Origin of the sequence: Nocardia niigatensis NBRC 100131 (assembly GCF_000308655.1) — a bacterium.
Taxonomy (GTDB): Bacteria; Actinomycetota; Actinomycetes; order Mycobacteriales; family Mycobacteriaceae; genus Nocardia; species Nocardia niigatensis.
This window is the reverse complement of record NZ_BAGC01000114.1, coordinates 1-228,930: the sequence shown is the minus strand read 5'-3', so window position 1 is coordinate 228,930 and position 228,930 is coordinate 1. Positions and strand designations below refer to the sequence as shown.

The window sequence follows — 228,930 nt, the reverse complement described above, 5'->3', positions numbered from 1 at the left end:
GCGCCGGGCGTAGTCGCCGTCCGGATCGAACCGTTCGGCCTGGCGCAGGGGATTGAGCACCCGGCTGGATCGGGTGTCGGTACCCGTGCCCGCCATCCACTGCCAGTTGAGCCGGTTGTTGGCGACATCGCCGTCCACCAGCCAGTGCTCGAAATGCCGTGCGCCGACCCGCCAGTCCACCCGTAGCGTCTTGACCAGGAAACTCGCGGCGATCAACCGGGACCGGCCCGGCATCACGCCCTGCGCCAGCAGCTGGCGCAGGCCCGCGTCGACCAGGGGATAGCCGGTGCGCCCGGTGATCCAGGCGTCCACCGCGTGCGGATCCGCGCGCCAGGGTTCGGCGGCGGGCCGGTAATCCGACTCCGCGATCTCGGGCCGGTCCGCCAGGACCTGGTGATAGAAGTCCCGCCAGGCCAGCTGCCGGATGAACGCCAGGCCGCCGGTGTCGGACGCGTCCGTGCGCGACACCACCTCCGCGGCGGACAGGCAACCGAAGTGCAGGTAGGGCGACAGTCCCGAGGTGCCGTCCGCGGCGGGCACGTCCTTGGTGTCCGCGTAGCCGGTCACCGGTCCGGAGAGCCAGTGCTCCAGCAGTTTTCGCCCGGTCGTCTCGCCGCCGACACTCAGCTCCGGCGAACCGGGCCCGGCGCTCAGCTCGGCGGCGTCGGGCAGGGTCACGCTACGCAGGCGCGGGACCGAGAGGGTGGCGGGTGCGGGGAGCGGTGATCGCATCGGCGTCTCGAGCCAGCGCCGGAAATACGGGGTGAACACCGCGTAGTGCCCGCGCCCGGTGTCGGGCCGGATGCCGTGGGGATCCACCGCGGTGATCGAGGCCGCGTGCACGAGCAGTCGGCAGCCCGTCCGCGAAAGTCGTTCCCGCAGTCGGCCTTCCCGGACGCGGCTGTAGCCGGTGACATCGCCCGCGACATGGACGGTGTGCGCCCCCAGCTCCCGGGCGACCCGTTCGACCTCGTCCGCCACGCGGCCGTGTCGCAGGATCAGCCGCCCGCCGCGGGCGCGCAGCGCGTCGTCGAGTTCGTGCAGCGCGGCGATGAGGAACCGCAGCCGGTTCGGGGCTTCGCGCACCTTGGCCAGCAGATCGACGTCGAGTACGAACAGCGGGACGACCGCCGTGGCCTCCCGGCACGCCGCGCTCAGCGCCGGATTGTCGTGTACGCGCAGATCCCTGGTGAACAGCACGATGGAGACAGTCATACCGACAGCCTATACACTTATCGATGCGCAATCGATGCAACTTGCGGACCGGCGCCGGTGCAGGGTCTGAGCCGCCCACCGGCGTCCAGCGGTCTGCCGGCCCCACCCTGCACGCGGGAGGGAGATCCCGCAGGGGCCGGCAGACCGTTTCTCGGCACTCAGTGGTGGCCCGGGCAGTCGGCGGTCGGCCCACAGGCCGGGAGGGCGGTGGCAGTGCCGGGGGAGCCGACGGTGAGTGCGGTCGCCGCGGGTTGCCTGGGCCGGTCGAGACGGGTGCCGAGCCAGCCGAACGCCTTCGGGTACATGGCCCGCCAGGTGTGCCAGTTGTGGCCGCCGTCATCGGCGATGAGCGGCGGAGCGACCCGGGTCGGGGCCTTGGCGGCGGCGCGGAGGGCCTCGGCATTGGCGGGGGTGCTGGACGGATCGTTGCGGCTGGTCGCCACCATGAGTGCGACCCGGGATCCGGTGGCGGCCAGGCGAATCGGATCGGTCAGCCGCCGCAGGGTGCGACTGGGGACGATGGCCGGGTCGCCGTGGAAATCATCCGGACTGAACGCCAATCCGGTCGCGAAGTCGCCCGGGTACTGCAGCGGCAGCGTGGTGGCGCAGTAGCCGCCGGTGGAGTCCCCGGCCATGGCCCACGCCGCGGGATCGTGCAGCGCCCGGAAATGACCGAGAACGAGGGTGCGCACGTCCTGCGCCAGCCAGGTCGCGGTTTGCGGGCCGTGCGGAATGTTGGTGCAGTCGGTATTGCCGCCCGGATCTACGCGTGGCATGACCAGAATGGCCGGTGGCAGTTGGCCTTTGGTCATCATGTCGGCGAGTTCGGTGGTGGCGTGCCCGCCCTTGATCCAGGCCTGGGGCGTGCCGGGGACGCCGTGCAACAGCATGATGACCGGGAAACGGTCGCCGCTGTAGTCGGACTGGTCGTATTGCGGTGGCGTCCAGACCAATACCTGTCCCCGCAGGTGTGATTGCGGGCCATGGAAATCGGTAGCGGTGAGCCCGTCGCCGAGGTCCTCGAAATCGGCCGTCCCGGGCCCGCCGGGGGAGTTGTCGGCGGTGGCCGGTTCGCCCAGCAGGTCGTGCCATGAGCCGTACAGCGCGAAGTCGTCGTTGATCCAGAGGCCCAGCACCGCAACGGCGGTGGCCTGGCACATCCCGATCATGAACAGCCGCGTGAGCAGTCGCACCGGCCGCGGTCCCCGCACGGAATTCCAGGCCACCACGGTGATCGCCACGGTCGCGACCGCCAGGGCGATCACGGCATAGAAGAGGTAGTCGCTGGTGAGACTGATCAGGTCGTGCGGCACGGGTTCGGAGGCTACCGGATCGATGCTCAGTGCAATAGTTGCCATGTGCATGACTTGCGGTGGTCGTCCGTTGCGGTGCCGCGGCGAGGGCGAGGGCCGCGGTGCCGAAAAGTTACTCGATTCCGATCCACAGCGCCGGCGACAGAATGGATTCCAGGCCGTCGCGAACCTCGAACCAAGTAATGCGACGATGAACAGCTAATGGCGGGCAATGTCAATCGAATGGCGCCTCCGCGCATTCGGAGGGTAGTGGTTGCCCCGGAACCCGTCGCGTGACCACGGGTTTGCCGGGCGCATATGGAAATCGGCATTTTGTCACGATCTGGCCGGGCCTGCCGCTTAAGCTGTTCACGCCGTCCGACAAATGCTCGAAGCGGAGAAGCTTTCAGTCCAGGAGGTGCGGAATGCGGGAAGCCAGTCGTTGGTGCCTTTCACGTCCACTTTTAATTGCTGGCATTTTGCCGGTTGCCGTCATCCTCGGCACCGGAGTCGCCGCGGCATCGCCGGATGGCACCGCACCCCCACCTCCCACGCTACCGACCCCGGCGGACTGGCTATCTCTCAGTAGATTTCCGCTGACGCAGGATCCGCTCGCGCTGCCGGCCGAACTCACGTCACTCGGCCAGTCGCTGCTCGGCATCGCACCCGCGGTCGATACGGGCCGCGGTGACGGAGCTGCCGACTCGGCGAATCGGGATCCGAATCCGCTCGCGGCCGACAGCTGGACCGGAGCTCAGCCGGTGGACACGCCCACGCCGGTCATCGACCAGCAGCCGGTCGAGACGTTCTGCGGGTACATCCCGGCGGATGCCCAGCGATGCAGTGTCACCGTCGTCGACGCGGGCGTCGGCGCCGCTATCGGCGCGGGCATCGGCGCGGGATTGTCCGCGCCTCTGGCGATCGGCGCCGGGCTGGCCGGCGCCGCGGCCGGCTTTGTCGTCGGAATCCCGTTCCTGCCGACCGGTCTGGTAGTCGGCCCGCTGCTCGGCGCGGCCGTCGGCGTCGCCGTCGTCGCCGGACCCGCGGCCCTGCTCGGCGGTGCGGTCGGGGCGGCGGTCGGGGCGATAGTGGGTCTCACTACGCCTCTCACTCCGGTGGGCGGCCCCATCGATGATGGAGCCGCGGCACCCGTCACCGCGCCGTAACGGGCGCGGTCATCGCTCCAACCAGGTGTTGAGAATCCGGGCGATCTGAGCAACCGCGCCCGGTTCGGTCATCGCGAGGTGGGCCGCATCGATGTCGAAGGTCGAGATCCGACCCCGGACAACGTGCGCCCACCCCTCGTGACCCAGAGCATCGGCTCGCCTTTCCTGTGTCGCAGTGAAATAGAGCATGTCGCTGTCCAAGACCCCGGGCCGCCAGGCACTGGCCGCCCGGACCGCCACGTTGTAGGCGTCGGTCAGCCGCTCGATCACCGCGGCGTCGATGCCCAGGCCGCTCCCGAGGTGCTGTTCGATCAGATCGGCGGCCTCCTGGGCGGTGGCATCGGGGCTCACGAAATCGACGCCCATGACCGGGCCGAGATTGCTGATCAATTCGCCGGCCGTGACCGTGCGGACCGTCGACTCGTCGACACCGCCCACCTCGGCATCCAGCAGTGCCAGCAGCGCGACCTCTTCACCGGCCGTGCGCATCTCGACGGCAATCGCCTGGGCGATCGCACCACCCAGCGACCAGCCGAGGAGGTGATACGGGCCGTGCGGCTGCACCGCGCGGATCTCCTCGAAATAGCGTTGCGCCATTTCTTCGATCGACGTCGGACCGGGGACCTCACCGGCGATTTGCGGCGCCTGAATGCCATAGATCGGCCGATCCTCGGCGAGGTACCTGTCGAATGTGCGATAGCACCACGACAGGCCCAAGGCCGGGTGGATGCAGAACAGCGGTGGTTTCTCACCGCCGGTCCGGATGGGCAGCAGCACGTCGAAGCCGACATCGGCCGGTTCGACGGTGGAATCGGAGCGCATTCCGGATTCGATCCGCTTCGCGAGGTCGGCCGGGCAGGACGCGGACAACATCCAGCGGATCGGAATCTCGTAGTCGAGCTCTTTTCGCAACTCGCTCACCACCTGTACCGACTTCAAGGAGTTGCCGCCCAGGGCGTAGAAGTCGTCATCGGCGCCGACCCGATCCACGCCGAGTACCGTTCCGAAGGCTCGGGCTATCTCGCCTTCCAGCCACGACGAGGGCTCTCTGAACTCTCCCACCGCGAGCACCGGCTCCGGGAGCCGCGCGCGGTCCAACTTGCCCGACACGGTGAGGGGCACCGAGTCGAGCGCCATCACCGTGGTGGGCACCATGTAGTCGGCCAGTTGGCGGGCCGCGTGCGCCAGCACATCCGCGGTGTCGATCGTGGCGCCCGCCGCGGGCACCACATAGCCGACGAGCTGTTCCGCCGCACCGGTGGAGTGCACCAGAGCGATCGCCCGGGCAACGCTCGGGTGCTCGGCGAGTACCGCCTCGATCTCACCCAGTTCGATCCGCAGACCGCGCAGTTTCACCTGGAAATCGGTGCGGCCCAGGTATTCCAACTCGCCGGTGCGTGTCCAGCGCACCAGGTCGCCCGTGCGATACAGGCGGCCGCCGTTGTCGAACGGGTCGGGTACGAACCGTTCCGCGGTCAGGCCCGGACGTGACCGATAGCCGCGCGCGAGCTGGGCGCCCGCCAGGTACAGCTCGCCGGCGACACCGGGCGGTACCGGATGCAGCCGGTGGTCGAGCACGTATGCCCGGGCGTTCCATACCGGTGAGCCGATCGGCATGCTCGCGATGTCGGCGCCGGTGACCCGATGGGCGGTCGCGGCCACCGTGAACTCGGTCGGCCCGTACAGATTGTGCAGCTCGACCCCGGGCATGGCGCGTCGCGCCTCGGCCACCACGTCGGGACCGAACGCCTCACCGCCGACCAGCAGCGTCCGCACCGACGCCAGCGACTCCGCGGGCACCGTCTCCGCGAATACCGCCAGCATCGACGGCACCAGCGCGGCGATCGTGACCCGCTCGGCGGCAATGGTTTCGCCGAGATAGGCCAGGTCGGTATGCCCGTCGGCGCGTGCGATCACCAGCCGCGCCCCCATCGCCAGGGTCGTGAACAGCTCCCATACCGACATGTCGAACGTGGCGGGGGACTTCTGCAGCACCACGTCGTTCGGCGTCAACGCGTAGGCCTCCGCGTGCCACCGCAGCTGGTTCACCACCGAACAATGCGATACCGCAACGCCTTTCGGCCGACCGGTCGACCCCGAGGTGAAGAGCACGTATGCGACGTTGTGCGGTCGAAGCGGTGCGAGCCGATCGGCGTCGGTGACCGGCGCGTCATCGAATCCGGACAGCTCGAGCCCGTCGAGGGACGACAGCTCCAGTACCGGCTCGGCAATGGACAGCATGTACTCGATGCGGTCGGCCGGAAGGTCCGGATCGATCGGCACGTACCCGCCACCGGCCGCGTGCACCGCGTACATGGCGGTGACCTGATCCAGTGAACGCCGCATACGCAGCGCCACCAGCGACTCCGGACCCACGCCACGGCCGATGAGCCACCGCGCCAATCGGTGGACGCGAGAAGCGAATTCCGCGTAACTCAGCGACCGGTCGCCGAAGGTCACCGCCGGCCGATCCGCGTGCGCCCGCACCGAGTCGGTGAACAGCGAGGCCAGCGTCTCGTCCGACGGGAGCCGGTGATCGGTCGAATTCCACTGCGTCAGTACGGTTTCCAGTTCCTCGGTGCCGAGCAGATCCACGTCGTACACCTGCTGCGTCGAATCGGTCACCAGTGCCCTGAGCAACCGCAGCAGGCGCTCGGCGATGGTGGTCGCCGTGGTTTCGTCGAAGAGGTCGCTCGCGTACGTCACCGCGCCGCTGACGCCGGCCGGAGCGCCGGCCGAGTCGTAGGAATCCGACATCGTGACCAGCAGATCGAACAGTGCGGTGTCGGTCTCGGCCGTCACGCCCCCCACCGAGAGCCCCGGCAGCTCGAACTCGGCCTTGTCGAGGTTCTGGAACGCCAGCATCACCTGGAACAGCGGATGGTGCGCATGCGACCGCACCGGGTTCAGCTCCTGCACCAGCCGATCGAACGGCACATCGGCGTGCCCGAACGCGGCCAGATCGGTCCCGCGCACGTGCTCGAGCAGCTGGGTGAACGTCATCCCCGGGGTCAACCGGGTCCGCAGCACGAGGGTGTTGACGAACATCCCGACCAGATCATCGAGTTCGGGTTCGCCGCGTCCCGCGTACGGCGTGCCGATCGCGATGTCGTCCATGTCGGCCAGCCGGGCCAGCGTGGCCGCCAGCGCGGCGTGGAAGACCATGAACAGCGTCGCGTTGTGCGCCTGCGCCACCTGCTGCAGTCCCGCGTGCAGCTCGGCGTCGACGGTGATCGGCACGGTCGCGCCCGCATAGGTCTGCACGGGCGGACGCGGCCGGTCGGTCGGTAGCTCCAGCAGGGTCGGGAGCTCCGCCAATTCGAGTGTCCAGTAGTCGATCTGGGCGCTGAGCAGCGATTCGGGATCGTCCTCGGTCCCGAGCACCGCCCGCTCCCAGATCGCGTAGTCCGCATACTGCACCGGCAGCTCCGGCCAGCTGGGGGTCTCCCCGATCAGGTGTGCGGAGTACGCGGCCATCATGTCCCGCGCCAGCGGGCCCAGCGACGATCCGTCGCAGGCGATGTGGTGCGCCACCACTGCCAGAACCCACTCGTGCTGCCCGAGCTCGAACAGCCGGATCCGCATCGGTACGTCTACCGTCACGTCGAACACCGTCGAGGCGAATGCCGACAACGCTTCGGCCAGTTCCGATTCCGTGACCGGGGTCGCGGTGATCGGCGGGATGGCCTCCGCTGTGCGGAGGACTACCTGCGACGGTTCGCCCTCGGCATACGGGTAGACGGTCCGCAGTACCTCGTGCCGGTTCAGCACATCCGCGGCGGCCGCGCGCAGCGCGTCGAGATCGAGCTCTCCGGACAGCCGCAGCGCGATCGGAATACTGTAGGCGGCCGAGCCGGGTTCGAGCCGGTTCAGGAACCACATCCGCTGCTGTGCGTAGGACAGGGGAATTCGCTGCGGCCGTGGCTGTGCCGTCAGCGCCACCCGGCCGGTGTGGGCACGCGATTCGGCGCGCGCCGCCAACCTCGCGACCGTCGGCGCCTCGAAGATCATCGACACCGGGACGGTCTCGTCGAGCGCGGCGCCGATCCTGGCCGCGACACGGGTGGCGACCAGGCTGTTGCCGCCCAGTTCGAAGAAGTCGTCGTCGGCGCCGATCGGACCGTCGATGCCGAGGACCTCGGCGAAGACGCCGGCCACGATCTCCTCGGCCGGTGTCGCCGGGGCCCGGAATCGCCTGGCCTGCACGACGGGTTCGGGCAGGGCCGCGCGGTCGAGCTTGCCGTTCGGCGACAGGGGGATGGCGTCGAGGATCATCACCGCGGCCGGTACCAGGTACGACGGCAGCACCTCGGCCAACGCCGCCCGCAATTCCTCGGCCGACAGACTCGCCCCGGATTCCGGGACCACGTAGGACGCCAGCTGCGCCGGACCCGTGTCGGTGCGCCACGGCGTTGTGATCGCGTATGCCACGTCCGCCCGTGCGGTCAGCGCCGCGTCGATCTCGCCCAGCTCGACCCGGTAGCCACGGATCTTCACCTGGAAATCGTTGCGTCCCAGGAACTCCAGGGCGCCGTCGGCATTCCAGCGCACCACGTCACCGGTCCGGTACATGCGGCGTCCGGGTTCCCCGAACGGGTGCGCCACGAACCGCGACGAACTCGCGGCCGGCTTGTCCAGATAGGCGCGCGCCAGCGCCGGGCCCGCCAGATACAACTCTCCGGCCACGCCCACCGGCACCGGCTGCAGCCGGGAATCCAGCACCAGTGCCTGGACACCGTGCAGCGGGGCGCCGAGCGTCGGCCGGTCACCCGGTCGCAGCGGGCCGGTCGCCGTGGCGACCATCGTGGCCTCGGTCGGCCCGTACAGTTCCAGGAACTTCCGGGTGCCGGCGAGATCGGTTCCGGCCCAACGGTTCACCAGATCCGCGGGGACCTCGTCGCCGCCGGACATCACCACCCGCACGTGATCCAGCCCGGCCGGATCCACCGACGCGAGCGCGGCGGGGGTCATGAAGGCGTGGGTGACCTGTTGCGCGCGTAGGAGTTCGGCCAGTTCGGCGCCGCCGTAGATCTCCGTCGGCGCCACGACCAGCGCACCGGCCCCGCTGACCGCCATCAGGGTCTCCAGCAGCGCGGCGTCGAACGACGGCGACGCGAAGTGCAGCACCCTGGACGCGGGCCCGAGGTCGAGGTCGGCGCGCAGCGACGAGACGAAGCCGGCGATGCCGGAATGGGTGACGGCGACGCCCTTGGGCGCTCCGGTGGATCCGGAGGTGAAGACCACGTAGGCCACGTTCGAGGCCCGCAGCGGCCGGAGTCGCTCGGCATCGCGCACCGGGCCGCTCGCCAGCCCGTCGATCCGCGCGGCTACGGCCGCGTCGTCGAGCACGATCCAGTCCACCGAATCGGGCATCCGGCCGGAGGCCGACGACACCGTAACACCCAGCGTCGCACCCGAATCCGACACCATCTGCGCGATCCGGCCTTCGGGATAGCCGGGGTCCACCGGTACGAAGGCCGCACCCGTCTTCACGACCGCCCACCACGCGACGACGGACTCCATCGATCGCGCTGCCGCCACCAGGACCGGGCTCTCCGGTCCGGCGCTGCGGCTGATCAGGAAGCGCGCCAGCCTGCTCGACAGTTCGTCCAGCTGTGCGTACGACAGTGTTTCGTCGCCCGAGACGACGGCGATGCCGTCGGCATTGTCCCGGACGGCCGAGGAGAACAGCTCCGGCAGCAATCCGGTCGGCTCCGGCGCCGCCGCGGGGTGTGTCCCCACCCGCGACGTGAGCGCCGAGCGCTCGTCGGTGTCCAGCCAGTCGATATCCCCGATCACCACGGCCGGATCGCCGGCGACGGCTTCCAGTACCCGCACCAGCCGCCGGACGATCGCCGCCGCGGTCGCCTCGTCGAACAGATCCCGTGCGAAGCTCATCATTCCCGAGATGCCTTGCGCCGAACCGGCATCGGCGGCCGCTTCGGACAGCACCAGTTGCAGGTCGAACTGGGTCGCACCGGTATCGACCTCCGCCCGGGCGATCCGGACACCGGGCAGCGCCACCTCGACCGTCGCCAGATTCTCGAACGCGAGGGCCACCTGGAACAACGGATGCCGTGCCGCCGACCGCTCCGGCTTCAACTCCTCCACGACCCGCTCGAACGGCACGTCCGCGTGCTCGAAGGCCAGCAGGTCCGTGTCCCGGGTGCGCATCAGCAAGTCGGTGAACGGCTCGCCGGCGTCGACCCGGGTCCGCAAGGCCAGCGTGTTCACGAACATCCCGACCAGCGCGTCCAGGCCGGGCTCGCCCCGGCCCGCGACCGGGGTGCCGATCACGACGTCATCGGTGCCGCTGAGCCGCCCCAGCACCGTCGCCAGCGCGGCATGCACCACCATGAACAGCGACGAGTTCTGCGACCGGGCCAGCGTGAGCAGTCGTTCGTGCAGCCGCGCGTCGATCTCGACCGGTACCCGGCCACCCGAGAGCGAGGCGACGGCCGGGCGTGGCCGGTCCGCCGGCAGGTCCAGCCGGTCGGGTGCGCCCGCGAGTGTCGAGCGCCAGAACTCCAGTTGCGCGGACAGCAACGACGCCGGATCGTCTGCGGCGCCCAGCATCTGGCGTTGCCACCACGCGAAATCCGCGTACTGCACGGCGAGTGGCTCCCACTGCGGTGCGTGGCCGGTGAGCCGGGCGGCATACGCCGCCATCACGTCATGAGCCAGCGGCCCCATCGACTGACCATCGCCGGCGATGTGATGCACCACCAGCACCAGCAGGAATTCTCCTGTGTCGCTGTCGTGTTCGGCGTCGAGCGCGAACAGTCCCACTCGCATCGGCACCCGGGCGGTCACATCGAATCCGCGTCGCACGAACTCGCCCACCACCTCCGGGACCGCGTCCGCCGGTACGCGCGCCCGCTCCACCGCCATCGCGGGCTCGTCGAGTACGACCTGTCGCGGTTCACCGGAGGATTCCGGATAGATCGTCCGCAGTACGTCGTGACGTGCGGCCACGTCTCCGATCGCGGCGCTCAGCGCTTCGATGTCCAGTTGCCCGGACAACCGCAGCATCACCGGAATGTTGTACGCCGCAGAATCCGGCTCGAACCGGTTCAGGAACCACATCCGCTGCTGCGCCAGCGACAGCGGCACCGGGTCGGGATGCATTCCGGACCGCAGGGGCAACCGGCCCCCGCCGCTGAGTGACCCGGTGCGCGCGGCCAATTCGCCGACAGTGGGGGACTCGAAGACGGCCCGCACCGGCACGCGCACGTTCAAGGCCGCACCCAGACGCCCGACCACCAGCGAGGCGCTCAGTGAATCGCCGCCCAGCGCGAAGAAGTCGTCGTCGGCGCCCACCCTGTCCACGTCGAGCACCTGCTCGAAGGTGCGCGCGACCAACTCCTCCACTCCTGGTGCCGGCGGGCGGAACTCGCGTGCGACGGCAACCGGCTTCGGCAACCGCTCGCGATCCAGCTTTCCGTTGGCGGTCAGTGGCACCTCGTCCAGCACGATCACCGCGGACGGCACCATGGTCCGGGGCAGCGTCTCGGCCAGCGCCGCCCGCAATTCCGCACCCGATACCTCGATCCCGGTCGCGGGCACGACATAGGACACCAGCTGCAACGGCCGCGCGTCGTCGCGGCGTGGCACGGTGACCGCGTAGGCCACCTCCGCACGCGCGCCCAGCGCCGCGTCGATTTCCCCCAGCTCGATTCTGGTGCCGTGCACCTTCACCTGGAAATCGTTGCGCCCCAGGAACTCCAGCTCTCCATCGGCGTTGTGGCGAACCACGTCACCGGTCCGGTACATGCGCTGACCCGGCTCCCCGAACGGGCATGCGACGAACCGTGCCGCGCTCAGCGCCGCCCGGGCGACGTAGCCGTCGGCCAGGCCGGCGCCGAACAGGTACAGCTCGCCCGCGACACCGTGCGGCACGGGACGCAACCAGGTGTCCAGGACCACGGTCGCGACGGGACCGACCGGCCGGCCGATGGTGATGGCGGCACCGGGCGCCAGCGCGTCGCTGGCGGTGGCCCAGATGGTGCTCTCGCTCGGGCCGTACAGATTGAGCATGGTGCGCCCCGGCGCCCACCGATCGACCAGTTCGGGGCCGACCGGCTCACCGGCGGTCGCCAGCAGGCGCAGCCCGTCGAGACCGTCGGCCGGGACCGTCGCCAGCGCCGAGGGGGTCACCACGGCATGCGAAACATGTTCACGCGCAATCAGATCCGCCAGCTGCTGGCCGGCGTAGACCTCGGCGGGGGAGACGACCAGCCGGCCGCCCGAACCGTGCGCCATCAACAACTCGAAGACCGAGGCGTCGAAGCTGGGCGAGGCGACCTGCAGGACCACCGACATCGGGTCGACGCCGAACAGCCGCCGTTGCGCCGCGACGAGATCGGCCAGGCCGCGATGGCTGACGAGCACGCCCTTCGGCGTTCCGGTCGACCCGGAGGTGTAGCTCACGTACGCGAGCTGATCCCGCCGGATCGGCCCGCCGCGTTCGGCATCGGTGATCGGCCGGGCGGAAGCCGAGTCGACGGCGCTGAGCGTCCGCTCCTCGTCGAGGATCAGCCACTCGACTCCGTCCGGAGCTCCTCTCCCGGTGGACGTGTCGGTCAGGCCGAGCACGGTTCCCGAGTCCGACAGCAGGAAATCGATCCGGTCCGCGGGCAGGGTCGGATCGATCGGCAGGAATGCGGCACCGGACTTCGCCACGGCCCACAGGGTGACAGTGGTCGCCAGGGAGCGTGGCAGCACACAGGCGACGACCTGTCCCCGCCGGGCGCCGTGCCGCAGCAGGACTCGGGCCAGACGGGTGGACCGCTCGTCGAGCTGCCGGTAGGTCATGGCGTCCGTGCCGTACCGCACGGCGATCGCGTCGGGTTCGGCGGCGGAGGCGGCGAGGATGCGGTCCAAGGTCTCCGGGATCGTTTCTGTCCCAGCTGATTCCGGCCACGATGGCCGCGATTCCTCGCCGAGCGCCAGCTCGCCCAGCCGCAGATCGGCGTGTGCGCCGATCCCGCACAGCAATTCGACGAAGCGGTCGAGAATGCGGCGCGCCGACCCGGTGTCGAAGACCCGGTCATGGAATCGGAGGGTGATCCGCAGTCCCTGTACCTCACCGTGCTCGGACGGCAGCGGTTCCACGACCAGGCTCAGCGGGTAGGGCGTCGCGTCCACGCCGCGGAGTTCGTTCACCCGCAGGCCCGCCGAATCGACGAGGTGCTGCAGTGCCATCCGGTCGACGGGGAACGACTGGAACGTGATAGCGGTGTCGAACAGTTCGGACAGGCCGGCGCTGCGGTGGATCTCGGGCAGGCCGATATGGTGATGCTCCAGCATGCCGGCATGCCGGGCCTGCATGCCGATCAGCAACTCCTGCACCGTCATGGCGGGATCGAGCGGGACACGCACGGGAATCGTGTTCAGGAACATCCCGAGCGTCTGATCGACGAGCGGCAGTTCCGGGGGCCGCCCCGATACCGAGGAACCGAAGATCACGTCGGTCTCACCGGTGAGTACGCGCAGATTCAGGGCCCAGGCAGCGGCGACGGCGGTATTGAGGGTGACGGCCGCCTCCGCCGCCACACGACGGAGGTCGCCGAAGCGTTCCGCCGTCAGCTCGGCCCCGACCTCGGCGGCGGATACCGCGCCCGCTGGGTCGGCGTCGTGGGACACCCGGGTGGGTGCGTCGACATCCGAGAATGCCTGTGCCCAGGCCGCTCTGGATGCGGTGCTGTCCTGCCGGCCCAGCCAGGCCAGATAGTCGCGGTAGGAGGGCGCCGGTGCGGCGGAGTCGATGTGGGCGGGAGATCCGTAGTAGTCGAGCAGTTCTCGCATCAGCAGCGGCATCGACCAGCCGTCCAGGATCACATGGTGATTCGTGACGAGCAGGCGGAAGGACTCCGCGCCGAGACGGATCAGCGTCAGGCGTAGCAGCGGAGGAGCCGACAGGTCGAAACCCGCCGCCGCGTCCGCGGCGGCAATCGATTCCGGGTCGGCCGGGGTGTCGGCCTCACCGCGACCGGTGAGATCGATCTCGCGGAAATCGATCTCGGCATGGTCCAGCACGATCTGGCACGGTCCGGCCGAGGTCTCCGCGAAGGCGGCCCGCAGGATGTCGTGCCGGTCGACCACGGCCTGAGCGGCACGCCGCAGACGCTGCGCGTCGACCGCGCCGGAGAATCCGATCATCGTCTGGACGGTGTAGTCGTCGGCGGCATCCGGGTTGAACGTCGAGTGGAAGTGCAGGCCGGATTGCATGGGCGACAACGGCCATACGTCGGACAGGCGGGGATACTGCCGCTCGAGCCGCTCGATGTCCTGCTGGGTGAGCGCGACGAGCGCAGAATCCGAATCGCGATACGCGTGACCGCCCTGCGGTAGTCGCGAGGGTTCCTCGATGGACACCGGGGCGGCGGCGCCGCTTGCCATCGCGGCGAGGGCCGCAACTGTCTTGCCTTCGAACACCTCTCGTGGCGTGAGCGTGAGCCCGGCGGATCTGGCCAGCGCCACCAGCCGCATCGAGACGATGCTGTCGCCGCCGAGCGCGAAGAAGTTGCTGTCGGCGGACACCGTGTCGAGATGGAGCACCTCGGCGAACAGTGCCGCCAGCACCTGCTCCGCTGGTGTCGACGGTTGTCTGCCGTCGGTGGCGCCCACCTCGAAGGCGCGCTGCTGCAAGGCTTTCCGATCGATCTTGCCCGTGGGGGTGCGCGGCATGTCCTCGAGCCGCACGATCGCCGCGGGATTCATATAACGCGGCATGCTGCCCGCGAGGTCGGCTTCTATGGCCGTCACGTCGACGGCAGCGCCCGGCGCGCCGACGACATAGGACACCAGAACCGGTTCGCCGGCAGGCCCTTGCGCCACCACGGTGGCGACGCTCGCCACATCCGGGCGCTGGGCCACGCGCGCATCGATTTCGCCCGGCTCGATCCGCAAGCCGTGAATCTTGACCTGCTGATCGCCGCGGCCCAGGTATTCCAGCGCCAATCCGGCGGGGCCGTGCACCCAGCGCACGGAATCACCGGTGCGGTAGATCCGCTCGCCGCGGGTGGATCGCGGATCCGCCACGAAGCGCGACGCGGTCACGCCCGCTCGATCGACGTATCCGCGGGCGAGTCCGGGCCCACCGATATAGAGTTCGCCCGCCACGCCGACGGGCACCGGTCGCAGCCACGGGTCGAGAACCATCGCGGACGCGCCTCGGATCGGGCCACCGATCGTCACCGGGTCGCCAGGTGCGAGGGCATCCGATCCCGTTGCCCAGATCGTGCACTCGGTCGGTCCGTAGTGATTCATCAGCCGTCGCCCGGCGGCCCACCGGTTCACGGTGTCCGGCCCGACCGCCTCACCGACCACCGCGAGCGAGGTCAGCGACGGAATCCGGGACGGATCCATGGTGTTCAGCACGGACGGGGTGATGATCGCGTGCGAAACCCGCTGCGACCGAAGCAGTTCCTCCAGGTCGATCCCGGCGTACACCTCCGGTGGCGCCACCACCAGGCAGGCGCCGCTGCTGTGCGCCAGCAGCAACTCCGACACGCAGGCGTCGAATCCTGGTGACGCGACCTGCAATACCGCCGAGTCCGGGCCGGGCCCGAACGCGTCGGCCTGCGCCGCGACCAGATCGGCCAGACCCCGATGACTGAGCTGGACCGCCTTCGGTGTGCCGGTCGATCCGGACGTGTAGATCACGTACGCGGCATTGTCGGCCGACAGTTCGCCGGCCGCACCCGACGGGTGGGGGAGACCCCCGTCTTCGTCCGATGCCGACGCGTCCAGCATCAGCCAATCGACGGTGTCCGGAAGCTGTGGTGCCATAGCACTTGTCGTCACGCCCAAGCGGGTTCGCGAGTCGGACAGCAATTCCCCGATCCGCGCGACGGGATTGCCGGGATCCAAGGGCAGGAAGGCCGCACCTGTTCTCGCCACCGCCCAGATCGCGACGACGAGTTCGGCCGACCGGGGCAGGACCAGGGCGACGAGCGACTCGGGGCGAGCGCCGTGGCCGATCAGCAGGCGAGCGAACGCGTCGGCGCGACGCTCCAGCTCGCGATAGGTCAACGTGGTTTCACCGCACCGGACAGCGGTGGCATCCGGATATCTTCGGGCGGTCCCGGACAGGATGTCCCGGAGCACGAGATCCGTGGCCGGCTCCTCGCCGTCCACCGAAAGCAGTTGCGCGCGTTCGGAATCCCAGCAGGACGAGATCGAGCCGACCGTCCGGCCGGGATCGCCGGCGATCTGCGTGAGCAGCAGCTCGAATCGTTCGAGCAGCGTGCGGGCCGCGTCCGAATCGAATCGGTCGGTGGCGAATTTCAGTGCCACCGCGTAGGTTCCGGGCCCGTCGGTGTCCGATCCGCCGTCGTGACTCGGCCGGGGCGGGGTCACCTGCAGACTCAGCGGAAACGGCGTGGCATCGTGGGCGTCGATCTCGATGAGTCGTAGTTCGGCGTCGGACAGATCCCGTGCCAGCAGTTCGCGGTCGAACGGATAGGACTCGAGCACCGTCGCGGTGTCGAACATGTCGGTGATGCCGGCGGCGCGCTGCAGCTCCGCCAAGCCGATGTGCTGATGATCCAGCATCGCGGCCTGCTCGGATTGCACGCGGACCAGCAGGTCGCCGACCGTCTCGCCGGGCTCGAGCCGGACACGGACGGGCAGCGTGTTGACCATGAGCCCGACCATGCGCTCGACCTCGGGAATCCGCGGCGGGCGGTTCGACACCGTATTGCCGAACACCACGTCCGTCCGTCCGGCCAGGACGGACACCAGCAAGGCCCACGCCACGTGCAGAGCAGTGTTGGGGGTGACGCCATGCGAGCGGCCGAGATCGAGGATCGCGGCGGTGGTCGCGGCGTCCAGCTTCAGGCCGACTTCGCCGGCGTGCGAGGTGACGCCGCGCTCCGGCCCGTTCGTGACCCGCGTCGGACTGTCGATTCCGGCGAGCATCTCCCGCCAGGCGGTGGTCGCGGCGTCACGGTCCTGATCCTGGAGCCATTGCAGATACTCCCGGTACGAACGCGGAGGCGCGAGCTGTGTTGTGTCGCAATCGGATACGTACAACACGAGTAGCTCGTGGATCAGCAGGGGCATCGACCAGCCGTCCAGCACGAGGTGGTGGTTGGTGACCAGCAACTGGAACGTGTCGACGCCGGTGCGGACGAGATGGAAACGCACCAGTGGCGGGCGCGCCGGATCGAACGGGGCCGCGGCAGCGGTCGCGAGTTGCCGCAGCGCTTCCGCCTGCCGGTCGGAGCCGCTGACATCCGACTCGGCCCATTCGACCGTGGCGTCGAGCAAGACGATCTGCCGTGGACCGGCGTCCGTCTCGACGAACGCCGTCCGCAGGCCGTCGTGCCGGTCGATGAGCACCTGCGCGGCCCGCCGCATCCGCTCCCCGTCCACCTGCCCGGCGAACTTCAGCGCGGCCTGCACGATGTAGCCGTCGTCGCCGTCGCGGTCGTAGATGGTGTGGAACAGCAGACCGGACTGCAAGGCGGTCAGGGGCCACACATCGGTCATCGCCGGGTATTCCCGCAGCCAGCGGTCGATTTCGTCCTGCGCTACCGCGGTGAGCGGGAAGTCGGAGGGTGTGAAGCTGTCCACGGTTCTGGATCGCGCGTGGTCGGCGAGTGCCCCCAGCGCCCGGGCCCACAGCCCGGCGAGCTCGCCGACCTCCTCGGCCTCCAGCACCTGCGAGGCGAACTCCCAGGTCGCGGCGAGTTCGAGCCCGTCATGACCCTCCTCGGCGATCGCATTGACATCGAGCACGGCGGCCAGCGCCATCGCCGGATCGCTCGTCCCGGTCAGCGCGGTGAATTCGGTGGTCGGCGCCCACGGCCCCGAGCGTTCACCGGAAACCACCCGCCCGAGGTAGTTGAAGCTGATCTGAGGCTCGGGCAGGCCGGAGAGTTCGGCGCGCCCACGGGGATCGAGATGACGCAGAACCTGATAGCCGATGCCGTTGCCGGGCACCGCGCGCAACTGCTCCTTCACCTGCTCGAGTGCCAGTCCCGCGCTCGGGCCGCCGGACAGCGCGTCAGCGAGATCGACATTCTCCCAGTCGATCCGGAGCGGGAAGCGGGTGGTGAACCAGCCGACCGTGGCGCTCAGATCGGCGCCGGGCACGGCCTGCTCCTCGCGGCCGTGACCTTCCAGCACGATCGACTCTCCGGCCGCCGCCGTCCCACGCCGGCGGCGCCACTCACCGAGCGCGAGCACCAGGGCCGCCACCAGCGGAACGTTGGCACTGCAGTGGAATCGGTTCGGAATGATGGTCAGAACCGTGTCGGTAACCGCTGCCGGAATACGTGCATGTACCCGGCCGGCCGTGGCCCCGGTATCACGATCGGGGATCAGACGGCGCGATCCGAGCAGCTGATCGTCGCGTTCGAGGATGCCCCTCCACAGATCGAGCTCCGCAGACCGCCTGCCCGGCGCCTGCTCGGCCAGGCCGTGCACCCACCGCCGAAAGGAGGTGGTGACCGGGCCGAAATGCGGCTCGCCGGCGGTGGAAGTCTGCGCCCAGGCCTGCGCGAGGTCGGTGAGGACGATGCGCCACGACACCGCGTCCACCGCGAGGTGATGGATCACCAGCCACAGCAGGTCGGGTCCCGAGCCGGTGCGATCCTGAATCCAGACCGCTTGCACGAGAACGCCATTGGCCGGGTCCAAGCGATCCGCGGCATGCTGCAGGTGGCGGTCGACTTCGTCGGCGTCGCGTCGATCTATCCGAACCTCGAGGAGCGCGGTCTCCGCGTCGACCCCTTCTCGATCGAGTACCTCGACGAACCGATCGACCGAATCGGCCCCGCGCAGTACCGCACGCAGCATGTCGTGCCGGTCCAGCAGGGAGCGCAGCGCGTGCACGAGACCCGCTCGATCGACTCCCGCCGGCAGCTCCACGAGCGCGGCCTGCGCGAATCGGCGGTAGTGACCCCGATCGAGCATGGCGTGCATGATCGGCGACAACGGCATCGGTCCGACGCCACCCCCGGGCAGCTCGGCCAATCCGGGGGCATCGCCGGCTTCGGTCGCCTTGGCTGCCAGGTCCGCGACCGTCTTGTGCACGAACACGTCCTGCGTGGTGAAACTCAGGCCTTCGGTCTTGGCCCGCGCCACCAGTCGGATCGAGAGAATGCTGTCGCCGCCGAGGGCGAAGAAGCTGTCGTCCGCCCCGACCTGGGGCACGCCGAGCACCTCGGCGAACAACCCCGCGATCGTCTTCTCCCGGGCGGTGGCCGGCGCCCGCCCGACCGGCGCGGTGCCGAATTCGGGCTTCGGCAGCGCGCGCCGATCGAGCTTGCCGAACGCGTTCATCGGGAGGCTGTCCAGCGGGAGGATCACCGCCGGGACCAGATGCGGCGGCAGCGAATCGCGCGCGAAACGCATGATGGCGGCCGGTTCGATCCGATGGCCGCTGACCGGGACGACATAGGATGCCAGCACGGTCGTGCCGACATTGTTCTGTACCGGCACCGTGACACACATATCCACGTCGTCGTGGGTGGTGAGCGCGGCGTCGACCTCACCCGGTTCGATCCGGTATCCGCGGATCTTGATCTGAAAGTCGCTGCGGCCCATCAGTTCCAGGGCCGTCTCGCCGTTCTCGCCGGTCCACCGCGCGATATCGCCGGTGCGGTACATGCGCGCGCCGGCGCCGCCGTACGGATCGGCGACGAACCGGGCGGCGGTTTCGAAGAACCGATGGCTGTATCCCCGGGCCAATCCCGGCCCGGCGAGATACAACTCGCCCGCGGTGCCCCTGGGCACCGGCTGCAGCGTGCGGTCCAGCACCATGGCCGAGACGCCGCGGATGGGTCCACCGATCGTGTGGGCGCGGCCGGGTCCGAGCATGGCGCCGGCGGCGGTCACGGTGGATTCGGTGGGACCGTATTCGTTGTACATGGCCGCCGACGTCGTCCACCGCTCCACCAGGTGCGGTGGGCAGACATCGCCGCCGACCACGACGACCTTCACGTCGGTCGGCAGCTCCGGATCCACCGTCGCCAGCATCGTGGGCGTCAGGGTCAGGTGGGTCACGTGCTCGTCGACCAGCAGCTGCGTGAGCGAGTCACCGCCGGTCACCTCGGGCGGCACGATCACCAGCGTGGATCCGTTGGCGAAGCAGGTCAGGAACTGCTCCAGGGATGCGTCGAAACTGGGCGAGAGGGCATAGGACACACGGGATGTCGCGTCGATGCCGAACGTGGCGGCGCGATCGGCGACGAGATTCGCGAGGCCGGCGTGCGTGATCTGGACGCCCTTCGGCGTTCCGGTGGAACCCGAGGTATAGGTCATGTAGGCGACGTTGGACGGCCGCAAAGGGCGGACGCGGTCCTCGTCGGAGATCGGTCCGCTCGAGGCGTCGGAGTCCGTCAGGGTCGCGGGGTCGTCGAGAAGCACCTGACGGATCCCCCGCGGGAGCTGCCCGCGCAGCGCGTCGACCGTGATCGCCACGGTCGCGCCGCTGTCGGCGACCATGTGCTCGATCCGCTTCGCCGGATAGTCGGGGGCCAGCTGGACGAACGCGGCCCCGCTCTTCGCGACCGCCCAGGTGGCGACGACCGAGTCGGTCGAGCGTCGCAGCATGAGCGCGACCGCCGTGTCCGGACCACAGCCGAGAGCTATCAGATGCCGGGCCAGCTGGGAGGATCTCGCATCCAGCTCGCCATACGTCATCGTCCGGCCGCGGGAGACGATCGCGCACCCATTCGTATTCCGGCGCGCGCTCTCGGTCAGAATCTCCGGCAGCAGCCGTGTTTCGACCGCGCTGGGCCCGTGCACCGGAAGTAGTGCGGACCGTTCCTGTACTTCGAGCAGCGGCAGCCTGCTGACCTTGAAATCCGTTCCGCTGGCGAGGAACTCGTGCATGAACATGCGGAACCGCCGATGGTGATCGGCGAGCTCGTCATGACTGTAGGAATTCGGGTTTCCCTGGAAGTCGATCTGCGTGCTCTCTTTGCCCGCGCCCGGGTAGATATTGACGAAAAGGTCGGCGGTCGGTCCCGAGGTGAGGACGTGCAGGCGCCCGGTCGTGTTGCCCAGGACCACCTCGTTCTCGACCATCATGAGATTCACGGCCGGCCCGAAGGATGCCGCCTCGTCGCGCGCGAACCCCATATCGTGGAATATGTCCTCCTGGCGGTAGCGCTGCCGCCGAAGAGCGCTCGTCAACTCACTTTTCACAGCGGCGATCAGTTCGCCGACGCTGCGGCCGGCGACCTGCACCCGCAGCGGGACGACATTTGCCACCATTCCGCCGGAACGGCGCAGCACGGCGGAGTGCCGACCGGACACGGGCAGGCTCAGCAATACCTCGTCGCTTCCGGTCATCCGCGCGAGATAGGCCGCGAACGCCGCGACGATGATCGGGGTCACGCTCGAATCGTGCTCGAGCGCGACACTTTCGAGAAGGTGCGCGGTGTCGTCCGCCACTTCCGTGCTGACCAGGATCGGATGAATGGTGGGCTTGTTGACGCGAGTGGCCAGACTGGCAACGGGGGGCGCGCCTGCCAGATGTTCCATCCAATGTTTGCGGTCATTGTCGAAACGCGTCGAATCCCGGTAGGCCAGATCCTGTTCGGCGACCTGCCGCAGGTCCTGCGCCGCACACGGCGCCGGCTCCTCGGAATTCACCCAGGCGTTGTACAGCTCGGTTATTCGATGCAGCATTGTTACCGCGGCGAATCCGTCGAGCGCGATATGGTGCGCGCGCTGATACCACAGGTAGTGCTCGGCGCCGACCTGGAAGATGACGCTCGTCATCAGGTGGTCGTGCAGGAGGTCGAGGGGAGCGGAATAGTCCTCGACCATCATTCTGTGTGCTGTCGCGACCGGATCGGCGTGCGTGCGCAGATCCGTGATCGTCACCGGGCCGCCATTGTCGTGGTCGACGTACTGGCAGGGCTCACCGTCGACTTCGATCAGGCGCAGGTGTCCGGAACCGAACTCCCGACCAGCGGTTTTGCACGCCTTGGCGAGTAGTTGCGTATCCAATTCGCCGACGATCTCGACGTATTGGGCGACAGATATCGGCGCGGATTCCGCGAGATGCTGGGCGAACCAGATTCCCCGCTGCGCGGATGTCAATGGGAAGACGTCGACGGAACCCCTATTACTGCTGTTCGTCTCGGAATCGTTACCCGAATTCGGTTGTCCTGAGGATTGAAATGTGCCGTTTGGCAACGATCTGGAACGGTCAGGATTGCCTTCGGTTCCACTCTTCGACTGGCGCATTTCGACCTCCGCAAATTTCGTTCATTTCAGGAACTCAAAACGCCCGAGGACCGGCAGATACGCTGTCGCGCGCCGATCCGGGACCACGAACGAGGCCTAGGTGTGGACGATTTCCAACACCCGCATAGTGCTGAATACGTCGGGTCTGCCGGCAAGATCATTACAGCCGAGGCCGACCGCTCCGAGACCCACGATGCCTACTTCCTGGCCACCGGCCGGGATGCGGTCGACCGCTGCGCTGCGGTCGACCGGTACATGATGGGGATATCCCCAACCCCCTCAACCTCCCGATTTCTCAACAAACCCACCCGCATGTCAACGTTCGCGGCGTCGACCACACCCCGTCGCAGACGCCGCGGTACCGACCGGCGAACATTCCCCGGCGGCTCCTCCGCGGGTACGTCCCCGCGGGCCACCTCTTGCTTCGTTCCAGGTTCGAATGAGGTCATGCCCGACATCCCTACTCAAAAAGCGACTGACCACTATGATTCGGCACCGATGCCGCAATCGCTTGATCTTTCGACCAAAATCTATGAAATAGATGTACTCCAGCTGTGTAATTTCATAGAGTCGATTAGCTAATAACCCACTGTGACCTGCGGGATTGACGCTTCTGTCCGGACAGACCGGTTTAGCGGCCTGATCTTGCGACACGCCGAAGACTGCTCCTCCGGGCGGTCGGGACTGGTGTTGAGGGGTAGCTGGCGAACACTGTGCAATCGGTAAGCGCGCCGATTGAACCGGGGCTTCGGTGAGATCGCTGGAACACCCTTGTGTTGAGTACGTGTGCGTTCCACGCTTGTCGCGTGGCCGCATCCAGAGCCCGTCGCTATGAATCGCCGCTCCGGCAGGCGATGGCGGCTCGGACGCGGCAGGTGATACTGGAGGTCGCGACCCGGTCGTTCATCGAGCGGGGGTGGGAGGGCACCTCGATGCGGGATATCGCGCGCGAGGCGGGGTGCTCGGTGGAGACCGTCTACTTCAGTGTGGGCAACAAGACTGCGCTGTTGAAGACGGTGCTCGATGTCGCGGTCGTCGGTGGCGACGCCGCGGTGGCGCTCGATGAGCGGCCCTGGTACAGCGTGGGAGAGGGGCCGCTCGTCGAGCGCGCCGCCGCACTCGCCGACATGACGGGCGCCATCTACCGCCGGACCGCCGAACTGCGGCGCGTACTCGGTATCGCGGCGCAGACCGGTGCGGAACTGCGCGAACTGGATGCGAAAGTCCGTGCGGACGAACGTATTTCGCTCAACAGTCTGGTCTCCGCGGCAGCACGGCGGCCGCTGACCGACCATGAGGCCGACTCACTGCAGTCGGTGTTCGGCAATGAGATCTACCGGCTCCTCACCACTGTCACCGGGTGGAGCCATGAGCAGTACCGGCAGTGGGCGGCCGAGGCCATTGTGCGACTGCTCGACCTTCACGAGCAGTGGTAATGCCATGACCGGGCACTGAGGCTTCGAATGCACCGTGATGCCTTGGGAGCCAGTCGATTTGGCGGATCAGGGCTTGTTCATCATCGGCGGGGTGGACGGCTCGAACCGGCGGGTGATCACCGAATTGATCCCCGCGATTCCACGCTGGATCGTCGTGAACGTCATGATCCACCGCTGTCGGCGCGGCGCGTTCCGGCGATGGCGCACCAGCGAATTCACGTCCTCGGGGACGACCGCGACCGGCTGGTCCGGCTCGCCGAACGATCCGGCGCTCGTGAGGGGGACGGTGACGCTGCTGTGAGAGCCGGCGAAGGTTTCGGGGTCATGGCGGCGGAGATTCGCGCGGGCCTTCTCCCGGATCCCCGGAGCTGCTGATCGCCACGCGGGACGGCGTGGGCACGTTGTCCGACAGCGAAATTCGCGATTGGGTGAAGCTCTTCCTGTTCTCGCGGCGTGATGTCGGCACCCGATTGCCGGGGAAGGCGCGCCGTTCACGGGTGTTCGGTGGCCCAAGCGCAGATGGCGGCCAACGGCGTTTCGAGTGACTTGCCGAGTTCGGTGAGCGAGTACTCGATGTGCTGTGGGGCGGTCTCCTTGTAGACATGACGTTCGACCAACCCGTCGGATTCCATGCCGCGCAATGTCTCCGTCAGTACCTTCTGCGTGATGCCGGGCAGCCGCCGGCGCAGCGCGGCCGGGCGTTGCGGCCCGTCGAGCAGCGCGTAGATGAGCAGGATGCGCCATTTCGCGGCGAGGCGTTCGAGGGCCTGCCGGGTGGTGCAGGATTCCTCGAGTACGTCCGGGATGACCAGTGCCATGTCGCCTCCGTTCGGAAGGGCACCGCGAAGTGCCTTCTATCGGTGGCCGGGGTTCGTGCCTACCGTCTGTGTCACCGTAAGGCGACGACTTCGAGGACGAGGAAACCAGATGACAGTCAGCACAGTACCGTTCACCTTCACCCGGGACGGGGACCGGCTGGTGGGCACGCTGTATCTGCCGGAGGGAGCACCGGCGGGGGTCGTGGTCACGACGGGGCCGTTGACCTCCGTCAAGGAGCAGGCGGCGGGCGTGTACGCCGAGGCGCTGGCGCGGCGCGGATTCGCGGCGCTCGCCTTCGACCACCGCACCTTCGGCGAGAGTGCGGGCGTGCCAAGGCAATTGGAGGATCCGCTGGGCAAGGCCGCGGACGTCGCGGCGGCGGTGTCGGCCCTGGAGGCCGACGAGCGGTTCGCGGGCAGGACCGTGGCCGCGCTGGGCGTATGCGCCGGCGGCGGGTACATGGCGCGGGCCGTCGCCGAGGATCCGCGCATCCGGGCCTTCGCCGGTGTCGCCGGGGTCTATCCCGATGCCGCGGCCAACCCGGCGGATCCGGCCGTGCTCGAGCGGGGACGCCGCGCCCGGGAACACCGGCTGGCCACCGGCGAGACCGAGACCATCCCGGCCGTGGCGGCCGACAACGGAGATGTGGCCATGCCGCTGAGCGAGGCGTTCGAGTACTACGGCACTCCGCGCGGCGCGGTCCCCAATTACACGAATGGTTTCGCGATCGAATCCTTCGAGCACACGGCCGGTTTCGATGCCCAGGAGGCCGCCGCGCGACTGGCGGTTCCGTTCCTGCTCGTCCACTCCGAGAACGCGCTGGTCCCGCCGTGGGCCCGCACGTTCTATGCTGCGGTGGCATCCCCGAAATCGGAGTTGTGGCTGGACTCGGTCGGTCAGATCGATTTCTACGACGATCCCCGCCTGATCGAGCCCGCCGCCGACGCGGCCGCCGCGCTGTTCCGCGACGTCTGCCGAGTCCCATGAGGTGAGCTGGATGTGGACGAGACGCGCGGGCTGGGGGCTGGCCGGGCTGGTCTTGGTCGCGGCCTGCGGCTCCGGGCCGGCCACCACCGGCGGGCCGCTGCCGCTGCGCAAGGTCTCGGAGCTCGCCCTCCCGGGCGGCTCTTCCCGATTCGATTACGCGAGTCTGGATTCCGGGCGCGGGCTGATGTTCCTCGCTCACATGGGGTCCGGTCAGATCGTGGAGGCCGATGTTCGCGCGCACACCGTGCTGCGCACGATCGGCGATACCCCCGATGTGCACGGGGTGCTGGTGGTGCCGGAGAAGCACCGCGTGTACGCGACGGTGACCGGTCGTGACCAGCTCATGGCGCTCGACGAGGACAGCGGTGCGGTGCTGTTCACCGCTCCGACCGGCAACTACCCCGACGGCCTGGCCTACGACCCGGTACGGAACGCGGTGTGGACCACCAATGAGCGGGCGGGCAGCGAGACCGTCGCCGACGCGGACACCGGAATCGTCCGTGGCACGGTGACTCTGGGCGGTGAGGTCGGCAATGTCGTCTACGACGCCGCCATCGATCGGATGGTGGTCGCGGTCCAGGGGCGCGACGAGCTCGCCGTTCTCACGCCGGATTCCCTGACCGTCACCGACCGGATCCCCGCACCCGGATGCTCCGGGCCGCACGGCCAGGCCCTCGATGCGAGCGGGCAGATCATGTACGTCGGCTGCGAGGACAATGCCACGCTGATCACCGTGGATCTCGCGAAACACGCGGTGACCGACCACAACAGTGTGGGAGAGACGCCCGATGTCCTCGCCTACGACCCGGGTCCGCAACGGGTGTACGTGGCGAGTGAGAGCGGCTGGGTGAGCGTCTTCGATCGGCGGGACGGACATCCGGTGCCCGCGGGCGCCGGGCACCTCGCGGATGGCGCGCACATCGTGGTCGTCGATCCCGCTGATCATCACAGCTACTTCCCGATCGCGACCGGGACGTCGGGCAGCGGGCCCGCGCTCTGGGAGTTCGAGCCACCGGCGTAGCCCGGCATGAGCTGCCGCAAAGCCGGCTCCCAGTGCGAATGCTGCTGCGGGAAGCACCGATCCAGCAGGTCGGCCATGATGGCGGGCGCGGTCGAGGCGCCGGGCGACGCGCCCAGCAGTCCCGCGATGGTGCCGTCCGCGCCGGTGACGAGCTCGGTGCCCATGGTCAGGACGCCGAGGCCGTGCGGGTCGGGTTTGACCAGCTGAGCGCGCTGACCGGCCTGTACCAGGTACCAGTCGGCGGGGTCGGCCTCGGGGTAGAAGCGTTGCAGCTGTGCGAATTTGCGGCGGCGGGTCGAGAGCAGTTCGCGAATCAGATAGCGCACCAACGGGAGATTCCGGAGGCCCGCCGCGAGCAGTACCACGGTATTCGTGAGCCGCAGCGTGGTGAACAGGTCGGTGAGCCTGCCGTGCTTGAGCAGCCGCGTGCTGAACGTCGCGTACGGGCCGAACAGCAGCGACGGTTCACCGTCGACGATGCGCTTGTCCAGGTGTGGCACCGACATCGGGGGCGCGCCGACCGGGGCCTGGCTGTAGACCTTCGCCTCGTGCCGGGCCACGACCTCCGGATTGTCGGTGCGCAGGAACTGCGCGCCGACCGGAAACACCCCGTACCCGCGGACCTCGGGAATGCGGGCCTTCTGCAGCAGCTTCAGGGCGTACCCGCCCGCACCGACGAACACGAAGCGCGCGCGGATGGCGAAGCGCTGCCCGGTGCTCCGATCGCGCCCGGTCACCGTCCACACGCCGTCGTCATCGCGCCGCAGTCCGGTGACCTCGTGGCCGGTGAGCACTCGAGCGCCCGCGCCGGTCATGGCCTCCACCAGGGATCCGGTCAACGCTCCGAAATCGACATCGGTCCCGCCCCCGAATCGGGTGGCCGCCACTGGCTCGCCCGGCGCGCGTCCGGTCATGAGCAGGGGAGCCCAGCGCTCGATCGTCGCCGGATCCTCGGTGTACTCCATCGCCGAGAACGCGGGCAGTCTCCGCAACGACTCGAACCGCCGGCGCAGATACGTGACATCCCGGTCGCCGAACACCACATCCATATGCGGCGTCCCGGTGACGAAGGTGGTGTCGGTCAGCACACCGCGCTCGGCCAACCCGGCCCACAGTTGCCGCGAGAGCGCGAACAGGGAGGCCAACTCGGCCGGCTTGCCCGGGTCGTCCGCATCCGGCATGTAGTTGAGTTCGCAGAACCCCGAGTGTCCGGTGCCCGCGTTGTTCCACGGATCGGAACTCTCCGCCGCGACCCGATCGAGTCGTTCCAGCAGGGCGATCGACCAATCCGGTTGCAGCGTCGCGATCATCGCGCCGAGCGTGGCGGACATGATGCCGCCCCCGATCAGTGCGACATCGAGAATCTCTGTCTCCGTGTGGGATTCGGTGATGGTGGGGTGCGCGTCCATCTGACTGACCTCCTCGGCTCCTGATATCACCCATCGTCACGCCGCGACCATTGATCCGTCCAATGTGCATTCCGGGAGGTTATGATCCAAATATGGATGAATTGCCGTCCTCGCAGGTGGAGGCCCTCATTCCGCTGCTCGCGGCCTTCGATGCGGCCGCGGCCGAGGGGCACATCACCCGCGCGGCGCAGCGTCTCGGCGTGCCGCAGTCGTCGCTGAGCCGCAGGTTGAGGGCGGTCGAGCAGGCCGTCGGGGTGAAGTTGTTCCAACCGGTCGGTCGCCGCGTCGCCCTCACCGCCGCCGGCCAGGACCTGTTCGACCGCACGCGCGGATTGGTGCAGGCCCTCGGTGACGCGGTCGACGTGGTCCGCAGCGACGCCGACCCGGACAGCGGCCTGGTCCGCTTCGGTTTCCCGTTCACGCTCGGCCCGGTCAGTATCCCGTCGCTCTTGGCCGGCTTCCATGCCGGCGCGCCCCGCATCCGCCTGCACCTGGTCCAGGCGCACGGCAGCGCCCTGGCGGACATGGTGCGCGATGGCCGCCTCGACCTGGCTGTCACCATCCCGGCGCCCGATGATCTGCCCGCGATCATCCTGGGGTTCCAGCATCTGCACCTCTATGTCGCGAGCACCCATCCGCTCGCGACCCGCGGTGCGGTCGACCTCGCCGAACTCGCGGGCGAGGCGTTCATCGCGAACCCGCCGACCTACCATCTGCGCCGCCTCGTCGACTCCTGGTGCGCGGAGGCCGGATTCATTCCGAAGGTCGGTTTCGAGATCACCGAGTTCGAAACCCTGCGCGCCCTGGTCGCCCAGAACCTCGGCGTCGCGATACTCCCGGCCCCGGAGACCCCGCACCCCGGCCTCATCCGGGTGCCGCTGACCGGAGAGCGTGAACGCAGCATCGGCCTGGTCTCGGGGAATCACCGTCCCACGCCGGCCGTGGCTCGGCTACGCGATCATGTCGCGGCGCACGCCATGTCGTATCTCGGGCACGCGGGCGGCGGCGACGTCACTCGCCGTGCGGAACCGGATCGCCAGGGCTGAAATCCAGCACCTTCCCGGGGTTGAACATGCCGTGTGGATCGAGCGCCCGCTTCACCGCCACCATGAGATCCACCGCGGCCCGGTGCTCCCCGCGCTAGGTACTTCTTCCTGGCCAGCCCGATTCCGTGCTCACCGATGGCGGTACCGCCGACCTCGAGCCCATGCCGCACCACCAGATCCGAGAACTGCTGCGCCGCCTGGTATTCGGCCTCGGTGTAGGGAACGATCGTGTGGACGTTCCCGTCCCCGATGCCCCGCGACCGTGATGCCGAGCCCGAGTTCGGCTCCAGCCGGATCGCGGTGTCCACGGCCCCCGCGATCCGCGAATCAGCTCGTCACCCCGGGACAGCAGATGCCATTCCAGGCTGGTCCCGGCCCCGCGCGCGATCAGCGGCGTGCGCTGTCCACGGGCCCAGTCGACCACGGTCACCACATCCTCGGTGGTGACCGGGTAGACCACGCCGCGCGGCCGCTGACCCGCCCGGCCGGTCTCGTCGACTGTGAATTGATCGAGGACCACGGGACGAGTGTCGATCTCGAAGATGTGGTCCTCCGCGAAGAGTTGCTACTCCTGGTAGGTCATGAGAATACGGCGGATCGACGGGGTGACCGGAAGATCACCCCTGAGCGGAACCCATCGGTATTCGGCGTAATTGGTGACCCGCACCGGCCCCGTGCTCTCCACCTCGGCGACGAAATGCTCTCTGCGGACCGGCTTTCCGGCACCGGAGAGGTAGTCGAAGCTACCGAGATGCCGCACCACGTCGACCACCGCGAGCCCGGTCTCCTCGTGGACCGCGCGCACCACCGCGCCGGCCAGCGACTCGCCCGGGCGCACCACGGTCCCCGGTAGGTGCAGCGGGCTGCGTCCTTCGACGTGCTCCTCGTGCTCGAGCATCAGCACCGCGTCATTGTGTTCGACCACCACCCCCACCCGTAGCGCGACCCCGTCGGCGGTAGCCCGCTCCCGGAGTTGTTCCAGCACCGTCTCGCCGATGGATTGCCTGGGCGAAACCTCGAAATCCCACACTGCACACCACATCCCGTATCACCGGACACCGTCGACCGACACAGACAACGCTACCGGCGGAGAAACGGTCGGCGGCAGAGACATTCGCAAGATTAGACGCATCTCCGCCGAACCGATCCGAGCTCAGGAAACTTTCTGGTGTCGATCGGGTCGACGCGGCCGGCCGATGGAAAGCTGGGGCTGTGCCCGCCTACGAGAGGAGTCGCCGATGAAGGTATTCCAGATCGGAGCGGCCGGTGGCATCGGACGCCGCCTGTCGACGCTGCTGACCGCGCGCGGTGACGAGGTCACCGGAATGCACCGTGATCCCGGCCAGGCCGATGTCATCGCCGCGACCGGGGCGACGCCTGTCCTCGGCGACCTCATCACGGATTCGGTCGACGATCTCGCCGCGAAATTCCGGGGCCACGACGCCATCGTCTTCTCCGCGGGCGCGCACGGCACCGGCATGGACCGGACCTCGCTCATCGACGGCAGGGGGCTGGAAAAATCCGCCGATGCCGCCCGCTTCGCTGGAGTTGCCCGTTTTGTCCTGGTTTCTGTGTTCCCCGACGCGGGCCGCGATCGCGAAACCACGCCCGGGTTCGAGCACTACATGCGCGTGAAGAAAATGGCCGACGCCTACCTCGTCGCCACCGATCTCGACTGGCTCATCGTGCGTCCCGGCACGCTGCGCAACGAACCCGGAAACGGCCTGGTCGCAGCCGGACTCGCGATCGAATACGGCGATGTCCGCCGGGACGATGTCGCAGCCTTCATCGACGTCGCCCTGCACCGCCCGGCCCTGAACCGGATGATCATCGAACTGACCGGCGGTCACACGCCCGTCGCCGACGCCGTCGAACTGGTACTCGACCACGCCACCACGGCCAGGAAATAGCCGAAAGCCACATTTCACGACTGAAATTCGCGCCGCGATCACGGCCGGGTGCGGCAATTGTGCGAGATACCTGGAATAGTTGGGGCGGAACGCACAGGACCAAGGCGAAAGCGGGGATGTTGGTGACTTCGACTGACGGTGTGAGCGGGGTAAGCACGGTGAAGGATGCGCCGCCCTCGCCTTCGAACACCCTCGAGCGCGATGTCCAGACCCTGGAGAAGGCGATCTACGAAGTCAAACGGGTGATCGTCGGTCAGGATCGGCTGGTCGAGCGGCTGTTGGTCGGAGTACTCGCCAAGGGGCACGTGCTGCTGGAGGGCGTGCCGGGTATCGCCAAGACCCTGGCCGTGGAGACCTTCGCGAACGTGGTGGGCGGCAGCTTCTCCCGCGTGCAGTTCACCCCCGACCTGGTGCCCACCGACCTCGTGGGTACCCGCATCTACCGGCAGGGCCGCGAGGAGTTCGACACCGAGCTGGGCCCGGTCGTCGCGAACTTCGTGCTCGCCGACGAGATCAACCGCGCGCCCGCCAAGGTGCAGTCCGCGCTGCTCGAAGTGATGGCCGAGCGGCACGTGTCCATCGGCGGCAAGACCTACCCGATGCCGAACCCGTTCCTCGTCATGGCGACCCAGAACCCGATCGAGTCGGAGGGCGTGTACCCGCTGCCCGAGGCGCAGCGCGACCGCTTCCTGTTCAAGGTCGTCGTGGACTACCCCTCCGTCGAGGAGGAGCGCGAGATCATCTACCGGATGGGCGTCACCCCGCCGGAGGCCAAGCGGGTGCTCGACCCGGCCGAGCTGGTCCGGCTGCAGAACGTCGCCGCCAACACCTTCGTGCACCACGCGCTGGTCGACTACGTGGTCCGCGTGATCGCCGCGACCCGCAAGCCGGCCGACTTCGGCATGCAGGATGTGGCGGGCTGGATCGCCTACGGCGCCTCGCCGCGCGCCTCGCTGGGCATCATCGCCGCCGCCCGCGCGGTCGCGCTGATCCGCGGCCGCGACTACGTGGTCCCGCAGGATGTCGTCGAGGTGATCCCGGACGTGCTGCGTCACCGTCTGGTGCTGTCCTACGACGCCCTGGCCGACGAGGTCAGCCCGGACGATGTGATCAAGCGCGTGCTGCAGACCGTCGGCCTGCCCCAGGTCGCCGCCCAGGCCAACGCCCCGGCCGCGCCCGTCCCGGCAGCGCCGATGCCCGCCCCGGCCCAGCCGGCGATGGGCCCGCACGGCGGCCCGCAGCAGCCCGGCGTGCCCGCCCAGGGCATTCCGCAGCCGCCGCAGGGTATTCCGCAGCCGCCCAACGGTCATGTGCCCGGAGTCTCCGGTCAGCCGCAGCCGAAGTGAGGCCGGTCTCGGAATCGATTGCGCCCGTGACGATCTCACCTCCCAGCGGCTCCACGCACGCCCCGCCCTCGTTCCGGCAGGGGCAACTGACCGACCCGCGGTTGTCGGCGGCGTTGAAGACGCTCGAACTCACCGTGCGCCGGCGCCTGGACGGCGTACTGCACGGTGACCACCTGGGCCTGATCCCCGGACCCGGCTCCGAACCCGGCGACGCCCGCATGTATCAGCCGGGCGACGATGTGCGGCAGATGGACTGGTCGGTCACCGCCCGCACCACCCATCCGCACGTGCGGCAGATGATCGCCGACCGCGAGCTGGAGACCTGGCTGGTCATCGACCTGTCGGCCAGTGTCGACTTCGGTACCGCGCTGTGCGAGAAACGGGATCTGGTGGTCGCCGCGGCGGCCGCGGTCACGCATCTGACCAGCGGCGGCGGCAACCGGATCGGCGCGGTGGTGGCCAATGGCCAGCAGCTGATCCGCATTCCGGCCCGCAGCGGCCGCGTGCACGAGCAGGCGATGCTGCGCAGGATCGCGACCACGCCGCACGCCGCCGACGGGGTGCGCGGCGATCTGCGCGAGGCCATCGAGGCCCTGCGCCGCCCGCAGCGCAAACGCGGCCTGGCCGTGGTCATCTCCGATTTCCTCGGCGATATCGACTGGCAGCGTTCGCTGCGCGCCATCTCCGGCCGCCACGATCTGCTCGGCGTCGAGGTGCTCGACCCGCGCGATCTGGAGCTGCCGGATGTCGGCGATGTGGTCCTGCACGATCCGGAATCGGGCCGGACCCGGGAATTCAGTGTGACCCCCACGCTCCGCGCCGATTTCGCGCGCGCCGCGCAGCGTCATCGGGAGCAGGTCGAGTCGGCGCTGCGCAGCTGCGGCGCGCCCGTGATGACCCTGCGCACCGACCGTGACTGGATCGCGGACGTGGTGAGATTCGTGTCGACCCGGCGCCACACCTTCGGCGCCCCGACTGCCGGGCGGGTGCCGCGACAGTGAGCATTGGCAATGTCACTTTGAGCCTTTCGCATTTCACGGCGCAGTACTGGCTGGGGTTCCTGGCCGTGCTGGCCGCGATCGCGTTGATCTACATCCTGATCCAGCAGCGGCGGCGAAAGCACATGCTGCGCTTCGCCAATATGGATCTGCTGGAGAAGGTCGCACCCTCGCAGCCCAAGCCGTGGCGTCACATTCCGGTGGCGCTGACCCTGGTGGGCCTGATCTTCCTGACCTTCGCGGCCGCGGGCCCGACCGCGGCGAAGAAGGTGCCGCGCAACCGGGCCACGGTCATCCTGGTGATCGATGTGTCGCTGTCCATGGAGGCGACCGACGTGCCGCCGAGCCGGATCCAGGTGGCGAAGAAGGCCGCGAAGGAGTTCGCGGACAACCTCACCCCCGGTATCAACCTGGGCCTGGTCACCTTCGCGGGTACCGCGTCGGTGCAGGTGTCGCCGACGACCAACCGGGAAGCGGTCAAGGCGGCCATCGACAATATGAAGCTGGCCGAACGCACTGCCACCGGTGAGGGCATTCTCACCGCCCTGCAGTCGATCGACACGCTGGCGTCGGTGCTGGGCGGGGCGGAGAAGCCGCCGCCGGCGCAGATCGTGATGATGTCGGACGGTAAGCAGACCGTGCCGGACGACAAGGACGTCGAAAACCCTCGCCACGGCTTCACCGCCGCGCGTCTGGCGAAGGAGAAAGGCGTTCCGGTGTCGACGATTTCCTTCGGCACCACCTGGGGCACCGTCGAGATTCCGGATCAGGACGGCAAGGGTTCGCAGCGGGTGCGGGTGCCGGTGGACGACGATTCGCTGCGCGAGATCGCGAAGTTGTCCGGCGGCGAGTTCTTCACCGCCTCCACGCTGGAGGAACTCAAGAACGTCTACGGCCATTTGGAAGAGCAGATCGGCTACGAGACCACCATGGGCGACGCCAGCCGCCCGTGGCTGTTGCTCGGCCTGCTGGTGACCGCCGGTGGCGTGCTCACCGCCCTGCTCTATCGTCAGCGTCTGCCGTAAATCGGTACCGCGCGCCGAGTCCCGAACACGAACAGATAGGTTTGCCCTTATGTCGAACATCACATCCCGATCGGTACTGGTGACCGGCGGTAACCGCGGCATCGGTCTCGCGGTTGCTCAGCGCCTGCTCGCCGACGGACACAAGGTCGCCGTCACCCACCGTGGGTCCGGTGCGCCAGAGGGTCTTTTCGGTGTGAAATGCGATGTGACCGATAGTGAGTCGGTCGATCGGGCGTTCTCCGAGGTGGAGGCGCACCAGGGTCCGGTCGAGGTCGTCGTCGCGAATGCGGGCATCGTGGACAATGTCCTGTTCATGCGCATGAGCGAGGAGTCGTTCTCGAAGGTCATCGATGCCAACCTGACCGGTGCGTGGCGAGTCGCCCAGCGCGCCAATCGCAATATGCTCAAGAACCGCTTCGGCCGCATCGTCTTCCTCGGCTCGGTGGTCGGCCAGATGGGTTCGCCCGCACAGGTCAGCTACGCGGCGTCGAAGTCCGGTCTGGTCGGTATGGCGCGCGCCATCACCCGTGAGGTCGGCAAACGCAACATCACCGCGAACGTGGTCGCGCCCGGTCTGATCGACACCGACATGACCCGCGAGGACATGACCGAGGAGATGCGCAAGTCCGTGCTCGACTTCATCCCCGCGGGCCGCATGGGCCAGGTCGAGGATGTCGCGGCGGCGATCAGCTTCCTCGTCTCCGACGACGCCTCCTACATCTCCGGCGCAATCATCCCCGTCGACGGCGGAATGGGCATGGGCCACTGAGCTTTCCGCTCAGGCTCGACCCGGACCCCTCCACCCCGGCACTTTTCAAAGAGGAGAACCGACCACCCCATGGCTGGATTGCTCGAAGGCAAGACCGTCCTCATCACCGGCATCATCACCGATTCCTCCATCGCCTTCCACGCGGCCGCGGTCGCACAGGAGCAGGGCGCGAAGGTGATCATCACCGGCATCCCGGAGCGGCTTCGGCTCATCGACCGCATCGCCAAGCGCCTGCCGCAGGAGGTGCCGCCGGCCATCGGCCTGGACGTCACCAGCGAAGAGGATCTGGCCGTGCTGCCGGAGAAGCTGCGTGAGCTGGCGCCCGAGGGCATCGACGGCGTGCTGCACTCGATCGCGTTCGCACCCAAGACCCTGATGGGTCCCGACGCCGTGGCGTTCCTGGACGGCCCGGGCCCGGATGCCGCCAAGGCGTTCGAGATCTCCGCTTGGTCCTATGCCTCGCTGGCCCGCGCGGTGCTGCCCGCCATGAACGAGGGCGGCTCGATCGTGGGCATGGACTTCGACCCGCGCACCGCCATGCCGTACTACAACTGGATGGGCGTGGCCAAGGCCGCGCTGGAGTCGGTGAACCGCTATGTGGCGCGGGAAGTCGGCAATGCCAAGAAGATCCGGTCCAACCTGATCGCGGCCGGCCCGATCAAGACCCTCGCCGCCAAGGCCATCGCCGGCACCGCCACCGATGACGCCAAGCAGCTGAACATGCTCAACGAGTACTGGGACGGCGCGTCCCCGATCGGCTGGGACGTCGACGACCCGACCGTGGTGGCCAAGTCCATCGTGGCCATGCTGTCGGACTGGCTGCCGGGCACCACCGGTTCGATCATCTACGTCGACGGTGGCGCCAGCCACAACACCTGGTTCCCGGAAGCCGGTTTCGGCGCCAACTGATCCGGAAACGGTTCGAGTACAAGGAGGAGAGCGGTGGCCGCGGAGCCCACGGCTCGTGAAGTGGACGCCCTGCTACTGCTGTCCTTCGGCGGTCCCGAGCGCCCCGAGGACGTGATGCCGTTCCTGGAGAACGTCACTCGGGGGCGGGGCGTGCCGCCGGAGCGTCTCGCCGAAGTCGCACAGCACTACCTGCACTTCGGCGGGGTATCGCCGATCAATGCCCTGAACCTGGACATCATCAAGGCCATCGAGGCCGAATTCGCCACGCGCGGTATCGATCTGCCGGTGTACTTCGGCAACCGCAACTGGCATCCGATGGTCGAGGAGACCGTCGCGCGCATGCGCGCCGACGGTGTCCGGTCGGCGCTGGTGTTCCCGACCTCGGCATGGGGCGGGTACTCCGGCTGTCTGCAGTACCACGAGGACATCGTGCGGGCCCGGACCGCGGTCGCCGATGCGCCCGAATTGGTGAAGCTGCGCCAGTATTTCGACCATCCGCTGTTCATCGGCACTTTCGCGGATTCGATCCGCGCGGCCGTCGCGGAGCTGCCCGAGGACAAGCGCGCTTCGGCCCGCCTGGTCTTCACCGCGCACTCGGTGCCGGTCTCGGCCGATGTCGCCTCCGGGCCGCCCGCCGAACAGCGCCTCTACAGTCGTCAGGTCGCCGAGGCGGCCCGATTGTGCGCCGCCGCAACCGGATTCGACGACTACGACCTGGTGTGGCAGTCGCGCTCCGGCCCGCCGCAGATCCCGTGGCTGGACCCCGATATCGTCGACCACCTCGACGCCCTCGCCGAGCGCGGCGTGGACGCGGTCGTGGTGTGCCCGGTCGGATTCGTCTCCGACCACCTCGAGGTCATCTGGGACCTGGACAACGAGGCGAAAGAGCGGGCCGCCGAACTCGGGATGGCTTTCGCCCGCGCCGCCACCCCCGGTCCGGACCCGCGCTATGCCCAGATGGTCGCCGACCTGGTGGACGAATACCGCACTGCCGCCGCCCCGGCCCGCCTGAGCGACATCACCGCTCTGGGCTGCACGGTCAACGGTGCGCCGTGCGTCGTCGGCTGCTGCGCGCTCCCGCCCCGCCGCCCCGCGGTGGCACCGGCGGCCGCCGAATTGTAGTGTCGCCCAGGTGACTACACCCGGACGCGGAACCCCGCAACGCCGTCAACCCGCCTCGAGCGCTGCCGCTGCCCGCAAGCAGCGCACCTTCGGCCCGCCGGACATGTTCGTCTGGGCGCCCGTGCTGACGCTGTTCCTCGCCGCCGGCATCGTCGGCACCATCGGCCAGTCCATCGGCTTCGCCGCCGCCTTCGTCGGCGTCGCGGTGGTCATGCTCGTCGCGGATATGTGGTTCAACCGCTGACGCGGCACGTTCGAAGGAGGGGGAGAGATATGTCCGCGCCTACGTCCGGATCCGATTCCGCGGAATCCGAGGCACAGTCGATTCCGCCGGCGGCGCAGCCGGTTCCGAGCGCGCCACCGGCGGTGTCGGCGCCCTACTTCCCGCCGCCCGTTCCGCCGCAGTATCACTATGGTCCGCCGCAACCGGTGCCGCCGCGGCGCAGCGTGGTGCCGCTGGTGATCGCGAGCGCGCTGGCGGCGCTGGGTATCGCGGGTACCGTCGCCGGATTCCTGCTCTATTCGAATGAGCGCTCCACGGCGAACGAACTGAGCCAACAGGTTTCGACCACGGGCACCGGTTCGGATGCGCAGCGGACGGCGGCGCTGCAGGCAGCGTGTGACTTTGCGTCGCTGATGGGCACCTACGACTACACGAAACTGGATCAGGACTTCTCGGCGGTGCTGAACGCGAGCACCGGATCATTCCATCAGACCTTCTCGGACACGATCGGCAGTATGAAGGACGTGATGGTCAGAAGTCAGGTCCGGAACACTGTTTCCGACACCCATTGCGGACTGGTGTCGTTCACCGGCCACACCGCGCAGGTCGTCGTGGTCGCGAAGCAGACCACGACCAATGTGCAGAGCAGCGATCCTCGCGACGTAATGCTGAGTATGTCGATGACGGTCGAGGAGCAAGCCGATGGCAAGTGGCTGATCAGCGATGTGTCGATGCTGAAGTGAGTTCGACGGCCCGGTCGATCGTCACTTCAGGACATTCACCGCGCGGGCGATGACCAGGCTCACGGTGACGAGCGAGATCGCCGACTGCACCAACATCAGCGTTTTGGCCCAGCGGGACATCGGCATCACATCCGTCGGGCTGAACGCGGTGGCGTTGGTGAACGACAGATACAGGTAATCCGGAAATTGCGGCTCCCAATCGGGATGCGTGAGTGACGGATTCTGCATCTGCACCCAGAGGAAATCGGGATAGGGCTGGCGGGCGTGGGCTCGGGCGGCCGGGCCGCCGCGATCCAAATCCCAATACCAGAGCGCGAATACGAGCACGTTGGTGAGCCAGATCGAGCCGCCGGAGGCCAGAAGGCCCGCTGGGTTATCGCTGACCGTGCCATTGATCAGTGCCTGCACCAGGCGGTACACCGACCACACCATGGCGAATCCGAGCACCGCCATCAGCAGCAGACTGAATCGCCGCAAACGTACGTCGTCGCGGTCCAGCCGGACCGGACTGCTGACCATCAAGATGGCGAGCAGTAGCAGTCCGATTCCCGGTACCACCCAGCCAGGTCCGACCACGAACTGTCTCGGCAGATAGAGCTGCAGGATCAGAATCCCCATGATGGCCGCCGTGGCGGCCCATCGCGATTCCCCGGCCGTACGCCGGGCCCACGCGGGTACCTGGTCGTCGTCGGTATCGTCCCCGGGCGCGTTCACCTGGTGAGTATGCCCCGGCGGCCAATCGTGACAGAAGTATGACGCGGGGTTGAGGGCGGACTTTCGAGCGGGCAGGGTGGGTTGTAGCTGAGGCCGATCAAGGAGGTCATGTGACACGGGAGTACAACCGGAATCCGGCGGCTGTGGCCGCGCTGTCGCCTGAGCAGTATCACGTCACGCAGGAGAACGGGACCGAGCGGGCGTTCACGGGCGAGTACTGGGCCAACCACGAGCCTGGTATCTATGTGGATGTGGTGTCCGGTGAGCCGTTGTTCGCGTCGACGGACAAGTTCGAGAGCGGATCGGGCTGGCCGAGTTTCACCAGGCCGATCGACTCGGGCAATGTCGTCGAGAAGCGGGATCTGAGTCATTTCATGATCCGGACCGAGGTGCGCTCGGCGCACGGTGACAGCCATCTGGGCCATGTGTTCACCGATGGGCCGCGGGATGCGGGCGGGCTGCGCTACTGCATCAACTCGGCGTCGCTGCGGTTCATCCATCTCGACCAGCTCGAGGCTGAAGGCTACGGGCAGTACAAGTCTCTGTTCACGAAGGAGGAAGCGTGACCGACACACGAACCGCGATTCTGGCCGGCGGATGCTTCTGGGGCATGCAGGATCTCATCCGGAAGCAGCCGGGCGTGCTGTCGACCCGGGTGGGCTACACGGGTGGCAGCAATGACAACCCGAACTACCGCAATCACCCCGGGCACGCGGAGGCGGTGGAGATCGTCTATGACCCGGCGCGGACGGATTACCGTGCGCTGCTGGAGTTCTTCTTCCAGATCCACGATCCGAGCACCAAGGACCGTCAGGGCAATGACATCGGGTCGAGCTACCGCTCCGCGGTCTTCTATCTGGACGACGAGCAGAAGCGGGTCGCGGAGGACACCATCGCCGACGTCGACGCCTCGGGCCTGTGGCCGGGCAAGGTGGTCACCGAGGTGACCCCGGCGAGCACGTTCTGGGAGGCCGAGCCGGAGCATCAGGACTACCTGGAGCGCTACCCGAACGGCTACACCTGCCACTTCCCTCGGCCGGGCTGGAAGCTGCCGAAGCGGCAGGCCACGGCGTAGATCCGAGCGGGCCTCATCGGGGCTTCTCCCCGGTGAGGCCCCTTTTTGTCGCACAAACTAGTTGCGTGGAGACTAGTTGCGTCGATACTATCGCTGCAGGCGGTCGCGTGGGTGATCGAAGGATTCGCGGAAGGCGATAGTCATGAACGGCATCAAGAAGGCACTGATCATCGGCGGCGGCATCGCGGGCCCGGTGACCGCGCTGGCTCTGCGGAAGGCCGGCATCGAGGCGACGGTGTACGAGGCGTATCCGGCGGCGGCCGACACGGGGGCGATGCTCACCGTCGCGCCGAACGGTCTCGCGGCACTGGGGATCATCGGCGCGGACAAGCTGGTGGAGGCCGCCGGGCATCCGCTGCACAGCATGGTGATGGAAACCGGGACGGGCCGCACGCTGATGCGGGTCGACGCGCTGCCCGGTCTGCCGCCGAGCTGCACCATGCTGCGCTCGGACCTGTTCCGGGTGCTGCACGACCACGCGGTCGCCAACGGCATCACCATCGAGCACGGCAAGCGACTGGTCGACATCGAGCAGACCGAGACGGGGGTGATCGCCCAATTCGAGGACGGCACCACCGCTTGCGGCGACATCCTGATCGGCGCGGACGGCATCCACTCCACCGTGCGCACCCTCATCGACCCGCAGGCCCCGGACCCTGAATACACCGGCCTGATGAGCTTCGGCTTCGGCGAATTCACCCCGGACGGAAGGCTTTCCGACGGCGGTGCGGGCGATATCGAGGCCATGCACTTCGCCTTCGGCAAGCGCGCCTTCTACGGTTACTGGCGGCAGCCCGACGGCAAGCATGTCTTCTTCAGCAACTTCCCGCAGAAACAGCCCATGACCCTCGCCGAGGCCAAGGCCGTGCCCGCCGAGGACTGGCTGGCCGAGCTGCGCGCCGCCCACGTCGGCGACACCCCCGGCGAACAGCTGTTCGCCGAGGCCGGCGTCGACGACATGATCATCACCGGCCCGATGGAGCGGATGCCCCACGTGCCCAACTGGTTCCGTGGCCGCGCCGTCCTGGTCGGCGACGCCGTGCACGCCCCGTCCTCCAGCTCCGGCCAGGGTGCGTCCCTGGCCATCGAGTCGGCGATCGAGCTGGCCCGCTGCCTGCGCGACATCCCGGACCCGGTAGCGGCTTTCGCGGCCTACGAGAGCCTGCGCCGCCCCCGCGTCGAGAAAATCTCGGACAATGCGGCGAAGACCAACAACGGCAAGACCTCCGGCCCGGTCGCCAAGGCCCTCTTCGGCCTCATGATGCCGATCGCCACCCGCACCTTCCTCGAGCCGGAGAAGATGTTCGGGCCCGTCCACCGCTTCGTCATCGACTGGGACCGGCCGGTCGATGCCTGAGCTGGCCCGCGGGGTCCGCGCCGTCGCGGGCCTTCGGCGTTCCATCCCGGATGTGGCCGTGTCGATTTCCCGGCTGACCGCCGGTCAGCGCCGTAGCGACCGGTACCCGGTCCAGAGCAGCAGGCCCGCCCCGATCACGACGAGAACCCCACCGAGATAACTCCACTCGGAGTGCCCGGTCATCGGCGACCCGTGCAGGGAACCGGCGCCCTGCGCCATCCAGATCACTCCGACGACGCACAGCACGACGCCGATCACGGCGGAGACGATACGTCTCATGACACCTCCTCGGTGGCCTGAGCTCAGCATAGGACTTCGAGAAGGTCACCGGCTGCGGGGCCGCCACGTCCGTCGAGGATATGGTCGAATGCTGGTCGTGGGGAGATGAACACGTTGTGGCGCAGCCGATTCGGCATCTACTGTCGAGGCGAACCGATCGGCCGAGGGGGAAATGTAATGAGGACATGTTCGATCGTGACCCTGGCGGCCTTCGCAGGCATCGCCGCCACGACTGCACTGCTCGCGCCGACAGCGGCAGCGGACGACATCGTGCCGGGTGTCGCGTGCGCGGGCACCAACTGCACCAATGACAACGATGAGGACTACGTCGTCTCCGGCACCGCGCTGTGCATCCACTGGAACTTTCCGACGTACCAGAACGGGAACGACACCTCGACGACCAGCCTCGAACCCGAGGGCTTCCGCTTCACCGTCCCGGCGCACGGACAGGCAACCCTGACTCCCGGCTGCACGGGCGGTGACGTCATGAGCTCCTGGAACATCACCGGCGCCGCGCCGAGTTCCCAGGTGCCGACCGGCTCCTGGGGCTAGCGCCGCACCGACGCCGGCCTCAGCTGCTCGCCAGGCTCCGGGCGATGACCAGGCGCTGGATCTGGTTGGTGCCCTCGAATATCTGGGTGATCTTGGCTTCGCGCATGTAGCGCTCGACGGGGAAGTCCTGGGTGTAGCCGTAGCCGCCGAAGACCTGGACGGCGTCGGTGGTGACCTTCATGGCGGCGTCGGTGGCGGTGAGCTTGGCGACGCTGGCCTGACGGGAGTAGGGGAGGCCGGCGTCGCGGCGGCGGGCGGCGTCGAGGTAGGTGGCGCGGGCCGAGTCGACGGCGGCGGCCATGTCGGCGAGGACGAAGCCGAGGCCCTGGTGGTCGATGATGGGGCGGCCGAAGGCTTCTCGCTCCTTGGCGTAGGCGACGGCGTCGTCGAGGGCGCGCTGGGCGATGCCGGTGGCGACCGCGGCGATGCCGAGACGGCCGGAGTCGAGGGCGCTGAAGGCGATGGGAAGACCCTGGCCAGGTTCGCCGATGAGGCGGTCGGCCGGCAGGAAGGCATTGTCGTAGGCGGCGGTGGTGGTGGGGACCGCGCGCAGGCCCATCTTCTCCTCGGGCTTGCCGAACGAGAGACCCTCGGTGTCGGCGGGCACCAGGAAGCAGGAGATGCCGCGTGAGCCCTCGCCGGTGCGCGCGAACAGGGTGTAGTAATCGGCCTTGCCGCCGTTGGTGATCCACGCCTTGGTGCCGGTGATCCGATAGCCACCGTCGGCCTCGACGGCCCGGCAGCGCAGGGCGGCGGCATCGGAGCCGGCGTGTGACTCGGACAGGCTGTAGGCGCCGATCAGATTGCCGGACAGCATCTCCGGCAGCCAGCGCTGCTTCTGCTCCTCGGTGCCGTACGCGAACAGCGGATGGCACGAGAGGCTGTGCACGCTCACCGCCACCGCGACCGCCGCCCAGCGCGCGCCGAGCTCCTCGAGCACCTGGAGGTATACCTCGTACGGCTGCCCGGCCCCGCCGAACTCCTCCGGATACGGCAGGCTCAGCAGCCCCGCGGCGCCGAGCGCCCGGAACGCCTCGGCGGGGTAGCGCTCCTGCTTCTCGTACTCGACGACCTGAGGCTCGAGCACCTTGTCCGCGATATCGCGAGTGAGCTCGATGAGGTCGCGGGCTTCGGGCGTGGGCAGCAGACGATCGACGGGCATACCGGTCACATTACGACCGACACCCAATTGCGTGCAAGGCAGCATGCAATTTCGCAAGGCGGCTAGACTGACCAGGTGGTATCCGGTCTACCCCCGAACAAGCATCAGGAGAAGAGTCTCCGCACCCGCGCGCTGCTGCTGGACGCGGCGATCGAGAGCCTGGCCGAGGTCGGGTACGCGAGCGCGTCCATCGCGGATATCACCGCGCGCGCCGGGGTGACGCGAGGCGCGCAGCTGCATCACTTCCACACCCGGCAGGAGTTGTTCGCGCAGACGATCGAGCACCTGACACTGCGGCAGGGGGAGGCGCTGGCGCGGCGGGTGCGGACCTTGCCGGGGGAATCGTCGGCGGGGGAGGTGCTGGTCGAGTTGGTGACCGCGCCGTTTGCGGGGAAGCTGGGCAAGGCGTCGGTCGAGCTGTATGTCGGCATCGCCAATGACAAGGACCTGCGCCGGAACATGCTGCGCGTGCAGCACGACCTGACCGTCGAACTGCTCGACGCCTGCGGCCGTTTCATCGAGGCGCCGCGGGAGCGGCTCGAGGCGGCGTTCTGGCTCACCATCAACCTGGTGCGCGGCGCGACCCTCGACGAGATGGTGGGGCGGGATCGCCTGCGACGCAAGCAGGTTCTCGCCGAGTGGGCGCGGCTCGCCGAGGGCATGCTGGGTTGAAACACGAACGTTCACGGTCGCGATAACCGACCGTTGAATGGTTCGTGTGTGCCCGGAGGTCCGGGCACACCCTCGGGGGAGGGACGCCGTCGTGGCGATCAATCGGCGAATTCTGTTGCGGGCGGCCGGACTCGGTGCAGGGTTGGCCGCACTCGGGTCGGTGACCGGCTGTGTGCCGAGCGTACCGGCCGCCGAACCGACTACCGGGCAGGGCGAACCGACTACCGGCCGGCCGGAACCGACTGCCGGACAGGTGGATTGGGCCGGGCTGCGGCAGCGCCTGGCCGGGACTTTGCACCTGCCGTCCGATTCCGGCTACGCGACGGCCAAATTGGCCTACAACCCCGCGTTCGACGCCCGGCAGCCCGCGGCAATCGCGCAGTGCGCCAATGCTTCCGATGTGCAGGCCTGTGTGAACGCCGCCGCGAGCGCGAAGATCCCGGTGGCGGCACGTAGTGGTGGGCACAGCTACGGCGGATACTCGACACCCGACAACGGGCTGGTCGTGGATCTGCGCGGGATGACCGGCGTCGAGGTGAGGCCGGACGGAACCGCGGTCATCGGTGCGGGCACCCGGCTGATGGACGTGTACTCCGGTCTGGCGAAGGCGGGTCGCTGCCTCCCGGCCGGATCCTGCCCGACGGTCGGGATCTCCGGTCTGACCCTCGGCGGCGGGGTCGGCGTGCTGGCCGGGAAGTACGGCTTGACGTGCGACAGCCTGGTTTCGGCACAGGTTGTCGCCGCCGATGGCACGGTGCGGACCGCCTCCGCGACCTCGGAACCCGAGCTGTTCTGGGCGCTGCGCGGCGGCGGTGGCGGCAACTTCGGCATCGTCACCTCGTTCACGTTCCGGACGGTGGCGGCGCCGCAGCTGGCCTTGTTCCAGGTCCGCTTTCCGGCCGGATCGCTGACGGAGGTGCTGGGCGCGTGGCAGAACTTCACCGCGTCGGCCCCGGACGAATTCTGGTCCACCCTCGGTATTTCCGCCGGGAGTCCGCCTACGTGCCGGATCAACGGCTGCTATGTCGGCTCGGAGAGCAGCATGAACGCGCTCCTCGACAAACTGGTCGCGGCCACGGGAACCCAACCGTCCAACAGGTATTCGCTCTCCAAGGACTACCTCTCGGCCATGATGTATTTCGGCGGCTGCGCGAATTACTCCGTGGAGCAATGCCGTCCGAATTGGAATGGCAGGGGAGTGCTGGGCCGTGAATCGTTTACGGCGTCCTCGCGAATTGTGACGAAACCGCTCGCCGAACCGAGTCGCCTGACCGCATTGCTCACCGGCCGCGAAGGCATGGATATTCTCCTGGACAGTCTTTCCGGAGCTCCCGCACGAATCGGCGCGAAGGACACGGCTTTTCCCTATCGCGGTGCGCTGGCCACCGCCCAGATCTACGTCGGCGCCACCACGCCGGAGGCCCGGAATGCCGTGAACGAGGTCCGGGACCGGCTCGGCGACCTGACCGGGAACACGGCGTTCGTCAACTACATCGACCCGGGCCTCTCGAATTGGGCCAGTGCCTACTACGGCGAGAACGCGTCTCGCCTGCGCGGTGTCGCCAAGCACTATGACCCCGATGGCGTCTTCGCCTTCGACCAGTCGGCGTCGAAGGCGTGACGGCTCAGAACGGTGCGGGTAGCCGGGTGTAGACGGTCGGGTATCCGGGCAGGGCCGTTCCGCGCGACCACGAGGTGATGCCGACCAGCTTGCCGTCGACGAACAGCGGTCCGCCGCTGTCGAGTTCGCCGGTGTCGGCAGTGCTGGAACCGGCGCACACCATGTCGCTGGCGTCGAAGGCGCCGGGGTAGGCGGCAGCGCAGTCGGCATCGGAGACCATCGGCACGGTGGCACGGCGGAGAACGGTGTTGAAAAGGCCGGTGTCGGAGGTGGTGCCCCACCCGAGCACGGTGCCGCTGTCGTCCTGCGGCGCGGCGATCGGGACCGTGGGCCGGTTCTGCGGGGTCGCCAGGGTCAGGATGGCGAGGTCGTGGTGGTAGACGTCGACGCCGTCGACCGTGTCGGTGCGGAAGTCGGGGTGCAGGCGAACCTCGGTGACACCCACTGTCGTTCCGTCGTGTGAGGTCAGGTCGCTGCGGTCGAAGGTGACGGTGAGCGCCCGCGGCAGGAGTTGCGCGATCTGCACGCAGTGCGCGGAGGTGAGCACCTGGTCGGGAGCGATGAGGGCGCCGCCGCAGAACTGCCCCGAGGCCCGCGGGAAGAACAGCGGGGTGCCGACAGCGGCCAGCCAGGGATAGTCGCCGGCCTGGGCTTCGGTGCCGCCGACCACGGCGTTCGCGGGGAGGGTGGCGGGCGTGGCGCAGCCGATGAGCGCCGCGGCGAGCACGGCGATCCGGCGGGAGATCGACATCGGGCCATTCAAACAGAGATCGGCGGGTTTCGACGAGCGGATGTGTCGGACCCTCGGAGTACGGTCGCGACTATGACGTCCTGGACCGAGTTCGCAGCCGAAGCACCCCGTATCTCGACCATCTTCACCCGCCGTCACGCCGCCACCGGCAACCTGTGCATGCTCGCCACCCTCAGGAAGGATGGTTTCCCGCGCATCAGCCCGCTCGAGCCGCGCATCTTCGAGGGCGAGCTATGGCTGGTCGGCATGCCGGGGACCACCAAGTTCGCGGACCTGGCCCGCGACCCGCGCTTCTGCCTGCACACGGCGACCGTGGACACGCAGGTCAGCGATGGGGACGTGAAGATTTTCGGTACCGTTCGCGATGTGCAGGATCCCGGCCTGCAGCGACGCTGGGCCGAGGACCTGTTCGCCGAGAGCGGCTTCGACCTGCGGGGCCGCAAGTTCGAACCGTTCTACGCCGTCGATTTCACAGGTGCGTCATCGGTCGAGATCGTGGACGGGCGCATGGAGGTGACCGTGTGGAAGCCGGGGCAGCCGGAGCACGTAGTCGAGGTCTCCGATCAAGCGGAGCCTGCGACGACATAGCATGCAACGTTGCATCGACTGCAAAGACGCAAACGCTGCAAGTGTGCGCGAGGTGCTGAACAAGGGTGTGTTTCAGGGCTTTTCGGGTTCGGGATGCGGTGAGGAGTGGGTGTGGTGATGGAAGTCCACCCGCCGCGAGGCTATCGGGAGCGACCGTCGGGGGTCGGCGGCGCGGTGGTGTGGACTCGCCAGGGCGTCGCGGACACGGATCTGCCTGTGCTGCCGGACGGCAGCATGGATCTGCTGTGGATCGACGGGCGGCTCTCGGTGGCCGGGCCGGACACCCGCGCCTATCGCCCGGCGCCGGGATTCGCCGCCCGGATCTCCGGGATTCGCTTCTTCCCCGGTGCGGCACCGGCACTGCTCGGGGTGCCGGCGCACGAGCTACGGGATGCGAGGGCCGACCTCGCCGACCTGTGGTCACCGGTGGCACTCCGTCGCGCATCCGAATTGCTCGCCAGGGCATCGGATCCGGCGGCCGGCCTCGAGGCCATCGCGCGCTGGCGCGCAAATGAAGCCGATGCCGCGGATCCAACGGTGCGATTCATCGTGACGTCCTTGGGTTCGGGGATGTCGGTGTCTGCGACGGCCGAAGAATTGGGGACGGGGCCGCGGCGGTTGCATCGGCTTTCCTTGGCGGCCTTCGGGTATGGGCCGAAGACGCTGGGGCGGGTATTGCGGATGCAGCGGGCGCTGGCGTTGGCTCGGAGTGGGATGGGGCTTGCGGAGGTTGCGGCTTCGGTGGGATTCGCGGATCAGGCGCATTTGACTCGGGATATTCGGGAGTTTTCGGATATGTCGCCGAGGCAGTTGCTTGGGCTAGTGGAAATGTCGTCGGTCTGAATATTCGTCTATCACATGGTAATTCGGGTGTTGCGGGCGGCGAGTACGGCGTTGCTGGCACTCCTATCAAGTCCAGCGCCACGACCGGGCAGTGCGGTGAACCCCGCAGCCGGACCGTCCGGCAGATCCTGGACATGACACCACGGTCAGCATCTTTCGAGTCAGGACGACCACCGCGGGGTCCACCCACATCATTACTGCATCTCTTGTCTTGATCTTTCGTCTTTCCGATTTTGCCGTCTCAAGCCAGGGCGGCGTAGAGGTCGACTCCGTTCCCGTCCGGATCGAGGACAGTCGCATAGCGCTGACCCCAGAACGCATCGAACGGCTTCAGTTCAGCGCGATACCCCGCCCCGATCAGCTCTTCGAACTTCTGGTCGACACCAGCAGGCGAGCCGCAGTCGCAGGCGAGACCGATTCGCCCGGCCCCGGGGACCGCTTTCCAGTCCGGGTGAAAGGACCGGACGGTGTCCTCGGTATCCATCATCAGTTTGATCCCGCCGCCCAGATCGGCGTCCACGTGCGGCTGCTGCTCCGACCCGTCAGCGAACTCCACGCCGAGACGCCGATAGAACTCCAGCGACGCCCCCATGTCCGACACCACGATTCCGATCACATTCAGTCGAATAGCCATACGAGCACGGTATGCCCGCGCATCGCGATCGGTCTTGAAGAAATCGGACAGTCAGCGAGCGTGGACCGCTGCCAGCCGCGCGGCGCGGATCGCGTTCCAGAGTGGCCGCAGCAGCGCCTCCTGCGCGGCGACGGCCGTGGCGGACGTGGGCGCCGACGCCGGTTCGCGTTCGGCGACGGTGAGGATCGCGGCGACCTGGTCGGCGGTATCGAGAATCCGGCGAGCCCGCAGCGGCATCGAATCGGGATACTTATGCCTGGAATGTCCGGCTAGTTCGGCTTCCACGAGTTCGCGCGGCCCGACGCCGCCGGACCCGAGCCGCGTGGTCTGGAGCTGCTGGAGCGCATCCGCGGCATCGCGGACCGCCTCCCGCATGGTGTATTCAGCTTCACCCAAAGGCATTTCGGGTGCGGGCGCAAAGGGGATGGGCGTCGTGTAGACCCGCCACTGCAATGCGTCGTCGTCGGTCCAGACCGGCACGAGTCCGGTGCCGCTGGATCCGGCCGTCCCGATGAGGACGCCTTCCTCGGCTTCGGTTGCGGCGGTAGCGAATTCGGTCCCGACGGGCAGCCCGCGCACGTCACCGGGAATCGGCAGCACCAGCCGCGCCTGGGCCTCGGGCCCGTCGAGCGCTTCACGGATGATCTTGAGCAGCACCATGATTCCCGCTCCGGCCACCGCCGCGGGATCGTCATCGGACGCCCACGGCAATCCGGTGTGCCCACCGGTCACAGGATCCCCGGCGGCCACCGTCTGCCGGGGAGCCCAGGCGCGCAACGCGTCCAGCACGTCGTCGGGGGCGCTGCGGCCGGCCAGCCAGGCCCCGGCCCAGACCGTCAGCGATGCACTCGGGGAACTCATGCATTCGAGGATAACTGGCGGGCTACTCCTGCTCGGTGACGAAATCGATCAGTCGTTCGACGGCGCCGATGAGCGGGGTTTCGAGGTCGCGGTAGGAGCTGACCGCGTTGTAGACGCGACGCCAGCCCTCCTGCGGGGTGCCCCAGCGCAACCGCTGGCAGATGCCGGTTTTCCAATCCTCGCCACGGGGGACGTCGGGCCAGGCGGGGATGCCGACGGCCTGCGGGCGGACGGCCTGCCACACGTCGATGTAGGGATGGCCGGTGACGAGGACATGCCGGCCGAGGCCCTGGGTGAGGCCGGATTCCTTGGAGCCGGTGACCAAATGGTCGACGAGGACGCCGACGCGCCGGCCCGGCCCGGGCTGGAATTCGGCGAGTTTGGCACCAAGGTGGTCGAGACCTTCGAGCTGCTCGACGACCACGCCCTCGACCCGCAGATCGTGTCCCCACACTCGTTCTACGAGTGCCGCGTCGTGGATGCCCTCCACCCAGATGCGGCTGGCCTTCGCGACTTGCGCCCTGAGTCCTTCGATGCGGGTGGATCCGGAGGCGGATCGGGCGGACCGCGTGGGCGCGGCGGTGGTCGGCTTCACGAGCGTCACCGGCTGCCCGTCGATCAGAAACGCGGCTTCCCGCAGCGCGAACAGTCGCACCCGCCCGCCGCGATCCTCGAGTTTGACGAACTCGCCATCGTAGCTGCGATCGAAACCCACTACGGCGCCGCAGAATCCGGTGGCCGCGTCCTCGGCGACGAGGTCGCGTTCGGCGACCACACGGGGCACCTCCCGTTTCTGCTTGCGCGCGTGTCCGGAGAAGATGTCGCCGTACCGTTGGTGCCCACTCACCGCGTCGAGGTTACCGGCGGCGCGCGGGAATCCTCCTTGCGCCGCGCCCATTCCGATATGTCGGGTTGTCAGCGCGGAGTGATCACGAATAACGGCCGTAACCCGCGATTACGGTTACTGTTGGTGACGTGGCCGCAATAGTTTGGCTGGTCGCGGGGATTCTGCTCGCGGCGGCCGAGATGCTCACGGGCAGTCTCGTGCTGATCATGCTGGGTGTTGCCGCGCTCATCACCGCGGGGGTGAACGAGCTCACCGGCTCCTCGGTACTCATCGACGCGGTGGTGTTCGGGGCCACGTCGATCGCCCTGCTGGTGTTGGTCCGCCCATTCATGTTGCGGCGCTATGCGATTCCGCCGCCGCATCAGACCGGGGTGGACGCGTTGCCGGGGAAGACCGCGAAGGTGCTCGAAACGGTCGACGAGCACGGCGGTCGCGTGAAGCTCGGTGGCGAGGTGTGGAGCGCGCGTCCCTATGACGCCGCGGAGTCCTACCCCGTCGGTTCGACCGTATACATCATGAGGATCGACGGCGCCCATGCCGTCGTCATGAAAGGGCCGTGATGGCTGTACTGATAGTCGCCGTCGTACTCATCCTGCTGGTCGTGGTGGTGGTCTTCAAATCGGTGGCCCTGGTGCCGCAGGCCGAGGCCGCCGTGATCGAGCGCCTGGGCCGGTATTCGCGGACCGTGTCCGGGCAGCTGACCTTCCTGGTGCCGTTCGCCGATCGGGTGCGTGCCAAGGTGGATCTGCGCGAGCGGGTGGTGTCGTTCCCGCCGCAGCCGGTCATCACCCAGGACAACCTGACCGTGCAAATCGACTCGGTGGTCTATTTCCAGGTCACCAGTCCGCAGGCCGCGGTCTACGAGATCTCCAATTACATTGCCGCCGTGGAACAGCTGACGATCACCACGCTGCGCAACGTGGTCGGCGGCATGACCCTGGAGGAGACCCTGACCTCCCGCGACCAGATCAACAGCCAACTGCGCGGCGTCCTGGACGAGGCCACCGGCCGCTGGGGTCTGCGGGTGTCGCGCGTGGAGCTGAAGGCCATCGATCCGCCGCCGTCGATTCAGGAATCGATGGAGAAGCAGATGAAGGCCGACCGTGAGAAGCGCGCCATGATCCTCACCGCGGAAGGCCAGCGGGAGGCGTCGATCAAGACGGCCGAGGGCCAGAAGCAGGCGCAGATCCTCGCGGCCGAGGGTGGTAAGCAGTCGGTCATCCTCTCCGCCGAGGGTGAGCGGCAGTCGCGCATCCTGCGGGCGCAGGGTGAACGGGCGGCCGCGTACCTGCAGGCGCAGGGCCAGGCCAAGGCCATCGAGAAGGTGTTCGCGGCCATCAAGAACGGCAAGCCGACGCCCGAACTGCTGGCCTACCAGTACATGCAGACGCTGCCGCAGGTCGCCAAGGGTGATGCCAACAAGGTGTGGCTGGTGCCCAGCGATTTCGGCAAGGCGCTCGAGGGTTTCGCCCGCGGCTTCGGCAAGCAGGGCGAGGACGGCGTGTTCCGCTACGAACCGTCGGAGGACGGTGCGGCGACCGAAGCGCCCGAGGACGATGCCGAGGAGGTGGCCGGCTGGTTCGACACCGCCACCGACCCGGCCACCCAGCGGGCCGTCCGGGCGGCCGAGGCGGATGCGCGGGCACCTGTCGAGCCGGTCGGTCTGCCGCCGACGTCGCCGCGGCCGCACCTGGAGCAGCGTCCGATCACGCCGCCGCCGCAGCAGCAGCCGGTGCAGCCGCAGTACCGTCAGGAACCGCCGGACCAGCGCTGGCAGAACCCGCCGCAGCCGCCGCGGCCCCTCGGTCACTGACGGGTCGTTCCTGAGCGATCGACGGCAGCGGATCGAATCACGCACTGAGCGAGGCCCTCTCGACACTGTCGAGAGGGCCTCGCTGTCGACGTGGCGAGCGTGTGATCAGTTCTGCGTGCCGCCGAAGTGCTCACCGGCGATGGACCGAGACGGCTCACCGTCGACGCCCACCGGAACGTCGCCCTCCAGCGTCGTGCGGTAGAGCACGCGGGTGACGTCCAGATGGTCGAGGTCGCTGGGCGCGAGGTGCGCGGTGGCACGGTTGTCCCAGAAAGCGATACTGCCCTTCTCCCAACGGAATCGGACCGTGTAGGCCGGATCGGCGAGTTCGGCGTACAGCAGTTCCAGCAGTGCGCCGCTCTGGCGCGGGCTGAGGCCGATGATGCGGGTGGTGAAGCCCGGGTTCACGAACAGCACGCGTTCGCCGGTCACCGGATGCACCCGCACCACCGGGTGTTCGGTGATCAGCGGGGCGGCCGCGACCCGCTTGGCGTAGTCGCTGTCCGCATCCCAGGCGGGCAGCCTGCCACCGAAACGGTGTTCGGCGCGCAGACCGTCGAGGAAGGATTTGAGCGAATTCGGCAGGCCCGCATAGGCGGCGGCGAGGTTGGTCCACTGGGTGTCGCCACCGCGCTCGGGTGCGATCTCCGCCCGCAGCAACGAGGCGGCCGGCGGGTTGATCAGCGGCGAGACGTCGGTGTGCCAATGGTTGGTGTAGCTGAATTTCTTCTTCCCGAAACGCTTTTCGTACAGCCTGCTGTCGACGGCGAGGATCTCGGGGTATTCGGTGGGCGCGTCATCGTCGTACGGATGCGAGGGCGTGACCGCGCCGAACCGCCGGGAGAAGGCGATCTGTTCAGCGTGCCCGATCTGCTGATCGCGGAAGAACAGCACCTTGTATTCGTGCAGCGCGGCGGTGAGGACCGCGATCTGCTCGTCGGTGAAGTCGGCCCGCAGGTCGATGCCGGTGATCGCGGCGCCGATGTGCCCGGCGACGGGTTCGATGCGGAAGGTGGAGACCGGGTTCTCGGTGACGGTGGTCATGAGCTTTCCTTTCAGATCTCAGGCGGTCGCCTGGGTGCGGGCGGGGGCGAACTGGCTTTCCACGGGCGCGAGTCCGTAGTGGCCGCGCAGGGTGTCGGCGGTGTAGTCGGTGCGGAACAGGCCGCGCTCCTGGAGGATCGGGACCACGCGGTCGACGAAGTCCTCGAGTCCGCCGGGCAGGTAGGGCGGCATGATGTTGAAGCCGTCGGCCGCGCCCAGGTCGAACCAGGACTGGAGTTCGTCGGCGATCTGCTCGGGCGTGCCGGCGAAGGTGCGGTGGCCGCGGCCGCCGCCGAGTTTGCCGATGAGCTGGCGGACGGTCAGCTCTTCCTTCTCGGCGAGCTCCTTGACGAGGGTGAATCTGCTCTTGCCGCCCTCGATCTCGCTTTCCGGCGGCAGGGGCGGCAGCGGTGCGTCGAGGGCGTGCTCGGTGAGGTCGACGCCGAGCAGGGTGGAGAGTTGCCGCAGCGCGTAGTCGGGGGAGATGAGGTCGGTGAATTCCTGTTCGAGGGCGCGGGCTTCGGCCTCGGTGTCGGCGATGAAGGGAACCAGGCCGGGCAGCACCTTGAGGTCGTCGGCGGACCGGCCGTACTTGGGCAGCCGGGACTTCAGGTCACGGTAGAAACGCTGCCCCTCCTCGATGGTGCGCTGCGCGGTGAAGACCGCTTCGGCGTGGCGGGCGGCGAATTCCTTTCCGCTCTCGGAGGATCCGGCCTGCACCAGCAGCGGCCGTCCCTGTGGGCTGCGCGGCGAGTTGAGCGGGCCGCGGACCTGGAAGCGCTCGCCGCGGTAGTCGAGGGTGTGGACCTTGTCCGGGTCGGCGAAGATGCCGGTCTCCGGGTCGAGCACGACGGCGTCGGATTCCCAGCTGTCCCAGAGTTGCACCGCGAGGTCGACGAATTCGCCGGCGCGTTCGTAGCGGCGGGCGTGCTCGGGGATGGCTTCGTAGCCGAAGTTGAACGCCTCGTCCTCATTGCCCGAGGTGACGATGTTCCAGCCCGCACGGCCACCGCTGATGTGATCGAGTGATGCGAATTTGCGGGCCAGGTTGAACGGTTCGTTGTAGGTGGTGGAGGCGGTGGCGATCAATCCGACGTGCTCGGTCACGGCGGCGATGGCGGCGAGCAGGGTGATGGGCTCGAAGACGGCGAGCGCATTGCGCTTGATGCGCGGGCCCACGGCCAGCCCGTCGGCGAAGAACACCGAGTCGAGCCGGCCGCGCTCGGCGATGCGGCCGAGCTCCTGGAAATGCGTCACCTCGAGGACCCGGTGCTCCTCGGTGCGCGGATGCCGCCAGGCGGCCTCATGGTGGCCGACGCCCATGAGGAAGGCGTTCAGATGGAAGGTCTTGCGTGGGTTGGACATAGTGGAGGTCTCCTCGAGGGGTTCAGTGGGCGCGCCAGCGGGACAGCCGTCGCTCGATGGCCACGAGCACGCCGTTGTAGACGAGCCCGACCAGGGCGATGGCCACTATCCCGGCGTACATGTCCGGAATCTGGAAGTTCTGCTGGGCGGCGGTGATCAGGTAGCCGAGCCCGGAGCGCGCCCCGAACATCTCGGCGGCGATGAGCACCAGGATCGATCCGGAGGCGGCCATGCGGATGCCGGTGAAGATGGACGGCACGGCGGCGGGCAGGATCACCTTCTGGAACAGGCGGATCGGCGAGAAGCCGAGCGAGACAGCCGATTTGACGAGTAGTGGATCGACGGTCCGCACGCCGCTGATGGTGCTCAGCAGGATCGGGAAGAACCCCGCGTAGACCACCAGGGCGATCTTGGAGGTCTCGCCGATGCCGAGGATCAGGATGAACACCGGCAGCAGCGCCAGGGCGGCGGTATTGCGGAACAGCTCCAGGATCGGGCTCAGGAACTCCGCGACCGGGCGGTACCAGGCAATGGCCACACCCACCGGAATGGCCACGACCAGAGCGAGGGAGAAGCCGATCAGCGATCGGGCCACGCTGGCCGAGACGTTGTCCCACAGTTGGCCGTTGCGGACGAGTTCGAGCCCGGCCTGCACGACCGTGGAGAACGGCGGCAGGAAGATCTCGTCCACCAGCCCCAGGCGTGGCGCGGCTTCCCACAGGGCGAGGAAGGCCGCGATCACGATGACGGGCTTGCCGATTCGCCAGGCGATCCGGGTGAGCGCCGGAAGTACGGGTGTCGTCCGGCGGGGTCGGGTATCGGTTTCGCCGGTCGTGCCGGTCGGCTCCGGCCGGAGGTCGAGGGCGGCTTCGACGAGTTGCAGTGCGCTAGACATGGGAACTCCTCTTGTCGGCGGTGAGCGCGGCCTGCTCGAGGTCCTGGGCCCGTGCCACCTCGTCGTGCAGCAGCGACCAGACGTGATGGCGCAGATCGCGGAATCGTTCGCTGGAGCGGATATCCGGAGCGCCGTCCCGGTCGAGGTCGATGTCCACGACGGCCTTGATCCGCCCGGGCCGCGAGGTCAGCACCGCGACCCGCTGTCCCAGGTACACCGCCTCGTCGATGCCGTGGGTGATGAACAGCACCGTCTTGCCGGTGGCCCGCCAGATCCGTAACAGCTCGTCCTGCAACGACTCCCGGGTCTGGGCGTCGAGGGCGGCGAAGGGCTCGTCCATCAGCAGCACCTCCGGGTCGAAGGCCAGGCTGCGCGCGATCGCCACCCGCTGCTTCATGCCGCCGGACAGTTCGTGCGGATAGCGGTTCCCGAAGCCGGCCAGGCCGACCAGTTCGAGATAGTGCTCGGCGATCTCGCGGCGTTCGCGGCGGCGAATGCCTTTGGCCTCCAAGCCGAATTCGATATTCGCGCGCGCGGTGCGCCAGGGCAGTAGCGCATACTGCTGGAAGACGATTCCGCGATCCAGGCCGGGCCCCGTGACGGGTGCTCCGTCCAGCAGGATCTGCCCGGAGGTGGGTTCGCCGAGCCCGCCGAGCAGGTCCAGCAGCGTGGACTTGCCCGACCCGCTGGGGCCGACCAGGACCAGGAACTCACCGTCCCGCACGTCGACGCTGATATCGGCGAGCGCGGTGAAGCTCTCCTGATCCCCGCGGACGGGGAACTCTTTGCGGACCGCGGTGAGCGCGAGTTTGACGGCAGCGGAACTCATTTCGCCACCGCCTCACCGCTGGGACCGCTGGTGGCGGGGTAGGTGCCGTTGGAGTACGGATTGTCCTTGTTGGTGTAGAGGTCCTTGGCGGCGAGCTTGCCCGCGGGCAGTTCGCCGTTGCGCACCAGCCAGTCGATCCAGATTTGTAGTTCGCGTTCGGCGACCACACCGCCCGGAACCGGAATGCCCGAGCTCTTGTAGTACTGGAGCAGCGAGGTGTTCTCGTTGCGCCCGCGCTTGTGAATGATGTCGGCGAACCGTGCCACCACCTCGTCACGCGGCGTGACCTGCAGCCAGCGGGTGGCTCGCGCGGTGCCCTGCACGAAATCGGCGACAGCGTCGGCATGCGACTTCAGGTAGTCCTTGCGGAAAACGTAAGTGCCGTAATCGAACTGACCGAACAGGTCCTTGTCCGTGTACAGCGGATGCACCCCGCCCCGCCCGACCGCGGTGTCACGGAAGACGCCCCCGAGCGCCGCCACATCGATCTGGCCGTTGCGCAGCGCGTCCTCGGTACTGGCCGGTGGCAGCACGACCAGCTGGACCTGTTTGCTCTCCTGATCGCTGAGCCCCTGGTCGTGGAGCCACTGCCGGGTGATGAATTCGTGGTGCGCGCCCAGCGTATTGACGCCGACCTTCTTTCCGATGAGGTCGCGCGCGGAGGTGATGCCCGAATCGTCGCGGACGAAGTAGCCGGTGAAGTTGAGTTCATCGGCCCCGTACGAGCTGAGGACCGCGGTCACGGGAGCGCCGCCCGCGACCAGCTTGATGACCGCGCCGTTGAAGGCACTGCCGAATTCGACCTGCTTGGTGGCGGCGGCCTGGATATTGGCCGGTCCACTGGTGGTGTCGCCCTCCCAGTGGAGGTTGATCCTGGTGAAGTAGCCGAGGTCGGCGGCCAGTTCGAAGGCGGAGACCTGACCGGTCGAGCCCTGATACCGGATGACGGTCTTACCGTCGGCGGTCGTGCCCGGGTCGGTTTTCGCGCAGCCGGTGAGCAGGACGACCGCACTGGAGACGGCGAACGCGGCGGCGAGTGCGCGGCGCACCCGGGTCCGGCGGGGAAGGAATGCCATGGGGGGAACTTTCGGTGAATACGACTGTCGCTCGAGGGGATTCGAAGGCGGGGCGACAACAGAGCGTCATGGGGATTCCTTTGCCGGACAGGGGAACTGGCGGTGATTCGGCGGTGGTCACATGCTGCGATGGCGGTCTCGGCGCGGCAACCGGCTTTTCACGATGTGGAAATCAGCGTGAGCGAAACTCGGCGGCGGGGAGTGTGGCGCCGTCGGTGGTCTGGAACAGCGGTGCTATCCGGCCCGCCGCGATCCGCATCGCGGGGACGACGGCCCGGATGAGCTCGCTGTCCAGCCGCGCCGACCGCGCCTGTACCGCGAGCGCTCCGTGTACCTGCCGGCCGGGCCCGACGATGGGCACGGCCAGTGCGCGGATGGGATCGTCGGTCTCGATCAGCTCCGAGGCGAAGCCGGTCCGGCGCACCCGGTCCAGGTCCGCGTCGGCGACGGCCCGGGCGCGGGAGTAGGCCAGCAGTGCGTGGCCCGCCGCGCTGGCGTGCAGCGACTGCCGGGGCCGTGGCACCTGATGGTGGCAGAAGTGGACCGGCGGCCGCGCCTGGAAGACGGTGACCGCCTCGCGGTCGTCCAGCACGCTCACGCTGACCGTGATCCGGATGCCCGCGGCGAGCGCGTAGAGATGCGGTGCGGCCGACTCGAGGCCCAGCCGGGCGAGCGCGGGACGGGCCAGCGCGGCGAGCCCGTGCCCGACTCGATAGCGGTCGCTCGCCGGACCCTGCTCGAGCAGGCCGCCGCGAACCAGGGCCTGGGCCAGCCGGTGCGCGGTGCTGACCGGCAGGTCGGCCCGCTGGGCGAGTTCGCTCAACGACAGCTCGGGATCGTCGCCGTGGAAGCAATTCAGCACCTGGACAGCGCGGTCGACAGCGCGTGCTCCGGAACGTGGTTCATCGGCCATGGAGGCACTATGGCGATGGCTTTGACCTGGGGCAACGGTTGTGCGCAGCACGATCCGAGCCGGTCGGAGGGCAATTCCGGGTGCGTATCGTTTTGTTTCGCGTTTGTATTACGCGATTGGAGTCACTATTTTCCCGTGACCTCCGTCACAAATATGTTTACGAATTCCAGAAATGTCATTAGGCGACACTCCGTAGTGAACTGCGAAAACGTATTGAGTGTGCTCGAGGCCGTTCTGTCAACCCTCCGTGATCGGGACGTGATAAGACGTGATTGATCCGTTACCGTCGCTCTCGGCTCGGATTCAACCGAGTCCAACTCGAATCGACGAACACCGGCAACTCCGTCCCGCGATTCGAGAGCAACCGATAACCCTGGGGACGGGGACCCGCAGCCGAGAGCGCGGGCCGGCGGGCGCAGGCGAGGAAATACCTTATGCATCGCAACCGGAAGCTCACCACCCGCACGTTCGCTGCCGCCGCGGCCATCGGTGCGCTCGTGTCCGTCCCGTTCGCGCTGTCGACGGCGACCGCCTCGGCCGCCGGGCATAACTGGGACGCTGTCGCGCAGTGCGAGAGCAGCGGCAATTGGGGCGCCAACACCGGCAACGGGTTCTACGGCGGCCTGCAGTTCACCCAGAGCACCTGGAACGCCTACGGTGGCGGCGGCTCGGCCGCCAACGCCAGCCGTGAGGAGCAGATCCGCGTCGCGGAGAACGTGCTCGCCGGTCAGGGTGCGGGCGCCTGGCCCGTGTGTGGCGCCTACCTGTAATTCAGGTTTCGCGTCCGTTCGAAACGTCCGATGGCCCGTCCCGCAAATATGCGGCACGGGCCATCGTCGTATTCATATTCAGCGTGGGCGTCGTAGATCGCCTTCGCCAATTCGATCTTCGGAGCCTGGAATTCGGGTGTCGCGGTGACAGCGAGGTCCCGCCTGCACGCCCCGTCGTCGCCCGGTAATACGACCCCTCGGTCCTCGATGTTCCGGCCCGGCCGCGCGCTCACGGCCCGGAAGGAACTGTTGGTCAATGACTTTCGCGGTGACGGGCGGCCCACCACAGCGGGGGGAATCCGGCCGGCGAGAGCGCGCGCACGGCGAGGCCGCGCAGCGGTCCGGTAGGCAGTGCAGCGGTCCGGTAGGCGGTGCAGCGGTCCGGTAGGCAGTGCGGAGGTCCGGTGGGCAGCGCGCGCCGCGCCGGATTCGCGGTGAGGGGGGGTCGGGTCGCGCCGATGGTGCTCATGTGCCCGTTCCGGGCACGCGGTGGGGCTCGCGCGAGAACGCGTCGCTGACGGCGGGCGGGCCTGCGGCGTGGGTGAGACCCAAATCGTCCGGCCAGATCCCGTGGCGGTGCGGCCGGGCGAAGATCGGTGTGATGCTGAGGGCGAATGTGGGTCGGGCGGGAGTCACCCCTCTTCCCAGCGTCTTCACATGTGGCTAGAGTAACCGTGTTACTCGGGTAACACTGTTACTCGGGTGCTCGGCCGTCGCGACACCCACGCTCGGGCCCGGCACGGAGCACAACTCCGGTTCAACACACCGACTTCTCCGTGTCCGAGTGCACGCGAGTCCGCAGAGAAAGCAGAAAATGTCTGGACAACGCCGTCCGTCCCGCCGGAACAGACAGACGCCCCGGAAGGTCAATCACGCGCTTGCCGCCGCCGCGGCGCTGTGCGTGACCGCGGCCGCCGGCGCCGCGGCTGTTCCCGGGCCGGCCTCCGCCGATCCGGTCAATGACTTCTATGTTCCGCCCGCGCAATTCGATTCGACACGCGGCGCCATCATCAAGACCACCGATATCTCGGCCCTGCTGGCACAGCCCGCGGACAACGGGCTGTGGCCGTTGCCCGCCAAGCAGGTCATGTACACGACCCAGATGCAGGATGGCACGCCCGTCGCCGCGACCGGCGTCTTCCTCGATTCCACCCAGCCCTGGCACGGCACCGGTCCGCGGCCGACCGTGGTCATCGCGCCGGGCACCACCGGTCAGGGCGATCAGTGCGCTGTGTCGCTGGCCTTTTCGACCGGCATGTACGCGAGCATCACGCCGCCGACGTTCTCCGCGAACCAGGAGGCGATCTCGGCGCTGGCGTGGAATTCGCTGGGCGCACGTGTCTTCGTGGCCGACTACATCGGTATGGGCACCCCGGGCACCCACACCTATGTCAATCGCGTCGAGGAGGCCCATGCCGTTCTCGATGCCGCTCGGGCCGCGAACAATCTCGCCGGTTCCGGTGATGGCACCCCGCTGGCGTTCTGGGGCTACTCGCAGGGTGGCGGGGCCACGGCCGCGGCGGTCGAGCTGCAGCCCGACTACGCCCCGGAACTGAACCTCAAGGGCACCTGGGCGGGTGCGCCGGTAGCGGATCTGACCGAAGTGTTGAAGAGGGCCGACGGCAGTCTGATCAGCGGCGTCATCGGATTCGCGCTCAACGGCTTCGTGGCGCGCTATCCCGAGTTGCAGCCGAAGCTCGACGAACGCACCACGCCGGAGGGCAAGGCGCTGCTGGGCGAGCTGAGCAACGAGTGCATCGGTGACGTGATCCTGAAGCACCCGTTCCTGCAGAGCACCGAGTTCACGGTCGATCACCGGCCGATGATCGACCACCTGCAGGAGGTGCCCGCGGCCGAGGACATCCTGCGGCAGCAGCACATCGGAAACCTCACGCCGGCGACCCCGGTGCTGATCACCAGCGGCCGCAATGACGACACCGTCCCCTACGGTCAGGCCCGGCAACTGGCCACCGAATGGTGCGGGAAGGGTGCGACCGTGACCTTCCGGACCGATGAGCTGCCCGCGATCCTGCCCGGGGCCACCCTCCCGAACCACTTCGGTCCCGAATTGATCGATGGCTTCGGTACCAACAATGCGATCAGCTACCTGGTCGATCGCTTGAACGACGTGCCGATCTCGGGGTGCACCCTCGCCTGAGGCCCGTCGCGAAAACCCCTGCGCTGTTGTCTGTTTCGCCGCAGTCGCGGTGCAACGCGGACGCGGCGCGGGGGTGCGGGAGGAGCACGAACGGCCGGGCGTCGGTGACGCACCGCAGGATTCGATGGATGCCGCCCATGACGCTCCGCATTCTCGGACCAGGAGCCTGACATGTACGACCTGCCCGACGAGATCGACGTTCGCGCAGACGGGCCGCTGCGGATCATCACCCTCAACCGGCCCGACGCCCTCAACGCCGTCAACGACGACCTGCACACCGGACTCGCCCACCTGTGGCCCCGGCTCAGCGAGGACCAGGACGCCCGCGTCGCGGTCCTGACCGGCGCGGGCAAGGCGTTCTCCGCGGGCGGCGATTTCGCGTATCTGGCCGAGCTGGGCCGGGATTCGCGCCTGCGCGCCAAGACCATCGCCCACGGCCGTGACATCGTCCTCGGCATGGCCCGCTGTCGTGTCCCGGTGGTGGCCGCCGTCAATGGCCCCGCGGTCGGCCTGGGCTGCAGCCTGGTGGCTCTGAGTGATCTGGTCTACATGGCCGAGACCGCCTACCTGAAGGACCCCCACGTCCAGGTCGGTCTGGTGGCCGCCGACGGCGGGCCGCTCACCTGGCCCCTCCACACCAGCCTGCTGCTGGCCAAGGAATACGCCCTCACCGGCGCGAAGATCCCCGCCGCCCGCGCCCGAGAGATGGGCCTGGCCGATCACATTGTGGCCGACCCGATGTCGGAGGCCATGGCCTGCGCCAAACGCATCCTGGAATTGCCGCAGCAGGCCGTCGAAAGCACGAAGCGACTGCTGAACCTGCACCTGGAACGGTCGGTCCTGGCGACGCTGGATTACGCGACCACGGCCGAGGACGTGTCCTTCCAGACCGCCGACTTCCAGGCCACCATCGCCCGGCTCACCGCCGGCGCGAAGTGAACTGATCCCGCCGCGTGCAATGGTCCGGCCGTGTCTCGCGCGGCCGGACTTCGCCGCGTCCTCGGGCGCCGAAGCGCGGATAGCCCTGCGGGACCGGATGTTCGGCGTCGGTGAATCACCCGCCATGTTGAGGTTCCTCACCGATCCGGGCGAGCGGAGGCGAAGCTCACGGTCCGAACAGCCGGGTCGTGTTCACCGGACGGAGCGGGCGAAGCGGCCCGGTGTGGTGCCGCTCCAGCGGGTGAAGGCGTGGGTGAAGGAGGAAGCGTCGGCGTAGCCGAGGCGGCGGGCGACCTCGTCGACGGTGGTGCCGAGGGTGAGGAGTTCCTCGGCGAGGAGGTGACGGGTCTCGGCGACCAGGCCACGGTAGGAGGTGCCTTCGGCCTCGAGGCGTCGGCGTAGTGTGCGCACACTCATGCGAAGGTCGGCGGCGATGTCTTCCTGTGCGGCGGTGACGCCGCGGGCCAGGAGGCCGGCGCGGACGCGGGCCGCGGTGCCGTCGCGTCGGCGCCGGCGTTGCATGATGTCAGCGGCCTGCTGTTCGGCGAGCGCGGCGACGTGTGGATTCGCCTGGGGCATGGGGAGTTCCAAGATCTCCCGCGCGAGGGTGAGCCGGGTGACCGGTGCGTCGAAGAGGGGGGTGACACCGAGCAGTTCGGTGAACCGCGTGGCGTAGGCCGGTGCGGGGCAGGCGAGTTCGACGGTCGTTGGTGGCACCATCGCGCCGAGCAGTTCGCGATCGAGGGTGATGAGTTCGGCCAGGTCGCGTTCGAGCAGGAATTGCCGCAGCTCGGACGGCGCCGCCGAGTAGTCGAGTGTCACCGTGGCGCCGGTGGCGGTTTCCTGGATGCGCCAGCGGGCGAAGGAATACGCGATGTCCATGTGCTCGATGCCGATACGCAGCGCCTGGCGCACGGTGCGGCTCGTCATCACCGCGAACGCCCAGATACCGTGTGCTGCCAGGTGATACCGCTGGCCCGCGGACAGGCCGAGACCGGGGATGTGCCCCAGGCGCGTGACCAGATTCTGGACGACCCGCAATTCCTGTGCGGCACGGACCTCGCCGTTCGCGTCGTCCAGGACGGACAGGGTGACGCCGGAGCCGTCGAGGCATTGTGCGATGGTCAGCCCGTGGGTGAGGCCGAGCTGAACCAGGATCGCGGCACTGGTGCTGGACCGCGGCATGTTCATGTGGACCGCCATGGGCCCATCCTGGGACAGAATGGCCGGAAAGAACAAGTCTTGACCGGTTACGTCATGGATTGGTGGGGGTCCGCTTCTTAGCCTCGTGATACGCGAGACAGTGAGGAGTGGATATGGGGATGCGTCTCCAAGGCATGCGTGTGGCGGTCACCGGCGGTGCGAGGGGCATAGGGCGAGCCACCGCGGCGGCTTTGGCCGCCTCGGGAGCGCGGGTGGTGATCGGCGACATCGACGACGACACACTGGCGGCGACGGCTGCGGAACTCACCGCCGCTACGGGCACCGAGGTGATCGGCGTCCGGCTCGACGTGCGTGACCCGGAGTCGTTCGAGAAATTCCTGGATCGGGCCGAAACGGAGCTCGGAGGTCTGGACGGGCTGGTCAACAACGCGGGCATCATGCCGACCGGGTCGTTCCTCGAGGAGACGATGGATCTGGCCGACCGGCAGATGGATATCAACCTGCGCGGGGTGATCATCGGATCGAAGCTCGCCGCTCGGCGTTTCGCCGGTCGCCGCCGCGGCCACATCGTGAACGTGGCCTCGGTGCTCGGCTTGGTCGGGATACCCGACGTCGCAACATATTCGGCGACCAAGTTCGGCGTCGTCGGCCTCGGTGCGGCGTTGCATCAGGAGTTGGCGAAATTCGACGTGCGGGTGAGCACCCTGTGCCCGGCGTTCGTCAATACGCAGCTGATCGCCGGGCTCACTCCGAACCGGCTCACCCGGGTGATCGGCTTCGTCGAGCCCGAGGACGTCGCGCGCGCGGTGGTCGACGCATTGGCTCGCCGACGGGGCGGGCTGCGAGTCGTCCCGCGCATCAGCGGTATCGCCATCGCGCTGCTCACCACGATGCCGGAAGGGCTGCGCAATCGGTTCGGCCGTTTACTGGGCAGCCACGACACCGTGTCCAATGCCGATATGTCGCAGCGAGCGCTCTATCTCGAACGTGCGGGGCGGAGCTGAGAAACGCACCGGCGTTCCCGCCGGAACGTCTTGTCGCAAGGAGGAATTCATTCATGGCACGGAACCTCGAGAGCCTGGCGACCGGGCTCGGTGACGCGGCCGAGACGCTGCGAGCCGTCGTCCGGCTGCACCAGCGCGGCGTGATCGATCTGCGGCGCCCGGATCGCGTGGCGCGAATGGCCCGGGAGAACCGGATCTACGGTCCACCGGCGGCGCTGATCATGGCGGGGGCTCGCCACCATCCGCACCAGACCGCGATCGCCGACGAGCGCGGGGTGCTGACCTACGGCGAGCTCGACGAGCAATCCAATGCCCTGGCCAATGCCCTACTGGCGCAGGGTCTTACGGCCGGTTCGGTGGTCGGGGTCCTGGCGCGTGACCACCGCGGCCTGGTGCTCGCGATCAGCGCGGCCGGGCGTGCCGGTCTGCGGCTGGCCATGATGAACACCGGATTTGCCAAACCGCAGTTCGCCGAGGTGGCCGCCCGGGAGAACGTGCGAGCCATGTTGCACGACAGCGAGTTCAATGACCTGCTCGACGCGCTGCCGCCGACGCTGCCGCGCATTCTCACGTGGGTGGACGAGGGGCACTCGGTACCGGCGGGCGCGCACACCGTGGATCAGTTGATCGACGGTGGCGACCATCGGATGCCCCCGGCACCGGCGCAGCCGGGGGGATTCATCATCCTCACCAGCGGTACCACGGGTCTGCCCAAGGGCGCACCGCGCACCAAGGTGACGCCGCTGGCGAGTGCGATGATCGCGGACCGCCTTCCGTTCCCGCGCAGGGGCTGCGTGGTGATCGTGTCGCCGATCTTCCATTCGACCGGGTTCGGGACGTGGACCGTGGCCACCGCCCTGGGCAACAAGACCGTGCTGTTGCGCCGTTTCGATGCCGAGGCCACGCTGCGCGCGGTGAGCGAGCACCGCGCCGAGATGCTGGTCGCGGTGCCGACCATGCTGCATCGCCTGGTGGCGCTGGGCCCGGAGATCATCGAGCGCTACGACCTGTCGACGCTGAAAACTATTGCCGTGGCGGGCTCGGCGTTGTCCCCGGAGCTGGCGACCCGTGTGCAGGACACCTTCGGCGACGTGCTCTACAACCTCTACGGTTCGACCGAGGTCGCGGTGGCGACGGTGGCGCAGCCGCACGAATTGCGGCTCGCCCCGGGCTCGGTCGGTCGCCCGCCGGTGACGAGCAAGATCGCGTTGTTCGACGACGAGGGCCGCAGGGTCACCGCCCGGAATGTCTCCGGTCGTGTGTTCGTGCGCAGTGGTGCGCCGTTCGAGGGGTACACCGACGGCCGCCACAAGCAGTTCATCGGCGGTTACATGTCCACCGGCGACATGGGCCGAATCGACGACCACGGGCTGCTGCACATCGACGGCCGCGACGACGACATGATCGTGTCCGGCGGTGAGAACGTCTACCCTCTGGAGATCGAGAACCTGCTCGCGGCACGGCCCGACATCGACGAGGTGTCGGTCATCGGCGTGGCCGACGAAGAGTTCGGAAAACGCTTGCGCGCCTATATCGTTCCGGCGCCCGGCGCCACCGTGAGCGTCCCGGACATCAAGGCGTACGTGAAGGAGAACCTGGCCCGTTACAAGGTTCCCCGCGACGTGATCATCATGGACGAACTGCCACGCAACGCCACCGGCAAGGTCCTGCGCCGGGTGCTACAGGAAATGGACTGACCGCGGGAGCCAACCCCGCCCCGTCACCGCGACCGGGTCGGCCCGGTCGCGGTGACAGGTCCGCGCTGATCGACCCTCCGGCTCAGCTGTCGTAGCCGAAAAGCTTGGCCGCCAGATCCGTCATCACTTCGCTGGCGCCGCCGCCGATGCCGAGGATTCGTGCATCGCGGTAATGGCGCTCCACCTCCGACTCCCGCATGTAACCCATGCCGCCGTGCAACTGGACCGCTTCATCGACGACGTGTTTGACGGCCGCGACGGCGGAGTTCTTCGCCAGGCAGGCTTCTCCGACGACGAATTCGCCGGCCGTGGCGCGCAAGGCGACCTGGCGAGTGTAGGTGCGGGCCAGCTCGATGTGCCGGCGCATCTCGACCAGCTTGTGCCGCACCACCTGCCGGGCGATCAGCGGCTTGCCGAAGCTCTCACGCAGCCGGACGTGTTCGAGGGTCAGCTCCAGGCAGCGCTGTGCGATCGCATACGCGTGCACCGCGATGTTGACCCGCTCGGTGACGAAAGCCGCGCCGAGGAGCGCGAATCCACTGTTCTCGGCGCCGACCAGATTGGCGGCGGGTACCCGGCAGTCGGTGAAGGTCAGCTCGGCGGTGTCCGAGCACAGCCAGCCCATCTTCTCCAGCTTCCGTGACACGCTGAAACCTGGAGTGTCCGTGTCTATCACGAGCAAGCTGATGCCACTCGCGCCCGGTCCGCCGGTGCGCACCGCGGTCGTCACGAAATCCGCGCGGGTGCCGGAGGTGATGAACAGCTTCGCGCCGTTGACCACGTAGTGGTCGCCGTCGCGCAGCGCGGTGGTGCGCAGGGATCCGACATCGGAGCCCGCCTCCGGCTCGGTCACCCCGAGCGAGCCGATCAGGTCCCCGGCGAGGGTGGGGCGCACGTACCGGTCGATCAGGGTGGAGTCGCCGCTGGAGACGATGTGCGGTAGCGCGATCCCGTGTGTGAACAGGGCCGAATGGCAGCCCGACGAACCGCCGGCCTCGATGAAAGCCTCGGTGGCGATGGTCATATCGACGAGGTCGCCGCCGTCGCCGCCGTACGCCTCGGGCGTGCCGATGCCGTACAGCCCGGATTTCGCCGCGGTGCGGTGCAATTCGCGTGGCAGGGCGCCCTCGCGTTCCCAGCGATCGAGATTCGGCGCGATCTCGCGGCGGACGAATTCGCCCACCGCCTCTCGCAGAGCGACACGTTCCGGTGTGCGGTAGGGATCGGTGTAGGCGATTGTCATGTTCACTCCTGAGATGTGCGGGATCGGACGCGCGTGGCCCTTTCGGGCGCAGGGGGGTAGCGCCCTGTCGCCGCCGCGGGATACGCGGCGCGACGAAGCGCGGGGCGGTGTATTCGGATGTCGTCGCGGGACGGTCCCGGACCGGTGTCGATCAGTCGATGGTTCCGGTCAGGATCGGCGCGACGGCGGCGCGGGCGACGCGTTCGGCCGCCGCGGGGTCGGCCAGATCGATGGCATGGTGAGGTGTGGCCAGGTAGCCGATTATCAGGTGCACCAGGGCGTCGGCCTGGGCGTCGGGGTCGCGGGCCGGAATCTTGCCGTCGGCTTGGGCTTTGCCGATATTCGCACGAATCGCGTTGAAGGCCAATGTGATCGGTGACGGGTCGCCCTGTCCGAGGGCCTGGATGAGCTCGGCTCGGCGGAGCGGGTCGGCATCGCGGAACAAGATGTGGTCGCCCAGCCCCAGCCCGGTGAGGAAACCGAGCACCACCTGTTCGGTGGGATCGGTGACTTCGGTGAACCGGTCGGCGAGGACGGCCAGTATGCGGCCGATATCGCGTGCCAGCGCCCGTTCGAACAGCTGGTCCTTGCCGGTGTAGCGACGGAACAGGGTCGTGCGGCCGACTCCCGCCTCGGCCGCGATGTCGTCCATGGTCGCCTCGCGGGTTCCGCGGCGCGCCAGGACCCGCAACGCGGCGTCGAGGATCCGCGCATCGGTCGCATCGTCGCTGGGCGCCGACTGCGGGAGCAGGGTCATCGCGCGGCTGAGCAGGCTGGACAGCGGCGCCCCGGGTCTGGTCACAGGCCCATCTTGACATGCGGTACCACTATCCGTCTAATAGTTCCACGGAACTATCTGGCTAGTAATAGTTCCGCCAATCGAAAGGGCAAGGTAGTGGCTGACGTAGGTCGACTTCCCGGGGTGTTGCGGCAGGCGCGTGCTCGAGTGCGCGCGGTACGGGCACTGGCCGACGCCGTGAAGAGTGATCCGGCGATCCTGCGCGACGTCGTCGGCGGAGTGCTGGGCAAGCCCGCCGCGCCGCCCGTCGGCCCGGCCGAGTCCGAGGAATACACCCCGCCGGACGGGATCGCGGAATTCGACAAAGCAGCCCATGCGAGCAAGCATCTCGACCGTCCGGTGGCCGAGGTCGCGGCCTATCTGACCGATCCCGGCCGCTTCGCCGAATGGCTGACCATGCACGCGGCCTTCCGTGGCGACGCACCCAGCGGCGCGTACCCCGGATCGGAGTTCGCTCAGCAGGTGAAGTTCATGGGTATACCCGCCGATGTCGCCTGGACCGTGATCGCGGTGGACGAGACCGCGCTGGTGCTGCGCGGCATCGGGCCGATGGGGCTGACCCTCGGATTCTGGTTGACCGTGCGCGCCGATGCGAACGGAGCGACCGCCTACTTCGACGCCGGATTATCGGGGCAACCCGTCGAAGGCCCATTGGGTGCGTCGCTGGTGCGAAGCCTGTCGGAGGCATTGCGGGAATCACTGGACCGAGTGCCGGACCGGATCGCTGCGGCGGGCCCTTTCACCGGTGCGAAATCGGTACGGAAGCCGGTGCTGCACAAGGCATCCGGTCGCACGATCGCGCCCAACACGCCGGTTCTGGTCGGCGCCGGGCAGCTGGTACAGCATCATCCGAACACCGCCGAGGACCCGGCCGCGCTGGCGGTGCGGGCGCTACGGCAGGCCGCGGAGGACACCGGGGTGGGGCCGTCGCTGCTGTCGGCCGCCGACGCGATATTCGCGGTCGCCAGCGCCTCCTGGCAGTACCGAGACCTGGGCGCCCTGGTGGCGCGGTCGGTCGGCGCGCCCGGGGCCGACACCGTGCAGTCCTCGACCTACGGTGGCGATGGTGGCCAGTTGCTGGTCAATGAAGCGGCGCAGGCCATCTCCGACGGCACCTACGAGATCGTGCTGGTGACCGGTGCGGAGGCGGGCGCCACCATGGCCGCCGCGCAGCGCGCGGGGACCGAGGTGGCGTGGCCGGAACAGGGGCCCGAGGTGGAGCCGACTCGTATCGCCGGGATCGACAAAGAGGCCAACAACGCCGCCGAAACGGCTGTCGGGCTGGGTGCGCCCATCTATATGTACGCGCTCCTGGAATCGGCCAACCGCCATCGGCTCGGCCGGGATCCGAAGGAGCATCTACAGGCGATCGGTGAGCTGTGGTCGCGGTTGTCGGCGGTGGGCGCGGACAATCCGAATGCCTGGCTGCCGCAGCGGTTCAGCGCGCCGGAGTTGACCACACCGACCACGGAGAACCGGACCGTGTCGGCCCCGTACACCAAACTGCTGTGCGCCAACCTGCAGGTGGATATGGCCGCCGGACTGGTGCTGTGCAGCGCCGCCGCTGCCGAGGAGGCCGGAATCCCGCAGGACAAGTGGGTTTTCGTACACGCCGGAGCCAGCGCGCACGACGAATGGTTCGTCTCCGAACGCGCGGAACTGTCTGCCTCCCCGGCGATCCGGGCCGTCGGCGCGGCAGCGCTGGAGCACGCCGGCGTGACCATCGATCAGATCGGTCCCGTGGATCTGTACTCGTGCTTCCCGGTGGCGGTCCAGATCGCCGCCCGTGAACTCGGTATCGCGACAGACGATCCCGGCCGTTCGCTCTCGGTGACGGGCGGACTGACCTTCGGCGGCGGCCCGGGCAACAATTACGGCACCCACGCGATCGCCACCATGGTTCGGCAATTGCGCGACGATCCCGATGCCTTCGGCCTGAGCACGTCGCTCGGCTGGTATGTCACCAAGCACGCACTGGGCATCTATTCCGCCACACCACCGCAGCGGCCCTACGCTCATCTGCGGCCGGTCGTCGACAATCCGCCCGTCCGTCCGGTCCGGACCGAGTACCAGGGTCCGGCGGTGGTCGAGGCCTATACGCTGCCCTACGGCCGTGACGGCGAGCCGGAGGCGGCCATCGTCAGCCTGATCACCCCCGACGGCGCGCGAGCCCTCATGCGCAGCAACAGTTCCGACCTCGTCGCCGAACTGCGCGACGGCGACGCGCTGGGACTGTCCGTAACAGTCCATGATGGCGATATCACGTTCGACGGCACACAACGCCACCAGTTGCCCGCGCCCCCACCGCCGCCCGTGCTGGTGGAGCGCCGCGGCCCCATCATGATCATCACGATGAACCGCCCCGAGGTCCGCAACGCGGTCAATCACGCCATGGCCCTCGGACTCGAAAAGGCATGTGATGCTTTCGAAGCCGATCCGAACGCCCGCGTCGCCATCCTCACCGGCGCGGCCGGCTACTTCAGCTCCGGCATGGATCTGAAGGCGATGGCCCGGGGGGAAGCCCCGCTCACCGAGAGCCGCGGCGCCCTGGGGCTCGCCGGTAGACCGCCCCGCAAACCATTGATCGCCGCCGTCGAAGGCCCGGCCCTCGCGGGCGGCTGTGAACTGGCCTTGGCCGCGGATCTGATTGTCGCGGCGCGTGATTCGCAATTCGGCATACCGGAGCCCAAACGCGGCCTGATCGCCGCCGCCGGCGGCGTCATGCGCCTGCGGGAGCGCCTGCCTCGCAATATCGCCATGCAACTGGCGCTCACCGGCGACCCCATGCAGGCGACCCGGCTGGCCGAACTCGGCCTGATCAATGTCCTCGCTGAACCGGGCCGAGCTCTCACAGCGGCTCTCGAATTGGCCGAACGCATCGCCGCCAACGCGCCGCTCAGCCTGGAGGGCAGCAAACGCATTGTCGAGGAGACCTCCGACTGGACCACGGCCGACGCCTTCGCCAAGCAGTACGACATCGCGTCCACCGCACTGTTCTCCGAGGACGCGGCCGAAGGTGTGCGCGCCTTCACCGAGAAGCGCGCCCCGGTCTGGAACGGCCGTTGAGTTGCACGACCGCCGGCGGTTGAGAGTATCGGCGGCGGTCGCGGCGCCTATTTCGGTGGGAAGCGGAGGGCGCCGTCGAGGCGGATGACTTCGCCATTGAGATAGTCGTTCTCGACGATGGAGACCGCGAGTTTGGCGTACTCGTCGGAGCGGCCCATGCGCTTGGGGAAGGGGACCTGGGGGGACCAGTAGGCCTCGAGTTTGTCGAGGGCCTTGCCATAGGCGGGGGTACTGATCGTGCCGGGGGCGATGGTGACGACCCGGATGCCCGCCGGAGCGAGATCGCGGGCGGCGACCAGGTTCATGCCGACCACCCCGCCCTTGGCGGCGGCGTACGGGAGCTGGCCGACCTGGCCTTCGAAGGCGGCGATGGAGGCGGTATTGATGATCACGCCGCGCTGATCCTCCTCCAGCGGTTCGGATTTCGCGATGGCCGCGGCCGAGAGCCGCAGGACGTTGAACACCGCCGTCCTGATTGCGCCCCTCGAACACGGAGTCATCGTCGAGGGGCGGCTGCTCGGCCAGGTCCAGACAGGCGAGAAGATCGGTCCACAGATCGCTCATGAGACCGAGTGTAAATAAACTTCTCTAGGATGAGAACAACATTCTCATCTGCGGGTGAAGCCGTGTGCGCAGAAGTTCCAGACCTCGGTCGCGGACAGCGGGTGCTGGGTCTCGTCATCGATCGCCCCGGAGGACTGCGCGGTGAACATGACCGTCTGCATCACCATGGCCGCCAGGCGGTGCGGGTTGGCGTCGGCCGGCAGCTGGCCCTCGGCCGCGGCCTGTTCCATCAGTTCGGTGAACAGTGCGAGCAGCGGCGCGTGCGCGACCTTCACCTGGCCGGGATGCGAAAGCTGCAGCTGCGGTGCGAAATCGGTGAACAGCGGGCGCTGCGCGGACGGATCGGGGCGGCAGAGCTCGAACAGCAACTCGACGGCGATCTGCAGCTTGTCCAAGGGGTCGTGCCGGCCGTCGGTGGCGGCGCGCAACTGCTCGGCGGTGCGGCTGAGGGCGTCCTCGAACAGGGCCAGCAGCAGCTCGTGCTTCCCGTCGAACTGCATGTAGAAGCTGCGCAGCGACTGCTTGGAGCGGTCGACGACCTCCTGCACCGTGAAGTCGGTCGTGCCCTTCTCGGTGATGATGGCCTGAGCGGCGTCGAGGAAGCGTTGAACGCGTTCCTCGGCACGAATTTTCGCGGCGCGCAGCGAGCGCTCGACAGCACGCTGCTTCCAGGCAGGCTCTTCGCTCGGGCTGGTCACGGGTGCATCGGTCCTCTGTTCGGTGAGGAGAACATGCATGCACAGTACCGGAGAACGGCGTACTCCCGGCATCGGGGCGGAGGGTGTCCTGCCGGTTGCCGGGCCTTGATAGGGGAGGTTTATTTTCCCAATTGGAGAATGTTATTCTCGCAGTTGTTGCGACCGGATATTCAAGGGGCAGCGGTGGCGCGGTCGGTATCCTCGGCACGGGTTTGCTGCTCATGCGCTGGTCCTGGCTGTCGATCCCGTTCACCGCGACCGTCGCGGGCGTCGTCCTCGCGATCGCCGGGTGCGCGATACCCGAATCCGCCGACGAGTCCCGCCCCCGATTCGACGTGTGGGGCGCGCTGTTCGCCGCCACCGCCGTCGGTTTGATCGTCGTAGCCGCGACCGAGCTCCCCGAACGGGGCTGGTTCGATCCCGTATCCGCCGGATCCACTGGACTCGGGGCGATCGCCCTCATCGCCTTCGTCCTGGTCGAACTTGTTGTCCCGCAGCCACTTCTGGACGTACGGGTCTTCGCGGACCGCGGCCTGGCCGGCGGCGCCGCGGCGGTCACGGTCCAGTACCTGATCATGTTCGGCATGTTCCCGGTGGTGGTGCAGTTCCTGCAATTGATCCTCGGTTACCGGCCACTACCCTCCGCTTTCGGCGTCGCACCGATCATGGCTCCGCTGGTGGTGGTCTCACCCATCGCCCCCTGGCTCGCCGAGCGCACCGGACTACGCGCGATGCTGTGCGCGGGCTCGGTCGTCACCGCGCTGGGCATGTACGGCCTGTCCCGCTTGACCGTCGACAGCGGCTATGTCGATGTGCTGTGGCCGCTCCTGGTTCTCGGCCTGGGGTTGGCCCTCTCGGCCACCCCGGCCACCGCCGCCATCGTCTCCGGTCTCCCCGCCGAAAAGCACGGTGTGGCGGCCGCGGTGAACGATGCCACCCGAGAAGTGGCCGGCGCCATAGGAATAGCGGTGGGCGGCAGCGTCCTGGCAGCCGGCTACTCCCACCACATCTCTGCACTCCTCCCCGTCCTACCCCCACCCCTCCGCGGGCCCGGTCTCCGACTCCCTGGCCGCCGCCCTCCGGGTAGCGGACTCCCTGGGCCCCGCCGCCCACCCCCTGGCGGAGGCCGCCCGCACCGCCTTCATCCACGGCGCCCGAGAGAGCTCCTTGACTCTGTCCGGCATGGCCCTACTCGCCGCTCTCGCCGCCGCGGTCCGGGCGCCCGGACGTCCCGGACGGCACAGTCGCTCTCGGAGTGGGCCGTCGTCTCTCGGGCAACCTTCGAGCTGAACCGGCAGACGATTCCGGCCGCGCTGACACCGCGGTGATGAGAAGTCGGACATCGAGCTTTTACCGGCGGTCACGTGAATGCCACGGATCGGTCACCGGTTTGGTAAATCTATGGGCGCACAATGATTTCGGTGCCCTCGTCGGGTGCGTTCCCCTATGGCAGTGGAGGCATGGATGTTCGAATCCTGTTGTTCAGCTTACGAATCCGCTCACCTCCTGCGAGCCCGCTACGGCCTACCCGTGCAACTCTTCGCGGACCGCCCCTATGTCATCACCGGTCGGGACCTGGACGCGATCATCGCCCCGGCAAACCTCGGGGAACAGATCAGCGCCCACCTCACCGACCTGCCCACCACCCCGGCCGTCGTGGACCCCCGAAACCGGTTCTGGATCTTCCTGATCTCCCGCGCCCACCCGCACCACGAGCTCCCCGAAGACATCACCTCCGCCCTCGCAGCCCACGGCGTCTACTTCCCCGCCCCGGGCGCCCACATCCGACTCCCGATCACCGACCGCCCCAACGAATGGCGCTGGGCCCGCGAACCCCTCCCCGGCCGCCTCCGCCTTCCCGACCGCATCCAATTGCTCGACGTCATCCGCCTCGGCCTCGCCAGCCAGCCCAGCGAGACACCGCAGACCCCCGTGCCCCTCCCCGTCCCACCCATCGGCGCAATGTCGGCCGACGAGCGAGAACGGCTACGACGCAACGCATCCGCGAACTGACAGCGCCTCGCGGAGCCACTGACTCCACATTGCCGGTCCGCCGCCACGGCCTGAACGCTGAGCGCTACACACGTCGATGGCGGCTTCGAACCAGCCGGTCAACCTATCCGAGGTGACGGTATTCGCGCCTGTGCCGGTGTCACCGAGAAGCGCTGCGGTACAGGTAGACGCGGGAAGCGTTGGGAGTATTCGGACCGGTTGCGCCGCCTGCGGTGGCTTGATCTGGGGCGGATGGGCGACGCAGCGGGGCGGTCAGGGGTCGTAGCCGAGGATGGCTTTGGTCTCGAGGTAGTCGTGGAAGCCGAATTCGCCCCATTCCCGGCCGCTTCCGCTCTTGCGGTAGCCGCCGAAGGGGGCGTGGTAGTCGAAGGCGTCGTTGATGGTCACCCAGCCGGCGCGGAGGCGGCGGGCCAGGGTGCGGGCCTGGTCGAGGTCGGCGGCTGCGACGTTGGCGGCCAGGCCGTAGTCGGTGTCGTTGGCGAGGGTGACGGCGTGGTCGAGGTTGTCCTAGGCAAGGATGGTGAGGACGGGGCCGAAGATTTCCTCGCGGGCGATGGTCATGTCGCTGGTGACGTTCGCGAAGACCGTTGGCTTGACGTAGTAGCCGGTGGGGAGGCCGTCGGGGCGGCCGGGGCCGCCGGTGAGAGTGGCGCCCTCCTCGATGCCCTGCTGGATGAGGGCCTGGACGCGCTCGAACTGGGACGCGGAGACGACGGGGCCGAGGGCGACCGCGCCGGTGGGGTCGCCGACGGGGAGGTCGGCCGCGGCCGCGCGGGCGACCTCGATGGCTTCGTCCATGCGGTTGCGCGGCACCAGCATTCGCGTGAGCGCACTGCAGGTCTGGCCGGAGTTCACCATGACGGTGGCGACGGCCCCGGACACATTGGTCGCGAAGTTCTCGTCGTCGAGCACGATGTTCGGGCTCTTGCCGCCGAGTTCCTGCGCCACCCGCTTCACCGTCTGCGCGGCATTGCGCGCCACCTCGACTCCCGTCGGCGGGCACACGTTTAGCGGACCTGCGGCGAGGGCAATCGGAGTAACATTGCCCGCACCGAAGCCGGCACCGGGCATAGTCGCATCGGTTGGGGGATGGAATGGCGAGCCGCAGAACCATTTTGCGCGCCGGCGCATTGCTTCCCCTGGCCGCGGCCTGCGCCCCGCTCGGGAACGTGTCGAGTTCCGAGAGCGTGAAGCTCGCGGTGCCCTGGGGCGGCGCGGAGTTGCGGGCCTTCGAGGACATCCTGGCCAATCTGCGGAATTCCCATCAGTTTTCGCACGCCACACAGGTATTCACGCTTGGTGACGATGTCGGGACGGTGTTCTCGGCCGGCCGGTACACGCCGGACATCGTGGTGCTGCCGCAAATCGGGCAGATAACGCGGCTGGCGCAAGACGGCCGCTTGCGCGCGCTGGACGAATCCCTGTGGGGCGACGAACGGAAAGCGCCGCGTTATGCCCACGGCTGGTGGGAGCTGGTGCATGTCGAGACCGCGTCCGGGAATCCGCTCTACGGACTGCCGTTCAAGGCGTGGTGCAAATCGCTGATCTGGTTCGACCTCACGAAATTCCGGAAGCTCGGTCTGCCGCCACCGGGCAGTTGGGCGCCGTGGCAGTGGCCCGCAATGCTGGACCGGCTGGCGCGCAGCGGAACCCACCCCTTGGCGCTCGGCGCGGCCGACGGCTGGATGCTCGCCGACTTCTTCGCGAATGTGCTGCTCGCGCGCTCTCCCGATGCCTACCGGAGCATCGTTGCCCCGAACGACTGGCGTCCTGAGCAGCGGCGCGCCGACCTCACGAAGGCCCTCGACACCGTCGCCGCGATCTGGGGATTTCCGAATGCCTTTCCCGGCGGCATCGGTCGCGCGCTCACCCAGCAATTTCCCGACGCCGTGCGAGCCGTATTCGCCGAGGGCGACGCGGCGATGGTACTGGCGCCCGATTTCGCCGAGCCGATCGTGAAAAGCTGTTTCGACGGCGATGACGTGGCCATGAAACAGACGGTCGGAGTGTCGCTGTTCCCGAGCATCGTTCCCGGACTCCGGGACGGTCCGGTGATCGGCGGGGGCGATGTCATGGTGCTGACCGGATCGGCCAAAGCCGCGGCGGGCGAATTGATCCGCCTGCTGTCACTGCCCGATGCCCCGGACAGCTGGATCGCTCGGGCGGGCGGATTCATCGCACCGGATCTGCGCACCCGCCCGGCCTATCCGGCCATGCTCGAACCACTCGGCCCGCGCGTCCGATCCTGGACCGAATTCGATCTGGCCGACCGGATCGGCTCCCGGGGCGGCGACAATCAGCTCTGGGGGATCATCACCAAATTCTTGATGGATCTCGATGGCACTCCGGCGGATCCGGCGCAGCGCAATGCCGCGGCTGTCAGTGCTGCCGTGGACGCCATCTACGACCTGGAACGCACCAGGCGGGGGTGAAACGCGCTTGCATACCGTCGATTCCAACGGCCTCGAACTGGCACTCGCCACCCGCCGGCTGTCGGGACCGCTGGTTCCGGGCCGGCATCCGCACCTCGAGGTGGTGGTGAATCACCTGGTCCGGGCACCGGCCTTGGTGCTGATAGGGCTGCTGCTGGTGGCCCCCGCGCTGTACACGGTCGGGCTCGGCGCGCGGACGCATCCGTGGCTCGCTCTCGGCTGCGGGCTGCAATTGCTCGGGGGCGGCGCGCTGCTCATCGTCGACCGGCGGCGGCTCCGCACCGGGATGCAGAGCCTGCCGGGCGTTTTCGCCTTCACGGTCTGGGTGTTCGCGGCCGCGCTCGGATTCGCGAGCCTGGCGGTCGGGTCCATGGTGGTGTGGCAGCAACTGCCGCGAGCGAGCCGGAGCGCGTACCTGCACACCGCGGGCTGGGTGGCGCTGGCCGTGGTCCTGGTCGGGGTGGCCCTGGCACTCGCCTGGCCCAGCCGGCGGCTGCCCTGGCTGTGGTGGCCGTTCATCGTGCCGTTCGGCGTCTCGGCGTTCACCTCGGGCATCGCGTTCCGGCTGCTTCTCGAAACCGTGACGCGGGGACGATATTTCAGCGGTGTCGCGGCGGAACGCTATGCGTTCGAAGCGGTTCTGGTGGCGGCGTTCGCGTGGACCTGGCTCGGGCTGCTGGTCGGTCTGTTCCGTGCCGCCATTCTCGCGATCGAGGACGACCCGGTGCGCGCCCCGGAACTCACCGGCGGTCCGCGCCGGCTCATCCCACTCCGGTTGTGGACCCAGGTGCGGCCCGTCGCCTCGGTCGCCTTCCTGGTGGTCGCGGTGGCCGCCGCGCGGGTCTTCGACGCCGTGCTCGGTGCCGTACCGCGATCGCTGCAACACGATGTCGGCACGGCCACGGTGGAATGGTGGCGTCTCAACAGTGCCTGCGAGGCGAGTTCGTGTGGCGCGGCCGCGGCGTACGCCCTGCCATTGACGGCCGCGCTGGTGCTGGCCGCACTGTTCGCCCAGGACCGGATCAACGTGCGCCGCCCGAGTGGCCCGCGTCCGCTGCGCCCGCGCCCGTCCACGTGGCGCGAGCACCTGCCGGCGTGGCGGGCGGTCCCGCGCTGGCTGCTGGTGGGAGCCGCTGTGCTCGTGGTGTTGTCGCCCATCGTGGAGCTGGTCTACGTCGCGTTGCACGGCACGGCCGGAGCGAAAGCCGGTGGCCTCCACGCCATCACCGTCGATCCGGCACTGCGTGAGGCGCTGCGCACCACCCTGACCGTCGCGGTCCCGGCGACGGTGATGGTCGTGGCCTTCGCGCTGCCCGTCGCCCACTGGCTGGCTGCCGCGCGCGTCCGGATCGCGGTGCCCTGCCTGGTGATTCTGACCGTGCTGCCCGCCCAGATGTATCTCGGCGCACTGCAGCGGGTGATCGGTTCCTCCGGCTGGTTCGGCACCCTGGTCCCGCTGATCTTCACCCATGCCGCCGCCGGACTGCCGATCTCGATTCTCGTCCTGCGCGGAGCGCTCCTCGCCCCGGCGTACACCCCGGCCGCCGACGCCCTGTACGGGCTGGCGTCGCTGCGCACCATCGTGGCCCGGCTGGGTGCGGTGGTGCCCGCGATCGTCGCCGTGGCGGTGCTCGAATTCATCCAGGTGTGGAACGACTTCTTCATCGGACTGCTGGTCAACGGCACCGGCGGCAGCCCGTGGTCGCTGCTGCTGTGGGGCTACACCCGCCAATTCGACGAGAGCTCGGCACAACTCGCGAGCGGGGCGCTGATCTCGGCGGTCGTACCGCTGGTGCTGCTGCTGGTGTGCTGGCGGCGATGGCTCGTGCCGGGCCTGGCCGGGGGAGCGCGGATATGAGCGAAACGGAATCCGCGCTCGGCGGACCCGACTCCACCGAACTGGCCCGTGAGAGCCGCAGCCTCATGGCCACGCCGAAATCCGCGGTGTGGCAGTGGTTGCTGGGCGCCCCGGCGTTGGTCGGCATCGGCGTCGCCACCCTGATCGCCAATGTGATGACCGACGCGTTCAAGGAGAATCCCGCGGTGCGGTGGACCGAGTCCGCCATCGGGTGGGTCGTGCTCGCGTACTTCCTCGCCGAATCGGCAAGGCGTGGTTACCGGTTGGTGCGGGATCGCGCCGGGCTCACGGATCCGAGACCGGTGGAGTTGCCCGAGCCGGGAGCGCCCTGGGGACCGGAGACCGAACCGGAAGAGAAACAGGAGTTGACGGGCAACTGGGCTGCGGCCGTTCTCGGTGAGCTGCCCATCCACACCTACGAGACCGGGTTGCTCCTCGATGTCCTCGGGGCGAGCGCCGCCGCCCGGCTCCCCGCCACCACCGCGGAGACCGAAACACCCTCCGCGCCCAAACTCCTGGCGAGTCTGACCACGGCCGGTGCGGTGAAGCCGGTCTCGCCCGGACGCTATCGGCTGACTGCGGTTCCGGACGACACCGCGGCCATCACCGAGACGCCCGAATGGCGGGCGGCGCTCGCGGTGCTGCTCCGCAGTCACGCCGAGGAAGCCACGCTGTGGGCGCGCGCACTCGACCTTCCGGCATACGCCTCGACCGCACGTCGCTGGTTCGAGAACGAGGAGCCCCGACTGTGCCGGCTCCTGCGCGATTGCGCGAAGCGCGCCGAACCGGAACCAGGACAGGCGCATGACGCGCTACTGATCCAGGTTCGCGGCGTGGTTCCGGATCTGGCCGCGATCGCCGACGCGCTCGACATCTGGTTCGCGCGCAGCGGCCGCGCCGAGGACAGCGCCGGCACGGGTGGCGACCCGGACGACCCCGGCCCGGCCGCGGCCATGGTGACGATCACCGCCGCGACCCGATACGGCCCCCTGCACGCCCTCGCCGACATTCGCGCGCGCGTTCCGGAGCGGAGACCGGCGCGCTACAGCCCGTGGACGGTGTCCCGCAGCCTGCGCGCCCGCGCCCTGCACCGACAGGCGCTGGGGGCCATGGACACCACGGACGCAAACCTGGACAAGGCGGTCAACCTGCTGGAGCAGGCTTGGTGGCTGCTCCCCCGCGAAGACGTCGCCGGCGAAGTGTGCGCCTTGGTGAACATGGCGATCGGGCATCTCATGCAGGGGCGGCACACTGCCGCGCGGGACCGTCTGGAACTGGCGGAATCCATGGCTGCCGGCGGACGCGATCCCAGCGGCCTGGCCCATGTCCACGAGGTGACAGGGGTACTCGACTGGTCGGTCGGAGAACCGAGGCGTGCGCTGTCGCGCTGGCAGACAGCCCTGAACGAATGGCGTGCTCTCGCCGACGAACTCGGTACCGGACGCTGTCTGCAGCATCTGGGGTCGGCCGCGGTGATCGATCCGTCCCCCGCCGCGTATCTGGTGGACTCCGACGTTGTCGCATCGCCGGCCGAGGTGGTGCGTCAGGCCATCGGCTGGCTCGTCGAGGCTCACCAACTCGACAGCACCCTGACCTATGCCGAGACCCACCGCGACGATCTGCTCACACAATTGAACGAGCTGACCGGTCCCGCATCGCTTCTGGACTCACTGCCCGGCCTCGACCGATGGCCGCTGCCACCGCCCGATCAGGCGACCGGCTCGGGCTGAGCCTCCGGTCGTGCGACGGCCATCCTCGCGTCCACCACCAGCCCGATCACGCCGACCGCCAAACAGGCCGCGGTGACGATCAATTGGGCGGGGGAGGTGCGATTGGTGAGGGCATCGCCGAGCAGCACCGTGCCGACGGTCCCCGGAATGATGCCGACGAACGTCGCCACCAGGTAGGGAGTGAATCGGACCGAAGACAGTGCCGCGCAATAGTTCACGATCGAGAACGGCGCGAACGCGATCAACCGCAGCGACCCGATCGCCAGCCACCCCCGCCGCGCCAGCCTGGTATCGACGGCCTGCACCGTCGGATGGGTGAGCCGCGCCCGCACCCGCTCGTGATCGAGAGCGCGCACGAGCCACAGCGCCAGCACCGCGCTGAGCGTGGTGGCGGCGAGGGCCAGCGTCAGTCCCTCGGCCGAGCCGAACAGCATGCCCGCACTGAGGGTGAAAATGGTGCGCGGGAACGGCGCGACACAGACCAGCGTGTGCACCGCGAAGAACACCAGCGGCAGCAGCGGCCCGACCGAGTCGGCCCAGTGCCGGATCTGCTGGGGTGCCGGATGCGGTGCGAAGGCGGCGAGTGCGAAAAGTAGCCCGCAGCCGATCAGCAAGGCGAGATTTCGAGGTTGACGGAGGCGGCTGAGCAGCCCGGACACTCGCTCGAGCGGCACGCGCACGGTTGTTGGCACCGCGCCAGGTTACCCGCTGGTAGTGAGACTCCGGAGACCGTTATCTCGAGGCTGCCGCTAGCATCAGGGGAAAGACGATGAATGCTCGTTAACCAAAGTGGCCGTTGAGCTGGCTGAATGCCGGTGCAACGGCCATCCGGTCAGGGAGTGGAAGAAGGAACAGCAGCTATGCCGATTGCTTCCGACTCGGACACCGATTCGGTGCCCGAGTTTGCCGCCTGGCGCAAGGGTGTCGCCGGGGTGCTGGCCAAGGCCCGCAGGGTGGATGCGAGCGAACTGCCGGATGAGCCGGAGAAGCTGCTCGCGGTCACGACTTACGACGGACTGACCGTCAACCCGCTCTACACGCGCCGCGACGAACTGCCCGAGCAGCCGCTGCCCGGGCAGTTCCCCTACGTGCGCGGTGGCGACGCCACCCGCGACGTGCACCGTGGCTGGTTCGTCAGCCAGCGTTTCGGCGGCGCCGACGCCAAGGCCGTCAACGAGGACATCCTCTTCGCGCTCGACAACGGCGTGAGCGCCGTGTGGCTGGGTGTCGCCGAACGCGGGGTCCCGGTCGACGGACTCGCCACCGCGCTGCGGGGTTTCCTGTTCGAGCTGGCGCCGCTGACCCTGGACGCCGGCCCGGCCGCCAATGAGGCTGCCTCCGCGCTGTTCTCGGTGCTCGACGGCTATCAGGTCCCGAACCGCAAGGACATTCGCGTCTCGCTGGGCGCGACCCCGCTGACGAGCCTGTTCGCCGGCTCCTCGGCCATCGACCTGGACGGCGCGGTCGCGCTGGCCCAGCAGGCGGTGGCCCGGACCGAGACGATCCGCGCGATCACCGTGTGTGGCGTGGCCTTCCACAATGCCGGCGCCTCCGACGCCCAGGAGCTGGGTGCGGCCGTGGCCGCGGGGCTGGAGTACCTGCGCGCGCTCACCGACGCGGGCGCCGATATCGCGGATGCGCTGGAGCAGCTGGAGTTCCGCTTCGCCGCCACCGACGACCAGTTCGAGACCGTCGCCAAATTCCGTGCCGCCCGGCGCCTCTGGGCGCGCGTGGCGCACGTGTGCGGCGCCCCGGCCTTCGGCAACGCGCCGCAGCAGGCGATCACCTCCGCGGCGATGATGAGCCAGCGCGACCCGTGGGTGAACATGCTGCGCACCACCCTCGCCGCTTTCGGCGCGGGTGTCGGCGGCGCGGACATCGTCACCGTGCTGCCCTTCGACGACGCCCTGCCCGCCGGGGAACTCGAGGTCTCCAAGGCGTTCTCGGAGCGCATGGCCCGCAACACCCAGCTGCTGCTGCTCGAGGAATCCCGCCTCGGTCACGTGCAGGACCCGGGCGCCGGCTCCTGGTATGTGGAGTCGCTCACCGACGAGCTCGCCGCCAAGGCGTGGGAGTTCATGCAGGAGATCGAGGCGGCCGGCGGCTACCTCGCTGCACTGCAGGCGGGCCTGCTCGCCGAGCGCATCGGCGAGACCAAGGCCAAGCGCGATTCCGATGTGGCGCACCGCAAGACGGCCGTCACCGGCGTCAACGAGTTCCCGAACCTGAGCGAGAAGCCGCTGTCGGAGGCCGCCCGCGCCCAGAACGGCACCGCCCGCTACGGCGCCGCCTTCGAAGCGCTGCGCAACCGCTCCGACGCGTACCTGGCCGCCAACGGCGCGCGCCCGCAGGTGCGTCTGGTTCCGCTGGGCCCGGTGTCGGAGAACAATGTTCGTGTCACCTTCACCACCAACCTGCTGGCCTCCGGCGGCATCGAGGCGGTCACCGAAACCGGTCCGTCGATCGCCGTGCTGTGTGGCTCCGACACCCGCTACGGCACCGATGCCGCCGCGGCGGTGGACGAATTGCGGGCGGCCGGGGTGACCACCGTGCTGCTGGCCGGACCCGAGAAGGCGGTCGCCGACCTGACCGGTGCGCAGCGCCCCGACGGTTTCGTGACCGCGCGCATGGACGCGGTGGCGGCTCTGTCCGGCCTGCTGGAGAAGCTGGGAGCATAGAGATGAGCTATATCAAGCACCGGATCGGCAACTTCGCCGAAGTACCGCTGACCGAGGGCGACACCGCCCCCGCCGAGGTCAGCAGGGAGCAGGTCGACGCCTTCGTCAAGGAGGCCGCGACCGCCAATCACTATGCGCCCGAACAGCTCACCTGGTCGACCCCCGAAGGCATCGACGTGCCACCGGTGTTCACCAAGGCCGACCGGGACGCGATCGTGGCCGAGGGCTACCCGCTCGACAGCGTGCCGGGTGTGGCGCCGTTCGTGCGTGGCCCGTACCCGACCATGTACGTGAATCAGCCGTGGACGATTCGCCAGTACGCGGGCTTCTCCACCGCCGCCGACTCCAACGCCTTCTACCGCCGCAACCTGCAGGCCGGTCAGAAGGGCCTGTCGGTCGCCTTCGACCTGGCGACCCACCGCGGCTACGACTCGGACCACCCGCGCGTCACCGGTGACGTCGGCATGGCCGGTGTCGCCATCGACTCCATCCTCGACATGCGGGAACTGTTCGATCAGATTCCGCTGGACCAGGTTTCGGTGTCAATGACCATGAACGGCGCGGTGCTGCCGATCCTGGCGCTCTACGTCGTCGCCGCCGAGGAGCAGGGCGTCAAGCCCGAGCAGCTGGCCGGAACCATTCAGAACGACATTCTGAAGGAGTTCATGGTCCGCAACACCTACATCTACCCGCCCAAGCCCTCGATGCGGATCATCTCCGACATCTTCGCCTATACCTCCGCGAAGATGCCGAAGTTCAACTCGATCTCCATCTCCGGCTACCACATCCAGGAGGCGGGCGCGACCGCCGACCTGGAGCTGGCCTACACCCTCGCCGACGGCGTGGAGTACATCAAGGCCGGTCTGGACGCGGGCATGGAGGTCGACAAGTTCGCGCCGCGGCTGTCGTTCTTCTGGGCCATCGGCATGAACTTCTTCATGGAGGTCGCGAAACTCCGTGCGGGACGGCTGCTCTGGAACGAGTTGGTCGCCAAGTTCGAGCCGAAGAACTCCAAGTCCCTCGCGCTGCGTACCCACTCGCAGACCTCGGGTTGGTCGCTGACCGCGCAGGACGTGTTCAACAATGTCGCGCGCACCTGTGTCGAGGCCATGGCCGCCACCCAGGGGCACACCCAGTCGCTGCACACCAACGCACTCGACGAGGCGCTCGCGCTGCCGACGGACTTCTCCGCCCGCATCGCCCGCAACACCCAGCTGCTGATTCAGCAGGAGTCCAACACCACCCGTCCGGCCGACCCGTGGGGCGGCTCGTACTACGTGGAGTGGCTGACCCACCAGCTGGCCGAGCGCGCCCGCGCTCACATCGCCGAGATCGAGGCGCACGGCGGTATGGCGCAGGCGATTTCGGAGGGCATCCCGAAGCTGCGCATCGAAGAGGCCGCGGCTCGCACCCAGGCGCGCATCGACACCGGCCAGCAGCCGGTGATCGGCGTCAACAAGTACCTGGTCGAGGAAGACACCCCGATCGAGGTCCTCAAGGTCGAGAACTCGCGCGTGCGCGCCGAGCAGAACGCCAAGCTGGAAAAGCTGCGGGCCGAACGCGATTCGGCCGAGGTCGAGCGCGCACTGGCCGAATTGACCCGTGCCGCTGCCTCTTCCGAGGGTGGCATGGACAACAACCTGATGGCGCTGGCCATCGACGCGGCCCGCGCCAAGGCCACCGTCGGTGAGATCTCCGACGCCCTGGAAAAGGTGTACGGCCGCCACCAGGCCGAAATCCGTACGCTCTCCGGCGTTTACCGCGAGGAGGCTGGCAAGGTGACCAATATCAGCAAGGCCATCGAACTGGTCGAGGCGTTCGCCGAGGCCGAGGGCCGTCGCCCGCGCATCCTGATCGCAAAGATGGGACAGGACGGCCACGACCGCGGCCAGAAGGTGATCGCCACGGCCTTCGCCGACCTCGGCATGGACGTCGACGTGGGCCCGCTGTTCCAGACCCCGGAAGAGGTGGCGCAGCAGGCGGCCGACAACGACGTGCATGTCGTCGGCGTCTCGTCGCTGGCCGCAGGCCACCTCACGCTGGTGCCCGCCCTGCGGCGGGCACTGGCCGATGTCGGGCGTCCCGACATCATGGTCACCGTCGGCGGCGTCATCCCGCCCGGTGACTACGACGAGCTGTACGCCGCGGGTGCCGCCGGGATCTTCGGTCCCGGCACCATCATCGCCGACGCCGCCATCGACCTGATCCAGAAGCTGGCCGCACAGCTGGGCCACGAGATCGGCACCGGCGCAACGGAATGAGCGATGCCGCACGCGGGACCGAGGGTGGTGCGATCCACCCTCGGCTCGGCACCACTGCCGGCGTCGGCCTGTCCGGGTCCGGCGCTCAGCCCGGCGGAGCCGCTCCGGTGGCGCGCCGGGTGATCGACGTCGACCAGCTGGCCGCGCAGGTGCGGGCAGGGGAGCGGGCCGGCCTGGCCCGAGCCATCACCCTCGTCGAATCCACGCGCACCGACCACCGGGAGCTGGCCCAGCAGTTGCTGCTGCGGCTGACTCCCGAAACCGGCAAGGTGGTGTCCAATCGTGTCGGCATCACCGGTGTTCCGGGTGTCGGCAAGTCGACGTTCATCGACGCGCTGGGCGTGTACCTCATCGGCCAGGGCCACCGGGTGGCGGTGCTGGCCGTGGACCCGTCCTCGACGCGGACCGGCGGCTCGATCCTCGGTGACAAGACGCGCATGGCGCGGTTGTCGGTGGAGAAGGACGCCTTCATCCGCCCGTCGCCCACGGCGGGAACCCTTGGCGGCGTGGCGAAAGCGACCCGCGAAACCATCGTGCTGCTCGAGGCCGCGGGCTACGACGTCATCCTGGTGGAGACGGTCGGCGTCGGTCAGTCCGAGGTCACCGTCGCCAATATGGTCGACGTCTTCTGCTTCCTCACCCTGGCCCGCACCGGCGACCAGCTCCAGGGAATCAAGAAGGGCGTCCTCGAACTCGCCGATCTGGTGGCTGTGAACAAGGCCGACGGCCGGCACGAGCTCGAGGCGAAGGCCGCTGCCCGGGAGCTGCAGGGAGCCATGCGGCTCATCCATCCGCGTGATTCCCTGTGGCGGCCACCGGTTCTCACCATGTCCGGCCTGAACGGAATCGGACTGGACAGTTTCTGGGACACGGTCCTCACCCACCGCCGCGTCCTGACCGAGGCGGGCGAGTTCGCCGAGAAGCGCCGGCGTCAGCAGGTCGACTGGACCTGGACCATGGTGCACGACAATCTACTCCGCCGCCTCACCGAGAATCCGAACGTGAAGGGTATGCGGGCACAGGTGGAGAAGCAGGTCCGAGACGGCTCGCTGACCCCCGCGCTCGCCGCCGAAGAAATCCTCCGGGCCTTCGACGAACGGGCCTGAGTGCCATGGACATCCGGATCCGACCAGGTGCCGAGTCCGACGCGGAAGCGGTCGCCACGCTGCACACAGCCAGCTGGCGCACCGCCTACGCGAGCATCATGCCCGAGAGCTACCTGAACGGTGCGTTGGCGGATGACCACAAAGCGCTCTGGCATGGTCGCCTGACTGCCGAGCGATCCGCGGGCGACCTGTTCATCGCCGAATCCGACGCGGAAATCCTCGGCTTCATCTACCTGATCCCCAGCGCGGACGGCCGCGTCCTCATCGACAACCTGCATGTCCGCCCCGCTCTCGAGCGGGGCGGAATCGGTACCCTCCTCCTACGGCACGGATTCGATTGGGCCGCTGCCGAATACCCGGACCGCCAGGTCTACCTGGAAGTCCTCGAGGCCAACACACCCGCCATCGCCTTCTACAAGCGACACGGCGGCCGGCCCGGCGAGCCTCGAACCGCGCACTTCCCCCAGGGCTTCGACGTCCAGGAGCTGGAAATTACCTGGCCACATCGGTAGGGCGAGGCGACCACGCCGGCCCGGTCCCTGCTTTCGCCGGCTGGGCACGAGCAGCGGCGCGGTGAGCACGTCGGGCAGCAGTGTCGTGGTGTTCCGGGCCCAGCACTCGCGCGCGGGTGGCCCCATCCTCGGTGAGGCTCGACGGACATCAGGGGCGTGACCACCAGAGCACCGGTGGCCGGACGCGCTCGCGGATCCGGGCCGACTCGGCGAGCACGCTGTTCATCAGCAAATCCGCCCATGCCCAGGTCTAGCGGCGAACCACGACGTGATCGTCGGTCAGCGCCCAGTGCGGAACCCCCGCCGACGCGTACTCGCGCACCAGTTTTCATCTTCCGTTGCCTCGGCACCGCGATAGCGGCGTGCGGGCCGGCGACGAAGCCGGTTCTCCTCTGCCGCGGCCGTCAGTTCTCCGGCGTTGCCGCTGCAGCTCGTGGAATTCACCGAATTGAACGTCGGCTCTTCCTAGACTCCCAGCGCCGCCGCGAACAGCGGCCATGAATCATGCACATCATCCTGCCAATAGGGCCAGGCGTGCGTCCCATTCCGATACGCCACCTGAGCCGGAATCCCCAGCGCACCCAACGCTCCCGCCATCAAATCCACGCAGTCCCTTACCACCGACTCCATGGCTCCACCCACAGCCAACCGGTCGGTCAGCACACCGATATTCCCGCCGATGCTGGGATCGGCGAGCGAATCATGAACCCCCGGAAGGCCATTCCCCGCAGAAAAGTAAAGCGCCACCCCGCGCAGCCGGCCCGCATTGAGAATCGGGTCGTGCGCGCTCCAGGCCGGATTGTCGTCGCCGCCCCACATATTGGCGGCATTCGCGCCGAACAGCCCGAGCTCGGCGCGCAGCGTGGTCCGCGCGATCGGATCCCCTGTGCGCGGGCAGCCGCTGTAGGAGCCGACGGCCTGATACATTCCGGGCGATTCGAGGGCGAGGTCGAGTGCGGAGGTCGCCGACATCGATGCGCCCGCGACGGCATTGCGCCCCGTCATCTGGAATCGCGATTCCAGCAGCGGCGGCAATTCGCGAGTCAGGAAGGTGGCCCATTTGTTCCGGCCCAGCGCCGGATCGTCGGCGACCCAGTCGGTGTAGTAGCTGGCCCGGCCGCCGACCGGGGTGATGACATTGACCGGCTTGTCGGCGAAGAACTGGGCGACGTCGGTGCGACTGGTCCACGGGCCGCCGGTCTCGCCGCCGTCGAACGCGTTGAGCAGGTACAGGGCGGGCGCCGGGCCGTCCGGGTGCGACACCCAGACCGGGATGTTCCGGTTCATGGCCGCCGAGTAGACGGTCACCTCGTACTGACGCCCACCCAGCGGGCGCACATCGACGATGGAGGCGCCATCACCAAGGTCGGCCGAGGCGGTGACCGGCACAAGGGCGGCAAATGCGGCGATCAGAGCAACGAGGTAGCGCGTCAGCCGATGCATGAATGCGAGTATTCCGCCGTAGAGGTCCTTTTCCCGGTATCGCCGCGCGTGTCCACCAGCAGAATTTGCCGACCTTGAAGTGATCCTGTCTGCCCATGATTCGGCGACCAGCATCCATTCAGCTATCGACAGTCGGGATTGGTGGCAATCGCCATCCCTGTGTGTCACCGGCTGCCGGCCCGGTGTGCCCGCCCGCGATCTCGGGCACCGGCCCGGCGAGGTCGGCGAGAAACCTGTGGAGGTACTCCAGATAGCGGCTGTGGTGCCAGGCCAGTGTCTCCCGGCTGTACAACCCCGGATTGGCCTGCATGTCAATGGTGATCGTGCGCTCGTCCGGCCCCAGCTGATACCCGTTGACCAGTAGATCCTCCACCGGCCCCAGCGACAGCAGTCGCACCTGCGCGGTCAGCGGCCCTACCCGCGGCTGCTCAACGAACCGCAGCATGTTGACCACCGGCCCGAAACTGCCACGAACCGTCAGGTTGTCGCCACTGTCGCGCAGCATGTCCTCGTAGCGGTACCGCTGGTGCCGCAGCGCGCCGACGACCTTCGCCCGCACCTGCTCGATCACCTTCGCGCCGGTGGCGCCGCGCATCCCGGTCAGCCGCAACGGCACCACATTCGATACGGTCCCGGCCGAGCGGCGTAGCGCGGCTGTAGGGCGTGCGGGGACCGGTAGCGACAGCACGATCTCGTCGGATCCGGTCATCCCGGCCAGATAGCAGGCGAAGGCCGCGATGGTGAGCCCGGGGAACGCGATTCCCGACTCCTGCCTGAGTGTCCGCAGCCGGTCGGCGGTGGAATCGGGAAGCGCAGCAGCGGTCCGGTGCGGTCGCGCGGCCGGTGCGACGGGAGGTCCCGCCAGTCGGGCGGGCTCGCCCATGCCGTCGACCTGCCGGGCCCAGTACCCGCGATCCGACGAAGCCCGGGAGGAGTTCAGGTAGCGACGCTCGTCGTCGAGCAGCTCGGCGACGGTCAGGAACGATGCTTCGGAGCCGCCGCGCGACCGCGAATCCAGTGTGGCGCTGTACAACTCGGTCGTGCGCCGCAGCAACGCCGCCGCCCCGAGCCCATCCAGCACGATGTGGTGGCTGCGCAGATACAGCAGATGGCGTCGTGGTTCCAGCCGATACACGGTGGCCACGGTGAGCGGATCGCTCAACAGGTCCAGCGGCAACCCCTGATCCCGATCCATCGCCGCCACCGCACTGCCCAGCGGATCTGCCCGATCGGTCAGATCCACGAAGTGCGCGGGCCCGAAGGCCGCCGGATCCGAGTACTGCCGCGGACACCCCTCGACCAGACGGAACCGCAGCAGCGGCGACTCCAATTCCCGGGCGGCCCGAGTGCCGCACTCCTGCAGCAACTCTCGTTCCAGGTCCCCGGTCAGCTCCAGGTACAGGGCCACCGTATTCGGCACCGCGGGATACAGCTGCTGGGCGACCCACCACCGCAATTGAGCGGTTGACAAGGGCAGGTCCGCGTCCGGTGCCGTCCCGCCCTCGTTGCCCGCCCGCATCACATCGCGCCTCCTCGCCCGCCGAACCGTCTTCCAGGAACCGTCCGGTGGCGAACCTACGGCATCACCTACCGGAACGGCCCGGAAGCAGGGCCGCGAAGCGCGGAAACAATGCCGGGGCCGACCCGGCCGATGTCAGATCATGGCGCGCAGTGGGCCCTCGGGCTCGATGCCCATGATCGTCAATGCTGTTGAGTGGTACAGCGATCCGGGCGTGTGAATCGCATGCTGCAGACCCACGTGCGCGTCGCGCCAGAACCGCTGCATGACATTCTGCCGACGCACCGCATTGCCGCCGGACCGCGCGAAGATCTCGTCCACCGCCGACACCGCCCGCCAGGCGCAGCGAACTTGATTGCGGCGCACCAGGGAACGGTCCTCGAAGGTGATGGTCTTCCCGGCCTCGGCCTGGTCGTAGAGCCGGTTGATGCCGTCCAGCAGCTGGGTGCGCGAGGCCGCGATATCGGCGGCCGCCTCGGAAATGGCCGACAGCACGTACGGATCGTCCTTGATCTTGGTGCCCATGGCCGTGACCCGGTCACGCTGATAGTCCAGGTGCGCCGCGAGCGCGCCCTCGGCGATGCCGATCACCGCCGAGGTGATGCCCAGCGGGAACATGGCCCAGAACGGCAGCTTGTACACGGTCTCGGAGCGGCCCGCCTGCTCGGCCGCGATCTCACCGGCCGCGACGGCATCGAATTCGATGGTGCGGTAGGCCGGAATGAAAGCGCCGTCGACGATGACGTCCTTGCTGCCGGTGCCCTGCAGTCCGATGACATCCCACGAGTCGTCGACGATCGTGTAGTCCTGGCGCGGCAGCACCACGTGCAGCACGGTCGGCGGCATCACCGGATTGCCCTCCGCGTCACCGAGCAACGCGCCCAAGAAGATCCAGTCGCAGTGATCGGTGCCGGAGGAGAAGTTCCAGCGGCCCCGCAGCGTGTATCCGCCGTCGGCCGGCGTGGCCACGCCCTGGGCGGCATACGGTGACGCGATCCAGGTATCAGGGTTCTCGCCCCACACCTCGTTCTGCAACCGCCGGTCCATCAGTGCCATCTCCCACGGGTGCACGCCGCCGACACCGCACACCCAGCCGGTGGACCCGCAGTGCCGGGCCACGGCCATGACCGCCTCGGCGAAATCCCGGGGATGCGCGGCGTACCCGCCGAAGTCGGCGGGCTGCAGCAGCCGCATCACTCCGGCCTGGCGGATCAGTTTCACGCTCTCGTCGGAGAGCTTGCCCAGCCGCTCGGTCTCGCCGGCGGTCGCCGCCAACTGGCCCGACAGCTCCTGGACCCGGCTCACTACCTCATGCGTCATCGCAACTCCGCTCTGGTTCGGTTGTCCTCATTAGAACGCGTTCTAACGGCGGTGTCCGCGGATCCGGCTGCTCGCGAGGGAAATTCCCGATGATCGGAATCCGCCCTACGGCCGCGATCGTCCGGTGTTATCGCCGGGTGTGACGGAGAAGACGGCCAGATAGATTGTGCACAATCTAATTGCTGGCTACCATATTGGACATGACCGATGAGCTGGCGCTGGAAAACCAGCTGTGCTTCGCGCTCTACGCGGCGTCCCGGGCCATGACCGCCATGTACCGGCCGCAACTCGACGCGCTCGGCATCACCTACCCGCAATACCTGGTGCTGCTCGCGCTCTGGCAGCGCGACGGCCGCACCGTCGGCGACCTGTGCTCGGCCCTGGAACTGGACTCGGGCACCCTGTCGCCGCTGCTGAAGCGGCTCGAGGCGGCGGGCCACGTGGTACGCCGCCGCTCGACCGCCGATGAACGCCGCGTGGAGATCACGCTGACCGACCGCGGCCGCGAATTGCGTTCCGCCGCATGCCGGATCCCCGCTCGATCGGCCGAGATCGCCGGCCTGCCCCAGGCGGAACTGGCCGAACTGCGCGAAACCCTGCACCGGCTGACCGAAGCCCTCACCACCCACACCCGATCGAAGGAGACCCCCTGATGAACGTGCTCTACACCGCCGAAGCCCTCGCCACCGGCGATGGCCGCAACGGCCAGGTCCGCACCGACGACGGCAAGATCGAAGCCGCGCTGTCGATTCCGAAGGAGATGGGCGGCAGCGGCATCGGCACCAACCCTGAGCAGCTCTTCGCCGCCGGTTACGCGGCCTGCTTCCACTCGGCGCTGCGGGCCGTCGCGCGGTCGCTGAAGGCGAACGTGGACGATTCGGCTGTGGGCGCGAAGGTCGGCATCGGCGCCAACGACGCCGGCGGCTTCGGCCTGGCCGTCACCCTGGAGGTCTCCCTGCCGCACCTGCCCCTGGACGAGGCGCGGGCGCTGGCGGACAAGGCGCACCAGGTGTGCCCGTACTCCAATGCCACCCGCGGCAATATCGACGTCGACGTCATCGTGGTCGAGGACTGAGGGAGGAACGAGCATGCGTGCGGTCATCATCGAACAGTTCGGCGAGCCCGAGCAGGTCCTCACCACGACCGAGCGGCCGGTGCCCGAGCCCGGGCCGGGCGAGGCGCGCATCGCGACCACCCTGGCCCCGATCCACAATCACGACCTGGCCATCATCCGCGGCGTCTACGGCTATCGGCCGGAACTGCCCGCGATCCCCGGCACCGAGGCGGTCGGCCGCATCGACGCCCTGGGCCCGGAGGTCACCGGCCTGGAAATCGGGCAGCGCGTAACGGTTTCGGGCGTGCAGGGCGCGTGGGCGGAGTACTTCGTGGCCAAGGCGGGCGGGATCGTCCCGGTGCCGGACTCGGTGTCGGACGCGACCGCCGCTCAGCTGCTGGCCATGCCGCTCAGCGCGCTCATGCTGCTCGAGGATCTGAATGTCGAACCCGGACAATGGATCGCGATCAATGCCGCCAACGGCGCCGTGGGACGACTGGTGAATCAGCTCGCCCGCGCCCGCGGCGTGCACGTCCTGAATCTGGTGCGCAGTGCGGCGGCCGCGAAGTCGTTGCGGGAGCTGGGTTTCGAACCGGTGCTCGAGACCGGGTCGGGGGACTGGCGGCAGCAGGCCGCGGAGGTCACCGGCGGCGCGCCCATCGCCTGCGCGGTGGACCAGGTGGGCGGTCCGGCCGCCAACGACCTGCTGTCCGTGCTGGGCGCGGGTGGTGAACTCATCACCTTCGGCGCGCTGTCGGGGCAGCCGCTGGTCCTCGATCCCGGCCCGATCATCTTCAAACAGGCCGTGGTCAAGGGCTTCTGGGGTGCCAAGCGCGCCGAGGAGATCGGCGGCGACGAACGCCGCCGGCTCATCACCGAACTGGTGACCCGGGCCGCCCGCGGCGAACTGGACCTGGCCGTCGAGACGACCTACCCGCTCGCCGAGGCAGCCGAGGCCGCGGCCGCGAGTGAACGCCCGGGCCGCAATGCCAAGATCGCGCTGAGCGCGCTAGCCGGCCAGTAGGACGGCGGCCAGCGTGATCGCGCCGGGCAGTGCCTGCGCGAACAGGATCCGGCGGCTCGCGGTGGCCGCGCCGTAGAGTCCGGCGACTATGACGCAGGCCGCGAAGAAGATCTTCGCGGCCTGCCCGACCGGATCCGCTGCGATCAGACCCCAGATCAGGCCGGCAGCCAGAAAGCCGTTGTAGAGGCCCTGATTCGCGGCCAGTACCTTGGTCTCCTCCGCGAACTCCGGGGTGGTGCCGAAATTCGCGCGCACCCGCGGCGTGGTCCACAGCAGCATCTCCATGACCAGGATGTAGACGTGCAGCGCGGCGAGCAATCCGACCAGAATGTCCGCGACCAATCGCATGACCGACCCGCCTTCCGTGAGGTTCAGCCGTCACCAACCATCGGGTCTCATCGTGTCAGACCGCGGTGCCGGAAGAGCGCGTCGTCGGCTCGCCGAGTGTCGCCGGCCCGGTGAGCCGGCCGAGGGCGAAGAGGTCCGCGGCGTTCCGATAGCAGACCGCGCGCAGCCAGTCGTCGCCGAGACCGAGACGTTCCAGCGCGAACAGCGCATGACCGTACGAGTAGAGAATGTTCGGGAAGTCGCTGCCGAACAGGATGCGATCCCCGAAGTCCCGCAGCCGCGGCAGATCGACGGCGGGGAACGGGTCGGCGGCCTCGAAGAAGTCGGTGAAGTTCATCGTGGTGTCGAACAGGACGCTCGGGTATTCCGCCGCGAGATCGAGGAACTCGCTGTACTCGGGCGCCCCCATGTGCGCGATGACCAGGCGTAGTCGCGGGAACCGCCGCAGCAGTTGCGCGATCGGCCCGGGTCCGGTGAATTGCCCGGCGGCGGGCCCGGATCCGCAGTGCGTGACCACTGGGATGCCCGCCTCCTGAACCAGGCCCCACACCTCGTCCAGCAGCGGATCCGCCGGGTGATAGTCCCCGACCTGGATGTGCAGCTTGAAGATTCGCGTCCCCGACTCGATCGCCGCGCGCACGTACTCGGCCGCGCCCGGCTCCGGATAGAACGTCGAGGTGTGCAGGCAGTCCGGGGTTCGCGCGGCGAAATCGGCGGACCACTCGTTGAGCCAGGCCGCCATCTGCGGCTTGTGCGGGTAGACCATCGAGGTGAAGGCGCGAACGCCGAAGCCGCGCAGCGTCTTCAGGCGCACCTCCTCCTCGTCGCGGTAGGCGATCGGCCACTCGCGATGGCCGAGTAGCGGTCCCGCCGAGTCGAAGTAGCCCCACACCTTGCGCAGCACCTGGTCCGGCATGAAATGTGTGTGGACGTCGATGATTCCGGGCAGCTCCAGCCGCGCGGGGAAACCGGTGACGTATTCGAGGTCCTGATCGCCGGTCACCAGCTCGAATCTCCTTCCGCGAATACGGTTCGCGCGTAATCTCCGACCCGGTCGACGAGCCGTTCGAAGAACAGCTCCGGATCGGTCCCGACCACGATGTCGGCATTGGGCTCCCGCCCCCACATCCCCGCCCAGTCGGCGACCGTGGTGGCACGGGTGATCGTTCCGGCCAGCTCCACGTCCACGGTGGCGGGTCTGATGATCGCCAGACTCGGGTCCAGTGCCACGGCCGCCGCGAACGGGTCGTGCATGTGCGCCAGGTAGCCCTGGTCGTAGAGCTTGTGGAAGTCGAAGTAGAAGCGGATCGCATCGGTCAGGTACCGCACCAGCGGATTGCTCGCCGCCGACCGCGCCTCGGGCGGATCGGTCTCGCTGACGTGTTCCACCGGTGTGCTCCCGGCCCGTTCGGCCAGCAGCGCCAGGTGCTTGGGCTTCATCTCGATGGACTCGGTGACGTCGAGCGCGCACACGATCGGCCGGCGGTCGGCAGGCGCGGCGGAGAAGGCGTCGAACACCTCCTTGGCCGCTTCCGGATCCACGTGCACGTTCCACTCGTTGGTCGGGGTGGTGTTGCCCGGATGGTTGAACGCGCCGCCCATGATGACCAGCCGCCGGAGCAGCTGTGGCAGTTGCGGTTCCATCCGCAGCGCCAGCGCGAGATTGGTGAGCGGGCCGGTGCACAGACCGATGATCTCGCCCGGATGCTCGCGCACCAGATCCACCCACAGCTGGGCGGCCGGCCGGTCCGACAGAGTCCGGTTGGTGGGCGGGAGCTCTGCGTAGCCGACGCCCTGCGGGCCGTGCGTGTCCTCGGTGGTGCGCAACGGCACGGCCAGGGGAGTCAGCGCGCCGAGCGCCACCTCGAGTTCCGGGGCCCGCGCCAGATCGAGCAGCGCGAGATTGTTGGCGGCCACCCGCGGCGCTGGCACATTGCCCGCGGTGGAGGCGATTCCGACGATCTCGGCCTCGGGGGAGGCGAGTAGGTAGAGCAGGCCCAGGGAGTCATCGATGCCGGTGTCGTTGTCCATGAGGATCTTCTGCCGCACGGGTTCGAGGGTAGCCGCAGCGATGCCGGCGGCCTCGCGGGGAGGAACCGCCGGTGCCGGCGGCCCGTGCACAGCCGTCTGGAACATTCGTCTAAGACGCTGGTAGGGTGGCGGTATGGGTAATCGAGAAGACCTCCTGGCGGGCGCGCGCAAGGCCGTCCTCGAGCGCGGCCTGGCCAAGGTGACCGCACGGGACATCGCCAATGCCGCCGGGGTGAGCCTCGCGGCCATCGGCTACCACTTCGGTTCCAAGGACCAGCTCGTCACCGAGGCCATCACCGTCGGCGTCGGCACCCAGATCGGTGACGACATGGAAGCCGCCATTCGCGACGCCGGGTCGGGCACGCTGTGGGAGTCGCTGGCCGGGATCTGGAACGGCTTCGTCGATGTGGTGCAGCGCAATCGGGATGGTCTGTTGCTGAGCACCGAGAACGGCATCCAGATCGCGCGCGATCCCGCGCAGCAGAGTTTCATGGCCGAGGCGAGCGTGGTCGCGCACCGCGATATCGCCACGGCCGTGCGTCAGGCGCACCCGGACCTGAGCGAGGAACAGGCCGCGGCGGTCGGGCAACTGCTGTTCCTGCTGTTCCAGGGCCTCGCCATACAGCAGCTGGTGGCGCCGCGCGCTCCACTGCTGGACGGGGATTCGCTGGTGTCCGCCGTCGAGGCCATCCGGGGCAGGTGAACCCGGCTCAGCCGGGCGGCACCTGCCGCAGGCGGGTCATGGCGATGACGGCCAGCAGCAGCGCCGCGCCCGCCGCGATGGCGGCGGTCAGGTGCATGCCGGTGAGGAAGGCGTGTTTGGCCGCCTCGGCCATGGCGTTGCCGACCGCGCCCGGCATGGTCCGGGCGACGTCGAGTGCCGCGCCCAGCGTGTCGCGCGCGGCGCGGGCGTCCGGATCGTGCACGCCGTACGGCAGAGTGGTGTTGAGCTGGTTGCGGTAGATGGCGATGCTGATACTGCCCAGAATCGAGATCCCCAGCGCGCCACCGAATTCGGCGCCGGTCTCCGAGAGGCCGGAGGCCGCGCCCGCCTGCTCCGGAGGCGCGGTGCCCACGATGAGCTCGGTGGTGATGCCGAAAACCGGTGCCAGCCCGAACGACACCAGCAGGGATGCGGCGATGGTGAGCTCGACGCCGCCGGTCGCGGTGATCCGGGTGAGCAGGAGCAGTCCGCAGGCGGCCATGGCCATGCCCGCGGCGATCATGTAGGCGGGCCGCGTCACCTTCATGATGCGCGGGCCCAGCTGCGAGCCGATCATGAACCCGAGGCCCGCCGGGATGGTGGCGATGCCCGCCCGCAGTGGTGACATGCCGAGCACCAGCTGGAAATACTGGCCGACGAACAGGGCGTATCCGAAGGCCACGAAGATCGCGACCATATTGATGGTGAGCGCGGTGCGGAAGCTGCCCAGCCGGAACAGTCGCAGATCCAGCATGGGTTCGCTGGTACTGAGCTGGCGCCGGACGAAGAGCGCGCCGATGGCGAGCCCGGCGACCAGCGCCGAGACCGCGGCCGCGCCGGGTCCGTCCTGGGCGGCCTTCTTCATGCCGAAGACCACCAGCAGCACTGCTGTCGTGCACAATCCGGCACTGACGAGATCCAGGCGGCCGGCGTCGGGATCGCGGAATTCGGGGAGCACGCGGGGCGCGAGAATGATCAGCAACACCATGACGGGCACCGCGAGCAGGAACACCGAACCCCACCAGAAGTGCTCGAGCATGATGCCACCGGCTAGTGGGCCGATGGATCCGCCCACCGAGTAGGACCCCACCCAGACCCCGACCGCGACGGAACGCTGGCCCGGGTCGCGAAACATGGTGAATATCAAGGACAGTGTGGAGGGCGCCAGCGTCGCTCCGGCGACGCCGAGCAGGGCCCGGCATCCGATCAGCACCGGCACCGAGGGCGCGAAGGCCGCGATGACCGAGACCGCGGCGAAGGCGGCCGCCCCCACCATGAGTAGTCGCCGTCTGCCGATGCGGTCGCCGATGGTGCCCATGGTGAGCAGCAAACCGGCGACCATGAATCCGTAAACGTCGATGATCCAGAGCAATTGGGAGCTCGTGGGGCGGAGCACCTCGCTGATCTGGGGGACTGCCAGGTGCAGGACGGTGAGGTCCATCGAGTACACCAGGCAGGCCAGTGCCAGCACCGCCAATCCGGCCCATTCCCGTCTGCCCACCGAGATGGCACCGGCGTCGCTGGCGGCGGTGAGCAAGGGAGCAGGTGTATCCACGATGAGGTCCTCCATCCGCATGCCGACATACGGGTCGACAATTTTGATGTCGGTTTCAGGGTCTCATTTATTAACGCCGTACGGGGGATAAGTACGGCGTGTTGAAACCGCTGTATTGCAAGGCAATTCGGCTAATTTGCTGATGCACTTGCGGGTGTGCGTGCAGCAGGTTGTATACATTCGCGCCTGCTACGAACCGTCTGGTCGGACTTTCCACTCGGGAGCGCTCGAACCGTGGGCCGGAGCGGGCCATGGATGGTCCGGATACTCGGTCAGCGCCGGTCCCGCCGTGGTCACCGAGCCGTGGGTGCGCGCGTACCGCGCATCGGGCGTCGCGGCGGATGCGTGGACGGGTGTCCGGACCGGTGCCGTGATCAGCCAGGATGCCGTGCGTGCCAGGGCAACCCGGACATCGCGACCGAGGCCGTCGCCACGGCGGGCGACCAGCCCGTCGAGCACCCCCGCCGCGAGCAGGTATCCGCTGGCATGATCGAGCGCCTGGGCCGGGAGGGCGCCCACAGATGATTCGCCACGCGAATTATGCTGCGTGCCTTCGATGAGCGAAATTCCCGATGCTGCCTGCACGATGCTGTCGAAACCGCGTCGATCACCCCACGGGCCGAGTTCGCCCCATGCCGAAACTCGACCGTGGACAATTCCCGGACCAATTTCCCCGGGGCGCACTCCGAGGCGTTCCAAGCTGCCCGGTCGGTAACCCGAGATGATTATGTCCGCATTGCTGATCAATTCGCGAAGGACGGGAAGTCCAGTACGCAAATCGACTACGGTGGAACGCTTCCCTTGACAGGTGTCCAGGTACTGCCAGCAGATTTCCGGCAACCTGGGCGGGTCGATCCGCAGCACATCGGCTCCGAGCAGGGCCAACGCCCGCGTCGCCACCGGTCCGGCGATCACCCGCGTGAGATCGAGAACGCGGATCCCGCGCAGTGGCAGCAATTGTGTTGCGGCAGTGGGACACTCGAATACGCCTCGATCACCACGCGTTTCCACGGCCACCAGCGGGCCGGAAGCGGCGGCCCGGCCCGGCGCGCTCTCGGCCCACTCCTGCTCGGTCCGGACGCGCACCGCGATCGCACCGAGCGCGGTGGCCCGCTGTTCGATATCCGCGGCCGTCAGTGTCGCCGCGCGGCGGGTGAAGTCCTCACGTGTGGCCGTTTCCGGCAATTCCACGGCCGCGAGCAACCTTTCGCGATGATGCGGATAGTTGGCATGCGTGCGCACCCATGCGTCCGCAGCCCTGAAGAAGCCCGACAGCTCTGCGAAGATGCCCGGCGATTCTCCGTCGAGCCGGAACAGGCGCTCACTGGAGAAGGCGGCGGTGATCCGGGCGGGGTCGAGCGCACCGCCCAGCGCCGGCACGCCGCAGGCGACCCGCCAGCGATCCGCAGCCGCCGCGAAGGCCGCCACCGCACCGCCCGACAGCGCCCAGACCGGCAGCGTCGCAGCCAGATTCGCACCCGGATCCAGCGCCGGCAGCGCCGACCCCGGGACGCCGATTCCGGCCTCGTAATCACGGACCAGCGCATCGTAAGTAACCACGACCCGACTGTATCGCCGGCGCCGGGCCTGACCGCGATGGCATTTCTCACGGCATACTCGATCGGATGACAGCCCAACGACTCACCGGAACCGCCTGGCTACGCGAACTGAAATCCGATCCGCGCCCCGACACCGTACTGGTCTGTTTCCCGCCGGGTGGCGGCTCGGTCACCGCCTACCGTGAGCTGGCCCAGCGTTTCGGCTCGGGCACCGCGGTGTTCGGCGTGCAGTACCCCGGCCGCCAGGACCGCCTCGCCGACGAACCGATATCCGTGCTCACCGAGCTGGCCGATCGGGCCGCCACCGACCTGCTCGCCTGGCCGAAGGACGTGCGGCTGGCCATCTTCGGACACAGCATGGGCGCGACCGTCGCCTACGAGGCCGCCCGCCGGGTCGAGGCGGGCGGGCGCGCGCTGACCCATCTGTTCGTCTCCGGCCGTCCCGCACCGGCTTTCAGCGAAACCGCCCGCCTGCACGCCGGACCCGACGAGGGCCTCATCGCCGATCTCGAACGCCTGTCGAACGACCCGGCGTCGGTGCGGATCCTGCGCGACGAGCCCGGCCTGGCCGAAGTGGTGCTCCCGGCCCTGCGGAGCGACTACCGCGCGGTCGAGACCTACCGGCACCGGCCGGGGGCACCCCTGCGCGCGCCGATCACTACGCTGGTCAGCTCCGCCGACCCGACCACTTCGGCCGCGCAGGCGGGGGAGTGGCGCGACTACACCGCCGCCGGATTCGACCTCGCCACCTTCCCCGGCGGCCACTTCTATTTGGATCTGCCCGAAAACCAGCCCGTGCTGGTCGATTTGATCGCCCGGGCGCTGGCAGCGGAGGTACCGGGGCGCTCGAGTTGAGCACCCCGCGTTCGGGCGGGTAGCTTCCTCCGTTGCGTCTTCGTAGCAGGAGGGGGTTCTCAATGCCCAGAACACAATTCGTCGCCGCTCCGCCGGAAGGCAGTGATCTGAAGCAGATCACCGGGCCCGCGACGCACTGGATCGCCCAGCTGCAGCGGCAGCGCCGCGACCCCACCGGGGCCGCCTTCGCGGACGAGGCGGCCTACGGCCCGCTCTTCGTGCTGAATATGTTCGGTGACAAGTGGATCATCGCCAGCGGACCCGAGGCGGCACAGCGCATCCTGATGAACAAGGACCGGGTGTTCGCCAACGGTCCGGCGTGGGCTCCGCTGCAGGGGCCGTTCTTCGACCGCGGTCTGGTCCGGCTGGACTTCGACGAGCACCGCAGCCACCGTTCGATCATGCAGCAGGCCTTCGGCCGCGGCGCCCTCACGTCCTATCTGAAGGACATGCACGAGATCGCCGACCGGCACCTGAGCAAACTTCCGGAAGGCAGTGTGGCCCAGGGGACTCCGGTGCTCATGCACCAGCACCTGCAGCGCCTCACCCTGGACATCGTGCTGGAGGTCTTCATGGGTGCGCGCCTGCCGCGCGACGAGGCCGAGCGCATCTGCGGCGCCACCATGGACATCCTGCAGGCCGGCGGCGCGATGGTGCGCGTCGCCATTCCCGGCAACCGCTGGTGGCGGGGCATGCGCGCTCGCAAGACCATGGCGGCCTTCCTCGCCGAGCGCATCGTCGCCGCCCGCGAGAAGCCCGGCACCGACCTGCTTTCCATGCTGTGCCAGGCCGCCGGCGACGACGGCGATCGGTTCACCGACCAGGACATCGTGAACCACATGATCTTCCTGCTGGCCGCCGCCCATGACACCACCACGACCACGCTGTCCGGCGTCGTCTACAACATGGCCAAGTACCCGGAGTGGCAGAAGCGCGCGCGGGCGCGCTCCCTCGAGATGCCCTTCGAACTCGGGTACGACGAACTCGCCGAGCTGACCGAACTCGACTGGATCATCAAGGAGACCACCCGGCTCTGCACCCCGGTGCAGATCTTCCCGCGTGCCGTGCAGGAAGACACCGAGGTGTGCGGGTACTTCGTGCCGAAGGGGTCCTTCGTCGTGGTCCCGATCAGCGTCAACCACCGCCGTCCCGACATGTGGTCGCAGCCCGAGGAATTCGACCCCGAGCGCTTCTCGGACGAACGCGCCGAGCACAAGCGGCACCGGGTGGCGTGGGCCCCGTTCGGGGCCGGCGCGCACAAATGCCTCGGCCAGCACTTCGCCGGACTCGAGATCAAGACGATCGTGCACCAGCTGCTGCGCGGCTTCGAATGGGAAGTGCCGCAGGACTATGTCATGCCCCTCGACACGAGTGCCACGCCGCTGCCCAAGGACGATCTGCCCGTGACGCTGCGGCGCCGCTGAACCCGGGCCGAGAAGCGGGCCCGGCCCGGGTATCCGAGCCGGGTCAGCCCAGGTATTCCGACTCGAGTACCCGGTCCTTGAGCAGGGACTGGTACTCGATATGGGTGTCGTGCTCGACGGTGCGCCAGGTCTTGCCCTCGGCCTCGCGCATGTACTGCAGGTAGTCCGGCGCGCCCGGGACGCGCATATTGTCGGCGACGACGATGCTGCCCGGGTGCAGCCAGCCCGCAGCCAGTATGTGCTTCAGGTCGGCCAGGTACGCGGACTTGTCATGGTCGACGAAGACGAAATCGAGTGCGCCCGCGGTGATCCCGTGCTCCTCGGTGAGGCGCCGTATGGTCTCGCCGCCGTCGCCGATGGTGCCGACCACCACGGTCACCCGATCCGCGAGCCCCGCGTGGGCGATGATGGCCCGGGCCACCTCGGCATTGGCGGCGCTGAACTCGACCGAGATCAGCCGCGCGCCCTCCGGCATGGTGCGGGCGGTGCGGACCGCGCTGTAGCCGATGTAGGTGCCCAGTTCGAGCAGCAGCGTCGGATCCGCCTTGCGCACAGCGGCATCCAGCAGCAGACCCTTCTCGTCGCCGATGTTCACGAGGTTGCTGCGGGTCCGGGCGAAGCGGTCGATGGCCGCCAGCACACTCTCGGGGTTGCCCTGCTCGGCGTTCGCGAGCACGTGGTCGCGCACCGCGGCCTCGCGGCCGTCGCCGAATTGTCCGGTGCGGGTGAAGTTTCCGAGTCCGCGCACGGTGCTGATGGCCGTGCGCACCGGATACACCACTCGCTCGAGCAGGATCGACCCGATCGATGTGTCGCCCATGAAGTCCCCTTCGTTCGCTGTGACGGCCAGCGCGATTATGCCGTGCCCGAAGCCTTTTCGCTTTCGGGGGCCGGGGTATCGGGGACGAGGATGGTGCTGAGGATGCGCCGCCTACGGCCCGGAGCAGGGGGATTGGCCAGGCGCGAGGCCAGCACGCGGCCCATGTCGCGGGCGAGCTCGGCGAACTCGGCATCGTCGAGCCACAGGCCCATCATGCGATAGCCGACTCCGTCGCGCACGTAGTCGATGTCGCCCGCGTCGACGTAGCGATCGAAGTCGGCGATGAGGCCGGCGATGAAGCCCATGAACGCGCGCCGATGGTCCTCCGGGCTCATGGCGTCGAGCTGGTCGGGGGTGATCTGGGCGGCCGACAGGCGCAGCCGGTAGGTGCGTTCCACGGTGCCGCGGACCCGGCGTTCGTTGACGACATCCAGGATGCCCGCGGTGACCAGCTGGGCCACGTGCCGGTAAAGGCTGCCGGGGGGCACATCGCCCAGCTCGGCATGGAGTTCGCTCGTGGTCAGCGTCCGCTCGCCGAGGAAGGCCTGCACGATCCGCAGGCGGACCGGGTGCAGAAGAAGTTCGACGGATTCCACAGCCACGACCCTAGCAGTATGGTTACCGTCGTTGATAATGTTCGCGCATCTGATAGCAATTGCTCGGATGGCTCTGAAGAGGGGAAATCGCGGTGTCGAACATCCCGGTGGCCGCACTCGTCCCACTGATCGTGGTGGGACTCGGCTTCGTCGGTTTCTGCTGGTACGACCTGTACCGCACCCAGGTGAAGTACCTGCCCAAATGGGCGTGGGCGATCATCTGCCTGATCAGCATTCCGCTCGGCGGGATCATCTATCTGATCGTCGGCCGGGACGGTGAGCAGGTCCGTGGCTGAACCACACCTCGAGGTCACCGACGTGTCGGTGCGCTTCGGTGCATTCCTCGCCCTGGACGGGGTGAGCTGGACCGTGGACGCGCCCGGCGTCGTGGGGCTGATCGGGCTCAACGGCGCGGGCAAGACCACGCTGATCCGCACCGTGCTGGGCCTGCAACCGGTCGCCGCCGGATCCGTGCGGGTGCCGGTCGGGCTCGACGCCCTCGGATACTGCCCGGACACACCGGGATTCGAGCCGTGGCTCTCCGCGCGGGAGGTACTCGAACAGTCCCGGGCCATCGGATCGGTCCACGGCACCGGCGCCTGGCCAACCGACGAGGCCCTGGCGGCCGTGGACCTGGAGCGGCACGCGCACCGGCGCGCCGGGGGCTTCTCGCGGGGCATGCTGCAGCGCCTGGGAATCGCTGCCGCGCTGGTGCGCGAGCCCGAGGTGCTCATCCTCGACGAACCCACCAGCGCACTCGATCCCGAGGGCCGCGCCGCCGTGCTGAGGCTCATGCGGGAGCTGGGCCGCCGGATGACGGTCGTGTTCTCCAGCCACCTGCTCGCCGATGTCGAGGATCTCGCCGACCGGCTGCTGGTCCTGCATCGAGGACAAGCCGTCTTCGCCGGGGAGACAGGGGAGTTCCTCGATCAGCACACCGCCGCGCCGACCCTGCGGATCGCCATGGCCGGCGGGCAGATCATCGAGGCCGAGCAGTCGCAGTGGGGCCCGGCCCTGGCCGAGGCGTCCGCGCACAGCGCTCAGATCGACGACATTCGCATTGCCCGTCCGACATTGACCGACGCGTTCTTCGCGGCCATCGGGGAGAAGTCATGAACCGCACCGTATTCCGAGTCGAGTGGTACCGGTGGCTGCGGACCCGGCGGCTGGTCGCCCTGGCCGCGGCGTTCGTCGTGTTCGGGGTCGTCTCCTTGCTCGGGGCGAAGTACCTGCCCGACCTGATCGGGCAGTCCACGGAGATCAAGCTGCTGCGCGTGCCGGACTGGCGAGACGGGTTGCAGCAGTACGTGAAGAACACCGGGCTGCTGGTCGCGGCGGTGTCCATGATCCTGGCGGCGCAGGCGTGCGCACTCCGCAATACCGATCCGATCGGTATCTACTACTTCAGCCGCGAGGTCTCCCCGGTGCGGCTCTATCTGCCGCGGATCCTGGTCGCCGCGGCCGTGATCGCGGCAGCCGCGTTGGTCGGGGCCGCGGTCGCGCTGTACGAGTGCTGGGCGCTGTTCGGGTCCTACCCGCTGGGTCCCGCGGTGGGTTCGCTTGCAGTGCAAGCCGTTGCGGTCGTGTCGTTCGCCGTGTTCGCCGCGGCCCTGGCAGCTCGGGTGGGCTCGGCGGGCGTAGCCGCCGGCATCACCGGCGTGGCGTATGTGGTCTGTCTGCTGGTGTCGGCCGTCCCGAAGACTCAGCCCTACCTGCCCACCACCGCCCTGCAACCGACCATCGAGGCCGCGGGCTGGTCACCGGCCGATGCCGCGAAATCCCTACTCGCCCTGTTGATCGCGACGGCCCTCGCGCTGACGGCGGCGCTCACCACACCTGTTCGCACCATCACGACCGCTGTGTAGCGGCCCGGCGCCGCGACAGCAGATACAGGCCCACCCAGGACACGACGACACAGATCACCATGAGCACCCGCACCTCCTCCAGCGCGCTCCGGGGATAAAGCACCCCGGTGATGTAGTGATCGATGAACCCGCTCGACGGGAGGCCCGCCTCGCCCGCGCGATGCCGCGCCCAGTTCTCCAGATCCGTCAGCGGGCACTCGATGGAGAACAGGACGGTGCTGAAACCCCAGCCGAAGGCGAGCAGGTGCAGCCAGATCGTGCGCGGCCAGCGCCAGGCGATGAAGCCGCCCACCACGACATAGGCCACGAACAGGAAGTGCACGATCGCGGTCGCATCGGCCAGCAGCCGGTAGCCCATGACCCCAGGATAGAAAGTGATCAGCCCAGGTACTCCGACTCCAGGACAAGATCTTTGAGCAGCGTCTGATACTCGACGTGGGTGTCGTGCTCGATGGTCCGCCAGTTCGCGCCCTCGGACTGGTGCATGTAGCTCCGGTAGGCCGGAGCACCCGGGATCCGTACGTTGTCGGCCACCGCGATGCTGCCCCGATGCAGCCAGCCGGCCGCCAGAATGGTCTGCAGATCCGGCAGGTAGGCGCTCTTGTCATGATCGAGGAAGACGAAATCGAGTGCGCCGGGGCCGAATCCGTGCTCGGTCACGAGCCGCTCGACCGTCTGCCCGCCGTCGCCGATCGTGCCCACCACCACGCTCACCCGATCCGCGAGCCCGGCATGCGCGAGCAGTGTCCGGGCGATCGCGGCATTGCCGGGACTGAGCTCCACCGACACCAGCCGGGCCCCGGGCGCGAGTGCCCGCCCGATCCGAACCGCGCTGTACCCGCAGTAGCCGCCCAGTTCGAGCGCCAGTTTCGGTGCCGCCCGGCGCACCGCCGCATCCAGGATCAGACCTTTCTCGTCACCGACGTTCACCAGCAGACTCCGGGTGCGCGCGAAGCTGTCGTAGGCCGCGAGCACGCTGTCGGGATCACCCGCGGAGGAGTGGGAGAGTACGTAGTCCCGGGCGGCGGTCTCGCGGCCGTCGCCCACCTGTCCGGTCCGCATGAAAGTCGGCCCGCCCAAGGCGAATCGAATCACCGACCAGCGCAGGAACGGCAGTCGCTCCCGAAGCATGGTGATGAAGGATTTTCCACTCATGAGTCCGCCAGTCCTCGTAGTGGGGGAGTGCGTCGATTATGGCCCTGCACTGGGACGTTGGGGGAGCGAGGGGGCATAGGAAAGTACTCCCGGATCGGAAGTAGGGAGTCTGCGTCGGGAAGAGAAGTCCCTGGAGCCCGTCACCGGCAGTGAATCAGTGGAGAGTAAACATACCGATACTGAAATATGCGCATCTAAACATGTATTAGCTTCCTATTCGCAATGTCTCGAACCGGCCCCATCACCTCCAAAGAACAGCCAAGAGGAGAGGGGCCGGTCAGGGCTGGTGCCGGGGCTACCAGTTGGAGGGTTCGTAGTCCTTGAGGAAGCACCCGTAGAGGTCGTCGCCGGCTTCGCCGCGGACGATCGGGTCGTACACCCGGGCCGCGCCGTCGACCAGGTCGAGGGGGGCGTGGAAGCCTTCCTCGGCCAGGCGGATCTTGGTGTAGTGCGGGCGTTCGTCGGTGATCCAGCCGGTGTCGACGGCGGTCATGAGGATCTTGTCGCCCTCGAACATCTCGCGTGCGCTGGTGCGGGTCAGCATGTTGAGCGCGGCCTTGGCCATATTGGTGTGCGGGTGGCCGGCGCCCTTGTAGCCGCGGGCGAAGACGCCTTCCATGGCGGAGACGTTGACGACGTACTTGCGTCGGGAGGGTGCGGCGGCCATGGAGGGGCGCAGCCGGGAGATGAGGATGAACGGCGCGACCGAGTTGCACAGCTGCACTTCGAGCAGTTCGGTGGCGTCGACTTCGCCGACGGTCTGGACCCAGCTGTTGGTGTGGGCGAGGTCGGGGACGAGGCCGCCCGCGTCGATGGCGACGCCCTGCGAAATGCGTTCGGGCGTGGCCGAACCGGCGAGGAGGGCGAGGTCGGTGACGTCCTCCGCGGTGAGGCCCGGGGTGAGGGAGGCGGTGAGCGCGGTCGGGTGCGCCTGCATGGTCTTGCCGAAGCTGATCACGTCGGGCAGTTCGCCGGCGGGCAATGGCCCGTTCTCCGCTTCGACGAGGGCGCTATAGGCGCCGGTGGTGCGCCGCACGGTCTGTGCCGCGTTGTTGATGAGGATGTCGAGCGGGCCTTGTGCGGCGATGTCATCGGCGAGTGCGACGACCTGGGCGGGGTCGCGCAGGTCGATGCCGACGATGCGGAGGCGGTGCAGCCAGTCGGCGCTGTCGGGCTGGGCGGCGAAGCGGCGGATGGCGTCGTTGGGGAAGCGGGTGGTGATGGTGGTGTGCGCGCCGTCGCGGAGCAGTCGCAGGGCGATGTACATGCCGATCTTGGCGCGGCCGCCGGTGAGGAGGGCGCGTTTGCCGGTGAGGTCGGTGCGGGCGTCGCGTTTGGCGTGGCTCTTGGTGGCGCAGTCGGGGCAGAGCTGGTGGTAGAAGGCGTCCACGCGGGTATAGCGCTGTTTGCATATGTAGCAGGGACGCGGACGCAGCAGGGTTCCGGCGCTGGCGCCGGTGGTGGTGGAGCTGATCGGGATGCCGGCGGTTTCGTCGTCGATGCGGTTGGGCGAGCCGGTAGCGGTGGCGGCGACGACTTGACGGTCGGCTTCGGAGATGGCGTCGCGGGCGGCGATGCGCTTGTTGCGCTTGAACTTCTTGAACATGTGCGCGACGGCCCGCTGCACGGTGACGGAGTCCGGGTGTTCCTTGTCGAGCTGTCCGGCCTGTTCGAGGACGCGCAGGCAGGTGGCGAGCTCGTCGGGGTCGATGGCCACCTCGGTGGGATCGATGGCCGTGGCGTCGGTCGGTGTTGCCGGGGTGGTCTGCTCGGCCATCGGAAGCTGTGGTGATCCTTCGTGCGCGGGGTGGTGGACGAGCCATTCTCTCAAAGGGCCGGATATGTGAAACGCCCGGCCGCTGCGGGGCCGGGCGTGGTGGGGCGGAGTGCGATCAGTTCGCGGCCGTGCCCAGGGGCTGGAGTTGGCCCGTGAGGGCCAGTGACGAGAAAAGTCACGCTAAGCGGCTGGTGGGGCGGACCGAGCGTTATTCTTCGATGAACTGCGGGTGGCGTTGTGGCGCTGGTGGTTTCATGTCCGGCTGTGCGTGATGAGGGCGTGGCCGAGGTGCCACCGCGGCGGCTGATTGCCCTGGCCTCGCACGGATTGAACGGCAAGACCTCGCATCTGCGGCGGATGACGCCACAGCGCGAGCGGCTGCTGGCGCTGCTGTGCGCGACGGTGTTCACGTTGCGCGCCATGGCTGTCGATGATGCCCTCGAGTTGTTCGACCTGCTTATGGTCACCGACTTGATGGCCAAGGCCGAGCGGCAGTCTAAGGATGAGAAGCTGCGCCGCTACCCGCGCGTGACGCGCAATGCGGGCAAGCTCGCCCGCGCGGTGCGGGTGCTGTTGGAGATGAGTGAGGCAGATCCGGGCCTGTCGCTGGAACTCGTGTGGGATCTGATCGAGAACACCGTGTCCAAGGCCGAGTTGCGGGCGGCGCCGGCCGCGATAGATGAGCTTGTGCCGCAAGCGGATCCGGAATTCGATGAGCAGCGGCTCGAGGAGCTGGCGGGCCGGTTCTCCACGGTCCGCTCGTTCCTGCCCACGATGATGCGCACCATCGACTTCGGGGCCACCGGCGACGGCAAACCGGTCCTGGCCGCGCTGGACAACCTGGCCGACATGATCTCCCCGCAGCGCACCCGTGGGCTGCCCGCCCGCTGGCTCGATGCCCGCCGGGTCGATCACGACCTGGTCGGCGGCGGCTGGCAGCGCCTCGTCTATCCACCAGAGCGTCCGGAACAGACCGTTGATCGCGCGGCTTACACGCTGTGCCTGCTGGAACAGTTTCATCGGCATCTGAAGTACCGCAACATCTTCGCCGAGCATTCCTCGAAGTGGCGCGACCCTCGCGCGCACCTTCTGTCGGGAATGGCGTGGGAGGACGCCCGCGGTTCGGGCAGCCGCCGTTCCAGCTGCTGGATCGCCCGTGACAGCGGTGGTTGCGCCATCGCGAGCCGCTGTGCAGCCCGCCCGAAGTGCAACTCCTCGGCGACGGCGACGAAGTAGCGCAATTCCCGCGTCTCCATCGTCTCATCGCATCCGACGCTGACCTCGACCAATACCCGTACGGTATCGCAGTGCACCCGATCGGTCTTGGACGACCCGCACGAGTCCGCAGCAGGATCGACGGCATGAGTAAGACGTGTGCGGGACAAACGCACTCGATCAGATACGAACGGAGCACAACATCTGATGAGCACCATCGAGGTGCACGGGACGGTCGTTGAGGAGTTCGACGCGGTTCGCGCGGAGTTCCTCACCACGGCGGTCGCCGATGAGGCCGGCGAGGCCGGTGCCCAGCTCACGGTGTACGTGCACGGCAGGCAGGTCGTCGACCTGTGGTTTGGAAACGAGGTCACCGGCGACACCCTGACCGGCGTCTACTCCTGCACCAAGGGCGCCGCCACCTTGGTAGTGGCGTTGCTGATGCAGGATGGAACGCTGGATCTGGACGAGCCCATCGCGGCGCGCTGGGCAGAGTTCGCCGCCGCCGGGAAGAACGGAATCACCGTCCGCGATGTTCTCACCCACCGTTCCGGTGTCATCGGCGTCGACGGCGGGTTCACCGCGGACGAACTCGCCGACGATGCGGTGATCGCCGCTCGCTTGGCCAGTCAGCGCCCGTACTGGAAGCCCGGTTCGGCCATCGGGTACAGCGGGTTCGTCGAATTCGCGATCGTGGCCGAGGTGGTCCGCAGGTACACCGGACGTTCACTGCAAGACATCTATGACGAGCGCATCCGATCCCCCTACGGGCTCGACCTCTACCTCGGGCTACCCGAAGCCGAGGAGCCCCGCTTCCGGGAGATCGAGCCGGGGCTGGCCAGTCCTGACGAGCTCGCCGCGCTCTGGTCGGGTGGTCCCGGGCCACACAGCCTCACCGGAATCGGTTACGCCCTCAACTCGAACCCACCCCTCGATCAAGTGGCCTTCGCCAACACCCGGCGGGTCCGCGCGCTCGGCCCGGCCTCCGCCGGCGGGGTCGGCAACGCCCGTGGACTCGCCGGCCTCTACACCGCCGCGGTATACGGCCTCAACGGACAACCGCCGCTGCTGAAACCCGACACCCTCGGTGAATTCACCATGCTCCACTCCACCGGCTTCGACCTCGTCGCCGGACAGGACAAGCACTACGCCCTCGGGTTCCAGGCCAAAGGCCCGCAATATCGGTTCCTCAGCGCCCGCGCCTTCGGCCACAACGGGTCGGCGGGCTCGGAAGCCTTCGCCGACCCGCACAGCGGCATCACCTTCGGTTACACCCGCCGCCGATTCTCCTCCACCTGGTCCTACCCCGAACACCACCGCCTCGCCGCCGCAGTCCACGACGCGGCCGCCGCTTCGTGAGAGGGCGCCGCGCGTCAGCGACCCGTTCGCCGCTGACGCGCGGCCGGGTCGCTGACGGCCTGATAGCGGCGCAGCCCCTCGTCGGACACCCGCGCGTATTTGGCGAGGCTGCGTACCGAGGAGTGCCCGGACAGCTTCATCAGCACCGGTGTGGACGCGCCGTCCTCCGCGGCGTGTGTCAGCCGGGAGTGGCGCAGTTGATGCAGCGTGTATGGGCCATCGGTGTAGTGCTCGGTGTGGGCCTCGAACAGCTCGGCGGCACGCCGGTACGACAGGCGCGCTCGCCCGCTCTTCTGGTCGATGTCGTTGCGGGCCACCGAGGGCCGTGCTTTGCGGTCGGTGAGAAACAGCGGCCCGGTCTTGCGGCCGGCCAGCATCCGCGGCAGCAGCCGGGCGGTACCGGTCTGCCACGCGATCACTTCACGTGTCCCACCTTTGCGCGTCACCACCGCGCACCGGTTCACGGTATCGAGTTCGGGCACATCCAGCATCAGCACCTCTTCGGCACGCGCCGAGGACTCATACAGCATGTGCCACAACACCCGCTCCCGCAGCGGCGCCTCCGAGCCCAAGATCTCCGCGACCCGATCCCGGCTCAACGCCTTGCTGGTATCCGGCGGCGCGGGCCGCGCCCGCAACCGCACCAGCGGATCACCGGCCAGCCAGCCCTGCTCCCGCCAATACCCGCACGCCGACGCCAGCGCGGTCAACCGGATGTTGAATGTCTTCGCCGACTTCCCACCCCACACGAACATGAACCAGACACTCACCCGATCCGGCTCCGAATCCAGAAGCGCCACATCGGTGTCCGCCCCGAAGTCGGCCACGAGCCGACCCAGCGCCGCCGCGTACGTCGCGCGAGTGTTCGCCACGGTAATCGTGCCCAGATAGATCCGCACCGCATCCGCCAGCCGCACACCACCGGTTGGCCTCGGAAGTATCCGAACCCGCGCCACCGTCACCGGCCTCCCGCCCACTACCGCAGATAGTTTCCCGAGTCGCCCTTACGTGAATGGGTCATCACGCCAGGACGACTCGAAGATCACCGCACATAGTGCGCCGCTATCTGCGGTAACTCCTTAGCGTGACTTTTCGCGATATTGGGCCGCTGACGTTCGGGCGTGACCGGGAACATGCCGCCAAGCAACGCATTTCGGAATCCAAGGCACGCCTGCGAGCCACTTAGCGTGACTTTTCTCGTCACTGGCCCTCACGGGCCGAGTTTGCGGGCGTCGTCGTCGCGGCCGAGTTCGCGGGCGCGGGCGGCGAGCAGGGCTTGCAGGCGGGCGGGGATTTCGTCGCGGACCTGGATGAGGGCCTGCCACACCGTGTCCGGAGTGTCGGGGTTGAGGGCGGTGAGGAATTCCTCGATGTCGTTCATGCTGTCGATGAGGGAGAGGACGCGGGTACGGCCCTCCTGGTCCTGGGCGAGGGCGATGTCGACGAGGGTGTGGATGGTGTCGCTGCGGGAGGCGGTGAGCACGGCGGCGAGGATTTGGTCGTGGGTGAGGTCGCCGATGAGTGCGGCGAGGGTGGGCTTGGTGGTGTCGGGGAGGGCGTCGACGAGTGGGAGTGCCTGGGACCAGAGGTCGTTGTCGGCGGTGGCGGTGATGACGGCTGTGAGGACGTCGGGTTCGGTCATGACGGGCAGGCCGGCCATGCGGCGGCGATGGTCGTCGGTGAGGGCGAGGGCGACGGGGATCATGGCGGCCCAGAGGTCGGCGGTGTGGGCGTCGCGGATGAGGTCGCCGAGGCGGTTGTCGTCTTGTTCGCCGAGGCGGGCGGCGATGAAGGCGAGTTGGGGTGTGGGCAGGTGGGAGGCGAGAGGGAGCAGGTTGACCCATTGTCCGCCGTCGAGGGCGCTGTCCATGATGGCGCCGAGGACGGTTTCGGTGTGGACGGTGGGTCGTTCGGCGAACAGTCGGAGGCTGTCGTGGCTCATGGCGCTGGTGATGGGCAGCAGGGTGGGCCAGGCGTCGAGTTCGGCGACGGCGGTGATGAGGGTGTCGAGGACGTCGCCGCCGAGTGCGGCGGTGATGTCGCCGATCCAGGGCCGGTTGTGGGGTGCGATGGAGTCGAGCAGGTCGATGCCTTCGGCCCACATGTCCTGGGTGTAGGCGGCGCGGATGACGCCGGGGACGCGGTCGGTGATGACGTGGAGGACGTTGTCGATGGCGGTTTTGTCTTCGAGGAGGAAGGCGATGCGCAGTAGGTCGGCGTCGCTCATGACGGGTGCGGCGGCGCGCAGGGCGGGTTCGGGGATGACGTGGACGAAGCGGCTCATGGTGATGTGGTCGCCGTGGGAAAGTAGTTCGCGCGCAACGTCGGTGACCATTGTGGGTGGGACGGCGGCGAGGATGTCGGCGGTGCGGCGGGGGTCGAGCTGGACGGCGCATTCGGCGAGGAATGCGGGGCTCAGTGATTTGGCGATGTCGATGGCGCGGCGGGGTTCGACGGCGCTGGCGACGACGGCGCAGAGCAGGGGTCCGAAGGCGCGTTCGGCGATCTTGCTGCTGATGCCGACGGGCACGATGCTGCTGGCGGTGGCGATTGCTTTGAGCCGCTTGGTGTCTCGGTCGAAGAGTCGGTCGGTGACGCGTTCGCGGTATTCGCGGATGGCGGCGGGCGGCAGGTCGGCGAGGAAGTCGAGTTCGGTGGGGTCGGAGATCCCGAGCAGGCGTGCGAGTTTGGTGATCTCGGCGACGGCGACGAGGTGTTCGCTCATAGTCCAAGGGCCTTTTTTATGGCTGGGCGCATGAGGCGCGGGACGAAGTCGAGGGAGGAGCCGATGGCGGCGTCGAGGGCTTCGCGGCGGCGGGTCATGGTGGCCTGGAGGTGGTGTTCGAGTTCGGCCAGGTCGGTGTCGTCGAGCTGGTCGAAGGCTGCGGGCAGGGGCGCGCGCAGGGTGTGGCTGAGTTGGCGTGCTGCGTCGGACATCGGCGTCTTTCCGGTTGTGCGTACTGCCGGTACGGAGCTCGATACTGGCAGTACGTTCTGTGGGAAATCAATGTGGGATTGTCGACCTTGATTGTGGCTTGTGTCACGCGACTTGGCGGTAAGCGCGGGCGTTTCGCGTCGAAATTCGAGACTTCGGTTACGTACTACCGGTACGTGTAGACTTCGCCCGTGGTTCGTAGCAGTGCGGGGGCCCGGTCGGTGACGCGCGAGGACATCGTGGATGCGGCGATCCGGGTGATCGATCGGGCGGGTCCGCGTCCGAGCATGGATGACATCGCGCGGGAGGCGCAGATCACCAAGCCGCGGCTGTATCGGCAGTTCGCGGACAAGGGGGATCTGTTCACCGAGATCGCGGCGCGGATGTCGCGGCGGGCGTTCGCGTCGGCGGGCGCGGATATGACGTTGATGCTGCAGCCGCCGCGGGTGGCGTTGCGGCGCATCTTCGGTGAGTACGCGCGGGGGATTCTGGAGCATCCCAATGTGTTCCGGTATCTGGGGCAGGCGCCGGTGTTGCAGCAGTCGGGTGCCGGTGTGCTGCAACTGGATCTGGGCCGGGATGCGGCGCGGCGGCTGGAGAAGCTGGCGCGGTCGGTGGCCGAGGCGGTGCCGCTGGATATCGCGGGGGTGGATTATCTGTCGCGGGCGCTGGTCGGGGCGGTGGTGTCGATGACGGATCTGTGGCTGTCGGCGTCTGATACGCCGACCGGTGAGCAGACCGCTGAGTTCGTGGATCAGGCGACGGAGCTGGTCTGGGGGCTCATCGATGGGTTCCTGCGGCGGCAGGGGATCGAGGCGGATGCGGATACGCCGATTTTCGCGACCTTCGCCGAGGTGAATCAGTCCCGGTCGGGCGATCGTTGACGCATTGTTGACACACTGCCAATAGCCGTGCACTCTGAGGGGCGAGGCGCTGACGCGCACCCTCGGAGCAAGCGAAGGAACGAACGATGGCACGCCCCGCATGGAGCGACGACGAGGTCGAGGCAGTACGTGGACTGGCGACCACCTTCTTCGAGAAGGAGGTGATCCCGCACACCGAGAAGTTCATCGCCCAGGGGCATCCCGACCGCAAGCTCTACAACCGCGCCGGTGAGCTCGGCCTGCTGTGCGCGGCCATCCCGGCCGAATACGGTGGCGGCGGTGGCACTTTCGCCCACGAGGCGGCGATCATCGAGGCGCAGACGCACGCCGGGGACGGCTCCCTGGGCATGTCGGTGCACTCCTCGATCATCGCGCCCTACATTCACGAGTTCGGTTCCGAGGAGCTCAAGCGGCGGGTGCTGCCCAGGGCGGCCAGCGGCGAGATGGTGCTCTCGATCGGCATGACCGAACCTGGCACCGGCTCGGATCTGCAGAACATCAAGACCCGCGCGGTCCGTGAGGGCGACGAGTACGTCATCACCGGCTCGAAGATTTTCATCTCCAACGGCTGGCTGTGCGACGGCATCATCATCGCCTGCAAGACCGACCCCACCCAGGGCGCCTCGGGTGTCTCGCTGATCTTTGCCGAGGTGGGCGACGACACTCCGGGCTTCACCCGTGGCCGCATCCTGTCCAAGATCGGCGGCAAGGCGCAGGACACCGCCGAGCTGTTCTTCGACGGCCTGCGCGTGCCGGTCTCGAATCTGCTGGGCGCGGCCGAGGGCCAGGGCTTCTATCAGATGATGCAGATGCTGGCCCAGGAACGCCTGGTCACCGCGATCCTGGCGGTGGCGATGACGGAGAAGGCGGTCGCGCTGACCGTCGACTACACCAAGGGCCGCGAGGCCTTCGGCAAGCCGCTGTTCGCCATGCAGAACACCCGGTTCGAGCTGGCCGAGTGCGCGACGATCGCCAAGGTCGCGCGCGTGTTCCTCGACGACTGCATCAGCAAGCATCTGCGTGGTGAGCTGGATATCCCGACCGCGGCCATGTCGAAATACTGGTTGACCGACCAACTCGGTAATGTGGTGGATCGCTGCCTGCAGTTCTTCGGCGGCTATGGATACATGACCGAATACCCGATTTCCCAGCTGTACACCGGCGCTCGGGTCCTGCGAATCCTCGCGGGAGCCAACGAGGTGATGAAGGATCTCATTGCCCGCTCACTCTGATATCGACATCGAGCCGCCCGCGTCCGAGGACGCGGGCGACGCCCCCTCGCGTCGCCGCCGGCTCGAACCCGACGAACGCCGGGCGCAGATCCTGTCCTGCGCTATCGACATGTTCGGCGAACGACCGTATGCGGCCGTGTCCACCGCCGAGCTGGCCCAGCGGGCCGGGGTGGCGCGCGGGCTGATCAACCACTACTTCGGCAACAAGCGCGACCTGTATCTCGCGGTGGTGCGGCGCATGGTGACGCTGCCGCGGCCGGAGAGGATGAGCGCGCCGCAGGGCTCCACGCGCGAGCGGGTGGACGCCAGCGTGGCGTGGCTGCTCGACACCATCGGTGAGCACGGCAGCACCTGGGTCAAGGTCACCGGGCACGAGGGCATCGGCGACGACCCGGAGGTGCAGCGCATCCTCGACGAGGCCGACTACGCCGCCGCGGACCGCATGGTCCAGATGATGGGGCTCAGCGAGTCGCTGCATTCGGCCGAATTGCGGGCGCTGGTGCGCTGTTACGGCGGTCTGGTGAAGGCGGCCGGGCGCGAGTGGATCATGCGCGGCAGCCTGACCCGCGAGCAGGTGCACCACCTGCTCGCGGACGCGTTGATGACGCTGGTCACCGACACCTTCCCCAAGGTCGACACGGCGCATTGAGCCCGTTGCCCGGGACCGCTGTTTCGCGGTGCCGGGCAACGGTGTTCCAGCGCGGTTCACACGGCGGCGAGTTCTTCGACCTGCCAGCTCACCCCGGTGGTGGCGAGGTGGTCGAGGAAGCTCGCGGCGTCGAATGCCTGCGCCGGCGCGAGTGTTCCGGCCGGAGCGCCGTCGGCGACCAGCCGGCGGGCGGCCTCCACGGCGATGACCGCGGTGGAGGCGTAGGCGTTGACACCGCTCACCCAGCCGCGAGCGCGGCGGCCGTCTGCGCCGGTGGCCTCGGCGAGCATGCACCAGCGCGCGGCGTCGAGCGATGCCGTGTCGGGTACCTCGGGAAGGGTTTCGGCGACTTCGGAATTCAAGCTCGCGAACAGTTGTCCGACCTCGGTGCGGATCACCCCGCGCACGCGCGGCGTCCGGATGTGGCGGGGGATGGTGTAGACGCCCGGCAGGGCGAGGGGGCTCATCGGTACCGGCTCGGCCTCGCCCGGTTCGCGCAGGGTGGAGTCGGGTTCCCGCACCGATTGCCAGGCGCCGTCGCGGTATTCGATCTGCTCGTCGACCATGATGGCCGCCATCGAGCGTGCCGTGCCCCGGGACGCGGCGCCCGGCCGGCGCAGGTCGGCGATGACCATCTCGCTGAGCGGGGTCTCGAGGCGGGCGGCGGTGAGTGCGGCGATCAGGTCGCCGGGGACGCCGTCGTCGGTGACGGCCGGAAGTACCGCGATCCCGGCCTGTTTCGCGGAATCGGCGTACGTGGTCAGGATCTGTCGCAGGTAGGCGGGTTCGCCGGTGGTGTCGAGGTAGGGGCGGCGTGCGGCGATCGCGGCCCGCACCACGGGTTCGCCCCAGAGGGTGAACGGTCCGGCGGTATTGATCACGATGTCGGTGTCGGCGAACGCGGCGGTGAGGGCGGCGGTGTCGTCGAGGCGGGCGATGCGGATCTCGGGGTCGCGGATCGCGGCCCGGTCGGCGACGCGGCGCAGGCGAGCCTCGTCGCGGCCGATCAGGACCGGGGTGAGGTCGCGGCGGACGAGTTCGGCCACGACGAGGGAACCGGTGAAACCGCTGGCGCCGTGCACGGCAATACGCATGGGGGACAACTCCATCGAGTGAGGGGACGCGAACCGGGAATCGGCTCGTCATTCACGCTATGAACCCTGATCCGGACGATCCATGCTCGAAACTCCGGTCCTGATATCCGATCGTCCGAGCCGGGTGGCGTCGCGGGTACGGTGAGGCGGTGGACATTCTCAGCGAGGCGGTCGCGGCGATGCGGCTGGGCACCCCGCACTCCAACCGCACCGTCGCGCACGCGCCCTGGCGCACGCACTTCCCGGCCCAGGGCAACAGCGCCGGATTCCATGTGGTGCTGCAGGGTTCGTGCTGGCTGCTGCCCGATGACGGTCAACCGGTACACCTGCAGGTCGGCGACGTCGCGTTCCTGCCACGCAGCCGCGGCCACACCATCACCGACCACCCCGGCGGGCACGGTGCGGCCGACGACTCCGGCGCGCGGACCGTGTTGCTGTGTGGCGCATACCGTCTCGACGATTCCCGGGCACACCCCGCACTGGCGGAGCTGCCCGATGTGATTCATCTGCCGGCCCGCGTCGGCCGGCACAGCCCGCTGCGGGCCGCGATCGATCTGCTCGGCCACGAACTCGACACCCAGGACGGGTCCGGGGCCGTCGCGCCGCTGCTGGAGGTCCTGCTGCTGTTCATGCTGCGCGCCTGGCACGACACCCACCCCACCGACACCGGATGGGTTGCCGCACTGCGCGATCCGGCCGTCCACACCGCCCTGCAGGCCATTCACGCAGAACCGGCCGCTGCCTGGACGGTGCAATCGCTCGCCGCGCGCGCCGGGGTTTCGCGTTCGGTGTTCGCGCAACGCTTCACCGCCACCCTCGGTATCGGCCCGCTGACCTATCTGACCTGGTGGCGCATGACCTGCGCGGCGCGGCTGCTGCGCGAGTCCGACGTGCTGCTGCGGGTGGTCGCGGAAAAGTCCGGCTACACCTCCGAATACGCGTTCGCCAAAGCGTTCAAACGCGAATTCGGGGTGGCGCCCGGGCAATTCCGCGCCCAGGGGCGGCCCGCAGCAGCCTAGGGGGAGCCGCACCAGCCGTCCGCGCAACCCGCCCTTCTCGAAGCGGGCGTGCGCGGTGGGGCGCCTCGGCCAGCGGGAACGTCTCCGCGACCCGCAAGGTGAGGGTGCCGCCTCGGCCAGGTCACCACCAGCTCGGCCTGGCGGCGGCCGTCGGGAGCCTGGTCGCGCGCCGCATGACCGCACAGGTGCCGGTGCGCGTGGACTGTTCGCCGGCCCCGCTCGGCCGGAACCTGCCGGTGATCTCGAGCCGGTTGCGGCAGTGGGCCGAGGGCCATATGGACGAGGTGCTCGCGGCGCGCCGAATTCGACGGCGGCACCGGGAATGCGTGGTGATCGGCGCGTGTTGGCCGACGATATGGCATTCGACCACCTCGGAAAATTCGGTGCATGGCAGTTCTACACGCAGTTCACCCCCGAATCGGTGCGTGAACTCGAAGTTCTCGGCTACGGCGCGGTCTGGCTCGGCGGCTCCCCGCCCGCCGACTGGGACGGTTACGAGGATCTGCTGGGCGGATCCGAATCCATCGTGGTGGCCACCAGCATCGTGAACGTGTGGGGCTCCTCGGCAGAGGCGGCCGCCGACACCTACCTGCGGCTCGAGGAGAAGTTCCCCGGCCGCTTCCTGCTCGGCATCGGCGTCGGCCACCCCGAGCAGACCGGCGCCTACACCAAACCCTATGAAGCGCTGGTCGATTACCTCGACATCCTCGACGCGCGCGGCGTTCCCGAACGGGGCCGCGCCCTGGCCGCGCTCGGCCCGCGCGTGGCGAAACTCGCGCGCGACCGCAGCGCGGGAGCTCTGCCGTATCTGACCGTGCCCGAGCACACCGCCGAACTGCGCGCCATCCTCGGCCCCGACAAGCTGCTCGTCACCGAGCACAAGGTCGTCCTCGACGAGGATCCCGCGCGCGCCCGGGTCAGTGGCCGCGAGAAGGCCGGGTTCTACCTGGGCCTGATCAACTATGTGAACAACCTGCGCCGCTTCGGTTTCGACGAGACCGACCTGACCCAGCCGGGCAGCGACCGGTTCGTCGACGCGGTCGTCGCCCACGGCAGCGCCGACCGGATCGCCGACCGGCTGGCCGAACACGTCCAGGCCGGCGCGAACCACGTCGCCGCGCAGGTCGTCGGCGGCGACTATCTCGAGGTCCTGCGCACGCTCGCACCGCTGCTGGCCGAACGACTGCACTGACACCGGTACCGCGCCGATCCCGGGGCCGGCTCCAGCGCCGGGAATCGGCCGGTTTCAGGGTGATTCGAGACCCTCGAGCGCCTTCGTCAAGCGGGAGGCCCGCGTTTTCTCCGTTCTCGCGCGCAGCAACTCCAGCACGATCGCATACTGGCGGGTCCGGTCCAGGGTGTCGAATGCGGCCCGGGCGCGGGGTCGATCGGCCAGCGCGGCAGCCAGATCCGGGGGCACCGTGAAATTCGCCTGCGACGGATACGCCGCCGCCCACCGGCCATCGGCGCGCGCCGCCTCGACCTCGGCCAGCCCCGGCGCGCGCATCCGGCCCGCGGCCGTCAGCTGCGCGACCTTGTCGACATTGACCTGCGACCAGTGGCTGCGCGGGCGCCTCGGCACATACTTCTGCAGGTAATGGTCGGCGTCGAAGCCCTTGCGCTGCCCCGAGATCCACCCCCAGCACAACCCCACATCGACCGCCTCGTCCTCGGTGAGCGAGGCGATGCCGGTGCCCTTCTTGGCCATCAGGATCCAAACCCCTTCCGGGCGGCCATGATTGGCTTGCAGCCACGCATCGAAGGCGGCCGCGTCGGGGAAGGTCACCGGATCCATGACCGCCACTGTGGCAGACCCGACCGACATCCGAACCGACCACCACGCCGAATAATTGTCCCAGACACATCTTGCCGAGTGGTTGTCGCGCCGCTACCGTGGATCGATGACGACCTCCAGCTCCGCCGCCGCAGCCGGACTGCCCACCGGGGTGCACGGCAGCGCCGACCCCCGATTCGACTCCGCCGTCAAGACATTCGCTCGTGTCTTCGCCGGCCGCCGCGGCAACGGCGGCGCGCTGGCGGTCTACCAGCACGGCGAACCGGTCGTCGATGTCTGGGCCGGCGCCGCCGACACCCACGGCACACCCTGGAGCGCCGACACCGGGGCGATGGTCTACTCCGCCTCCAAGGGCATCTCCGCCACCGTGCTCGCGCGGCTGGCCGACCGCGGCCTGCTCGACTACGCCGCCCCCGTCGCCGAATACTGGCCCGAATTCGCCGCCAACGGCAAAGCCCGTATCACTGTCACCGAACTGCTCTCCCACCGCGCCGGCCTGTCGTGCCTGCCCGCCGCCACCCCCGCCGAGGTCCTCGACCACGAGCTCATGGAAGCCCGCCTCGCCGCCGCGAAACCCGATGGCCTGCAAGGCGCCCCGATCTACCACGCCCTCACCATCGGCTGGCTTATGAGCGGGCTGGCCCGCGCCATCACCGGCCGCGACATGACCCAGCTCTACCGCAGCGAGGTCGCCGACCCGCTCGGCGTCGACGGCATCCACCTCGGCCGCCCACCCGCCAGCGCCCGCACCCGCCCCGCCGCCCTCGTCGGCTCCCTGAAAACCCTTGCCGAACGCACCATCCCGGCCCCCGTCGCCACCGCCGTCCCGCGCCTGCCCCGCCTGCTGCGCGCGCCCCTGTCCTCCATCTACGTCCCCGGCCTGGAATCCATCTTCCGCGGCGCTGACCCCGCCATCCTCGACACCGCCCTGCCCGCCGGCAACGCCGTCTGCACCGCCCGCGCCCTGGCCGCCATGTACAGCGCCCTGGCCTGCGACGGCTACGCCGCCGGCCGCCCCTACCTGTCCACCGCCACCGTCCGCGAACTCGAACGCATCCGCACCTACCGCCTCGACCACAGCCTGCTGATCCCGTTCTGGCACCTCGGCTTCCACAGCCTGCCCGCCGCCCGCGCCCCCCGCGGCTACGGCCACATGGGCGCCTTCGGCTCCACCGGGTGGGCCGACCCCCGCTCCGGCATCGCGGTCGGTTTCGTCCACAACCGCATGTCCCTGCCCTGGACCCCCCTCGACCAGACCCTCATCCTGCCCCTGCTCCACCTCGTCCTCCGCGCCGCCCGCAACCCCGCCACCACCACCGAACAACGCACCGCCGCAGCCTGAAAGATCCGGTTCCCTTCACCGACGCGGCACAGTGGCCGCCAGCTTCGGCGCGCCGGTCGTGCAATGCTCCCTCCCGGTGGGCAGCGTGGCTCAGGAAGCCGAGGCCGTCGCGGCAGTGGGTGAGCATTTCCTCGAGACCGAGGACACCGGTGTCGAGGGCGGCCTCGATCAGGTGTTGAGGGATATCTGTGCGAGAAGTAGCTCCTGGAAGAGGGCGGAACCGGTCCGGTTCGGGAGCGCGCATCAGTGTTGTGGATTGCTGCGCGTCTGCTCACGGGCACGGTGGTCGGTGGTCCACACCGGTTGCAGCATGTGCCAGTCGGCCGGGTGCGCGGCGATCCCGGCGGCGAACCGGTCGGCCAGGGCTTGAGTCGTGGGCTGCACACCACCGGCGACGTCGATCGGTTCGCCGACGTGGACACCCCAGCCGTCGGGGGTGAACCAGCAGTGCACCGGCAGCAGGGGTGCACCGGTGTCGATCGCCAGCCGGGCCGGGCCGGCCGGTATGCGGGCCGGTTCGCCGAAGAAGGTGACCGGTACGCCCGTACCGGTCACATCGCGTTCACCGAGCAACCCGACTATCCGCCCCTGCCGCAGCCGCGCGGTCAGCTGTTCGAACGGTGGTGCCGTGCCGCCGGTGAGCGGGATGATCTCGAAACCCAGGCGTTCACGGAACCGGACGAAGCGGTGGAACAGCGATTCCGGTCGCAGCCGCTCGGCGACGACGGTCGGTGTGCCGACCCGCTGGACCAGCCACACTCCGGCCAGGTCCCAGTTGCCGCTGTGCGGTAGCGCCAGCACGGCCCCGCGACCGCGCTCGACCGCATCGTAGATGTGTTCGAGACCGGTGGCCGCCGAGTCGATGGTCTCGGCCAGCCGGACCGGATCCATCGACGGCAGCCGGAACGCTTCACACCAGTAGCGTGCGTAGGAGCGCAGACTCGCGCGCACGAGTTCGTCGGGCACCTGCTCCGGTGTGGTGGACAGTACCCGGGCCAGATTGCGCCGCAACTGAACCGAACCACCGCCGCGGGCTGCGTGATCGGCGGCGGCCTCGAACAGTCGCATCGCCGGCCGCTGCGGCAAGGCGCGGACCAGCCGCCAGCCGGCCGCGTACCCGAGGTCCCAGGCTTGGTCTTTCATGTTCATCGATCACCGCCCGGCCGGTGGCGTCACAGTTCTCGTCGCCGTGGGCGCCGGGACGCAGGCGGCGGAACGACGGGCCCGAAAATGATGATCACGACGGCCTCCAAAACCTGGAGAGAGTGCGTACCCGCTCCAGTCAACGCCCGGCCTCACCCGATGTCCACAGGATCGACCCCGCTGGTCCTTGCTGCTGCTCGGCGACAGTCCCCACACCGTGCGCGACATTTCCCGGGCGAGCGTTGCTCATCCGGCGGGGGCGTGGGTGGGGTGAGTCGGAAGGATTGGATCCGAGGCCGGCACCGGCACGGTGGGGTGGTTTCCTGCGACGCCCGAAGGCCCATTGTGCGTACGCGCGCATCGGGCCGGTGTGTTGCCCGAGGGTAGGATCAGGGTGCTGGGGGCTTTTCGTACGAAATCATCCATGGTCTCGTCGTCGCCCGGCCAACGAACAGGGACCGTCCTGCGGTCCCGGTCAGGAGCGTCGTGATGACGCCACAACACGAGTCGATCCTGCTGGACCGCTCTTCGCGCTTCGCCCTCCGTACCGCCCTGCCGGCGTCACAGCCGTTACCGACACCGCGAGCACCCCGCCTCGGGGCGGTAGGCGGGGCCTGGTGGCCTCGCACAACCGACTTGGTCGCCGAACTGTCCGATCTCGAGGTGCTACTGGGCCGGCGGGCAGACCGTGTCGACCGCGTCATGTACAACATCGACGCCTGGGAACCGGCACCGAGCCGCACGGCGATCGGCGGACGATCGGTTCGCTTGGACGGATACCGGCATCTGCCCGCCCACACACTCTATGTCCTGGGACTCGACCGCACCCGCCTCGTCCTGCTGGTGATCCCCGCGGACACCGAGGCAGCCACCGCCCGGGCGTTGCTGTCGGCCGCATCCCGACCGGGCAATGAGCTCACCGCCGCCGAACTCGTAGCCGCCGACACCCGCCACACCCTCGATCACGCCCAGAACGAGGACGCGTTGCGCCGCTGGGACGACGAGGGCGGTCACACCGCGCCGGTGAACCCGGCAGACCGGCGCTCATCCTTGGCAGTACCCCTGGCCCCACGGGAGGCCTGATATGACACAGAACCCGCCGAAGGACAGGGGCGGTGCCGCCGCCGACCGCGGTCTGGGCCGATTCCAGCCCACCGCCGGCGGTGGGCAACCATTCGATACGCCGACGCGCACACCGCGGCTGCTGCTGCGCGACCGTGACGAGCAATCCGGTGACCTCGACGGTGCCTGGTGGCCCAGAACCGACAACCTCACCAGCGAACTGCACGACCTGGTCACCGCGCTCACCGCGCGACTGGGCGCGACCGCCCGAATCAGCTTCGACTGGAATTCGCTGAGCCTGTCCCAACGCCGCATCGACGCTCCCGACGGGATCCAGGTCACCGGACCACTTCCGGACCAGCCACCCCAGGTGATGTATGTCTTCGGCCCCCAGGACCGTCGCCTTCGATTGCTGGTGATCGACCCCACCACCACCACAGACCGCGCCGACGCGCAGATGCGCGAAGCCCTCGGCACCACCACGGACCAGCCGCAGTCATGAACCGGTTCGCAGACAGAAGCTGTGCAGATAGAAGCTGTCATGCCCCTCGATTTCGCGATGACCACGCACGAACGGTGACAACCGCGTCGCCGCCGGTTCGCCCGGCAGGCCCAGCGCGTTGAGCCCGGCATCGCGGGCGGTGTTCGGTGACCTGGTCTGCCTGCGGTGGTACGGCCGGGGCGGACTGTGCATGCGGTGAGCTCGGGGCAGTGGGTGGAGGGGGTGGAGGTTCCGGAGTTGTTGTGCCATACCGGGGTTGCGGGGTGGTCGCCTGCGGCGTTTGAGCCGACTCGGGCGGAGGTCACCTGTGCCCGGTGTTTGCGAAAGGTGGGGGGAGCGGGGTGTCGAGGCGGCAGCCGGCGTTGTTCGGGGACGACGGTGTGGAGGGTTAGGTGAGGGCGTCGCTGAGGCGGGCCAGCAGGTCGGCGCGCTGGCGGGCCGCGGCGGCGGTGGCCGCGGTGATGGTGGCGAGGATGGCGGCGGCGGCCTCGTCGGGCGGGTAGGCGGTGAGGGATTCGGCCAGGGTGAGGGCGGTCAGGGTGCCGTCGCCGGATATTTCGGCGGTGATGGTGCCGTCGCGGTTGGTGGCCAGGCCGGTTACCCGGGACAGGCCGTCGGCGGCGAGGGTGAGGGCTTCGAGCTGGTCGCCGATTTCGGCGATGAGGGCTTGCATGTCGGCGCTCATAGGGCACGCACCCAGCGGTGGGGGATGCTGTCGGCGGTGGGGGCGTCCAGGCGGGCCAGTTCGGCGGCCACGGTCTGGGGGCCGGGCAGGCCGAGGCGGTCGAGCAGGACGTCGGCCAGGCCGATGGCGGCGAGGGCTTCGCGGCGGCGGGCGCGGGCCAGCAGGGTGCAGCGTTGGGCGAGGCGGACGATCTCGGCGGCCAGAGCCGCCGCGCCGTGGCCGTATTCGCCGGCCTCGAAACGGAGTTCGGTGATCTGGCCTGCGTCGGTGGCTGTCACAGTGATGGTTCGGGTGCTGCTGGTGGTGGTGAACACGACGGCAGGTTCGGTCATGGGCGTGCCTTGATGTCGATGGTGAGGGTCGCCGAATACTCGGCGGTGGAATGCTTTTCGATCTCGTGATAGGTGACGTGCTTCTCGAGGCACGCGGTGCCCGCCTCGGTCGCGGGCTCGGCGCCGATCACCGGATCCGTGGCCGACAGCGGGCCCCGCAACGCGGCGGCGTACTCGGGATTGCCCCACAACGACGTCCGGTGACCCGGTCGCGCGATCGGCAGCTCATCCCAGCTGTGATCACGGATATCGCCGCAGACCTCGAAATCCTCGACCGCGGGCGCAGTCTCGTCGAGATCGGGCGTGGATGCCGGTGTGGCGGGCACGGGCACGATCGGTCCACCCGCGAAACCGGGAAGGTCGCCGAACAAGTTCATGAGGTCGTGCCCGCCTGTCGATCGTGTTCTCCGGTGCTGCCGGGACCGGTCAGCAGACCGGCAGGCACATGCACCCCTGGTTGGTCGATGTCGGTGACCTTCGAGGTGAGCGTGTCCATGTGGCCGTCGGCGGCCTGGACCACGCCCACCCCGTCACGCAGGAAGTCCGCCGCCAGGCTCACCACCGGATCCAGATCGGCCTGCGAGCGCGCGGCGTTCACCAGCGGCGTCGCCTGCGCCCGGAAATCGGCGATCAGCGTGTCGAGCTGGGCGGCAGCTCGGTCACGGGCCGCATACGCCGAGACCAGCAGCGAGGCAAGACTTTCCGCCACCTCGGCCAGAGCGCCGAGCTCACCGCCGGTCTTGGCCAGGACGGGCAACACGGCCGCAGCGGTCTGCGAGGACGCCAGCTGCGCGAAACCGCCGCGGTGAGCGTCGTCGGAGGCGCGCACGCTCGCCGGCACGGCCGCCAGTGCCGCCACCGTGGTCTCGTCGGGCCGGCTCCCCTCGCCCAGCGCCGCCCGCAGCCGCACCAGCGGCGCGACCAACGCTGTGACCAGTGCGGGCTCCTGCCCGCTCGTGGGGTCCCCGCCCTGAGTTCGGGTTCGCATATCGTGTGTCCCCCTGCTGTTCGGAGTGTGCTCAGGCCTGGATCTCGTCGGTGCCCGCAACCGCGCCCGCGATCTCGGCAGCGGAGTCGCTGTCCACCTCGCCCAGCACGTTCCCCCACGACGTGATGGCCTGACCGTAGGCGCCGGTCAGCGCCGACGCGGTCCGCAGGTGACCGCCGTGGGTGGTCCACGCCGACGCCCACGCCGCGGCGAACCCCGCACCGAGAGTTCCCAGCCCGGACAGGTCGGCACCGGCCACGGTCTGCGCGTGATCGCGGGCGGTACCCAGCAGCGCCGCGGCATCACCTGCCGCACGCACGTACGCCGCGGCGGAGGGATGGTCCCACGCCACGCGCTCGGCATTGCGGTCCATTCCGATGCTCCTGTCTGTCGGAGAGGTGCGGACAGCGGCGCTCACCACCGGCCCGCGCCGATGCGGGTGGCGGTCTCGGCTCACCGGGGAAGTGTCGCCGGCCGGAAACTGTTCGGACAGTAGAACATTCCAGGCGATGCCCGATTTGTCGACCTTGTCATCGCTGACCGTATCGCCGCAAGTCGCCGTCCGCCACGGATGGACACCGTAAAAGCGAGAACCCCCGAGGAGTCCGGCTCCCAGCACCCCCGCGCGATCAGAGCAACCGACCGGGCTCCTCGATCCGGCCGAGTCACACCACTATTCGGCGGTCCCCTTACGAGCCTTGCTCGGCTGCACCCGCGGCGGCTCGTTGGGCATCTTCGGATACACCGGCGGCCACGGGGCGTCCATCAACCCCGCCGCCATATCCTTCTCCGACATCTCCAGCAGCGGTTCCAGCGACTGCGGAACCCGATCCGCCCACGGATCACCCAGCTCGGCGACCCGCGCCGGCACCGTCGCGATCGTCAACTCGTCGGGGACGATCGCCTCGAGCGCATCCCACGAAATCGGCGTCGACACCTGCGCGCCGACCTTGGGCCGCACACACCACGCACCGAAAACCGTTTTGTGCGGCGCGTTCTGGTTGAAATCCACGAACACCCGCGACCCGCGCTCCTCCTTCCACCACGCCGCGGTGATGGAGTCCGGATGACGGCGCTCGAGCTCGCGTGCCAGCGCCACCGCGGCCGCGCGAACCTGATAGCCGTCCCACTCGGGCCGCAGCATCGCGTACAGGTGCAGCCCCCGCGACCCGGATGTCTTCACCCGCACATCGATACCCAGCTCGGTGCACAGCTCCCGCGTGGCGAAGGCCGCCGCCCGCAGATCCTCGAACCCGATACCGGGGGAGGGGTCCAGATCGATCCGCAACTCATCGGTGACACCGGTGGGCGGCAGGATGTTGCCGGCCGCGTCCAGCACCGGCGGAGACGTCGAGGCGGCCTCGGCGCCGGCATGGGTCGGCCACACGTGAAAACCCAAGCAGCCCAGGTTCACCGCCCACACGATGTGCGCCATGTCGACCGCCACCAGCGCGTCACTGGTCGTCCCGTTCGGCGTCGACACCTCGGTGGTCCGCAACCAGTCCGGCACCGACTTGGGCACCCGCTTCTGGAACCACGATTTCCCCGAGGCCCCGTCGGGATACCGTTCCAGCAGCACCGGCCGCCCGCCGATGGTCCGCATGATCGGATCGGCAACGGCCAGATAGTAATTCACCAGATCCAGCTTGGTCTCCCCACGCTTGGAGAAGTACACCTTGCCCGGATTGGAGACGGTCACCGGGCGCCCGGCCACCTCGAGCTCCACCGAATCGCTCACCGCGCAGTCCCTTTCGCGTTTCTGGCCTCGGCGAAGATATCGGCCAGCTCGGCGGGGGCCACCTCGTCGAGCTGGGCGTAGGTGCACGATTCGGGAGCGCGGTCGGTGCGGAAGCGCACCAGCCGGCCGCCGTGGCGCAGCCGGCCCGCCATCACATGCTCATAGCGCACCTCGGCCACCAGCTCCGGGCGCAGCGCCTCCCACGACAGATCCTTGCCGCCGGTCCAGCGGCTCACCCCGCCCGGCATCTTCCCGTCCGCCTTGGCCTGGGCGGCCGCATCGGCCCACGACCGCCACGGATGCCGTTCGAGTGCGTTCTCGCGCAACGGTTCCAGCTCGCCCACCAGTTCCTTGCGACGTGCGGCGGTGAAACTCGACGCCACCCCGACGTGATGCAACCGGCCCTGCTCGTCGAACAACCCCAACAGCAGCGACCCCACGCCCTGGCCGTCCTTGTGCCAGCGGAACCCGGCCACCACACAGTCGGCGGTGCGCTCGTGCTTGATCTTGAGCATCACCCGCTTGTCCTGCATGTACGGCAGATCCGCCGCCTTGGCCATCACCCCGTCGAAGCCCGCGCCCTCGAACCGGGTGAACCAGTCCGCGGCCACCTGCGGATCCTGGGTCATCGGCGTCAGATGCAGGCTCGGCACCTGCCCGTCGATCACGGTCTCGAGCAGCCGGCGACGCTCGGCGAAGGGCCGATCGGTGAGATCGTCCTCGCCGAGCGCGAGCAGGTCGAAGCCGACGAAACTGGCCGGTGTCTCCACCGCCAGCTTGTTCACCCGCGACGCCGCCGGATGCAGCCGGTTCTGCAGCGTGTCGAAATCCAGGCCGCTCTCGGTGACGACCACGATCTCCCCGTCCACCACGCACTTGTCCGGCAGCGCCCGACCCAGTAGTTCCACCAGTTCGGGGAAGTACCGGGTCAGGGGCCGGTCGTTGCGCGAACCCAGTTCGACCTCGCCGCCGTCGCGGAAGACGATGCAGCGGAAGCCGTCCCATTTCGGCTCGAACAGCAACCCCGGGTCACGGGGCAGCTCCGAGACCGATTTGGCCAGCATCGGTTTGACCGGTGGCATGACGGGCAGTTGCACACGACCTCCTCGGTTCGCGGTGGACCCGAGACCGATCGTAATGCGAACCGGTCAGTTCTCGATCCATCCGTGCTGATCGGCGAAGGCGGTGAGCCGGTCCCGGATCGTGATGATCTCCGCCGCGGTCAACTGCGGGGAGGCATCCAGCAGCAGCTCGGTGATCAGCCGGCGATGCTCGGCCGCACTCATCTGCCCCGACCCGCGATGATCCTTGCCCTTGGCATGCCGAACCGGAGCCGACTGCCCCGGCACCACCGCCAGATTGATCGCCTTGGGACCCCGATCACCCTCGGTCACATCGAATTCGAACACCCGCCCCTGACGCAACTCGTCCTCGTCCAGCCCGATGTCATTGACGTGCACGAACACATCGGGGCCTCCGTCTTCCGGACGGATGAACCCGAAACCCCGAGAACTGTCGAACGACACCAATTTCCCGATGGACACCTAAACACCCGCTCCTCGTCGCCGCGTCCCTCTGGCGGTCACTCTAGTCCGCGGGCTGATCATTGTTGGAAGAAAGTGCCTTTTGCAACGAATTGAAGACCGTCAGGCCCTGACCCACCATCCCGTTCACGATCTCCGACACCCCGTCGGGGCCGTTGAGCACGGTCAGGTTGGCCTTCGACAGCCCGCCCGCGGCCTGCTTGACGATCTCGGGCAGCTGCTCGATCAGCAGCTGATCGAGCGCGATCCGGTTGTTCGACGCCGCCGCTTCGGCCTGGATACGCGTGCGATCGGCCTCGGCCTCGGCCAGGATGCGCACCCGATCCGCCTCTGCCCGAGCCGGTTTCACCACCTCGGCCTGCAACTGCTGCTCACGCAGCTCGGCCTGCTTGCGCGCCTGCTCGGCCTGCGCGGAGAGCACCTCCTGCATGGCGGTGGCCTGCGCGAGCGGACCCGCCTGCGCCGCTTCGGCATTGGCCTTGTCGATATCGCGCTGATACTGCGCCTTGAGGATCGCGGTCTCGCGCTGATACTCGGCCTGCTTGCGCTGGGACTCCTGCTCGGCCTGGGCCGCCAGCTGGGCGGCGGCGGCCTGCGCGATCTGGGCGTCCCGCTTGACCGCGGCATTGTGCGGGGCCGCGAGCGCCGCGATGTAGCCGAGGTTGCCGTCGTCGATGTGCTGGATCTGGAAAGAGTCCACCCACAGCCCGATATTGCTCATCTCCACCTTCGAGGCCACCAGGACCTCGTCGGCCAGCTTCTGGCGCTCGCGGATGATCTCCTCCACCGTCATCGAGCCCACGATCGAGCGCAGATGCCCGGAGAAGATCCGCCCGGTCAGCACGCTCATCTCCCGCTCCTGCTCGGACAGGAACCGTTGCGCCGCATTGACGATCGACTGCGTGTCGTTGGCGACCTTGAACGCGATCACCGCGCGCACGTCGAGCTGGATGGCCTGCTTGGTGACGCAGCGCTCGCCGATCTCGGCCTCGAACATGGCCAGCGACAGATACCGCACCTTGCGGAACAGCGGCACGACCCACGCGCCGTGCCCGATGATCACCCGAAACGGTGCGTTGTCCTTGCCGCCACGGCCGCCGCTGACCAGCATCGCCTGGTCCGGAGCCGGAACGTGGTACCCGAGCATCGCTGTCTCCCTCTACTGGTGGAAAGTAGTTCTCGATCTATCGATCGCCCGGAAGGGGAATCCACGCAACAACATCGACGATGCGCCCCGGATGCACGGCCACGACGAGCACGGTCGCGCCGGCCGGAATCGGCTCCTCGGCGCAGGCGATGTAGAGCTCGGTTCCCCCTCGGATGGCGACCTGCACCTCACCGAGGAGTCCCTTGCCCCGGATCGGCGAGGTCAGCGTACCGGTCAGGCCCACTACCGGGTCGGTCATCGCGAATGAACTCCTGCACTGGATCGCTCGGAAACGCCAGCGTACGCGCGCACACCGCCCACCAGGGACACCGGAACATTGCCGAACATTTGCTACCCCTCGCTATGATCGGGTGATCCGGCTCCGGGCGACCATCGCGTCGCAGAGAGGACCTCCTCGTGAGCACCGAACCGATCCCCGTCGATCCTGCCGACTCCGAGGGCAGAAGCGATGTGCGCGAACCGGATCCGGGCGACCGCTTCGAGTTCGAGATGCGGGCCGAGGCCGCCGCCGACGCGGCCGCGGAGAACTTCTACGACAATGACGACGGCCCGCCGCCGCCGTCGGAATGGGAGTCGATGGCGATGCTGACCATGTGCCGCCGGCCGTCGATAACAAATCGTGCTGGTTTCGTAACCGACCGGCTGGCAGGCTGAAGCGGTGACCACCCCTCCGGATACCGTGGCGGCCGATTCCGCCGACGACAAGCTGGACATCGGCGTCTTCAAGATCGCCGGTGTCGTGGTGCTCGGCGCCATCATGTCGATCCTCGACGTGACCGTCGTGACCGTGGCGATCCCCACCTTCCAGCACGACTTCAACACCACCTATGCCATCGCCGCCTGGTCCATGACCGGCTACACCCTGGCCCTGGCGACCGTCATCCCCCTCACCGGCTGGGCCGCCGACCGCTTCGGCACCAAACGCCTCTACATGATGGCGCTGGTGTTCTTCGTGCTCGGCTCGGTGCTGTGCTCGACAGCCTGGAACATCGAGTCCCTCATCGCCTTCCGTGTCCTGCAAGGCCTGGGCGGCGGCATGCTCATGCCCCTGGGCATGACGATCATGACCCACGCCGCGGGCCCGCAGCGCATCGGCCGCGTCATGGCCGTGCTCGGCGTGCCGATGCTGCTGGGCCCGATCGCGGGCCCGATCCTGGGCGGCTGGCTCATCGAATCCTTCAGCTGGCACTGGATCTTCCTCATCAACCTGCCCATCGGCATCATCGCGCTGGTCCTGGCGTTCATCGTCTTCCCGCGCGACAATCCCGAACCCTCACAGAGCTTCGACTTCCTCGGCATGCTGCTGGCCTCACCCGGTCTGGCCGCCTTCCTCTACGGCGTCTCCTCGATCCCCGGCGAGGGCACCGTCGAATCCGCCAAGGTCCTCATCCCCGCGGCCATCGGCCTGGCGCTGCTGGTCGGGTTCGTCTTCCACGCGCTGCGCACCGAACACCCCCTGATCGAACTGCGGCTGTTCAAGAACAAGTCGCTGCGCTTCGCGGTCATGACCATGACCCTGTTCGCCATGGCGTTCTTCGGTTCCGGTCTGCTGCTGCCGTCGTATCTGCAGCAGGTGCGCGGCGAATCGACACTGGCCGCCGGTCTGCTCATCGCCCCCCAGGGCCTGGGCGCCATGCTCACCATGCCGATCGCCGGCCGCCTCGTCGACAAGATCGGGCCCGGCAAGATCGTGCTCACCGGCATCACCGTCATGGCGGTCGCCATGGCGTTCCTGACCCAGGTCAGGGCCGATACCCCGTACGCGCTGCTGTGCGGCGTGCTGTTCGTGATGGGCCTGGGCATGGGCTGCACCATGATGCCGACCATGACCGCCGCCATCCAGACCCTGACCCACAGCGAGGTCGCACGCGGGTCGACGCTGATGAACATCGTCAACCAGACCGCCGGATCCATCGGCACCGCAACCATTTCGGTGGTGCTGACCTCCCTGCTCAACCGGGGCGACACCCTCAGCGCCAAGGGCGTGCAACTGCCGCCGGGGGCGCCGGACCCGTCGCTGGCCAACGCGGCCATCGGCTCGCACTACAGCGCCCAGCTCGCGCAACTGCCGCACACCCTGCTCGACGAGGGCTTCGACCTCGCAGCGCGCGCCTTCGCCCACACCTTCGTGGTGGCCCTGTGCCTGCTGGTCGCCACCTTGATCCCGGCGTTCTTCCTGCCGCGGGCCAAACCGTCCGTGCCCGCCGCGGCCGACGCACCCGCCGTCGTGCACTGAGTGCAACAGTGCGCTGAATGGCAATCCGTGTGGCCCATCCGGAGCTCGACTCCGGGTGGGCCACACGGCCTTTCACGGCAGCTGGGCACCGGTGGTGGTGAGGTGCTCACCGTAGAAGGCGATCAACCCGGTCGCCGAGGCGATCGCCGCCAGCAGCCAGAACCGGATGATGACCGTGGTCTCCGGCCAGCCCGTCAGCTCGAAATGGTGATGGAACGGCGCCATCTTGAACAGCCGCGTGCGTGTGGTGCGGAACATGACGATCTGCAACAGCACCGACAGGATCTCCGCCACGAACAGCGCCCCCACCGCCACCATCAGCAACTCGGTGCGCGTGGTGATCGACAACCCCGCCAGCAGCCCGCCCAGCGCCAGCGACCCGGTATCGCCCATGAAGATCTTCGCCGGAGCCGCGTTCCACCACAGGAATCCGACACACGCCGCCGCCCCCGCCGCGCACACCAGCGCCAGATCCAGGGGGTCGCGCACCGTGTAACAGCCCGGCACCGCCTTGATCGCGCACGAATGGGTGTACTGCCAGAACGTGATCAGCACATAGGAACCCAGCGTCAGGCCCACCGAGCCCGCGGCCAGGCCGTCGAGGCCGTCGGTGATGTTGACCGCGTTCGACCACGCCACCACCAGCAGGATCGACGCCAGCAGAAACCCCGTCAACCCGAGTGAGACCGTGGAGACGTCACGCACGATCGAGATCTGCCGGCTGCCCGGCGTCAACCCCGAACCGGCCCGGAAATGCAGCGCCAGCACCCCGAAGATCACTGCGGCACCGGACTGCCCGAGATACTTGCCCGACGCGGTCAATCCGAGACTGCGCTGCTCGGACAGTTTGATGTAGTCGTCGAGGAAACCCACCGCGCCCATCGCGGTCGTCAACGCCAGCACCAGCAGCCCCGACGCCGTCGGGCCGGTCCCGTCGTAGGAACCCACCAGGTGCGCGGCCCCGTACCCGCACCACACGCCGATCAGGATCGCGACCCCGCCCATGGTCGGGGTGCCGCGCTTGGCCAGATGGCTCGCCGGGCCGTCCGCGCGGATCTCCTGCCCCAGCCGGCGGCGGGTGAACACTCGAATCAGCAACGGCGTCACCGTGATCGACACCGTCAGCGCCACCATCGCCGCCACCAGAATCTGCCGCATCAGTCCCCCTCGAGACCCGAATTCGGTCACATGCTAACCGGGACCCGAACAAATCGGGCAGGCGTGATTGTTAGCGTGAGGTATGGACACAGCGGGCGCCCGGCGCGACCACCTGCGAGAATTCCTGCGCGGCAGACGCTCCCGCCTCAGCCCCGGCCAGGTCGGACTACCCACTGCGGGCCGCCGCCGCACCCCCGGGCTGCGCCGCGAGGAAGTCGCCGTCCTGGCCGGCGTCGGCGTCTCCTGGTACACCTGGCTCGAACAGGGCCGCGACATCACCGTCTCCGCCGAGGTCCTCGACGCCATCGCCGCCGCCCTGCGACTCACGGGCCCCGAACGCGCCCACCTCTACGTCCTGGCCGGTCTCAACCCGCCCTGCCCCGCCACCGGCAGCGGCAGCGGCAGCGGCACCGACATCACCGCCGAGACCCGCGACCTGCTCGACGCCTGGAACCCGCGCCCGGCCGTGCTGCGCGACCGCTACTGGAACGTGCTGGCCCACAACGACACCGCGCGCGCCGTCTTCGGTTTCGACCGGCCCGGCCACAACTGCCTGGTCACCTACTTCACCAACCCCCGCTACCTGGCGCTGCGCGAGATCTGGTCGGCCGCCGCGCCCGCCGTCGTCGCCGCCTACCGCGCCGACTCCGCGCCGTGCCCCGATGATCCCGGCTTCACCGCCGTCACCATCGATTTGGCTTCGCGTAGCCCGGAATTCGCCGACCTGTGGTCGCGCCACGACGTCGGCGCCGCCGAACAAGCGGTCAACGCCCTGCGCCACCCCGAGGTCGGCGACCTCCACTTCGACGCCACCACCCTCACCCTCGCCGGCCAACCCGACCGCCACATCGTGCTCTACAACCCGCGCCCCGGCACCGACACCGGCGACCGCCTGCACCGACTCCATCACCTCCGACTGGCCCCACCCGCCTGACGTCTGCCGCACGATGGCAGGAGCGGTACTCGCGCGGACCCCCCGCGGACGGCGAACTGCGCCAGCGGTATTCGGCATCCGCGGGGGCGGAGACGACCATGGGAGACACGGGATGGCCTGATCAGGGCCGGACAGCGGCTCGGCGGACCGCGGCGCCGGTTCGCGTTGTACCTGCCGGGCTGGGCCGGCGCGGGGGAGACTCCGTTGCTGCCGGCGGTGCACGGCCGGGGCCGGTGACGCGACTGATGACCGGGTTCGGCACCTGCGCGGACCGCTGGGGTTTCGCGGTGGCCTATCCCGGCGAATATGGATAGTCCCGGCGCCCGCACCGCCACCGCGCAGAACGTCGACCCCACCGAAGAAGTCTGCCGCTTCGCCCTCCACGCCTTCACCCCCGCACGCAACGCCGGCTGTGAAGGTGGTGGTGGCACACCCACGATAACTGCGCACTGTTCGGCCGGGGCGCGGGTCGGCAGGGTGAAGCCATGACGCACAACGGATTCCGGTTCGAGGACAAGATCGCGCTGATCACCGGCGGCAGCGGCGGGATGGGGCTGGCCACCGCGCACCGGCTTCTCGAGGAAGGCGCGCGGGTCATCGTCACCGGACGCGACAAGAGCCGCCTCGACATCGCGGTCGCCGAACTGGGGGAGCGGGCCGTCGGCATCGCCGGGGACGTCACCGATTCCGGGGATCTCGAGATACTGACCCGTAGCGTGCGGGAGCGGTTCGGACGATTGGATGTGGTGTTCGTGAACGCCGGAGTCGGAGCGTTCCAGGCGCTCGGGGACGTCACCTGCGAGGAGTTCGATCGGGTGGTGGGAATCAACTTCAAAGCGGCGTTCTTCACCGTGCAGCAGACCCTGCCGCTGATGAGCGCCGGCGGGGCGATCATCATCAACGCCTCGTTCGCGACCTACCGCGGAGCGCCCGGGACAGCGCTGTACTCCGCGACCAAGGCGGCAGTGCAGAACCTGACCCGGACGCTGGCAGCGGAACTGGCGCCCAAGGGGATTCGCGTGAACTCGGTCAGCCCGGGATATACCGACACCCCCGCCTACCGGGCCGAGGTGTCCGCCGACGCGCAGGCCGTCGCGGCCTCGGCGGTGGCGGCCGGACGGATCGGCACTCCCGAGGACGTGGCCGCCGCGGTCGCGTTCCTGGCCTCGCGCGACGCCTCCTACATCACCGGCCAGGACCTGCTCGTCGACGGCGGCCTGACCACGGTCGTCCCCTCGGCCATGGTGTGAATCAGGACGCGCGCAGGTCCGCGGCCGGGTCGGCGGTGATGCGGCCGGAATCGGTGTCGTAGTCGTACAACTCGGCGTACCTGCCCCAATCGATGGCCAACTCCAGCTGCCGGCGCGCATCATCGGGCGAGAAGCCGCGCCGCAGCAGATCCAGAATGAAATCCGCGCGCACCGTCTGATCGCTGCTGCCGACCAGCGCCGAGCAGATGGTGCGCACCAGCGGAGCGCGCCGGCGGGCCTGCGCGGCGAAAATGGCCTTGCTGGACTGGATGTCGGCATTGGTGAAGTTCGCGCCGACATTGGTCAGCATCACGTCACCGGACTCCACCAGCAGCAACCCCAGCAGCGCCGCCGCGTCGACCAGCGGCATCAGGTCGTCGAGTTCGAAATTCAGCTCATCGGCCACCACCGGCAGGTCCGCGCGCCCGTCATTGCCGTACACCAGCTCCAGCAGACCCGCGATCCCGCCCACCGAGGCATCGGGCAGCGGCACCGCGAACGGCGTCGACGTATCCGCCGGGGCCGCAGCGATTTCGGTGTCGCGGCCGGTGAGCAGGCCATAGATCTGATCGACCAGCGCCTCGAACCCCGGGGTGCGCCGGCTGCGCGGACGCGGCTGCTCCACCGTGATCTCGGCGATGATCCGCCCCGGATTCGACCCCAGCACCACCACCCGGTCGGCCAGCTGCACCGCCTCCTCGATGTTGTGGGTCACGATGCACACGCACTTGGTCGGAAAGTCCTCGGTGGACCACAGATTCACCAGTTCGGTGCGCAGGTTCTCCGCGGTCAGCACATCCAGCGCCGAGAACGGCTCGTCCATCAGCAACAGATCCGGCTCCAGCACCAGCGCCCGCGCGAACCCGACCCGCTGGCGCATACCGCCGGAGAGCTCCTTGGGATAGGCGGTCTCGAATCCGTCCAACCCGATACGGTCGATCGCTTCCAAGGCCCGCTGCCGCCGCAATTCCGGCGCCACCCCGCGCGCCGCCAATCCCAGCTCCACATTATCCTGCACCGTCAGCCACGGCATCAGCGCGAAGGACTGGAACACCAGCGCCGCACCGGGATTCGCGCCCCGCAACGGCTTGTCCCGATAGCGGACCTGCCCGCCGGTCGGGGCCAGCAGTCCCGCGATCAACCGCAGCAGCGTCGACTTCCCCGACCCCGACCGGCCCAGCAACGCCACGATCTCACCCTCGCGCAGCTGCAGATTCACCTGATCGAGCACATTGAGCCGCTCCCCGGACGCGCCCGTGAACGACATGTCGATATCGGACAGGTCCATCAGAACCTGGCCCGTGGCAACAGTATTGGTCATGAGATCCTCCACTTCAGAGGGAGTAGCGGCGCTGCGCCAGCGCGTACAGGCGACGCCAGCACAGGCGATTGATACCGACGACGAACGCGCTCATGGCCAGCACGCCGACCAGGATGCGCGGCCAGTCGCCGGCGCGGGTGGCGTCGGCGATATAGGCGCCCAGACCCGTCGCGGTCAAGGTGGTGTCACCGAACTTCACGACCTCGGCGACGATCGCGGCGTTCCACGCCCCGCCCGCCGCGGTGATCGCACCGGTCACCAAACTGGGAAAGATCGCGGGCAGGATCAGCCGCCGCCACCACAACCGGCGCGGCAGCCGCAGATTCGCCGCCGCCTCCCGCAGATCATTGGGCACCGCCGACGCCCCGGCGATCACGTTGAACAGGATGTACCACTGCGCGCCCAACGCCATCAGCAGGATCGCCGCCCACTGCAGGCTCGCGCCCGTGGCCACCAGCACCGCGGTCACCAGCGGGAACAGGAAGTTCGCGGGGAAACTGGCCAGCACCTGCACGATCGGCTGCGCCACCCGCGACACCCGTGGGTTCAACCCGATCCACACCCCGATCGGCACCCAGATCGCCGTCGCGAACACCAGCAGCACGATCACCCGCGCCAGCGTCGCCAACCCCAGCAGCAGCGCGTGCCCCACCTCGCCGAAACCGATGGTGCCGGCGATATAGCGCACGATCGCGACCGTCCCGGCCAGCAGCCCGGCCCCCACCACCACCGCGAACACCGCATCCGCGGCCCGCCGCCGCGCCGGCGCCACATACAGCGGATGCTCGGCCAGCCCGAACACCCGCAGGAAACGGTCCATCGGAAACACCAGCGGCCCCAGCGCCCGGCCCAGCAGCCCGGGAACATGGCTGCGGCGCAACACATCCAGCACCAGCGAGCGCGGCGCGTCGGCGGACTCGCTGTCCTCCACCCGGAACCGCTCCGCCCACACCGTGATCGGCCGCCAGAACAGCACATTCAACCCGACCACCAGCGCGACCATCACCACGATCGCGAGCACCACCTTGCCCGTCTCGGAATCCGCGGTCGCGGTCGCGACATAGGAGCCGATGCCCGGCAGGGCGTAGGAGCGGTTGTTGACGCTGATCGCCTCGGCCGCGGTCAGGAAGAACCAGCCGCCACCGAAACTCATCATCGCGTTCCACACCAGCGGAAACATCCCCGAGGGCACATCGACCCGCCAGAACCGCTGCCAGCGCGAGAGCCGCAGATTCCGCGAGGCCTCATCGAGCTCGCGCGGCTGCGACACCAGACTGTGATGGAACGCGAAAGCCATGTTCCACGCCTGCGAGGTGAAGATCGCGAAGATCGACGCGCACTCCAGCCCCAGCGACGATCCCGGGAACAGGGCGATGAACCCGGTCACCGTCACCGACAGGAAACCCAGAATCGGCACCGACTGCAGCATGTCGAGCGCCGGCAGCAGCACCTTCTCCGCCCGCGGCAAGCGCGCCGCCGCCGTCGCGTACACGAACGCGAACAGGATCGAGGCGCCCAACGCCACGAACATCCGCAGCAGCGACCGCGCCGCATAGTAGGGCAGCTCGCTCGGATCGGTGGAAACCGTTGACGCAGCGGTGCTCTCGTCGAAGGGCACATGCATGCCCGCCGACACCTGCACGATCAGCCAGATCAGGATCGCCGCCCCGGCGAACACCGCCACATCCGCCCACCGCGACCGCGGTCGATCCAGCGCCCCGCGCGAGGGATAGGACCGCAGCGCCGCGTTCACTGCTCGGCCTCCGCGCGCTGCGGCACCGTGCGCCAGCCGACGCTGGTCACCGACGGCTCCAGGCTCAACCGGCTCACCGCGGCCTCCATCTGCCGGTCGTCGCGGCGGTCGCCGGTCAACTCCGCCCGCACCTGCACCCGGCCCGGGGACGTGTCGTGGCTCGAGATCGACACCAGCCGGAAATCGGTGCGCGTCAGCGACTGCACCAGCAGCGCCCGCACATGCGCCTCGTGCGCGTCGTCGGTGTCGGCGGTGAACGCGTACAACGCCTCCTGCGCCTCCACCTCGTCGACCGCGGGACGATCCACCGTGCGCGCCACCGTGCGCAGCGCGGTATTGACCACCACGACCGCCACCGTGCCCGCCACCGCGGTCGTGTACATGCCCGCACCCGCGAGCGCGCCCACCGCCGCCGCGCACCACAGCGTCGCCGCGGTGTTCAAACCGCGGATATTGAACCCGTCGCGCAGGATCACACCCGCGCCCAGGAACCCGATACCGGAAACAATCTGCGCCGCAACACGAGTCGGATCCGCCGACGCGCCGTTGAAGCCGTGCGCCGAGAGCAGCACGAACAAGGTCGCCCCGGCGGCGACCAGCGAATTGGTGCGCAATCCAGCCATCCGGGCCCGGAATTGACGCTCGAACCCGATCACCGCCCCCAACCCCACACCCGTGCCGAGTCGCAGCAGCATTTCCCACGTGGACATCTCGATCTCCCAGCGGATGACGGCGCACTCCGACCGGATTCGGACGCTACAGGGATCGTGGTAGCGGCCAGAAGATTGCGGGAGTGTCACCGAGTGAACGGTTGGCTAACGGAACTCGATCCGATCCATCGGGCACGACCACCACCTCCTCGACGCCGAACACGCGCATGCCAGGGGAGTGGGACCGGCGGGAGATCGCCGATACGGGTACCACCCCTCGTAAGACCTTCAGCACTCCACGGCGTAAACCCACCACGGGTGGCGGGAGCCGGTCGGGGCATCCCCTTAGCTCGGGGAAACCTGTCCTGATCCGGGGCGTCTCTCGACGTTCGGGATCGCCGGCCTGTATCCGTGAAGGAGCCTCAGCTAACGACGGCACCTTGCGCCCAGAAGTAAACACGCGCCCGCCACGATCGGCAACCCGGAGTGACCGGCGTCGCTTCGCGACCCCGCTAGCGCCGTCCCTCGACCACCAGCCGCGCCATCAGTCGCAGCACACACAGCACCGCCACCACCACCGCGAAAATCTGCACCGCACGCAGCAAACCCGTCGCGCCCGCCAGCAGACCCACCCCGATCACCGGGCCGCCGCTGCCGCAGTAGGCCATCACGAAATAGGTCGAGAGCGCATCGGCATGACGCTTCAGCGGGGCGGCCGCATTGATCGCGGTCAGACCCGACAGGAACACCAGACCGTGACCCGCCCCGGCCAGCATGGTCGCCGCCACCAGTAGCGGCAGCGAGGACACCGCACCCGCGACCGCCAGCAACCCCAGGCCCACCGCCAGCAGCGGGAAACCCGTGAAGTCCAGCGCCCGTTCGGATTTGCCGTAACCCAGCAGCTGCGCGAGCGCCCACGCCGCCGGCAGCAGCGCGGCCGCCGCACCACCCACCACCAGATTCGCGCTGCCCGACAGCGTCGCTGCGTAGGCCGGGATCAGGGTGAGGAAGACACCGACCACCGCGAAACCCAGGAACGCGCCCGTGCCCGCCGCCGCGAAAACCGCACCCATCCCGGCGGGGATGCTCGGCCGCCGCGGCCGCCACCGGGTCACCGCCCCGGACTCGGGCAGCACCGCCACCGCGACCGCCGCCGGAACCAGCAGCGCCAGCTCGACCAGGAACGGCGTCACATACGGTGCCGGAAGATACTGCGCCACCACAGCTCCCAGCAACGGACCCGCACCCATGCCGCCCGCCGAGGCCACCGCCGACACCAGGGCGGCGCGACGGCGATCGCCGTGCGGCTCGAGCTCGGTCAGCGCGGCGGTGAGCGCACCCGAGGCCGCCCCGACCGCCAGCCCCTGCAGCACGCGCGCCGCGAACAACCACACCACATCGGTGGCCAGGGCGAACCCCAGCGTGCCCAGGGCCGCCAGCGCCAGCGCCGGCAGCAGGATCGGGCGCCGCCCGAGCGCGTCCGAGGCCGGACCGGCGATCAGCAGCGAGGGAATCAGCACCCCCATGTAGACCGCGAACACCAGCGTCAGCGTCAGCGGCGAGAACCCGAAACGATGCGCGTAACCGTGATACAGCGGCGTGGCCAGGTTGGTGCCCGTCAACAGGATCAGCAGGGTGTAGGCGGTGCCCCAGAACCGCGCACCGTCGCCGGGTGGTGAATCCTGTTGGGCCGCAGTGTGATCAGAGGCGGAGATGGTGGCGGATGGCTCGACTGTCATGACGTCCTCCCAGCGCAAGTATGTTCGACATTTCCGAACATAACAGGATGTTCGGAAATTGTGAACATGTGGATTAGGCTGGGCCCCATGGCAAGCCGAACCGCGACCGAACTGGTCCACCCCGACCGCGACGAACTGCGGTTCACCACCGTGCTGGCCGCCCTCGCCGACCCCATCCGGCTCGCCATCGTCACCCGCCTGGCCGCCGCCGAGAACGGCGAGCTGGCCTGTACTACCTTCGACCTGCCCGTCAGTAAATCCACCCAGAGCGGCCACTTCAAGACACTGCGCGAAGCGGGCGTCATCCGCCAGCGCGACGAGGGCACCCGCCGCCTCAACCGGCTCCGCACCGAAGACCTCGAAGCCCGCTTCCCCGGCCTGCTCGACCTGGCGATCACCCACGGCCGCGGCATGGCCCTCGGCAGGTAGCCGCAGGTACGGGTGACTATCGCGGTGAGCGCGGGTTGTCCGGCGCCTGCCGATGGTCGTCCGATCCGGGCGCGATCAGCACCCGCCAGACCTCGTCGACGTAGGAATCCCAGGCCGCCTGGTCCACCGGCAACGTGCCACGCATCGTCCGCCACAGCTGACCAGTGCCCAGATATGCCGAATATGCCAGCGCCGCACGATGTTTCGCTGACGGATCCTCGAAGCCGAGGCGCGCGAACAATGCGGTCAGATACTCGATCCGGCGCGTGGTGACGCGGGTCAGCACGGGCTCCACCAGCGGATCGGCCACACCCGCGAGCAGGACCGCGAGTTTCTCCTGCGGATGGGTCAGCGCCGCGCCCAGCAGGATCCGCAGGCCCGCCGCCGGATCCGGTTCGGCCGAGACCAGCGCGATCACCGCATCGGTCTCCTCGTGCTCCCAGCGCTGCAACGCCGCCGCCAGCAACTCGTCGCGATTCGCGAAATGCCAGTAGGCGCTGCCCTTGGTCGCGCCCAGCCGGGCGGCCAGGGGCTCGATGGCGACCGCGCCCACGCCACCCTCGCCGAGCGCCGCCAATGCGGCCGCGACCCAATCGTCGCGGCTGAGCCGTCGCCTCTTCTCCGCCATGATTCCGTACGGTACCGTACGGAATCAGAACATACGGTGCCGTACGGAATGGGTGAGTCGATGATCTGGAACATCCACCAGCGCGAACTGCCGGTGTCGGCGCAGCGGGCCGGCGCACTGCTCGACAGGGTGGCCGAGCCCGGAAATCCGCTCTGGCCCGCCGAGCACTGGCCGCGCCTGATCCTGGACCGGCCGCTGCAGGTCGGCGCCGACGGCGGGCACGGCGCCATCCGCTACGCCTGCACCGCCTACGAACCCGGCCGCGCCATGGAATTCACCTTCGCGCCGGGCATGCCCTTCGACGGCACGCACACCTTCGAGATCGTCGATCGTGGCGAACAGGGGTGCGTGATGAGACATCTCATCGTCGCACGGGCCACCACCCCGCGCGGTCGGCTGCTGTGGACCTTCGCCATCCGCTGGCTGCACGACGCGGTGCTCGAGGAACTGCTCGATCGCGCCGCGACCGAACTCGGATACCCGCCGGCCCGGCCCGCGCGATGGTCACCCTGGGTGCGCCTGCTGCGCCGCTCGCTCGACCGCGTCCACCAGGCCGTACCGGCAGCCTGATCCGAACACGTTGCGGCACAATCGAATCCGGCGGGCACACCGCCCGGATCAGTCGCGATAAACCCCGCGATAGGCGTCGATGGTCTCCACCAGGTGATCGATGATCTGCTCGCGGGTGGCGCGCAACGTGCCATTGAGCCATGCCGAGAACATGCCCGCATTGCCGCTGGCCATCGTGACCGCGGCCAGCCGCCGCCGCACCGGATCGGCGATATGGCCGAACAGGTGATCCTGGATCAACCGGGTGAACGCGGGCATGACCGCGATCGTCGTCTGCCCCAGCCCCGTCGAGGAATACGGTTCCACCAGGAACAACCGCGACTTGCGCGGATCCTCGAGCACCTTGTCCACCAGCGTCTCCGACAGCGCGCGATCACGATCGGGATCATCGGCGACCGCGAAAGCGGTCATCGGGTCCAGGAACTCCTCGGCGATCTGGCGGTAGAGCACATCGAGCAGTTCGTCTCGGCTGGCGAAGGATTCGTAGAAATAGCGGTCGGTCAGGTTGGCGCGCCGGCACACCGCGCGCATGGTGACCGCGCCCGCCCCGGACTCGCCGATCAGGTCCAGTGCGGCTTCGAGCAGCGCGGCACGACGCGCCTCACGGCGTTCGGTGAGGGTCGTTCCACCCCAGATGCGGGGCTCGGCGTCGGAGGGAGGCTGCTCGGTGTGCACCGGGTCAAGAGTAATGCCCGGTGCCGGGCACGATCGCACACCCGGCACCGGACGGTGGCGGACCGACGCCGCCGACGCGGGGGTGCCGGTAAGGAGCGTGTCACCAGCCGCAGAAGGCGGGCTTATGCGGGCGGGGAGGCTCCGCTGATGATGCGGTGGATGGCCGACGCTGTATTCCTCGGCGAGGTCAGCGAGGCTGGCGTCGTCCTCGGGGTCGTGGTAGCGGCGATGGATCGTTTTCCGTGCGGCGAGAGGCAGTTTCGGCTGTTTGCCCTTGAGGCGGCCCTTCGTGCGGGCCTTGGCCATGCCCTCGCGGGTCCGCAAATGGTTCAGGTTGGCCTCGAATTCAGCGACCATGGCGAGGGTTTGCAGGAACAGCTTGCCGAACGGGTCGGCCCAGTCGTAGACCTGACTGCCGAGCCCGAACAGCACATCGCGCTCGCGCAGGCTGGTCAGGATCTCGCCGGCCTCGACCATATTGCGGGCGAACCGGTCGAACTTCGTCGTGGTCAGCACCACCGGCCGCACCGGGCGGCCCGGCGGAGGTGACCGCGGTCAGTGCATTGTCCAGACCGGTGCGGTTCTTGCGGGTGGTGCCAGAGGATCCCTTGTCGATCAAGATGCGCTCGCGTGGCACGCCGAGGGCAAGCAGCTGCTCGGTTTGGATCTCGACGTCTTGTTCGTCGGTGGAACAGCGCGCGTATCACACCCGGAAGGGCTCGATCACGCCGCGATCGTTCCAGATGAGGGGTTCACCGGGACAGTTCGCGGAACACCCCTACGGAACACCCGCGACCAGGGCCTGAGTCCTTCGATCGTGGTGTTCCGTCGGCCGATCGGCTAACCGAACACCCACGTTGCCGCGAGCACCGAACAGTTCTGACGAATCCGCCGCCTGCTGCACACACTCGAATTGCCGATCAGGCCGCCGTAAGCCGCGCCGATACTTTCGCCGCGACCGGATTTCCGGCCCCGACGCCGAAGCGGTAAACCGGGGCCGATGAGCCGCGGGCCGCAACTCCTTTGCTGTCGGCTCGCCGAGGAAGTAGCGAGGCGATAGTTACATCCCGGTTACTGCGTCGGCGCATGTGAGGTCGGAATTGTCTTCCTATGACAATGCCCGCGGCGAATTTCGTTGATGCACGACGGTGTCCAGCGGCGCCGTGATTTCTACCGTTGTCGTTATTCCCTAAACCCGTTCTGAGGACTGCTGATGAACCTTTTTTCGACTCTCCCGGACCGTCGTGCGGCTGCCGCACCGGACGCGGCCGCGGTCGCCGACGACAGCACTGACCTGAACAACGCAGGATTCCTCGACGCTGTGCGGCGTGCCGCGGCTACCCTGCGCGCCGCGGGAGTCTCGAGCGGCGACGTGGTTGCGATCATGCTGCCCAACACTGCCGCTTATGTCGTATCCCTGTTCGCTATCTGGCGTGTGGGTGCCACGGTCACCCCTGTCGACCCGTCGCTGACCGCCGCGCAAGCCGACGATCAGCTGACCGATACGGGCGCCAAGGTTCTGATCACCGCGCAGCGGCCCACCCCCGACGCTCCGGTCCACGTCGTCATACCCGCCGGTGATCTCGCCACCGCGGACCCCGATGTCGCCGAACCCGCACGGCCCCGCAACGACACACTGGCGCTGCTGTTTCGCACCAACGGCACCAGGGGCAAACCCCACAGCGTGACGGTCGATCACGCCAACCTCAATGCCATGTGCTCAATGGTGATCGAGGCATTCGAACTCACCGCAGCCGACCACAGCCTGCTGAATCTGCCGCTGTTCCACGTCAACGGCATCGTTGTCGGCACTTTGTCGCCGCTGCTCGCCGATGGCCGCGCCACCGTGGCCTTCAGCCCGAAGACTTTCTTCGACCGGATCGAGCGCAGCCGTGCCACATACATCTCCGCTGTCCCGACCACATATGCGCTGCTGTCGGATCTGCCCGCCCAAAACCGGCCGAACACCTCATCGGTACGATTCGCCATCTGCGGCTCGGCCCCGGCCGACGTCGAACTGCTGACCAAATTCGAACGCCGCTACGGAATTCCGCTTATCGACGGCCATATCTCCGAAGTTCCGGTGCGAGCACGCTGCTCACCGTCACCCGCACGATGACACCGCCGGAATATTCCCGCCGGGCCAGCTGATTCGAACCGCTGATCCGGAGGAGTCCATATCGTGGCAATGTCCGATCCGCATGCTGGTATGCAGCCGGTATGGGCCCGAACGCCCGGACCCCAGCCGAAAAATGGCCGGTCGATACGGTGTCGCTGAGCAGCGACGACAGCGACGCGGGAGGCAGCCGGTCCATGTGATCGACGCAGTTCGCCGCCGGTGTTGTCCCCGGAGAACATGTTGGCGATTTCCCGCGCGGCAACCGCGCAGTAACTACCGTTGGGGAGTGACGAGTTTTCGTCGCGGCGGTGATGTCGATGTGGGCCGCTATGTCGCGGGGATCGCCGCCCGCATGAACGAGCGGGTGACGGATATCGCCGCGATCCTGCGGCGCGGTCTCGAGGACGATATCCCCGAATTGCGGGGCGACGCCCCCACCGTCGAACTGCTGGGCGCCAGCGTGGAAGGCAATGTCGACACCATCCTGCACGCGCTGCAGCACGACATACCCGTCGCACGGATCAACGCTCCCACGGCGGCCATCGAATACGCCAGACGCCTTGCCCAGCATGGAGTTCCGGTCAAGGCCCTGGTGCGTGCCTATCGGGTCGGCCATCGGCGGATGACCGAGTTGGTCTTCGCCGAATTGCGGGCCAGCGCTATCGCGCCCGCCGACGGTGTCACGGTCGCGGAGGCGATCACCACCGCGACGTTCGAGTACGTCGACTGGATCACCATGCAGGTCGTCGCGGTGTACGAGACCGAGCGCGAGCAGTGGCTGGAGAGCCGCAACAGCGCCCACGCGCTGCTCGTGCGTGAGGTGCTGTCCGGGAATAAACCGGTCGATATCGATGCCGCGACCGAATCCATCCGCTACCCGCTGCGTTGGCATCACCTGGCGCTGATCCTCTGGTATCCCGACACCGGCGCGAGTAGTGACGAGCTGACCCGGCTGCAACGCTTCGTCCGTGAGCTGGCCGAGGCGGTCGGCACCGCGGCCGCGCCGCTGTTCGGGGCCGCCGACCGGACGAGCGCATGGGCCTGGCTGCCATATCGGTCCGAGCCCTCCGATGCGGTGGCCAAGGTCCGTGATTTCGCGAGCAAGCGGCCGGACCCACCGCGTCTGGCGATCGGCATCATGGGACAGGGGGTATCAGGGTTCCGCCGTTCCCATCGATATGCGCTGCGGGCACGCTCGGTCGCGCTCACCCGCGGGGATGTCGAACCGAGGATCATCGCCGCGAGCGATCCGGGGCTATCGACCGCGGCGCTCCTGGACGGCGCCCGCGCGGAGGTTGGCGAATGGGTGAGCGAGGTGCTCGGCGAATTGGCCGCCGACAACGACAACGATGCCCGGCTGCGTGAGACGCTGCGGGTGTTCCTGCGCACTGGATCCAGCTACAAGGCGGCTGCCGCGCAGCTCGATCTACATTCCAATTCGGTGAAATACCGGGTCGGGCGGGCAGTTTCGCGACGCGGGCGGCCGATCACCGACGACGACCGGTTGGACGTCGAGCTGGCGCTGCTGATCTGCCACTGGTACGGCGCAGCGGTACTGCGGCCGATTTCGGACTGACCGCGGCGACAAACCCGCACGCGGACTTCGTTCCTGGAGATCAGCCGGTAGTGGACGGTGCGTGGTGTTGTTCGAGCGGAAAATCCAGCACCGACAGCAGCTTGATCAGCCCGGCCCGGTAGTGGTTCGTATACGACGCCCGAAGGGTGGCCTTCACCGTCCGTTGATACGTCGGCCCCGACGATTTGAACTCCGTCACCAGATCCCGCAGCACCGCCTGCGACGCCACCGGGAACACGGTGTCGCGCACCAACCGGTCCCCGGCGTCCACCGTCGCTTCGGCGACCTGGAACAGCAGGTTCTCCTTGCCGGTGACCCGCGTGAACTCCTTGATCAGCTCGTTGGTCACCCGCGCCTCCGCGCGGGCGTTGATCCGGTGCACCGTGGAGTTCAGCAACTCGACCAGGGTGTCGGTGATCTCGCGGCGCCGACAGTGCAGCAGCGCCGTCAACAGCGTCATCCTCGCCCGCGGCGGATGGTCGCGCAGATGGCTCGGCGATTCCACCGCGGCCCGGGCGCGCCAGCTCTTCACGATCTTCGGCCCGATCTCGGCGAACACATCGCCCGGCACCCCGACCTCGCGCACCGCTTCGAGCTTTGCGATCTCGGTCAGCATCGTGTTCATGCTGACGTTGCCCGGATCCGAGCGGACCGATGCCAACACCGCGCTGCCGCCATCCAGCTCGCAATCCTCGTCCCCGGCCGCCGCGACCAACGCCAACAGCTTCGCAACCACCTCGGTCGACAACCGCGACAGCACCCGGTCGAACAGCGCATCCTCGCCGCGGCTCAACGCCGACCCGACGATCCTGTCCATACGTCCGGACGTGGGTGGTTCCAGCTTCCGGCGTCGCAGCTCGGACAGCAGATGCTCGCGCACCCGCTCGCCGCTGCGCTCGATCTGAGTCACGTGATCGACCAGCCACCACTTCAGCACCGCCACAGGACAATTGCGGCAGGTCGCACGATCCTAACCGCCGACGTACACGGCCTTCGCCCGAACTTGCGGCCGGTGACACGATCCTTACCGGCACCCCGACGCGGGGGTGTCAGCCGGTGACCACGCAGGCGCTGCCCAGGTTCATGCCCGTCTTGACCGTGACCGTCGCCCACTGCGAGCCGTTGTAGGACCAGGCTTGGACATAGTGGATACCGGTCGCGGTGGGGGTCCACGTCGAGGTGGCGGTACCGCCGCTGCCGAGGCTGAACTGCTGCGGATTGAACGTGGCGCTGACGCTGTCGTAGAGCCAGACGTACTCGTTCGGGCTGCCGTTCACGGTGAGCGTGTACGAGCAGTTGGTGCCGTAACCACCGCCGAGGCTGATGGCCGACCCGTTGGAGACCGTGACGCTGGTGACATACGCCCCGGCGTCGGGCGCGGCGAGCACGAGCGCGGCGGCTGCGGCGGCGAAGGTGGTGAGTGCGGTGAGGGCCGACTTCCGTGATCGGATCATTGACGATCATCTCCCCAGATGGAAGAAGGAATGAAATTCACGGCGCCCGTAGGCGCTTACCCTCAGTGTCGGTGCCGCGGGACCGCGGCACGCGCTTATCGAACTTCCCGTTCCGTACCAACCAGACGGATCGCCCAGGGCTGCGACCAGCCGTTATCGCACAGCCGTGCGCTTCGTGGCCCGAAAAGCTCTCAGCCCCCTAACAATCCCCTAATCTGCGCGCCCGGCGCGCACGATAGCTACTGTCTCGCTACCGTTCTGATCGTCCGAGTAATGCCTCCGGCGAACACGCGCAGACGCCTGCGGCACCGGATCCCCGCGAGTCTCTTCCCCGGGACTCGCACCTCGCGTCTCCGCACCCGGCGGCGCCGCGACAACGGCGGCGCCGAGGCCTTCCACCGATCCCGGCCTCGGCGCCGCCGCACCACAGCCGATGGCCTCGGCACCTCCCCGCTCCGCGATTGTGATCGACCACGATTCCGCCGCAAAACCATCGGAAACCGGCCGGCACTGCGATGATCGATCCCGGATTTGTCTTCAGTTCGGGTCGGCATGGCGAATCAATCTGTGCCCGTGGACTGTTCGAGGTGCAGAAGGATCGACCTGTATGACCGCAACCCGGTACGCCAGCAAACCCCTCGTCGAGGTCCCCGAGCCCTCCGGGTGGGGACGCCACCTGGGCGTCAATGACGATGTCGCCGACGGTCTCGACGCCGGGCAGCTCGGGGCGCTGATCTTCGTCCGGAAACTGGTGCGCTGCTGGTACATCGTCAATGTGCTGCTGGCACTGTCGATCTGGGCGGCAGTGACGCTGTGGGCCCACCTCTACGGGCAGGCCACCTTCGGCGACTGCGCCGCGGTGAGCGGGCTGACCAGCCGCTGCGATCCCGGCTGGCAATCGCTGATCATGGGACTGGTCAGCGGATTCGTGGTCGCGACAGCGGTATTCGTGCTGGCCTCGCTGCCGTGCTTCATGATCGGCTACGCCGTCCGCTGGTCGGCGCGCGCCATGGCCGACCGCAACGACTGGCGATGACCGACTGACCACACACCCGGCCCGCCGGCAACGGGTCAGCCAGACGGGATCGCTCGGCGGCCTCGCGCCCGCGACGATCTCCCCGCAGTGCCGCGATATGCCCGTCGAAGGCCGCCCACCCGGCCGCGGTCAGGCGGGCGGGGTCAGCCCAGCAGTTCGTCCAGGTAGCACCAGCGCCAGGATTCACCCGGCTCGACACTGCGCATGACCGGATGGCCGGTGTCGTTGAAGTGCTTGGTGGCGTGGTTTCCCGGCGAGGAATCGCAACAGGCGACATGGCCGCAGTCCAGGCACATCCGCAGATGAACCCACACCAGGCCCTCGTCGAGGCATTCACCGCAGGCGTCCGGGGTGTCTGGGACGCGGACACCGGGCGCCTCGCGCAGGTGCTCGCAGGCGCCGGCGGTGAGAGGGGAGCGCAGCGGGGTGCCGTCGTCCTCCTCGGCCTCGGCCACACGGTCGATGGTGGACTCCTCGATATCGAGGGTCGCCATGACCGCCTGCAGGACCTCCTGGTCGACCTGGCCCGAATCACGGATACGCAGCACGGTTTCGCGCTCGGCGGCCAGCATCGCCAGGCGCAGCCGGCGGTACTCGCCACTGGGCGTGACGCGCTGGGATTCGGAGCGGCCCAGCAACTCCCACGCCGACTGGGCGCGCACCACGACCCGGTTGCGCAGGGCGTCGACCACGTCCGGCGGGGTCTCGGGGGCGATGTTCTCCTCCAGGGCCCGCAGGCCCGCGACGGTCGCCTGTTGCAGCAGATTCGCCTCCTGCAACAGGTCTTCGGCCTGGCTGGGCCCGCGAAGTCGCAGCACCCGCACCAGCCACGGCAGCGACAAGCCTTGCAGCAGCAGAGTTCCGCCCACCACGACGACCGCCAGCAGCCGCAGCGTCGCCAGCTCGCGGGTGTCGGCGGGCAGCAGCAGCGCCGCGGCCAGCGTCACCACGCCGCGCATGCCCGCCCACGACACCACGGCCGGACCGGTCCACTCCGGCTTGGGTCTTCCCTGCCGGCGCCCCTCGACCTGCCAGGCCCCGTAGGTCGCCGGGAACACCCACACCGGGCGCACCACGATCACCGTCACCAGCACCGCGGCACACGTCCACAGCAGCGTCGAATGCGGCAGCCCGCTGTGCCAGGCGTCCTCGACCAGATGGCGCACCTGCAGGCCGATCAGCAGGAAAACCGCGCTCTCGAGCAGGAATTGGATGGTGCGCCAGTTGGTGTGCTCGGCGATGCGCGAGGCCGCGCTCTGCCACTTCGGGGCGCCGTGACCCAGGATCAGGCCACAGGTCACCACCGCGATCACCCCCGAGGCGTGCACGCCTTCGGCCGGCAGGTACGCGATCCACGGCGCCAGCAGCGACACGCTCGTGTCCAGCACCGGATCGGTGATGCGCCGCCGCAGGAACGCCAGCAGCATCGCGGCCACCCCGCCGATGAGCGCGCCGCCACCGGCCGCGCCGACGAAACTCGCGCCCGCCTGCCAAGCCGTCACGCTGCCGGCCATGGCGGCCACCGCGGTCCGCAGGGTCACCAGCGCGGTGGCGTCGTTGAACAGCGACTCGCCTTCGAGCAGGGTCACGATCCGGCGCGGCATCCCGACCCGGCGCGCCACCGCGGTAGCGGCCACCGCGTCCGGCGGGGCCACGATCGCGCCGATCGCCACCGCCGCCGAGAACGGCACCGGCAGCAGCCAATACACCACCCCGCCCACCGCGAACGCGGTGAACAGCACCAGGCCCACCGACAGCAGCGTGATCGAGGTCTTCTTCGGCCGGAAATCCACCAGCGACGTGCGAATCGCCGTCGTGTACAACAGCGGCGGCAGCAATCCCAGCAACACCAGCTCGGGTTCGACATCGAACTCCGGCACCAGCGGCAGATACGAGCCGATCACCCCGGCCACGGTGAGCACGAACGGCTCACCCAACCCCAGCCGGCGCGCACCGGCCGCCAGCGCGACCGCCACCGACACCAGCAACACGAGTCCGAACGCCCACTCCACGAGATCATCGTGCCAGCAGCGATGCCCCGGTCGGGCATCGGCTCGCCACCAGCGAACAACCCGCCCGCTACCGGCGTGCGCGAACCCCGCTGCCCGGTATGTCCGGATCGAGCTCCCGGTCCGCCCGGATCGAGTTATTCGGCGTGCCCGGACCGCGACCGGGTGATCGCGAACACCCCGATCCTGGCGGCCAGCGCCACCAGCCACAGCACCACACCGACCATGTTGAACACCGACCCGGCATCGGTATAGGTGCCGATCAGGATGGAGACGACACCCGCCGAGAAACACACGACGGTGGTGGCATGACAGACGGTCAGGGTGATGCGCAGGTCGGTAGCCTGACCCGCGGCTGGCTCGATGCTGATGGTGAAACTCCTGGCAACGCTGGTGAATTCGACCCCCGGCACCTTAGCGCCCCGAACGCCGAAGTGCAGACTCCACGAAGTTCACCGAATTCGCACGGGCCCCTGTCCCGATTCCGGTTAACCTGTTGCTCAACATGATTCGCGGTCAGGGGACCGATGCACGTGGACGTCGTCCACTAGGGGGTTCCGGTAGTAATCGCCGAAATCCAATGACGTTCGGGATGCGGCCTGGTAGAGGGTGATTCGGCGGTTTCGGACGCAGGGTGGAGGGGTTGGTGCTCGGGTTGGCAGCCGATGACGTTGGTCCGGGTGCCAGGGTTCGTGGCAACGCGGGCGTTTGCGGATGAGGAGGTGCAGCGTCTTCCGGAGTTTCCGGAGATCAGCCGGGAGGAGCTGTTCCGGTATTTCACCCTCAACCCAGCGGATCTGACGTTCGTAGCGCCGCACGGTCGCGGGGCGAGTGTGCGCCTGGGCCTTGCGGTGATCTTGTGCAGTCTGCCGTGGCTCGGATTCGTTGGATAGGGTTTCCGCCGCACCGGCGGTGGCAGTGGGCCGCTTGGCCGAGCAGTTGAATGTTGATGCGGCGCAGCTTGGTTCGTACGGCCGCCGGGCGCAGACTCGCAGTGAGCATCTGATTTCGCGTTGCTTGCCGACGCAACGATCCCGTCGGCGGGCGGGACGTTCTGCGGACAGTGTTTACAGCTGGGGTCGGGCTGGTTGCTGGGGCTTCGAGTTGATTGCTACACCGCTGACCAGATCGCCGCCGAGTTCGGCGCCACCCGCCCCACCATCTGACAGCACCTGAACGAGACGACTCCTGTAATCTCACCACACCGGATCTGACCAGGAACTACGCGAACTTCGTTAAGTCTTCGGCGATTACCAACTCGTCGCCGTCGCGCTGACCCGCCCGCGTGCGGGCCGTGTGTGGATCGTCCGGCGCTACGCGCCACCGCCGTGGCCGCGGGAATCGGCCGCCCCGTGGCTCATTCGGGTCGCGGCGCGGATTCCATGGGTTTGCCCGCGTCTCGCCACGCGGTGATACCACCCGCGAGACTGCGCGCGTCATACCCCGCGCGGCGGGCCAGCGCCGCGAAGCGCGACGAGACCTCACCGACCGGGCAGACGAAAACCACAGGGCGCGAACGCGAGAACGGGACACCCTGGGCGAGCATGTCGTCGAGCTGGTCATCGCGAATGTTCAACGCCCCGGGCACGTGCGCGATCCGGTACGCCATCGCGCCCCGGGTGTCGACGATCGTGGGTCGTGCCGTGCGATCCAGCTCCTCGAGCTCGTCGGGGGACAGGGCCGGGACCGCCGACAGTTCGGTCGCGGTCGGAGCGGGCGCGCGCCCGGGTTTGCCGAACAGTTCCGGGCGGCGCTTGCGAATGTAGGACAGGTACGGCTCCAGCCGATCGCACACGATGATGACAGCGACGAGCGGATCGGCCTGCGCGGCGGGTGGTTCCAGGTCCCCGAACAACTCCAGGGCCGCGGCGTAGGTGGCGCCGCTGGTGGGCCCGGCGAGCACACCGTGCGCGGTGGCCAGCTCGAGCGTCGCGTCGACCGCGCGCCCGGCCTCGATCGCCAGGATGTGGTCGTAGAACTCGGGCTGGAACAACCCCACATCCCACATCTCGGTCTCCGAGCGGATGCCGGGAATGAAATCGCTGCGCTCGGACACCACCGCGATGGACTTCAACTCCGGATTGTGTTTGCGCAGAAACGTCGCCGTGCCGCGGGTCGACCCGGTGGTACCCAGCCCGCCGACCAGATAGTCGACCCGGGTGATGCCATCGCGCGCCAGATCCTCGTGGATCTCGCGTCCGGTCCCGTGATGATGCGCCTCGATGTTCTTCTCGCTGGTGTACTGCGAGGGGTGATACCAGGCTCCGGGCGTGCGGGCCATGGTCGATTCGATGACCGAGTACACGTCGTTGGGCGCGGTCGGATCCGGGCACTCCGACAATCCGGGCAGCTCTTCGATGTCGGTGCCCAGCAGCTGCAACAACTCCCGCACCTCGGCGACCTTGATCCGATTGGTCACCGCCCGCAACCCGATCCCGTGCACGGACGCCAGAATGCGCAGCGCCTTCGCGGTATTGCCGCTCGACGCCTCGATCAAGGTCTGCTTCCGGGCGACGATATCGTCCAGATCATCGCGGATCATGCCCCACGCCACCCGATCCTTCACCGAGCCGAACGGGTTGTAGAACTCGAGCTTGGCGTAGAGCTCCACGTGCGCGAGCCCGTGCACGGCCGGATCCAGCCGCAGCAGCGGGGTATTGCCGATCAGCTCGGTGATGTGGTCGTAGCGCATCAGTGCACCTCGTGTCGCTTCAGGGCAGCTCGTGCCGGTCGACGTCGCGGCACACCGAGAACGTCCCGGACCGCTGCGCCACCACCAGTTTGGGCGGCACCGGATGCATCGACGCACGCGCTGCCGACAAATCCATGTGGTAGGCGCCGGTATTGGGGAAGACCACAAAATCCCCGGGCGCGGGCAGCCGCGGCAGCCACACCTTGTGAGCGGTGATCAGATCCCGCTCCAGGCACAGCCGCCCGGCCAGAAACACCCCCACCGCGCCGGCATTCACGCGCTCCCGGCCGTGGGCGGGCACCAGGATCGGGTCCACCATCACCTCCTGATCGGCCGGGGTGACGGTGTCGCGGCTCAGATCCAGATTCACCAGGGTGCTGCCGTCGGCGGTCTCCTTCACGAATTCCACGCGCGCCACGGTGATCCCGGCATGGTCGGCCAGCGCCTTGCCCGGTTCCAGCCAGATCCCGATCGAGTTCTCCCCAGCCAGCTGTGCAAAAGTGCGGCCCCCGTGGGATTCCAGCCCCGTATCCAGCAGGTCTGCCAGCATGCGGTCGGCACTCACAATGTTGGCGTATTTGTGAAAAACCGGTGTCCCGTGCACGACGCCGCTGTCGAGCTGGAACCCGAAGGTGTTGCCGCCCCATGTCATCGGCTCCCCGCGCCCCACCAGCGATTCCCGCAGCGCGTGCACATACGCATCGAACGCATCCGCGTCCGCGGTGAACACCTGCCGGAAACCGCCGCCGACATTCAGCACCGACGGGCAGAGCCCGTACCCGTAGGCGCGCTCGGTCAAGGCCAGGCAGCTCTCCACCGCCCGCACCCGCTCGGCGGGTTCGCCCGAATCCAGGTGAAAGGCGAACCCGCGGAACTCGATCCGCTCCCTGTGCTCTGCCAGCAGCGCCAAGACCGTGTCGATACGATGAAGGGGCACCCCGAACCGGCTCACCGCCGTCCCCGCGAACCCGCACACCCGCACCAGGACCGGCACCCGGGTGTCCGCCAGCGCCGCAATGCGTTCCAGCTCCCACACATTGTCGACGTTGATCGTCACCCCGCTGCCCACCAGCTCCCGCACGAACCTCTCACCCTTGGGCCCGGTCACCTCGATCCGCTCCGGCTCGAAACCCGCCTTCAGCGCGCTGTCGAGCTCCGCCGCCGAGGCCACATCGATGCCGGCGCCCGCGGCCCGCGCCGCGTCCACGAACGCCCGCGACTGATTCACCTTGTGCGCGTAGCAGATCCGGAACCCCCGCACCCGCGCCGCCAGCTCGGCCCGCAGCCGTTCCAGGTTCTCGGCGAACACCTGCGGGAACACCAGATGCGTCGGTGACCCGAACTCGGCCACCGCCTCGGCGATCGCGCCCGGCGTGGCCACGAATTCCCGCACCAGCGCATGCATCTTCGCCGGCAGTCCCGGCGGGGCGGCAGCGGTCATACCGCGGACTCGGTGGCCGCGGGCGCCACCGCGGTCGGGTTGTAGCCGCTGTCGCGCAAGGCCTCGAACACGCGATGGCGGTTGCGGGGACTGCGGAACTCCGCCACCACCCGCTTGGTGATCAGATCGATGTCCTGCACACCCACGCTCATCGACTCCAGCACCCCGGTGATGGTGCGGATGCAGTGCTTGCAGGTCATGTCCGGCACGTAGAACACCCGGTCCTCGGCGGCGAGTTCCGCGGTGTCCGAACCGGTATCGGGTGCCACCTCGGCCACGGTGACCCGCTCCACCATGCGAATGAACACGTCGGTGAACCTGTCGATGACCACCGGCAGGATGCTGTAGTGCTCCCCGTCGAGCTGATGCGGCATGGCCGCCAGGCACGCCGGTCGCGTCCCCGGCGGCAGCAGGGCGTACTGGCGCGAGATCAGATCGAGCTCGTCGTGGTACTTGGTGATGGCCGCGGCCACGCTCAATCCCTCGGTGTGGGTGGCGCGGCGCATGACCCGGTGCGCGTCCTCGATGGTCATGTCCTTCATCGCGCGTAGCGTTGCCACCGTATCCGCCGAATACCGCACGGTCCCATCGGGTTGGGTGGTCAGGGTCGCCGCGATCATGCCGCGCCGGTAGCTCGAGGCCTGCAGCTCCCAGTACCAGCGTGTCGCCACCGCCCCGTAGATTCCCGAATCCCGCATGCCGGCCGCGAATTCGGCCGGGGTCCGATACGGCGTCCAGCGGGCCAGCAGCGCGTGCTGGGCCAGCGCCCGCCCCGCCGCCTCGATGCCCACCCGGAAGATCTCGAACGGCTCGTGATCGGTGGTGGTGCCCTCGAGCACCGCCTCGTCGCGCGGGCTCAGCTCCGACATGCGCAGCGCCAGTGCGGTATCGGCCTGCAGCGCGTGCCACAGCGTCAGCACCGTCTCACGCATGGCGATGGGCACGATCGGACCCAGCCCGCCCACGCGGTAGTGCCCGGTATTGGGGATGCCGTCGCTGTCGGTCCAGGCGATGCGATGGGTCGCGCTGGTCACCTGGTCGGCGCGGCACGGCCGCATGAAGCGCTCCAGATACAGTCGCTGCGACAGCGTCAGATGCGAGCCGGGCTCCGACTGCAGTGTCGCGCACGTGTATTCGACCCGCCGCGGCGGTGGCAGCACCGGGGGCGCGCCCAATCCGGGCCGGGCCAGGGCGGCCAGCACCCGGGAGGCGGCACGCCGGTCGTAGCGGGGTTCGGAGCCGGACATGGTCAAGAGACCTCCTCGGCAATCGTGGCGACACACTCGGTGAACCGGTCGATCTCGTCGAAGGTGTTGTAGACGTGGGTGCTGACCCGCACCGAATCCTCGTCCATCCCCACATCGTCGACGGGCACACAGTGCGCGCCGGTGCGGACCAGGAACCCCAGCTCGCCGAGCACGAACCCCAGATCGGCGGCGCTGATCCCGTCCAAGGTGAAAGACACGATCCCGTACGCGGTTTCGCACGGCGCGTACGCCGGACCCGGCAGGAACTCCACGCCCGCAATCGGGCGGAGGCCCGCGATCAGCCGCAGGGTCAGGGCCCGATTGTGGTCGGCGACAGTGTCCAGACCCAGCTCGCCGAGCACCTCGAGGGCCGCGCCCAGCGCCAGGATGCCGGGGATATTGTGCGTGCCGCCTTCGAGCAACTGCGGCATGGAACCGGACACAAGCCCCGAATCGCCCAGTGACACCGCCGAATTGCCGCCCGGCAGGAACGGGGCCAACTCCACGTGACGTCGCCGTCGGCAATACAGCACACCGGTCCCGGGCGCCCCGAACATCTTGTGCGCGGAGAACACCGCGAAATCCGCGTCCAGCTCCGCCACCCGCACCGGCAGATGCCCGCCGGACTGACTGCAGTCGAAACACAGTGCGATCGCCGGATCGATGCGCCCGCGCAACTCCTCGAGCGTGGTCAGCGCCCCGAACACATGATGCAGATGCCCGACGGTGATCAACCGGGTGCGGGGCGTGATACGCGCTGCCACATCCTCGATATCGGCCTCACCCAACGCGGTGACCCGATACGGCACCAGCCGGATCGTGCGCCCGAACCCGCGCAGCAGCTGCCGCAGATGATGCCACGGATACACGTTCGAGGCGTGATCGCGTGGGCTGTAGAGGATTTCGTCGCCGTTGCGCAGATTCGCCAGGCCCCACGCCAGCGCCACCGCGTTCAGCCCGGCCGTGGACCCGGCCGTGAACGCCACCTCATCCGGTGCGGCCCCGATGAATTCGGCCATTCGCGCGCGCACCGCCTCGATGCGGTGGGTCAGGCTGCTGGCCCACGGGTAGGTGCCGCGCCCGGCATTGGCGGTGCGCTCACTGTGATAGCGGTGCACCGCGCGGATCACCGGCAGCGGCTTCTGGGTGGTGGACGCCGAATCGAGGTAGACGTCGGAGGTTTCGGCCAGCGCGGGAAACAGTCCGCGCAGGTCCGGGCGCGCCGGTCCCCGGGCGGCGGGCGGCGTGGGCGTAGAGCTCGCGGCTGCGGAGGCGCGCACCGGAACCCTCCCTCCCAGGAGTTCGCGCTGGACGCCACCCACGATACGCACATTTACCGGAGCGCTCGAAGGTTCTCGCGGACAACCGGTTTCGTCGGTGCGCCATTGTTACCGCGCCGAACGGCTACTCAGCGCTCGGGTCCGCCCGGATTGCACAGCGCCGTCACCGTCGCGCCATAGCCCACCGCGGGCCGCCACGGCTCGAGATTCCAGCTGATCTTGTCGGGTGTCACCGCACGCGCCCACTCCCAGTGGCAGCGGAACTGGTCGTACATGCCGGGGGTGTCGGCTTCGGGGGCGGAGGTGAGCACCTCCTGCCAGGCCCGCCCGAGCGCGGCGGGGAAAGTGTCGGCGCGCCCGGCCGGGGTCGGGTAGACGCGCAACCGGCGCCCGTCGGAGTCGTCGGTCCACTCGGTGTGGTCGATGAGGTTCTGATCCGGGAAGGGATCGGCCGTCGGCACTCCCGGCGCGGTCGCTGCGGCCGATCCCGTGGGCTGGGGTGTGCCGGTGGCCGGGGCGGGCGCGGTGGGCTGTGCCGCGGCGGCCGTGGAGGGGTGGGGCGCCAGCGTCAGCGAACTCACCACCACCGGCGGCGAATCCTCGGCTGCCCCGCAACCGGTCAGTACCAGTGCCAGCGCGAGCACGGGCGAGCCACCCGCGAGTTTCCAGCGCTGCCGCATGGGCATTCGACCCTTTCATTCGATTCATCCGGCCTGGATCCGACGCTACCAGCGGCGATCACGCGCGCACTGTACTCGCGAGTAGATAGGAACTTGGGCGTTCCGAATTCCCCTGCGCTGGTGCATTGGCCCAGACAGCACCTACGATGTCACGCGCAGGGCGGTTCGTGAAAGAGGGGACCGTCCGGCACCCTTGGTACCGGATGGTTGCTGACTGGCAGGGGAACAATGAACGCTGCGACTGTGAAATTGCTTGTGTGGGAGTGCGACAACACCCTGTGGGACGGGGTGGTCTGCGACTCCACCGCCGGCGCGCTGCGCGCCGAGGCCGCGCGCTCGCTGCGCATCCTCAACGAGCGCGGCGTCATGCACGCCGTCGCCTCCCGCGGCGAATGGGCCTGGACGGTAGAGCAATTGCGCCGCCACGGCGTGGCCGAGCGCTTCGCCGCCGTCGAGGTCGGCTGGGGCCGCAAGTCCGCGGCCATCACCCGCATCGCCGAGACCCTGGGCGTGGGCCTGGACCAGGTCGGCTACATCGACGCCGAACCCCTCGAACGCAGCGAGGTCGCCCACGCCCTGCCGCAGGTGCGCTGCTACGCCGCCCGCCACGTGGATGTGCTTGCCGCGCTGCAGGAATTCCGCGCCCCCGTCGGCGCCGTCCCGCCCCCCACCTCACCGATGGGCTTCGCGCACATCCACGCTCACTGACTTCCACGGCGGGCGGCTGACCAGCGCGAAAAGCGCAGGCCCGCCGATCGGAGCGATCGACGGGCCTGCGCCGTAGCGGGTGTGGATCAGGCCGGGGTGGATTCGGTCCCGCCACTGCGGATCTCGACGATCGGCAGCACCAGGGCCGCCGGGGCGCTCGCCGGGACCATCGGCTGCACCGGTGCAACGGGTGCAATGCGGGAGTACCCGGCCGCCTGCGACGGGCGGGTGTCGGCCTGGCCCTTGTTGGGCCACAGCGCCGCCGCGCGCTCGGCCTGCGCGGTGATGGTCAGCGACGGGTTCACGCCCAGGTTCGCCGAGACCGCCGCACCGTCGACCACGCTCAGGGTCGGGTAGCCGTAGACGCGGTGGTAGGGGTCGATGACACCGTGGTCGGCGTCCGCGCCGATCGCCGCGCCACCCAGGAAGTGCGCGGTCATGGGGATATTGAAGACTTCACCCCAGGAACCGCCCGCGACGCCGCCGATCTTGTCCGCGACCGCGCGGGTGAACTGATTGCCGACCGGGATCCAGGTCGGATTCGGTTCGCCGTGGCCCTGTTTGGAGGTCAGCTTGCGCCCGAAAAGGCCGCGCTTGGTGTAGGTGGTGATCGAATTGTCCAGATGCTGCATGACCAGCGAGATGATGGTGCGCTCACTCCAGTTCCGCACCGTCAGGAACTGCAGCAGTGTCAGCGGATGCAGCAGCACCGTCCACAGGAACCGCAGCCAGCGCGGGATCTTGCCGCCGCCGTCGACCATGAGCGTCTGCAGCAGGCCCATCGAATTGGAGCCCTTGCCGTAGCGGACCGGCTCGATATGGGTGTCGGGGGTGGGGTGGATGGAGGAGGTGATGGCCACGCCCCGGGTGAAGTCCACATCCGGGTTCACCTTGCGGGTCGCCGCGCCGACGATGGACTCGGAGTTGGTGCGGGTCAGCACGCCCAGCCGCGGCGAGAGCTGCGGTAGCACACCCTTGTCTCGCATGGCGAACAGCAGCTGCTGGGTGCCGCGGGTGCCCGCGGCCAGCACCACGTGCTTGGCGGTGTAGGTCTTGGGCTGCTTGCGAAGCCACGCACCGGTGCGCTCGGTCTCCACATCCCAGGTGCCGTCGGGCAGCGGGCGCACGGTGGTGACGGTGGTCATCGGGAAGACCTGCGCGCCACCCTTTTCCGCCAGGTACAGGTAGTTCTTGACCAGGGTGTTCTTGGCGTTGTGGCGGCAGCCGGTCATGCACTCGCCGCATTCGATGCAGCCGGTGCGGTCCGGGCCCGCGCCACCGAAGAACGGGTCGGGCACCGTCTTGCCGGCCTCGCCGAAGAACACGCCGACCGGGGTCTGCACGAAGGTGTTGCCCACGCCCATGTCCTCGGCGACCTGCTTGAAGATCTCGTCGGCGGGCGTCATATGCGGGTTGGTGACCACGCCCAGCATCTTGCGGGCCTGGTCGTAGTAGGGCATGAGTTCGTCGTGCCAGTCGGTGATCTCGCGCCACTGCGGGTCCTGGAAGAACGGCGCAGGCGGCACATAAAGGGTGTTGGCGTAGTTCAGCGAACCGCCGCCCACGCCCGCGCCCGCGAGAATCAGGACATCGCGCAGCGGGTGAATGCGCTGAATCCCGAAGCAGCCCAGCTTCGGCGCCCACAGGAACTTGCGCAGATCCCAGCTGGTGTCGGGGAGCTGATCGTCGGTGTAGCGCTGCCCCGCCTCGAGCACACCGACGGTGTAGCCCTTCTCGGTCAGGCGCAGTGCGCTCACACTCCCGCCGAATCCGGACCCGACGATGAGCACGTCGAAATCGGTATCGCGTTGGGTCATGGGATCTCCCTTGTCGTCGTCGACAGTGTGGCGGCGGTTACGCTAACGCGGACAGTTGTGGCTGTCAACGTCCGCCGGTGGCGGTATCTATGCTGTTCGGGTGGATCGATACAGCCGTCTGCAACTCGCCGAACTCAGCGGGGTCGCCGCCCGCACCATCCGGTATTACCACTCGGTCGGCGTGCTGCCCAGGCCCGGACGGTCCGGCAAGGAAGCGGTCTACGGTCCCCAGCACCTCGAACGGTTGCGCGCCATCATCGCCATGCAGGGGCGCGGGCTGCGCCTGGACGCGATCCGGGAGGTGTTCGAGGCGGAGGTGCCCGGGGACGGGGACTGGCGGGAGGTCTTCGATCCGCGCTACAGCGCCGGGGCCGACACCGGCACGATCCTCGACGACGACGCCCTGACCGAATTGCTCGGCGATCGCCGCCCCGAGATCCTCGACGATCTGCTCGCCGCCGGCTACCTCGAACGCCTCGGCGAACGCTGGCGGGTCCCCGAACCGGCCATGCTCACAGGCGCGCTCATCCTCTACGACGTGGGAACCGACATCGCTCTGTCGGGTGTGCTGCGCAAGCTGATTCGCACCCACATCGCCGTCCTGGCCGACGAGATGATCCGCGTCATCCGCGAGGCCTCGGGCGTGGAGTACACCGGCGAGAGCCTGGACCTGGACCTGGATCGCTTTCGCGACCGGTTCCAGGCCGCGGCCCGCGAGGTCGGCGGGGCGACCCTGGCGGAGGAGATCGAACGCGCGGTGCGGAAGCGCGATCGCTGACCCCCGCCGCGGCGGCCGAATCAGGAGGCGGGCGCCGCGGCCGCACTCGGGATGGTGACGGGGGAGTCGCAGCTGGCCGGTGGATCCACCAGGTGGCATTCCGACGGGAAGCGCACCGGCTCGTAGCCCGACGGCACGCCACCGGCCTTGATGATCTGGCGGTAGGTGTCGACGGCGTCGGTGGGCTTGCGCGTCAGGTTCGGGTCGGTGCGCACGTCGACGGTGTAGAGACCGAAACGCGGTGTGTAGGAACCCCACTCGTAGTTGTCGGTGAGACTCCAGTAGTTGTAGCCGATCAGGTTCATGCCGTCGGCCTTGGCGCGCTGCAACCAGTAGACGGTGTCGCGCAAATGGTCCGAGCGGGTGTAGCCGTCGACGCGGGGCTTGCCGTCCTCGGTGGGCATCCCGTTCTCCACCACCCACAGCGGCTTGCCCGGGAACTTCTGCGAATAGTGTTGCAGCGCATAGTAGATGCCCTCGGGCCGGATGGGCAGCTCCCACATCCCGGGTGGCGGGGCGGCCGAACCGTCGGGCAGGTTGACGGCATTGGACTTGGGCGCGTCCAGGCCGAAATAGTAGTCCACGCCGATGAAGTCGAGCTTGTCGCCGATGCGCTCCATGAGCGGGCCGTTGACCTGTGATTCCGAACCCGCCACATACCCGACATTGCTGGTGACCAGGGCCTTGGGCTGCACCTGGTGGATGTAGTCGTAGATCTGGTTGTGCACGTCGGCGACCTTGTCGAGCATCTCGTCGGCGTCGGTCTCGTTCTGGCGCACCTCGTGCATGATGTAGGCGACGGGCTCGTTCACCGTGACCCACACCGGATTTCGCGAGGTGTAGCGGTCGACGACCTTGCGGGCGTTGGCCAGCCAGTCCTCGACCATGTCCGGATTGCGCCACCCGCCGCGGTCGGCCTCCCAGCCCGGATACACCCAATGGTCCAACGTCAGCATGGGTTTCATGCCATTGGCCACGATGTCGTCGACGAGGCGGTCGTAGAAGGCGAAGCCGTCCTCGTCCCACACCCCGGGTTCGGGCTGCACCCGTGCCCATTCGATGCCGATGCGGAACACCTTCGAGCCCAGGCTCGCGGCCAGGGCGATGTCGCTGGGGTAGCGGGAGCGGAAGTCGATGGAGTCGCGGTAGCGGTCCCAGCCGGGGTTGTTGTCGATGTAGTGCGTCCAGTTGCTGTCGGGCGCATGCCCCTCGGACTGGAATCCGGACGCGGCCACACCCCACAGGAACTCCGCGCCCAGGCTGCCTCGGGTGCCGCCCGCGGCCGGGGGCGTGGCCGGGGTGGCGTGGGCGACGCTCACGACCGGCAGCAGCGTCGCGGCGGTGGCGATCCCGGCCAGGACGAGGCGGTGCAGACGTCGGCGCATCGGGGCTCCTCCTCCGGGACGGGTGGTCGGAATGTCCCGAATCGGAGCGTAGCTGTCGATTAACTGAATGTCGGGGCAGCGGCGGGCGTGTCGCGGTGTGCGACAGATCTCCCGACGCCGGCCGGCGTCGGATTAGCCGGACCGGAAATCCCGAGCGCGGCTCTCACCAGCCGCTTCGCCCGGCAACGGCCGATCGTCGCTGTCGGAGCGGCCCGGCCCGCGCCTACCGTTCCAGACGTACCGGCCTGTGGCCCAAGCAGTTCCACGAGGGGGAGTCACAGTCCGGTGCAACCAGCCAGCGACGAGAAATCCCGTGTCAACGAACGGACGGCCGGGATACGCGCGCTCACCGCGGCGGTCGAGCGTACGCCGGGCTAGCGCGGCAGGGTGACCGGGTCGGCGCAGCTATCGAGGGCGTCGACCAGCGAGCAGGTCGCGGGCAGACGGGTCGGCAGGTAGCCCGTGGGCACCCCGGCGTCGCGGGCGATGGCGCGGTACGCGTCCACGGCGTCGGTGGGACGGCGCGTCAGGTTCGGGTCGGTGCGCACGTCGACGGTGTAGAGACCGAAACGCGGTGTGTAGGAACCCCACTCGTAGTTGTCGGTCAGGCTCCAGTAGTTGTAGCCGATGATGTTCATGCCGTCGGCCTTCGCGCGCTGCAACCAGTAGACGGTGTCGCGCAGGTCGTCGGCGCGAGTGTAGCCGTCGGCGCGGGGTGCGCCGTTCTCGGTGGGCATGCCGTTCTCGACGATGTAGAGCGGCTTGCCGGGGAACCGGTGGGTGAAGTAGCGCAGCGTGTAGTACAGGCCGTCGGCCTGCAGCGGCAGCTTCCACAGCGCCGAGGAGGCGAAATTGGTGTACTCGGCGGCCGTGTCCGGGGACAGGCCGTAGTAGTAGTCGATGCCGACGAAGTCGAGCTTGGCCGCGATCGCATCGAGCATGGCGCCGTTGACGATCGGGTCCGCGGCGGGCACATAGGCGACATTGCTGGTCACCATGGCGCCGGCCTGGCGGGCGTGGATGTAGTCGTAGATGCCGTTGTGCGCCTGCGCCAGCCGCGCCTGCATGGCCGGGATGTCGGCGGCGGGCAGCCCGCCGTTGCGGACCTCGTTCATGATGTAGGCGAAGGGCTCGTTGATGGTCACCCACATCGGATCGTCGCCGGCGTAGCGGTCGACCACCGTGCGCATGTTCGCCAGCCAGTCCTCGACCATCCCCGGATTCGCCCACCCGCCGCGATCGGCCTCCCAGCCCGGGTAGACCCAGTGGTCCAGAGTGATCATCGGCCGCATCCCGGCCGCCCGGATGGCGGCGATCACCTTGTCGTAGAAGGCGAAACCGTCCTCGTCCCACACCCCCTGCCGCGGCTGCACCCGAGCCCATTCGATGCTGAGTCGGTAGGTGTTCACGCCCAGCTCCGCGGCCAGCGCGATATCGGCGGCATACCGGTCGAAGAAGTCGACGCTGTCGCCGTAGCGGTCGTAGTCCGAATGCGTCTCGACGTACCGGCGCCAATTGCTGTCGGGCGCATGGCCTTCGTTCTGGAACCCCGCCGAGGCCACACCCCAGTGGAAGTCCGCGCCCAGCGCGGGCAGGCTCGCCGGCGGGGGCGCCGCCGCGGCCAAGGTGCCGCCGGTGAGCAGTGCGGTGGCGGCGGTCGCGAGCATCACGATGGCATGACGGCGGGAGTGCGCGCGCATGGGCTCCTCATTCGGCGGGCAGCGAATCGGGCAGGCGTCCGGCATTATTGCCGACGCGCGCCCACACAACCCATGGTTCGACCGAATAGTCCGGTTCGGGCGCGGCGTCGAGATAACGGGAGGCTAACGCGCCCGCGGTCAGATCCGCCAAAACCACCCACCCCGTGTCGCGCAGCAGGCGAATGACCGACGCCGAGGCCGCGGGTGATGCTCATTCGGCGGGCTGGTCGTCACCCGGGTTCGGGCCCCAGCCGGGCCGACCTGGGCGGTGCTGCTCGTGTTCATGGCGGCCGCCCCTGTGTCCGGGTCCGCCGAACGGCCGGCCCGGAATGTTCGGCATGCCAGGCATATTCGGCCAGTCGGGCATCTCGGGCATGGGTGGCACCTGGGGCATCGGCGGCATCTGCGGCATGGGCGGGAGGGAAGGGGCGGGCGGGATGGTGAGACCGGCAGCCGGACCGCCGAATCGCTGGAAGGCGGCTTGGCGTGAGGTGCCGAAGATTTCGCCGATCTCGGCCCAGGTGCGCCCCTCGTCCCTGGCCTGCCGGACCAGGGAACGCAGAACGTCGTCGACGACGCCGTCGAGGCTGCGGGCCGCGCGCAGGGCCGCCATCACCGAGGGGGCGGGCTTGCCGTCGCTGGGGCGTAGCACCTCGGCGACGAATTCGGCATTGGTGGACAGCAGTTTTGCCAGGACCACGCGTTCGTCAGCGGTGTCTCCGTGGCGGGAATCACTCATGTGTAAATGCTGCCTTTACATGAAATGCGCTGTCAAGGAACAATTTACGCGTTTCGCGGATACTGATCATTAGCTGAAAGAGAGGCGGTGTGTTTGCCACCGCTATAACGTGTTCGTCAGTGATCAGGAGGTGCAGGGTGAGGACACCGACAACATGACCGATCCGGAGAGAGGCGCGGCCGAACACGAGCTGTTCGAGCTGGTCCGCAAGGCTGGATTCGAGGGGCCGGCGTGGAAACTGCTGGCGGACAATCTGGTTCGCCACGCATTGGCGGTGCTGGGGCCGTGGGTACGCAGCGGCTGGATTTTCTCGGTCGCCGAGCAGAAACGCATGCCGCTACGCCCGACCACCCAGGAACGCCTGCTGGTGGAGACCCGCTTCGCCGAGGACTTCGTACAGGAGACCGTCACCCGCGCGCTCGAGCGATTCCGCCGCAATGCCCGCGACGGCGACGGCTGGAACGCCGAGAGCGGCCTCGGCCTCGGCAGCTACTTCATCGGCGCGTGTGTGCTCGCGTTCGTGGACCTTTTCCGCCGTTGCCGCCGCACCGGCGATCTCTACCAGTTCCAGGCCGCGGCCTCGGTGGCCGTCGTGACCGAGGCGGGCCCGGACCTGATGGAGGTGCTGGCCTCCACCGAGGACGTGGCCGGCTCGGTGGTGGACCGGCTCGCCTTCCGCAGCCGCCTGACCGGGCTCGGTGACCGCGACCGGGGTCTGGTGTGGGGCAAGGCCATGGGCCTGACCGCCCCTGAGATCCAGCACCTGTTCGACTTCCCGTCGGTGGAGGCCGTCGAACAGTGCTGGGCCCGAACGAAAGGCGACCACGGCTGGATGACCGGCCTCGACGGCAAGGAGGCGGCCGAATGAGCCCCGACCACGCCCCGGACCCGATAGCGCGCATCGCCGAGCTGCTCGAACAGTCCTCACTGAACGAGCCCGCGCTGCACCGGCTCTACGCCCGCATCCCGCATCGCGCCGCCGAACTGCACGCCACCCGCACCGCCGTCCGCGTACCCGTCGCGGGACTGGCGACCCGGCTGAACAGGCTCTTCGAGACCGTGTACGCCCCCGGCGCGCGCCCGCACACCAATTCCGAGGTGGCCGCCCAGCTGACCGCGTGGGGCCATCCCATCTCCAAGCCCTATCTGAGCCAGCTGCGTTCGGGTGTGCGCACCGACCCCTCCCGCGAGACGATCGCCGCGCTGGCCCGCTTCTTCCGGGTGCGGCCGGACTATTTCGCCGACGACGCCTACACCTCCACCGCCGACCGGGACTACGCACTGCTCGCCCAGCTGCAGTTCGACGGCCTGCGCACACTGTCGGTGCTGGCCTTCGATCTGAGCGAGGAGTCCCAGAACCTGCTGACCGCCATGGCCGATCGCCTGCGCGTCACCGAACGCCTGCCGGAGGTGGGCGCCGGCGGGGCCGATTGACCGCCGAACCTCGCCGCATCTGATATCCGAAATATCCTGCGGCGAGCCGGTCCCGCGTATCGCAGCCAGCAGCTCCGCATGCCGGTTCGAGCCTGGTGACCCTGCTCTCCCGGCCGGGCGGCCACGACTAGGCGTTGCGCGTCGTGGAGGGCGCGGCGAAGGAGGTGCGGTCACCCGACCACGCCTCGGGCGGGACCAGCTTGTCGAGTTCGACGAGATCCTCGGCGCTGAGCTCGACCGCGGCGGCCGCGGCGTTCTCGAGGATGCGGGCCGAGTGGCGGCTGCCCGGAATGGGCATGACGTCCGACCCCTGTGCCAGGAGCCAGGCCAGCGCCAGCTGACCGGCCGAGATCCCCAGGCGCGCCGCCAACTCCCGCAGCGCCGACACCTGCGCGAGGTTCTCGTCGAGATGCTGGCCCTGGAAGCGCGGGTCGTTGCGGCGGAAGTCGCTGTCGGCGACGGTGGCCGAATTCAGTGTGGCCGTCAGCAATCCGCGGCCGAGCGGACTGTAGGGCACGATGCCGACCCCGAGCTCGCGCGCCACCGGGACGATGTCGCGCTCGGGCGCACGCCACAGCATCGACCACTCGAACTGCACCGCGGCGATCGGGTGCTCGGCGACCGCGTCCCGCAGCTGCTGCGGGGTGGCCTCGGAAATGCCCAGGTGCCGGACCTTTCCGGCTCGCACGAGTTCGGCCATGGCCCCGACGGTCTCGGCCACCGGTACCGCCGGATCGATCCGGTGCAGGTAGTACAGGTCGATCACCTCGCGCCCGAGCCGCGCCAGCGACTCCTCGCAGTACCCGCGCACATGCTCGGGCCTGCCGTCGAGCCCCACCCCCGCCTCGGTCCGCACGATCCCGAACTTGGTGGCCACCAGGGCGTCCGTGCCCGCCAGCGCCTGCCCGACCAGCCGCTCGTTGTGCCCACGGCCGTAGCTCATCGCCGTATCGAACACGGTGATCCCCGCCGCCACCGCATCCCGGATGGCCGTCGCGGACTCCGCGTCATCGGCCGCCCCGTAGCCCTGGGAGAAACCCATACATCCCAGGCCGACCGCCGACACCGTCAAACCGTCCCCGAGCCGCTGTGCACGCATGCCGCCCATCGTGTCAGCCGGGCGCGCACCGGGCCAATCGGAATCTCGATGGAATCCATTGGCTGCCAAATGGATCGGAGTTCAGTCGGCGGCGCAGCGGGCCGCGATGTCGGCCGCGGTGACCTTGGCCAGATCGACCAGGAACGGCAGCCGCCGGGAGATCGAGCAGGGCTGGGCCTTCGTCGACCGCGATGCCGCCAACCGCGCCGCCCAGGGTGATTCGGTGGGAGCGGCCCGCATCCGGGGCTGGGTGCCCGAAACCATCACCGGCTACCGGGATCTGGAGGTCGTCCCCAATGTCCGGTGCGGGTTCAGCCTGATTCGCGGCGGCCCGGCCTTCGGTCTGGTTGTTCGCCGTCGACGGCTATGACTTCATCGGTACCGGATTCACCCCGCCGATCACCGCCCTGGGCAACGATCGCGACATCGTCTACGTCGGCATCTCCGGCCCGCGCATCGAGAACGGCCGGCTGTCGCCCTGGCCGGCAGCGAATCGAGACCGTCGCCGATCTGAAGGGCAAGCGGGTGGGCATCGCGAATGGCTCCTGGCAGACCACACTGCTGCTGTTCGCCCTGGACCGCGCCGGACTCGGATGGGCCGATATCGAACCGGTCGACACCGATATCCGCGATGGAAATCTGCTGTGCACCGCCGACCTCGACGCCGGGGAAGCGGCCCAGCGCGGGCGGCCGTTCGGCGTCGGCCCGGTCACCGCGGAGTTCCTCGACGAGCAACAGCGCGGGGCCGATCTGCTGGCTGCCAATGGTTTGCTGCCCGCGCGGATCGATGTTCGCGCGGCGGTCCTGCCCTGGATCGCGGAGGCGATCGCCGCCACCACGGCGGCCGTCGCGCGCTGACATTCCGTGCCTGATTACTGACGGCCCCCAGGAGTCGCGCCCGTCTCTGCGTGGCGTGCGGTGGAGACGATTTGCTGAACGCGGTCTCCGCCGTTTGCCACGCGGCGCTCTGCTGTGGAAACCAGATGGTTGCCGGGGGTGGAGGCATGGCGGTGGGCGGAGGGGCCGGGCAGGGGGCGGGCGGAGCCCGGCCTGATGGTCGGGTGACCAATTGGCAGGCTGCGGGCGTCGCGCGTGAGCCGCCCGGCCGCCCGGGTTCTCTCACAGCGGGGATTCGGCGTGCAAAGCCTGGTGAAATGCTGTGAGCTGCACGGGCTCCGGGTTGCGGTTTGCTCGGAGATACCGAAAGGTTAGGGGAGACAGACGATTCTGCTATGGTGGCTCCGCCGATTTCAGGATCGGCCGGACGACAAGAGAATTGATGAATCAAGACAACGCCGTGCTGCTTTCCTGGGTTCTCGCCGCCGCGCTTCTATTCGCCGTGGTCGGGCTGCTGTATCTGTGGCGCGCTGTGCGCGCCGAACGCGGGCGGGTTGCCGCCCTGCGCGCGGAGCAGGCCGAACGCGATGTCGCGGTCGAGAACATGATCGTGAACCTGACCGAGAACGTCGTGCCCGCCATCGGCGCCGCGGTACGTCGCTCCGACCCCGAGAATCCCACCGTCGACCTGCCGATCGTGCTCGAGCAGTCGCGCATCGCGGAACTGGTGTGGCAGTGGACCGCCCGCTGTGGCGAGGAACTGCAGAAGGTGGCCGCCGAGACCCGTGACCGGGTCCGCCGCGAGGCCGAGACCGAGGTCCAGCTCGCCGTGGCGTCGGCCGAATCCGAGCGGGAGACCGCGGTGGCCCAGGCCGAGGAGATGGCTCAGCTGGCCATCGCCCAGGCCGAGGAGGCCGCACGCGTCGCCGTCGCGCAGGCTGGAGAGGCCTCGCGCAGCGCGATCGCCGACGCTGCCGACAGTGCCCGCGCCCAGGTGGAGGGCTCGGCCCGTGAGGCCACCTCCGCCGCGGTGCGCGCCTTCGGCGCCTCGGTGGTCAGTCTGGGCGCCGACGTCAGCCAGGTGCTCAGCGCCGCGCTGCGCCAGCACCGCAATGACGAGACCTTCGAAACCCTCACCCGGATCGACCATTCCGTCCAGCAGATGATCCGTCAGGCGCAGTCCTACGTGATCGTCTGTGGTGGCCTGCCCGGCCGACGCTGGCCGCAGCAGACCCTCACCGATGTGGTGGGCGGTGCGACCGGTCGCGTGCGCGACTACACCCGCGTGCGCGCCACCGAGCTGGACCGCCCGGTCGTCAGCCGCGTGGTCGAGCCGCTGGTGCACACCGTCGCGACCCTGCTCGACAACGCGCTGCGCTACTCGCCGCCGACCTCCTACGTGGACATCGGCTTCCAGGAGGGCCACCACGGCATCACGGTGATCATCGACGACGCCGGTGTGCGTATGAACCCCGAGCAGCTCGAGGAGACCCGCCGCGTGCTCGCCGGCGACCAGATCGTCGACATCCACGCGCTGGGCCCGACCCCGCGCGTCGGATTCCCCGGTGTGGCCGCGCTCGCGCGCCGCTACGGCTTCTCCGTCTACATCGACGGCCCCAACATGTACGGCGGCATGCGCGCCATGGTCTTCATTCCGGAGGCCCTGCTGGCCGCGCCCGCCCCGACCCCCGTGGCCGTCGCCGCCCCGACCCCCGTGCCGGCGCCCGCCCGGATTCCGGCACCCGACCCGGAACCCACGGTGGTGGCCATGGACTCGGTGCCTCAGGACCTCACTGCAGGCGGCCTGCCCAAGCGGCGCCGTCGCTCGGCGTCGGTGTCGGTGGCGGCACCTGTGCGCCCGGTCGTCGTGGATGATGAGACATCCGCGCGACCCGATATCGCCGCTGCCTGGCACAGCGGCTCCCAGCGCGGTCGAGCGGCCGCGTTCGAGCACTCCGAAGGGATGACATCGTGACCGGTACGCCCGCGACGGCCGTCAGTGACACCAACCGGCTGGCCTGGTTGCTCGACGATCTCGAAGCGCCGGGGGTCCGGTTCGCCGTCCTGCTATCAGAGGACGGCCTGCGCATCGCGCACACCGGCGGGGTGAGCGTCGACGACGCCGAGCGTTTCGCCGCGGCCGCCTCCGGCCTGCGGGCCCTGGGCAAGGCGCTGGCCGAATTCTGCGGCGGCACCACCGACAACGCCGTGCGCCAGAACATGACCGAGTACGCCGACGGGATGATCTTCATCACCGCCGCCGGAGCCGGTGCGCTGCTGGGTGTTTCGACCACCCAGGACGTGGATGTCAGCCTCATCGCGCACCGGATGAACGAACTGGCCGTGCGGGTCGGGCGTGAGCTCGGCAGTATGTCGCGGACCAGGACAGACCTGCCGCGCGCATGAGCCGGCCGCGGCGCGACCCCGATCTGGTCCGGGCGTATGTGCGCACCGGCGGCCGATCGCGCCCTACCCGGGTGCTGGATCTGGTCAGTCTGGTTGTCGCGGTGGCCGATCCGGCCCCCGGCGCGTCACCCGACGCCCGCCGCATTCTGCAGCTCGCCCGCCGCGGGGTGCTGACGTTGGCCGAACTGGCGGCCTATCTGGACCTGCCGCCCTCGGTCGTGAAGATCCTGGTGGCGGATCTGCTGGACAGCGGTCACCTGGCTGTCCCGACTCCGGTGGAAGCACTACCGGGTCAAGCCCTCTTGGAGGAGGTACTAGATGGACTCCGCGCTCTCTCCGCATGAGCGCGTCGTCGACTATGTGCCGGAGACCGTCACCCGCACCGTGAAGTTGCTGGTGGCGGGGAACTTCGGCGTCGGGAAGACCACGTTCGTGGGCAGTGTGTCGGAGATCCGGCCGCTGCGCACCGAGGAGACGATCACCGAGGCCAGCGTCGGCGTCGACGATATGGCCGGGCTGCCGGGCAAGACCACCACCACGGTGGCCATGGACTTCGGCCGCATCACCTTGAATCCGCGCCTGGCGCTGTACCTTTTCGGCACGCCCGGCCAGCGCCGCTTCGTGCCCATCTGGGAGGACCTGGCCGTCGGCGCGCTGGGCGCGCTGGTGCTCGTCGACACCCGTCGGCTGGAGAAGGCCGACGAATCGCTGTCCATTCTCGAGGAACGCGGCGTGCCGTACGCGGTGGCCGTCAACGACTTCGACGGTGCGCCCAAGCACCCGCTCGACGAGGTTCGCGATGCGCTCGATCTGGACCAGAGCACGCCGCTGATGCGGCTCGACGCGCGGGACCGCAATCCCTGCCTGCAATCGCTGATCACCCTGGTCGAATATCTGCTGGAGCCGCGCGTCTAGCCGTATTTTCCACGGGCAGAACATAATTCGCGGTGAAAGGTCCGGCCCGCCCGACTTCGTGACGCATCTCGCAAGCCCGTCCATCCGGGCCGGAATCTGCGCTACGGTGAGCGCTTCCTGCAGGGCGAAGCGAAAGAGTTTCGGAATGCCGTTTGCGAGTCGCGGGTCGGTCAAGATCCACTACACCGATACCGGCGGGCCAGGGCCGGCGGTGGTGTTCGGGCACAGCCTGTTCATGGATCAGGAGATGTTCGCCCCGCAACGGGACGCGCTCGCACCCGACTACCGGATCATCGCCATCGACTCGCGCGGGCACGGCGCCACCGAGGACGACGACACCCCGTTCAGCTACTGGGATCTCGCGCGCGACGCCTGGGCGGTCGCGGACGAGCTGGGCCTCGAGCGCGTCGTGGTCGGCGGGGTCGCGCACGGCGGGTTCACGGCCGTGCGCATGGCGCTGCTGGCCCAGCCCCGGGTAGCGGGACTGATCGTGATCGGGTCCAGCGCCGACGCCATGACCCCGCAGCGGCGCGCCGGATACCGTGAGGTGCTCGACATGTGGGCGAGCAGCGCGATGCCGGGTCCCACCATCAGGATGGTGTGCTCGCTGATGATCGGGGCCACCGCCGCCGATCAGCAGCCGTGGCGGGCGAAATGGGCCACCGCACCGCGCAATCGGGTGCGGCTGGCGGGCGAATGCCTGGTCAATCGCGACTCGGTGCGCGAATTGCTCGGCGACATCGGCTGCCCGGCCCTGGTGATCCGCGGGCTCGCAGATCAGGCCACCAGCGCCGAGGAGGTCGCGGAACTGGCTGCCGCGCTGGGCAGTCCGGCTCCGGTGCACACCATCGCCGGGGCCGCCATGACCCCGAACCTCACCCATGCCGACGAGGTCAACGCGCTGCTGCGCGACTTCCTCGCCGCCCTCCCGTCCTGATCAGGGCTCGACCAGCCCCAGGAACAGCTGATGCGCCGGGCCGGGCGCGGTGCCTCGATAACGCTGCACCCGCACGTCGAACACGGTGGCGGTGCGTGGGTTGCGCAGCGTGAAGGCGGGGTCGTGGCGTCCGATGTGCACATGTCCTTCGGTCCACAGCCGCCGGAAGTCGGGCTGCTCGCCCAGTTCCCGCAGCAGCCGGTCGATATCGCCGCGGTCGCGGCCGCCGGCGGCGTAGGCGCGGAAACGCCCGACCATCAGCCGGGCCTCGCGCTCCCACTCCTCGACCACGATCCGCGCCCGCGGGTCGGTGAACATCCACCGCAGCACGTGTCCCTGCCGCGACAGTCCCGGCAGCGCCGCGTCGAAGGCACTGTTGCAGGCCACCACATGCCAGCCGTCGTCGAGCGCCGCGGCCAGATGCGGCAGCAGCGCGTCCAGCAGCGTCCGCACCGCGCTCGCCGCCGGATCCCCGGCCCGCAGGGCACGCGTGGATGATGCGGCCGGACGCTGCTGGGCCAGGTGGTAGAGGTGGATGCGTTCGGCCACATCCAGTTCCAGCACCGCCGCCAGCGAATCCAGAATGGCCGGGCCGGGATTGAGCGCCTCGCCCTGTTCGATCTTGGCGATGTAGCCGAGGCTGGCATGGGTGGCCTCGGCCAGCTGTTTCCGGGTCAGGCCCGCGGGATGCCTGCCGGTGGCCCGGGCGCGCCGCTCGCGCACGAACTCGGCCAGGGTGGGCGCGCGCAGTTCCTCGGCGGTCAACAGCCCGAATTCGTTGTCGGCCAACGGCATCCCCTCGACAGATCGGCGTCCCTCCACCCTAGGTGCCCGCCCGCCGCCGGGCGGGGTGGAACGACGAGCCGGGGTGCCCGGATCCGGCGGTACCACCGCCGGTGGTGGTGACGCGACAACCTGTTTCGCGCAGTGGTGCTCGCGAATTCGCCTGCTCATGACTGGGGTCTCCCAGCGGTTGCCAAGCGGGGAGCGCGCATTCGATATTGGCCGTGCGAGGGACGGCAGCGGCGCCGGCCGGGGGAGTCGACGGGGGATATCGGCGAATGGCGAGGAGCGGCACCGGAAATGGCGTTCAATTCATTGTCGGGCGACGAATCGGGGCTGCGGTCGCGCCCGATAGTGATAGGGGAACAATCGTTTCCCTATTATTTCGGCCGCGACTGCGTCCCCGAGATCGGCGCGGCCATTGCCGCGCTGGGCGCGGACCGGCTGGTATTCGTCACCGACGACGACGTACTGGCCCGCTACGGCCGTGACATCGACCGGCTGGCCGGCTCGACTCCGTCGCTGGTCCTCTCGCACCCCTCCGGCGAGTCCATGAAGACGCTGACCTGCCTGTCCGGTCACCTGGAAACCGCACTGCGCGCGGGCATCACGCGCCGCTCGGTGGTGGTGTCCTTCGGCGGCGGGGTCCCCGGCAATCTGGCCGGGCTGATGGCGAACCTGCTGTTCCGGGGCATCCGGCTGGTGCACGTGCCGACCACGACCATCGCGGCGATGGATTCGGTGCTCTCGCTCAAGCAGGCGATCAACAGCGGTGTGGGTAAAAACCATCTGGGGACCTATTACGCGCCGGAGGCGGTTTTCACCGACGTCGACTTCTTCGCCACTCTGCCGGAGCGTGAATTGCGTTCGGGCCTGTGCGAAATGGCGAAGAACTGCCTCGCCATCGACCCGGCATCCCTGCCCGGATTGCGGACGGTGATCGGCGATATGACCGCACCGAATTCGCTGCTGTGGCTGCTGAACGCCAGCATCGCCGCGAAATCCGCGGTCACCCGGGACGACACCTTCGAGCGCGGTGCCGGGCTGGTCCTCGAATACGGACACACCGTCGGTCACGCCATCGAGATCTGCGACCACCGGGTGCGCGGCGCGACGGGATTGCCGCACGGCGCCGCGATAGCGCTGGGAATGGTGGTGGCCGCACACATCTCGCACGCGCGCGGCCGGCTCTCCGACGACGAGGTCAGCGTCCACTACGAGATCGTCACCGGCCTGGGCGTGGAACCCGCGCTGCCGGATTCGGTGAGCATCGACGATGTCCTCGCGGTCGTCGCCGACGACAACAAGAAGGGCTATCTGCCGCCACAACACGACGCGGTGCCGTTCGTGCTGCTGCGCGCGCTCGGCCGGCCCGAGCGCACCGGCGACCTGCCGCTGGTCCCGGTGGCGGTCCGCGAGATCCGCGCCGCCCTCGACGTGATCGCCCAGCCGTCGGCGTCCGCACCGGTCGTGGTCGGGTAGGGCCGGCATGCTCGCGATACACGGCGGCACGCCGGTGCGCTCGGCCCGCCCGTGGCCGCGCTGGCCCCGGTACGACAACCGCACCGCGGCGGAACTGCTTGCCGCGCTGCATTCTTCGCGCTGGTCGGTGACCTGGTACAGCGCGCAGGGCGGCAAATCCCGGGAGCGGCTGTTCGGCGAGGCGTTCGCCCACTACAACGGCGCCGAGTACGGGGTCAGCGTCGACCACGGCTCGAGCGCCCTGGTCATCGCCCTCGAGGCACTCGGCATCGGACCCGGCGATGAGGTGCTCGTGCCCGCCATGACCTGGGTCGCCCCCGCCACCGCGGTGCTGCGGGTGGGCGCGGTTCCGGTGCTCGTCGATGTCGACCCCGCCACCGGCTGCCTCACCGCCGAGCAGCTCAGCGCCGCCGTCTCGGCGCGCACCAGGGCGGTCATCGTGGTCCACCTGGCCTGTACCGCAGCCGAACTCGACCGGATCACAGCCGCCGCCGACGCGGCCGGGCTGGCGTTGATCGAGGACTGCTCGCAGGCCCACGGCACCCGCTGGGCCGGACGGGCGGTCGGCACCTTCGGCGACATCGGCGTCTTCAGTCTCGGGGCGGCCAAATCCCTGGCCGCCGGGGAGGCCGGGGCCGCCATCACCGGCAGCGGCGAGCTCTACCGGCGAATGCTCATGCTGCGCGCCGACTCTCGCGGTTACACCGACGACGGCCCCGCGCCGGGGCAGTACGAGCTCGTCGAGCACGGCACGATCATGGGCGCGAACTACTGCATGTCCGAGCTGACCGCGGCGCTGCTGCTCGATCAGTTACCGCGCCTCGACGACCAGCACGCGACGCGGGAGACGCGCGCCAACGAAATGGAGGCAGGACTGCCGGGCATTCCCGGTCTGGCACCCATCCCGGTACCCGTGCCCGTGGATCGGCGAGCAATCTACGAGTACGGAATCCGGTTCGAGCCGGGTACTTTCGGGGAAGCGACCGTCGACCAGGTGGCCGCGGCCCTCACCGCCGAACTGGGCACCAAGGTGTATCCGCCGCGCGTGCCCCTGCACCGCAGCGCCCTGCTGCGCCCGCACACCAAACCGCGCTTCGCCCGCTGGTGGGCCGATGCCGTCGAACGGGCCGCCGGGCGCCCCTTCACCGGCGCCGACCACTACCGCGACCACACCCTGCTGCTGCACCACAGCGTGCTGCTCGGCCGGCGCGGCGACATCGACGACATCCTCACCGCGCTCGACAAGGTGCGCGCCCACGCCGCCGACCTGCCCGCGCACCCCGACCCGAAAGGCATGGCATGACATCGGAACTCATGGCGGACTGGGAGAGCCGCGTCATCGACGGCATCATCACCCGCCGGGCCGTCGACTCGGACTGGGAGGCGTTGCGCGGCCGTTACGCCCGCGCCTTCGGCGGAGTGAAGACCCACGACTTCGAGGCCTGGAAGCGGCAGTTCCGGCTCGAGGACATCGCCGTGGTCGAGGACGTGTCGGTGGCGCGGGAGCCGCGCATCGTGGGTACTGCCGCGATCATCCGCACCACGGTGACCGTGCCCGGTGGAGAGCAGCTGTCCGTCGCGGCGTGCGCGCAGGGCATGGTCGCCACCACCCACCAGAAGCGGGGCATCTACGCCAAGGTCCAGGCCGAACTCATGACCATCGCCATGGAGACCGAGGCGGATGTGCTGGCCGCGATGCCCGGCCCGGGCGGCAGCTACGCCTACGTCGGGGTGACCACCCACACCCGGCACCTGCGCATCGACCGAGCGCGCGCGAAACTGCGTGTCTCCGAGCCCGATTCGGCATCGGTGCGGGAGGTCGGACTGCTGGAATCGGTGGGGGAGCTGCGCCAGATCTACGCGCTGTGGCAGCAGGCCACCCCGGGAGCGCTGGATCGCGGCGAGTCCTGGTGGGCGAGCGCCATCGGCCCGCACTCGTTCATCATCGTGCACCCGGACGGGTACGTCATCTACGACCTGGCCGGGAACACGGTGCTGGTCAAGGATTTCTGCGCGCTCACCGTGGCCGCGCACCGGGAACTGCTGCGCTGTCTGCTCGGGCAGGGCGAGTACACCGAGATCCGGATGGACACCGCGCTCGACGACCCCACCCCGCTGCTGCTCGAGGACTCCCGCGCGGCCTCGGTGACCGGGATCGACGCGGGCCTGTGGACGTGGATCCTGAACCTGCCCAAGGCCATCGCGTCACGGGAGTTCCGTGGCGATTTCCACGGCGTGGTCGAGGTCGCCGATCCCTGGGGACTCAGCACCGGCACCTATCTGCTCGAGGTCGCCGGCGGTCGCGGGAGCTGGTCACCCGTCGAGGGGGCCGCCGCCGATGTCCGCATCGGACCGCTGGAGCTCACCACCGCCTACTTCGGCGCCCACACACTCGGCGAGCTCGCGCGCGCCGGCCGCGTCGAAGACCTCACCGCCGGAGCCGTCGAGGCCCTGGACCGCGCCTTCACCCCCGCGCGGAAACCGTTCAACAACACGCCGTTCTGATCGAAAGCCCGAGGACCGTACCGATATGACACTGCCTCCGTCCTTCTGCCCGGTCACCGGAGTCGTCGGTTCCGGGGTCACCCGGGTCACCACGCCCACGGGCGATCCGGCCTGGCTGGCCACCGGTTACGAGCTGGTGCGCGACCTGTTCACCGATCCGCGGCTGGGCCGCGCGCACCGCACCCCCGAAACCGCGGCCCGCCTGGGCGAGTCGGCGTTCTCGGGCGGGCCGATCGGCAACTTCGACACCGAACTCGAGGACCACGCGCGCATGCGCACCCTGCTGCAGCCGCACTTCTCGCCGCGGCGGATGCGGGAGCTGCGGCCGCGGATCGAGCAATTCACCTCGGAGCTGCTCGACGCCATGGAGGACCAGGGCCCACCCGCTGATCTGCAGGCCGCGCTCGCGCTGCCGCTGCCGCTGCTGGTGATCTGCGAGCTGCTCGGAGTGCCGTACGCCGACCGGAATCGGTTCCGGGCCTGGGTCGACGCGGTCGGCAACGTCACCGACCGCGTCAAGGTCGAGCAGGGCGTGGCGGAATTGTTCGCATACTGCCTGGACCTGGTGGGACAGAAGCGGCGCGATCCCGGCGACGACGTGGTGTCACGGCTGTGCGCGGTCGACGGCGTCGAGGACACCGAAGTCGCCACGCACGCCATGGTTCTGCTGTTCGCCGGGCACGAGACCTCGGCCGTGCAGATCGGGGTAGGGGTACGCATGCTGCTGGAGAACCCCGGCCAGTGGCGGCTGCTGCGCGACCGGCCCGAACTGGTGGCCTCCGCGGCCGAGGAACTCTTGCGGGCCTGCGACGCCGGCAGCCTGCCCAGGTACGCGCGCAGCGGACTCGCGGTCGGCGACGTCGAGATCGCGGCGGGTGATCTTGTGCTGCTGGGCATCGCCTCCGCCAATCACGACCGCGCCCAGTTCACCGATCCCGGACGCGTGGACATCACCCGGCAGGAGGCCGCGCACTTCCTCTTCGGTTACGGCCCCCGCTACTGCCTGGGCGCACCGCTGGCCCGCCTCGAATTGCAGGTCGCCTTCGGGCAACTCGTCCGCCGGTTCCCCGCCCTCACTCTCGCCGTCGACCCCGCCACCCTCTCGGAGCGGGACGAGGTCTTCACCGGCGGACTGACCGCGCTGCCCGTGCGCTGGTAAACGCCCTTCAGCACCGAGGACTCACGATATGGCTTTCGCCACCACCGATTCCGCGCCCATAGTCATGACGCAGCGGCGCATCTGGCTCATCTTCACGGCCCTGTCCGCCGGACTGTTGCTTGCCAGCCTCGACCAGATGATCACCGGTGCGGCCATGCCCACCATCGTCGGACAGCTCGGCGGCGTCCCGCACATGGCCTGGACCACCACCGCCTACCTGCTGGCCACCACCCTCGTCATGCCGCTGTACGGCAAATTCGGCGACTTGTTCGGGCGGCGTCGGCTTTTCCTGTTCGCCATCACCGTGTTCACCGCGGCCTCGTTCGGGGCGGCGATGTCGACCGGGTTCTGGGAGTTCATCGCCTTCCGGGCAGTGCAGGGTGTGGGCGGCGGCGGGCTGATGATTCTCGCCCAGGCCACCATGGCCGACGTGGTGCCCGCCAAGGACCTCGGCAAGTACGGTGCGCCGATGGGCGCGATCTTCGGGCTCACCGCGGTCGGCGGGCCCATCCTCGGGGGCGAGTTCGCCGATCACCTCGGGTGGCGATGGTGTTTCTGGATCAATGTGCCGATCGGGTTGGCGGCCTTGATCATTGCCGCACGGTATCTGAGCCTTCCGGCCAAACGACCGACGGTCCGGCCGGACTATCTCGGGGCGAGCACGATGAGCGCCGGCACCACCCTGCTCATCCTGATCAGCGACTGGGGCGGCAAACGCTACGCGTGGAGCTCACCGACCATCCTCGCCATGATTCTGACTGTGGCCGTGGTGATCTCGGTGTTCATCGGCGTGGAATCGCGCGCCGCCGAACCCATGCTGCCGCTGCGGCTGTTCCGCAACCGGACCTTCACGACCACTTCGCTGCTCGGATTCATCATGGGGCTGATCATGTTCGCGTCCGTCGCGTTCGTGCCGACATTTCTGCAGATGGCCACCGGCGTCTCCGCCTCGGCGTCCGGACTGCTGTCGATCCCTATGACAATCGGCATGTTCCTGACGGTGTCCGTCACCATGGGCGCGGTCACCCGCACCGGCCGCTACCGGGTGTACCCGCCGCTGGGTGTCCTCATCATCGCCGTGGGCATGATCTGGATGACCCGTCTGGACGCCCACACCCCGGCGTGGGTGGTGTCCGCCATGCTGTTCGTCATCGGGCTGGGCATCGGCACGGTCATGCAGCTGCTGGTCCTGCTGGTCCAGAATGCCGTTCCCGCAACCGATGTCGGGACCGCGACCAGCGCGAACAACTACTTCCGCGAGATGGGCGGTGCGCTGGGAGTCGCCATTTTCGGGTCGATCTTCACCCACCGTCTCACCGGCGATCTCGATACCGCCTTCCGCACCCACCCCGACGATGTGCCGGCCACCGGGGTCAACCCGGCAGCGCTGCCGCCCGCGGTCGTCGGGCATCTTCCCACGCCACTGCGGGATGCGATCGTGGGGGCGTACGCCGACGCGCTGGTCCCGGTGTTCGGGTATCTGCTCCCGGGACTGGCGATCGCCTTCGTTGTGGCCCTGGTGATTCCGTACATTCCGCTGGCGGACGTGTCCGGCCTGGTGGCGCGCAACGAGGCCGTTCACGACCCCGGCCCCCGCGACGAGAAGGAACCCACCACGATCCTGGGCACCCCGCCCGCCTGACCCGATCACCACGCTCTGAGTCCCGGCGGCTCAGAGCACTTCGAAAACCCGGTAGGCGACGCCGTTCTCGACCAGATAGCCCGACCCGACGGCGACGATGTCGTTCAACCACGAAAAGCGCTCCGATCCGGTCTCGAACAGCACCGTGGTGCGCCAGTAGTACTGGGCCGGTTCGATCGTGCGATTCACTGCCGAATCCCGTGCCGCGGTACGCAATTCGGCCGGAATGATCCACCGGCCACCATAGGTGACGTAGATCAGGTCACCCGCCTCGGTCCGCAAAGTGAGCCGCACGTCGAGCTGCATGTTCCCGTCCCCGCGGAACACCGCCCAGTCCCCTCCGCCGGGCAGCACCTCGCCCCGAATCTTGGGCCCCTCGAACGTCCCGCCTGCGGCCCCGAACATCGTGCGATGGCCCACCGGCCCGCCGATGCTGAGCCCCGGCTCGAGGTCGATCACCACATCGAACAAGAACTCGGTCCCCACCGCGGAGACATCCTTGACTCGAACGTCCATTGCCCTCACCGTTCCCGAAATCGTCATGTCGCCGAACGCTTCAGCCTGTGCGTGAAACTATACGTACGGTCGTATAGAATGTAAACGGTCGGCGGGCTGCCGGGATGTGTCGAATCCGGGGCTGTAGGGTCGAGATGATCGACGAAAAGTCGTGTGGGGCATTCATTCAGGGGCGGGGACGTGGTGTCGATGCTGTCGGGGAAGATCGTCGAGCTCACCGAGCTGACCGTGGCGGATGTCGCGACGCTGACGGCCGCCGCCTGTGAATCGCGCACCTCGTATACGCACGCTCACGTCCCGGCCGATGCCGAGGGTATGCGGCGCTGGGTGGACCAGGCGCTGGCCGCCCGCGCGGCCAATCGCCAACTGCCGCTGGTGATCCGCCGGGCAGGCTCCGCCGAGGTCCTCGGTACCACGAGCTTCCACCTCGAACAGTGGCCCTGGCCCGCCCACGTCACCGCCCGTCCCGACACCCCCGACGCCGTCGAGATCGGCTCTACCTGGCTGGCCCACTCCGCCCAGCGCACCGGCGCCAACCGCGAAGCCAAACTCCTCATGCTCGACCACGCGTTCACCGGCTGGCAGGTGCATCGCGTCCGCTTCCGCACCGATGTCCGGAACTCCCGCTCCCGTCAGGCCATCGAACGCCTCGGCGCCAGCCTCGACGGCGTCCTCCGCGCCGACTTCGCCGGCTCCGACGCCACCATCCGCGATTCCGCCTACTACTCCATCCTCGCCACCGAATGGCCCAGCCTGCGCCCACGCCTGGTGTCCACGACCCGGCCCTGAGAATCGACCGATAAGAAGCTCTGCCTCCACCGTCGCGCCAGCAGCGCGTAGTACAACTTGAGCATGGGAAGAGCCCCACTGGCCGGCCTCTACGTGCTCGCCCTGATCGTCGTGGTCGTAGGCGTCGACATCCTCTTCTTCCGCCACCATTTCTGGGAACGGCTGATGGCGAACGTCGGCATCGTCCTGATCTTCGGAGCCTTTCACCTGAGATTCCTGAAAACCTGAGCCGATTTACCGCCGTGCGGACGAGATCGGTCCGCTGATAGCGTCCGGCGGCGTGGAGACCGGCACCCGACGAATCGTCGTACCACCGCTATCCGGTCATGCGGGCCATGGTGGCCGGCTTCCCGAGCCGCTCAGACGAGTTCGACCTCGTCGAACCGGACGGTAAAGCTGTGGCGGCGTTCGCTCAGGACGCCGCCTTCCCGGTGCAGCAGGCCCTCGCTGAAGTCGATGCGAAGTTCTTCCCGGCTCGTGTCGACGGTGCGCACGACCCCGCAGACTCCGATGAACGGCCCCTCCGGGAAGTACACGACATCGCCCGGACCATAGTCGGTAAAGCCCACGGGGCCACAGTAATCCACGCGGATGATCTTCGCCGAGTGGCTCGCCGCCGGTTCGCATCGGGGACCGGTGGCGACCCGCCGCCGCGCGCTCGTGCCGATCCGGCCGGTCGATATGACATGGTGGATCGCCGGCGACTCGTTCGGCCTCGACCTCGGCGAAGCCGTCCACACCACCGTCGACAGCGATGAACTTGTCATCCGGTGGTGGACCCCGGCCAGCGGATGACACGAGGTCCGCCGGAAATAGTCGGCGAATCCTCCAGGGCCACTGCCGGATTCGGGTCGGCTACCTCAGCGGACGACGTCGAAGACGTTCTTCTGGATGCCGTTGGAGTAGGTGGCGGACTCGACCAGCTTCAGCTTCTGGGCGTTCTTGTCCGACTCGGAGAACAGGCGCTTGCCCGCGCCCAGCAGGAGCGGGAAGACCAGCAGGTGGTAGCGGTCGATCAGGCCCGCGTCGGAGAGGCTGCGGTTGAGCGAGGCGCTGCCGTGGATGATGATCGGGCCGCCCTCGGTGTTCTTCAGCGCGGCCACATCGTCGACGGAGCGCAGGATGGTGGTCTCACCCCAGTTGGTCACCAGGTCGGCGTCGGTGAGGGTGGTGGAGACGACGTACTTCGGCATGCCCTTGTATCCGGCGAAATCCGCCATGTCCGGCCACACCGGGCTGAACGCCTCATAGCTGACGCGGCCCATCAGCATCGCGGTGGATTCCTCCTGCTCTCGGCCCTTGATCTCATAGGCCTCGGGCACGAATTCGATGTCCTCGAAGGTCCAGCCGGAGTTCCGGTAGCCGGGTTCGCCACCCGGGCCCTCCACGACGCCGTCGAGGGAAATGAAGGCGGTGCTGATGAGAGTGCGCATGCGAGACTCCTGGAGATGTGTTGTGTCGGTTGATGATCGGGATGGATCGGGGGTAGTTCAGCGCAGCAGGGTGGCAAGCCACTGCTGCCACGTGGCCTCGGCCCCGTCGGTGTCGGGACCGAACAGGTGATGGAACATCAGCGCCAGGCCGGTGGGGGCGTGGTGGAAGGTGTACAGCCCGTCGGCGGTGCGAATCTCGAACCGCTCGTCGTCGGCCCACACCACCTCGCCGTCCAGCGGCGGCAGGTCCGCCGGTTCGGCGTGGACCCGGGCGCCGACGGCCACCGGCTCCGAGAGCGCCAGCGCCTGGACGAGTGCCGACCGGACCGCCTGCCCGGAAGACCCTGTGGCGACAGCGAATACGGGAACTCCGATCCGGCCCTGGAAGTGGGTGAGGTATTCGCGCAGCGTGTTCAGGTGGAACGGCCAGCCGCGACGCAGGGCGTCGTATTCGTCCTGCCAGTCGTCGCCCAGCATGCCACTGTGGACCACCCGCAGCACGGTACTGCCGCCCTCGCGCCCCTCGAGCAGATACTCGAAGGCCATGAACCGGCCTTGCTCGTCGGTCCCGGTGCGGGTGGCGAAGTGCTTGCCCGGCTCGTACACGGTGATCGTCGACTCTTCGCGCCGCCCACCGGTATCCATGGCGGCGGTGCCACCGGCCCGCGCCTCGACCTCATTGCGCCCCATGAACCAGGAGTCGATGCCCGGCCCGGTGGCGATCGCCTCCCAGACCTGTTCCGGCGTCGCGGGCAGGGTCTCCTCCAGCTCGATCTCGAACGGATGGCCCATTGTCAGTTCTCCTGTCCTGCTTCGGATTCGGTGTCTCGTGCCGCGGTGGGAATCTGGTGCATGCCGACCACCACCCGGTGGTCGCGTCCGCCCGGCGCGGACTCGTCGTGATAGCGGCTGACCAGTGTCGTCACCGCCTGCGCCAGCTCCTCGGCGAAGGCTGCCCGGTCGGCCGCGGAGGCGAACCGCACCTGCGCGTCGATCCCGAAGGACGCGACCGGCCGCTGCGCCCGGGCGGCTCCGGTGAGCAGCGCCCCGACCTCCTGCACCAGCCGCGAGCCCAGCGCCAGCAGCCACCGCGCCGACAGTTGGTCGGGCGAGCGCGCGGGATCCGGGCTGACCGCACCCAGCGCGCTGGGGGAGATGACGTACGAGGCTGCCGTGGCTCGAAATACGCGCTCGGTGACATTGCCCTTGCGCCGTTCCTCGACCAGCTCGACCAGTCCGTGCCTTTCCAGCTCCTTCAGGTGATAGTTCACCTTCTGCCTCGGCAGACCGAGCCGTCCGGCGAGCATCGCGGCCGAGCCGGGCTCGGCGAGAGCGGCGAGGATCCGGGACCGGATCGGGTCCAGGGAAGCCTCGGCCGCGGCGGGTTCTTCGATCACAGCGACGTCCAGCACGCACCCAGCGTCTCACCGACAAAAATATTTGTCAAGGCAGTGGAAGTTGTCGGTACTGCGGGGCGGTGTTAGGGGTTCCGGTAGTAATCGTGCGGAAAACAACGACAATGGCGTGACCAGCGGTGATGGCTGGATTTCCGTTCTGGCTGCGGGACAACACGATTGGTGCTTTGGCTTGGCTGCCGATGAGGTTGGTCGGTGTGCCGGAGGTCGGGTTTCGTGGCGATGCAGGTGTTCGCGGATGAGGAGTTGGTGCGTCTGCGGGAGTTCCCGGAGATCAGTCGCGAGGAGTTGTTCCGGTTCTTCACACTCACCCCGGCCGATATCGCGTTCCTGACGCCGGGCCGCGGGCGTGGCCCGGCGGAGCGAAATGGTCTGTCGGTGGCGTTGTGCACGCTGCCGTGGCTGGGTTTCGTGCCGGACCAGGTGGATTACAGGCTCGCGATCGATCAGATGCGTCGTCAGGGCCGCCGCATCGAGGCTGATGTGCTGTCCCACGTCTCACCCGCCCACAGCGCGAACATCAACTTCTTCGGTGCGATCGAGGTCGATATCGACGCCGAACTCGCTCAACTCGGCCCCACGGGCTACCGGCCGCTGCGCGTGCGCGACACGCTGTTCTGAGCAGCGGGTGCCGGGGGTCACCGGGAGATCGTGGACGTGGGGTGTGGCGGGGCCGCGACGGTGGTCTCCCAGTGTGTGCGGGCGGCGGCGAACAGGTTCACGCAGACCGTCACGAGGTCGGCGGGGTCGTCGCGGCGGCCGTCCATCAGCCAGTCGACCAGCAGATGGTTGACGCCACCGACCAGGGCGGTGGCGGTCAGGCGCTCACTGCGAGTGAGGGGACCGGTGCCCTCGGCCGCCCAGGTGAGCATCACGGTGTCCACGAACTCGCGCAACACCCTATGGCGGCGCTGTTCCATGTCCGCTGAGACGCCGACGACTTCCACCAGCACCACTCGCGCGCGGCGTGGATCGTCGGTCAGGTAACGGATGAACGCGGTGAGCCCGGCCATGGTGAGCGTGTCCAGATCGGGTCCGCTCCCGGCCAGCGCGGCGGCGGTCGCCGCACGCATGCCCTCGGCCAGGGTGTCGTAGAGGGCGGCGAGGCAGACCTCCCGGTTGGGGAACGACTCGTAGAAGTACCGCTCGGTGACCCCGGCGCCGCGGCAGATCTGTTTGATCGATGCCGCCGCGTACCCGTAGGTGGCGAACTGCTCCAGGGCGGAGTCGAGGATCGCGGCGCGGCGCTGGCGCACGCGCTGCTCCGGGGCCATGCCCGAGTATTTCCGGCCCGAGGGCTTCGGGCCGGGGGGACCCTGGCCGGGTCGTGTCATGGGCCTTTCCCTTCTGCCGACAAGATGCAATACTAACCGCGCCAATTCTGACAATCTCGATTGCCCATTATGGGTTGTGGGTCCGACCAGGGGCTCGACACCGAAAGGGAAGACGGACTCTATGACGACAGCTGTGGCCGGGCGCATCGTGGCTGTGACCGGCGGCGCTCGGGGCATAGGGCGCGAGATCGCGCGCCAGCTGGCGGCCGCCGGCGCGCGGGTGGCGATCGGCGACCGCGACCTCGAGGCCGCTCGCGAGACCGCCGGACAACTCCCGGGTCAGGTGCGCGCGTTCGCTCTCGATGTGACCGATACGCGGTCGTTCCGGGAGTTCCTGGACGCGGTAACCGAGGTGTGGGGATCGTTCGATGTGCTGGTCAACAACGCGGGGGTGATGTGGGTCGGTGCGTTCGACACCGAACCCGAGGCCGCGACCGAGCGGATGCTCGCGGTCAACCTGCACGGCGTCATCCGCGGCGTCCGACTCGCCGCGCCCTACTTGCGCGCCCGCGGCGGCGGCCACATCGTCACGGTCGCCTCGGCCGCCTCCAAACTCGCCCCGCCCGGCGAATCCACCTATGCCGCAACCAAACACGGCGTCCTGGGCTACCTCACCGGAGTCCGCGAAGAACTGCGCGGCAGCGGTGTGCACCTGTCGGTGATCATGCCCGGCGTGGTCGACACCGAACTCGCACTCGGCACCGATCCCGGCGCGACCGCCCGCCTGCACCCCGCCGACGTCGCCGCGGCCGTGGTGAGAGTGCTCGCGCGCCCGCGCTTCGAGGTCACCATCCCCGCCACTATCGACCTGCTGGTCCGGGTCACCGGCCTGCTGCCGCAGGCACTGCGCGATCAGGTGTTGCGCCGCGCAGTGCCCAACCAGGTCGAGGCCACACGACGCTCCAACAGCCGCGAGACCTACGAACGCCACGCCCTGACCGACCCGACCGATCCGAGGAACCGATGACCGCCACCGAATCCACCACCCTGCGCCCCATTCCGGAATTCGATGGGGTGCACGACATCTGGCCACGCGGCAAACGCCTCGCCGCCATCCGCGAAGCGGCACAGAACTACCGCGAACGGTTCCTCGCCCAGGGGCAGGTGAAAGCGATCAAGAGCTTCGACATCGCCGCCGCCCCCTACCCTGCGCAGTACGCGTTCCAGAACTACTCGATCAACGTCAACCCCTTCATCTCGATCATCAACCGCATGTTCGTGATCCAGTTCGAGGGCTTCGACGGCACGCTCAAGACCCTGGTGTGGGAACCCACCGTCGCCGCCGGCTCAGCCGAAGCCCCGTTCTACGGCAAGCTGCAGAACTTCGGTCGCAAACTCAAGCTGGACTCGCTGTTCGTCGACTACTACAACGACCCCGACCGGGTGCTGCCGCGCCTGGGGCTGATCAACGCCGACGTCGACTACATCAGCTTCGACCACCTTCACGTCCAGGACGTCCGGATGATCCTGGGCAGCAGCGAGACGATCGAGGGCGAGACGCAGCCGCGCAAGCCGTTGTTCCCCAACGCGAAACTGCTCGTACACCGCCGCGAACTGGGCACCTTCGAATCCATGCACCCCATGCAGTGGGCCTGGTACGTCGACGGCGGCATAAACGGGGTCCCCGCGGATCGCCTCGAGGTCTTCGACGGCGACGTCGAGCTCGGCGTCGGCGTCAGCCTACTGTGGACCCCCGGCCACACCGACGGCAACCATTCCCTGGTCGTCAACACCCCCGACGGGGTGTGGGTGTCCTCGGAGAACGGCATGGCCGCCGACAGCTGGCAGCCCGAACTGTCGAAGATCCCCGGCGTGCGTCGCGCCGCGCAGTTCTACGGCCGCGAGGTCGTGCTCAACGCCAACACCCTCGAAGACTCCCTCGACCAATACGACTCCATGGTCAAGGAGAAGACCCTCGCCAGCCCGTCGCCACGAAACCCCCAATGGAAGCAGATCATTCCATCCTCGGAATGCGCGAACTGGAAACGGCAATGGCCGGTCGTGCCGACCTTCAGCCACGGCGGCCTCGACTACGGCACCATCACCATCCCCACCCGATAAGCCGGCATCTCACCCAACTCACCCGGCTCCCACCGCCCGCATCTGCTCGGCGAATGCGGGCGGCTCTTCTGCACCCCGATCTTGAGGAGATCCCATGAGCACGCCCGATCCGATCGCCGCCTCGACCCGCCCGCCCGCCCCCGACACCCCGCTTCCGGTGTCCGATCGCGATCATGTGAGGACGGAACGGTCGTTCGCCGCGACGCTGACCATCTGGGCATCGCGGATCTTCGTGCGGCCCACGCTGTGGCTGCTGCCGCTGCATTCGCCCGCTGGGGTGCTCGGGTATCGATTCACCCAGGTCGTGGCATGCCGCATGTGGTTCGCCCCGGTGCTGTCACCCACGACCGTCGATGTGGCCGGGCCCCTGGGCAGGGCTCGCGGGGAGTGGGTGGGCGGCCGCGCGGAGCCGGGAGGACGGTTGATCTACTACATCCACGGCAGCGGATACATCAGCTGCAGCCCCTGGACCCACCGCGGTCTGGTCTCGGAGCTCTCACGCCGACTGGGTCGGCCGGTGTTCGCGGTGCGATATCGACGCGCCCCCAAATATCGATTCCCCGCCGCGCACGACGATGTCCTCAACGGCTACCTGTGGCTGCTCGAGCAGGGACACCGCGCCGGCGACATCATCGTGATGGGCGACTCGGCCGGCGCTCACCTCGCCCTGGGACTGTGCGTGCAACTGCGCGAGCTCGGCCTCGGCCAGCCCGCCGCCGTGGTCGGCTTCTCCAGCGTCGTCGACCCGACCTGGCAACTGGCCCACGCCCACAACAAACTCGTCTGGGACCAGTTCGTCTCCGCCCGCACAGGCCGGCGAATCACCCAGTCCTATTTCGTGGACGCGGATTTCAGTGATCCGCGCCTGGACGTCCTGCGCGCGGTCGGCCCCGACCTGCCGCCGATGCTGCTGCAAACCGGCGGCAGCGAAATCCTCGCCTCGGACTCCCAGCATTATGCCCAGGCACTGCGCGGCGCGGGCGGACGGTGCGAGCTCGAGGTGTGGTCCGGAATGTTCCACGTGTTCCAGATGGGATACCCGCGGATGTCGGAAGCACGCAAAGCCCTCGACAGCGTCGAGCGTTTCGTCAGCGGTATCGACGCACCCGCCTGACAGCCCACACGTTCGAAGCACCGCCGGGGTGAGCGGCGCGAAATAGGTGTAGGAAGCGTCGTGGCCGACATGACGGTGTTCCGTAAGCCGATCGGTGAGCGGAACACCCCGCCGCGCGGGCCGGAGCCCAGGTCACGAGTGTTCCGTAGAGGTGTTCCGAAAACCTTCCCGATCAACCCCCGCTATCCGGAACAATTCGACCATGGGTGAGCCATTCCGGGTGGGGTACTGCCGCTGCTCCACCGACGAACAGGATGTCGAGATCCAGACCGGTCAGCTTCTCGCACTCGCAGTACCGCGCGAACGGATCTTCATCGACAAAGGCTTCTCCGGCACGACGCGCAAGAACCGCACCGGGCTCGATAACGCGCTCGCCGCAGTCACCTCGGCCGCCGCGGCGATCACCGGGCGTCAGGTGGTGCTGACGACAACGAAATTCGACCGGTTCGCGCGGAACATGGCCGAAGCCGGGGAGATTCTGACCAGTCTGCGTGAGCGCGACGTGCTGTTCGGGCTCGGCGCCTCGATCTACGACTGGCACGACCCGTTCGGCAAGCTCTTCCTGCAAACCCTCGCCATGGTCGCCGAGTTCGAGGCGAACCTGAATCACCTGCGCACCCGCGAGGGCATGGCCAAGGCCCGCGCGAAAGGCCGACTCAAAGGCAAACAGCCGAAACTGCCTCTCGCAGCACGCAAAACGATCCACCGCCGCTACCACGACCCCGCCGACGACGCGAGTCTGGCCGACCTCGCCGAGGAATACAGCGTCGGCCGGTCCACCATCCACCGCATCATCAGCGGCAGCGTGCCACGGGCATAGCGCCCGCGGCGTTCACGTACCGGGCGCTACACACCCCGAACCACCCGACATCGCCGCTGGTCAAGCCATTGTCGTTGTCTTCCGCACGATTACTACCGGAACCCCCTGTTACCCGCACCACGCGACACGCGCCGGGATGTCACACATCGGGGCCGAACGGTGTCTTCGGTTCCGACACCACCAATCGGAGATGGAGGACGGACATGGAACGGGACACCAGGGTCGTCGTGATCGGCGGCGGATACGCGGGGATCATGGCGGCCAACCGGCTGCGGACGCGCGAGGGCGTGGAGATCACGGTGGTCAACCCGCGGCCCCGGTTCGTGGAGCGAATCCGATTGCACCAGTTGGCCGCCGGTTCCGGCTGCGCGGCGGTCGGGTACGACGCGGTGCTCGGCGCGGGGATCGAGCTGATCGTCGATGAGGCGACGGCGATCGATGGGGTGCGGCGCAGTGTGGCGCTGCGGAGCGGAGGCAGCGTGGCCTACGACTACCTCATCTACGCCGTCGGAAGCCGGGGGACGGCGCCGGCCGTCCCGGGCGCGGCCGAATACGCCTACGATATCGCGGAATTCGAGCAGGCCACGCGACTGCGCGACGCGCTGTCCGAGGCGAAGGCGGATACGCCGGTGACCGTGGTCGGCGGCGGGCCCACCGGTATCGAGACCGCCGCGGAGCTCGCCGAGGCGGGCCGCCCGGTCGCCCTGGTGTGCGGTGGACTGCTCGGCCCGTATCTGACGACTGCTGCCCGCCGGTCGGTCGCGCGGCAGTTGACCGCGCTCGGTGTCACGATCGTCGACGGTCCCGGCGCCAAGGTCACCGCCGTCCGCTCGCACAGCGTGGTGCTGGCCGACGATCGCGAGCTGCCCAGCCCGATCACCGTGTGGACGGCCGGTTTCGGCGTCCCGGACCTGGCCGCCCGCAGCGGCCTGCGCACCGACGCCGCCGGCCGTCTGCTCACCGACGAAACCCTCACCAGCATCGACGATCCCCGCATCCTCGCCGCCGGTGATGCCGCCGCACCCTCCGGCCACCCCCTGCGCATGAGCTGCCAGGCCGCCATCCCGCTGGGCGCACACGCGGCCGGAACCATCCTGAGCCGGCTCGCCGAAACCGAGCCCGCGGCAATCGATATCGCGTTCGTCGGCCAGTGCCTCAGCCTGGGCCGCAAGCATGCGACCATGCAATTGGCCCACTTCGACGACACCGCCCGCCGCGCCCACCTGAGCGGCCGGGTGGCGGCCACGGTGAAGGAGGCCATCTGCAAGTCCACGGTGTGGGGCCTGGCCCGCGAAGCCCGAAAGCCCGGCTCCTACTTCGCCATCAAGGGTGGCAAGCGTCGCCAGCGCCTCGCGGTGACCACGGCGTTGGCGGATCAGCGGGGTTGAGCCGCGGGCGGTGGGACTCCCTGGCCGGTTGGGTAAGAATTGCGCCACTGGCCGCAAACGAGCACTGGCGCGAGGAACCGGCCGACCCTTCGATGGCTGCGGGTGCGCGTGGAAATCGCCCCCGGCCGCGCATTAGGGTCTGACCGCATGGCAGTGTCCCGCCTCATCAGAAGCCTGGCGATCGTACTCGGTGTGGCCGTTGCGATTCCGATGCTCGCGACCGTCGCCTTCGCGGCCATCGGCCACCCCGAATGCGCGACCATCCCGGAAGATGTGGGCCCCTGCGGATACTGGGCCCGAGTGGCATATTACGGGCCATTCATCATGTTGTGGGGAACGGTCGTCACCGCAGGCTTCGGGGCGATGGTGTGGCTAATGGTCGTCGGCGTACTCTGTCTCGTCTCAGCGCTACGGCCTCGCCGCGAGTAATACATCCGGTGCCGCCCGTCCTGATCCCCCGCCTCGGGTCGGCAATCGACATGTGTTGTGGGGCTTGTGTGTTTGTCTGTTGAGGTGCTGGTAAGGGGAGTATCGGGTCAACGGTTGATCCGATACTCCCGCCATGCGGCCCAATTCCTCGCTACCAGCGCTCGACACTGAACATGACTTCGAAAGCTGAGACCGGATCCGGCTGGGTGTTCGGGGTCGTCAGACGATCGTTGTCCGAGCGCGAGTGTGGGCTCGGTGAATCAGCAAGGGAGGCGGCTTCGGTATCGATGTCGGTCGGGGTCGACGGGGTGGCTTGGTCGACACGCCTTGCTGTGACAACGCCTGGCCGGTGGCGCCGTCTAGGCTTGTCAAGCGGTATCCCGTGCGGGTTTGTTCCTGTGTTGTCGAGTTGCCTATCGTCGCGAACCGGAAGGCTCCAGGCATGCGACGTTCGTACACCGGCGCTGTGGCCGCCACGGTCGCGGCAAGTCTGGCCGGGGTGGGCCTGTGGGCCGGTGGCGCCGGACTCGGCCGCGCCCAGCCACCCGGCGCAGATGTCTCCGGTGGGGGAGTTCATCTGACGGCGTCGGTCGACAGCGTCGGGGCGAACCCGCCCGGTGACCGGACACCGAACTTCCTCATGACCTTCTCGCATGCCACGCAGATGTCGGGCGACTACTCGGTCACCGTGGACGGCGGCCAGATCACGTCCGGTCAGGCTGTCGCGGGATTCATCCTCGGCTGCGGGATCAGTGTGGACGGCGGCTTCGGTGTCGAGATCGGCACCCATCAAGGGCTGGGCGTCAGGGCTCTCCCCTCGGCCGGCTTCCCCAGCACCTCGGTCATCCTGCCCGGTACGGGTCGCGGGCGCGCGATCATCGGGGCTCTGGGCGTGGGCGAAGGCCTGTTTGGGAACTTGGGACCCGGCCAGGTCACTATCGCGAGAACGGAGACGGCCCGCCTGGACGCCACCACGACGTTCCCGCATCACATCAGGTTCAACAATGCCGCGGTCAATATCGCCCAATGCGCCTCGCCGGTGTCAGCCGTCCCTTTCGTCACCGCCACGGTGGGCACCAGTGAGGGACTCGCGCAGACCACCGCCTACGGCGACCAGTTCACCTTCTGAAACGGTGTTCCAGTTGAAATCCTTTGCGCCACAATGCGTCTCGCTGAACTGGCAACGCTCGCACGAAGGAGAGGTAGGACATGATGCCCGATATCCCCGATCCGGCCGAGACCTGGAAGTTCGATGCTGGTGAAGCGTGGTTGTATCCCGCTGACGGCGCCAACCTCGTCGATCCGTTCATCATCGCCGCCGGTTGCATCCATAACCGGCCGACCGACCTCGATGTTCTCCTCGAGGATGTCGCCAACGAGGAGTACTCGTTGCTTGCCGGCCTCCACGCCGCTGGCTACGACGTCATCCTGGTCGGATACGACAACGGCGCGGCGAATCTCGAGACCAACTCTTCGGTGATCACCGAAACGATCACCCTCGCCAACTTTGTACGCAGTTCCGAATACCCGCTCACCGTCGGAGGTCTCGGACGCGGCGCGCTGCTTGCCCGCTACGCGCTCGCGAAGTCGGAAACCGAACGCGTCGATACTCGGACCGGGTTCTACGTGTCCTGGAACGGGACACCGCACCGGGCCGAGGAAGCCGCGTTGATGGAGAGGGTGGGCTGGTGGCCCCAGATTCCGGTGAAAATCAAAGCACGCTCCCAGGCCGAGGTCGACTGGTTCCCCAGCGGTGAGTTCGATCATGAACGCATCGACGACCGCGACAAGGTGATGACACAGAACCTGGGCACGTGGATCATCAACACGATCAGCTGATCTCGGGGCTATCCCCAGCAACAGCAACGACCGCAGCTCTTTCGGTCCGATACTGCTCAGACCGAGACCCGGCACTGACATCGCACCCGGGCGGAGTTCGCCCACGATCCCTGGCAGCGCGCACGCGAGTACGTCACACGGTTCGACCGCGACGCGCCGCGAGAGCTCCGATAAGCGGCCGACTTCGCAACACGCTTCTCGACACGGCATTCGAACCACAATCCTGCCGCTCAGGGACAGGACGTACGGTTTACGTCTCAGCCTTTCCCAAAAGTGCCCGTGAGCTGCACGGATGACCTGATCGAGGTTCCCAGCGAACCTCACCGAAACCCGTCGATTCCCACTCAAAACGTGTCGTTTGCGTGTCGCTGATCGAGTGACCTCGCACCCCGCCGAACGACCGACGTCACCCCTCCGACGGACCCCTCACCCACCGATCAGGTAGCAACCGTCATGCCGCAGCTGGACTCCCCCATCGTCACGCCGCAGCCCGTGAGCAGTCCCCGATCCGTACCCCGTACCCGTTTCCACCGATCCGATGGCCGCTCCTGCCGGCCACGGTCAGCCGAAGGCCCACGGCTTCTTCTGGACCGTCCTCGCCGTCTCCGCAACGGTCAGCATCACCGGCAACGCCACCCACACAGTCCTCTACGCCCCCACCAAACCCGCCATCGCCGCGGCAATCGCCATCGTGCCACCCATCGCACTACTCGCCGCAGTCCACTCGGTCGCCGTCCTCGCCCGTGCACACACCACCGCACGCCTCACGCACATCCTGGCCACCGCGCTCACCATCCTCATCGCGCTCGCCGCCTTCCGACTCTCGTTCACCGCCCTACGCGCACTCGCCATCTCAGCCGCAGTGCCCACGAGCGAGTCGTGGCTCTTTCCGATCATCGTGGAGGGGACCATGACCGAAGCGACCATCTCACTGCTCGCCTTCGCCCACTCAGGACTCCGACGACACCCCGCGCTGCCCGGCGTGGCCTGTCCCGTCCGAAGCACGCCCGCCGACGAGACTCGAGACTCGTCACGAACGTCCTTATCCGCCATTTCACCGACGGCCGCAGCCCCACCCAGATCGCCCGCGAGATCAACCTCAGCCGCTCCGCCATCAGCAGAATCATCGGCCACGCAACCGAACTCCTCCCGGCCGAGCCGCGTGCGCACATCCACAGGGAGCATGCGGTCTCCGCGAGACCAAACTGACCGATGCCGCTGTCGGGGCAGAAAATCGGGCAGAAAATCTCGGAAGTACTCTTCGGCGTGTCGAATTCGACACGCCGAACGTCTTCAGCAGGCAGCAACTAGCTAGCGAATGTCCACGATGGCAACGACCATCACGACGGCGGTGGCGGAATGGGCAATTGCTGTCATCCAGTCTCACTCTAATGGTGTGTGGCGAGGTCTTTGTCCATTCGCCGTAGGCGGCAACGACGACGCTACTTTCATCGATCGCCGAAGCGTTCGGCCCACAGCCCCGCGTTTCGAAGGGCGTCGATGTTCTGTTGCGGCTTGCCATCGAACACGAAGCCGATCAAGTCGTCCCAACACGGATCGAAACCCCGGGCCAGTCTCCACACGGTGTCTTGGCTGGTGTACAGGTAGTAGCGCGGCTCCTTCTTGGGAATCGGGTCCCATGCAACCGACACCGAACAGCCGTCGCCCGGATTGGCGGTGATCGTCCCCGTAAGGTGAAAGTCCATGACCGACACACGATTTCCCCGGCGGTCGAAGGGAATGTCATCGTCTACGACGTTCCGTCGACTCTGCACCGCGATGCGTTCACCGGGGAGCATGTCGGCCACCTTGTCCTCGAAGCGAGGCTTGGGATCCATACGCCACTCGCCGCGCGCGAGGAAGTCCCGTATCCGATTGTGACCGGACTCTTTTCGCCCCTGCGTCACGATCCAGTAGCAGACGACATCACCGGGATCATCGGTGCGCGTGTCAGATACAGCACCCTGCACCCCATCGTCGTCGGCAGCCACGCCCTCTTCGAAGATTGGGACCGGCGTCGCCGAGGCCGCCTCGGCGCTCGGGGTGACGGATCGAGCACTCGAAACGTCCTGTCGCGGATGGTCGGGGTACACCGATTGCACCACCTGCGGGCAATGATTGCGGGTGTAGCGGCAGAAGTGCTTGCGCATCACATCCAGAACCAACCGCGCTGCCGCCGCGGTCACCTGCGGATCGTCGAGAAGGCGCTGGAAATCGGCGAGTGTCGGGCACTGGATCCTAATAACGTCGCCGCCCGCGTCGTCATAGGCGCGATATCTCAACCGAACTCCGCGGTGCCGACGACCGAACTCCCTCTCGGCCTTGCCAGTGGGAGCCAGGAGGCTGCGACGGACATTGAGGAAACCCGTCAGATTGTCGTCGAGGACGAATACCTCCATCGCTCCGACGCTCACACACACAAACGGCGGATGCCTCCGAAGGTTCCCGTGCTGACGGACCAGTATTGGAACTCGGTGACCCGCGGGAGGGGTATCGATGCTTCGAGGAATTTCAGCAGCAGAGCCGTAACCTCGGCGGCCTCCGGCTTCTCGTGGTAGCGCCGGGCCTGGGTTGAATACCGGATCTCTTGCGCGGCCATGGCTTTCAACGGTGTCGCATCGGTGGCGTTGTACATCCTCGGGTCAGCCAGCCATCGCTCTTGCTCGGCGGCGGGCAGGAGTTCATCGAGAGCATCGCGCCCTGCCGTGACGCTGGCGTTGACCACATTGCGCAGCGGCACACCCAGCGCCTCCAACTCGTGTGTGAAGATCCGCTCGCGCTTCTTCAGCTCCTGCTTGGACGCCGTCTGGGGCCGGAACCGAACGGAGGCGATCTCCTCACCCCACTTCGCTCGATGTCCAGCCATCCGCCCGCGCAAGTTCACCGATTCACCCACGTAGAAGGTGTCGTCCTGAAATCGAAGCAGATACCAGCCAGCGAGCACAGCCTGCCCGGGAGGAAGGGCCACAGTTCGAGCCTCGGTGAAACCGACTGCGGGAAGAAACTTTTGAGAGTCGGCCCACTTCATGGCCGCCGCCCCTGACGATCGAGTCATGGCGACGAGCATACGAGCAGGCACCGACAATTACACTGCGGCACAAAGAGATTCGATTGACGGCATCGGAATTCGCGACGGCATCGCAGCACTGATTTGCGTAGCTGTTGACGAAGGTGGCGGTGCGCGGGTTCACACTGGTGGTCTGAGCCCGCCCGAATCGACTGCGCCACCGGGTCGGCGGTGGCCGTCGACTGCGGGACTTCGGACCGTCCCCGTGCGTCAGGAACCGCGCGGGTGGAAGTTCACGCCGAGTTCGGTGAGCGTGGCCACGCGGTCGGCGGGCAGCTTGCCGGCGCGAAAAGCGGTGCGGCAGGACACCAGCCAGGTGCCCAGGTAGCGTCCCTTCGCGGTGATGTGGGTGGCGGGGACGTCGGCGTGGCCGTGTTCGAGGACGTAGTCGGTCAGCGCGGCTATCCAGTCGGCCCAGCGTCGGTCCTCGTTGTGGTGTTTCTGGTAGAAGTCCAGGTTCACCCCGAGTGCCCGCAGTTCCTGGATGCGTTCGGGTCGGAGTTGGCCGATGCGGTATTTCTTGCGGCAGTCGGCCAGCGAGTCGGCGAGGTTGAAGCCCTCCGGGGTTCGGTGGGCCTTGGGGACCTCGAGATCCCCGTAGTCACGGCGGTAGGCCGCCAGCGCGGCGACCTTCGCCTCCCACAACACCTCGGCCGCGTCCGCGGTCGACAGTCCGGGCTGTCCACCCGCTTCCAGATCCACTCCCAGCGCTATCAACTCGCCCTTTCGCGTGGCCGAGAGCCTGCCTTCGCGGAAGTCGCGGCGGCAGTTGACAAGCCACCAGCCCAGCTTGCCGCCGTCCGCGCTGACGTAGGCCTGCGGCACATTGGCGTGGCCGTGCTCGTCGGCGAACTCGGTCAGCCGGTCCAGCCAGCCCTGCCAGCGTTCTCCTCGTCGTGGTCCCGATCGAAAGCGTCCTCATTGCGCTCCCAGGTACCGTATCCGGCCAGCCAGGCCAGATAGAGCGGGCGCAGATCACCACCGGCCAACTCGGCGCGGACACCGATCAGCACCGACAACGAGTCCTCCGCGGATTCCTCCCAGTCACCGTCGTAATCGTCGCTGGTCATGTCGATGAGGAGATGCTCACCCGCCGTCCAGGCGGTCAAATAGTCGCCGACGCAGTATCGATCGACGATCTCCTGGTCGAGCGTGCGCCGTGGCAGCTTGAACAGGAAACGGTGTGTGCCCCAATTGGTCACATAGAGGTGCGCATCGTAATAGCGCTCGACCATCCGCGCCGGATCGCCTTTGAAGCTCCCCCAGTGGTACTCGTTCACGAAGCGGGTCGCGGTGATCCGGGCCCGTGTGGACAGTTCGCGCACCTGAGACTGCTGCCCCTCGGTCAACGGTCGATCGACGGCGACGAACTCGAAATACTGGTATTCGCTCATCGCCGCTCCTCCAGTATCGCGGAGTCGAAGGGCACTGCGCGGAAACCGGACTCGTCGCCGAAGTGGAAGTACAAGCGTCCCTGCAGTAGTCCGGCACCGGTCACCACCGCCCAACCGCGGCCGCGCGCCGGGTCACACTCGTCGTTGCCCTCCCAGCTGAAACCGACGCCTTCACCCCCATCGTGTTGTTCCGGACGACAATCCATTTCACCGGTCACCGCGATGATCGCGAACTCGCCCGTGCCATCAGCCCGGAATTCGATGTACCCCGGACCCAGCAACTCGATTGCGTCGCGCTCCCAGTTCTCCATCTCCACGATCCGCCAACGTCCGTGCATGTCCATGGGAACCCGGGGACGCCTTCTGCTTGTCATTCCGAAAAAGGCTACTGCGCCGCGCTACCAACCAGAAGTCCCGTATCGGACTGCAGCCGTAGCCAGCCAGTTTGAATCCTATTGAGGTGGGCGGGTTCTGGTCGCTTGCGCGTCGCCGATGAGTGACCTCGCGCAGGCAGTTGTCACCACATGTCGGAATAGACGGTATCCAGGTCGACCAGCATCGGACTGTCGGATTCCTTGTCCCGCGACCCCGGACCAGTCCCGGCAGCCCGGAGATTCTCGTCGAACCCGGCTCCGCTGTAACAGGTCAGGATCGTCTGGCTGGTGTCGTATCCCTTGGCCGACAACAATTCTCGCGCCCGACGCAAACGGTCCACATGCCCGATGGTCATCGTACGGTCCCATTTGACCTCCCCCAGCGACAGGATGCGGCGCGGCTGCCCGGTCTCCTCGGGTGCCAGCACCGCGACGTCGATCTGGATCTGCCGCTTGTCCCGCGGATCGCTGACAGTCGCGGCCGCCACCTGCCCGGGCAGATCACCGAACACCTCCGGCCCCACCGACATCGCCCACTCCCGGCAGATCCCCTCGAAATGCGGACCCACCACCTGCGACAGGAACGTCGCACGCGAATTGCCCCACGCCGCTTCGGGATTCCCGCGCTCCAACCGAGTCCACTCCCTGCGCATGATCGCCTCGTAGAACACGATCAGCGGCTCAGCCACCCGATACACCGACTTGCCCCGACTGAACGGATCCGCCTCCCGAATCACCAGCTGCGCGTCCTCGAGGACCGACAGCGGATGCCCGATGTCGGTGGAGCTGCGGCCGATGGTATTCGCGATGCCGCCCCGTGTCGTGTGCCCGCCCGCGATCGCGCCCAGCACCGCGTGGTACAAGGCCACGTCCCGGATCTCGGTCTCCTCGGCCAGCAGATACCGCGCCTCCCGGAACAACGGCACCTGCGGATTGAGCACCGTCCGCAGCACCCAGGAATCGAAGTCCTCCAACGACGTCGGAGCATCGCCGGCGACGAACTCCCGCCGATACGCCGGCGTCCCACCGACAATCGCATGCACTAACACCGCCAATCGCGGATCCTCGATCCCCCAGAACCGAGCCGATTCCCGATAACCGAGCGGCTTGACGATCAACTCCAAACTCGCCCGTCCCCGCAACGGCGCACTCCCGGCCAGCAACCGCCCCATCACCGACATCGCCGACCCGCACAGCAGCACCTTTGAACCCGCCCGCCGCGCGTAGCCGCGAGGGTCGAGCGCACGCTGCAGCACCGACGGCAACGACGGGCTCGCCTTGGTCAGATACGGAAACTCATCAATCACGACCAATCCGTCCCCCACCACCGCGAACAACCGCTCCAGCGCCTCGTCCCAGTCCCGGAACGCATACCGGCCACCACCGGCATACGCCGCCACCGCGGCACCGAAACCCGCCAATGCCTCGACCTCGGTCGCATCGGTCGCCGTGTAGAAGAACCCCCCGACCACATCGGCCAACGCATCCAGCAAGAACGTCTTGCCCTGCCGCCGCCTCCCGCTGACGATCCCCAATCGCACATCCGGACTCGGCGACGTCGCGAACCGCACCAACCCGTCCCATTCGCAGTCGCGGTCGAATACCCGGTCCGGCTTCATCAAGGCTGCCATAGTTATAACTATACTTCTAAGAAGTACACTTCTACAGACTAGCAGGGCGGGAACCGGACCGGTGCGGGGTCCTGATGCGCCACGACAGCCGCATTTCCAACCAGACCTCCGTGCGCCGGTGGTGTGGCCGTTGCGGCGGCACCACTACCGATGCTATGGCCCCCGCATGTCCAATCCCGCGCTGAAACCCGGCACTGCCGGGCAACCCCAGATCCGGCGACTCGCCGACGGCCGCTACGAAGCGCGCCTGCTGTGCCGCAACAACTTCGGCGCCTACCACAAACCGCGGCGCACCGGCCACACCAAAAGAGAAGCAGTGCGAAAGGTCCGCCGCCCGCGGCCGAGTGGATCCACACCAACCCCGGCAGCCAGACCGTGAAACCCTCCACGCGCCTATCCGCCCTCGCCGACATCTGGCTGGCCGAGACAAGACTGCGAGGCCACCTCGCTGACAGACCCTCACGATCTACGAATACCACCTCGACCGCTCTCGTGGCCGCAATGCCCGGCCCGACTCCATCAAGATCAAACCCACTATCGGATCCTTGACCATCCGCGAAGCCACCACCGCCCGCATGAACGAATACATGATCACTCTCATGGAACGCGGTCACACCGCCAAAGCCGCCCAGCACTGGCTGATCCTGTCGGCCATGTTCGACACCGCCCGCCGTCACAGCGCGATCGACCACAACCCCATGGACGCCACCCTCAGACCCATCCGCCGCCTCGACGAACCACAAGCCTTGCCGCACCAACTCTTCGACAACTTTCTCGACCACGTCGCCACCTGGTGCCGCGATGAGCAACCCCCCAGATCTGCAGCGCCGCAACGGCCCAACACGCGACGCGCGTATCTACTGGGCCATCCAACTACTCCTCGACACCGGACTACGTCCGGGCGAACTGCTCGGCCTCCGCATCCAAGACATCGAACTCGACACTCCGATCCCGAGCATCTGGATCCGCGGCAAACTCGAGAATCGCGGCAACCGATGGCGCTGGCAGCCAGGTCTGAAGACTGGATCGAAAGGCATCCGCCGGCTTGCCCTGTCGACGCGGGGCCTACGAGCCGTCCGCGAACTACTCGCCCACGACATTCCCTCCGAAGACAATCTCCTTCTCCCTTCCCGGACAGGGAAAGGATGGAGCCCCAACAACTTCGGCCGACTCTGGCGCGCGGTGCGGACCGCTGAGTTCGCCGCCATCACGCCCACCCAGATCCGGCACCGCGTCGCCACCGACGTCCGCAACATCAACGGAATCGAGGCAGCCGCCGCGCTCAGCCTGGATTCCTCTGCCCGATGCGCCGACGACGAAAGCAAGCGGCCACACCGTAGCTCGGATGGTGCGCACGGCTTCGACGGGCATCCCGGCACCGTGCACACACTAGACACATGCGCGCCCGACCTCCGGAGCTGGACCCAGATGGCGGAAGCGATCTGCAACGGCGACCCCGCACGCCGACGAGACTCGAGACTCGTCACGAACGTCCTCATCCGCCATTTCACCGACGGCCGCAGCCCCACCCAGATCGCCCGCGAGATCAACCTCAGCCGCTCCGCCATCAGCAGAATCATCGGCCACGCAACCGAACTCCTCCCGGCCGAGCCGCGTGCGCACATCCACAGGGAGCATGCGATCCCCACGAGACCACACTGACGCCACCATCAGCTTTGGAAATCTCGAAAGCGACCTTCGGCGTGTCGAATCCGACACGCCGAACTCGCCCGAGAGCGGGCAAATATTTAGCGAACAGTCTGTTGGGGTAGTAGCGGGCATTTCGCGCAACTTGTTCGTCAGTAAAGGGGCTGGCTGTAGAGCGATGTCAGCGACAGCGCTGTCAGCAGGAGCGCGGCAACGGTGAGGATGGCGTGGGTGGCGATCAAGAGACGGTTTCGTTGTGGGCTGCGAATCGAGGCGACGAGGAACCCGGCCGCTAGGGCGAAGGCGTTGAGGGAGAACAGAAGCTGAGCCAGCTCCAGGTGAGAGCGGGCGTGGTTGTTCGGAAGTTCGGAGACCCCGCCCGATGCGGTGTGGACGTAGTCGGGTCCCTTACCCGCCCATCGGGCGAAGATGACGGCGGCGACAAGGTTCCCGACCGATAGGAGCCCGCCCAGGAGTCCTGTGGCCGTGTTCCATTGGCGGCGGATGTGTTGCTCAGGTCCGGCGACCTGGTACATGGCCGTTCACACTCCTCGTGATGGTTCGGCGGCGCGGATCGCCATTACGGTAGCTACTGCACGCAACCAAGTGGCGAAGGAATCGTCGGTGTCGACGGTAGTGCCCGCGTTGGCCGCGGCGTCCAGCCAGGGGCGTATCGCGGCGGTTTGATGTGGCCGGGGCAAGGGTTCGGAAAGCGTTGCGGCGTACCGGGTTCCTCCCGCTCGGACGATATCGGCCAGGAAGGCAACAGAGCGGGGAAGAACGCCGAGTCGGCCTAGGATCACTGCGGCCCCGACCGTGCCGACGCCGTAAAGCTCGCGGCCGACAGCCGAATTTCGGTTTGCCAGACCAGCTTTGAGCAACGCACTGATGTCGATCAGCGCCAGGTCGTTGTCGGTGAATGATTCGTGGTTCATGGTTTACCGCCCTTCGGTCAGTGCGGTATCAGGACGCCGTCGACGTTGGGAGGAACCTTGCTGGGCTGGCCGTTCTGATCGGGGAGCTGATCCATGTGGCTGTTGATGAACGTGTCCTCGCTGACCCAACTGGTCGTTCCCCACGGGTTGTAGATTTCGAGCTGGTCACCGTCGTGGCCGATGATCAGCATCTGATGTCCCTCGCCGTTGCCGTTGACCTGGACCGGGACGGGTTGGCCCTGATCGACGGCGAGTTCGATGGCGGGCAGCGCGGCGCGTCGGTCGTTGGCGTCGCCGAGGGTGACCTGCTCGTACGTTTGTCCGGTGGCGGCGCCGATCTGTTCGTCGGCGATCTTGCGACCTTCCGTCGGGGTCATGCCCTCCTGGCCCAATACGGTCTGTCTGAAACGGTCTCCGAGGGTACCTTCGTCGCGACCGTGGTCGTAGAGGGTCGCCTGCTCGTCGCGCAGGCGCTTCTCGAATGCTTCCTTGCTCGTCGAGTTCGGATCGTCAGGTCTATTGCCGGTGGTCAGCTTGAGGTTGTAAGCCGGATCGACCATCGCCCGCGCGGTGACCGTCGATGATGCGACACACGTGGGGTAAGTGCCCTGTGTCCATTCTGCCGGCTCCTGCGCCGCAGGCGCATAGTCGACCTCGCCCGAGTCGGTCTTGTTGATGATCGGAGATAGATGCTGTTGCAACCAATCCGGATCGTCGCCGTGACCGTGAATCAGGCTGTCGAACGACTCCAACTCACCGATATTGTGCCCGGCGGCAAGGGGTTTCATCAGATAGGCCCGCTCCTCCGGCGATTTCGCTTGTGATAGTAGGGAATCGAACCGCTTCCGATCATCATCGCTCATCTGATCGAGTCGCTGCGCTGCCCGTTGAGCCTGCGCGAAGGTAAGGATGCGATTCAGCTCGGAAACGCCCTCCGGGTTGGCGGCTTCACCCAGCACGACCCGATCGGACGCATTCAGGTCCCGGATTTCATTGCGTGTGCACGGGCTTCGCTGGTGAGCTTGTTCAGGTCACGCGCGGCCTTTGCGCCCGCTGCCTCAGCCGCGTCCATCGCCGCCAACAGTGCGGCCCCGCCCTGACCACCCGAGGATCGAGCCGCACCGAAATTGCCTGCGTCACAGTAGCGAGCCGCGCTCGCCAGCAGGTCCTGCCCGTTGGCGTGCACATTGTGCGCATCGGCGATCCCATCCGACAAGACCGACATGATCGTGCGCACCTTACCGAGAACCGTTGCGGCATTGGCGATATCCTCCGCCACCGCCACCACCACATCGCCGGCAAGTATCGAGGCGCGGCCCGTCCAGACCTCCGGCAGATCCTGCTTCGATGCCTGCGCCAAATCAATCGAGACCTGATCGGTCGGCGATGTCGCAACGCCGAATGCGTCCGCGATCCTTGCGAGAGAGGCCGGATCGCCTTTGGGTGCTGGGACCCGTCGCATGATGTCCACCGCCATCGGAACTGCCGTGAAGTCGATGTAGAGGCGCAGGAGCGCGGCGTTTACCGTCTTGCGGTATGTCATGATCGTTCTGGCGCTTCCGGAGTCGTCGTTCCGCAGGTATCTACTTGTTCGGTGGGATGAACGCCCGGAACTTTTGCGACCAGTGCACGTCGTGTTCGGTATAGGTGGCGGCGGCAGCACTGAACTTTGTTCCGATTTCGTCGAGAGCGTCCGCGTTCAGCGCGAATTCGTCGGTCCATGCATCCAGAAATATGCCGTAAGCATTGGCCGCATCACCCAGGATCTCCTCTGATGCGGCAGGAAGATTCAGAAGCGCCGAACGGATGCCCAGCAAATCATTGGCGCGTTCCCCGATGAACCCCGCCAGCTGTATGATCCCCGCCTGGTCAGCTGAAAAGCCGCCCCCATCCGGCACGTTGACCCCTCCATGTGAAATGCCGTCGCCTCGGCCACAGCATAGTGGTCATGCACATGACCGGTCCCCGATGACGAGACCACCCGGGAGTAGAGCCAGGTGATTTCGTTCCGTGTTCAGTTGGTCCCGCAGGCCACCGGGTGGTGGGTGTGGGTGCAGGCCGCAGCGTACTCGGCCGGCGTTTTGTAGCCCAGCGCCGAATGCCGGTGCCGCCGATTGTGGTCGGCCTTGAAATCGCCGATCACCACCCGGGCCTCGAGCAGGCTGGTCCAGTGGTTGCGGTTGAGGCACTCGGTGCGCAGCCGCCGGTTGAACGATTCGACGAAACCGTTGTTCCAGGGTGTGCCCGGTGGAATGTAGGAGATCCCGACCCGATCGGCGCAAAACTGTTGCAGGGCAGCGGAAATCATCTCCGGACCGTTGTCCAACCGCAGCACCCTCGGCGGGCCGCCGGCCGCGGCGAACACCTTCTCCAGCTCGGCAACCAGTCGCTCGGCGGTGATCGAGCGTTCCACCACGTGCAGCAGCGATTCGCGGGTGTGCTCGTCGATCATCGACGCGATCTTCACCGCCCGACCATCGGTGGTGGAATCGAACTGGAAATCCAACGCCCACACCACCTTCGGCGCATCGGCCTCGACCGGCGGGACCGAGGAAACCCCGGCCCGCTTGCGGGGGTGGTGTTGGCGGACCCGCAGGCCCTCCTCGCGCCAGAGCCGGTGGACCTTCTTGATGTTGACCCCCGCACCCTCGTCGAACCGCAGACCCGCCCACGCACGCCGGAACCCGTGCCCAGGATTCTTGACCGCGTAGCAGCGCAACCACGCCCGCGAACCGGCATCCGGATCGGTCGGGGTGTCCTTGATCGGCAGCCGCCGATAGGTCGACCGCGCCAGCCCAACGACCTTGCACGCGAACCGTTCCGACATGCTCTTGCACTCACGAAGCATGTCGACGGCGCGGCGCTTGGCCGCTGGGCTCAGAATTTTCCCCGTGCGATCTCGCGCAACGCGTCTTTTTCCAGTTCGGCATCCGCGAGCAGCCGCTTCAGGCGGGCATTCTGCTCTCGCAGCTCCTTGAGCTCTTTGGCCGCGTCGGTATCGACCCCGCCGTACTGGCGGCGCCAGTTGTACAACGTCGCCGCCGATACCCCGATCTCGGCGGCAGCCTCCTCACCGGTCTTACCGGCGGCGGTCAGCTCGTCGGCACGGCGCAGCTTCCGCACGATGTCCTCCGCGGAATGCCGCTTGCGTCCTGCCATGTCGATCAGTGTCCCTTCTCGGCCCTCACCAGGCCAAACAAGGACTCTAATACCAAGTGGTCTCATTCATCGGGGACAGCTCACAGTGGCCGGTGAGCTTTGATTCGTCGTGGGTGGCGTGGCCGTGATGTCCTCACCGAGGGAACTTGAACGGCGGTAGGCCGCGGCCCCAAGCGGCGGAGGGTTGCGTCGGCGGATCGGTGGGTTGTCGCTGGACTCGGCGACGGAAAAGCAGTTGTTGCAGCTGACGATCAGACAGGAGAAAATGACCGAAATCCGTTGTGGCCCGGTTTAATCAGCGGCGGTGCTGTCGGTATGACGTTGCCGGCGCAGCACACGATTCGCTTTCCGCGCTGCGCCGGATAGTCATTTGCTTCCCACCGAAGCCGCGAGCAGGTCCTCGGGGTTCCAGATCTGCTTGGCGATTTCTCGATAGAGGTGTCCACGCTCGATGACGTCGGCGGCCTTGAACTCCTCGAAGGCCCTGAAGGACAGGCCGCTTCTCGCGATGAAGGAGTTGAAGCCGGGGCTCTTTTCGTAGCTGATCGGGTTCAGGCTGGCTGCCAGGAGATTCTGGGTGAGATAGTGCGGAAGCTTCTCCTCGTATGGGACGTCGTTGTAGCTCGCGTTGAACTGCTTGGGGAGTAGAAGGAGATCTCCAATCCGGTTGCGGTGGCGGGCGAAATCGGTTTCGTGGGTGAATTCGTCGGTGTGCCGCTCGGCGTGGTTGGCCCAGATGTGCTCGACCTCGTAGCGGACTTTGCTCCCGTTGACGAGCTCGACGTAGTTCGACGCCAACCCCGATTCGACGGTGATGTAGTCGGTGATTCGGGCAAGGATCTTGTGGAGCTGCCCGCGGTTCTGCTGATGGACATACAGATCGTCGTTGCTGTCGAAAGTCTCACCAGTGCCCTTGAGCTGGTTGTACAGCGTCTCGGCCAGCGCATCGACGTCCAATCCGCGGATGTCTCGCATGACAATGAACATGGCGTACTGCATCGTCGAGTAGGCGGTAGACCGGAAGTTCCAGATGCGCCAGGCCAGCAGGATATCGATGTAGCGGCCCACGATCTCCAGCTTGCGGTCGACGGTGGACCGGTCGTCGCCGACGCGCAGGGGTGCGAGCAGCAACTGGTGTTGCAGGGTGAACCCGAGATCGGCGTTGTAGCGAATGAATCGCAGACCGCTGTCGGGGTCGAACGGACCCGACGATGCTCCCAGGATTCTTTCGTATTGGCGACTGAAGAATTCGAGATCACGGACGACGAAGTCGTAGTAGTCCTGGTGCGTGACGAGCCCGATGCGTTCATGATCGTTGCGGAGCCAGCGGTGGAACTCGGTACCGATGCGGTCCCAATCCTCCGGGCGAGCGCCCTTCTTGCGCTCACGGATCTTGGTGGAGTACTGGCTGCGCAGCCACGTCTTGAGGAAGTCCGATCCGCCGTCGTCCGCCTCGTCGTCGAGATCCCGCAGGCGCTTGCGCCAGACATCGTTGGCCTTGGTGCGTGATTCGTCGGCACGCATGTTCGCCAGCAGATATCCCTTGAGCATGTCGGCAGGCGTCAGTTTGAGACCGCGATCGTTCATCGTCTCGAAGATCGCATAGGCGTCATCATCGGTGTACGCGGTGATCTGGACAAGCTGTACGCGATCCTTGAGCCAGTCGATGAAGAACGGCAGCTTGCGATCCCGAAGATCGTCGGGGAAGAGTTCGTCGAGCTCGTCGTACCTGCCGACGAGCGTGCGCACGGATTCGACGGCATCGCTGGGCGGTTCATAGGTGCCGCACTCGAACAGGGCTTCCATGCACTCGGCCCGGTCACGGACATCGAGGTTGAAGGACTACTCACCGAATTTCTCCGAGAAGATCAGATTGTCGATGTCGACCACGTCCGCGCGCCCCTGCTGAAGTCGGCGGAGGTAGGTCAGCAGCAGGGTCAAGCTCGTGAGGCGTTGTTGGCCGTCGACGATGAAGGGCTGGCTTCCCTTCTGCGACACGATGATCGAACCGAGGAAGTAGCCCGGGTAGGTCGCGACGTCCTTGCGGACGTGCCCGTCGTCACACAGATCAGAGAACTTCGTCGTCAAGTCCGCGACGAGCTCGGCGAGCTGCTTGGACTCCCATTTGTACTCGCGCTGGTAGTAGTCGATGGCGTACTTCTTCTTCTCCAGGACCTCGGCAACGGTCTTCGCGACGCCATCGATGCTGCGGTCGTTATCGATCACTCTGCGCTCCCCTGTGGTTCTCGACGATCAGCTTGTCCAACTCAACCTCCGATGCACCGGGCTCGACCGGCGCATCGTGAGGCGCCACCATTTTCCCTGCGCGAGGGGCGCCACGCGACGTGGTTGGCTCAACTCCCGGGCGAACTCATCAAACTGCGTAAGGACCACGACAAGCCCAGTGGCCTCAGCAGGAAAGCCATATTCACGGTCCAACACGTCGTGCATGCAGTCGTTGAATGCGTTCAGGTTTCTCATGCCGCTGCGTCGCTCCACCGAGGTGGTGGCTGGCCGGCCACACCAGCAGCGAGGTGTTCAGGTCCCTGCTGGTCGCCGCCCACGAGCAGGGGCGACTGGTGCTGCTCGGGGCGGTTGGGACCGGGTTCAGCGACGCCGCCCGCCGCTCGCTACGGCGCGAGCTGCACGGCCAGGGCCATTGCAGTCCGTTGCGGAACTGCGCTACAGCCCGAGTTTGGTGACGGCGTTGTCTTCCAAGGGGTTCGCGGTGCGGATGTAGCCGTGCACGGTGCGGGGGTTGGACCAGCGGCCCTGGCGCATGATCTCGCGGTCGCTGGCGCCGCCGAGGGCGGCCTGGGTCGCGAAGCCCGCGCGCAGGGAGTGACCGGAGAACAGGGCGGGGTCGAGGCCGGCGCGGGCGGCGTAGCGCTTGACGAGTTCGGCGACCGCGCGACCGGACATGGCGGTGCCGGCGATGCCGCCGTGGCGTGAAATCGTCGGGAACAGCGGCAGATCCGGGTCGGTGAGGGTGGTGCCGGTGAAGCCGTGGCAGCGGTGGATGCGGGGGTCCGGCGATGGGGTGGCCTCGAGCCAGGTACGCAGGTCGCCCGCGGTGTGGGCCTCCCGCAGGCGCGTCCAGTCGGCGAAGGCGCAGACCGGGCAGGTGTGCGGGCGCTGGCCGCGGGGCAGGGCGACACGCTGTTCACCGACGCCGGTGGCGTCGGTCTTGGTGGCCGGCAGCTGGATCAGCAGCAGCGGCTCACCGGTGGAGTGATCGGTGGTGACGGCGACATCGGTGACCCGCAGCGCCGCGATCTCACTGCGCCGCAGCGCCCCCGCGAAGCCGACCAGCAACAGCAGCGTGTCGCGGCGGCGGGCCGGCTCGGTGGGCCACTGCGCGGCGGGCAGCTCGCCCAGCAGCTGATCGAGGGTGTGCAGCAGTACCGGCCGCTTCCGCTTGGGCCGGGTGCGCCGGGTGCGGCGGATACCGCGCAGGGTCAGCCGCACCACGTCGGCGCGGGTGGGGGAGGGCAATCCGTTGGCCGCGTGCACGGCGGCCAGGGCCGCGGCCTTGCGTTCCAAAGTGGCGGCGCTGAAGGCCCATTCGCCGTTCTCGCGCCGCTCGTCCGCCGCCGCGGCCAGGTACACCGCCACATCCAGGGCGTCCGCGGGCAGCGCCTGCCGCGATTCGGCCGCGCACCAGGCCGCCCACGCGATCCAATCGGTCCGGTACGCGCGCAACGTATTCGCCGACTGCGACGCCTCCAGATACCGCCGCAGCGACCCGGCCTGCACCTCGTCGAATCGGTCCCGCACCAGGCGCAGCGCGGCCGCGTCGACCAGCACACTGCGTACCCCGCGCCGCAATTCGCCGCGCACCTCGTCGGGCACCGCGATCACCGCGGCCTGTTCCGCGGGCGACCGCTCGGTGACCTCCGTCGGATCTGGCATGTCCTCGACCCTAGATTGAACATGTGCTCCCGTTGCAGCAGACCCCGATTCACGTGTCCGACAACGTCCTCGACGACCTCCGTCAGCGCCTGGCCCGGACGCGCTGGTTCGACGACGACGGCAATGCCGATGGCCGCTACGGTGTGCCCACCGCCTACCTGCGCGAACTGGTCGACCACTGGCGCACCGACTTTGATTGGCGCGCACAGGAAAAGGCCATGAATGCCTATGAGCAGTACCGAGTCGAGGTGGACGGCGTCCCCGTCCACTTCCTGCGCAGACCCGGCGTCGGCGACAACCCGACTCCGCTGATCCTCACCCACGGCTGGCCCTGGACCTTCTGGCACTGGTCCAAGGTGATCGACCCGCTCGCCGATCCGGCGGCGCACGGCGGCGATCCCGCCGACGCGTTCGACGTCATCGTCCCCTCGCTACCGGGATTCGGCTTCTCGACCCCGGTCTCGGCCCGCCCGGACCTGAACTTCTGGAAGATCGCCGACCTCTGGCACACCCTCATGACCGAGGTGCTGGGCCACGAGCGCTACGCCGCCGCCGGATGCGATGTCGGCGCCCTGGTGACCGGCCAGCTCGGCCACAAGTACGCCGATGCCCTCTACGGCATCCACATCGGTTCCGGTCAGCGCCTGGACCTGTTCAATGGTGATCGCGCCTGGGACATCACCGGCGGCCGCCCGATTCCCGAGGGGCTGCCGGACGACGTGCACGCGCGAATCATCGAGCTGGAGAAGCGATTCGCCGTCCACCTGACCGCCCAGATGCTCGCCCCCGCCACCCTGGCGCACGGCCTGTCGGATTCCCCCGCCGGCATGCTGGCCTGGATCCTGGAGCGCTGGATGCACTGGAGCGACCATCGCGGCGGCGACTTCGAATCCGTGTTCAGCAAGGACGAGGTGCTGACCCACGCGACCATCTACTGGGCCACCAACTGCATCGGCAGCTCGATGCGCCTATACGCCAACCACAATCGCTACCCGTGGACCCCGTCCCACGACCGCTGGCCCGTGATCGAGGCGCCGACCGGCCTCACCTTCGTCGCCCATGAGAACCCGCCCGGCGTCACCACCGCACAACGGGCGCAACAGTTCCGGGACAGCGAACGCGGCCAGTGGTACCACCTCGTGAAGGTGACCGCCCACGATCACGGCGGCCACTTCATCCCCTGGGAGGTCCCGGACGAATGGACCGACGACCTCCGCAGGACCTTCCGAGGCCTCCGCTAACGTCCCGCCAACCCTGCTCGCGGGCCGCGCGAGCGGCGGTGGGAATCGTGTCATGGGCCTTACCGAGATCGGGGTGAACGCGACATGGTCACACTGCGGTGACCGTGCGAGTCAGTATCACGACCGGAATCTCCCACCCCACCTTCGCTTGGAAATCGGCCAAGAAGGGCGTTCTCTCGAGCTGCCGGTCCCACAGCCGCGCCCGCTCGTCCCCGCTCGCGATCACCGCGGTCACCGGCCAGGATTCGGTGCCCACCTCGACCGTCCCGGAGGGGTTTGCCGTCAGGTTGTGAAACCAGCCCGGCCGGTGCGGCCGGCCGCCATTGGCGGCGAAGACCGCCAGGCGATCACCGTCGCGCTGATAGGCCAGCGGCCAGGTGCGGTTCTGCCCGGTTCGGGCCCCCGTGGTGGTCAGCAACAGGAGATCGGTTCCGGCGAACTGCCCGCCGACCCGTCCGCCCCCGGCGCGGAATTCCTCGATCACTTCTTCGTTCAGTCGCTGACGCGCAACATCGGTCATGGACCGCACCAACTATGTTGCCGCCGTGGGTATTCCGCTCTGAACGCCGATCGGGTCAGTGCTGCAACCGCCACGCCGCATCCGGTTTGGGCATCGGCCAGGTCCACCCGTTCCGGATGCGCAGTTCGATCAGTTGCTGCCGGCGACCACAGGACTGCTCGCTGTCGCCGTCGCCCTCGATGCAATTGCGGTGGGTCCACATCATGGCTTCGACCGTGCCCGAGAGGCGCATGGCGTCATGCTCGGGCATACGATGATGCTTGAGCACCGACGGCGTGTCCGACATGGCCCAATCATCCCTCAGTATGGCCGTGCTGTCGTGCAGTCCGCGCGTCTTCGCCTCTCGCAGGAGGAGTCACCATGTGCCGTCTGTTCGGACTTTCCGCCGCACCACAGCGGGTGCGCGCCACCTTCTGGTTGCTGGAGGCACCCGACAGCCTGTCCCGGCAAAGTCACCGCGAACCCGACGGGGTCGGCCTGGGCACGTTCACCGCCGAGGGTGCGCCGCTGGTGGAGAAGCAGCCGATCGCGGCCTACGAGGACCGGCTGTTCGCCCAGGAAGCCCGTGAACGCGAATCCGGCACATTCGTCGCGCATGTCCGCTTCGCCTCGACCGGTGGGCTGAACCCGCGCGATACCCATCCGTTCGACCAGCGCGGTCGCCTGTTCGCGCACAACGGGGTGATACAGGGGCTCGACGAGCTCGATCGGGAACTCGGCGAGTATCGCCGACTCGTCCACGGCGACACCGACTCAGAGCGCTTCTTCGCCCTGATCACGGCCCGGACCGATCACCATCGGGGCGACGTCACCGCGGGCATTGCCGACGCGGTCGGCTGGATCGCGGACCGGCTGCCGCTCTACGCACTCAATCTGGTCCTCACCACCGCGACCGAGCTGTGGGCGCTGCGTTATCCCGAAACCCACGACCTGTTCGTGCTCGAACGCGCCGCCGGTGGCGCACAGGGCGATCGGCATCTCGACCACGCCGCCGCGACCGGTATTCGGACCAAGAGTGTGGCGCTCGCCGGTTATCCGGCCGTGGTCATCGCCAGTGAGCGTATGGACAGCGACCCCGGATGGCGGTCGCTGGCGTCGGGCGAACTGCTCCATGTCACCGGCCGTCTCGATGTTCGGTCCAGCATTATCCGGGATTCCCCGCCCTGTCACCTGCTTTCGCTCTACGACCTGGATGAGACCGCAGCCGCATCCCAGACCGCGCACTGACGCGCACTGCGGCCGCTCGTCACTCCGGTCGCGAGGCCCGTGCCAAATCGACGGTGGCCGCGCGCAAGTCGGCGATGTTGTCGATCGGCGTGAGATAGCCGATGCGGGTGACCGCGATACCGCGCGGCGTGGTGACGCGCAGATCGAGGCCGTAGCGGTCGGCACGCTCACAGACCGCGGCGGTCGCGTCGGGATATCCACCGCGGGCGTGGGCCATGTCCAGCAACGAATCCGCGTGATCGTCATTGAGGTGGGTGATGGCGCGCGCCGCGGCGGGAATGATCGGATCCGCCTGGGCGGCCACGTATTCGTCGGCGGTGGCCGAATCCATGCGGCCGTATCCGCCGACCCACCGGGCCCGCTGCACCCGCAGCACCCACACGGTGAAATCGCTGAAGTCGATGTAGGTCTCGGCGGCCGGGACCGCGGCCAGGTGCGCTTCGCGGGCGGCTACCGCCTCCTCGCCCTGTGGGCGTTCCGCGATACCGGCGAGGGTCAATCGGGTTCCGGCCAGCGGATCCTCGGGCAGCTCCGGGGTGACGATCGACAGGCTCGCCCGTGGGTCGGCGGCCAGGTTCCGGCCGTGCTCGGCCATCCGGGACACGCACAGAACCGGTTGTCCCGCAAGCAATCCGTATGTGACGAAACTGGCCCAGGGTCCGCCGTCGGACGACAGGGTCGCCAAGGTGGCCGTATTCGTCGCCGCGGCAACGGTTCTGGCCTCGTCCGCCGCGGACGGCCGGGTGGTGATCGCGATGGGGGTCAGCGGCGGGGGAGTCGAGGGCGCGTCGCCCGGGTCGCCGTGGTCGAGAGCCATGCGTCACAGGCTACCCGCGCCGCCGAAGAGGACCGATCAGTCGGGAAGGATTGGCACCGACAGCCCTTCGCCCCTCCGTAGCAGGGCTGCCCGCGTCACAGTGCCGGCGCCGAAGCGATCCCGCAGCGCGTCCAGTGTCGAATCGAGGGTGGAATCCGCGCGCGGTTCGAACGGCAGCGACAGCTGCATGGTGTCGGCATTGTCGAGATTGGTGAGGGACAGGCCGATGAGGGTGAGACCGCCGCGCTCCCGGATCAGCGGCATGGTCGCGGCGAGCAGCGAGCGCGCGGCCCGCAGGACGGCCTCGCCGCTGTCGGTCGCCTCGGCCAGCGTGTGCGAGCGGGTGGCGTGGGTGAAATCGTCGAAACGCATGCGCAGCATCACCGTTCGGCACACCCGCCGGGCCTTGCGCAACCGGTGCCCGAGCCGGTCGGCCAGGCCGTGCAGGTAGGCCTCGAGTTCCTCGTCGCTGCGGTGGCGGCGGCCCAGCGCCCGTTGCGCGCCGATCGAGCGCCGACGCCGGCCGGTGTCCACCCGGCGCGGGTCTCGCGCCCATGACAGGGCGTGCAGATGGCGGCCGGTGGCCGGGCCGAGTACCGCCGCGAGCGGTCCCTCACCAAGGTCGGCCAACTGCCCGACCTTGGTGATGCCACGTTCGCGTAGTTCCCGCGCTGTCACCTCGCCGACGCCCCAGAGCCGTTCCACCGGCAGCGGGTGCAGGAATTCCAGTTCCTTGTCCGGTGGAACCTCCAGTAGCCCATCGGGTTTGGAGACCGCACTGGCCACTTTGGCCAGGAACTTCGTGCGCGCCACCCCGACCGAGATGGGCAGCCCGACCTCCGCCCGGACCCGTGCCCGCAGTCCGCGAGCGATCTCGACCGGGGTGCCGGCGATCCGCCACAGTCCGGCGACGTCCAGGAACGCCTCGTCGATGGAGATGCCCTCCACCTCGGGCGTGGTGTCGCGGAAGATCTCGAAGACCGCCTTGCTGGCCTCCGAATACGCCGACATGCGCGGCGGCACCACGATGGCATGGGGGCACAGGCTCAGTGCCCGACGCACATTCATGGGTGTCCGCACCCCGAACGCCTTCGCCTCGTAGCTGGCGGCCAGCACGACGCCGCCGCCGACCAGTACCGGCCGGCCACGCAGGCGCGGACTATCGCGCTGCTCCACCGAGGCATAGAAGGAGTCCAGGTCGGCGTGCAGAATCGCGGCCCGTTCGGGGCGCTCGCTCAGACTCATGGTCGATCCGGACACGAACATATGTTCGCATACCCATCGGTCTCATGTCTTGGGTCCGCCCTCCCCGGCAGATCACGAACAGCGTTGCCACGACCAGGGTATTGCTGGTGTCGGGACCGATCTGGGTGAGGCCGAGGATTCCCAACAGCACTACGTGCAGTCCGGTGAGGATCAGTAGTCGCAGGGAGTGCTCGGCGGTCGGTTTGCCGGTGATCAGCGTCGTCATCATCGCCCAGCCTGAGGAGTGCGAGCGTCGCTCCCGAGCGCAGTGGGCTGTCGGCGTTGACGGCGAGGACGGAGCGTCCACCCCGGCGCTGATGCGCATGAGCGGACACACCTCGGTGGGCTCGCTGGCCAATACGCCCGCCCGTCAGCCGAGGCATTGATTGCCTGGCAGGCCCGCACCGACCCTGCTGCTCGGCGGCAGAAGTAGCCGCGCGCCCGTTCCGAAGCTGTCCGGACTCCACATTCCCGCCGATAGCTCGGCTTGCAGTCTGGAGCCCACCGGAGTTCTAAGCAACCTGTTACGCGTCATCGAGATTCTCCGGTTCGATGGACAATGCACTGCGTGACGAAGACCGAGCGGCTGTACGCGTTGGCCGAGGAGTTACGGGCCTATAGCCCCCGGCCACGATCGGCGCGCCAGCTGGCAGCCCGGTTCGAGGTAACCCCGCGCACCATCGTGCGGGACATCGCAGCCTTGCAGCAGGCCGGTCTGCCGATTGTGGCCGTCCCTGGGCCTACAGGCGGATACGCGCTCGAGCGGGGACGGACGCTGGCTCCGGTGACACTGACCGCGACAGAGGCAGCCGCACTGCTCGTGGCGTTGCCGCAGCTGGCTGGTGGCCCGTTCGCGGTGGCGGCGCGCAGCGCGGTTCATAAAGTGCTGGCCGTGCTGACCGAGGGGGACCGAGCCACGGCAGCCGCTGTGGTCGACCGTATCCGATTGATTCCCCAGGACACCCCGGGCGCACCTCCTCAGGTGTTGCAGGCATTGGTGCAGCGGCGGGTCATACGGTTGGACTACATCGACCGCGATGGCGCAGTTACGGAGAGGACAGTGGAGCCGGTGGCGCTGCTGGCCGGTCGATCCTGGTACCTGTACGGCTGGTGCCGACTACGCAACGGTGTCCGCGGTTTCCGCCTTGACCGGGTGCGTCAGGCGTACGTGCTCGACGAGGCGACCCCGGAGCGTGACATCGATCTGTCGCTGATTCCGAGAGGTGACGGCACACTCATCGATGTGTCCTCGATCACGGACATACCGTTGTCGCGGTTGAGCTGAAAGCTGGTTGTCGACTGAGAGTTCGCCGAAATGGCGGCCCGAATCGACAAGGAGCGCAAGTGCTTTCCACTATCACCACTGCTGAACAGCTCGCCGCCGCTTGGACGCAATTGTGGAACGGTTCGTTCGATATCGCTGACCAGCTGTGTGCCAAGGACTTCCGTGTGTTCTTCGGCAACGCGATCGAAGCCGACGGCCATCCTGGCGATGCCGTGCATACTCCCGCCGAGTTCGCCGACTACTTGCGAAAGTTCCACGCTGATCGGCCCGGCGTCCGCTTCGAAGTGGCGGCACCCACCACCGGCACGGTAGAGCCTGACGGCACCAGCCGAGTCTCGCTCGTCTGGCATGTGACTATGCCCGACGGTGCAACCCTCAGCGGCATCGATCTGCTGGAAACGATTGATACCAAGGTCAGCCGCGCATGGTCGGTCGCCGGCCGGCGTCGCCTACCGACGACGTAAGCGCGACCCAGCCCCCTTGATCCTCACCGGCGCGGTCAGGAGAACCACGGCCCGCATCGGATACGCCTGAGTAACGTCCTCTCGTGCCACTCGTGCTGACCGAACCGGCCAGCACGAGCCCTTGAAGATGAACGTGCCGAGTCGATCTCAGTGTCGGTGACGCCCAGAGCTGAGGGCGGCGGCAACCGGTCAGGGATCTTCACAGGGTTTCCGCACTGTATGGCAACCCCTGGCCGAGCGCCCAATTCTCTGCGATCCGGCCGTTTTCGATCCGGAAGATCTCGATCATCATCGGCTGCGGGCCGACATCACCATGAACGATGCCGCGCAGCAGTAGGCGATGTGGGTCCGGCGCGGCGTGCTCAATGCCCGTCAGGGGATGGCCACCGACGTGCGCCTGAAGGTGTCCGGGCCGACAGCGGCGCTCGTCGGAGTCCTGTTGAACCCGGCGAGCGCCGGGAAGCTCGCGGGCAGCGGCGCCGTCATGCTCGACGGCGATGTCACCGCGCTCGGTGAACTCGCCGCGCTCCAGGACGATTTCGAGCCGACATTCCCGATCGTCACCCCCTGATCGGGGCGAACGCGACCTACCGGGTGTCCTCGCGGACCGTTCCCGCGAGGACAGCGGTGAGTCCGGCGGTGAATCGGCGGGCGGCATCAACGCCAGGACCCTGGAGATCCTCGATCAGCGCGGACTGGTCGAGCGTCTCCTACCGCACGGGTACGTCTTCGAGGGCCGGGTTCCGGGGCATTTCGCCGGACTGCCCATCACGTTCGGCGACCTCGCCACCCGCTACCCGACCGGACTGGTCATCACCCAGGCCGACCTCGAGAACCAACTGGACCGGTACGCAACCGAATTGGGTGCACCCGTGTGGTGGGACTCCCGGTGATCGGCGTGCACCAGGATTCGGGCGGTGTCGAGGTCCAGGTCGCAGGGCCGCACGGCCGCCGGATCCGGGCCGGGTATCTCGTCGGCTGCGACGGCGGTCGCAGCACGGTTCGCAAACTGGCCGGGATCGAGTTCACGGGGACCGACGCGACCATGGTCGGCATGATCGCCGACGCCGAACTGGCCGACCCGCCGCCCGGCTGGATCCTCACCGAGCGCCGCGGCCCGGGTGACTTCTCGGTATTTTCCTTGCGGCCCGGCTGGTTCCGCCTCATGGTCAACCGGCACGACCGAGCGATCGGCCCCGCGGCCGGGCCATCCTTCGAGGAGTTCCGGGCATCGTTCCGCGAGGTGGCCGGCACCGACTACGGGATGCACAGCCCCCGGTGGGTATCCCAGTTCAGCGACGCCGCCCGGCTGGCCGCCCGCTACCGGTCGAACCGCGTGCTGCTGGCGGGCGATGCCGCGCATATTCATTTCCCCGCGGGCGGCCAGGGATTGAACACCGGCGTGCAGGATGCGGCCAATCTGGGCTGGAAGCTGGCCGCCGTCATGCACGGCCACGCGCCCGAGACATTGCTCGACACCTACGAATCCGAACGCCGTCCCGTCGCCGCGCGGGTGCTACAGAACACCCGCGCCCAGACCACGCTGATGCGCCCCGGCCCGCACACCGAGGCGGGGTCGCCGTAGTATCGGCCGAATTTCGGGCGGATATGGCGTAGTTGCTGGTCAGTGGGTGCGGGAAGTACCGGGGCCGATGAGGCTGGTCAGTTCGCGCATCGCCTGGGGTGAGGGTTTGAAGTAGCGGCGTAGGTTCTCGGCTTTGCGGTGCCGCGATTTGGCCATGAGTTCGAGCAGGCTGGCGCCGGATTCGCCGAGGTGTGTGAGGCCGGAGTGGCGGAGTTCGTGCAGGTCCCAGCCAGTGCCTGGCCCGTCGGTGGCGGTGGCGGCGTCGAGCAGGTCGCGGGCTTGGTCGTAGGACAGCCGCGCGAGTCTGGTGTCGGGGCACAGATCGCGGTCGGCGAGGTACTTCCCCGGCCCGGGGCGGCGGTGGGTGAGCAACACCGGCCCGCAGGTGCGGCCGCGGATCAGCCGGGGCAGGAGCCTCGCGGTGCCGGCGTCCCAGTACACGGTTTCCAGGACGTGTTCGTGGTGGGCGGCACCACGACGACGGGTGCGGGGTTTGGCGCCCTTGGACTTCACCCGGGCGCACCGGCCGCCAGGTCGAGGTCTTCGATGTTGAGCTGAAGCAGTTCCTCTGCGCGAGCGCAGGTTTCGTACAGCATCCTCCACAGTGTCTTCTCCCGCAGATGGATCTCGCGGCGGGAGATGAGCCGGTCGATCGCGGTCCGCGACCGCACCGGTGTCTCGGAATCCGGCGGGGTCGAGCGCGCGGCCGACACCGGTACCGCCGGGGCGTCCCAGCCTTGCTCGCGGCACCAGGACAGCCATTTCGCTACCGCTGCTCGGCGCGCGTTCCAGGTATTGACCGCCGCTGTGCCCCAGAGAGATTCCAGGGCCGCGCCGATCTCGGAGTCGGAGACCGAGTCCAGGGCCCGGCTGGGGCCGGGCAGTCCGTCCGGATCGCGGCTGTCGAGGTGGTCGACGGTCTTGACGACCGCGATGCCGTAGGCGCGGCGGGTGTTGCCGGGCCCGAGGGTGTCCAGAAACGCCTCGGCCGATCCGCGCAGAGTGCGGGGCGCGGCGGTGTGGATCCGGGTCACGGTCGCCGCCATCGGCCCACCTCCTGGCGTGGTCGAGGAGCACATCCGGCCGGAGTAGCTGTGCGGCAGCAGTGGTCGGTGTAGCGGCGCCCGCTTCGTCAGGAGCCTCGCGGTTCGCAGGACTCGGAGTCGATGTTCGCCGAGTAGGCCCTGGTTTGCCGTCGCTCGTGGCGTCGGACGACGGTGTGACAGAGGGCCGCCTCCAATCTTCCCGACAGTTGTGTCGATAACTCATGCTAAGATACTGACACCTGCGTCGGCAAAACCGTCGGTGCTTTCCTCCTCCCTTGAAACAGGTGGTTTTCCTATGTACACGGTCATGAACCGGATTCCGGTCCCCGCTGCCGGTGCGGCGGCCTTCGAGGAACTCTTCGCGGCGAGCATGCGCGAAACCCTGCCCGGTGTGGAGGGGCTGGTGGGGTCGCGCCTGCTGCGCCCGCAGCACGATGGCGGGGTGTACGTGGCGGTCATGGACTTCACTTCGCGTGACGCGTTCACGGCCTGGATGCGGTCGGCCGCCTTCCATGCCGCCCACGGGCCGTCCTCCAAGGGGATGGACGGTGCCGTGGAAACATACGAGACCGTTGTCTCCGTCGGCGCCTGACGCGGAAGGCCTCCAGTGTTCCTCGCTCTTCGTGACCTGCGGTTCGCCCGCGGGCGCTTCGCTCTCATCGGTGCCGTGGTCGCGATGATCGCGGTCCTCGTGCCCGCGCCCGCGACATCGTCGAGCTGATCGCCGAACAGACCCGCCAGCACAGCACCGCCACCGTCATGGTCACCCACACGACCACGAGATACTGGACGCGGCCGACCGCGTCCTGCCCCTGCGGGACGGCCGCCTGTGACCTGACCACGCTCTCGAGAAGGCAGTCCCGACCCTATGCCGAAGATCAACGCCGCCACCGTCGCCGAGCACCGTGCCCAGCAACGCTCCGCGCTGGTCCAGGCCGCTGTCGGCATCCTGGTCGAGCAGGGCGCCGCCGCAGTCACCCCCGCTGCGGTCGGCGCCCGCGCCGGGCTCGCCCGCTCCAGCTTCTACCAGTACTTCCCCTCCTCGGCCGCCCTGCTCGCGGCCATCGTCGAAGAGTCGTTCACCGCCGCCGACGCCGCGATCACCCAGGCCCTCGCCGATGTCCACGAACCCGCCGCCCGGATCGACGCCTTCGTCCGCACCGAACTCCGCCTCGCCGCCCAGGGCACGCACCGTCCCGCGAAAGCACTGATGCAAGCCGACCTGCCCCGCGAATGCCTCGACCGCGTCCACGAACTCCACCACCGGCACAACATCCCCCTCCAGGCCGCCCTCACTCTCGCCGGATCCGACGCCGCACCCGAGCTGACCAGCCAACTCGTCGGCGGCCTCGTCCAAGCCGCCATGACCGCCGTCGAACACGGCGCCGACCCCCGCCACGTCGCCGACCACGCCCTCACCCTCATCCACCACGGCCTGACCCCATCAGCCACCGACTGAAAAGCCCGAGAACACATCCGTCGAGACACTACGAGCGGTAACCCGGTTTCGGCCCGCCACCGAGCAACCGGCCAGGCTCGGGTCGGCGGGGCAGAGTCCGGTCGCCGCAGCCAGAACGGTCCTACGGACCTGCTCCCAGCAGTCGCCGCCCACCCGGTAGCGCGAGAATGTCGGTGATGTTCTGCCCGGCGACCGGTCCTGCCCCTCCCTGACGGCCCGATACATGTCCGCCGGTGTGACGCACCGTCCACCACCACATCGGTCGGTTCAGAACAGCGTGTCACGCACACGTAGCGGCCGGTACCCGGTGGGGCCGAGCTGGGCGAGTTCGGCATCGAGATGTCGACCTCGATGGCGCCGAAGAAGTTGATGTTCTCGCTGTGCGCCGGACTGATATGGGCGAGCACATCGTCATCGATCCGGCGTCCGGCGCGGCGAATCTGGTCCACGGCGAGCCGTAATACTCTGTGGTCCAAGAGATTACGGCGTTGGTGGCCAGGGTCAGGCACCAGGCTTGCTCGGTCTGGTCGTCGAGCTGGCGGGCGCGGATCGTGCCCTCGTGCGCGTACAGCAGGTCCCGCCGCAGCGCGTGCAGGGATTCGCCCTTGTTGAGCTGGCGGGAGATCTTGCGCCGATAGTCCGGATCGGACAGGTAACGGGCGGCGTAGACGGTGCGCCGCAGGGCGCCGTACTCCTTGAGCGCGGTGGCCAGGGTGTTCTGCCGCCCGGACACGGACAGCTTACCGACCAGGAGCGAGGCGGTGGCGTGCCCGAACTTCAGCGACCCCGCCAACCGGAGCAGGTCGTCCCAGTGCTCGGCGATCAGCTCGAGGTTGGCCCGCCGCGTCATCAGCGGTCCGGCATGCGGGAACCGGGCCTCGGTCTCTCGGCGGGGTCCGGGCCGGTACAGGGTGATCTTGCCCAGGTCCCGGATCCGGGGTGAGAGCTGCATCCCGAGCAGGTCGAACAGCCCGAAGTTGACCAGGGTCACCCCGTGGGTGTCGGTGGCGTGTTCGGTGATCGGCAGATCCGTTGCGTTGCCGAGGATTTCATCCAGCACGTAGTGTGCTTCGCGTTTCGTGGCGACGATAATCTTCGTGCCGTAGGTGGCGTGCTGATCGGTGACATGGGTGTAGGTCGACAGCACCCGGCCGCCGTGCATCACCATCTCCCGCGCCGTAGTCGACTTGCCGCGCACCGGGAACCGCTGCCCGTCCGAGGATGACAGCGTGCCCGCACCGAACACTGTGGTCAGTGGCAGCCGCTGGTGGTAGTCGATGATCGCCAGATTCGCCGCACGCAGGGTCTCTTCCCGCACATACCATTCCGACGTCCACGCCAGGATGTCGTAGGAGATGCCGCACGCCTCTGCCATCCGGGTCAAACCGAGGTTCGTCGAGTGGGCCAGCAGCACCGCGATGAGGTTACGTTTGAGTTCCGGGGGTGCGGGTTTGTTTGCCCGAGGCGTGGCTGAAGCAGTCCGGGTAGCCGGTGCGTTTGTCCAATTCGATCAGCAGCGACACGATCGGTGCGAACGGCAGCATCTCGGTCAGCTCCGCCTTGAGCGAAACAGCCTCCGCGGGCACGTCTTCGGCGGTCAACGGCGAGATCACCAGATCCCCGCCCTCGTCCACATGGACCGGACCGTCCCCGCCGGACAGCACCGCCTCCAGCTCACCGACCGCCTCGTGCAGCTCGTCCACCACCGCGGCCAACCCCTCGCCGGGATCGGCGGGTTTGCCGACCAGGCGGCAGAACTCGGCCCGCTGCGGCGTCCACTGTTCGGGGGTGAGCAGGTAGGCGGCCGGGTCCGCGTAGCGGCGCGAGCCGGGCACGTATACATCCCCGCTGCGCAGGCCGTCCCGCAGTCCCAGCAGCACGCACAGCTCCCAGTAGTGCCGGAATGCGGTGACGCTGCCCGATTTCCGGGCCTCCTCGAGATAGCCGCGCCACTTGGCCGGCACGAACCCCGCTGGGGCCTCGTCGAATACCTTGCGGCGGCCGGTGGCGTTCAGCTCGCGCAGCATGTCCACCGCGATCAGCAGCTCGGTCGCCGCGGTGGGCGCCACTCGGCGGGCAGCACCGACATATCGAGGCGGTCCGCGCCCATCCCGAGCAGGAACCCCAGTTTCTCGACCTCAGCCTTCACCGCCTGCGCCGACGCTTCCACCGGGCCGGTCGACAACCACCGCAACCGCGATACCCCGAGCGATGGATCGGTGACCAGCAGCGCGTCCAGCCCCAAGCACCGCTCGGGTGTGAACTCGTGCGCGAGCCGGTCGTAGGTCTCGGTCTGGGCCTGGTGGCGGGCATGCGCGACTCGTTCCACCACCGTGACCGGTCCCGGCCGGATCACCCGAGCCGAGATCAGATACTCGCACCCCAGCCGGAACAGCAGCGTCGGGGAATCGTGCTCCATCGCCCGCGCCAGCAAGAACTCGTCCAACTCCTTCGACTCCAGCGGCCCGGCCGGCCGCCAGCCCAGATACTGGGCGACCAGCCGCACATGCTCGGTGCAGGTCTTGGCGCGCTTGCCGTACGAGCCGATCTGGACCGGATCCACCCGAAGCTGCTCAGCCAGCCGGGCCACCGCCACCGGCGGCGCCGTGGTCAACCGGTCCGGCACGAACCCCAGCCACCCCAGCGTGCACAACGCGACCGCCAGCCCCAACCGATCCGCCGGACCCCGCCCACGGCCCGGATCCACAAACGCCAAATCAGCCGGGTTCAGCGTGAAAACCGGAACAACTCCTCGCGGCTGATCTCCGGGAACCCCCGCAGACGCTCCAACTCCTCATCCGCGAACACCCGCGTCGCCACGAACCCCAACCTCCCACACGCCGATCAACCCTCATCGGCAACCAAGCCAAGCACCAACTACCCGACCCCGCACCCCGAACACGAAAACCCCGCTCTACCAGCCCGCTACGCCATATCCGCCCGAAATTCGGCCGATACTACGGCGACCCCGAGGCCCTGCGCGAGACGCTCGCCGGACTCTTCGACATCGACGAGGTCCGTAACCGCCTCGGCGGCATGCTCTTTGCCCTCGACATCCGCTACGAGGTCGGCGACGACCATCCGTTGTCCGGCTATCGCGTCCCCGACGTCGATCTCACCCTTCCCACCGGCGGCACCCGCGTCCACGAACTGCTCCGCAGCGGGCGCCCGGTCCTGCTGACCCTGAACGGCACCCAGATACAGATCGGTGACCGGGAGGACCGCGTCGACGTAATCCTGGCCCACTGCGACGCGGACCGGTAGGCGGTACCCGGTCTCGGCGACATCCCCGCGCCCGCAGCAGTCCTCATCCGGCCGGACGGTCACGTTGCGTGGGCCAGGAACGAATCATGCGAGACCGGTCTTTCCACCGCGCTCACCGCCTGGACCGGTCCGGCCGCCTAGAAGATCAGTGCGGCTGCACCGTCAGGTCGTAGACCGCCATGTCACCGAAGTGCTGAGTAGCCGTGTAGTGGGTGGTGACCCAGTCGAGGATCTCCTTGTTGCCCGCCGGGCGCCAGATGCCGTGTTGCGGATCCGACTGCGCCGGGGTGCCGGTGTCACCGGGCTTCTGATCCACTCGCCAGGTGTCGGGGAGAGGGATCTCGGGCACGAGGTAGTAGGTGATCTCATGGTTGCGGACCATGTCCTGGAACCGGGGCAGCGCCGGGACCGGGTCCTCGGAGGTGAAGCCACCGATGGCGAGGACCGAGGTGCGACTGGCCAATTCGAGCCCGGAGGCGGGCGACGACCGGTCGATCGCGGCCGACCACTTGGTATTCGTCTGCTGCAGCAGCGTCACCAGACCCGGATCGGCCTGACCGCCGAACAGCGTCTCGAGTTGCTTGCGGAACATATCGGCGGGTCCGGCCTTCTTCGGTTGAGCCGGGCCGACGGTCGGGCCGCCACCGGTGTGCGACTGCGGCAGCGTCGCGGCCGCATAGGCCGTGGAACCCGCCAGGCCGGCAATCACGCCGACCACGAGCAGCGGCGTGGTCGCGCGGCCGCGCAGCCGATCCCAGCGGGCCGTCGGAGGCAATGCCAGCACGAGCAACCCCAGCGCCGTGATCACCGTGACCGCCAGCACCGTCCAGCGCAGCCACGGCTGCCAGTCGGAATTGCGTTGCAGCAGGACGAAACCCCAGACCCCGGCCGAGAGGATCAAGGCGGCGCCGGCGATCCGGCCGAAGCCCTCGGCCCGCCGGCGCCACACCTCGTACACGCCGATCGCGAAGCAGCCCGCGATCGCCGGAGCGACGGCGAGCGTGTAGTAGGCGTGCATGCCGGACTTCATCGCCGAGAACAGCACGCCATCGATGACCAGCCACAGGCCGAAAACCAGTGCCGCGCCGCGGATCAGATCGGTGCGCGGGCGGCGTCCCCGCGACACCAGCACGAGCACGAACGCGAGCAATGCCGCAGGCAGCAGCCACGAGATCTCGAACCCGATCTCACCGGTGAACATGCGGTCCGGGCCATTGCCGAACCCGCTGCCGAGGCCGCCCCGCTCCAGCGCCTTCGGAATCTGGTAGCCCTCGGGCAGCTCGAACGGGTTCTTGCCGCCCATGTGGTTCTTGCCCAGGTAGCGGGCGAAACCGTTGTAGCCCAGCACCAGATCCATGAACGTGTTGTCCTTGGAACCCGCCAGGTACGGACGCGAATCGGCGGGCCAGAGGATGGTCAGCAGCACGTACCAGCCGGAGGAGACGATCAGCGCGCCCAGCGCGGCCAGCGAGTGCAACAGCCGGTTGCGCAGCGTGGTCGGGGCGACGATGACATAGGCGAGTCCGAGCGCGGGCAGCACCATGAGGCCCTCGAGCATCTTCGCCAGGAACGCGAAACCCAGTGCGACACCGGCCAGCGTGACCCACCTCAGGCTCGCCCTGGGCAGCGCGCGCACCGTGCAGTAGGCGGCGGCGGCCATGAGCAACACCATGACGGCATCCGGATTGTTGAACCGGAACATCAACGCCACCACCGGTGTCACCGCGAGCACCAGGCCCGCCAGCAGACCCGCGCCGCGGCTCAGCGTCGCCCGGGTGACCGCGCCGTACATGAGCGCCACCGCGCCCACCGCCATGATTGCCTGCGGCGCAAGCATGCTCGCACTGCTGAATCCGAACAGCTGCCCGGACAGACCCATGACCCACTGCGACACCGGCGGCTTGTCGACGGTGATGAAATTGCCCGGATCCAGCGAGCCGAACAGCAGCGCCTTCCAGTTCTGCGATCCCGACCAGGCGGCCGCCGCGTAGAAGCCGTTGCCCATCTCGTTGACCGTGATGTTCCACAGATATGCGACGGCGGTGCCGAGGAGCAGCAGCGCCAGCGCCGGGCGTTCCCAGCGGCGGGCGGGGGAGAGGCCGTCCGAGGATGTCTCTGATGGCGGGGCGGTCGGTTCGGACGGGGCCAGCTCGGCAGTGGTCACGCTCACCGCGGGAGTGTGTCGCGCCAGACGGTGAACAGCCTGACTCCTCGCTGGGAGGTTCCTGTGAACCGCGATCTCCCTATGCTGGTCGAATGAGCCCAGGTATGACAGCGCTGGTGCGGATCGATCCCGATCTCGACGCGGTGACCACCCGCGGACCCGAATCCGACCCCGCCGACGCCGGACTCGCGCCCGGCGCGATCGAGTCGATCTGGCGGTCCGTGCAGGACTGGTATCGCATGGGGACCACCCCCGCCATCCAGGTGTGCCTGCGTCATCGCGGCCACATCGTGCTCAACCGGGCCATCGGCCATGGCTGGGGCAACGCGCCCAGGGATGCGCCCGACGCGGAGAAGCGCCCGGTCACTCCGGACTCGCCGTTCTGCGGATTCTCCACGGCCAAGGGCGTATCCGCGGCCCTGATGTTCATGCTCATCGAACAGGGCGCCTTCGCGCTGACCGATCCGGTCCGCGACTACATCCCTGAGTTCGCCCGGCACGGCAAGGAACGCATCACCATCGGTCACGTGCTCGCCCATTCCGCGGGCGTCCCGTTCATCACCCCGCCGCACCGCGGGTCCGACCTCGTCCTCGACGAGGAACTCGCCGTCCAGGGCCTGGCCGACCTCGTTCCCAGCTGGCCGCCCAACCGCTTCCGTGTCTACCACGCCATGACCGGCGGCCTGATTCAGCGTCTGCTGGTCCAGCGGGCCACCGGCAAGGCCATGCGGGACCATCTGCGCGAGCAGGTCCTGGACCCACTCGGCTTCCGCTGGACCAATTTCGGCGTGCGCCCCGAGGACGTCGACGAGGTGGTGCCGAGCGTCAAGGTCGGGCCCGGCCCCTCCAAGATCTGGCGGCATCTGGCGGGCCGAGCCCTCGGCGGCGGCCTCTCCGGCCCGACCGACCCGGCCGCGGCCCGCGCCTTCCTCACCGCCGAACTGCCCTCCGGCAATCTCGTCACCACGGCTGCCGAACTTTCCCGCTTCTATGAAATCCTCACGCGCGGCGGCGAACTCGACGGCGTGCGCATCATGCGCACCGAAACCCTGGCGGCCGCAGTCCGTCCCGCCCCCTGGCTGCCCGGCCTGGCGGGACGCGTCTCCGTGGCGGGCTACGAACTGGGCGCCCGCCGTTCGAAATTCGGCCGCGACACCCAATCCCACTTCGGCCGCAGCGGCCTGACCACCCAGTACGGCTGGTCCGATCGCGCCCGCAACCTCTCGGGGGCGGTCCTCACCAGCGGCAAGGCCCAGGCCGACGCCAACCGCCCCTGGCAATTGGTCAACCAGATATCCGCGACCATCGATCCTCGCACCGGAAGCTGATCCGGCTGCGCACATCCATCGACTGGATGTGCGGGGCACAACACGACTCCCGTACTAGCGTCCCGGCGGCTCGAGCATCGGGACGAGGAAATGGCGGGCGATCGCGGCGAGTTGCTCGTCGTTGTCGAGATCGATCACCTGGCTCGGGATTGCCAGGAAGGACGCGCAGATTCGGACCATCAGCTCGGCGATCACTTCGACCTCGAGGTCGGGGGAGATGGTGCCGGCGCGTTGTTCCTGGCGGAGTTGGTGGGCGACGAATTCGCGGACCATGGCCACCGCGCGGCCGCCGTCACCGACCAGCGAGCTGATGAAGTGGTCGGGCTCGGCGGTGATCAGAGCGCCGATGAGCGGGTTGCCACGCAGCGCGCGGAGGGAGCTGACGAATCCGAGGACGACGCGGTCGCCGACATTCGTCGCCGCCGCGATATCGACGAGGAATGTGTCGAAGTAGCGGCGGAATTCTCGCAGAATGACGCGTTCCACCAGTTCTTCCTTGGTGGCGAAGCGGCGGTAGACGGTGATGCGGGAGACCCCCGCGGTGCGGGCGACATCCTCCATCGTCGAGCGTTGAATACCCCACCGCCGGAACTGTTCGTCGGCCGCATCGAGGATGCGGGTGCGAATTCGGTCGGTGTCGTCGACCTGCTCGACGGCCTGCAGAAAGGCACGTTCGAGCAGGGACTTCCCGTCTGCGGGCGTATCCGCGGGCGGCGCTGATTCCACGGTGACCTCCTGAAACATCTTGTCCTGCGGCAGTTTTCCGGCAGCGCCGCCATCGCGCTTCGCCTGGTGATCGCGTGGCACATACTCCACATCGTCACTGATACGCAGATACGTTAGCTGTTTCATTGGGTCC

Annotated in this window: 211 protein-coding genes, 14 pseudogenes and 1 riboswitch (1 of these 226 only partly in view); of the genes and pseudogenes, 111 read left to right on the top strand and 114 right to left on the bottom strand. The window is 68.1% G+C overall.

Annotation, left to right across the window (positions count from 1 at the left end; all coding sequences use genetic code 11):
- Both ON33_RS37565 and ON33_RS37560 read right to left on the bottom strand, forming a co-directional pair.
- Positions 1 to 1,215, bottom strand: the 5' portion of a protein-coding gene (locus ON33_RS37565; RefSeq protein WP_040863903.1) for a cryptochrome/photolyase family protein. 111 nt of this gene lie to the left of the window's left edge; the window shows 1,215 of its 1,326 coding nt (coding positions 1–1,215); it begins with the start codon at positions 1,213 to 1,215; its stop codon lies beyond the left edge, outside the window.
- Between the two features lie 158 nt (positions 1,216 to 1,373).
- Complete coding sequence (locus tag ON33_RS37560) at positions 1,374 to 2,573, bottom strand: alpha/beta hydrolase (RefSeq protein ID WP_157184946.1); 1,200 nt, start codon at positions 2,571 to 2,573, stop codon at positions 1,374 to 1,376.
- Positions 2,574 to 2,986: 413 nt separating this feature from the next.
- Between ON33_RS37560 and ON33_RS37555 the strand changes: the two genes are divergently transcribed.
- Entirely contained in the window at positions 2,987 to 3,673 is a 687-nt protein-coding gene (locus ON33_RS37555; RefSeq protein WP_040863902.1) for a hypothetical protein, read from the top strand.
- A gap of 9 nt (positions 3,674 to 3,682) precedes the next feature.
- Here ON33_RS37555 and ON33_RS37550 read toward each other — a convergent pair whose 3' ends face one another.
- Positions 3,683 to 21,886 (bottom strand): non-ribosomal peptide synthetase, encoded by an 18,204-nt coding sequence (locus ON33_RS37550; protein WP_040863901.1) that lies wholly within the window; start codon positions 21,884 to 21,886, stop codon positions 3,683 to 3,685.
- A gap of 806 nt (positions 21,887 to 22,692) precedes the next feature.
- Here ON33_RS37550 and ON33_RS37545 point away from each other — a divergent pair.
- Together ON33_RS37545 and ON33_RS37540 are read left to right on the top strand one after the other, a co-directional pair.
- Positions 22,693 to 23,322 (top strand): TetR/AcrR family transcriptional regulator, encoded by a 630-nt coding sequence (locus ON33_RS37545; protein ID WP_040863900.1) that lies wholly within the window; start codon positions 22,693 to 22,695, stop codon positions 23,320 to 23,322.
- Positions 23,323 to 23,359: 37 nt separating this feature from the next.
- Positions 23,360 to 23,623 carry a hypothetical protein gene (locus tag ON33_RS37540; protein ID WP_157184945.1) on the top strand — a complete coding sequence of 88 codons (264 nt, stop codon included), beginning with the start codon at positions 23,360 to 23,362 and terminating at the stop codon, positions 23,621 to 23,623.
- Between the two features lie 190 nt (positions 23,624 to 23,813).
- Here the strand turns inward: ON33_RS37540 and ON33_RS37535 are convergent, their stop codons facing one another.
- Positions 23,814 to 24,140 carry a winged helix-turn-helix transcriptional regulator gene (locus ON33_RS37535; protein WP_040863988.1) on the bottom strand — a complete coding sequence of 109 codons (327 nt, stop codon included), beginning with the start codon at positions 24,138 to 24,140 and terminating at the stop codon, positions 23,814 to 23,816.
- Between the two features lie 109 nt (positions 24,141 to 24,249).
- Between ON33_RS37535 and ON33_RS37530 the strand changes: the two genes are divergently transcribed.
- Together ON33_RS37530 and ON33_RS37525 are read left to right on the top strand one after the other, a co-directional pair.
- Complete coding sequence (locus ON33_RS37530) at positions 24,250 to 25,128, top strand: alpha/beta hydrolase (RefSeq protein ID WP_040863898.1); 879 nt, start codon at positions 24,250 to 24,252, stop codon at positions 25,126 to 25,128.
- 10 nt (positions 25,129 to 25,138) lie between these two features.
- Positions 25,139 to 26,149, top strand: coding sequence for a YncE family protein (locus ON33_RS37525; RefSeq protein WP_051153474.1), 1,011 nt, complete (start codon positions 25,139 to 25,141; stop codon positions 26,147 to 26,149).
- Here ON33_RS37525 and mqo read toward each other — a convergent pair.
- Entirely contained in the window at positions 26,080 to 27,558 is a 1,479-nt protein-coding gene (gene mqo / locus ON33_RS37520; RefSeq protein WP_051153452.1) for a malate dehydrogenase (quinone), read from the bottom strand. The two genes, ON33_RS37525 and mqo, sit on opposite strands and share 70 nt — an antisense overlap.
- Positions 27,559 to 27,650: 92 nt before the next feature.
- On the opposite strand from mqo, the gene ON33_RS37515 reads away from it, so the two are divergent.
- Complete coding sequence (locus ON33_RS37515) at positions 27,651 to 28,604, top strand: LysR family transcriptional regulator (protein ID WP_051153451.1); 954 nt, start codon at positions 27,651 to 27,653, stop codon at positions 28,602 to 28,604.
- On the opposite strand, the gene ON33_RS44650 is transcribed toward ON33_RS37515, so the two are convergent.
- The 4 genes and pseudogenes from ON33_RS44650 to ON33_RS37510 form a co-directional block, all read right to left on the bottom strand.
- Positions 28,570 to 28,668: an FAD-linked oxidase C-terminal domain-containing protein gene (locus tag ON33_RS44650; protein ID WP_373281090.1), complete on the bottom strand. Its 99-nt coding sequence runs from the start codon at positions 28,666 to 28,668 to the stop codon at positions 28,570 to 28,572. The two genes, ON33_RS37515 and ON33_RS44650, sit on opposite strands and share 35 nt — an antisense overlap.
- A gap of 85 nt (positions 28,669 to 28,753) precedes the next feature.
- Positions 28,754 to 28,912: pseudogene (locus tag ON33_RS44645) on the bottom strand (2-hydroxy-acid oxidase); the annotation flags it as partial.
- A 53-nt stretch (positions 28,913 to 28,965) separates the two neighbouring features.
- A pseudogene (locus ON33_RS44640) lies at positions 28,966 to 29,064 on the bottom strand (hypothetical protein); the annotation flags it as partial.
- A gap of 105 nt (positions 29,065 to 29,169) precedes the next feature.
- Positions 29,170 to 29,589, bottom strand: coding sequence for an NUDIX hydrolase (locus tag ON33_RS37510; protein ID WP_157184944.1), 420 nt, complete (start codon positions 29,587 to 29,589; stop codon positions 29,170 to 29,172).
- 10 nt (positions 29,590 to 29,599) lie between these two features.
- Between ON33_RS37510 and ON33_RS37505 the strand changes: the two genes are divergently transcribed.
- The 9 genes from ON33_RS37505 to ON33_RS37470 all read left to right on the top strand — a co-directional run bounded on the left by ON33_RS37505 (position 29,600) and on the right by ON33_RS37470 (position 37,649).
- Positions 29,600 to 30,514, top strand: a complete 915-nt coding sequence (locus ON33_RS37505) for an SDR family oxidoreductase (protein WP_245551208.1) — start codon at positions 29,600 to 29,602, stop codon at positions 30,512 to 30,514.
- 116 nt (positions 30,515 to 30,630) lie between these two features.
- On the top strand, positions 30,631 to 31,860 hold the full coding sequence (locus ON33_RS37500) for an AAA family ATPase (RefSeq protein WP_051153449.1): 1,230 nt from the start codon (positions 30,631 to 30,633) through the stop codon (positions 31,858 to 31,860).
- 26 nt (positions 31,861 to 31,886) lie between these two features.
- Complete coding sequence (locus ON33_RS37495; RefSeq protein ID WP_051153448.1) at positions 31,887 to 32,861, top strand: DUF58 domain-containing protein; 975 nt, start codon at positions 31,887 to 31,889, stop codon at positions 32,859 to 32,861.
- A gap of 17 nt (positions 32,862 to 32,878) precedes the next feature.
- Positions 32,879 to 33,883, top strand: a complete 1,005-nt coding sequence (locus ON33_RS37490; protein ID WP_040863982.1) for a VWA domain-containing protein — start codon at positions 32,879 to 32,881, stop codon at positions 33,881 to 33,883.
- 49 nt (positions 33,884 to 33,932) lie between these two features.
- Positions 33,933 to 34,652: a 3-oxoacyl-ACP reductase FabG1 gene (fabG1, locus tag ON33_RS37485; RefSeq protein WP_040863895.1), complete on the top strand. Its 720-nt coding sequence runs from the start codon at positions 33,933 to 33,935 to the stop codon at positions 34,650 to 34,652.
- Positions 34,653 to 34,721: 69 nt separating this feature from the next.
- Entirely contained in the window at positions 34,722 to 35,561 is an 840-nt protein-coding gene (gene inhA, locus ON33_RS37480; protein WP_040863894.1) for an NADH-dependent enoyl-ACP reductase InhA, read from the top strand.
- Positions 35,562 to 35,675: 114 nt separating this feature from the next.
- Positions 35,676 to 36,683, top strand: a complete 1,008-nt coding sequence (locus tag ON33_RS37475; RefSeq protein ID WP_245551245.1) for a ferrochelatase — start codon at positions 35,676 to 35,678, stop codon at positions 36,681 to 36,683.
- A gap of 10 nt (positions 36,684 to 36,693) precedes the next feature.
- Positions 36,694 to 36,927, top strand: a complete 234-nt coding sequence (locus ON33_RS42170) for a hypothetical protein (RefSeq protein ID WP_157184943.1) — start codon at positions 36,694 to 36,696, stop codon at positions 36,925 to 36,927.
- A gap of 122 nt (positions 36,928 to 37,049) precedes the next feature.
- Positions 37,050 to 37,649, top strand: a complete 600-nt coding sequence (locus tag ON33_RS37470) for an Rv1363c family protein (RefSeq protein WP_157184942.1) — start codon at positions 37,050 to 37,052, stop codon at positions 37,647 to 37,649.
- Between the two features lie 21 nt (positions 37,650 to 37,670).
- Here the strand turns inward: ON33_RS37470 and ON33_RS37465 are convergent, their stop codons facing one another.
- Positions 37,671 to 38,363, bottom strand: coding sequence for a DUF1345 domain-containing protein (locus ON33_RS37465; RefSeq protein ID WP_040863891.1), 693 nt, complete (start codon positions 38,361 to 38,363; stop codon positions 37,671 to 37,673).
- Between the two features lie 110 nt (positions 38,364 to 38,473).
- On the opposite strand from ON33_RS37465, the gene msrB reads away from it, so the two are divergent.
- The 3 genes from msrB to ON33_RS37450 all read left to right on the top strand — a co-directional run bounded on the left by msrB (position 38,474) and on the right by ON33_RS37450 (position 40,795).
- Positions 38,474 to 38,929 (top strand): peptide-methionine (R)-S-oxide reductase MsrB, encoded by a 456-nt coding sequence (gene msrB, locus ON33_RS37460; RefSeq protein WP_040863890.1) that lies wholly within the window; start codon positions 38,474 to 38,476, stop codon positions 38,927 to 38,929.
- The gene (msrA, locus tag ON33_RS37455; protein ID WP_040863889.1) at positions 38,926 to 39,438 is read left to right on the top strand and encodes a peptide-methionine (S)-S-oxide reductase MsrA; all 513 of its coding nucleotides are present in this window, start codon (positions 38,926 to 38,928) and stop codon (positions 39,436 to 39,438) included. The genes msrB and msrA overlap by 4 nt, the downstream gene beginning before the upstream one ends.
- 142 nt (positions 39,439 to 39,580) lie before the next feature.
- Positions 39,581 to 40,795 (top strand): FAD-dependent monooxygenase, encoded by a 1,215-nt coding sequence (locus ON33_RS37450; RefSeq protein WP_040863888.1) that lies wholly within the window; start codon positions 39,581 to 39,583, stop codon positions 40,793 to 40,795.
- Between the two features lie 84 nt (positions 40,796 to 40,879).
- Here the strand turns inward: ON33_RS37450 and ON33_RS37445 are convergent, their stop codons facing one another.
- Entirely contained in the window at positions 40,880 to 41,074 is a 195-nt protein-coding gene (locus tag ON33_RS37445) for a hypothetical protein (protein ID WP_040863887.1), read from the bottom strand.
- A 177-nt stretch (positions 41,075 to 41,251) separates the two neighbouring features.
- Between ON33_RS37445 and ON33_RS37440 the strand changes: the two genes are divergently transcribed.
- Positions 41,252 to 41,626, top strand: coding sequence for a hypothetical protein (locus ON33_RS37440; RefSeq protein WP_157184941.1), 375 nt, complete (start codon positions 41,252 to 41,254; stop codon positions 41,624 to 41,626).
- Positions 41,627 to 41,645: 19 nt separating this feature from the next.
- Here the strand turns inward: ON33_RS37440 and ON33_RS37435 are convergent, their stop codons facing one another.
- Entirely contained in the window at positions 41,646 to 42,788 is a 1,143-nt protein-coding gene (locus ON33_RS37435; protein ID WP_040863885.1) for an acyl-CoA dehydrogenase family protein, read from the bottom strand.
- 75 nt (positions 42,789 to 42,863) lie between these two features.
- Between ON33_RS37435 and ON33_RS37430 the strand changes: the two genes are divergently transcribed.
- Together ON33_RS37430 and ON33_RS37425 are read left to right on the top strand one after the other, a co-directional pair.
- Positions 42,864 to 43,460: a TetR/AcrR family transcriptional regulator gene (locus ON33_RS37430; RefSeq protein ID WP_040863884.1), complete on the top strand. Its 597-nt coding sequence runs from the start codon at positions 42,864 to 42,866 to the stop codon at positions 43,458 to 43,460.
- A gap of 91 nt (positions 43,461 to 43,551) precedes the next feature.
- On the top strand, positions 43,552 to 45,081 hold the full coding sequence (locus ON33_RS37425) for an FAD-binding oxidoreductase (RefSeq protein WP_040863883.1): 1,530 nt from the start codon (positions 43,552 to 43,554) through the stop codon (positions 45,079 to 45,081).
- 4 nt (positions 45,082 to 45,085) lie between these two features.
- Here the strand turns inward: ON33_RS37425 and ON33_RS37420 are convergent, their stop codons facing one another.
- Complete coding sequence (locus tag ON33_RS37420) at positions 45,086 to 45,832, bottom strand: S1 family peptidase (RefSeq protein ID WP_040863882.1); 747 nt, start codon at positions 45,830 to 45,832, stop codon at positions 45,086 to 45,088.
- A gap of 72 nt (positions 45,833 to 45,904) precedes the next feature.
- On the opposite strand from ON33_RS37420, the gene ON33_RS37415 reads away from it, so the two are divergent.
- Together ON33_RS37415 and ON33_RS37410 are read left to right on the top strand one after the other, a co-directional pair.
- Positions 45,905 to 46,420, top strand: a complete 516-nt coding sequence (locus ON33_RS37415) for a pyridoxamine 5'-phosphate oxidase family protein (RefSeq protein WP_040863881.1) — start codon at positions 45,905 to 45,907, stop codon at positions 46,418 to 46,420.
- A gap of 117 nt (positions 46,421 to 46,537) precedes the next feature.
- Positions 46,538 to 47,263, top strand: coding sequence for a helix-turn-helix transcriptional regulator (locus tag ON33_RS37410; protein ID WP_063711182.1), 726 nt, complete (start codon positions 46,538 to 46,540; stop codon positions 47,261 to 47,263).
- Positions 47,264 to 47,504: 241 nt separating this feature from the next.
- On the opposite strand, the gene ON33_RS37405 is transcribed toward ON33_RS37410, so the two are convergent.
- Genes ON33_RS37405 through ON33_RS37395 form a run of 3 tightly spaced genes read right to left on the bottom strand, consistent with a single transcriptional unit; the run spans position 47,505 to position 49,605 of the window.
- Positions 47,505 to 47,897 (bottom strand): VOC family protein, encoded by a 393-nt coding sequence (locus ON33_RS37405; protein WP_040863880.1) that lies wholly within the window; start codon positions 47,895 to 47,897, stop codon positions 47,505 to 47,507.
- A 51-nt stretch (positions 47,898 to 47,948) separates the two neighbouring features.
- Entirely contained in the window at positions 47,949 to 48,758 is an 810-nt protein-coding gene (locus ON33_RS37400) for an Rv1486c family protein (RefSeq protein ID WP_040863879.1), read from the bottom strand.
- Positions 48,759 to 48,780: 22 nt separating this feature from the next.
- A complete protein-coding gene (locus tag ON33_RS37395; RefSeq protein ID WP_040863980.1) occupies positions 48,781 to 49,605 on the bottom strand; it encodes a DUF3097 domain-containing protein in 825 nt (274 codons plus the stop codon).
- 128 nt (positions 49,606 to 49,733) lie between these two features.
- Between ON33_RS37395 and ON33_RS37390 the strand changes: the two genes are divergently transcribed.
- Together ON33_RS37390 and ON33_RS37385 are read left to right on the top strand one after the other, a co-directional pair.
- Positions 49,734 to 50,165: an NfeD family protein gene (locus ON33_RS37390; RefSeq protein WP_040863878.1), complete on the top strand. Its 432-nt coding sequence runs from the start codon at positions 49,734 to 49,736 to the stop codon at positions 50,163 to 50,165.
- On the top strand, positions 50,165 to 51,418 hold the full coding sequence (locus ON33_RS37385) for an SPFH domain-containing protein (protein ID WP_040863877.1): 1,254 nt from the start codon (positions 50,165 to 50,167) through the stop codon (positions 51,416 to 51,418). The genes ON33_RS37390 and ON33_RS37385 overlap by 1 nt, the downstream gene beginning before the upstream one ends.
- Before the next feature lie 105 nt (positions 51,419 to 51,523).
- On the opposite strand, the gene ON33_RS37380 is transcribed toward ON33_RS37385, so the two are convergent.
- From ON33_RS37380 to ON33_RS37355, 6 genes are all read right to left on the bottom strand, one after another.
- Complete coding sequence (locus ON33_RS37380; RefSeq protein ID WP_040863876.1) at positions 51,524 to 52,462, bottom strand: TauD/TfdA dioxygenase family protein; 939 nt, start codon at positions 52,460 to 52,462, stop codon at positions 51,524 to 51,526.
- 18 nt (positions 52,463 to 52,480) lie between these two features.
- Complete coding sequence (locus tag ON33_RS37375; RefSeq protein ID WP_040863875.1) at positions 52,481 to 53,827, bottom strand: LLM class flavin-dependent oxidoreductase; 1,347 nt, start codon at positions 53,825 to 53,827, stop codon at positions 52,481 to 52,483.
- A 22-nt stretch (positions 53,828 to 53,849) separates the two neighbouring features.
- Positions 53,850 to 54,722 carry an ABC transporter permease gene (locus ON33_RS37370; protein WP_040863874.1) on the bottom strand — a complete coding sequence of 291 codons (873 nt, stop codon included), beginning with the start codon at positions 54,720 to 54,722 and terminating at the stop codon, positions 53,850 to 53,852.
- Complete coding sequence (locus ON33_RS37365; RefSeq protein WP_040863873.1) at positions 54,715 to 55,551, bottom strand: ABC transporter ATP-binding protein; 837 nt, start codon at positions 55,549 to 55,551, stop codon at positions 54,715 to 54,717. The genes ON33_RS37370 and ON33_RS37365 overlap by 8 nt, the downstream gene beginning before the upstream one ends.
- Positions 55,548 to 56,627 (bottom strand): ABC transporter substrate-binding protein, encoded by a 1,080-nt coding sequence (locus tag ON33_RS37360; protein WP_040863872.1) that lies wholly within the window; start codon positions 56,625 to 56,627, stop codon positions 55,548 to 55,550. The genes ON33_RS37365 and ON33_RS37360 overlap by 4 nt, the downstream gene beginning before the upstream one ends.
- 172 nt (positions 56,628 to 56,799) lie before the next feature.
- Positions 56,800 to 57,540 (bottom strand): IclR family transcriptional regulator, encoded by a 741-nt coding sequence (locus ON33_RS37355; protein WP_051153446.1) that lies wholly within the window; start codon positions 57,538 to 57,540, stop codon positions 56,800 to 56,802.
- A 434-nt stretch (positions 57,541 to 57,974) separates the two neighbouring features.
- Here ON33_RS37355 and ON33_RS37350 point away from each other — a divergent pair, with 434 nt between their 5' ends.
- The 3 genes from ON33_RS37350 to ON33_RS37335 all read left to right on the top strand — a co-directional run bounded on the left by ON33_RS37350 (position 57,975) and on the right by ON33_RS37335 (position 61,407).
- Positions 57,975 to 58,310 (top strand): transglycosylase family protein, encoded by a 336-nt coding sequence (locus ON33_RS37350; RefSeq protein ID WP_040863871.1) that lies wholly within the window; start codon positions 57,975 to 57,977, stop codon positions 58,308 to 58,310.
- An 814-nt stretch (positions 58,311 to 59,124) separates the two neighbouring features.
- Positions 59,125 to 60,468, top strand: coding sequence for a lipase family protein (locus tag ON33_RS37340; protein WP_040863869.1), 1,344 nt, complete (start codon positions 59,125 to 59,127; stop codon positions 60,466 to 60,468).
- Positions 60,469 to 60,639: 171 nt separating this feature from the next.
- Positions 60,640 to 61,407, top strand: a complete 768-nt coding sequence (locus tag ON33_RS37335) for an enoyl-CoA hydratase/isomerase family protein (protein WP_040863868.1) — start codon at positions 60,640 to 60,642, stop codon at positions 61,405 to 61,407.
- Between the two features lie 192 nt (positions 61,408 to 61,599).
- Here the strand turns inward: ON33_RS37335 and ON33_RS37330 are convergent, their stop codons facing one another.
- Positions 61,600 to 62,610 carry an AraC family transcriptional regulator gene (locus ON33_RS37330; RefSeq protein WP_083869604.1) on the bottom strand — a complete coding sequence of 337 codons (1,011 nt, stop codon included), beginning with the start codon at positions 62,608 to 62,610 and terminating at the stop codon, positions 61,600 to 61,602.
- A gap of 113 nt (positions 62,611 to 62,723) precedes the next feature.
- On the opposite strand from ON33_RS37330, the gene ON33_RS37325 reads away from it, so the two are divergent.
- Together ON33_RS37325 and ON33_RS37320 are read left to right on the top strand one after the other, a co-directional pair.
- Positions 62,724 to 63,575, top strand: a complete 852-nt coding sequence (locus tag ON33_RS37325; RefSeq protein ID WP_040863977.1) for an SDR family NAD(P)-dependent oxidoreductase — start codon at positions 62,724 to 62,726, stop codon at positions 63,573 to 63,575.
- A 53-nt stretch (positions 63,576 to 63,628) separates the two neighbouring features.
- Entirely contained in the window at positions 63,629 to 65,272 is a 1,644-nt protein-coding gene (locus tag ON33_RS37320) for an acyl-CoA synthetase (RefSeq protein WP_040863867.1), read from the top strand.
- Positions 65,273 to 65,354: 82 nt separating this feature from the next.
- Here the strand turns inward: ON33_RS37320 and ON33_RS37315 are convergent, their stop codons facing one another.
- The gene (locus ON33_RS37315) at positions 65,355 to 66,515 is read right to left on the bottom strand and encodes an acyl-CoA dehydrogenase family protein (protein ID WP_040863976.1); all 1,161 of its coding nucleotides are present in this window, start codon (positions 66,513 to 66,515) and stop codon (positions 65,355 to 65,357) included.
- Between the two features lie 151 nt (positions 66,516 to 66,666).
- Positions 66,667 to 67,317, bottom strand: a complete 651-nt coding sequence (locus tag ON33_RS37310; RefSeq protein WP_040863866.1) for a TetR/AcrR family transcriptional regulator — start codon at positions 67,315 to 67,317, stop codon at positions 66,667 to 66,669.
- Positions 67,318 to 67,410: 93 nt separating this feature from the next.
- Here ON33_RS37310 and ON33_RS37305 point away from each other — a divergent pair, with 93 nt between their 5' ends.
- Complete coding sequence (locus ON33_RS37305; RefSeq protein ID WP_040863865.1) at positions 67,411 to 70,380, top strand: crotonase/enoyl-CoA hydratase family protein; 2,970 nt, start codon at positions 67,411 to 67,413, stop codon at positions 70,378 to 70,380.
- Between the two features lie 47 nt (positions 70,381 to 70,427).
- On the opposite strand, the pseudogene ON33_RS37300 reads toward ON33_RS37305, so the two are convergent.
- Together ON33_RS37300 and ON33_RS37295 are read right to left on the bottom strand one after the other, a co-directional pair.
- Positions 70,428 to 70,850: pseudogene (locus tag ON33_RS37300) on the bottom strand (SDR family oxidoreductase); the annotation flags it as partial.
- Positions 70,851 to 70,988: 138 nt separating this feature from the next.
- The gene (locus ON33_RS37295; RefSeq protein ID WP_040863864.1) at positions 70,989 to 71,642 is read right to left on the bottom strand and encodes a TetR/AcrR family transcriptional regulator; all 654 of its coding nucleotides are present in this window, start codon (positions 71,640 to 71,642) and stop codon (positions 70,989 to 70,991) included.
- Between the two features lie 131 nt (positions 71,643 to 71,773).
- On the opposite strand from ON33_RS37295, the gene ON33_RS37290 reads away from it, so the two are divergent.
- Together ON33_RS37290 and ON33_RS37285 are read left to right on the top strand one after the other, a co-directional pair.
- Positions 71,774 to 72,970: an MFS transporter gene (locus tag ON33_RS37290; RefSeq protein WP_157184940.1), complete on the top strand. Its 1,197-nt coding sequence runs from the start codon at positions 71,774 to 71,776 to the stop codon at positions 72,968 to 72,970.
- 202 nt (positions 72,971 to 73,172) lie between these two features.
- A complete protein-coding gene (locus ON33_RS37285) occupies positions 73,173 to 73,655 on the top strand; it encodes a hypothetical protein (RefSeq protein ID WP_051153443.1) in 483 nt (160 codons plus the stop codon).
- 252 nt (positions 73,656 to 73,907) lie between these two features.
- Here the strand turns inward: ON33_RS37285 and ON33_RS37280 are convergent.
- Positions 73,908 to 74,645: pseudogene (locus ON33_RS37280) on the bottom strand (aldehyde dehydrogenase family protein); the annotation flags it as partial.
- A 104-nt stretch (positions 74,646 to 74,749) separates the two neighbouring features.
- On the opposite strand from ON33_RS37280, the gene ON33_RS37275 reads away from it, so the two are divergent.
- Genes ON33_RS37275 through ON33_RS37265 form a run of 3 tightly spaced genes read left to right on the top strand, consistent with a single transcriptional unit; the run spans position 74,750 to position 79,675 of the window.
- On the top strand, positions 74,750 to 76,087 hold the full coding sequence (locus tag ON33_RS37275; RefSeq protein WP_051153442.1) for a type 2 periplasmic-binding domain-containing protein: 1,338 nt from the start codon (positions 74,750 to 74,752) through the stop codon (positions 76,085 to 76,087).
- Between the two features lie 7 nt (positions 76,088 to 76,094).
- On the top strand, positions 76,095 to 77,945 hold the full coding sequence (locus tag ON33_RS37270) for an ABC transporter permease family protein (protein WP_040863863.1): 1,851 nt from the start codon (positions 76,095 to 76,097) through the stop codon (positions 77,943 to 77,945).
- The gene (locus ON33_RS37265; RefSeq protein ID WP_040863862.1) at positions 77,942 to 79,675 is read left to right on the top strand and encodes a hypothetical protein; all 1,734 of its coding nucleotides are present in this window, start codon (positions 77,942 to 77,944) and stop codon (positions 79,673 to 79,675) included. Before ON33_RS37270 ends, ON33_RS37265 begins: the two co-directional genes overlap by 4 nt.
- Here the strand turns inward: ON33_RS37265 and ON33_RS37260 are convergent.
- Entirely contained in the window at positions 79,654 to 80,325 is a 672-nt protein-coding gene (locus tag ON33_RS37260) for a TVP38/TMEM64 family protein (RefSeq protein WP_040863972.1), read from the bottom strand. The genes ON33_RS37265 and ON33_RS37260 overlap by 22 nt on opposite strands.
- A gap of 210 nt (positions 80,326 to 80,535) precedes the next feature.
- Here ON33_RS37260 and ON33_RS37255 point away from each other — a divergent pair, with 210 nt between their 5' ends.
- The 4 genes from ON33_RS37255 to ON33_RS37240 all read left to right on the top strand — a co-directional run bounded on the left by ON33_RS37255 (position 80,536) and on the right by ON33_RS37240 (position 86,232).
- Positions 80,536 to 82,353, top strand: coding sequence for a methylmalonyl-CoA mutase family protein (locus ON33_RS37255; RefSeq protein ID WP_040863861.1), 1,818 nt, complete (start codon positions 80,536 to 80,538; stop codon positions 82,351 to 82,353).
- 2 nt (positions 82,354 to 82,355) lie between these two features.
- Complete coding sequence (scpA, locus tag ON33_RS37250) at positions 82,356 to 84,614, top strand: methylmalonyl-CoA mutase (RefSeq protein ID WP_040863860.1); 2,259 nt, start codon at positions 82,356 to 82,358, stop codon at positions 84,612 to 84,614.
- Positions 84,615 to 84,721: 107 nt separating this feature from the next.
- Positions 84,722 to 85,720, top strand: coding sequence for a methylmalonyl Co-A mutase-associated GTPase MeaB (gene meaB / locus ON33_RS37245; protein WP_040863971.1), 999 nt, complete (start codon positions 84,722 to 84,724; stop codon positions 85,718 to 85,720).
- A 5-nt stretch (positions 85,721 to 85,725) separates the two neighbouring features.
- The gene (locus ON33_RS37240) at positions 85,726 to 86,232 is read left to right on the top strand and encodes a GNAT family N-acetyltransferase (protein WP_157184938.1); all 507 of its coding nucleotides are present in this window, start codon (positions 85,726 to 85,728) and stop codon (positions 86,230 to 86,232) included.
- Between the two features lie 465 nt (positions 86,233 to 86,697).
- Here the strand turns inward: ON33_RS37240 and ON33_RS37235 are convergent, their stop codons facing one another.
- From ON33_RS37235 to ON33_RS37225, 3 genes are all read right to left on the bottom strand, one after another.
- Positions 86,698 to 87,675: an alpha/beta hydrolase gene (locus tag ON33_RS37235; RefSeq protein WP_040863859.1), complete on the bottom strand. Its 978-nt coding sequence runs from the start codon at positions 87,673 to 87,675 to the stop codon at positions 86,698 to 86,700.
- A gap of 118 nt (positions 87,676 to 87,793) precedes the next feature.
- Entirely contained in the window at positions 87,794 to 89,194 is a 1,401-nt protein-coding gene (locus tag ON33_RS37230) for a condensation domain-containing protein (RefSeq protein ID WP_040863858.1), read from the bottom strand.
- A gap of 135 nt (positions 89,195 to 89,329) precedes the next feature.
- Entirely contained in the window at positions 89,330 to 90,514 is a 1,185-nt protein-coding gene (locus ON33_RS37225; RefSeq protein ID WP_040863857.1) for an acyl-CoA dehydrogenase family protein, read from the bottom strand.
- Positions 90,515 to 90,714: 200 nt separating this feature from the next.
- Here ON33_RS37225 and ON33_RS37220 point away from each other — a divergent pair, with 200 nt between their 5' ends.
- From ON33_RS37220 to ON33_RS37210, 3 genes are read left to right on the top strand one after another with little or no spacing between them, the layout of a single operon-like run.
- The gene (locus tag ON33_RS37220; protein WP_040863856.1) at positions 90,715 to 91,167 is read left to right on the top strand and encodes a MarR family winged helix-turn-helix transcriptional regulator; all 453 of its coding nucleotides are present in this window, start codon (positions 90,715 to 90,717) and stop codon (positions 91,165 to 91,167) included.
- Entirely contained in the window at positions 91,167 to 91,589 is a 423-nt protein-coding gene (locus ON33_RS37215; protein ID WP_040863855.1) for an organic hydroperoxide resistance protein, read from the top strand. Before ON33_RS37220 ends, ON33_RS37215 begins: the two co-directional genes overlap by 1 nt.
- 13 nt (positions 91,590 to 91,602) lie before the next feature.
- Entirely contained in the window at positions 91,603 to 92,592 is a 990-nt protein-coding gene (locus ON33_RS37210) for a zinc-binding dehydrogenase (RefSeq protein ID WP_040863854.1), read from the top strand.
- On the opposite strand, the gene ON33_RS37205 is transcribed toward ON33_RS37210, so the two are convergent.
- The 3 genes from ON33_RS37205 to ON33_RS37195 are packed head-to-tail and all read right to left on the bottom strand — an operon-like array spanning position 92,578 to position 94,971.
- Positions 92,578 to 92,940: a DUF1304 domain-containing protein gene (locus ON33_RS37205; protein WP_040863853.1), complete on the bottom strand. Its 363-nt coding sequence runs from the start codon at positions 92,938 to 92,940 to the stop codon at positions 92,578 to 92,580. The genes ON33_RS37210 and ON33_RS37205 overlap by 15 nt on opposite strands.
- A 55-nt stretch (positions 92,941 to 92,995) precedes the next feature.
- Positions 92,996 to 93,943 carry an amidohydrolase family protein gene (locus ON33_RS37200; RefSeq protein ID WP_083869599.1) on the bottom strand — a complete coding sequence of 316 codons (948 nt, stop codon included), beginning with the start codon at positions 93,941 to 93,943 and terminating at the stop codon, positions 92,996 to 92,998.
- Positions 93,940 to 94,971: a nucleoside hydrolase gene (locus ON33_RS37195; RefSeq protein WP_040863968.1), complete on the bottom strand. Its 1,032-nt coding sequence runs from the start codon at positions 94,969 to 94,971 to the stop codon at positions 93,940 to 93,942. The genes ON33_RS37200 and ON33_RS37195 overlap by 4 nt, the downstream gene beginning before the upstream one ends.
- A 133-nt stretch (positions 94,972 to 95,104) precedes the next feature.
- On the opposite strand from ON33_RS37195, the gene ON33_RS37190 reads away from it, so the two are divergent.
- Positions 95,105 to 95,674 (top strand): TetR/AcrR family transcriptional regulator, encoded by a 570-nt coding sequence (locus ON33_RS37190; RefSeq protein WP_040863852.1) that lies wholly within the window; start codon positions 95,105 to 95,107, stop codon positions 95,672 to 95,674.
- Between the two features lie 7 nt (positions 95,675 to 95,681).
- On the opposite strand, the gene ON33_RS37185 is transcribed toward ON33_RS37190, so the two are convergent.
- Together ON33_RS37185 and ON33_RS37180 are read right to left on the bottom strand one after the other, a co-directional pair.
- A complete protein-coding gene (locus ON33_RS37185; protein ID WP_083869598.1) occupies positions 95,682 to 97,250 on the bottom strand; it encodes an MFS transporter in 1,569 nt (522 codons plus the stop codon).
- 168 nt (positions 97,251 to 97,418) lie between these two features.
- Positions 97,419 to 98,789, bottom strand: a complete 1,371-nt coding sequence (locus tag ON33_RS37180; RefSeq protein ID WP_085996906.1) for a CoA transferase — start codon at positions 98,787 to 98,789, stop codon at positions 97,419 to 97,421.
- A 65-nt stretch (positions 98,790 to 98,854) separates the two neighbouring features.
- Here ON33_RS37180 and ON33_RS37175 point away from each other — a divergent pair, with 65 nt between their 5' ends.
- Positions 98,855 to 99,643 carry a thioesterase II family protein gene (locus tag ON33_RS37175; protein ID WP_040863851.1) on the top strand — a complete coding sequence of 263 codons (789 nt, stop codon included), beginning with the start codon at positions 98,855 to 98,857 and terminating at the stop codon, positions 99,641 to 99,643.
- 62 nt (positions 99,644 to 99,705) lie between these two features.
- The gene (locus tag ON33_RS37170; RefSeq protein ID WP_040863850.1) at positions 99,706 to 101,067 is read left to right on the top strand and encodes a cytochrome P450; all 1,362 of its coding nucleotides are present in this window, start codon (positions 99,706 to 99,708) and stop codon (positions 101,065 to 101,067) included.
- Between the two features lie 43 nt (positions 101,068 to 101,110).
- Here ON33_RS37170 and ON33_RS37165 read toward each other — a convergent pair whose 3' ends face one another.
- A complete protein-coding gene (locus ON33_RS37165; RefSeq protein WP_083869597.1) occupies positions 101,111 to 101,887 on the bottom strand; it encodes an O-methyltransferase in 777 nt (258 codons plus the stop codon).
- A 35-nt stretch (positions 101,888 to 101,922) separates the two neighbouring features.
- Positions 101,923 to 102,489, bottom strand: coding sequence for a helix-turn-helix domain-containing protein (locus ON33_RS37160; RefSeq protein ID WP_040863849.1), 567 nt, complete (start codon positions 102,487 to 102,489; stop codon positions 101,923 to 101,925).
- Between the two features lie 86 nt (positions 102,490 to 102,575).
- On the opposite strand from ON33_RS37160, the gene ON33_RS37155 reads away from it, so the two are divergent.
- The 3 genes and pseudogenes from ON33_RS37155 (at position 102,576) to ON33_RS37145 (ending at position 104,348) form a co-directional block, all read left to right on the top strand.
- Positions 102,576 to 102,779, top strand: coding sequence for a PLDc N-terminal domain-containing protein (locus tag ON33_RS37155; RefSeq protein ID WP_218001576.1), 204 nt, complete (start codon positions 102,576 to 102,578; stop codon positions 102,777 to 102,779).
- Positions 102,760 to 103,308 (top strand): annotated as a pseudogene (locus ON33_RS44635) (ABC transporter ATP-binding protein); the annotation flags it as partial. The gene ON33_RS37155 and the pseudogene ON33_RS44635, both read left to right, overlap by 20 nt.
- Before the next feature lie 287 nt (positions 103,309 to 103,595).
- Positions 103,596 to 104,348, top strand: coding sequence for a hypothetical protein (locus tag ON33_RS37145; RefSeq protein ID WP_040863848.1), 753 nt, complete (start codon positions 103,596 to 103,598; stop codon positions 104,346 to 104,348).
- On the opposite strand, the gene ON33_RS37140 is transcribed toward ON33_RS37145, so the two are convergent.
- The 5 genes and pseudogenes from ON33_RS37140 to ON33_RS40410 all read right to left on the bottom strand — a co-directional run.
- Complete coding sequence (locus ON33_RS37140) at positions 104,332 to 104,706, bottom strand: DUF2784 domain-containing protein (protein WP_040863847.1); 375 nt, start codon at positions 104,704 to 104,706, stop codon at positions 104,332 to 104,334. The two genes, ON33_RS37145 and ON33_RS37140, sit on opposite strands and share 17 nt — an antisense overlap.
- 20 nt (positions 104,707 to 104,726) lie before the next feature.
- A complete protein-coding gene (locus tag ON33_RS37135) occupies positions 104,727 to 105,503 on the bottom strand; it encodes an O-methyltransferase (RefSeq protein WP_373281089.1) in 777 nt (258 codons plus the stop codon).
- A gap of 295 nt (positions 105,504 to 105,798) precedes the next feature.
- A complete protein-coding gene (locus tag ON33_RS37130; RefSeq protein ID WP_083869595.1) occupies positions 105,799 to 107,280 on the bottom strand; it encodes an SDR family oxidoreductase in 1,482 nt (493 codons plus the stop codon).
- A 252-nt stretch (positions 107,281 to 107,532) separates the two neighbouring features.
- Positions 107,533 to 108,306: a hypothetical protein gene (locus ON33_RS40415; RefSeq protein ID WP_083869594.1), complete on the bottom strand. Its 774-nt coding sequence runs from the start codon at positions 108,304 to 108,306 to the stop codon at positions 107,533 to 107,535.
- Between the two features lie 101 nt (positions 108,307 to 108,407).
- Positions 108,408 to 108,536, bottom strand: a pseudogene (locus ON33_RS40410) (LysR family transcriptional regulator); the annotation flags it as partial.
- Positions 108,537 to 108,702: 166 nt separating this feature from the next.
- Here ON33_RS40410 and ON33_RS37120 point away from each other — a divergent pair.
- The gene (locus ON33_RS37120; RefSeq protein ID WP_040863845.1) at positions 108,703 to 109,854 is read left to right on the top strand and encodes an EstA family serine hydrolase; all 1,152 of its coding nucleotides are present in this window, start codon (positions 108,703 to 108,705) and stop codon (positions 109,852 to 109,854) included.
- Between the two features lie 14 nt (positions 109,855 to 109,868).
- Here the strand turns inward: ON33_RS37120 and ON33_RS37115 are convergent, their stop codons facing one another.
- The 3 genes from ON33_RS37115 to ON33_RS37105 all read right to left on the bottom strand — a co-directional run bounded on the left by ON33_RS37115 (position 109,869) and on the right by ON33_RS37105 (position 112,791).
- Entirely contained in the window at positions 109,869 to 110,771 is a 903-nt protein-coding gene (locus ON33_RS37115) for a tyrosine-type recombinase/integrase (protein ID WP_245551195.1), read from the bottom strand.
- 293 nt (positions 110,772 to 111,064) lie between these two features.
- Complete coding sequence (locus tag ON33_RS37110; protein ID WP_040863844.1) at positions 111,065 to 112,579, bottom strand: hypothetical protein; 1,515 nt, start codon at positions 112,577 to 112,579, stop codon at positions 111,065 to 111,067.
- The gene (locus ON33_RS37105; protein WP_040863843.1) at positions 112,576 to 112,791 is read right to left on the bottom strand and encodes a hypothetical protein; all 216 of its coding nucleotides are present in this window, start codon (positions 112,789 to 112,791) and stop codon (positions 112,576 to 112,578) included. Before ON33_RS37105 ends, ON33_RS37110 begins: the two co-directional genes overlap by 4 nt.
- A 189-nt stretch (positions 112,792 to 112,980) precedes the next feature.
- Here ON33_RS37105 and ON33_RS37100 point away from each other — a divergent pair, with 189 nt between their 5' ends.
- The 3 genes from ON33_RS37100 to ON33_RS37090 all read left to right on the top strand — a co-directional run bounded on the left by ON33_RS37100 (position 112,981) and on the right by ON33_RS37090 (position 115,554).
- On the top strand, positions 112,981 to 113,673 hold the full coding sequence (locus ON33_RS37100) for a TetR/AcrR family transcriptional regulator (RefSeq protein WP_040863842.1): 693 nt from the start codon (positions 112,981 to 112,983) through the stop codon (positions 113,671 to 113,673).
- An 86-nt stretch (positions 113,674 to 113,759) separates the two neighbouring features.
- Entirely contained in the window at positions 113,760 to 114,905 is a 1,146-nt protein-coding gene (locus tag ON33_RS37095) for an acyl-CoA dehydrogenase family protein (RefSeq protein WP_040863841.1), read from the top strand.
- Positions 114,889 to 115,554, top strand: a complete 666-nt coding sequence (locus ON33_RS37090) for a TetR/AcrR family transcriptional regulator (protein WP_373281088.1) — start codon at positions 114,889 to 114,891, stop codon at positions 115,552 to 115,554. The genes ON33_RS37095 and ON33_RS37090 overlap by 17 nt, the downstream gene beginning before the upstream one ends.
- 56 nt (positions 115,555 to 115,610) lie before the next feature.
- Here ON33_RS37090 and ON33_RS37085 read toward each other — a convergent pair whose 3' ends face one another.
- Positions 115,611 to 116,648: a saccharopine dehydrogenase family protein gene (locus ON33_RS37085; RefSeq protein ID WP_040863840.1), complete on the bottom strand. Its 1,038-nt coding sequence runs from the start codon at positions 116,646 to 116,648 to the stop codon at positions 115,611 to 115,613.
- Between the two features lie 149 nt (positions 116,649 to 116,797).
- Between ON33_RS37085 and ON33_RS37080 the strand changes: the two genes are divergently transcribed.
- Both ON33_RS37080 and ON33_RS37075 read left to right on the top strand, forming a co-directional pair.
- Positions 116,798 to 117,667, top strand: coding sequence for an AraC family transcriptional regulator (locus tag ON33_RS37080; RefSeq protein ID WP_040863839.1), 870 nt, complete (start codon positions 116,798 to 116,800; stop codon positions 117,665 to 117,667).
- A gap of 355 nt (positions 117,668 to 118,022) precedes the next feature.
- On the top strand, positions 118,023 to 118,859 hold the full coding sequence (locus ON33_RS37075; protein WP_040863958.1) for an LLM class F420-dependent oxidoreductase: 837 nt from the start codon (positions 118,023 to 118,025) through the stop codon (positions 118,857 to 118,859).
- A gap of 54 nt (positions 118,860 to 118,913) precedes the next feature.
- On the opposite strand, the gene ON33_RS37070 is transcribed toward ON33_RS37075, so the two are convergent.
- The gene (locus ON33_RS37070; RefSeq protein WP_040863838.1) at positions 118,914 to 119,462 is read right to left on the bottom strand and encodes a YdeI/OmpD-associated family protein; all 549 of its coding nucleotides are present in this window, start codon (positions 119,460 to 119,462) and stop codon (positions 118,914 to 118,916) included.
- A 106-nt stretch (positions 119,463 to 119,568) separates the two neighbouring features.
- Between ON33_RS37070 and ON33_RS37065 the strand changes: the two genes are divergently transcribed.
- On the top strand, positions 119,569 to 120,804 hold the full coding sequence (locus ON33_RS37065; RefSeq protein WP_051153440.1) for a serine hydrolase domain-containing protein: 1,236 nt from the start codon (positions 119,569 to 119,571) through the stop codon (positions 120,802 to 120,804).
- A 243-nt stretch (positions 120,805 to 121,047) separates the two neighbouring features.
- Here the strand turns inward: ON33_RS37065 and ON33_RS37060 are convergent, their stop codons facing one another.
- Positions 121,048 to 121,953, bottom strand: coding sequence for a phosphatidylinositol mannoside acyltransferase (locus ON33_RS37060; RefSeq protein ID WP_040863837.1), 906 nt, complete (start codon positions 121,951 to 121,953; stop codon positions 121,048 to 121,050).
- 483 nt (positions 121,954 to 122,436) lie between these two features.
- On the opposite strand from ON33_RS37060, the gene ON33_RS37055 reads away from it, so the two are divergent.
- Positions 122,437 to 123,030: a DUF5994 family protein gene (locus ON33_RS37055; protein WP_281033279.1), complete on the top strand. Its 594-nt coding sequence runs from the start codon at positions 122,437 to 122,439 to the stop codon at positions 123,028 to 123,030.
- A gap of 1 nt (position 123,031) precedes the next feature.
- On the top strand, positions 123,032 to 123,511 hold the full coding sequence (locus ON33_RS37050; RefSeq protein WP_051153439.1) for a DUF5994 family protein: 480 nt from the start codon (positions 123,032 to 123,034) through the stop codon (positions 123,509 to 123,511).
- Between the two features lie 388 nt (positions 123,512 to 123,899).
- Here ON33_RS37050 and ON33_RS37045 read toward each other — a convergent pair whose 3' ends face one another.
- From ON33_RS37045 to ON33_RS37000, 10 genes are all read right to left on the bottom strand, one after another.
- Positions 123,900 to 124,196, bottom strand: a complete 297-nt coding sequence (locus ON33_RS37045; protein WP_040863836.1) for a YbaB/EbfC family nucleoid-associated protein — start codon at positions 124,194 to 124,196, stop codon at positions 123,900 to 123,902.
- Entirely contained in the window at positions 124,193 to 124,528 is a 336-nt protein-coding gene (locus ON33_RS37040; protein WP_040863835.1) for a hypothetical protein, read from the bottom strand. The genes ON33_RS37045 and ON33_RS37040 overlap by 4 nt, the downstream gene beginning before the upstream one ends.
- A complete protein-coding gene (locus tag ON33_RS37035) occupies positions 124,525 to 124,905 on the bottom strand; it encodes a hypothetical protein (protein ID WP_040863834.1) in 381 nt (126 codons plus the stop codon). The genes ON33_RS37040 and ON33_RS37035 overlap by 4 nt, the downstream gene beginning before the upstream one ends.
- On the bottom strand, positions 124,902 to 125,516 hold the full coding sequence (locus tag ON33_RS37030; RefSeq protein WP_040863833.1) for a hypothetical protein: 615 nt from the start codon (positions 125,514 to 125,516) through the stop codon (positions 124,902 to 124,904). Before ON33_RS37030 ends, ON33_RS37035 begins: the two co-directional genes overlap by 4 nt.
- A gap of 31 nt (positions 125,517 to 125,547) precedes the next feature.
- Complete coding sequence (locus tag ON33_RS37025) at positions 125,548 to 125,889, bottom strand: hypothetical protein (RefSeq protein WP_040863832.1); 342 nt, start codon at positions 125,887 to 125,889, stop codon at positions 125,548 to 125,550.
- Between the two features lie 300 nt (positions 125,890 to 126,189).
- Positions 126,190 to 127,254, bottom strand: a complete 1,065-nt coding sequence (locus ON33_RS37020) for a DNA polymerase domain-containing protein (protein WP_040863831.1) — start codon at positions 127,252 to 127,254, stop codon at positions 126,190 to 126,192.
- Positions 127,251 to 128,351, bottom strand: coding sequence for an ATP-dependent DNA ligase (locus ON33_RS37015; RefSeq protein ID WP_218001575.1), 1,101 nt, complete (start codon positions 128,349 to 128,351; stop codon positions 127,251 to 127,253). The genes ON33_RS37020 and ON33_RS37015 overlap by 4 nt, the downstream gene beginning before the upstream one ends.
- Positions 128,352 to 128,402: 51 nt before the next feature.
- Entirely contained in the window at positions 128,403 to 128,798 is a 396-nt protein-coding gene (locus ON33_RS37010) for a cold-shock protein (RefSeq protein WP_040863830.1), read from the bottom strand.
- A gap of 43 nt (positions 128,799 to 128,841) precedes the next feature.
- Positions 128,842 to 129,945: an SPFH domain-containing protein gene (locus ON33_RS37005; RefSeq protein WP_040863829.1), complete on the bottom strand. Its 1,104-nt coding sequence runs from the start codon at positions 129,943 to 129,945 to the stop codon at positions 128,842 to 128,844.
- A gap of 37 nt (positions 129,946 to 129,982) precedes the next feature.
- Positions 129,983 to 130,204, bottom strand: coding sequence for an NfeD C-terminal domain-containing protein (locus ON33_RS37000; protein ID WP_040863828.1), 222 nt, complete (start codon positions 130,202 to 130,204; stop codon positions 129,983 to 129,985).
- A 158-nt stretch (positions 130,205 to 130,362) separates the two neighbouring features.
- On the opposite strand from ON33_RS37000, the gene ON33_RS36995 reads away from it, so the two are divergent.
- Both ON33_RS36995 and ON33_RS36990 read left to right on the top strand, forming a co-directional pair.
- A complete protein-coding gene (locus ON33_RS36995; RefSeq protein WP_040863827.1) occupies positions 130,363 to 130,620 on the top strand; it encodes a hypothetical protein in 258 nt (85 codons plus the stop codon).
- Positions 130,621 to 130,624: 4 nt separating this feature from the next.
- Positions 130,625 to 132,202: a DHA2 family efflux MFS transporter permease subunit gene (locus ON33_RS36990; protein WP_040863826.1), complete on the top strand. Its 1,578-nt coding sequence runs from the start codon at positions 130,625 to 130,627 to the stop codon at positions 132,200 to 132,202.
- A gap of 72 nt (positions 132,203 to 132,274) precedes the next feature.
- On the opposite strand, the gene mraY is transcribed toward ON33_RS36990, so the two are convergent.
- The gene (mraY, locus tag ON33_RS36985) at positions 132,275 to 133,360 is read right to left on the bottom strand and encodes a phospho-N-acetylmuramoyl-pentapeptide-transferase (RefSeq protein ID WP_040863825.1); all 1,086 of its coding nucleotides are present in this window, start codon (positions 133,358 to 133,360) and stop codon (positions 132,275 to 132,277) included.
- A gap of 82 nt (positions 133,361 to 133,442) precedes the next feature.
- On the opposite strand from mraY, the gene ON33_RS36980 reads away from it, so the two are divergent.
- Positions 133,443 to 134,294, top strand: coding sequence for a helix-turn-helix transcriptional regulator (locus ON33_RS36980; RefSeq protein ID WP_040863824.1), 852 nt, complete (start codon positions 133,443 to 133,445; stop codon positions 134,292 to 134,294).
- 485 nt (positions 134,295 to 134,779) lie between these two features.
- A complete protein-coding gene (locus ON33_RS36975; RefSeq protein ID WP_040863823.1) occupies positions 134,780 to 135,544 on the top strand; it encodes an SDR family NAD(P)-dependent oxidoreductase in 765 nt (254 codons plus the stop codon).
- Between the two features lies 1 nt (position 135,545).
- On the opposite strand, the gene ON33_RS36970 is transcribed toward ON33_RS36975, so the two are convergent.
- The 4 genes from ON33_RS36970 to ON33_RS36955 all read right to left on the bottom strand — a co-directional run bounded on the left by ON33_RS36970 (position 135,546) and on the right by ON33_RS36955 (position 141,007).
- Entirely contained in the window at positions 135,546 to 136,865 is a 1,320-nt protein-coding gene (locus ON33_RS36970) for an ABC transporter ATP-binding protein (RefSeq protein WP_040863953.1), read from the bottom strand.
- A gap of 13 nt (positions 136,866 to 136,878) precedes the next feature.
- Positions 136,879 to 138,618, bottom strand: coding sequence for an ABC transporter permease (locus ON33_RS36965; RefSeq protein WP_040863822.1), 1,740 nt, complete (start codon positions 138,616 to 138,618; stop codon positions 136,879 to 136,881).
- A complete protein-coding gene (locus tag ON33_RS36960) occupies positions 138,615 to 139,328 on the bottom strand; it encodes an MgtC/SapB family protein (protein WP_040863821.1) in 714 nt (237 codons plus the stop codon). Before ON33_RS36960 ends, ON33_RS36965 begins: the two co-directional genes overlap by 4 nt.
- A 205-nt stretch (positions 139,329 to 139,533) precedes the next feature.
- Positions 139,534 to 139,709: riboswitch (M-box (ykoK) riboswitch) on the bottom strand.
- Positions 139,710 to 139,780: 71 nt separating this feature from the next.
- Complete coding sequence (locus ON33_RS36955) at positions 139,781 to 141,007, bottom strand: MFS transporter (protein ID WP_083869592.1); 1,227 nt, start codon at positions 141,005 to 141,007, stop codon at positions 139,781 to 139,783.
- A gap of 87 nt (positions 141,008 to 141,094) precedes the next feature.
- Between ON33_RS36955 and ON33_RS36950 the strand changes: the two genes are divergently transcribed.
- Positions 141,095 to 141,436 (top strand): ArsR/SmtB family transcription factor, encoded by a 342-nt coding sequence (locus tag ON33_RS36950; RefSeq protein WP_040863820.1) that lies wholly within the window; start codon positions 141,095 to 141,097, stop codon positions 141,434 to 141,436.
- Positions 141,437 to 141,452: 16 nt separating this feature from the next.
- On the opposite strand, the gene ON33_RS36945 is transcribed toward ON33_RS36950, so the two are convergent.
- Entirely contained in the window at positions 141,453 to 142,064 is a 612-nt protein-coding gene (locus tag ON33_RS36945) for a TetR/AcrR family transcriptional regulator (protein WP_051153438.1), read from the bottom strand.
- Positions 142,065 to 142,112: 48 nt separating this feature from the next.
- Here ON33_RS36945 and ON33_RS36940 point away from each other — a divergent pair, with 48 nt between their 5' ends.
- Positions 142,113 to 142,634: an SRPBCC family protein gene (locus tag ON33_RS36940; RefSeq protein ID WP_218001574.1), complete on the top strand. Its 522-nt coding sequence runs from the start codon at positions 142,113 to 142,115 to the stop codon at positions 142,632 to 142,634.
- A 48-nt stretch (positions 142,635 to 142,682) separates the two neighbouring features.
- Here ON33_RS36940 and ON33_RS44230 read toward each other — a convergent pair whose 3' ends face one another.
- Complete coding sequence (locus tag ON33_RS44230; protein ID WP_281033278.1) at positions 142,683 to 143,828, bottom strand: recombinase family protein; 1,146 nt, start codon at positions 143,826 to 143,828, stop codon at positions 142,683 to 142,685.
- Positions 143,829 to 143,910: 82 nt separating this feature from the next.
- Positions 143,911 to 143,961: pseudogene (locus tag ON33_RS44225) on the bottom strand (hypothetical protein); the annotation flags it as partial.
- Positions 143,962 to 144,522: 561 nt separating this feature from the next.
- On the opposite strand from ON33_RS44225, the gene ON33_RS36925 reads away from it, so the two are divergent.
- The gene (locus ON33_RS36925; protein WP_051153437.1) at positions 144,523 to 145,428 is read left to right on the top strand and encodes a class I adenylate-forming enzyme family protein; all 906 of its coding nucleotides are present in this window, start codon (positions 144,523 to 144,525) and stop codon (positions 145,426 to 145,428) included.
- Positions 145,429 to 145,780: 352 nt separating this feature from the next.
- The gene (locus ON33_RS36920) at positions 145,781 to 147,004 is read left to right on the top strand and encodes a PucR family transcriptional regulator (protein ID WP_083869615.1); all 1,224 of its coding nucleotides are present in this window, start codon (positions 145,781 to 145,783) and stop codon (positions 147,002 to 147,004) included.
- A 40-nt stretch (positions 147,005 to 147,044) separates the two neighbouring features.
- On the opposite strand, the gene ON33_RS36915 is transcribed toward ON33_RS36920, so the two are convergent.
- Complete coding sequence (locus ON33_RS36915) at positions 147,045 to 147,947, bottom strand: hypothetical protein (protein WP_040863817.1); 903 nt, start codon at positions 147,945 to 147,947, stop codon at positions 147,045 to 147,047.
- A 106-nt stretch (positions 147,948 to 148,053) separates the two neighbouring features.
- Positions 148,054 to 148,458: a hypothetical protein gene (locus ON33_RS36910; RefSeq protein ID WP_040863816.1), complete on the bottom strand. Its 405-nt coding sequence runs from the start codon at positions 148,456 to 148,458 to the stop codon at positions 148,054 to 148,056.
- Between the two features lie 607 nt (positions 148,459 to 149,065).
- On the opposite strand from ON33_RS36910, the gene ON33_RS36905 reads away from it, so the two are divergent.
- On the top strand, positions 149,066 to 149,494 hold the full coding sequence (locus ON33_RS36905) for a hypothetical protein (protein WP_040863815.1): 429 nt from the start codon (positions 149,066 to 149,068) through the stop codon (positions 149,492 to 149,494).
- A 143-nt stretch (positions 149,495 to 149,637) separates the two neighbouring features.
- Here the strand turns inward: ON33_RS36905 and ON33_RS36900 are convergent, their stop codons facing one another.
- Entirely contained in the window at positions 149,638 to 151,506 is a 1,869-nt protein-coding gene (locus tag ON33_RS36900; protein WP_040863814.1) for a Na+/H+ antiporter, read from the bottom strand.
- Positions 151,507 to 151,640: 134 nt separating this feature from the next.
- A complete protein-coding gene (locus tag ON33_RS36895) occupies positions 151,641 to 151,916 on the bottom strand; it encodes a hypothetical protein (RefSeq protein ID WP_040863813.1) in 276 nt (91 codons plus the stop codon).
- Between the two features lie 279 nt (positions 151,917 to 152,195).
- Here ON33_RS36895 and ON33_RS44315 point away from each other — a divergent pair.
- Positions 152,196 to 152,508 (top strand): annotated as a pseudogene (locus tag ON33_RS44315) (DUF4158 domain-containing protein); the annotation flags it as partial.
- Positions 152,509 to 152,860: 352 nt separating this feature from the next.
- Here ON33_RS44315 and ON33_RS36885 read toward each other — a convergent pair.
- The 5 genes from ON33_RS36885 to ON33_RS36865 form a co-directional block, all read right to left on the bottom strand.
- Positions 152,861 to 154,195: a pyridoxal-phosphate dependent enzyme gene (locus tag ON33_RS36885; protein WP_040863812.1), complete on the bottom strand. Its 1,335-nt coding sequence runs from the start codon at positions 154,193 to 154,195 to the stop codon at positions 152,861 to 152,863.
- Positions 154,196 to 154,214: 19 nt separating this feature from the next.
- Positions 154,215 to 155,636 (bottom strand): type III PLP-dependent enzyme domain-containing protein, encoded by a 1,422-nt coding sequence (locus ON33_RS36880; protein WP_040863811.1) that lies wholly within the window; start codon positions 155,634 to 155,636, stop codon positions 154,215 to 154,217.
- Entirely contained in the window at positions 155,633 to 156,883 is a 1,251-nt protein-coding gene (locus ON33_RS36875; RefSeq protein WP_040863810.1) for a heavy-metal-associated domain-containing protein, read from the bottom strand. Before ON33_RS36875 ends, ON33_RS36880 begins: the two co-directional genes overlap by 4 nt.
- Before the next feature lie 2 nt (positions 156,884 to 156,885).
- Positions 156,886 to 158,163, bottom strand: a complete 1,278-nt coding sequence (locus ON33_RS36870; RefSeq protein ID WP_245551190.1) for an aminotransferase class V-fold PLP-dependent enzyme — start codon at positions 158,161 to 158,163, stop codon at positions 156,886 to 156,888.
- A gap of 128 nt (positions 158,164 to 158,291) precedes the next feature.
- Positions 158,292 to 158,849, bottom strand: a complete 558-nt coding sequence (locus tag ON33_RS36865; protein ID WP_051153435.1) for a DUF2599 domain-containing protein — start codon at positions 158,847 to 158,849, stop codon at positions 158,292 to 158,294.
- Positions 158,850 to 159,086: 237 nt separating this feature from the next.
- Between ON33_RS36865 and ON33_RS36860 the strand changes: the two genes are divergently transcribed.
- Complete coding sequence (locus ON33_RS36860) at positions 159,087 to 159,551, top strand: HAD family hydrolase (RefSeq protein ID WP_245551188.1); 465 nt, start codon at positions 159,087 to 159,089, stop codon at positions 159,549 to 159,551.
- A gap of 86 nt (positions 159,552 to 159,637) precedes the next feature.
- On the opposite strand, the gene ON33_RS36855 is transcribed toward ON33_RS36860, so the two are convergent.
- Positions 159,638 to 161,368 carry a GMC oxidoreductase gene (locus tag ON33_RS36855; RefSeq protein WP_040863808.1) on the bottom strand — a complete coding sequence of 577 codons (1,731 nt, stop codon included), beginning with the start codon at positions 161,366 to 161,368 and terminating at the stop codon, positions 159,638 to 159,640.
- A gap of 100 nt (positions 161,369 to 161,468) precedes the next feature.
- Here ON33_RS36855 and ON33_RS36850 point away from each other — a divergent pair, with 100 nt between their 5' ends.
- Positions 161,469 to 162,146 (top strand): MerR family transcriptional regulator, encoded by a 678-nt coding sequence (locus ON33_RS36850; protein ID WP_040863807.1) that lies wholly within the window; start codon positions 161,469 to 161,471, stop codon positions 162,144 to 162,146.
- A gap of 20 nt (positions 162,147 to 162,166) precedes the next feature.
- Here the strand turns inward: ON33_RS36850 and ON33_RS36845 are convergent, their stop codons facing one another.
- The 4 genes from ON33_RS36845 to ON33_RS36835 all read right to left on the bottom strand — a co-directional run bounded on the left by ON33_RS36845 (position 162,167) and on the right by ON33_RS36835 (position 165,970).
- Positions 162,167 to 163,531 (bottom strand): family 1 glycosylhydrolase, encoded by a 1,365-nt coding sequence (locus ON33_RS36845; RefSeq protein WP_040863806.1) that lies wholly within the window; start codon positions 163,529 to 163,531, stop codon positions 162,167 to 162,169.
- 374 nt (positions 163,532 to 163,905) lie between these two features.
- Positions 163,906 to 165,231 carry a family 1 glycosylhydrolase gene (locus ON33_RS36840; protein ID WP_040863805.1) on the bottom strand — a complete coding sequence of 442 codons (1,326 nt, stop codon included), beginning with the start codon at positions 165,229 to 165,231 and terminating at the stop codon, positions 163,906 to 163,908.
- A gap of 7 nt (positions 165,232 to 165,238) precedes the next feature.
- A complete protein-coding gene (locus ON33_RS42165; RefSeq protein ID WP_157184937.1) occupies positions 165,239 to 165,382 on the bottom strand; it encodes a hypothetical protein in 144 nt (47 codons plus the stop codon).
- 60 nt (positions 165,383 to 165,442) lie between these two features.
- Entirely contained in the window at positions 165,443 to 165,970 is a 528-nt protein-coding gene (locus ON33_RS36835) for a hypothetical protein (protein ID WP_040863804.1), read from the bottom strand.
- A gap of 109 nt (positions 165,971 to 166,079) precedes the next feature.
- Here ON33_RS36835 and ON33_RS36830 point away from each other — a divergent pair, with 109 nt between their 5' ends.
- Positions 166,080 to 166,838, top strand: coding sequence for a hypothetical protein (locus ON33_RS36830; protein WP_040863803.1), 759 nt, complete (start codon positions 166,080 to 166,082; stop codon positions 166,836 to 166,838).
- A gap of 116 nt (positions 166,839 to 166,954) precedes the next feature.
- Entirely contained in the window at positions 166,955 to 167,404 is a 450-nt protein-coding gene (locus tag ON33_RS36825; RefSeq protein WP_040863946.1) for a helix-turn-helix domain-containing protein, read from the top strand.
- 127 nt (positions 167,405 to 167,531) lie between these two features.
- On the opposite strand, the gene ON33_RS36820 is transcribed toward ON33_RS36825, so the two are convergent.
- Complete coding sequence (locus ON33_RS36820; protein ID WP_040863945.1) at positions 167,532 to 168,503, bottom strand: aldo/keto reductase; 972 nt, start codon at positions 168,501 to 168,503, stop codon at positions 167,532 to 167,534.
- A gap of 154 nt (positions 168,504 to 168,657) precedes the next feature.
- On the opposite strand from ON33_RS36820, the pseudogene ON33_RS36815 reads away from it, so the two are divergent.
- From ON33_RS36815 to ON33_RS36785, 7 genes and pseudogenes are all read left to right on the top strand, one after another.
- Positions 168,658 to 168,852 (top strand): annotated as a pseudogene (locus tag ON33_RS36815) (LLM class flavin-dependent oxidoreductase); the annotation flags it as partial.
- A pseudogene (locus tag ON33_RS40400) lies at positions 168,842 to 169,361 on the top strand (ABC transporter substrate-binding protein); the annotation flags it as partial. The pseudogenes ON33_RS36815 and ON33_RS40400, both read left to right, overlap by 11 nt.
- A 421-nt stretch (positions 169,362 to 169,782) precedes the next feature.
- On the top strand, positions 169,783 to 171,315 hold the full coding sequence (locus ON33_RS36805) for an ATP-binding protein (protein WP_051153432.1): 1,533 nt from the start codon (positions 169,783 to 169,785) through the stop codon (positions 171,313 to 171,315).
- Positions 171,312 to 171,746: a roadblock/LC7 domain-containing protein gene (locus ON33_RS36800; RefSeq protein ID WP_040863801.1), complete on the top strand. Its 435-nt coding sequence runs from the start codon at positions 171,312 to 171,314 to the stop codon at positions 171,744 to 171,746. The genes ON33_RS36805 and ON33_RS36800 overlap by 4 nt, the downstream gene beginning before the upstream one ends.
- Positions 171,743 to 172,090: a DUF742 domain-containing protein gene (locus ON33_RS36795; RefSeq protein WP_040863800.1), complete on the top strand. Its 348-nt coding sequence runs from the start codon at positions 171,743 to 171,745 to the stop codon at positions 172,088 to 172,090. Before ON33_RS36800 ends, ON33_RS36795 begins: the two co-directional genes overlap by 4 nt.
- On the top strand, positions 172,065 to 172,661 hold the full coding sequence (locus ON33_RS36790) for a GTP-binding protein (protein ID WP_040863799.1): 597 nt from the start codon (positions 172,065 to 172,067) through the stop codon (positions 172,659 to 172,661). The genes ON33_RS36795 and ON33_RS36790 overlap by 26 nt, the downstream gene beginning before the upstream one ends.
- Positions 172,662 to 172,806: 145 nt before the next feature.
- Positions 172,807 to 173,598 (top strand): alpha/beta fold hydrolase, encoded by a 792-nt coding sequence (locus ON33_RS36785; protein WP_040863798.1) that lies wholly within the window; start codon positions 172,807 to 172,809, stop codon positions 173,596 to 173,598.
- Here the strand turns inward: ON33_RS36785 and ON33_RS36780 are convergent, their stop codons facing one another.
- Positions 173,599 to 174,387, bottom strand: a complete 789-nt coding sequence (locus tag ON33_RS36780) for a helix-turn-helix domain-containing protein (RefSeq protein ID WP_157184935.1) — start codon at positions 174,385 to 174,387, stop codon at positions 173,599 to 173,601. It abuts the gene before it with no gap.
- Positions 174,388 to 174,681: 294 nt separating this feature from the next.
- Here ON33_RS36780 and ON33_RS38950 point away from each other — a divergent pair, with 294 nt between their 5' ends.
- The 5 genes from ON33_RS38950 to ON33_RS36755 are packed head-to-tail and all read left to right on the top strand — an operon-like array spanning position 174,682 to position 181,169.
- The gene (locus ON33_RS38950; protein WP_051153430.1) at positions 174,682 to 175,863 is read left to right on the top strand and encodes a 2-deoxy-scyllo-inosose synthase; all 1,182 of its coding nucleotides are present in this window, start codon (positions 174,682 to 174,684) and stop codon (positions 175,861 to 175,863) included.
- 7 nt (positions 175,864 to 175,870) lie between these two features.
- Entirely contained in the window at positions 175,871 to 177,166 is a 1,296-nt protein-coding gene (locus ON33_RS36770) for a DegT/DnrJ/EryC1/StrS family aminotransferase (RefSeq protein ID WP_040863797.1), read from the top strand.
- Entirely contained in the window at positions 177,163 to 178,368 is a 1,206-nt protein-coding gene (locus ON33_RS36765) for a GNAT family N-acetyltransferase (protein WP_083869590.1), read from the top strand. The genes ON33_RS36770 and ON33_RS36765 overlap by 4 nt, the downstream gene beginning before the upstream one ends.
- A gap of 25 nt (positions 178,369 to 178,393) precedes the next feature.
- Positions 178,394 to 179,527 carry a cytochrome P450 gene (locus ON33_RS36760; protein ID WP_051153429.1) on the top strand — a complete coding sequence of 378 codons (1,134 nt, stop codon included), beginning with the start codon at positions 178,394 to 178,396 and terminating at the stop codon, positions 179,525 to 179,527.
- Between the two features lie 28 nt (positions 179,528 to 179,555).
- Entirely contained in the window at positions 179,556 to 181,169 is a 1,614-nt protein-coding gene (locus tag ON33_RS36755) for an MDR family MFS transporter (RefSeq protein ID WP_040863795.1), read from the top strand.
- Positions 181,170 to 181,199: 30 nt separating this feature from the next.
- On the opposite strand, the gene ON33_RS36750 is transcribed toward ON33_RS36755, so the two are convergent.
- Complete coding sequence (locus ON33_RS36750) at positions 181,200 to 181,685, bottom strand: DUF3237 domain-containing protein (RefSeq protein ID WP_040863794.1); 486 nt, start codon at positions 181,683 to 181,685, stop codon at positions 181,200 to 181,202.
- Between the two features lie 189 nt (positions 181,686 to 181,874).
- Between ON33_RS36750 and ON33_RS36745 the strand changes: the two genes are divergently transcribed.
- Together ON33_RS36745 and ON33_RS42485 are read left to right on the top strand one after the other, a co-directional pair.
- On the top strand, positions 181,875 to 182,474 hold the full coding sequence (locus ON33_RS36745) for a GNAT family N-acetyltransferase (RefSeq protein ID WP_040863940.1): 600 nt from the start codon (positions 181,875 to 181,877) through the stop codon (positions 182,472 to 182,474).
- A gap of 63 nt (positions 182,475 to 182,537) precedes the next feature.
- Positions 182,538 to 182,702 (top strand): hypothetical protein, encoded by a 165-nt coding sequence (locus ON33_RS42485; RefSeq protein ID WP_169336885.1) that lies wholly within the window; start codon positions 182,538 to 182,540, stop codon positions 182,700 to 182,702.
- Between the two features lie 131 nt (positions 182,703 to 182,833).
- On the opposite strand, the gene ON33_RS36740 is transcribed toward ON33_RS42485, so the two are convergent.
- The gene (locus ON33_RS36740) at positions 182,834 to 183,043 is read right to left on the bottom strand and encodes a hypothetical protein (RefSeq protein ID WP_040863793.1); all 210 of its coding nucleotides are present in this window, start codon (positions 183,041 to 183,043) and stop codon (positions 182,834 to 182,836) included.
- A gap of 22 nt (positions 183,044 to 183,065) precedes the next feature.
- Between ON33_RS36740 and ON33_RS36735 the strand changes: the two genes are divergently transcribed.
- The gene (locus ON33_RS36735) at positions 183,066 to 183,269 is read left to right on the top strand and encodes a hypothetical protein (protein WP_040863792.1); all 204 of its coding nucleotides are present in this window, start codon (positions 183,066 to 183,068) and stop codon (positions 183,267 to 183,269) included.
- A gap of 65 nt (positions 183,270 to 183,334) precedes the next feature.
- On the opposite strand, the gene ON33_RS36730 is transcribed toward ON33_RS36735, so the two are convergent.
- Genes ON33_RS36730 through ON33_RS36720 form a run of 3 tightly spaced genes read right to left on the bottom strand, consistent with a single transcriptional unit; the run spans position 183,335 to position 185,319 of the window.
- Entirely contained in the window at positions 183,335 to 183,907 is a 573-nt protein-coding gene (locus tag ON33_RS36730) for a dihydrofolate reductase family protein (protein WP_040863791.1), read from the bottom strand.
- Positions 183,908 to 183,964: 57 nt separating this feature from the next.
- Positions 183,965 to 184,699: an SRPBCC family protein gene (locus ON33_RS36725; protein ID WP_040863790.1), complete on the bottom strand. Its 735-nt coding sequence runs from the start codon at positions 184,697 to 184,699 to the stop codon at positions 183,965 to 183,967.
- Between the two features lie 2 nt (positions 184,700 to 184,701).
- Positions 184,702 to 185,319: an ArsR/SmtB family transcription factor gene (locus tag ON33_RS36720; protein ID WP_040863789.1), complete on the bottom strand. Its 618-nt coding sequence runs from the start codon at positions 185,317 to 185,319 to the stop codon at positions 184,702 to 184,704.
- Positions 185,320 to 185,538: 219 nt separating this feature from the next.
- Between ON33_RS36720 and ON33_RS44310 the strand changes: the two are divergent.
- Together ON33_RS44310 and ON33_RS44630 are read left to right on the top strand one after the other, a co-directional pair.
- A pseudogene (locus tag ON33_RS44310) lies at positions 185,539 to 185,748 on the top strand (DUF4158 domain-containing protein); the annotation flags it as partial.
- Positions 185,749 to 185,751: 3 nt separating this feature from the next.
- Positions 185,752 to 185,943: pseudogene (locus ON33_RS44630) on the top strand (hypothetical protein); the annotation flags it as partial.
- Positions 185,944 to 185,960: 17 nt separating this feature from the next.
- Here ON33_RS44630 and ON33_RS36710 read toward each other — a convergent pair.
- Positions 185,961 to 186,656 carry a TetR/AcrR family transcriptional regulator gene (locus ON33_RS36710; RefSeq protein WP_051153428.1) on the bottom strand — a complete coding sequence of 232 codons (696 nt, stop codon included), beginning with the start codon at positions 186,654 to 186,656 and terminating at the stop codon, positions 185,961 to 185,963.
- A gap of 121 nt (positions 186,657 to 186,777) precedes the next feature.
- Here ON33_RS36710 and ON33_RS36705 point away from each other — a divergent pair, with 121 nt between their 5' ends.
- From ON33_RS36705 to ON33_RS44625, 8 genes are all read left to right on the top strand, one after another.
- Positions 186,778 to 187,623 (top strand): SDR family oxidoreductase, encoded by an 846-nt coding sequence (locus ON33_RS36705; RefSeq protein ID WP_040863788.1) that lies wholly within the window; start codon positions 186,778 to 186,780, stop codon positions 187,621 to 187,623.
- The gene (locus ON33_RS36700) at positions 187,620 to 188,717 is read left to right on the top strand and encodes an MBL fold metallo-hydrolase (protein WP_040863787.1); all 1,098 of its coding nucleotides are present in this window, start codon (positions 187,620 to 187,622) and stop codon (positions 188,715 to 188,717) included. The genes ON33_RS36705 and ON33_RS36700 overlap by 4 nt, the downstream gene beginning before the upstream one ends.
- A 94-nt stretch (positions 188,718 to 188,811) precedes the next feature.
- A complete protein-coding gene (locus ON33_RS36695; RefSeq protein WP_083869589.1) occupies positions 188,812 to 189,831 on the top strand; it encodes an alpha/beta hydrolase in 1,020 nt (339 codons plus the stop codon).
- 202 nt (positions 189,832 to 190,033) lie between these two features.
- Positions 190,034 to 190,651, top strand: coding sequence for a recombinase family protein (locus tag ON33_RS36690; RefSeq protein WP_040863786.1), 618 nt, complete (start codon positions 190,034 to 190,036; stop codon positions 190,649 to 190,651).
- A 203-nt stretch (positions 190,652 to 190,854) separates the two neighbouring features.
- Positions 190,855 to 192,039, top strand: a complete 1,185-nt coding sequence (locus ON33_RS36685; protein ID WP_040863785.1) for an NAD(P)/FAD-dependent oxidoreductase — start codon at positions 190,855 to 190,857, stop codon at positions 192,037 to 192,039.
- An 871-nt stretch (positions 192,040 to 192,910) separates the two neighbouring features.
- Positions 192,911 to 193,597, top strand: coding sequence for an MspA family porin (locus tag ON33_RS36675; RefSeq protein WP_040863783.1), 687 nt, complete (start codon positions 192,911 to 192,913; stop codon positions 193,595 to 193,597).
- 80 nt (positions 193,598 to 193,677) lie between these two features.
- Positions 193,678 to 194,307 carry a hypothetical protein gene (locus tag ON33_RS36670; protein WP_051153427.1) on the top strand — a complete coding sequence of 210 codons (630 nt, stop codon included), beginning with the start codon at positions 193,678 to 193,680 and terminating at the stop codon, positions 194,305 to 194,307.
- A 538-nt stretch (positions 194,308 to 194,845) separates the two neighbouring features.
- Complete coding sequence (locus ON33_RS44625) at positions 194,846 to 195,622, top strand: DUF2637 domain-containing protein (protein WP_083869588.1); 777 nt, start codon at positions 194,846 to 194,848, stop codon at positions 195,620 to 195,622.
- Between the two features lie 133 nt (positions 195,623 to 195,755).
- Here ON33_RS44625 and ON33_RS36660 read toward each other — a convergent pair whose 3' ends face one another.
- From ON33_RS36660 to ON33_RS36635, 6 genes are all read right to left on the bottom strand, one after another.
- Complete coding sequence (locus tag ON33_RS36660; RefSeq protein ID WP_157184934.1) at positions 195,756 to 196,706, bottom strand: hypothetical protein; 951 nt, start codon at positions 196,704 to 196,706, stop codon at positions 195,756 to 195,758.
- An 11-nt stretch (positions 196,707 to 196,717) separates the two neighbouring features.
- The gene (locus ON33_RS36655; protein WP_157184933.1) at positions 196,718 to 197,362 is read right to left on the bottom strand and encodes a GIY-YIG nuclease family protein; all 645 of its coding nucleotides are present in this window, start codon (positions 197,360 to 197,362) and stop codon (positions 196,718 to 196,720) included.
- Between the two features lie 222 nt (positions 197,363 to 197,584).
- On the bottom strand, positions 197,585 to 198,235 hold the full coding sequence (locus ON33_RS36650; protein WP_245551236.1) for a helicase associated domain-containing protein: 651 nt from the start codon (positions 198,233 to 198,235) through the stop codon (positions 197,585 to 197,587).
- Entirely contained in the window at positions 198,232 to 198,768 is a 537-nt protein-coding gene (locus ON33_RS36645) for a hypothetical protein (protein ID WP_051153425.1), read from the bottom strand. Before ON33_RS36645 ends, ON33_RS36650 begins: the two co-directional genes overlap by 4 nt.
- On the bottom strand, positions 198,765 to 199,142 hold the full coding sequence (locus tag ON33_RS36640) for a hypothetical protein (protein WP_245551186.1): 378 nt from the start codon (positions 199,140 to 199,142) through the stop codon (positions 198,765 to 198,767). The genes ON33_RS36645 and ON33_RS36640 overlap by 4 nt, the downstream gene beginning before the upstream one ends.
- A gap of 143 nt (positions 199,143 to 199,285) precedes the next feature.
- Positions 199,286 to 200,773: an AAA family ATPase gene (locus ON33_RS36635; protein WP_040863778.1), complete on the bottom strand. Its 1,488-nt coding sequence runs from the start codon at positions 200,771 to 200,773 to the stop codon at positions 199,286 to 199,288.
- An 801-nt stretch (positions 200,774 to 201,574) separates the two neighbouring features.
- On the opposite strand from ON33_RS36635, the gene ON33_RS36630 reads away from it, so the two are divergent.
- Entirely contained in the window at positions 201,575 to 202,435 is an 861-nt protein-coding gene (locus ON33_RS36630) for a tyrosine-type recombinase/integrase (RefSeq protein WP_040863777.1), read from the top strand.
- Positions 202,436 to 202,572: 137 nt separating this feature from the next.
- Here ON33_RS36630 and ON33_RS36625 read toward each other — a convergent pair whose 3' ends face one another.
- From ON33_RS36625 to ON33_RS42965, 8 genes are all read right to left on the bottom strand, one after another.
- Positions 202,573 to 202,956: a hypothetical protein gene (locus ON33_RS36625; RefSeq protein ID WP_040863776.1), complete on the bottom strand. Its 384-nt coding sequence runs from the start codon at positions 202,954 to 202,956 to the stop codon at positions 202,573 to 202,575.
- Positions 202,957 to 202,962: 6 nt separating this feature from the next.
- Positions 202,963 to 203,355 carry a hypothetical protein gene (locus ON33_RS40795; RefSeq protein WP_085996905.1) on the bottom strand — a complete coding sequence of 131 codons (393 nt, stop codon included), beginning with the start codon at positions 203,353 to 203,355 and terminating at the stop codon, positions 202,963 to 202,965.
- A gap of 17 nt (positions 203,356 to 203,372) precedes the next feature.
- The gene (locus tag ON33_RS36620) at positions 203,373 to 204,314 is read right to left on the bottom strand and encodes a hypothetical protein (RefSeq protein ID WP_040863775.1); all 942 of its coding nucleotides are present in this window, start codon (positions 204,312 to 204,314) and stop codon (positions 203,373 to 203,375) included.
- A 17-nt stretch (positions 204,315 to 204,331) separates the two neighbouring features.
- Positions 204,332 to 204,898 (bottom strand): hypothetical protein, encoded by a 567-nt coding sequence (locus tag ON33_RS36615; RefSeq protein WP_040863774.1) that lies wholly within the window; start codon positions 204,896 to 204,898, stop codon positions 204,332 to 204,334.
- A 40-nt stretch (positions 204,899 to 204,938) separates the two neighbouring features.
- Positions 204,939 to 205,253, bottom strand: a complete 315-nt coding sequence (locus tag ON33_RS36610) for a hypothetical protein (protein ID WP_157184932.1) — start codon at positions 205,251 to 205,253, stop codon at positions 204,939 to 204,941.
- A 116-nt stretch (positions 205,254 to 205,369) separates the two neighbouring features.
- Positions 205,370 to 206,514 (bottom strand): IS3 family transposase gene (locus ON33_RS36605; RefSeq protein WP_085996904.1). Its coding sequence is split into 2 segments (ribosomal slippage): positions 205,370 to 206,238 and positions 206,238 to 206,514, totalling 1,146 coding nucleotides; the frame shifts between segments, so codons are not numbered across the junction.
- A gap of 366 nt (positions 206,515 to 206,880) precedes the next feature.
- The gene (locus ON33_RS36595) at positions 206,881 to 208,320 is read right to left on the bottom strand and encodes a DUF262 domain-containing protein (protein WP_218001572.1); all 1,440 of its coding nucleotides are present in this window, start codon (positions 208,318 to 208,320) and stop codon (positions 206,881 to 206,883) included.
- 36 nt (positions 208,321 to 208,356) lie between these two features.
- Positions 208,357 to 208,740, bottom strand: coding sequence for a GmrSD restriction endonuclease domain-containing protein (locus tag ON33_RS42965; protein WP_218001571.1), 384 nt, complete (start codon positions 208,738 to 208,740; stop codon positions 208,357 to 208,359).
- 236 nt (positions 208,741 to 208,976) lie between these two features.
- Between ON33_RS42965 and ON33_RS44220 the strand changes: the two genes are divergently transcribed.
- Complete coding sequence (locus ON33_RS44220) at positions 208,977 to 209,216, top strand: ATP dependent DNA ligase (protein ID WP_083869587.1); 240 nt, start codon at positions 208,977 to 208,979, stop codon at positions 209,214 to 209,216.
- On the opposite strand, the gene ON33_RS36590 is transcribed toward ON33_RS44220, so the two are convergent.
- Positions 209,197 to 210,426 (bottom strand): site-specific integrase, encoded by a 1,230-nt coding sequence (locus ON33_RS36590; protein ID WP_051153424.1) that lies wholly within the window; start codon positions 210,424 to 210,426, stop codon positions 209,197 to 209,199. The genes ON33_RS44220 and ON33_RS36590 overlap by 20 nt on opposite strands.
- A 23-nt stretch (positions 210,427 to 210,449) precedes the next feature.
- Between ON33_RS36590 and ON33_RS36585 the strand changes: the two genes are divergently transcribed.
- Complete coding sequence (locus ON33_RS36585) at positions 210,450 to 211,667, top strand: epoxide hydrolase family protein (protein ID WP_245551184.1); 1,218 nt, start codon at positions 210,450 to 210,452, stop codon at positions 211,665 to 211,667.
- Positions 211,668 to 211,755: 88 nt separating this feature from the next.
- Here the strand turns inward: ON33_RS36585 and ON33_RS36580 are convergent, their stop codons facing one another.
- On the bottom strand, positions 211,756 to 212,187 hold the full coding sequence (locus ON33_RS36580) for a nitroreductase/quinone reductase family protein (RefSeq protein WP_040863932.1): 432 nt from the start codon (positions 212,185 to 212,187) through the stop codon (positions 211,756 to 211,758).
- Between the two features lie 55 nt (positions 212,188 to 212,242).
- A complete protein-coding gene (locus tag ON33_RS36575) occupies positions 212,243 to 212,473 on the bottom strand; it encodes a hypothetical protein (protein WP_040863769.1) in 231 nt (76 codons plus the stop codon).
- A 74-nt stretch (positions 212,474 to 212,547) separates the two neighbouring features.
- Between ON33_RS36575 and ON33_RS36570 the strand changes: the two genes are divergently transcribed.
- A complete protein-coding gene (locus ON33_RS36570) occupies positions 212,548 to 213,414 on the top strand; it encodes a class II glutamine amidotransferase (protein ID WP_040863768.1) in 867 nt (288 codons plus the stop codon).
- Positions 213,415 to 213,433: 19 nt separating this feature from the next.
- Here the strand turns inward: ON33_RS36570 and ON33_RS36565 are convergent, their stop codons facing one another.
- Together ON33_RS36565 and dinB are read right to left on the bottom strand one after the other, a co-directional pair.
- A complete protein-coding gene (locus ON33_RS36565) occupies positions 213,434 to 214,231 on the bottom strand; it encodes a HugZ family pyridoxamine 5'-phosphate oxidase (RefSeq protein WP_040863767.1) in 798 nt (265 codons plus the stop codon).
- A 36-nt stretch (positions 214,232 to 214,267) separates the two neighbouring features.
- A complete protein-coding gene (gene dinB / locus ON33_RS36560) occupies positions 214,268 to 215,497 on the bottom strand; it encodes a DNA polymerase IV (protein WP_040863766.1) in 1,230 nt (409 codons plus the stop codon).
- A gap of 143 nt (positions 215,498 to 215,640) precedes the next feature.
- Here dinB and ON33_RS43840 point away from each other — a divergent pair, with 143 nt between their 5' ends.
- From ON33_RS43840 to ON33_RS36535, 6 genes are all read left to right on the top strand, one after another.
- On the top strand, positions 215,641 to 215,862 hold the full coding sequence (locus tag ON33_RS43840; protein ID WP_245551182.1) for a hypothetical protein: 222 nt from the start codon (positions 215,641 to 215,643) through the stop codon (positions 215,860 to 215,862).
- A 182-nt stretch (positions 215,863 to 216,044) separates the two neighbouring features.
- Entirely contained in the window at positions 216,045 to 216,761 is a 717-nt protein-coding gene (locus ON33_RS36550) for a helix-turn-helix transcriptional regulator (RefSeq protein ID WP_083869613.1), read from the top strand.
- 59 nt (positions 216,762 to 216,820) lie between these two features.
- Positions 216,821 to 217,225, top strand: a complete 405-nt coding sequence (locus tag ON33_RS36545; RefSeq protein WP_040863764.1) for a nuclear transport factor 2 family protein — start codon at positions 216,821 to 216,823, stop codon at positions 217,223 to 217,225.
- Positions 217,226 to 217,565: 340 nt separating this feature from the next.
- Complete coding sequence (locus tag ON33_RS36540; RefSeq protein WP_051153423.1) at positions 217,566 to 217,796, top strand: alkyl sulfatase C-terminal domain-containing protein; 231 nt, start codon at positions 217,566 to 217,568, stop codon at positions 217,794 to 217,796.
- On the top strand, positions 217,723 to 218,118 hold the full coding sequence (locus tag ON33_RS44215) for an FAD-dependent monooxygenase (RefSeq protein WP_281033277.1): 396 nt from the start codon (positions 217,723 to 217,725) through the stop codon (positions 218,116 to 218,118). The genes ON33_RS36540 and ON33_RS44215 overlap by 74 nt, the downstream gene beginning before the upstream one ends.
- Positions 218,100 to 218,810 (top strand): FAD-dependent monooxygenase, encoded by a 711-nt coding sequence (locus ON33_RS36535; RefSeq protein ID WP_051153421.1) that lies wholly within the window; start codon positions 218,100 to 218,102, stop codon positions 218,808 to 218,810. Before ON33_RS44215 ends, ON33_RS36535 begins: the two co-directional genes overlap by 19 nt.
- Before the next feature lie 39 nt (positions 218,811 to 218,849).
- On the opposite strand, the gene ON33_RS43835 is transcribed toward ON33_RS36535, so the two are convergent.
- Positions 218,850 to 219,323 carry a site-specific integrase gene (locus tag ON33_RS43835; RefSeq protein WP_245551180.1) on the bottom strand — a complete coding sequence of 158 codons (474 nt, stop codon included), beginning with the start codon at positions 219,321 to 219,323 and terminating at the stop codon, positions 218,850 to 218,852.
- Positions 219,320 to 219,856 (bottom strand): site-specific integrase, encoded by a 537-nt coding sequence (locus ON33_RS43830; protein WP_245551178.1) that lies wholly within the window; start codon positions 219,854 to 219,856, stop codon positions 219,320 to 219,322. Before ON33_RS43830 ends, ON33_RS43835 begins: the two co-directional genes overlap by 4 nt.
- Positions 219,857 to 220,151: 295 nt before the next feature.
- Between ON33_RS43830 and ON33_RS36525 the strand changes: the two genes are divergently transcribed.
- Complete coding sequence (locus ON33_RS36525; protein ID WP_040863763.1) at positions 220,152 to 220,448, top strand: antibiotic biosynthesis monooxygenase family protein; 297 nt, start codon at positions 220,152 to 220,154, stop codon at positions 220,446 to 220,448.
- Between the two features lie 276 nt (positions 220,449 to 220,724).
- Positions 220,725 to 221,315, top strand: a complete 591-nt coding sequence (locus tag ON33_RS36520; protein ID WP_040863762.1) for a TetR/AcrR family transcriptional regulator — start codon at positions 220,725 to 220,727, stop codon at positions 221,313 to 221,315.
- A 267-nt stretch (positions 221,316 to 221,582) separates the two neighbouring features.
- Here the strand turns inward: ON33_RS36520 and ON33_RS44305 are convergent.
- Positions 221,583 to 224,135, bottom strand: a pseudogene (locus tag ON33_RS44305) (Tn3 family transposase).
- A gap of 216 nt (positions 224,136 to 224,351) precedes the next feature.
- Between ON33_RS44305 and ON33_RS44615 the strand changes: the two are divergent.
- Positions 224,352 to 224,720 (top strand): annotated as a pseudogene (locus tag ON33_RS44615) (aromatic-ring hydroxylase C-terminal domain-containing protein).
- A 4-nt stretch (positions 224,721 to 224,724) separates the two neighbouring features.
- Here ON33_RS44615 and ON33_RS36505 read toward each other — a convergent pair.
- Positions 224,725 to 226,749: a glycosyltransferase family 39 protein gene (locus ON33_RS36505; protein WP_040863760.1), complete on the bottom strand. Its 2,025-nt coding sequence runs from the start codon at positions 226,747 to 226,749 to the stop codon at positions 224,725 to 224,727.
- A gap of 86 nt (positions 226,750 to 226,835) precedes the next feature.
- On the opposite strand from ON33_RS36505, the gene ON33_RS36500 reads away from it, so the two are divergent.
- On the top strand, positions 226,836 to 228,071 hold the full coding sequence (locus ON33_RS36500) for a serine hydrolase (RefSeq protein WP_040863759.1): 1,236 nt from the start codon (positions 226,836 to 226,838) through the stop codon (positions 228,069 to 228,071).
- A 54-nt stretch (positions 228,072 to 228,125) separates the two neighbouring features.
- Here ON33_RS36500 and ON33_RS36495 read toward each other — a convergent pair.
- Positions 228,126 to 228,930: TetR/AcrR family transcriptional regulator (locus ON33_RS36495; RefSeq protein ID WP_306307534.1), on the bottom strand; the 805-nt coding region annotated here is incomplete at its 5' end.

Coding starts and splice junctions, on each gene's coding strand:
- ON33_RS37560 (WP_157184946.1), bottom strand. CDS start 2,573: ATGGCAACTATTGCACTGAGCATCGATCCGGTAGCCTCCGAACCCGTG.
- ON33_RS37550 (WP_040863901.1), bottom strand. CDS start 21,886: ATGCGCCAGTCGAAGAGTGGAACCGAAGGCAATCCTGACCGTTCCAGA.
- ON33_RS37540 (WP_157184945.1), top strand. CDS start 23,360: ATGCCTTGGGAGCCAGTCGATTTGGCGGATCAGGGCTTGTTCATCATC.
- ON33_RS37535 (WP_040863988.1), bottom strand. CDS start 24,140: ATGGCACTGGTCATCCCGGACGTACTCGAGGAATCCTGCACCACCCGG.
- ON33_RS37530 (WP_040863898.1), top strand. CDS start 24,250: ATGACAGTCAGCACAGTACCGTTCACCTTCACCCGGGACGGGGACCGG.
- ON33_RS37525 (WP_051153474.1), top strand. CDS start 25,139: ATGTGGACGAGACGCGCGGGCTGGGGGCTGGCCGGGCTGGTCTTGGTC.
- mqo (WP_051153452.1), bottom strand. CDS start 27,558: ATGGACGCGCACCCCACCATCACCGAATCCCACACGGAGACAGAGATT.
- ON33_RS37515 (WP_051153451.1), top strand. CDS start 27,651: ATGGATGAATTGCCGTCCTCGCAGGTGGAGGCCCTCATTCCGCTGCTC.
- ON33_RS44650 (WP_373281090.1), bottom strand. CDS start 28,668: ATGGTGGCGGTGAAGCGGGCGCTCGATCCACACGGCATGTTCAACCCC.
- ON33_RS37505 (WP_245551208.1), top strand. CDS start 29,600: ATGGATTGCCTGGGCGAAACCTCGAAATCCCACACTGCACACCACATC.
- ON33_RS37500 (WP_051153449.1), top strand. CDS start 30,631: ATGTTGGTGACTTCGACTGACGGTGTGAGCGGGGTAAGCACGGTGAAG.
- fabG1 (WP_040863895.1), top strand. CDS start 33,933: ATGTCGAACATCACATCCCGATCGGTACTGGTGACCGGCGGTAACCGC.
- inhA (WP_040863894.1), top strand. CDS start 34,722: ATGGCTGGATTGCTCGAAGGCAAGACCGTCCTCATCACCGGCATCATC.
- ON33_RS37475 (WP_245551245.1), top strand. CDS start 35,676: ATGCCGTTCCTGGAGAACGTCACTCGGGGGCGGGGCGTGCCGCCGGAG.
- ON33_RS37450 (WP_040863888.1), top strand. CDS start 39,581: ATGAACGGCATCAAGAAGGCACTGATCATCGGCGGCGGCATCGCGGGC.
- ON33_RS37445 (WP_040863887.1), bottom strand. CDS start 41,074: ATGAGACGTATCGTCTCCGCCGTGATCGGCGTCGTGCTGTGCGTCGTC.
- ON33_RS37440 (WP_157184941.1), top strand. CDS start 41,252: ATGAGGACATGTTCGATCGTGACCCTGGCGGCCTTCGCAGGCATCGCC.
- ON33_RS37435 (WP_040863885.1), bottom strand. CDS start 42,788: ATGCCCGTCGATCGTCTGCTGCCCACGCCCGAAGCCCGCGACCTCATC.
- ON33_RS37420 (WP_040863882.1), bottom strand. CDS start 45,832: ATGTCGATCTCCCGCCGGATCGCCGTGCTCGCCGCGGCGCTCATCGGC.
- ON33_RS37415 (WP_040863881.1), top strand. CDS start 45,905: ATGACGTCCTGGACCGAGTTCGCAGCCGAAGCACCCCGTATCTCGACC.
- ON33_RS37410 (WP_063711182.1), top strand. CDS start 46,538: ATGGAAGTCCACCCGCCGCGAGGCTATCGGGAGCGACCGTCGGGGGTC.
- ON33_RS37405 (WP_040863880.1), bottom strand. CDS start 47,897: ATGGCTATTCGACTGAATGTGATCGGAATCGTGGTGTCGGACATGGGG.
- ON33_RS37400 (WP_040863879.1), bottom strand. CDS start 48,758: ATGAGTTCCCCGAGTGCATCGCTGACGGTCTGGGCCGGGGCCTGGCTG.
- ON33_RS37385 (WP_040863877.1), top strand. CDS start 50,165: ATGGCTGTACTGATAGTCGCCGTCGTACTCATCCTGCTGGTCGTGGTG.
- ON33_RS37380 (WP_040863876.1), bottom strand. CDS start 52,462: ATGACCACCGTCACCGAGAACCCGGTCTCCACCTTCCGCATCGAACCC.
- ON33_RS37375 (WP_040863875.1), bottom strand. CDS start 53,827: ATGTCCAACCCACGCAAGACCTTCCATCTGAACGCCTTCCTCATGGGC.
- ON33_RS37370 (WP_040863874.1), bottom strand. CDS start 54,722: ATGTCTAGCGCACTGCAACTCGTCGAAGCCGCCCTCGACCTCCGGCCG.
- ON33_RS37365 (WP_040863873.1), bottom strand. CDS start 55,551: ATGAGTTCCGCTGCCGTCAAACTCGCGCTCACCGCGGTCCGCAAAGAG.
- ON33_RS37360 (WP_040863872.1), bottom strand. CDS start 56,627: ATGGCATTCCTTCCCCGCCGGACCCGGGTGCGCCGCGCACTCGCCGCC.
- ON33_RS37355 (WP_051153446.1), bottom strand. CDS start 57,540: ATGGCCGATGAACCACGTTCCGGAGCACGCGCTGTCGACCGCGCTGTC.
- ON33_RS37350 (WP_040863871.1), top strand. CDS start 57,975: ATGCATCGCAACCGGAAGCTCACCACCCGCACGTTCGCTGCCGCCGCG.
- ON33_RS37340 (WP_040863869.1), top strand. CDS start 59,125: ATGTCTGGACAACGCCGTCCGTCCCGCCGGAACAGACAGACGCCCCGG.
- ON33_RS37335 (WP_040863868.1), top strand. CDS start 60,640: ATGTACGACCTGCCCGACGAGATCGACGTTCGCGCAGACGGGCCGCTG.
- ON33_RS37330 (WP_083869604.1), bottom strand. CDS start 62,610: ATGGCGGTCCACATGAACATGCCGCGGTCCAGCACCAGTGCCGCGATC.
- ON33_RS37325 (WP_040863977.1), top strand. CDS start 62,724: ATGGGGATGCGTCTCCAAGGCATGCGTGTGGCGGTCACCGGCGGTGCG.
- ON33_RS37320 (WP_040863867.1), top strand. CDS start 63,629: ATGGCACGGAACCTCGAGAGCCTGGCGACCGGGCTCGGTGACGCGGCC.
- ON33_RS37315 (WP_040863976.1), bottom strand. CDS start 66,515: ATGACAATCGCCTACACCGATCCCTACCGCACACCGGAACGTGTCGCT.
- ON33_RS37275 (WP_051153442.1), top strand. CDS start 74,750: ATGGCGAGCCGCAGAACCATTTTGCGCGCCGGCGCATTGCTTCCCCTG.
- ON33_RS37265 (WP_040863862.1), top strand. CDS start 77,942: ATGAGCGAAACGGAATCCGCGCTCGGCGGACCCGACTCCACCGAACTG.
- ON33_RS37255 (WP_040863861.1), top strand. CDS start 80,536: ATGCCGATTGCTTCCGACTCGGACACCGATTCGGTGCCCGAGTTTGCC.
- scpA (WP_040863860.1), top strand. CDS start 82,356: ATGAGCTATATCAAGCACCGGATCGGCAACTTCGCCGAAGTACCGCTG.
- ON33_RS37240 (WP_157184938.1), top strand. CDS start 85,726: ATGGACATCCGGATCCGACCAGGTGCCGAGTCCGACGCGGAAGCGGTC.
- ON33_RS37235 (WP_040863859.1), bottom strand. CDS start 87,675: ATGCATCGGCTGACGCGCTACCTCGTTGCTCTGATCGCCGCATTTGCC.
- ON33_RS37230 (WP_040863858.1), bottom strand. CDS start 89,194: ATGCGGGCGGGCAACGAGGGCGGGACGGCACCGGACGCGGACCTGCCC.
- ON33_RS37225 (WP_040863857.1), bottom strand. CDS start 90,514: ATGACGCATGAGGTAGTGAGCCGGGTCCAGGAGCTGTCGGGCCAGTTG.
- ON33_RS37220 (WP_040863856.1), top strand. CDS start 90,715: ATGACCGATGAGCTGGCGCTGGAAAACCAGCTGTGCTTCGCGCTCTAC.
- ON33_RS37215 (WP_040863855.1), top strand. CDS start 91,167: ATGAACGTGCTCTACACCGCCGAAGCCCTCGCCACCGGCGATGGCCGC.
- ON33_RS37210 (WP_040863854.1), top strand. CDS start 91,603: ATGCGTGCGGTCATCATCGAACAGTTCGGCGAGCCCGAGCAGGTCCTC.
- ON33_RS37205 (WP_040863853.1), bottom strand. CDS start 92,940: ATGCGATTGGTCGCGGACATTCTGGTCGGATTGCTCGCCGCGCTGCAC.
- ON33_RS37195 (WP_040863968.1), bottom strand. CDS start 94,971: ATGGACAACGACACCGGCATCGATGACTCCCTGGGCCTGCTCTACCTA.
- ON33_RS37190 (WP_040863852.1), top strand. CDS start 95,105: ATGGGTAATCGAGAAGACCTCCTGGCGGGCGCGCGCAAGGCCGTCCTC.
- ON33_RS37185 (WP_083869598.1), bottom strand. CDS start 97,250: ATGCGGATGGAGGACCTCATCGTGGATACACCTGCTCCCTTGCTCACC.
- ON33_RS37175 (WP_040863851.1), top strand. CDS start 98,855: ATGACAGCCCAACGACTCACCGGAACCGCCTGGCTACGCGAACTGAAA.
- ON33_RS37170 (WP_040863850.1), top strand. CDS start 99,706: ATGCCCAGAACACAATTCGTCGCCGCTCCGCCGGAAGGCAGTGATCTG.
- ON33_RS37165 (WP_083869597.1), bottom strand. CDS start 101,887: ATGGGCGACACATCGATCGGGTCGATCCTGCTCGAGCGAGTGGTGTAT.
- ON33_RS37145 (WP_040863848.1), top strand. CDS start 103,596: ATGAACCGCACCGTATTCCGAGTCGAGTGGTACCGGTGGCTGCGGACC.
- ON33_RS37140 (WP_040863847.1), bottom strand. CDS start 104,706: ATGGGCTACCGGCTGCTGGCCGATGCGACCGCGATCGTGCACTTCCTG.
- ON33_RS37135 (WP_373281089.1), bottom strand. CDS start 105,503: ATGAGTGGAAAATCCTTCATCACCATGCTTCGGGAGCGACTGCCGTTC.
- ON33_RS37130 (WP_083869595.1), bottom strand. CDS start 107,280: ATGGCCGAGCAGACCACCCCGGCAACACCGACCGACGCCACGGCCATC.
- ON33_RS40415 (WP_083869594.1), bottom strand. CDS start 108,306: ATGCCGATGAAACTGTTCCAGCAGGCACAGCGTGTAAGCCGCGCGATC.
- ON33_RS37120 (WP_040863845.1), top strand. CDS start 108,703: ATGAGCACCATCGAGGTGCACGGGACGGTCGTTGAGGAGTTCGACGCG.
- ON33_RS37110 (WP_040863844.1), bottom strand. CDS start 112,579: ATGAGCGAACACCTCGTCGCCGTCGCCGAGATCACCAAACTCGCACGC.
- ON33_RS37105 (WP_040863843.1), bottom strand. CDS start 112,791: ATGTCCGACGCAGCACGCCAACTCAGCCACACCCTGCGCGCGCCCCTG.
- ON33_RS37095 (WP_040863841.1), top strand. CDS start 113,760: ATGGCACGCCCCGCATGGAGCGACGACGAGGTCGAGGCAGTACGTGGA.
- ON33_RS37085 (WP_040863840.1), bottom strand. CDS start 116,648: ATGCGTATTGCCGTGCACGGCGCCAGCGGTTTCACCGGTTCCCTCGTC.
- ON33_RS37075 (WP_040863958.1), top strand. CDS start 118,023: ATGGCATTCGACCACCTCGGAAAATTCGGTGCATGGCAGTTCTACACG.
- ON33_RS37070 (WP_040863838.1), bottom strand. CDS start 119,462: ATGGATCCGGTGACCTTCCCCGACGCGGCCGCCTTCGATGCGTGGCTG.
- ON33_RS37065 (WP_051153440.1), top strand. CDS start 119,569: ATGACGACCTCCAGCTCCGCCGCCGCAGCCGGACTGCCCACCGGGGTG.
- ON33_RS37060 (WP_040863837.1), bottom strand. CDS start 121,953: ATGAACATGAAAGACCAAGCCTGGGACCTCGGGTACGCGGCCGGCTGG.
- ON33_RS37055 (WP_281033279.1), top strand. CDS start 122,437: ATGACGCCACAACACGAGTCGATCCTGCTGGACCGCTCTTCGCGCTTC.
- ON33_RS37050 (WP_051153439.1), top strand. CDS start 123,032: ATGACACAGAACCCGCCGAAGGACAGGGGCGGTGCCGCCGCCGACCGC.
- ON33_RS37045 (WP_040863836.1), bottom strand. CDS start 124,196: ATGAGCGCCGACATGCAAGCCCTCATCGCCGAAATCGGCGACCAGCTC.
- ON33_RS37040 (WP_040863835.1), bottom strand. CDS start 124,528: ATGACCGAACCTGCCGTCGTGTTCACCACCACCAGCAGCACCCGAACC.
- ON33_RS37035 (WP_040863834.1), bottom strand. CDS start 124,905: ATGAACTTGTTCGGCGACCTTCCCGGTTTCGCGGGTGGACCGATCGTG.
- ON33_RS37030 (WP_040863833.1), bottom strand. CDS start 125,516: ATGCGAACCCGAACTCAGGGCGGGGACCCCACGAGCGGGCAGGAGCCC.
- ON33_RS37025 (WP_040863832.1), bottom strand. CDS start 125,889: ATGGACCGCAATGCCGAGCGCGTGGCGTGGGACCATCCCTCCGCCGCG.
- ON33_RS37005 (WP_040863829.1), bottom strand. CDS start 129,945: ATGCTCGGGTACCACGTTCCGGCTCCGGACCAGGCGATGCTGGTCAGC.
- ON33_RS37000 (WP_040863828.1), bottom strand. CDS start 130,204: ATGACCGACCCGGTAGTGGGCCTGACCGGTACGCTGACCTCGCCGATC.
- mraY (WP_040863825.1), bottom strand. CDS start 133,360: ATGCGGCAGATTCTGGTGGCGGCGATGGTGGCGCTGACGGTGTCGATC.
- ON33_RS36980 (WP_040863824.1), top strand. CDS start 133,443: ATGGACACAGCGGGCGCCCGGCGCGACCACCTGCGAGAATTCCTGCGC.
- ON33_RS36975 (WP_040863823.1), top strand. CDS start 134,780: ATGACGCACAACGGATTCCGGTTCGAGGACAAGATCGCGCTGATCACC.
- ON33_RS36970 (WP_040863953.1), bottom strand. CDS start 136,865: ATGACCAATACTGTTGCCACGGGCCAGGTTCTGATGGACCTGTCCGAT.
- ON33_RS36960 (WP_040863821.1), bottom strand. CDS start 139,328: ATGTCCACGTGGGAAATGCTGCTGCGACTCGGCACGGGTGTGGGGTTG.
- ON33_RS36955 (WP_083869592.1), bottom strand. CDS start 141,007: ATGACAGTCGAGCCATCCGCCACCATCTCCGCCTCTGATCACACTGCG.
- ON33_RS36950 (WP_040863820.1), top strand. CDS start 141,095: ATGGCAAGCCGAACCGCGACCGAACTGGTCCACCCCGACCGCGACGAA.
- ON33_RS36945 (WP_051153438.1), bottom strand. CDS start 142,064: ATGGCGGAGAAGAGGCGACGGCTCAGCCGCGACGATTGGGTCGCGGCC.
- ON33_RS36940 (WP_218001574.1), top strand. CDS start 142,113: ATGGGTGAGTCGATGATCTGGAACATCCACCAGCGCGAACTGCCGGTG.
- ON33_RS36925 (WP_051153437.1), top strand. CDS start 144,523: ATGAACCTTTTTTCGACTCTCCCGGACCGTCGTGCGGCTGCCGCACCG.
- ON33_RS36920 (WP_083869615.1), top strand. CDS start 145,781: ATGAACGAGCGGGTGACGGATATCGCCGCGATCCTGCGGCGCGGTCTC.
- ON33_RS36910 (WP_040863816.1), bottom strand. CDS start 148,458: ATGATCCGATCACGGAAGTCGGCCCTCACCGCACTCACCACCTTCGCC.
- ON33_RS36905 (WP_040863815.1), top strand. CDS start 149,066: ATGACCGCAACCCGGTACGCCAGCAAACCCCTCGTCGAGGTCCCCGAG.
- ON33_RS36885 (WP_040863812.1), bottom strand. CDS start 154,195: ATGCGCTACGACCACATCACCGAGCTGATCGGCAATACCCCGCTGCTG.
- ON33_RS36880 (WP_040863811.1), bottom strand. CDS start 155,636: ATGACCGCTGCCGCCCCGCCGGGACTGCCGGCGAAGATGCATGCGCTG.
- ON33_RS36875 (WP_040863810.1), bottom strand. CDS start 156,883: ATGTCCGGCTCCGAACCCCGCTACGACCGGCGTGCCGCCTCCCGGGTG.
- ON33_RS36865 (WP_051153435.1), bottom strand. CDS start 158,849: ATGCCCATGCGGCAGCGCTGGAAACTCGCGGGTGGCTCGCCCGTGCTC.
- ON33_RS36855 (WP_040863808.1), bottom strand. CDS start 161,368: ATGACCCAACGCGATACCGATTTCGACGTGCTCATCGTCGGGTCCGGA.
- ON33_RS36845 (WP_040863806.1), bottom strand. CDS start 163,531: ATGCGCCGACGTCTGCACCGCCTCGTCCTGGCCGGGATCGCCACCGCC.
- ON33_RS36840 (WP_040863805.1), bottom strand. CDS start 165,231: ATGCGCGCGCACTCCCGCCGTCATGCCATCGTGATGCTCGCGACCGCC.
- ON33_RS36835 (WP_040863804.1), bottom strand. CDS start 165,970: ATGAGTGATTCCCGCCACGGAGACACCGCTGACGAACGCGTGGTCCTG.
- ON33_RS36820 (WP_040863945.1), bottom strand. CDS start 168,503: ATGCGTGCACAGCGGCTCGGGGACGGTTTGACGGTGTCGGCGGTCGGC.
- ON33_RS36805 (WP_051153432.1), top strand. CDS start 169,783: ATGAATCAAGACAACGCCGTGCTGCTTTCCTGGGTTCTCGCCGCCGCG.
- ON33_RS36795 (WP_040863800.1), top strand. CDS start 171,743: ATGAGCCGGCCGCGGCGCGACCCCGATCTGGTCCGGGCGTATGTGCGC.
- ON33_RS36790 (WP_040863799.1), top strand. CDS start 172,065: ATGGACTCCGCGCTCTCTCCGCATGAGCGCGTCGTCGACTATGTGCCG.
- ON33_RS36785 (WP_040863798.1), top strand. CDS start 172,807: ATGCCGTTTGCGAGTCGCGGGTCGGTCAAGATCCACTACACCGATACC.
- ON33_RS38950 (WP_051153430.1), top strand. CDS start 174,682: ATGGCGTTCAATTCATTGTCGGGCGACGAATCGGGGCTGCGGTCGCGC.
- ON33_RS36770 (WP_040863797.1), top strand. CDS start 175,871: ATGCTCGCGATACACGGCGGCACGCCGGTGCGCTCGGCCCGCCCGTGG.
- ON33_RS36765 (WP_083869590.1), top strand. CDS start 177,163: ATGACATCGGAACTCATGGCGGACTGGGAGAGCCGCGTCATCGACGGC.
- ON33_RS36760 (WP_051153429.1), top strand. CDS start 178,394: ATGACACTGCCTCCGTCCTTCTGCCCGGTCACCGGAGTCGTCGGTTCC.
- ON33_RS36755 (WP_040863795.1), top strand. CDS start 179,556: ATGGCTTTCGCCACCACCGATTCCGCGCCCATAGTCATGACGCAGCGG.
- ON33_RS36750 (WP_040863794.1), bottom strand. CDS start 181,685: ATGGACGTTCGAGTCAAGGATGTCTCCGCGGTGGGGACCGAGTTCTTG.
- ON33_RS36745 (WP_040863940.1), top strand. CDS start 181,875: ATGCTGTCGGGGAAGATCGTCGAGCTCACCGAGCTGACCGTGGCGGAT.
- ON33_RS42485 (WP_169336885.1), top strand. CDS start 182,538: ATGGGAAGAGCCCCACTGGCCGGCCTCTACGTGCTCGCCCTGATCGTC.
- ON33_RS36735 (WP_040863792.1), top strand. CDS start 183,066: ATGATCTTCGCCGAGTGGCTCGCCGCCGGTTCGCATCGGGGACCGGTG.
- ON33_RS36730 (WP_040863791.1), bottom strand. CDS start 183,907: ATGCGCACTCTCATCAGCACCGCCTTCATTTCCCTCGACGGCGTCGTG.
- ON33_RS36725 (WP_040863790.1), bottom strand. CDS start 184,699: ATGGGCCATCCGTTCGAGATCGAGCTGGAGGAGACCCTGCCCGCGACG.
- ON33_RS36710 (WP_051153428.1), bottom strand. CDS start 186,656: ATGACACGACCCGGCCAGGGTCCCCCCGGCCCGAAGCCCTCGGGCCGG.
- ON33_RS36705 (WP_040863788.1), top strand. CDS start 186,778: ATGACGACAGCTGTGGCCGGGCGCATCGTGGCTGTGACCGGCGGCGCT.
- ON33_RS36700 (WP_040863787.1), top strand. CDS start 187,620: ATGACCGCCACCGAATCCACCACCCTGCGCCCCATTCCGGAATTCGAT.
- ON33_RS36695 (WP_083869589.1), top strand. CDS start 188,812: ATGAGCACGCCCGATCCGATCGCCGCCTCGACCCGCCCGCCCGCCCCC.
- ON33_RS36690 (WP_040863786.1), top strand. CDS start 190,034: ATGGGTGAGCCATTCCGGGTGGGGTACTGCCGCTGCTCCACCGACGAA.
- ON33_RS36685 (WP_040863785.1), top strand. CDS start 190,855: ATGGAACGGGACACCAGGGTCGTCGTGATCGGCGGCGGATACGCGGGG.
- ON33_RS36675 (WP_040863783.1), top strand. CDS start 192,911: ATGCGACGTTCGTACACCGGCGCTGTGGCCGCCACGGTCGCGGCAAGT.
- ON33_RS36670 (WP_051153427.1), top strand. CDS start 193,678: ATGATGCCCGATATCCCCGATCCGGCCGAGACCTGGAAGTTCGATGCT.
- ON33_RS44625 (WP_083869588.1), top strand. CDS start 194,846: ATGGCCGCTCCTGCCGGCCACGGTCAGCCGAAGGCCCACGGCTTCTTC.
- ON33_RS36660 (WP_157184934.1), bottom strand. CDS start 196,706: ATGGAGGTATTCGTCCTCGACGACAATCTGACGGGTTTCCTCAATGTC.
- ON33_RS36655 (WP_157184933.1), bottom strand. CDS start 197,362: ATGACTCGATCGTCAGGGGCGGCGGCCATGAAGTGGGCCGACTCTCAA.
- ON33_RS36645 (WP_051153425.1), bottom strand. CDS start 198,768: ATGAGCGAATACCAGTATTTCGAGTTCGTCGCCGTCGATCGACCGTTG.
- ON33_RS36640 (WP_245551186.1), bottom strand. CDS start 199,142: ATGACAAGCAGAAGGCGTCCCCGGGTTCCCATGGACATGCACGGACGT.
- ON33_RS36635 (WP_040863778.1), bottom strand. CDS start 200,773: ATGGCAGCCTTGATGAAGCCGGACCGGGTATTCGACCGCGACTGCGAA.
- ON33_RS36630 (WP_040863777.1), top strand. CDS start 201,575: ATGAGCAACCCCCCAGATCTGCAGCGCCGCAACGGCCCAACACGCGAC.
- ON33_RS36625 (WP_040863776.1), bottom strand. CDS start 202,956: ATGTACCAGGTCGCCGGACCTGAGCAACACATCCGCCGCCAATGGAAC.
- ON33_RS40795 (WP_085996905.1), bottom strand. CDS start 203,355: ATGAACCACGAATCATTCACCGACAACGACCTGGCGCTGATCGACATC.
- ON33_RS36615 (WP_040863774.1), bottom strand. CDS start 204,898: ATGACATACCGCAAGACGGTAAACGCCGCGCTCCTGCGCCTCTACATC.
- ON33_RS36595 (WP_218001572.1), bottom strand. CDS start 208,320: ATGGAAGCCCTGTTCGAGTGCGGCACCTATGAACCGCCCAGCGATGCC.
- ON33_RS44220 (WP_083869587.1), top strand. CDS start 208,977: ATGCGTTCAGGTTTCTCATGCCGCTGCGTCGCTCCACCGAGGTGGTGG.
- ON33_RS36590 (WP_051153424.1), bottom strand. CDS start 210,426: ATGCCAGATCCGACGGAGGTCACCGAGCGGTCGCCCGCGGAACAGGCC.
- ON33_RS36580 (WP_040863932.1), bottom strand. CDS start 212,187: ATGACCGATGTTGCGCGTCAGCGACTGAACGAAGAAGTGATCGAGGAA.
- ON33_RS36575 (WP_040863769.1), bottom strand. CDS start 212,473: ATGTCGGACACGCCGTCGGTGCTCAAGCATCATCGTATGCCCGAGCAT.
- ON33_RS36570 (WP_040863768.1), top strand. CDS start 212,548: ATGTGCCGTCTGTTCGGACTTTCCGCCGCACCACAGCGGGTGCGCGCC.
- ON33_RS36565 (WP_040863767.1), bottom strand. CDS start 214,231: ATGGCTCTCGACCACGGCGACCCGGGCGACGCGCCCTCGACTCCCCCG.
- dinB (WP_040863766.1), bottom strand. CDS start 215,497: ATGTTCGTGTCCGGATCGACCATGAGTCTGAGCGAGCGCCCCGAACGG.
- ON33_RS36540 (WP_051153423.1), top strand. CDS start 217,566: ATGTGGGTCCGGCGCGGCGTGCTCAATGCCCGTCAGGGGATGGCCACC.
- ON33_RS44215 (WP_281033277.1), top strand. CDS start 217,723: ATGTCACCGCGCTCGGTGAACTCGCCGCGCTCCAGGACGATTTCGAGC.
- ON33_RS43830 (WP_245551178.1), bottom strand. CDS start 219,856: ATGGCGGCGACCGTGACCCGGATCCACACCGCCGCGCCCCGCACTCTG.
- ON33_RS36525 (WP_040863763.1), top strand. CDS start 220,152: ATGTACACGGTCATGAACCGGATTCCGGTCCCCGCTGCCGGTGCGGCG.
- ON33_RS36520 (WP_040863762.1), top strand. CDS start 220,725: ATGCCGAAGATCAACGCCGCCACCGTCGCCGAGCACCGTGCCCAGCAA.
- ON33_RS36500 (WP_040863759.1), top strand. CDS start 226,836: ATGAGCCCAGGTATGACAGCGCTGGTGCGGATCGATCCCGATCTCGAC.